Source organism: Paenibacillus sp. J31R34 (assembly GCF_059383715.1).
This window is the reverse complement of sequence record NZ_JBXENU010000001.1, coordinates 1,095,757-1,326,442: the sequence shown is the minus strand read 5'-3', so window position 1 is coordinate 1,326,442 and position 230,686 is coordinate 1,095,757. Positions and strand designations below refer to the sequence as shown.

Genomic DNA, 230,686 nt, shown 5'->3' with positions numbered 1-230,686 from the left:
GGCGAGCAGGGAGCCAGCTATACGGAAATCGGACTGCTTTTTGCAGTTGCTGCGGTGCTGCTGGCGCTGTTCTTCTATATTGAGAAGCGTGTGCAGGAGCCGCTGATTCCGCTCGTTTTGTTCAAAAATCGCACCATCAGCATGGTGAATTTGCTCAGCTTTTTGCTATGCGTCGTCAACGTCGTTATTATTTTTTATTTGCCACTCTGGCTGCAGGGCGTTTATGGAAAAAGCGCCACCTATTCCGGTTTGGCGATGATTCCGCTTTCGGTTAGCTGGCCGCTCGGCTCGATTTTGGCAGGCACGTGGATTTCGCGAATTGGGCTTAGAAATATAACGTTACTCAGTGCGCTTTCCCTCGTATTAGGAAGCTTGGGCTTCATGTTCCTGAATGCCACGACGCCGATTGCCTTGTTTATGCTCTATATGTTTTTAACGGGCTTAAGCTTTGGGCTTGCGCTAACCAGCTGTACCGTATCCGTGTCATCCGCTGTCGAACGGCAAATGCGCGGTGCCTCGGTTGCCACGAATAACTTTATACGGACGCTCGGCCAGACGATCGGAATTGCTTTATTCGGCCTTCTGCTGCACACTGGCAGCACGAATATCATCGACCCGCTATTGCTGGAGGAAAGCTTGCACCGGATCTTTACGATAGTGGTCGTATTGTCGCTCGTTGTCGGGGTAGTATCGCTAGCTTTACCACGTATATCCTCGGCAGAGCGGCAGGAAACGAAGCACGCTTCTTAAAATATTTGTCATAAATAATTGGTAGAGTGCAACTTTTCAGATTATATTGCGTCCAAACTTTTGGCGGATATGTAGAGAAATCGCAATTTTATTTTGGAAAAGGAGATTCACATGCTTAAAAAAGTCAGCTTATTTGCACTCGTATTCCTTTTTGTCTTTACTTTGGCTGTGCCGATTCAGGCGGAAGCAGCGCAAAATGTCCTAGGTCAAGAGCAGCTCGTTCTGCTTCAAAAGTCGAATAAAATGTACCATAATGGCACGCTGTATACAGCTACACAGCCTGTAACTGAACTGAAAGGCACGACCTACGTTTCGGGGCGCTCAATCGCAGAGCGGCTCGGCGGCAAAATCGTATTTGACAAGGTAGCTAAGGAGTATGTGCTGACGACGGAAAAAAACGTACTTCGTTATGCCATTGGCAGCTCCACCTACAATGTGAACGGAACGGTCCAAAAGTTTACTGGAGCACCTTACAACTTGAAGGGTACGCTGATGATTCCGCTTCGTACGCTGCTGCAGCCGCAGGGCATCACGATGAAAGTGAACAAGGCGGAGAAAAAAATTACGCTGACGTGGACAGTAAAGATCGCGCCGGTCGCAACTTTTACAGTAAGCCCTAAAGTCATTTATGCGAATGAAACACAGGTGACTTATACGAACCAGACGACCAGCAGCACCCCTATTGTGGACGAGCGCTGGGAAGGCAATTTGCCAATGTTTGACCAGCCAGGCACGTATACGGTAACCCATTGGGTTCAGGATTCGGATGGCGTCTGGAGCGAACCCTATACGGTGACGCTTGAAGTGCTTCAACCGAATTTACCGCCAGTAGCGAAGTTTGTTACCAACAAAACGAGCTACATGATGGGCGAGCCGATTGAATATACTGACCTTAGCAGCGATGAAGAAAACGCGATTACGAGCACGAGCTGGACGAATAAACAGCTAGGCTTTTTCGAGCCAGGTCCACAGACGATTTCCTTGAAGGTAACGGACAAGCATGGAGCAAGCAATGAATATTCGCTTTCGATTATGATTGAAGATCAAGAGCTTTACTCCAAGCAGGACTTTGGCATGTTGTTCACGCCTCCGGGTGAGCGCTTCTCGATTAATGGAGCTTCGGTTCTGAATTATGATGTGATTCCTTATTCATTGACAGAGTATGGACAGCAGACACTGCTTCGCAGCAACAGTCCAGAGCGAATTGTAAATGAAGGCGTGTATTATACAGACTCGGCATCGGGCAACGTTCGCTTGATGTCGCATAACGTAAACAACCGCTTGAACAATGTGCGGATGTACATCGTCGCTACGAACGAGACTAATCAGGAAGCGACGGTTCAGACACAGCGTGTCGGTATTGGCGGTCCTGCGCTGTACGTTTCGGCAACGGGCAAATCTTCTATTAGCAAATATTTGACCTCGCGCATGAATCCGGTCATGAATGATATTACAACGATTCCAGCGGGCGAGAGCCGTCTTATTTTGAAGCAGCTCAGCGATTTGAAAATTTCGCCGGACCGCGTATTGACAATGATGGCGGATGTTTCGACTTCCGGTCCAATTAAATTCAGCTACGTCATTATTGATGACGGCAAGGATGTTCTATCCGAATTGCCGCTGCTGCCGTATCTGGAGCCGGATGGCATTCACATTCGCGGTACCTTCGAGAAGGCAGATCGTACGATCAACCTTACCCAGCCAGTAGGCTCAGAGCCAGGCCGTATGATATTTGGCGATAAAGTAGTCGATACACGCCTTACAACGATCGACAAGCTTACTGGTGCAACGATTTACAATGAAGGAAACTATGGCGTTGTCTACGTCGTGAAGCTGTTCAATGTTCAGCCTAATACGCTTATTGCCTTGAACCCGCGTGGCGGACATTATGGCGGCGCCTTCCTCGTCAACAACAATGTGGTCCTGACGACGAATAACTCCTTCCTAGCGAACAATGGTGAAGCGGGTGTTCTGTACCGGACGGGAAGCTCATCAGAAGCGGTAACGATTGTATTCTCGCCGGCATCCGGCAGCAACTTGCCAATCAATTTGCTGTTTATGCCAATGCCAGAGAAGAAAAGCTAGCGAATACAGCAAGCAAATTCAAGCAAAAGCATCATTATGTTCACAAATGTGAACACAATGATGCTTTTTTTATTGCGATAGGGAATTTCCGAACATTAGGCAGTGAGCCATCAGAGGATAAAAAGTTTTTGTTATGGAATGTGAATTATTTATGATAGCTCGTCATACTGCTTAAATCGGGAGAAACGACAAGGCTCTAGTTCGCATCTTGATTCTCGATTGATTATTTCAGTTGCAGCTAGACGCGCAATTAGCGGAGCCAGAGTAATGGCAGAATGCATCACCGTCACATAAAGTCCCTTCATCTGATTATGAAAGCCTACAATTGGATAGCCGTCCTCTGGCATTGGTCTCAACCCAACTTTGATGCTTTCCAGCTCCAATTGCTCCCCACCCTTCAGGCTGCGACGCAGCGTCTCAAAGGCACGTTTGCCCACGGCCTCTGGTCCATTTTCCTCCGAATCATCGATATAATCTTCCGCAGCTAGTAATGAATGATCGGTTAGCTGACGCGCTTCAAACTGCGCATTCGAGATTAATGTGTGTATTAGTCTACTCGAGGTCTTCATTTGAATCAGAATGGAAGGTGACGGCGTTACTGGTACAGGGCAGCCTAATGAATTGCAAAGTTCGGATACGCCTGTACCCGCGGCTAATACCACAACATCCGACTCCAAAAATCCGTTTGAGGTATGTACGCCTATTAAGCGTGAATTTTCTTGCTGCAGTTGTGTAACGTTGGTATCAAACTGTACCTTTGCTCCGTATTCCTGTGCTTTTCTTAACAATAGTTCCGTTAATTCGATCGGATCTACTGCTCCTTCTTCATTGGCAAACATCGCATCGTTCGGATACTCCTTCAGATTCGGTTCCAATGCCTCAATCTGCTCTCGGTTTAAATTTTGTAGGTAGATTTGTTCATTTAGGTTCGAATCGCCCCACGTTAATGCTCCGTGCCATTGAATTTGTAATTCGGGTAGCTCTTGCTGCAGTGCAAGGTATTCTTCTGAAGCACTGTCATACAAATGTCTGTACTGGGGAGCCACCCTATGTGTTGTATGTATCCAGGCAAATGATTTTTCTGTAACTTCACGGGCTGCGGTAGGGTGTCGTTCAATAATGGTTACATCCTGATTTCGTTTTGCTAGATGATAGGCCATACAGGCTCCGACAATTCCTGCTCCTATAATGACTACTTTTTGTTTTTCCAGCAGTGACGCCCCCTTTTTCATCCTATTTTAACATATGCATGTTATCTCAGTTAATAGAGTAGATATAAAAGAAAAAGCGAACGATAGTGAGTGTTTTTCGATAGATTGTAAGGAGAAAATCAAACGAGCGAGTCCAGTTCATGTCATCTTTTTCTTTGAAAGCGGTATATTTATTGTGTTTTAGGCATTTACCCACGACAACATGTTAAGTTTAATTACATATACTATTGATAAATCGGGTTCAGTGCTTTATTATGTTATAAAACATAACGCAAACTTGAAAGAGGGCAATTCTATGACGACTATACTTATTCGCAACGCAACGATAATGACGATGAATGAACGTGGCGATATTTTAACGGGAGATTTGCTCATTCGCGGCAAGCGTATTGCTCAAATTGGCGGTGAGATATCGGCTGATGGGGTGGATCGAATCATTGAGGCTGATGGCAAAGTTATACTTCCCGGCTTCGTACAGACACATATACATCTATGCCAGACGTTATTTCGCGGTCGGGCAGATGATCTGGCTTTAATCGAATGGCTGCGCGAGCGGATTTGGCCGCTAGAGGCAGCTCACAGCCCAGATTCGGTTTATTATTCCGCTATGCTGGGCATCGGCGAGCTGATCCGCAGCGGGACAACAACGATTTTGGATATGGAGACGGTGCATCATACCGAGTCGGCATTCCAGGCGATATTAGAGAGCGGCATTCGCGCCATTTCCGGCAAGGTGATGATGGACCATGGCACGGAAGTGCCGCTGGCGCTTCAGGAAAATACGCAGCAATCGTTGCAGCAAAGCGTGGATTTGCTCGAAAAATGGAATGGCGCTGGCGAAGGCCGGATCCAATATGCTTTTTGTCCAAGGTTCGTTGTGTCTTGTACAGAGGAATTGCTCATTGGAGTACGCGATTTATCCGAGCAATATAAGGTTAAGGTGCATACCCATGCTTCCGAAAATACCGGAGAAATCGCAATTGTGGAAGCGGAACGCGGCAAGCGCAACGTCGTTTATTTGGATCATATCGGGCTGGCAAAGCCGAATTTGATTTTGGCCCACAGCATTTGGCTCGATGAGGAAGAGAAGCGGATTATTAAGGAAAGAGGCGTGAAGGTCACCCATTGCCCCGGCTCTAATATGAAGCTGGCATCCGGCATTGCGGAAATTCCCGAACTGCTGCGCGAAGGCATCGATATTGGTATTGGAGCGGATGGCGCGGCATGCAACAACAATTTGGATATGTATCAGGAAATGCGGCTGACCGCCTTTATCCAGAAGGTGAAGCATGGCCCCACGGTCATGGATGCGCGCACCGTGCTGCGGATGGCGACGATGGGCGGCGCGAAGGTGCTCGGCATGGAAGACGACATTGGCAGCTTAGAGGAAGGCAAGCTAGCGGATTTGCAAATGCTTGATTTGGAGGATTTTCATGTGTATCCGTCCTATGATGCAGATTGGTTCTCGCGGGTGGTCTATGCGGCAACCCGTGGCGACGTGGATACCGTAATTATTGACGGACAAATCGTCATGGAGAAACGCATTATGAAGACGATTGACAAGCCGCTTGTGCTGCGGGAATCTGATCGTTCCCTTCGCGGACTGCTGGCAAGGCTGTAGCATATAGGCTGCAGGCCAGAAATTCATTTCATTAATAACCTCATATATAAAAGGCGGTGGCTGCTTGTGGATATGCACGAAGTACTGGATTCAATTGCGACACTTGAACAGCCGACCGCGCTCGCAACGATTATACGGGTAGAGGGCCATGCTTACCGCAAGGAAGGGGCAGCGATGCTGCTAAGGCTGGATGGAACGAGGACGGGAAGTATTAGTTCCGGCTGTCTGGAGGCTGATTTGCAGGAGCGGGTTAGCCGCGTGTGCTCTGCCGAAGCTTTTGAAATTATTATCTATAATATGCAGCCGGAAGAGGACATAATGTGGGGCGATACCATCGGCTGTGGCGGCATTATCCATGTGCTGCTGGAGCCTGTAACGACGGTACTCAGAGAACAGCTGCTGACGGCAAAAAATAGGCTGCGGGCGGGAGCGACGATTTTTTTGAATAGAAGCTGGTCGAGCGTAGGGGGTAGCATCTGCTATAAATTAGAGCCAGCAGCAGTGGTCAGTCTTTCTCGAAATAGATGGAAAGCTAGTGCTGATGAGCACGGAGAGGCTGGGACATTTTCGGTGAAGCTGGAGCCGCGTTCACGAGCCATTGTATTTGGCGCTGGACCTGATGCAGAGGCACTTTGCACGATGCTTCCAGGCTGCGGATTTGATGTTGTTGTGGCGGATTGGCATACACAAATTAGCTCTGAAAATCAGGTTAACCCCTGTGGTAGCGTGGTGAGGGTTACTGGTAAGCCTGATGAGCTTGCCTCGAAGCTGCAATTTAATAGAACGGACTATTTCGTCGTATGCAGCCATCAGTTCCACTATGATCATCAACTGATTCAGCTGGCACTGGCAGCACAATCTATTTATATCGGCGTCATGGGCTCTCGTAAACGAATGCAGCAATTATTTGGTGAAGGAAAGCTTCCTGAAAATGTTTATGCTCCGATTGGACTTTCGATAGATGCAGAGGGACCATACGAAATTGCGTTAAGCATCGCTTCCGAGCTAGTGCAAGTAAGGGCTGCGAATCGTACGAAAGATAAGGAGGCGACTGGCGATGCAGGTGTCAGGCATTTACTTGGCGGCGGGCCTCAGCAGCAGGATGAAGCAGCCGAAGCTGCGGCTTCCTTTATCGCCGGAAGCTATGCTTGGCAGTCAGGCGCTTCATGCTCTATTAAATAGTGTCATCAAAAGCTGGATTGTCGTTCATCGCACCAACGATGAACTGGAGTGGCTGGACACTCCTGAACTGGAGCGGGCTTGCACCGCAGCGCAACTGCACAAGCGAGAAAGCCCTCTGGCGGCGCGTGGAATGTCCTACTCGCTGCACAGCGGGTTTGAGGCACTGCTTGCTCTACATCCACATACGGATGCCGTCCTTATCGCGTTAGCTGACCAGCCTTTTGTGACGGCAAGGATGGCAGAGCGTTTGATTGAGGCACTGGAGCAGGATTCTACGCTTGATTACGCGGCCTTCAGCGACGGAGCGGCGACGATGCCTCCGGCGCTGCTGCGAACAACGATGTTTTCCGCTTTGGAGGAGCTGGAGGGTGATCAAGGAGCAAGACGGCTCTTTGCTACAGGCAAGTATAAAGGGAAAATACTGGATTTAAACGGTGAGCCTGACTTTGCGCTTCATGATATTGACGACGAGGAGAGTCTGCTGGCTGCTATTGATTTTTGGAACAGGAGGGAGAGCGATGGCCATAAATAAACAAACGAAGCCGGAGTCTCCCGTCGTATGGCAGGCAAGTGATGCTGCGGAAGCTTGCACGCTCAAGCAGCAGCTTGGCGAGGATGGCGTTTTTGTTGCAGGCGGGACGCTGCTTCGTACGTGGTGGGAAGCGGGAACTGCCCGTATGCCTGGCCATTTAATCGATATAAGCGGAATGGCCAACATGCAGAAGCCGATTGTGCTTGTTTCAAGCAGCCATGATCGGCAAATTTGTCAGATCGGAGCGGCGGCGCTGCTGTCAGAGGTCAGAAATGATTCATTTATAAGGACTCATTATTCGCTGCTCATAACCGCGATGAAAAATATCGCTGCCCCATCAATACGGAACCTGGCTACGCTAGGGGGCAATGTTCTGTCCCGGGTGGGCGACGCACTTCCAGCGCTGCTTGTATATGAGGCGGTGCTCCTCTGGCATGATGGGCAAGGAGAATTTCAGCAGTCGCTTGCAGAATGGTTATTGGAAGCCCAGGTAAGTGCCGCATGGAAAAATCGTCTGCTGCTCGCCATTATATTGCCGCCAGTTGAACTACCAGAACAGGAGGGGGATAGAAGGTTGGACGTCTATCACAAGGTTGGCCGCCGCGAAGTGTTCACTCCGTCGATTGCGACTGTCGCTATAAGCGCCATTGTAAGCTCCGAGCAGCATATCGTGGATGTACGCCTTGCAGCTGGCGGCGGGCAGACGGCGCCAAAGCGGCTTGAGCATACAGAACTGCTGCTTAAGGACGGCAAGCTTGACCGTTCGCTGCTCCATTCTTGTTATACGTCGGTCATGGAGCATTTTCATCCGGTAGGCGATGTGTTCGCTTCGGAAAGCTATCGTAAGAAGACAGCTGCCAATCTAATTGTGTCGGAGCTGTGGAAAGCGATGCAGCCCAAAGCATAATATGCTAGCTAGCTTAGCGTTCATAGAGGAGAGGTGATAGCGATGCTGTTGAACCGTGAATCAAGTGGCAAACGGTGGCGAATCAGGCCGGATGGGCTGGGGAAGGTAACAGGCAGCCTTGCTTATTTGACAGATATGTCGGCAGCAGGCATGCTCTATGGCCGGGTTCTGCGCAGTCCGCATCCTCATGCTCTTATTCTCAGCATTTGTACCGAGAAGGCGCAGCAGCTTGAAGGTGTTCATGCCGTGCTGACCCATCTCGATGTACCCGGATTGAACCGCTATGGCATTGCCCATCAAGATCAGCCTGTTTTTTGTGAAAATAAAGTTCGGTATGTCGGCGATGCAGTGGCAGCTGTAGCCGCAGAGACGGCTGAGCTAGCCGAATATGCTCTTACTCTCATTGATGTCGATTATGAGCTGCTGCCGATCGTTGACGATGCCGAGCTGGCGCTTTTGCAGGATGCGCCGTTGCTTCATCCGCAGGGCAATGTGCTGCATCGCAGCCAGTTTAATAGAGGGCAGCCAGACAGAGGGTTCGCTGCCTGTGCCCATATTGTAGAGGATACTTATTTTACGCCGAGGCAGATGCACACCTATATGGAAACCGAAGGCGGCTTGTTTGTGCCCGAGGAGGATGGGCGGTTGACGGTATATTCGCCTACTCAGCATGGGTTTATGGATCGTCTGCAATTGTCGCGGATTACCGCGATGAAGCAGGAGCGAATCCGCATCGTCTCAAGCCCCATTGGCGGCTCCTTCGGCGGCAAGGATGAATTGAATGTGCAGCCTTATGGCGCGCTGCTGGCGCTAAAAACAAACCTCCCCGTCAAGCTTCATCATTCCAGATGGGAATCGGTACGCGCCGGGCTGAAGCGACATCCGATGAAAATTTCGATGAAAACCGGTACAGATGCGAGCGGCCGCCTGCTTGCGCATCAAGTGCGGATTATCGCCGACACTGGCGCGTATGCGACGCTGGGAGCAGAGGTACTTAACTTTGCCGTTGAGCATGTACTTGGACCATACCGCTACGAGCATGTGGAGGTAGACGGTTATTCCGTCTATACGAACAACGGAATGTCCGGCGAGTTTCGCGGCTTTGGCGGAAACCAAGCGATTTTTGCATTGGAAGGGCAGCTTGACCGGCTTGCAGAGAAGCTTGGCATGGACCCTTGGGAGCTGCGGCGGATGAATATGCGTATGCCGGATGATCCGGGCCCGTTCGGCCAGCCGATCGTCGTAACCGAAGGTGCCATGCAGGTGTGGAATGCAGCTGAAGCGAGCGGCTTGTGGCAGGAAAGAGGGATGCCGAATCGAGAAGAGGAGCGCGAGCCGTGGATTAAGGTGGGTATTGGCTCAGCCTTCACCATGCACGGCGGCGGGCTGGGTGTAGGCATTCCCGATCCGGCAGGCGGCAGGCTCTTGTTGGCAGCCGATGGCCGTATTGAAGCGATATTCGGCTACGAGGAATTTGGGCAAGGCTTGCTTGCTACGCTTGCGCTGATGCTGATCGAGCAATTCGGTTTGGCTGAATCCGATATACGGATGATTATCGGGGATACCGATCTAGTGCCCGACAGCGGCTCTACAACAGCTTCTAGAGCGACCAGCATGATGTGGAAGACGCTGCAAAATCTGAAAGCGCCGTTTACCTCGCAAATGCTGGAACGGGCGGCGGAGCTGCTGGGGAAATCAGCTGATAAGCTCGCAATGGGAGCAGGAGGCATTTATGAGACGGCAGGCGGTTCCTTGCTGCTGACATATAAGGAGCTGGCTGAGGCAGAAGGAAAGCGGATAAGCTGCTCGACCGCCTTTCAGTTCCCGACATCAGATACCCCACGAACAGGAGCCCATTTTTTATATACGTATGCGGCAGTTGTTGTGAAGGTAGAGATTAATCAGCTGACGGGAAGAGTGAGGGTGCTTGACCAATACCATGCGGTAGCGGCAGGGCCTGTGATGAACCCGCAAGGCTTTCTTGGGCAAATTGAAGGCGGCAGCAGCATGGCGCTTGGATTTGCGATTACGGAAGATGCGGTTATGCAGCAGGGACAATATATGACGAAAAATTTGGATACGTATTTAGTTCCGACGATTGTGGAGCATCGCGGTACGGTCAGTGTTGAGCCGATTGAGCATTTGCCGCAAGGAGATACCTACGGTCCGCGCGGCATTGGTGAAGTAGGCTCGGTTACGCTTGCTCCGGCCATCGCCGCTGCTATTCATCAGGCGGTGGGCATTCGCGTGACGAAGCTGCCGATAGAGCCGGAGCTGCTGCAAAATGATTGTGCTTTTGCTTTTGCTGAAGAGGCGGTGAGCAAGCGATGAGCAAGCATGAAATGCTGGGAACGCCGCGAGGCGCAGAGCAGTCGGAGCTGGCCTGCACCATCAATGGCGAGGAAATGAAGCTGGAAGTGGCGGGAGCAAGACGGCTGCTATCCGTACTGCGAGACGATTTAGCGCTCACGGGAACGAAGCGTTCCTGTGAAATTGGGCGCTGCGGCGCCTGTATGGTACTAGTAGATGGCAAGCCGATTAATGCTTGCTTAACGATGGCCTACCAATGCGCGGGCAAGCAAATTACGACAATTGAAGGCATCGGTGCGGCTGATGGAGGCATGGACCCCGTACAGCGCGCTTTTCTCGAAGAGGGAGGCTTTCAATGCGGCTACTGCACGCCTGGCATGATTATTTCGGTTAAGGCGCTGCTGGATCGAAGCCCTGACCCAAGTGAAGAAGAAGTGGAAGAAGCACTATCAGGCAATATTTGCCGTTGCACCGGCTACGGAGGCATTAAACGGGCCGCCCAGCGGGCGATAGAGTGGAGGAGGGAAGCGCCATGAAATTGGACTTGTTAAATACGATGAGCCGTGAGGCATTTACGGAAGCGCTTGGCGCAATTTTTGAACATTCGCCTTGGGTGGCGGAACTGGCATGGGAGAATAAACCGTTCAGCTCGGTTGAACAGCTGCATGAGAGCATGGTAAATGCGGCATATACGGCGGGAGAGGAGCGGGTGCTTGTGCTTATTCGCGAGCATCCCGATCTGGCAACTCGAATCAGCATTGGCGAATATTCCACAAAAGAGCAGCAAGGGGCGGGACTTAGCCAGTTGACGCCTGAGGAATACGGGCAGTTTGCAGCGATGAACCGCCAGTATACGGAGAAGTTTGGCTTTCCATTTATTTTGGCGGTTCGTGGCAAAAGCAAAGCAGACATCCAGGAAGCGATGGCAGCGCGCATCGACAACAGCCTTCAGGAGGAACTAGAGGAGGCGAAATGGCAAATCGCCCGCATCACCTCCTTACGCCTCAACGATTTAATTGAGCAGTAGCACGTACAAGTTTATACCAAAATGGACATAGAGCAAAGGGAGAGGGTATACATGTTGAAACTTCACAGCGGACGTACACTTTATTATGGCAAAGGGGATGTACTGACTTACCGCACCTATGCTGCTCCACTGGTGGTGAAGTCCATTCCAGAATCGGCTTTTACTGGCGATACGAACGTGATTTTTGCCCATAATATTACATTTGCAGTAAGTGGCGAGACGCTGCTGACCTCTTTCTCCAAAGGCGACAATACGCAGGTCGTAGCGACGGATTCGATGAAAAATTTTATTTTGCGGCAAACGGCCGACTTTGAGGGGAGCACGACAGAAGGGCTGCTTGCGTTTATCAGCAAGCAATTTCTTAGCCGCTATCCGCATATTGACGCCATTGAGCTGAGTGCAGACCGCATTCCATTCCATACGCTTGAAGTGGCAGATGGCAGTGACGGACTGGTGGATAGCTCGCTTGTTTACCGCCGTTCCCATAATGATCATGCGAGCGCTTCGATGAAGCTCGTCCGTGACGGCGAAGAGGGAGCGGCCGTTATAGTGGAGCATGAGTGCGCCATTACTGATTTGCAGCTTATTAAAGTTAGCGGCAGCTCTTTCTTTGGATTTGTCCGCGACGAATATACGACACTTCCGGAAAGCTACGATCGGCCATTATTTATCTTTCTAAATATATATTGGACCTATGGAGATGTTGAACATGCCGTAGAAGCGGGCTCAAGGCAATACGTAGCAGCCGAGCATATCCGCGATATTACCCATAATGTGTTTCATGAATATAAAACGCCATCGATTCAATATTTAATTTATCAAGTCGGCTTGCGTATTTTGACCCGTTTCCCGCAATTGGCGGAGGTGCGGTTTGAATCGAACAACCGGACATGGGAAACGGTGGTTGACCATACGGAGGAGGATGCAGCCGCTGTCTACACCGAGCCGCGCCCGCCATTTGGCTTCCAAGGCTTTACGCTTACCCGCGAGGATTTGGCTCATGAGGAAGCTTCCTCATGAGCGGCAAAATAACGACGCATGTGCTTGACATTTCCACGGGAAAGGCTGCGGCAGGGATGGAGCTGGAGCTGTGGCAGTTGAGTGAGGAAACGGGGGAACGGCTGCTGCTTCAATCGGCTGTGACCAATGGGGATGGACGGCTGGAGGCTCCGCTGCTTGCTGGCGAGGATATGAAGCCGGGTGTCTATGAGCTTGTGTTTGAGGCTGGAAGCTTTTTGTCACGCGATAGTGGCACGGCGCAGGCATCGTCGATTGAATTTATTTTTCAGCAAATACCGATTCGTTTTCGCGTTAACGATGCGCAGGCGCATTATCATATTCCGCTGCTTGTTGCGCCGGGCGGCTACAGCACTTATCGCGGTACTTAGGAGCTGCGAGGAAATTAGCGTCACTTTATTTCGTCGCAATCTCTTTGAATAGTTTGGTAGACAGATAGGCTTGGCTTATGGTTGAAAAGGGGTGGATAGGCATGGCTTCCTACTATGATTGCATCGTTATGAATGGTTTTGTTGTTTTGACTGGTGATGTGAAAAAGCTGGATATAGGCATTCGCGATGGCCGCATTGCTGCCTTGGAGCAGTCACTCGCAGGTGCCGAGGCCGGCTCCCGAATTGATGCGGAGGGACAGTATGTGCTGCCGGGCATGGTCGATATTCACGTGCATTTCAATGAACCGAATTTGGGGCATTGGGAAGGGTTTGCGAGTGGGTCAGCAGCGCTAGCTGCCGGCGGAGCTACATGCTATGCGGATATGCCGCTCAATGGCAATCCTCCGACTGTAACGACCGAGGCGCTTGCGCTGAAAGCAGGCCAGGCAGAGGGCAGCTCGGCTGTTGATTATACGTTCTGGGGCGGACTCGTCCCAGGAAAGCTGGAGGAGCTTGCTCCTATGTTCGAAGCGGGCATCGTCGGCTTTAAAGCGTTTATGTCCAATCCTGGCGGCGAAGGAGAAGGACGTTTTCGCGAGGTGGATGACTGGACCCTGTATGAGGGGATGAAAAAAATCGCCGAGCTTGGCGGCTTTGTCGCCCTGCATGCCGAGAGCGACGCCATGACGTCCCAGCTCGCTGATGCCGCCCTTGCAGCCGGGCGCTTTGATGCTGAGGCATTCGCAGCCTCGCGGCCGATTATTGCCGAGCTGGAGGCGGTAAATAAGGCGCTGCTGTTCGCGGAGCAGACGGGCTGCCAAGTGCATTTTGTTCATATAAGCAGCTATGACGCGGTGGAGCTGATTGATCGCGCGAAGCAGCGCGGCTTGCCGGTAACGGTGGAAACCTGCCCGCATTATTTGCTGCTGACGCAGAAGGACATGACGGCGCTTGGAGCGGTTGCCAAATGCGCGCCTCCATTGCGCGGCGAGGAGCAGCGCGAGGGATTGTGGCGAATGATTGGCGAAGGCAAGCTGGATGTTATCGCTTCAGACCATTCGCCATGTCCGACTTCGATGAAGGTGGATGCTGCTAAAACGTTTTTCGAGGCATGGGGAGGCATATCCGGCGCACAAAGCAGCATGGAGCTGGTGCTTGGTGAAGGGTGGATCAAGCGTGGGCTGCCGCTGCCATTGCTAGCCTCGCTGCTGTCGGGAGGACCTGCGCAGCGCTTCGGGCTTTATCCGCGAAAGGGAGCTATTGCAGTCGGCTCGGATGCCGACCTGGCTATTGTTGACCCTAATGCGGCTTATGAGCTGCTGGAGGAAAATTTATTATATCGGCACAAGCATAGCCCTTATGTGGGAAAAGAGATGGCCTGCCGAGTCGTGGCAACACTCGTTCGAGGAACCGTTGTCTATTCGGTCGACGGCGGTTTGGCAAGGACTGCATCGGGTAAATCGCTGCTCCCGCTTGAGGTCGGGCCGGAAAAGGGCATGATGAAGGGGAGCGTTTGAGATGACAATGACTAGCAAACTGCAGCTCGCCTCCTTTGTCCCTAAGCTGCTGGAGGAATTGTCCCAGTTCGGCGCTGATCCGCGTGGTGGTGTGACAAGGCTGCTTTATACGGATGAATGGCTGGAGGCGCAGCAATATTTAGCCCAGCAAATGAGAGAATGGGGCATGGACGTTTATTTTGACCGGGTAGGCAATTTGTTTGGCCGGCTGCAAGGCAGTTCAGGAGAAGGACCCGTTGTTATGACGGGCTCCCACATCGATACGGTGCAATCAGGAGGATACTATGATGGGGCTTATGGTGTCGCTGCTGGGATTGCCGCTTTGGCGCATTTGAAGGAAGCTTATGGGCAGCCTGTAAAGACGCTTGAGGTAGTCTCGCTCTGCGAAGAGGAAGGCAGCCGTTTTCCGCTTACGTATTGGGGATCGGGCAATATGACCGGGCTGTATGATACAGAGCAGGACGCGGAGCGCTATGATGCTGCAGGAATTAGCCTGCAAGCGGCGATGCTCGCCTGCGGCTTCGGCAAACCGGAGCAGTGTGACCCCCGCAGATCGGATATTGCAGCGTTTGTAGAACTGCATATTGAGCAAGGACCTGTTTTGGAACAGCGGCAGCTCAGTGTTGGCATTGTTGAGGCCATCGTTGGGCAGCATCGTTATACGGTAACGGTGGGAGGAACAGCCAATCATGCCGGGACGACGCCAATGCCGCTGCGCCGCGATGCACTGGCTGGAGCAGCTGCGATGATCGTGCAGCTGGAGACGGAAGCGATTTTAACCGGATCTCCGCTCGTTGCTACGGTTGGGAAGCTGACGACAACGCCAAATACGCCGAATGTCATTCCCGGCTCCGTAAGCTTTACTGTCGATGTTCGCCATATTGATAAGACAGCCATTCGACAATTTTGCCAAACCGTTTTTAAACAGTTTGAAGAAATTGCTGGCGAACGGGAGCTTTATGTGACGATTGAACAATGGATGGAGGCAGCACCTGCTCCAATGGATCGGCAATTGCGTGAGCGGCTGTCACGAATTGCTGAGCAAATGTCTCTGCCTTATACGGTTATGCCGAGCGGAGCGGGGCATGACGCCCAGCTGCTGTCAGGCGTGTGTCCTACAGCGATGTTATTCGTTCCCAGCCGCGGCGGCATCAGCCATTCGCCAGATGAATATACATCGCCGGAGCAACTGGTAGATGGGACGGCGATACTGTCAGCATTGTTGTATGAGCTTGCTTACGAGGAGAAATGATGATGAAGAGCTACCGAGAACTGTCGCCTTCCCCCCGCACGATTATGACGCCCGGCCCTGTTGAGGTTGACCCGCGTGTGCTTCGTGCGTTATCTTATCCTATACTGGGTCAATTTGACCCCGAGTTTACGGCGCTTATGAATGATACGATGGAAATGCTGCGCAGCTTGTTCCAAACGGACAATCGCTGGGCTTATCCGATAGATGGAACGTCGCGTTCAGGCATTGAAGCGGTACTTAACAGCTTGATTGAGCCGGGAGACAAAGTGCTGGTTCCGATTTATGGCCGTTTCGGCAATTTGCTTTATGAAATTGCCGAACGGTGCGGCGCAGAGGTTGTGGCGCTGGATAAGGAATGGGGCGAAGTTTTTGAGCCGGATGAAGTCATCGCCGCAATGAAGCATGAACGTCCGGCGCTTGTGCTCATGGTTCACGGGGAAACGTCCACAGGCCGGATGCAGCCTTTGGAGGCGATTGGCAAAGCATGCAGGGAGCAAGACATTCTGTTTGTCGTTGATGCCGTTGCGACCATCGGCGGCGTTCCCGTTGAGACGGACGCCTGGTGTATAGATGCAGTCATTGGCGGCACGCAAAAATGCTTGTCCGTACCATCGGGCATGGCCCCGATCACTTATAACGACAGGGCGGAGCGGAAAATTGCTGCCCGCAAAAAGGTCGAGCGAGGCCTGCTCGACCCTGGTGATGCTGTCAGCGGCAATCGCCGTCCGGCTATTCAGAGCAACTATCTGGATTTGAGCCAGCTTCAGGATTATTGGGGGCCAGCAAGACTCAATCATCATACGGAGATGACCTCGATGCTGTATGGCTTGCGCGAAGGGCTGCGAATTTTGCTCGCTGAAGGGCTTGAGGAGCGATTCGCTAGACATCGCAGGCATGAAGCTGCGCTATTGTCAGGGCTTGCAGCAATGGGATTAACCTTGTATGGAAATCCAGCCTGCAAGCTTCCGGTTGTTACTTGCGTGATGATTCCAGAGGGCATTGACGGAGAAGCGGTTCGCAGCATGCTGCTAAGCAGCTTTGGCATCGAAATCGCCAGCTCGTTCGGAGTGTTAAAAGGGAAAATCTGGCGCATTGGCACGATGGGCTACAGCTGCAGCCAGAAAAATGTGCTGCATTTGCTCGGTGCACTTGAAGCGGTGCTGATTCGGCATGGCGCAGTTGTGCCAGCTGGAGAGGGCTTGCAGGCGGCACTAGCTGTGTATGATTCGGACGATCGTTAAACTTATGCTATTTTATACCGCCGCCCGGGTTTTTCCTGGAAATATAAGAAAGTATACGATTTCGCCATACTTTCTCTCTATTTCTCGGACTGAAACGCGCCAAGCCGCTAGAAGACGGCTTTCAGCCGTTTAACCTGGTTCGGCGGTTTGCTATAGCTTTGGCTAGCATTTTAAATTTAAAGGAGTGCTTACGATGAAAGATGTAGTGGTACGGGAGCAATTGAAAAAACTGCCCAAAATCGATTTGCACTTGCATTTAGATGGCAGCGTTTTGCCCAATACGCTGCGCGAGCTGGCAAAGGAGCAAGGCAAGGAGCTGCCCGTTGAGGCAGGCAGCGACCTTACTCCATGGATGCTTGCAGATGAGAGCTGCAATAGCTTAAAAGAATATTTGAGCAAATTTGCTTTTGTCGAGCCCTATTTGCAAACGCCAGCGGCGCTGGAGCGCGTAGCTTATGAAGTGGTTGAGCAATCGGCGAAACAAGGCTGCCGTTATATCGAGGTGCGATTTGCACCGCTGCTGCATATTAAAGGAGGTTTGTCTCTGGAGGAGGCTATGCGCCACACCATTCATGGCTTGCGGCGTGGAGAACGGGATTTCAGCGTAAAAGCGCGGGGTATCGCCATCTGCCTGCGCCATGACGCTTATGAGCGCAATGAACAGGTCATACTGGCCGCCGCCAAGCTGCATGGCGATGGAATCGCAGCGGTAGATTTGGCTGGTGATGAAGCATCCTTCCCGCCAGAGCTGCATCGTTCCTTATTTAATCTCGCAGCGAGCAAGGGGCTGCCGATTACAATTCACGCCGGGGAAGCGGGCGGCGCGCAAAATGTGCAGGAAGCGATTGAGAGCCTTGGAGCCACCCGTATCGGCCATGGCGTGCGCATTACGGAAAATCCTGCTATTATGGAAATGGTACGCCGTACAGGCACGCCGCTGGAGCTATGCCCGCTAAGCAACATACAGACAAAGGCGGTTAGCGGCTGGGATGCTTATCCGATTAAAGCTTTTCTGGCAGCAGGCATTCGGGCGACCATTAATACGGATAATCTGACGGTTTCGGGTACGACGATTGGTTTGGAATATGAGCTGTTGATGCAAAAATGCGGCGTGACGCTGGAGGAAATCGGCAGGCTGATTTTGAACAGCGCCCATGCGGCCTTTTTGGAGCAGGCTGAAAAACGGCAGCTGATTGCCGACATAGAACAGGGGCTTGCAGCTGCGGGAGTGAAGCCTGCCGTATAAGGAGAGTCCCTGATTCGGAAACAATGGAGGAAATGACGTATGCGAACCATTTTAGCCGTAATTGGGGATTATTATCATCCTGCGGAGGCCATTGCCGAGGGCTTGCAGCAAAGCTTAGCGCCATTAATGGCGTCGGGGGACATCGAGCTCAGCTATACAACGGTCAAATATTTGGCGGAGGAGCTGGCAGCAAAGCCAGATGCGGTCATTTTGTACAAAGATAATAATATTAACCCCGCTGATGAACAGGTACAGCAATGGCTCGGCGAGGAGACAGAGCAGGCGATATTGCGGTATGTCAGGGCTGGTGGAGGCTGGTTCGCTTGGCATTCAGGGCTTGCATCGTATCCGGCAGATGGTGGCTACGTGCAGATGACGCGGGGTTATTTTCAGCATCATCCCGAGCAGAAGCTTGTGCGTTCTTTAACGGTTGAGCCTGCTTGGCGTCCCGGCGAGGAGCAAGTGAATATAGCGGCAGATCTGGCGTTTGAAACAGTCGATGAGCATTATTTTGTCCATTGTGATGAAGCAGCAACAACGGTATTTATGCGTACGTATTCCGAGGATGGGCAGTCGATTGGCGGCTGGTCCCATGCCTACGGAGAAGGCCGCGTATGTTGCTTGACGCCCGCGCATAATCGCGAAAGCCTGCTGCATCCGGTGCTGGGCGAGCTGGTGAATGCCTGTGTGCAGTGGTGCGCGCGGATGGCGTAGCTTTGCCGCTAAAGGACAGCGACAGCCGTTTCACCTTGAAATATAGGAAAGGACATGATGTTTCCATCCTTTCTCTATATTTCTCGGACTGAAACGCGCTGCGCCGCCAAAGGACAGCGACAGCCGTTTCACCTTGCAAGATCATTTTGGCTTTATATATGCTTGAAAAGCGCGGTTCCTGCAAATGATAGAGGAACTGCGCTTTTGTCTGCTATAATAAGATCATAAGCATTACGATTAGAGGGTGGTGGGTTCGAATGGACAAAGTGATAGAAGAGCAATGTGACGACACCTGTATAGGGACGAAGCAGGAGGGTGCAGATCTGCTTACCGCAAAGGTTGAGGAGCAGACGGCCATTGATTTGGCTGAAATGTTCAAGGCGCTAGGCGACCCGACGCGGGTTAAAATGATTTATGCGCTGCTTTCGCAAGAGCTGTGCGTGCATGATTTATGCGTCGTGTTGGATATGGCACAGTCGGCAATTTCACATCAATTGCGTTATTTGCGCAATGTGCGCATCGTAAAGCGCCGCAAAGTCGGGAAAACCGTCTATTATTCGCTTGACGATGATCATGTAAAGGAAATTTTCATCCAGACACTGCAGCATTTGCATCACAGCTAAGTGCTGCGTCCAGATAAGGAGAGGATCTAGACGTGACAGAAATGCCGCCAATTATTATACAGGCTAGCGAGGAACATATTGCGGACGCTGTCGCTTTTGCAGCGCTAGTCCGTGTTGAGGTCATGCCAATGTTTGCGGCAAATGGTTTGTCGCCCGATCTCGTGAATTTCTCGGAGCATTATTTGCATCAAGCGGGAGCTGGTTTTTTTCTGGCCCTTTCAGAGCAAGGGGAAATACAGGGGTGCATCGGTGTGCAGCCCTATGATAACCGAATTGAAACGGCTATGTATGAAGCGGACCGCCCGGCCGCCGAAATTGTAAAATGCTACGTAGCGGCAAGCAGCCGCAGAAGCGGCCTAGGCTCGCTGCTTACAGCAGAGGCCAAACGTTTTATCGCACAGCAGGGCTATAGCGTAGCGTATTTGCATACACATCGTTTTCTAAAGGGGGCAGTCGATTTTTGGCAGCGTCAGGGCTTTGCCATAACGGCTGAAGATCAGGATGAATGGCAGACGGTACATATGGATGCGAGCGTTACATAAACGTACTTATAACCAGATCGATTCAGGCGCGTAGCGCTTGGGTCGTTTTTTTTGACATAGATTGGGTCAACCCTTGACATACCCCCATGGGGTATTATATGATAAACGCAACAACAGATACCCCCACAGGGTATAAAAAGGTGGCAATCAGGATGGAAAACAGGCAAACAACGCTGGAAATTTCGGGTATGACATGTGCGGCATGCGCGAATCGCATAGAGAAAGGCTTAAATAAGCTGGATGGCGTATCGCAAGCGACAGTCAATTTTACAATGGAGACGAGCCATGTCGAATATCGTGCAGATACGATTGATTTGGCTGCGGTCATTAAGCGGATCGAGCAGCTTGGATTTACAGCTGAGGAGAAGGTAGAGCAGAAGCAAGGAACGGACCGCCGGCGTGACGAGATCCGCAAGCAGCAGCTGAAGTTCATCCTATCGGCGATACTGTCGCTGCCGCTTTTGTGGGCGATGGCCGCGCATTTTTCATTTACGTCGTTTATATGGGTGCCAGATTTATTGCTCAATCCGTGGTTTCAACTGGCGCTGGCGACCCCTGTACAATTTATAATCGGCTGGCCCTTCTATAAGGGGGCATTTAATGCGCTGCGCAGTGGGGGCGCGAATATGGATGTCTTGGTAGCACTTGGAACTTCGGCAGCCTATTTTTACAGCTTGTATTTGACATTGAAGCCTGAAGAGCATGTTGGAATGGCTAATATGCCCGTTATGCAGGAGCTGTATTATGAGACAAGCGCCTTGCTCATTACGTTGATTTTACTTGGAAAATGGTTCGAAGCGCTCGCTAAAGGCCGCTCATCGGAAGCGATTCGCTCGCTCATGGGTCTGCAGGCGAAAACTGCACTCGTGGTGCGCGACGGCTCTGAAATGAGCATCCCGGTCGAGCAGGTAATCATTGGCGATCAGCTTATTGTGAAGCCGGGTGGCAAAATTCCGGTCGATGGCGTAGTGCTGGACGGTAGCTCGGCGATAGACGAATCGATGCTGACTGGAGAAAGTCTCCCTGTTGACAAGCAGTCAGGTGATCAGGTATTTGGGGCGACTATTAATAAAAATGGCGTCTTGCGTATTCAGGCTACGAAGGTTGGCAAAAATACGACGCTGGCGCAAATTATTCATATTGTCGAGCAGGCACAGGGCTCGAAAGCACCGATTCAGCGAATAGCTGACCGTATTTCCGGCATCTTCGTTCCGATCGTTGTCGGTATCGCCGTTGTTACTTTCGCCTTGTGGTTTTTATGGATCGAGCCCGGTTTATTCGCCGAAGCACTAGAGAAAGCCATTGCGGTGCTCGTTATAGCATGTCCTTGCGCGCTCGGACTTGCTACTCCAACTTCTATAATGGCTGGATCTGGCCGTGCAGCAGAAGTAGGCGTCTTGTTCAAGGGCGGTGAGCATCTAGAATCAACGCATCATATTACAGCGGTGCTGCTAGATAAAACGGGCACGGTGACGGAAGGCAAGCCTTCGCTGACCGATGTTATCGTGGGAGCTAATGTATCAGAGCAGGAGCTGCTTGCCCTCGTTGGCGGAGCCGAGAAAAGCTCGGAGCATCCGCTGGCCGAGGCCATTGTAGACGCAATTGAAGCGCGGAACATTGCACTTGCCGAAGCGACTGAATTTACAGCAATTCCGGGCTTTGGCATTCGGGCAACTGTGGCGGGCCGCGATGTAGTTGTCGGAACGCGTGCTTTAATGGAGCGTTACGCTGTTGAGCACAACGGTGAAGCGTCAATGGCCGAGCTGGAGAAAGCCGGAAAAACAGTCATGCTGACAGCTGTTGATGGCCAATATACCGGTATGATTGCGGTTGCGGATACGATTAAACCTTCATCCAGGCAAGCGATTGATCGTCTCAAGCTGCTTGGCATTCAGGTCATGATGATTACAGGAGATAATCCACGGACTGCGGCGGCTATTGCGAGCGAAGCGGGAATTGAGCATGTTATTGCTGGCGTATTGCCGGAAGGCAAAGCGGATGAGGTCAAAAAGCTTCAGGAGGCAGGGATGAAAGTAGCGATGGTCGGGGACGGCATTAATGATGCCCCGGCATTGGCAGCAGCGGACATTGGCATGGCGATGGGTACAGGAACGGATGTCGCGATGGAGACGGCAGATGTTACGCTTATGCGCGGCGATTTAAACAGCATTGTCGACGCCATAACGATGAGCAAAAAGACGATGAGCAACATTAAACAAAACCTGTTCTGGGCGCTGGCCTACAATGTCATCGGTATTCCTATAGCGGCAGCGGGCCTGCTCGCTCCTTGGCTGGCAGGGGCGGCGATGGCGCTGAGCTCCGTATCGGTTGTACTCAATGCCCTGCGCTTGCAGCGGATGAAAATCAAAGCGTGACTTTTATTTCTATTAGATCGTTTTTCGAAAACAAGCTCCCGATTGTTGGCAGCTTGTTTTCACTCCATTGTTAACCGTCAATTAAATAAATGAATATATTGATGCCTATTTTTTGCTTTTTAATTTGATACCAAGATTATTTGTATTTTTTTTCAACTTGTTCCTTTAGTTTGTTAAAATGGTCAACATTACTTCCCATATATTCGCTCTGAATTCTCTCGGCACTGGATAGATCGGTAACATTTTCAACAACTTTTTCACTAATACTTAAGTCGAATTTACCTTGATACATACCAATAATTGAATAAGCAGTTTCGTTATCAAGCTTTTTCAAGAATAAAATATAATTGCCTTTTTGATTCATCAAATTGTACCCTTCAACAGTACTTATTGTACTATTTTCAATGAAGGCTGGTTGGTACACACCAATTACTGACTTTTCTTGCACATCACCTTTATATGTTTTTTTCACTTCAACTGTAGAAAGTGTATTGGAATAAGCAATTTCCCCACTTTCTCCTAGATAATTATGGGTCTTAGAATCCCCAGTATAATTTACATTGACAATAAGATCTGCACGATCTTCAATTTCACTAAGATCATTATAGATTTTATGATTGGCTTCTCCAACAGCGATTTTTGTGATTTTAACTTCAGGATTTTTGACTTCTGTATTAAGTTGAACTTCTCCAACTTCCCTATTTTTAACTGAATTAGAATTATTGTACGAGGAATTTCCAATTTGAGATCCACAGCCCATTAATATTACACTTATTGCAGTGATTAGACTGCATGTTACAAGAACTTGTTTTTTCATTTTTCCCACTACCTCTCAATTAATATTTCCAAGCAATATTCGATTTATCAACGGATGTTGGGTCGGTATAGCTATGCTGTCCTTGTTTCATGACCGTATCTTCACCTGCAGGTTGATGAGCCAACGATAAAGCGTGACCCAATTCATGAAGCATATTATAGTGGCGCTCAGAATTTGAAAAATTATCTAAATCCAATGTCCGATCATTCATTCTAACGTGTGCACTTACAAAATTTTCGTCAATGTCTGCTATTGTTCCGTCAGCTTTATAAGTTTGGCAATAACCATACCAATCATCAGCGTATCTTCCAGCAAAGAACCGCATGTCTGCTCCAGGTGATGTGGATTGTTTATAAAAAGATATAGTAGCATTTGATATTCCCGCATAATCTGCTCTAGAATTAGCTGCAAAATAATCATATCCTAGTGATGCTACCCCAGGATCCTCCCAATAATCAATGTGAGAATATACAGTAGATGCATATCCCCCCGGCCAGAAAGCATCAGCATTTGTTAATGGTGCAGCACTTGCTGTAAAAGGTAACACTACGCACGATGAGATAATAGTTATCCCCAAAACAATATTTTTAACTTTTTTAACCATAAATGACATCTCCTCATATTGAATATTCGAACCGCAGTTCCTGATTAAAGGATTTAATAAATTGATCTCTAAAAAATCTTCCTTTCTATGTTTTTATACTTTTCATATTAATGTATATATCATGAAATTAATATAATTTTCTTTCTTATTTTCTGAAATGAGTAAAAATTAGTTATTTAGTACTATATTTACGCATTCTAGGAAATGGGACTATTCTACTTTAGAAACGAAGTTGGTATACTTAATGTTGCGTTTACGGCAAGTAAATAAGACATTAGTTTTGTGGACCTCTGTATTCCACAGGAGCAGCAAAACACTGCATTTTTCACTTGCAAAATGATTAAATTGCAGAGCAACGAATTATTGGATATGAATTTGTATCCAAAGAGGCGGGATTGTTTGGGTTCAAGATTATATTTATGTGCCGGTTACTCGCCCCTTTCATCGCTACATGTCTGAAGATTTCGATGATCACATTATCGGCCTGTCGATCGCTTCCACAGAATTAGTAGTTAGCCTTGAACGGCCAAATCATTTCGCTGATGCTAATGGCAGGGTTGCCCGTCCACCTATGAATCGGGTATTCTAAAAGGGTACTTCATTTCGTTACTGGGAGAGGACAGCATCCAATGAATAAAAATGCAAAAATTGGCGGCGGCGGCCTTCATCACATCGCGCTGCGCGCATTTGACTTTGAAGCAACCGTAAAGTTTTATACAGAAGGACTCGGCTTTACGCCAAGACATAGCTGGGGTGAAGGGGATGGCCGCGTTATTATGCTCGATAGCGGCGATGGCAACTACCTTGAAGTATTCGCTGGCGGCAAGGCGCCGGTGGCGGACGAAGGCTCCTATTTCCATTTAGCTTACCGCTCCGAAAATATAGAGCTTGCCGTTCAGTCAGCAGTAGCTGCTGGCGCGGTAGTAACGGTGGAAACAAAGGATGCTGTGCTTGGCGACAATCCGCCAACCCCAGTGAAAATCGCCTTCGTAAAAGGCCCCAACGGAGAGATTATTGAATTTTTCCAAAGCACAGGTGACAATCAGCTGTAAGCAATCGGCAGGCTATAAGCAAGAAACATTCATGTCAAAAATGCTGCAACAGCCGAAGGCGATGCCTTCGGCTGTTCCGGCTTATGGCCTCCCATTATGAAGGCGGGCCGCTATTTTTAAAATATAGGAAAGGATATGATGTCCCCATCCTTTCTCTACATTTCTCGGACTGAAACGCGCTGCGCCGCCCAAGGACGGAGCCAGACGTTTCACCTTGTTAGCGGTTTTAGTAGTAAGGAGGGCTTGCATGGTCGTTGTTATGATAGTTGCGGCGCTTGCGCTGCTATTTTATTTGTTTTTCATATTGCCGACGCAGTGGTTTAAGGTGGAGCGTTACCACTATCCGGCGGGGTTAGGGCTCAAGGTGCTGCAAATTAGCGATCTGCATGTTGAAAATATTCGTATCAGTCCAAGGCGAATCCAGAAGCTGATTGCCAAAGAGCAGCCGGCATACATATTTCTTACCGGAGACTTTACCCAGAGGCTGAGTTATTTACCGAAGGTTAGGCAGTATGTGAAAGTGATTTGCGCAGCCGGCATTCCGGTTTATGCGGTATATGGCAATCACGACCACCGGATAAAGCCTTCCGGAGTGCGCGAACTGAAGAAGCTTCTGGAACGGGAAGGCGTTATCGTTCTGACTAACGAGAGCATCGATTTAGGTGCATTTCAGCTGGTTGGAATTGATGATTGGAGCAGCCAAAAAAGCAAGCCGGGAAAAGCTTTTCTCCACGTTGATTCTTCAAAGCCCATTATCGTGCTCGCACATGATCCCAATACGGTGCTTCATATTAAGCATTCCTATGATTATCTCATGTCGGGTCATTTTCATGGCATGCAGTTTAATGTTCCATTTTTGTTCCGGTTTATTAACAAGGGGAAGCTCGCTGCTTCTGGCTTTTATAAAGGCCAGCATAAATGGAGCAACGGCACCTTCTATATTTCCAAAGGCATTAGCCAGACTGAGCCCAACGCCAGATTCCTTATTCGCAGTGAAGTAACGGTGCATCAATTGTAGAACGGCTATAGCAAAGGGGGAACGTACCAATGATTTATGTAGTTAGACATGGGCAAACCGATTATAACAAGGAACAAAGAATGCAAGGAAGATCGGGACTGCCATTAAATGTGCAGGGGATAAAACAAGCGGAGCAGCTAAGAGAGAGACTGCGGGACGTCACTTTTAATTTTGTATTTTCCTCGCCGCAAGAAAGAGCTGTGCAAACAGCTGAAATAGCAACCGGCGCAACTGCCATAATAGATGCAAGGCTCGATGCTTTCGATTTAGGGGAAGCGGATAAATTAAAAGCGAGCGAAGTGAAAATGAAAGGTTTTACTCCTGATTCAAAAGTCTATAAAGGAGTAGAAGAAACCGATCATTTTGCTGAACGAATTTTTGGTTTTATGAGTGAGCTTGAGGCGAAGAATGAAGGCAAAGAGGTTAATATTTTAATATCCGGACATGCTTGCACAACGGGCTGTATTGGTGCTTACTTCAATGGCATACCGGATGATGGAAATATTACGAGGTACTCATCAGCTAATGGGGACTACAAGACATATGAGTTCAAATCAGTGATGGCCGATTAGCAAAATAAAAGATGTCGTAAGCAGCTTATCCTTATGAGGAAAACGAGCTGCTTTTTTCTATTGCAAAAAACGCATCGTACACTCGCTATAAGAAGCAGAGTATACGATGCGTTTCGCTTAGCAGAGGAATGTTTCTCCTATATTTCAGGACTCACATTCCTCTGCAGTCAAGGCGAAGAGAAGGTGATCCTCCCAAACCCCATTAATTTTTAAATAGCGAAGGGCAAGGCCTTCTTGGCGAAAGCCTGCACGCTCCAGAACACGAATGGAAGGCGTGTTTCGCGGCATTACCCCAGCTTGCAAGCGGTGCAGACCGAGCTGCCCGAAAGCATAAGCGGTGACCAAGCGAACGGCCTCCGATACATAACCGTTGCCTTGATGTGCCCGATCGAGAAAATAACCGACATTGGCATTTTGCAAGGGTCCTCGTATCACATTAGACAACTCAATTCGGCCAATTAACTGCTGCCCCAGCATAATGCCGAATGGAAAAGAAGCAGCTTCAGCCAGCTTCTGTATGCCAAGACTAATATGCTCCTGCTGGCCTTCCAAGGTCAGGAAGTTATCGGGGCGAACGGGATCTATAGGCTGGAGAAAGGCTTGGTTGCTTAATCTAAGCACAAGCATGGCCTCGGCATCAGCAAGCTCAAGGGGCTTTAAATAAATGCTCTGCTTTATTGTCATCTATCGGTTCTCCTTTCTAAATAGCCGCACCTGAAATCGAAGGTGCGGCCAACGGGGATAGAAGCGGGCGTTTAAAAAATGCTAAGCTTAAACGGCTTCTTGTATAGCGGATAAAGCCATTTGACCCCACTCGGCGTCAACGTATCTGCGAATAAATGGGATAAGTATCCGATAATGGCCACTCGCATAATGCCTTCAAGATGAAGCTGCTGCTCCAGTCCCCATGCGATTGCGCCCCATGCCGCTGTAGCCCATACCGTATGGGTCATGCCGCGATGCTTAAGCCAAGGCGCCACGGCCACGAATGCACCCAGGCCGATAAGCCAGTTCATGCCGAACCAGAAGCCGCCATACACAAAGGCTCCGCCGATAGCGCTGACAAGTGCATTGCGGATGACACCGCGTTTCGCAACGAGTCCAAGCAGCACGACGCCAACGGAAGCAACAAGCAGCTTCCAGCCAACGGTATGATTGACCACATACAAGTAGCTGACAATCGCAATCATAATAACGCCGCCCCAAATGAGCAAATCATGAATGAGCTTGGACACTTTGCCGAGCTTGCTGCTCAAAATACTGGGGCCATCCAGATCCGCGCTTAAGGCGGAGATTGCGGCAACGGCTACATAAGCAGCCGCATTCGCAGGGGTGAAGGAATAATAAGCTGCCGCACCGGCTCCAATAGCCATGCCAATCGTAAGATGTGTCGTGCCTTTCATTGTTCCTCCTAATGCCTGGCTATTATCCAGCTGTGTATTCAAACGTATGTTCGCTATGTTATTATACTAGAAACAGCCGAAGGGAACAAGAGTACGCATCATTTCTTTCGTATATTACAAGTGGGGAGGTATAAGGATGGAAGAAACCATTATATTTTTTGAATCGCCTGCCGAATGGCGCAGCTGGCTGGAGCATAATCATGAACAGGAGGCGATGCTTTGGGTCGGTTTTCGTAAAAAAAGCAGCAGGAAGCCATCCATTAGCTGGCCTGAGTCAGTAGATGAAGCGCTGTGCTTTGGCTGGATTGATGGCATTCGCAAAAGCATAGATAAAGAGAATTACAAAATACGCTTTACGGCGCGGAAAAAAGGCAGTATCTGGAGCTCTGTTAATATACAGCGTGTTACGGAGCTAAGTGAAAGCGGACTAATGCAATCAGCAGGGCTTGCTGCTTATGAACGGCGCAAGGAAGCGAAATCTTCCGTGTATGCTTATGAGCAGAAGCCGGAGCACATTGTACTGGCGCCAGAGGAGGAAGTGGCTTTCAGGGAGCAGGCAGCGGCATGGAGCTATTTTCAGGAGCAGCGTGCAACTTATCAGAAAACGGCCCTGTGGTGGGTGATTAGTGCCAAGAAGGAGGAGACGCGCAGCAAGCGGCTTCGCACCTTGATTGAAGACTCCGCCAGCGGATGAACCCTACAGCAATTTACGCCAATCGTCAAAAAGTGACAAGCGTAAACGGCCGAAAGCCGTCCTTTGGCGGCAAAGCTACCGTTTCGCGTTGAAATATAAGCCGATTATAAGGGAGGAACTTATAAATGCTTATATTTAAAGAAAATTTTTTTTGTTTCTTTTTTGCAACACTTTTCGCCGTATCTGCGTTGTATAGTTATTAGCATAGAAACGAGTAAGGGAGCGGTACAAAATGAAAAAAGCAATTCTCAGCGCAGCACTCGCCATCGCTTGTTTATTAACACTAGGTTTAGCCGTAGATAATGGAAAAGGTAATGCATCCAGCAGTCCGATTAATCAAACGACCGTTTACATGGATCATATAATGAAACAAAATAACGCCTTCGTCGTTACATATGATGAAATTCAGTGGTACGAAGGAGAGGCGGCGAACGTTCAGTTCCGCCAGCATGAGCAAGATGCTGAAATGACGGATGCACCAGATGGCTACTACATTGTCAATGACGATCCTCAGCTTCACGACCTGCCGATTGCAGCAGATGCTGAAGTATTCATGCAAATTTACAATCGTACGGGCAACGCTGCAGAAGCAGATATTCAATGGAATGAGCCGATCACCGTTGACAAATTCGTCTCGATTATGAATTCCGATGATCCATTTCATCTGAAAAATTTCCCTTATCACGTTACGATTAAAGACGGGGAAATTGTGAAAATTGTTCAGCAATATATCCCGTAAGCCAGAGTGTGAATCCGGGGCATTCGAGCCAAGGAACACATAACCCTAACTCTGGACTTGATGAATAGCTGCAAGCGAAGCTGTTATGCGATTATGCATAGCAGCTTTTTATTTTGCATTAAAAAAAGTTGATGACAATCGATTGACACAGGAAAGAAGGCCATGGTATCATTCCTGATAGTAAATATTACGAATAGATAACGAGCTAAAGCGCTCGTTTTTTATTTGAATACTAATCGTAATGATTACATATATTTAGCGCGAAAGATATGCCCGAAAGGGAGAGGGAGCTTGGTTATGCTGTTATTGAAGGGGAATAAAACGAATAAACGATTATTTTTCACCATCCTGCTGCTCGTTCTGTCTATGGTCATTGCAGGCTGCGGAAAAGCTGGAAATCCATCATCGGAGACCGGAAATGCTGGTCAAAGCACTGCTGCTGCGGAAAATAAAGCGGGAAAAAAGCTGACGCTGCTCTACCATTTTAAGAGTGGAAGTTTGGATCCGCATAATGATTATATTGTTTTGAAAGCGGGCGTAGTTGAAACGCTTGTACGTATGGATGACAAACTGGAGCTTCAGCCGTGGCTAGCGTCCGAATGGGAGTCGGTAGATGCCTCCACGTGGCGTTTTATAATTCGCGAAGGCGTTACCTTTCATAATGGTGCTAAGCTTGATGCGGCTGCTGTTAAAGCTTCGCTTGAACGCGGCATAGGCGTGAACAAGGCGCTGGACATGACACTTAAGATCGCTTCTATGAAGGCGGAAGGCCAGGAGCTTACCATTACGACAACGGAGCCACTGCCAGCTTTTCCATCTGAGCTTGTAAATCCATATAGCGGCATTATCGATGTGGCGGCTGAGCAAGCAGTGGGTACCGAAGCGTTTAATAAGGCGCCAATCGGTACGGGACCCTTTCAAGTAAAAGGCTTCACGCCGAATATGGAAATAAATCTGGCCCGTTATGACAGCTATTGGGATGGTGCCGCACAGCTTGAAGAAATTACGTTCAAATTTAATGAGGACGGCAATGTTCGGGCACTGGCGCTTCAGGCGAAGGAGGCCGATCTAGCATTTCAGCTTCCAGCCGAAATGGTCGATGTCATTAAACAGGATCAAGACTTGAAAATAGAGTCGCTTGCTGGCTTGCGTGCGCATTTCCTGCTTTACAATCAGCAGCAGCCCGCTTTAAAAGACGTATTGGTCAGACAGGCGTTGGACTTGCTCATTGACCGTGAAAGCATGGCGAAGGACGTCATGCTGGGCAATGCTTCTCCTGCCAATGGTCCATTTAACGCGAATTTGCCTTTCGGCAGCAAGGAAGCGGTCCAACCGCTCGATACGGACAAGGCGAAGCAACTGCTCGAACAAGCCGGCTATGCACAAGGCAGCAGCGGCAAGCTGGAGAAGGATGGAAAGCCGCTGACCCTTGAGCTCGTTACTTATAAAGGCCGGCCAGAGCTTCCGCTCATTGCCCAGCTCCTGCAATCCGATGCCGCTAAAATTGGCATAACGTTAACGATAAAGAACGTTGAAAATGTAGATACGTATTTGCGGGATAATAGCGATTGGGATTTGGCCACTTACAGCAATTTGACAGCTCCGCGCGGGGATGGAGGCTTTTTCCTGAATTCGGCGTTTACAGTTGGAGGTTCGCTTAATCCGGCTAATATTAGCAGTGACGAACTGAGCGCAATCCTTGCACAGCTGAATGCTACGGGTGACGCAGCGCAGCGCGTAAAGCTTACCCAAGCTGCCGCTGCGGTAATTAAAGCGCAGGCTCTGCATTCCTATGCGGTCTATCCAAACATAATTGTAGGCATGAATAAGAAGGTGACTGGTTGGACACCAGGACCTGAAGAATATTACTTAGTTACAAACAAGATGGATGTGTCTTAACGTGCTGCAGCTCATAAAAAAACGTTTGATTCAACTCATATTTGTACTCTTTATTTTATCCTTAGTTATTTTTATTCTGATGAAGCTCGCTCCTGGCGACCCTGTGCTTACCTTGCTGCATGCTGATGAAATGTCGATTACACAGGCCGATGAAGCTGCACTTCGGGAGGAGCTTGGCTTCGATCAGCCCGTGCTTGTGCAATACGGAAAATGGATGCTCGGGCTAATCCAGCTTGATCTGGGCACTTCGTATTTAAAAGGCCGTCCGGTGCTGGATGAGCTGCTGGATAAGCTGCCGGCGACGATTCAGCTGACAGCTAGCGGCCTTGCAGTCATGGTAGCCATTGCACTCCCGCTCGGCCTAATCGCTTCGCGCTATCCAAACCGCTGGCCGGATCATGTGTCCCGCATACTCGCACTTGTTGGCGCGTCGATTCCGAGCTTTTGGATGGGGCTGCTGCTCATCTACTTATTTTCATTAAAGCTAGGGTGGCTGCCGACAAGCGGCAAGGGCAGCTTCGCACATATGATTTTGCCATCCATTACGCTCGGTTTTGCAATGGCTGCTGTCTATGCAAGGCTGCTGCGCTCCGGGCTGCTGGACAGTCTATCCCAGGATTATATTAAAGCAGCAAGGGCACGTCGGCTAGCTGAACGCCGCATATTAATGGGACATGCGCTGCGTGCCGCGCTGCTTCCGGTTATTACAGTGTTCGGCGTCAGCTTCGGCAATTTGCTCGCAGGTTCTGTCGTCATTGAAACACTGTTTGCTTGGCCGGGCCTTGGCAGCCTGGCGCTTGAGGCGATTTTTGAACGGGATTATCCGATTATTCAAGGGTATGTGCTGGCGACGGGACTATTCGTTGTTGTCGTCAATCTGCTAGTAGATCTCAGCTACAGCTTGCTTGATCCGCGAATTCGCTTAGGGAAAGGAGCCGCCTCATGAATGGGAAAATAACAGCGGAGCTTTCATTGCCGCTCAGACGGAGCCAGACGGGCCGGCAAATGCTGCATAACCGTACGATGATGCTGGGCATGGGCTTGCTTGGAATCATCGTGCTGCTTGCGCTGTTTGGGCCTATTATTGTACCTAATGATCCTTTAACTGTGCAAATGGGAGAACGGCTGCTTTCCCCAAGCTGGCAATACCCGCTCGGAACGGATCATCTCGGAAGATGCATTTTCACAAGGCTTGTTATAGGTGCGCAGCTTACGCTAGGCATCTCAGCCATTGTCATTGTTACGGTAATCGTGCTTGGCGTTCCATTGGGGCTTATTTCGGGCTATATCGGCGGACGCCTCGATTCGATTATTATGCGGCTTGTAGATGGCATGGGGGCGCTGCCGGAATTTATTTTTGCTATCGCATTTGCTGGTTTTCTTGGACCCAGCCTGCCTAATTTGATTTTTGCCATTGTGCTGGTGAAATGGATTGGCTACGCCCGGGTTGTGCGCAGCGTTGCCTTATCTGAGCGCGAGAAGGAATATGTGCTGGCGGCAAAGGTTGCGGGCTGCAGCACTTGGACGATTTTGCGCCGCCACTTGCTGCCTCAAATAATCTCTCCTGTCATCGTACTGGCAGCACTAGATATTGGGAAAATCATTATGATCATCTCGATGCTCTCCTATCTGGGACTTGGCGCACAGCCGCCAACGCCGGAATGGGGCGCCATGCTCAATGATGGCCGACCTTATTTTCAATCTGCGCCGCAGCTCATGATTTATCCGGGACTTGCCATTATGGCGATCGTCATTGCCTGCAATCTGCTCGGTGAAGGGCTGCGCGAAGCGCTGGATGTCCGCAGTCGCTAGTATCGATTCGAGGTTAGCAAGGGAAAGGAGGCGTATGACCTAATGCTGCAAATAATGGATAAGGAAATGCCAGTGCTGGAGGTTTCACAGCTGCAAATTTTCACGCGCCAGGGGAAGCAGCTGCGCCCGCTCGTTCATGGCGTTAGCTTCGTCATCCCTAGAGGCGAGACACTTGCACTTGTAGGGGAAAGCGGCAGCGGAAAAAGTGTAACCGCAAGTGCTGTGCTTGGCTTGATGTCCAGCTCACTTGGCATAGGCAGCGGGGAAATTCGCTTTCGCGGGGAAAATGTTCTAGCGTGGGCGGATAAGAAGCGGCGAGGTTTGCGTGGACGCGAAATCGGATTTATTTTTCAAAATTATCAGGAGAGCTTTACACCATTTATTACGGTTGGCAAGCAGATGAATGAAACGCTGCGTTCTCATGAGAAGCTGACAAGGCGGCAGGCAAAGGTGCATGCGTTGGAATGGCTGGAGCAGGTAGGGCTGCCTGCGGAGCGTGTCTATAGCAGCTATCCCTTCCAGCTAAGCGGCGGGCAGCTTCAACGGGCTGCCATTGCTGCGGCGATGATGCTTCAGCCTTCGCTGCTTATAGCAGATGAGCCGACGACGGCGCTGGATGCGCTTTCGGGCGAAAAGGTGCTGGATGTGCTTTCCAGCCTTCAGAAGCGAACGGGCTGCGCAGTACTGCTCATTTCACATGATCTGCGGCATGTGGTGAAACGAGCTTCGACGATAGCCGTCATGAAGGACGGGCATATTGTTGAGCTGGATACAGCAGAGCACATTTTGTATCACTGCCATCATGAGTATACGCAGCAGCTATTGAATGCAAGGCCATATATATCATAAATGACTTAACGTACGGGAATTTAGGAGGTGAACAGCAGGTGCATCCTTTGTTGCGTGTAGAGCGTTTAAGTAAAACCTTCATGAAATCGAAGGAGCAGGTTTATGCGCTGAAAGAAATTTCGCTGCAAATTGCGAGGGGTGAATGTCTTGGCGTTGTTGGCGAAAGCGGCAGTGGAAAAAGCACATTAGGCAAAGTGATTTTGGCGCTGGAGCGACCGGATAGCGGTGAAGTATGGCTGGATGATGTTCCACTGCTACAGCTAAAGGGGGTGGCACTTAGAGAGCAGCGGCAGCATGTGCAGGTCGTATTTCAGGACCCGAACGCCGCGCTTAACAGCAAAATGCCCATTTGGCGTTCGATCATGGAGCCGCTTGATAATTTCCCTAAGGTAATGCCGCCTTTTCTGACGGGCGATCGCTCAGATAGGCTCGGTATGGCGGCGCAGCTGTTAGAGCTTGTCGGCCTGCCTATGGATCATTTGGCCCGTTATCCGCATGAGCTCAGCGGCGGGCAGCGGCAGCGGGTCGCTATCGCTCGGGGGATCAGCTTGAACCCGAAGCTGCTCGTCTGTGACGAGCCAACCTCAAGCCTCGACGTATCCGTTCAGGCCCAAATTTTGCAGCTCCTCAAAAGCTTGAAGCAAACACTGGGCATGTCCTATTTGTTTATTTCCCATGACATAGCCTCCGTCCAATATATGAGCGATAGAATGATTGTTATGAAGGATGGAGAAATGATTGACGAGTTTGCAAGCTCCGAGTTGACACATGAGGATCGGCATCTCTACACCAAGCTGCTGGTGGAGGCGGCGAGCTAGCCGTCTTGTCTGAAACAACATATAAAATTATAATTTGAAACATTTTAGAAACTGTGCTATTATCAGAACCATCTTAAAAAGCGAGGAAGAGAAAACATACGAAGGCGATTATGTTCAGAGAGCAGGGGGAGTGCTGAGACCTTTGCCATAATCCTTGTATGCCGTCATCTCGGAGCTTTTGATGGAAAGCGGAGCCTGTGTGCGCTGGGCACCCGTAAGTAGACTCAAACGGAATGGCACACGTTATCGTGCGGCAGGTAGGGCATGGCCCTATCTCATGAGGCTGAAATCGCAAGATTCCAGTGAATCAGGGTGGTACCACGAAATTTTTCCCCTTTCGTCCCTTAAGCATGGCAGAAGTTTGCTATCGCTTGCGGATGAGAGGGGTTTTTCTATTTTCAAAAATAGGAAAAGCGAGGAAGAGAAAACATACATTAGCGATTATGCTCAGAGAGCAGGGGGAGTGCTGAGACCTTTGCCATAATCCTTGTATGCCGTCATCTCGGAGCTTTTGATGGAAAGCGGAGCCTGTGTGCGCTGGGCACCCGTAAGTAGACTCAAACGGAATGGCACACGTTATCGTGCGGCAGGTAGGGCATAGCCCTATCTCATGAGGCTGAAATCGCAAGATTCCAGTGAATCAGGGTGGTACCACGAAATGATTGCCCCTTTCGTCCCTTAAGCATGGCAGAAGTTTGCCGTCGCTTGCGGATGAGAGGGGCTATTTATATTTCAAGGAGGCAGTCACATGGATAAATCAACTATACTTACGAGCGAATTACAGCAGCAGGATCAGAAATGGGTAACCGGATCGGAGCTGCTATTAAGCGGCTTGCTGACGGAAGGGGTAGATTGTGTATTTGGCTACCCGGGGGGAAATGTCCTGTATATTTATGATGCGATGGTTCATAATCGGGATTTCAAGCATATTTTGACCCGGCATGAGCAAGGGGCTATTCATGCGGCTGACGGCTATGCCAGGTCAACTGGGAAAGTGGGCGTTTGCATTGCTACTTCCGGTCCAGGGGCGACGAATCTAGTGACCGGCATTGCGACTGCTTATTATGATTCTGTGCCATTAGTTATTATTACGGGTAATGTCTCAACAGCGGTAATGGGTACGGACGCCTTTCAGGAAGCCGATATCGTTAGCATGACGATGTCAATAACGAAGCATAGTTATCTGGTACGTGACGCTCAGGAGCTTCCGCGAATTATCCATGAAGCGTTTCATATCGCAAGCACGGGGAGGAAAGGTCCGGTTTTAATTGACATTCCAAAAGACGTTTCAAATCAGAAAATGCTGGCGCAGCCAACTAGCCCAATTCATATACGCGGTTATCACGGCAATCCGATTCCGAATCATGCGGAAATAGATCGATTAATCAAGGCGATTGCCCAAGCTCAAAAACCCGTTATTATAGCGGGTGGTGGCGTCGTTTATTCAAATGCCTCCGATGAGCTTATCGAATTTGCGAACAAAACCAATATGCCAGTTGTGACGACCCTGCTTGGTTTGGGCGGTTTCCCAAGTGCACATGATTTATGGCTCGGTATGCCAGGCCATCATGGTGCGTATGCGGCGAATATGGCTATCCAAAACGCTGACCTCATCCTTTCAATAGGTTCACGATTTGACGACCGGGTGACGATGAAGCTCGATGGCTTTGCTCCGCAAGCAAAATGGATTGCCCATATCGATATCGATCCAGCTGAAATTGGAAAAAATATTAAAACGGACATAGCATGCATCGGAGATATAAAGGTTGTGCTGCAATATGCCAATACGCTCGCGGTAAGCTCACAATCGAGCAGCTGGATTGCTGAAGTGCAGCAAAATAAAAGGCTGTATCCCTTGAGATACAAGGATTCCGATACGGAGCTTAAACCGCAATTTGTTATTGAAATGATTCATGAAACGACGCAAGGAAATGCAATTATTTCGACGGACGTGGGGCAGCATCAAATGTGGTCCGCTCAATTTTACAAATTCAAGCATCCCCGTTCGCTCATTACCTCCGGGGGCCTAGGTACAATGGGCTTTGGCTTCCCCGCTGCTATCGGTGCTCAAATCGGAAACCCAGACCGACTAGTTGTCTCCATAAACGGTGACGGGGGCATGCAGATGTGTGCGCAAGAGATGGCGATTTGTGCGATCAACCAGATTCCCGTTAAAATCGTTGTTATTAACAATCAAGTGCTTGGCATGGTTAAGCAGCAGCAGGAGCTTATGTACGAAAGGCGCTATAGCCAGATCGATCTTGCCGGCAGCCCAGATTTCGTTAAGCTTGCAGAAGCGTATGGCATTAAAGGGCTAAGAGCAAGCAATAAAGAAGAGGCTATTCGCGTCTGGGAGGAGGCATTGCACACACCGGGGCCTGTACTTGTTGAGTTTGTCGTGCCAACAGATGAGAATGTATATCCGATGGTTTTAGCCGGAACGACCTTGGATCAGATGATTATGGGAGATTTTGAATAATAAAGCGGCTGAGCGGCGATTTGTTTTATGTGATTAAATAAATGCTGTTGTTTTGTGCAGATAGGCTTTGTCAGTGTCAGCTTTCATCGTTTACAATGAGGAGGAAAGAAGCGGGTGCCGAGCCTGAGCATGGCTGCTTCGACACAATGGGTAAGGGGAGACTTGCGATGAGCGACAGAAAACGAATTATACTCGATGTAGACACTGGGGTCGATGATGCCATCGCGATTTTATACGCGCTGCTTTCTCCTGAAATTAAGGTGGAGGGCATTACGACAGGTTACGGAAATACGACGGTGGAGCAAGCTACAGATAATACGCTAAGAGTAGTACAGCTTGCCAATTGCGGCTACGAGGTGCCAGTTGCAGCAGGGGCGGTAGCGCCTACCGTAAGGCCTTCGCGTGGAACGGATGCGCATATTCATGGGCATAATGGTATTGGAGATGCGCATCTTCCACCTTCCTCTCAACAGCCGCTGAAGGAAAATGCGGTTGATTTCATTATTCGCAAGGCTGCGGAAAATCCAGGAGAGCTCACTCTGGTGACGACGGGAAGAATGACGAATTTGGCGCTTGCGCTGGAAAAAGCGCCTGAGCTTGCAGGGCAGCTGAAGCAGGTGGTGACGATGGGCGGCACGCTGTTTGCACCCGGCAATGTCACGCCAGTTGCAGAAGCTAATATCTATGCCGACCCTGAAGCGGCGGCTGCGGTTTTTGCATCGAATGTGCCACTCACGATTGTCGGGCTTGATGTGACTGTGCCTACAAGGCTTACCGGGGCTGATTTGGAGAAGCTTGCGCGCTACGCGCCAGAAAATAAGCAAGCAATCATCCGCTTTTTGAATGAATCGCTTGGCGTTTATTTTGAATTTTACCGCAAGGTGAACTATTTTATTGAGGAATGTCCGATGCATGATGCGCTTGCCGTTCTTGTAGCGCTTAATCCGTCGCTCGTTACGACACAAAAATTTAACGCCGTCGTCGATTGCAGCAGCGGGCTGACAGCGGGTATGATTGTAACAGACAGAAGACCACGTCCATCTGTGGGCAGAAGTGTGGAGTTTTGCGTTGAGGTGGATTCGGCCAGAGCGATTCGCCAAATGATGTCGGTATTCTGGAGCGAATAAAGCTAGATCATGAAAGATAAGTTACGTGTATGTAATTAAGGGAGGATTTTGGCAGATGGAGCAGCGTTTTTCGCGGGAATCTAGATGTTATAAAACAGCAAGGGTGTTTCCAACAGATGTGAATAATCATAATACGCTGTTTGGCGGGAAACTGATGGCCTATATCGATGATATTGCCTCCATTGCGGCGACGAAGCATTGCCGCCGATCCGTTGTTACCGCTTCGACGGATTCGGTCGATTTTCTTTATCCCATCCGCCCAACGGATTCCGTATGTCTTGAAGCGTTCGTTACTTGGACGGGCCGTTCCTCCATTGAAGTGTTCGTTAAAGTGGTGAAAGAGGATTTGCTGCGTGGAGAACGGGAAGTGGCGGCGACGTCCTTTCTGACATTCGTTGCACTTGATTCGGACAAGCGTCCGGTTGTGGTGCCAGCGGTCGTTCCCGAAACGGAAGAGGAGCTTAAGCTATTTGAAACAGCAGAGCAGCGGGCAGAAATGCGCCGTACCCGCCGCGAGCAGAGTAAACGCTTTGCTGAATTTTTGACGGTAAAGCATCCTTGGGACTGAGTGTAAATGATAGCTGCCAGAATGTATAGATTGTGCTTGCGGTTGTATCGCTGCTGCGATTAAGGCCGCAAGGACAGCACGTACTGAATGCATGTGTATACAAACAAGGCGAGGCCTGTACATATGCCTAGAACGATATAAACTGCTTTTTTGCCGCTCACATGGACACCAACTTTCATCAATTCTTACTTTATTATAAAGCAGATGAGAGCGAAAGTCATGGCGACGCAGTGGCAGCGCGGTTAAATAGAATCGGAATAGCAGCAGCGCCCCTTCTAGCCGATAAGCCGGAAGGGGCGTTGCTGTCCTTGTATTATAAGGTAGTAATGACGCGATCCACTATGCCGTATTGTACGGCTTCCTCTGCGGAGAGGAAATAATCGCGGTCCATGTCCAGCTGGATTTTCTCCAGCGGCTGGCCGGTTCGCGCGGAGGCTATCTGGTTGAGATGCTCTCTAATACGAATAATCCGATTGGCAGAAATCGCAATATCGCTTGCTTGGCCCTGAACGCCGCCATGCGGCTGGTGGATCATTACCTCGCTGTTGGGCAGGGCAAAGCGCTTGCCTTCAGCACCTGCAAGCAGTAGAATAGCGGCGAAGGATGCTGCAAGCCCCACACATATCGTACTGACATCCGGCTTAATATATTGGATCGTGTCATAGATGGCAAAGCCTGCTGAAGTAGAGCCGCCCGGACTATTAATATAGATACTGATGTCTTTCGTTGGATCCTCCTCCGCGAGAAACAGCAGCTGGGCAACGATACTGTTCGCGAGCTGGTCGTCAATCGCTGAGCCAAGAAAGATGATGCGATCCTTCAGCAGCCGTGAATAAATATCATAGGATCTTTCGCCGCGCGCGCTTTGCTCCACTACGTAAGGCACATAATTGGTCATAGGTTATACCTCCATTTATTCCGTTGGATATTTGCTTTCACTTAGTAAACGATTATCGGGGGCGAAAAGGATATGCAGCACTGCAAGCTTTTTTTTGCTCATCCGCGTATCTTAATAGAGACTTCATTCGTTTACAAGGTGAAACGGCTGTCTCCGTCCTTTGGCGGCGCGGCGCGTTTCAGTCCGAGAAATATAGAGAAAGGATGAGAAAATCATATCCTTTCCTATATTTTAAAATAAACGGTTCTGCTGCGTCTTCGCCCGGAATCTGGTTAAGAGGAGCGTGTCCCATGCGTTTGAAAAACAAAACCGCCTTACCGAACGAATATAACGTGCAGCAGCTTGCAGGCTTGCGCAAGTACAGCATCTCGCTGACAGGCTCAAGCTGGGATGCCGAAGATTTGGCGCAGGAATCGTGGCTGAAGGCGAGCCTCGCTGCGGATGCCGCCAGCCATCAGAATCCCGAGGCGCTGCTGCGGCGCATTGCCAAAAATAGCTGGATCGACCAAACCCGCAGAAAAGCAGTCTGGCAAAAAATAAGCGGAGAACTGCTGCATTTGCATCAGCAGGAAATCGCAATAAATAATCAAGAAGCTAGCGAGCTTGAAATTGTTTTTCATGTGCTGGTGAAGCATATGACAACGGCTCAAAGGGCTGTTTTTATGCTGCGGGACGTATACGGTTGCTCCAGCATCGAAGCTGCGGAAATATTGGGGATGACGGATGGGGCTGTTAAAGCGGCGCTGCACCGTGCCAGGCAAGCGCTTATAGCTGTGCGCCAGCAGCTGCTTCAGGATGGGCTGCCCCAGCCGCAGGAGGAGCAAATGAAAACCTATGTACGGGCGCTGGCCTCTGCCTATTTGTCAGGCAATATGAAGGCAGTTGCCGCTTTAATGCAGCTTAGCGAAAATGATCCAGAGCTGGCCATCCACATGGCCCAGCATGAGCTGGGGCGCCTTGCGTCACGGCGCCAGACGGTTCCAGCAGAAGCGCGGAATATGGCGCTGGAATATGCTTTTTTACACCATGCAGCCTAATCGCTAAATTACGGGCTATCGGTTTGTGAAAAAGCTAACTGTGCATGAGTAGCTGATTAATTTCTAATCATTAGCGAGTGCAGTCCAGTGTCTAACAAACGATCCAAGTCATGCCGCTTTCATTGACAGTAATAGTTGCCTGAATTATAATTGCCTAAGTCAACTATGTGAGTTATGCATCAATGAGGGGGAACGGCATGCTATCTCAGGAACAACGCCCGCGCTTATGGACTACTGCATTTATTACGCTAACCGTCTGCTCTTTTCTAGTTTTCTTTAATTTGCAGCTTTTGCTTTCTCCGCTTACGGCTTATACGAAAAGCACTTTTATGGCGAGTGACGTATCGGTCAGCCTCGTGACGAGCGTGTTTGCTGTTTCTGCGATTTTAACACGTTTTATGACGGCGTTTGTGATGAAAAGAATGCCTCGATTGGCCATTTTGTACTTCGGCATTGTGCTTGCTGCCCTTTTTACCGCTATGTATATCACGGCTGAATCCTTAGGCTCCTTGCTCATCATGCGTGTATTTTATGGCATTGGCTTTGGCATAGCCAGTACGATTATTCCCACACTCGTATCGCAAATTATTCCCGCTGGGCGTATTGGGGAAGGGATTGGCTATTTTGGCTTGTCCACCAGCATTGCGATGTCCATTGGCCCCATGATCGGGCTGAATATTTGGAAGCAATTCGGTTTTGAGGCGTTAAGCATAACGGGAACGGCAGCTATTTTGCTCGTTATCCCGATTATGATATGGTTTCGTCCATTTCCGCCAGAGCCTCCGCGCCAGAGCCAGGAGGAGCGGAAACGGGCTGCCGCAAGCAAGCCGCCCTTTAATTTCCAGCTTGTGCTTCCCGCGCTATTAAATGTGCTGCTGTCGATAACATACAGCGGGATATTAAGCTTTATCGCCTTGTATGGTGAAAAGCTTGCGATCAACCAGATCGGCTTGTTTTTCTTATTTAATGCGGTGACGATTATCATCGTTCGCCCGATTTCCGGCAAATTGTTTGACAGCAAAGGCCATGCCGCAGTGCTTATTCCTGGTGCGTTATGTGTCATTGCAAGCTTGACGGTTCTGTCGTTTACGACTTCCATTTCGCTGCTGATCATATCGGCGCTGCTGTATGGTCTAGGATTCGGCGCTGTCCAGCCAACGATCCAAGCTTGGATGCTGCGCAGCTCAAGTCCGGAGCAGCATGGAGCTGTGAATAGCATGTTCTATAACGCAACGGATCTTGGTGTTGCGACAGGGGCTATTTTATTAGGTGCCATTGCCTCAGCAACGAGCTATGAAATGATGTATCGCTGCGCTGCTGGCGTCATGATTATCTTTTTACTCGTATATTTGATCATTAGCATGACGACGGCTGCAAAACATAAAAAGCGGGGCTGGAGCAGGTCAGAAGCGGTTTCCCATAATATTTCAATGAAAAACAATTGACACCACCTTACTTGTCATGTAAGATGTAGAATGAATTACGATCTAACATCAGATGACAGCAAGGCATCAAACCATATATTTCTTTTCGTATAACCTCGTAAGCCGTATTCAGCTGCAGCTGGATATAAGAACAGGTCGGGGGTATCTACAGGAAGCCTTTACTTCCTAACTACGATAACAAGGATCAAGCTGTATTGATCGTTGCTATGTGGTTAGGATTTTTGTGTTGTCTGGGAAAGTTTAGAGAGACAATCAAGGAGGTTTAAGGACACAAATGAAGTATTTATTATCGGTTTTATTCGGTGCGATTAGTTACGGTGTGTTATCAACAATCGTGGTACTTGCCTATGGTCAAGGCTACCAATTAGGTGAAGTGGTTGGTGCGCAGCTGCTGACGGGATTTATTTTGGCCTGGATGCTGGCTTTTTATACGAAACAGCGGGAGCAGCGCAAAGCCCGTACGGTTTCAAACGCAGTTTCTCCTGTTACTCAAGCGGCCGAGGCTGCCAAAGCGCTTGCCGCTAAGCTGACGTGGAAAAGCAGAGTGTTGCTAATGCTTGCGGGTATGCCGACAGCTATAACAGGCTTGTTGTATTATCATTCGCTTCGTTATATTCCAGCTTCGCTGGCGATTATTTTATTGTTTCAATTTACATGGATCAGCGTATTGATTCAAGCATTCAGCAAGCGTCAACGTCCTAAAGGCGTTATGATGCTAGCATTGATTGTTTTGTTCGGAGGCACGCTGCTTGCTGCCGGCATTATGGAGGACGGCGCTGCCCAGTTCAACTGGATCGGCATCATTTTCGGCTTATTGTCCGCCGTGAGCTATTCCATGTTTATTTTGTTCAGCGGCAAAGCGGTGCCAGCTGTACACCCGGCTTACCGCAGTGCTTGGATGATTACTGGCGGTTTGCTGCTTGTGTTTATTTTATTCCCGCCAATGTTTCTGTTTAATGGTTTGATTTGGGGTCAACTGCTCGTGTTCGGTTTCCTGCTAGGGCTGTTCGGTGCGTTTATCCCGCCTGTTCTGTTCGCAATCGGAGTGCCGCATATTGGTGAAGGCATGGCTGGCGTATTAGGCGCAGCCGAGCTTCCTGTAGCTGTCACGATGTCGGCCCTTATATTGAATGAGCATGTAAGCATGCTGCAATGGGTGGGCGTCGTTGTCGTGCTGATGGGCATTTTGCTGCCAGAGCTGAAACGCTTTAAAGGGCGTTCACAGCGTACAATGGCTGCTTAACTAGCGTTTGCTTTTTTGTTAAAAAGGGGCAGATTTTCAAAAGGCATAACTTCTTTTTTATCAACCTTTGAAACATTTAGCTGAATTTTCCGTCTGTAGCAAAAAGGCGGTGTAAGCATTGAAAAAATGGCTGATTTTGTCGCTCCTGCTATTGTGGCTGCTCCCATCACAGGTGTCTGCGTTATCTTGCGCACAGATGAGAACACCAGCTGAGGCTTTTGATTGGTATGACGGTATCGTTATTGCTAAAGTAAATGAACGATACAAAACGATCTTTGCCAGTGACAATAAGCTTGTACTGACCGTGAGCACTAGCTATAAGGGAATTGAAGCACGCACACTGTCCGTATCAGAAGATCCGAGCTGGGGAGCTTTAAATGGGCCGAGCGAAGAGGGCGTGGAGTATCTCTTTTTTCTGAAAGAGAAGGACGGGAAATGGGAGCATCCGCTATGCGCGCCTTCCATGACAACGCCAGTCAGCAAGGAAATGGCGGCTTTTTTGAAGGACAAGGAATTGGATCTGAAAGCACAAGAATCGGTAGCTAAGTTGCAAACGACGCCCATATCCGAGAGTACTGCAGAGAGTAGTCAGAACCTAGAAAGCAGCTTATCAAGCAGGATTGTGATGGGTATCGTATTATTGGTGCTGGTTATTGCAGTAGGAGTGATCGTGTATCGTCGCTACGGCAGGCGGAACAAGTAATTGCTCACGATGCGATACTGCCATAATGAAGGAGGGAGCCTGAGCAATCAGGCTTTTTCTGTTTTTTAGAATTTTCTACTTTTGAATTGTGGTGAAATTTTGGCTAGTAAGTACAGTCGACACTTGCTAGCCAAAACGCTGCATTTTTCACTTGCGAAAATCATGCGACTGCGCTCCTGCAGACCAAGGAGAAACGCTATTAAGTCCCTTTACTTGACTAGGAATCCTGATAAATCAGTATTTATCTATAAATGAATACCTTTACTTTAGTTGAAAAATAAGGAACAGAAAGCCGGGAATGAAAATTTCCGGCTTTTTCGTTGTAGCCTGTGGGATTCCTTTCTGGAATCGGAGAACAGGCATTTTATAAAGATTATCAAAATAACCCTTATTTACTTTTTATATTCATTTAAATAAATTTTTACATTTTGATAAAGAGGAGTTTAGCTTCGGTTGTAGAAAAGGTAATATAATCCAACGATTCGAGCTTCTTCTCCCCTAATGTGCATTTTTTGTCGGGTACCTTTGTAGAGTCCGCCACAATTATGTCTGAAACCATGCAGCAAATTTTACACAAGCAAATAGAGATTTAATAAATATGTTAAAGGAAAGAAGGGTCATTCCATGTCAATGAGTGAAACCAAGCTGCAACTTCAAGAACATGAAGGCGCTGTTTACGTGCTTACAGAAGCACAACGAAGAATATGGTACATGGAGCTGCTGAATCCCCATACCACGGTAGCCACACTTAACAGCTTACTTACCATCAAGGGGACGATACAAGAGGAATTGATTCTGGAAGTGCTGCAAAATCTTGCTCTTCGTCATGAAGCTTTGCGCATGCAATTGCTGTATAGGGAGGGGGAGGAGCCTCTCAGCTATGTTGTGCTTTATGAACCATTTGACATTCATGTTGTGGATTTAAGAGAAAGTGAAGCTGAAGCATGGCGGGTAAACGTCGATTTTCTGTCGCGTCAGCCATTCTCTCTTTTTGATTCCCCTTTATTTAAGTTCACATTGCTTCGGACTGGAGAGCAGGAAGCCAGATTGTTTTTGAGCATTCATCATATTATTGCTGACGGCTATTCGCTCAATTTGATAGGGAATGAAATCATTAGCGGCTATAGGGCCTTGCTTTGTCATGAGGAGCTTCCTAAGGAACCGTCGCCTGCTTGTACGGGGCTGCTGCAAAGTGAGGAACAATATTTGCAATCTTCCCGCTTTCTAAAAGATAAGGCCTTCTGGGACGAAGAGTTCAGCACGCTTCCCCCAATTACACGGATTGACTCCTCCCAAAGCGCGAGGCAGCTAGCGAGCAGTTCGGCAAGCTGTGTATATTATGAAATAGCTGCATCCGAAGCCAACGTTATCCATGCTTTCTGTGAGGGACAGCAAGTTTCCCCATTTAACTTGTTCGTGGCTGCTCTTTGTCTGTATTTGTCGCGAATTTGCGGCGATGAGGAGATCGTGCTCGGAACGATGTATGCCAATCGGACATCGCGGGAACAGAAAGCGATGGTGGCGATGCTGGTCAGCACGACACCTTTCCGTATGCGGCTGGATACTTCATGGTCGTTCGCAGATTTCCTGAAACAGGTGAAAAGCAAGCAAAGCGAGCTGATTCGGCATCAGAAATACCCGTTTAACCGGATTGTACCTGAGCTTCGCAACCAATTTGGTTTTACTGATGCGCTGCTACCTGTATTTTTCAATTACCATCCGATGGAGTGGGATGCGCTGCCCGCTGACGCACCTTTCCAATATGAGACGAAGCCGCTCGGAAATGATCATCAAGATAACGAATTGACGGTGCACATTCGCGAACATGTAAAAACAGGCGAGATGGCTATTCAAATCGATTATTTAACAGACCTGTTTGCACGCGAAGACATTGACCTTTTGATTCAACGCTTGCTGCATGTGATTAGAGAAGCCATAACAGATCCTTTGCAAGCGATAGGACGTTTTAACATTCTGCCTTCTTGGGAGCTGCAGGACGTACTGAGCTCGTACAGCTTTGGACGGCGGATGAAGCACCAACAAGAGCTTTTATTGCACGAAATGTTCGAGGCGCATGCTGCAAACACACCAGATCGTACCGCTGTTGCGGGATCTGACGGCTCGTCGCTGACCTATCGTCAATTGAATGAGCGAGCTAACAAGTTGGCGAGAACACTGGGTCAACAAGGCATACGCCAAGGGGAGCCTGTGGCCATTTTGGGAACACGATCTCCGCTCATCGTGACCGCTGTTCTTGCTGTATTAAAAGCAGGCGGGGCTTTCATTCCGCTGGATAATTCGCTGCCTGCTGAACGGCTGGCCTATATGGTGTCGGATAGCGAAGCACGTATCCTGCTTACGGCAGATGATGTCATTATGGCTATTCCTGACGACTGCCAAGTCATTGATTTGAGACAAGAGGCAAGCTATGGCGAGGATGGGGCCAATTTGCTACATCATTGTTCTGCTGAACAGCTTGCGTATGTCATCTACACGTCTGGAACTACAGGCAGACCGAAGGGGGTTATGGTCGATCAATTCAGTTGGGCTGAAACAGCGAGGTCTTGGGGCCATGAATATAAGCTGGAATTTATGGAGGTAAGGCTCCTGCAATTGGCGAGCTTTTCTTTTGACGTATTTGCTGGCGATTTGGCCAGAGCATGGCTCAGTGGAGGGCTGCTTGTCTTATGTTCGGACGAGGCTCGTCTCAGCTTGCCTCGTCTCCATGCCACTATCGTCGAATACGGCATTACGCTGCTGGAGTCGACGCCAGCATTGCTTGTACCGCTGATGGATTATATATATGAAAATGATTTAAGTACGGGGCAACTGCGGTTGTTAATTATGGGCTCTGACCGCTTTCCTGCGAAAGACTTTCAGAGGGTGCACGAGCGTTTTGGCTCTGCCATGCGCATTCTCAACAGTTATGGGGTAACGGAAGCATGTATTGATGCGTCCTATTATGAAATGGGGATGGAGGGCATCCTGCCTCAGGAAGGAAGCATACCGATTGGTCGGCCGCTTCCTCATGTCAATCTTTACGTGCTAGGTCAGGGTGGAACCTTACAGCCCGTTGGCGTGCACGGGGAGCTGTGCATTGGCGGAGCCAGTGTAGCTCGGGGCTACCTGAACAGACCGGAACTGACGGCCGAGCGATTCGCTCCAGATCCATTCGTTGAAGATGGGCGCATGTATCGCACAGGGGACCAGGCTTGCTGGCTGCCGGACGGAAATTTGCAGTTTCTCGGGCGCTTGGACGACCAGCTCAGTATTCGGGGCTATAGGGTCGAACCGGGCGAGATTGAAGCGCGTCTGCTAGAAATTGAATCCATCCGCGAGGCGGTTGTTGCTGTCATGCCAGATCGCCAGAGAGAGCTGGTGCTTTGCGCATATTACACAGCAGAAGCAGTGCTGGAAACGGCCGAACTGCGAGCATTTTTGTCTTCGATGCTGCCAGACTATATGGTGCCTGCTGCCTTTAAGAAACTGGAGAAACTGCCTTTAACAACAAACGGCAAAGTGGATCGCAGAGCTTTGCCTGCACTGGATGAAATAGTTTCCTCCAAATTATACATACGTCCAGTTACAGATGCGCAGCAGCGGATGGCTGCGTTATGGCAGGAGGTGCTGGGTCAAGAGCGGATCGGGCTGGAAGACAATTTCTTTGATCTTGGAGGCCAATCGCTGAAAGCCATAACGCTGCTGACGCGCATCCATCAGGAATTTCAGATAGAGCTCGGCTTGCGGGACATTTTTCAGGCTGTAACGCTCAAAGATTTAACCGAGGCGGTCAGCTCAGCCACCGAATATATTTACGAGTCGCTTATGCCTGCGCCACATCAGCCGTATTACCCGCTGTCATCTGCGCAGAAACGGCTATTTATGCTGCAGCAATTGGATGCTTCGGGTCTTAGCTACAATATGCCAGCTGTCTTGCATTTGGAAGGCCCGCTGGATAAGCAGCAGATGGAGGCAACATTGGGCGTCCTTATCGCTCGGCACGACGCTTTACGCACTTCATTTACAGTTGTTGATGGAGAGCCTGTTCAGCATGTGCATCAGCAGGTTGTCTTCTCCCTTCTTTATGAGGAAGCAGAGGAAAAAGAGGCATACGAGCAAATTTCGACTTTCATCCAACCGTTTGACCTTGGCATGGCTCCGCTGCTGCGGGCAAAGATTGTACGTATTGGGGAGCAACGGCATCTGCTCTTGTTTGACATGCATCATATTATCTCGGATGGTATTTCTGTGCAAATTTTGACCGGGGAGCTAGCTGCAGCTTATGCCGGAGAAACGCTGGAGCCGTTACAGCTGCAATATAAAGACTACGCTGTATGGCAGCAAGCCTACAAGTACACACAAGATTACGCCAAGCAGGAAGCCTATTGGCTGGATCAGTTTGCCGGAGACGTGCCTGTGCTTCAGCTGCCGACCGACGATCCTCGCCCGTCTGTACGCAGTTTTAAAGGAAACCGAGTAGACGCCGAGCTTCGGGGCGAGCTTGCAGCAGCGGTCCGGGAGCTGGCTCGCAAGAGCGGTTCCACCGTATATATGGTGCTGCTAGCAGCATACAGCGCGCTGTTGTCGCGAATCAGCGGGCAAGAGGAGATTGTTGTCGGAACGCCTGTTGCAGGGCGTCAGCACGCGGATCTGTCAGGCATGTTAGGTATGTTTGTCAATACCTTGGCGCTTCGCATGCACCCGGAAGGCGACAAAACGTTTGCCGCCTATCTGCGCGAAGTGAAGCAGACGGCATTGTCTGCTTTTGAGCATGGGAATTACCCATTTGAGGAATTAGCCCAGCGCATTGTTCAGCAGCGTGATCTAAGTCGCAATCCGCTCTTTGACGCGATGCTCGTTGTGGAGCATGCGGATCACGAGGAGTTTAAGCTTGCCAATGTCCATGTTACTCCGCACGCATTGGATTATACGGCAGCTAAGTTTGACTTGACACTCACCGTGACGGAGCGGGAGGAATGCTTCTCATTGAGATGGGAGTATGACTCCGCTTTGTTTGGACATCGTACGATAACACGCTGGAGCGATTGCTTCCATGAGCTGCTGGTTCAGGCTGCTCGCTCCCAGGATGCGAAGCTAGGGACATACGATATAGTAACGGGTCAGGAAAGAGAGCAATTGTTAGGCCGGTTTGCCGGGACTAAGAAAAACTATGGCCCAGCAACCTCGGTGCTAACGTTATTTGAGCAGCAAGCTATGCAAACTCCAGACCAACCGGCTGTCATTTGGGAAAAGGATGAGCTGAGCTACCGGCAGCTCAATGAGTGGGCAGAGCAGCTCGGCGCTGAGCTGCGGGGGCAGGGAGTGGGAGCGGACACGATTGTCGCTGTTATGACTCATCGTTCGTTAGAAATGGCGGTAGGCATACTGGCGGTCTTGAAAGCAGAGGGAGCCTACCTTCCGATCGATCCTGAATTTCCGATCGATCGCATCCGGTATATGCTAGGGGACAGCCGCCCTCAAGTGCTGCTTACGTTCAGAACGTATGAGCCGCTTGTTGCGGAACTCCAACAGGACATTTCTGTTTTGTATTTTGAGGACCACCCGCTACGGCAGATCCCAGTGAAGGCAGTGAAACGCTCGTTCGCTCCAGAACACTTGGCCTATGTCATCTACACATCGGGTACTACAGGGAAGTCTAAGGGCGTTATGATTGAACACGGCAGCTTGGCGAACACGATACAGTGGAAAAAACGCCACTATTCGTTTGGCCCGCAAGATAGAGCGTTGATGTTGAATCCTTTTATTTTTGATTCGTTTGTGACTCACTTTTTTGGGCCTATCGTCTCAGGGGCAGCCGTTGTTATTTTGAGTGATCAAGGCAGTAAAGATGCTTCAGCCATTCGCGAAGCGATCGTGAGCCATCAAATTACCCATTTGCAAAGCCCTCCGAGCTTCTACTCTGCCATGCTGGAAAGTATGATGCATATGGATTGGCGCTCGGTGCGAAGTGCGGTAGTAGCCGGCGAGGCGGTTGGCCTGCCTTTAATTCGTCGACTGAAGGCTATGAATCCCGATATGCAGCTGATGAATGAATACGGTCCAACCGAAAATACCGTCGTGACGACAGCAGTGGAACTAACGGAAGAGACGGCTGTAACCATTGGGCGCCCCATACCGAATGCGCGGGTTTATATTTTAAATGCACAAGGCATGCTGAATCCGCTCGGTGTACCGGGTGAGCTTTGCATTGCTGGGGCCGGCTTGGCCCGAGGGTATATGAATCAACAGGAATTGACGGCATCCAAGTTTACGGCTGATCCTTTCGTACAGGGCGAACGTATGTACCGAACAGGCGATTGGGGCAGGTGGCTGCCGGATGGCACGTTGGAGTATTTGGGAAGAATCGATCATCAAGTGAAAATTCGGGGGAACCGGATTGAACTCGGCGACATTGAGGCGCATCTATTAACGCTTCCAGAAATGAATGAGGTAACCGTCACTGTGATCGAGGAATCAGAGGGCAACGCCAGTTTATGCGCTTATTTTGTAGCGGAGCGGGAATACGCAGTGAAGGAATTAAGACAGCTGCTTGGCTTGGCATTGCCGTCTTATATGATGCCGTCTTATTTTGTTCAAATACCGCAAATGCCGCTGACTGCCAATGGCAAATTGGACCGCCGAGCGCTTCCGCTTCCTGACAGCAGCAATCTGACCAAAGATGGCAGCTACTTGGCTCCGAGATCAGAGGCAGAACGAAGGATGATCGAAGTGTGGCAGGAAGTGCTGGGCGTACGTCCGATCGGGGTTCGGGATGATTTCTTTGAACGAGGCGGGCATTCGTTAAAGGCCACGTTTGTTGTAGCTCGCATGCAAAAAGAGCTTCAGGCCGACGTTACACTGCGGGATCTGTTCCAATACCCGACCGTTGAGGCGATGACAGAAGTGATCGCAACCAGGTCGATGAAAATATTCGATGCTCTAGAGCTAGCGACGCAGATGGACTATTATCCACTTACGAGCGTGCAAAAAAGGCTATACGTGCTTCAACAAATGGAAGGAGCAGAAGTCAGCTACAACATGCCCGCCGTTCTGCGGATGGAAGGCATGCTGGACCCATTACGCTTTGAGTCCTCTTTGCAGCAGCTCATTTTGCGTCATGACGCGTTGCGAACATCCTTTGCATTCATCGACAACGAGCCCGTACAGCAAGTGCATGAGCATGTGCAGATAGCCGCAGCCTACCGGGAGGCGGAGCAGCAGCAGCTTGATGCCGTAATCGCGGAGTTTGTACGTCCATTCGATCTTGGACAGGCTCCTTTGCTGCGCGTGGAGGTTGTACGCGTGGAAGCACAGCTGCACTATGTGCTGCTCGACATGAACCATATGATCTCGGACGGCGTGTCAATGAGCATTTTTGTAGAAGAATTTACGAAGCTGTATGCTGGAGAAAAATTGGAACCGCTGCGGCTGCAGTACAAAGATTATGCCGTATGGCAGCAGAAATACGCCCAAAGTGCCGTGTATCTGGAGCAGGAGGGCTACTGGCTCCAGCATTTGGGCGGAAAACTGCCTGTGCTGCATCTTCCTGCCGATTACACACGTCCGGTTTTGCGCAGTTTTGCAGGGGGCCGAGTCGATTTCAAGCTAGGCAATAAGTTGTCGGAGGCGGTACAAAAGCTCGCGTTGGATAAAGGGGCCACCGTATACATGGTGCTGCTGGCGGCGTACAGTACGTTCCTGTCGCGGCTGTCCAACCAGGATGAGATCATCATTGGTTCCCCTGTTGCTGGACGTCCGCATGCAGATTTGTCATCCATGATGGGGATGTTTGTTAATATGCTGCCTTTGCGTACATTCCCTTCAGGACCAAAGGGTTTTGCTCAATTTTTAGAGGAAATCAAACAAACGACACTGGATGCTTTAGTGCATGCGGATTATCCTTTGGAGGATTTTGTGAATCAGGTTGTCAGAGAGCGGGATATGAGCCGCAATCCGTTGTTCGATGCCGTATTTGTGCTGCAAAATACCGATTTGTTGCCCATTGCGCTACCTGACTTGAGCGTAGAATCGTATCCGTTTGCCGAAACATCGGCGAAGTTTGACCTCACGCTTCAGGTTAACGAGCATCCGGACGGCTACTACTGCTCCCTGGAGTTTTCCACGGCATTGTTTGCTCGTGAAACGATAGAGCGCTGGTGCCGCTATTTTACGGACATGCTGCATCATGTAGTTGCTGAGCCGGATACGCGGCTTGCCGAAGCGAGGTTGCTTCGTGAGCAAGAGCAACATGAACAGCTTATGGCCTACAGCGGGCTACCTGTGTCGCCTGTGATACAAGTGTCTATTACAGAGCGTTTTCAAGAAATCGTCCATCATCATCCTGAACGGCTGGCCGTTGTATGCAGCGAGCGGCAGCTTACGTACGGGGCATTGCAGTGCCAGTCCTTAGCTGTAGCCGGGAACCTTATTAGAAAAGGGCTGCTGCCTCAAGCGGCTGTTGGTATTTTGGCCGAGCGCTCCATCGAGTTTGTTGTTGCAGTCATGGGCATTTTGCAGGCGGGCGGCGCTTACGTTCCTATGGATCCGGAGGCTCCGGATGACCGCCACATGTATATATTGAACGATTGTGGCGCGGAATGCTTGATCGTTGTTGGCGATTTGCGCGTGCCGGAACGGTATGAGGGATCGGTAATCAGGCTCGATGCTGATATGCTTCTGGAGGAAGGTCTGGAGGACAACGGGGAATCGCGCACGATCCGTAAAATTCGCAGCGATGATCCTGCCTATATAATGTACACCTCTGGCACAACAGGCAGTCCAAAAGGCGTGCTGGTCACACACGGCAATGTCGTCAACCTGGTGACAGGAGGCGGGTATGTGCCGTTTCATAGCGATCATCGTTATGCGCAGACCGGCTCGGTCAGCTTTGATGCGGCAACATTTGAAATTTTTGGTGCGCTGCTTCATGGCGGAGCGCTGTACCCGGTAGAAAAAGACGTACTGCTGAGCGCGAGACGATTAGGACATTTTATTGCAGCAAACCGCATTACGGTCATGTTTTTGACAACATCGCTATTTCACCACTTGGCCAATGAGGAAGCGGGAATGTTTGATGGGCTTCAGCATTTGATCATGGGTGGAGAAATATTGCTGCCGAAGCCTGTTCACGCTGTTCAGAAGGCTAGCCCGTCCATCACGTTATGGAACGGATACGGGCCGACGGAGAACACTACGTTTTCGACTGCCTTCCCTCTCAGTGAGACGTTCGGGATGACGAGCATTCCGATTGGACGGTCGATTGGCGGAACGACAGCCTACGTGCTGGGCGCTGGCGGTCAGATGCTTCCCGTTGGCGTACCGGGAGAGCTGCACCTCGGAGGTGCCGGTGTAGCCAAAGGCTACTGGAACCAGCCTGAGCTTACGAAGGAAAAATTCAAGCCTGATCCGTTTATTGAAGGTAAAACCATGTATGCAACAGGGGATTTGGCTCGCTGGCTGCCTGATGGCAATCTCGAATATATGGGACGAATCGATCAGCAGGTCAAAATTCGGGGATACCGGATTGAACTGGGCGAAATTGAAGCGCGTCTGCTGGTGCACGCCGATATTCGTCAAGCGTCAGTCGTCATTCGGAAAGATACACCTGGAAACGAAATGCTTTGCGCTTATTATGTTAGCGACGGTGTGATAGATCCTTCAAAATTGAGATATCAGCTGAGCACAGCTCTGCCTTTGTATATGGTTCCTGAGTATTACATCCGCCTTACGGAACTGCCGCTTACGAGAAATGGGAAGCTGGATCGATCGGCATTGCCTGCGCCTGCATACGATACAGCGGCAACTGCGCCATATGTTGCCCCTCGTACAACGACGGAAGCTCAACTAGCAGCAATTTGGGAGGACGTATTGCAGACGTCGCAAGTGGGAGCACGAGATAACTTTTTTGCACGGGGAGGGCACTCGCTAAACGCGATGACGCTGGCATCGCACATCCATCAAGTAATGAATGTGCGAGTGGAGATTCGTGATATCTTCCGTTTTTCGACTCTTGAAGCGCTGGCGCTCAGTATAGAGGAGCGAGGGAAAGACCTATTTGAGGGTCTGCGGCCTTCCGCTCCGCGTGACTACTATCCGCTGTCTTCCGCGCAAAAGCGGATGTACGTGCTGCACCAGCTTGAAGGTGCGGAAATGAGCTATAACATGCCTGCGGCTCTGCTATTCATTGGCCGAGTGGAGTTTGCCCGACTGGAACGCGCTTTTAAGGAGCTTATCGCCCGCCACGAAGTGCTGCGGACCAGCTTTGATATGCTTGATGGCGAGCCCGTTCAAAAAATTACCGCAGAGGTTGATTTCAATTTGGCTTACGGGGAAGCCGGAGACAGACCAATAGAAGAAATGATTCGGGCGTTCATGCGTCCTTTCGATTTGGGCCTGGCTCCGCTGCTGCGCATTCAGTTGACGAAGCTGACCGATACGCAGCATCTGCTGCTGTTTGATATGCATCACATCATCTCTGACGGGACTTCAATAAGTCTTTTCATCGAGGAGATGACAAGGCTGTACGCTGGCAAACGTTTAGAGCCACTATCCCTTCATTACAAGGATTACGCGGTATGGCATGCATTTAACAAACACTCGGAAACGTATGTCAAGCAAAAAGAATTTTGGGTACAGCAGCTTGGCGGTGAGGTCCCGATTCTTCATTTGCCGTCGGATTTCCCTCGTCCAGCTATAAAAAGCTTTGCGGGAAGTCGGCTGGATTTTGTCATAGATGCAAAATTGAGCACCCATGTAAAACAACTGGCGCAAGACACAGGGACTACTTTATTTATGGTATTGCTTGCTGCTTACAACGTGTTCCTAGCGAAAATTTCAGGTCAAGATGACATTATTGTGGGCACGCCGATTGCTGGTCGTCCTCATGTCGACCTGTCCGATATGATGGGGATGTTCGTGAACACGTTAGCCATTAGATCAATGCCGTCTGTAAACAAAACATTCAGGGACTACTTGGAGGAAATCAAGCAAGTTTCTTTGGCAGCGTTTGAACATGCGGACTACCCGTTTGAGGAAATTGTCGATCAAGTCGTTCAACACCGGGATGTGAGCCGGAATCCGGTATTTGATGCGATGTTCGCTTTGCAAAATATGAAACGATCTGTTCTGCATATGTCAGATGTCGAGATCATTCCTGTCCCGATGGAAAACCCGACGGCAAAATTCGATTTGTCTTTGTTTGTCAACGAGTCCGCAGATGAGCTGCATGGCAGCTTGGAGTATGCGACATCGCTGTTTGAGGCGGGTACCATTGAACGTTTTAAAGATCATTTTATCGCACTGCTTCGGCATACCGTGGCTGAGCCAGACGTCATGCTCGGCAAGGCGAATTTGCTTAATGAACAAGATTTGATGACTCTGCATCAGTGGATGGACGGGCCTGTGAAGAAGCTCGAAGACACAAATGTGCATCAGTTATTTCATAAACAGGCGGAGAAAACACCGGAAGCGGCTGCGCTCGTATTTGGCGATACCATGCTTACTTACGGGGAACTTGACCGTTTATCGGATCAAATGGCTGCTGCTCTACGACAAGAGCAGATCGGCGGCGGAAGCATTGTAGGGCTAATGGCTATACGTTCTCCCAAAATGATTATCGGTTTGCTTGGCATTTTGAAAACGGGAGCGGCCTTCCTTCCGATTGATCCTTCCTACCCTGAGGAACGAATTTCGTTCATGCTGGAAGATTCTAAAGTCTCTTGCCTGCTGGTGGATTCGGATTCCGCCAAAACGCATGATAACCTTGTCCATCGCAGCAAAACGAGAATCATCGAACAGCTTCTTGCGACAATTAGCTCCAGCGATACAAGTGAGGTCTCACGTGAGCAGCAACAGAGTCTGGCAGCGAACGAAAGCGGCCGACTGCTCTACGTCATCTATACGTCGGGTACGACAGGCAATCCTAAAGGCGTCATGCTTGAACACGGCAACCTCATCAACTTGATTATGCATCAATATGAGCATACTTCCATTCCGTTTGACAAGGATGTGTTGCAGTATGCTTCGTATAGCTTTGATGTGAGCTATCAGGAAATTTTCTCCACCTTGCTTGCCGGAGGAACGCTGCACTTGATCGAGGAGGAGATGCGCCAAAATGCAACTGCGCTTTTCCGTTATGTGGAGGATCGAGGCATTCAGACCTTGCTTCTGCCTTCGTCGTTTGTCAAATTCGTCTGGAACGATCCGACTTATGAATCGGTATGGCCGAAGTGCGTGAAGCATTTGATTACAGCGGGAGAGGCGCTAATTGTTGGTCATACACTACAGCAATTTTTGCGGGAGCAGGGCGTAACGCTGCACAATCATTACGGTCCTTCCGAGACGCATGTGGCTACGACGTATACGATAATGCCGAAAGAGCCGGTGGCTACGCTGCCTCCGATTGGTAAACCGATTAGCAATTCGTCTGTTTATATTGTCGATTCTTTGGGGCAACTGCAACCGATCAACGTAGCCGGCGAGCTGTATATTGGGGGCGCTTGTGTCGGCAGAGGTTACCTGCATCAGCCTGATTTGACAAGTGAGAAATTCCTTTCTAATCCATGGTCACCCGGAACCCGGATGTACCGAACGGGGGATAAGGCCCGCTGGTTGGCCGATGGAAACATTGAGTACTTAGGCCGTATCGATCATCAGGTTAAAATTAGAGGATACCGAATCGAACCGGGTGAGATCGAAACCAAGCTGCTAGAGTTGGACGGGATTCGCGAGGCTGCTGTAATTGCGCTGCAAGATGAACGCGGCAGCAATGAGCTGTGCGCTTATGTGGCAGGTGAGCGTGAATATACATTTGCCGAGCTGCGTGCAGCGCTTAGAACGATCTTGCCGGAATATATGATACCGGCCTATTTCGTGCAGCTTGCAGAGCTGCCGGTTACGCGTAACGGCAAAATTGACCGTAGGGCGCTGCCGAAGCCGACGGAAAGCTTGGCGGAAGGCGATTACGTCTCGCCACGGACGCAAGTAGAAACAAAGCTGGCTCTGCTGTGGCAGGAGGTGCTAGGGCTTGAGCGCGTCGGCATTCGCGACAACTTTTTCGAGCTTGGCGGCCATTCGCTCCGTGCGATGACGCTCGTATCGCGTATTCATCAGGTATTGGAGACCGAGGTGCCCCTGCGGCAGTTATTCCTTTCGCCTACGGTCGAAGGCCTGGCGGCCGTACTAGAAACAGCCGACGAGCGCGAATTTGAAGCGCTGGTGCCTGTGAAGGCTCAGGAGGCGTATCCGCTGTCCTCAGCGCAAAAGCGCCTGTACATTTTACAGCAGCTAGAGGGAGCGGAGCTTAGTTACAACATGCCAGTCGCTCTGCGTCTGTCGGGACCGCTGGATCGTCAGCGGCTGGAAAGGGTGCTGCAAGCGCTGGTGGCCCGCCACGAATCGCTGCGGACAGGGTTCGCAGTAGTGGACGGGGAGCCGATGCAGCGTATTATGGCGACTCCCGTGTTCTCGGTGACTTACGAGGAGGCGGCAGAGGAGGAAGCGCAGGAGCGCGTTCGTACCTTCCTTCGTCCATTTGACCTCAGCGAAGCGCCGCTGCTGCGGACGACAGTGGTGCGTATGGGCGAAGCGAGTCATTTGCTATTGTTCGACATGCATCATATTATTTCCGACGGCACGTCGATGAGTATATTTGTCCAGGAGTTTACGAAGCTGTACGGAGGAGAAGAACTGGAGCCGCTGCGTTTGCAGTATAAAGATTATGCGGTTTGGCAGCAAAGCTACCGGGAAAGCGCGTCTTATCGGGAGATGGAGCGCTACTGGCTGAAGCAGTTCGCCGGGGAGCTGCCGGTGCTGAGCCTGCCGCTTGATTATCCGCTTCCGGCGGTGCGCAGCTTCGAGGGAGCGTACGTAGAATTCGAGCTGGACAGCGAGCTGTCAGCAGCGCTGCGGGAGCTGGCCCGGGCGAATGGAGCGACGTTGTATATGGTGCTTCTGGCGGCGTACAGCGCGTTGCTGGGTCGGTTAAGCGGTCAGGAGGAGCTGATCGTGGGCACGCCGATTGCGGGCCGTTCGCATGCTGACTTGCAGGGCATGCTGGGGATGTTCGTGAACACGCTGGCGCTGCGACTAAGCCCGTTGGGGGAAAAATCGTTCTCCGCCTACTTGCAGGAAGTGAAGCAGACGGCGCTAAGCGCCTTCGAACACGGGGACTACCCGTTCGAGGAATTGGTGGAGCAGGTGGTCAGGCAGCGAGATTTGAGTCGGAATCCGCTTTTTGATGCGATGCTGGTGTTGCAAAACACGGAGCAGTCGGAGCTGGAGCTGGCGGATCTGCAATGGACGCCGTACCCATTAGAAAGCGGAGCGGCGAAATTCGATCTGACGCTGTCGGTGAGTGAAGAGGAGCAGGGCATGCGCTGCACGTTTGAATATGCGGTGAAGCTGTTTGAGCAGGGCACGATAGAGCGCTGGGTGGTTCATTTTACGGAGCTGCTGCGTCAAGTGACCCGCGATTCGCATACAACGCTGGGAAGCATGGACTTGCTGACGGCAGGTCAGCGGGAGCAGTTGCTGGTGCAATTCAACGCTACGGAGCTGGAGCTCCCTGAGAACGCGACGGTGCACGGGCTATTCGAGCAGCAGGCTGCACGAACGCCGGGTCATCCGGCGCTGGTGAGCGGACTGTCCGTGTGGACGTACGACGAGCTGAACGGACAAGCCAACCGCATCGCGGGCTGGCTGCGCGCGCATGGCGTGAGCAGCGAAGACCGTGTCGGTGTGCTGCTGTCCCGTTCGCCTTGGCTGATCGCCGCTCTGCTGGGGATTATGAAAGCTGGTGCGGCCTATGTGCCACTGGATCCAGCGCTGCCAGCCGGCCGCATCGAAGGGATGGTTCGAGATGCTGGAATCGGCATTCTCTTAAGCGAAGAAGCCCAGCGGGAAACGGTGGCGGGCTGGGTAGAAACCCCGCTGCGTCAGGTGCTGTGTCTGGAGGAGCAGGGCTCTGACGGACAGCAGAAGGCTTCAGATGGACAGCAGGAGGAGCATGCCTCAGATAGACAGGAGAAGGAGCAGGCTTCGCAGGTGAGGTTCGCCTCTGTGGAGGAGCTGAAAGCTTATTCTACGGCATCAACGGAGGTGGAGACCTGCGCTGAAGGCAGCGCGTATGTCATCTACACCTCGGGGACGACCGGCACGCCGAAAGGTGTGGTGGTGGAGCATCGGAACGTGGTCAACTTTATGACGGGGATGGTGGAAGCCCTGCCCTTTGCACCATCTGCAACCATGCTCAGTGTGACGACGGTGTCCTTCGACATCTTCGTGACGGAGAGCTGGGTACCGCTGAGCTGCGGCATGCAGGTGCTGCTGGCGAGCGAAGCGGAGCAGCAGGACCCCGCGCAGCTGGCTGCGCTGCTCACGAAGCATCCGGCCCAGATGATGCAGACGACACCTTCCCGGCTGGTGATGCTGCTGGAGGATGCGCGCAGTGCAGCAGCGCTGCGTCCGATGCAGGCGCTGCTGATTGGTGGGGAGCCCTTCCCTGCTACGCTGGAAAGACAATTGCGGGGTCAAACGGAGGCGGAGCTGTACAATATGTACGGGCCGACGGAAACGACGGTTTGGTCGACGTTTGAACACCTGAGAGAAGTGGGCGAAGGCGGAAAAATGAGCATCGGCCGTCCGCTGGGGAATACGCAGGTGTATGTGCTGAACGAGGCGCTGCAGGTGCAGCCGATCGGAGCGGTGGGAGAGCTGTGCATTGGAGGAGCAGGCGTAGCCCGAGGCTACTGGGCCCGCGAGGAACTGACGAAGGAGCGGTTTGTCGCGCATCCGTTTGTGCCCGGGGAGCGAATGTACCGGACCGGCGATTTAGCCAGGTGGCTGCCGGATGGTCGGCTGGAGCATATGGGCCGGATGGACCATCAGGTGAAGATACGGGGTTACCGGATCGAGCTGGGTGAGGTGGAAGCGCATCTGCTGCAAATCGAAGGGGTAAAAGAAGCGGTAGTGACGGTGATCACTGGAGAAAGGGAGACGGACGCAGCGGAATTGTGCGCGTATGTGACGGGCAGCAGCGAGCTGGGAGCGAAGGAGCTGCGAAGCCAGCTGGCCGAGGGACTTCCCTCGTATATGCTCCCGTCGTACTTCCTATTCCTGCAGGAGATGCCGTTAACGCCTAACGGGAAGCTGGATCGCAAGGCGCTGCCGAAGCCGGAAGTCGGGGGGCAGAGCGAAGCGGCGTATGTCGCGCCACGGACACCAGTCGAAGCGGAAGTTGCGCGGCTGTGGGAGGAAGTACTGGGACTTGAACGCGTCGGCATTCGCGACAACTTCTTTGCGCTTGGCGGCCATTCGCTCCGGGCGATGACGCTGGTATCGCGTATGCATCAGGCATTGGAGACGGAGGTGCCGTTAAGAGAGGTGTTTCTTTATCCGACCGTTGAAGAGCTGGCAGCGGTGATTAGCGTACGGGAACAGAAGGCATATGCGGCCATTCCACGAGTGGAAGCCAGAGACTACTATCCGCTGTCCTCGGCGCAAAAACGGATGTACCTTTTACAGCAGCTAGAAGAAGCGGGGAAAAGCTACAATATGCCGGGGATGCTGCTGCTGGAAGGACCGCTAAACCGAGCGCGTTTTGAAGCAGCGTTCGGGCTCCTGATTGCCCGTCACGAAACACTGCGTACCGAATTTGAGCTGGTGCAGGGCGAACCGATGCAGCGGGTAAAGGAAGCGGTTGACTTTGAGGTTGCCTATGTAGAGGCAAGCAAGGAGGAGGTCGAAGCCCGTGTGCGCGATTTCGTGCAGCCGTTTGACCTCAGCGAGGCGCCGCTGCTGCGGGTCGAATTAATCGAATGGGCGGAAGAGCGCTATGTGCTGCTGCTGGATATGCATCACATCATTTCTGATGGCGCGTCGATGGATATTTTGGTGGAGGAATTCGCCCGTCTCTATCGGGAGGAGAAGCTGCCTGAGCTGCGGATTCAGTACAAGGATTATGCAGTTTGGCAGCAGTCTGAGGCCAATAAAGAACAAATGAAGGAGCATGAAGCCTACTGGCTGAAAGCCTTGACTGGAGAATTGCCCGTGCTGGAGCTGCCGACGGACGCCGCACGTCCAGCGGTGAGACAGTCCGATGGAGCTGCGTTTGACTTTGAGCTCGATTCGCATCAGAGGGATGCGTTACATGAGCTTGCTGCTCAGCATGGATCGACCTTGTATATGGTGCTGCTCGCGGCGTATACGATTTTGCTGCATAAATACTCCGGGCAAGAAGACATTATTGTCGGTACGCCGATTGCAAGCAGAATGCATCCGGACATAGAGCCGCTCATTGGAATGTTCGTCAATACCCTTGCGATCCGCACATATCCGCACGGCAGCATGCCGTTTTTGAGCTATTTGCAGGAAATGAAGGAAACGGCGCTCGGAGCGTATGAGCATCAGGACTACTTGTTTGAACAATTGGTAGAAAACGTGCAGGTTAATCGTGATTTAAGCCGCAATCCAGTGTTTGACGCCATGTTTGTCCTTCAAAATACAGAAAACACAGGCATTCGTATGGAAGGGCTTGAACTAAAGCCATATCAGAGCGAATACGCGATAGCTAAATTCGACCTTGTTCTGGATGTTCGGGAAGAAAGCGACGGACTATCATGCAGCCTACAGTACGCAACAGCTTTGTTCAATAGGGAAACGGCACAGCGGATGGCGAAGCATTTTGCTCATTTGGTAGACAGCATTATTGAAGCACCTGAAGTAGAAATTGCCGATCTGAGCATGCTGAGCAGTAAGGAGCTGGCACAGATTTTGCACGGTTTCAACGATACATCAGCGGAGTATCAGCGGGAGAAGACGATTCAGCAGCTGTTTGAGGAGCAGGCGCAGCGAAATCCGAATGCTGTAGCCGTTCGGTTTGAGCAGGGGCAGTTGACGTATCGGGCGTTGAACGAACGAGCAAATCGCTTGGCCCGAACACTGAGAGCTGCGGGTGTGAAGCCTGATCAATTGGTGGGCATTATGGCCGAGCGCTCGCTGGAAATGGTCGTTGGCTTGATGGCGATTTTAAAAGCAGGGGGCGCATATGTGCCGATTGATCCGGACTATCCGCAGGAGCGAATCAGCTACATGCTGGAAGACTCCGGGACGCAGGTGCTGTTGGTTCAGGAGCATCGGCAGCAGCAAGCTGTGTTTGAAGGCACGGTCATTTTGCTTGATCATGAGCAGTCTTATCATGAAGATGGGGCCAATCTGGAATCCGTCAATGTGCCGAGCAATGCGGCCTACGTCATCTACACATCGGGGACGACAGGCAAGCCGAAAGGAACCTTGATCGAGCATAAAAATGTTGTGCGGCTGCTGTTCAACAGCAAAAACCTGTTTGATTTCGGCCCGTCGGATACGTGGACGCTGTTCCACTCGTTCTGCTTTGACTTCTCGGTATGGGAGATGTACGGGGCTTTGCTGTACGGCGGGAAATTGGTCATCGTGCCGTCGCTTGCGGCAAAAAATCCGGCGCAGTTTCTGCAATTGCTTGCTGAGCAGCAAGTGACGATTTTGAACCAGACACCAACCTATTTCTACCAATTGCTGCGTGAAGCGCTGGCAGAGGAAGCGCCGATGCTTAGCGTGCGCAAGGTCATTTTTGGTGGTGAGGCATTAAGCCCGCAACTGTTAAAAAACTGGAGAGCGAAATATCCGGCGACGCAGCTGATCAATATGTACGGCATTACGGAAACGACGGTACATGTCACGTACAAAGAGATTACCGAGGTAGAGATTGAGCAGGCGAAAAGCAATATCGGCCGTCCGATTCCTACGCTAAAAGTATACGTGCTGGATGCAAAGCGCAATTGCGTGCCTGTCGGTGTAACTGGGGAAATGTATGTAGCTGGCGAAGGGCTGGCGCGTCTGTATTTGAACCGTCCTGATTTGACAAATGAGAAGTTTGTTGACAATCCTTTTGATGCTGGCGCAAAAATGTACCGTTCCGGGGATTTGGCAAGATGGCTGCTAGATGGCAGCATCGAGTATTTGGGCCGAATCGACCATCAAGTGAAAATTCGCGGGTACCGTATTGAGCTTGGCGAAATCGAAACGCAGCTGACCAAGGTGGAAGCGGTGCAGGAGGCAATCGTTCTCGCTTGCGAGGATGGAGGCGGAGAGAAGCTTCTTTGCGCGTATTTTGTAGCAGATCAGCCGTTTGCGGTAAACGAGATAAGAAGCCTGCTATCGCAAGAGCTGCCGGGGTACATGATTCCGTCGTACTTTGTGCAGATGGATCGGATGCCGCTGACATCGAACGGAAAAATCGACCGCAAAGCGCTGCCAGCGCCTGAAGGCAGATTGCAAACAGGAGAGGAGCTTGTTGCGCCGCGCACGTCGCAGGAAGCGGAGCTTGCGGAAATTTGGCGGGAAGTGCTCAAGCTGGAACGGGTTGGTATAAAGGACAATTTCTTTGAGCTTGGCGGCCACTCTTTAAGGGCAGCAACGCTGGTAAGCATGGTACGTAAAGTGATGAATGTGGACCTCCCGCTGCGAGAGGTATTCCAATACGCTACCATTGAGCAGATGGCGTATGCGATTGGTAAGCTGGAACAAGCTTCTTACAGCTTCATTCCTTCCATTATTGAAGAAAACGAATTTTATCCACTGTCCTCAGCGCAAAAGCGTCTGTACGTGCTACAGCACCTAGAGGGAGCGGAGCTTAGTTACAACATGCCAGTCGCTCTGCGTCTGGTGGGAGCGTTGGATCGTCAGCGGCTGGAAAGGGCACTGCAAGCGCTGGTGGCCCGCCACGAATCGCTGCGGACAGGGTTCGCAGTAGTGGACGGGGAGCCGATGCAGCGTATTATGGCGACTCCCGTGTTCTCGGTGACTTACGAGGAGGCGGCAGAGGAGGAAGCACAGGAGCGCGTTCGTACCTTCCTTCGTCCATTTGACCTCAGCGAAGCGCCGCTGCTGCGGACGACGGTGGTACGTGTGGACGAAGCGAATCATTTGCTGCTGTTCGATATGCATCATATTATTTCCGACGGCACGTCGATGAGCATATTTGTCCAGGAGTTTACGAAGCTGTACGGAGGAGAAGAACTGAAGCCGCTGCGTTTGCAGTATAAAGATTATGCGGTTTGGCAGCAAAGCTACCGGGAAAGCGCGTCTTATCGGGAGATGGAGCGCTACTGGCTGAAGCAGTTCGCCGGGGAGCTGCCGGTGCTGAGCCTGCCGCTTGATTATCCGCTTCCGGCGGTGCGCAGCTTCGAGGGAGCGCACGTAGAATTCGAGCTGGACAGCGAGCTGTCAGCAGCGCTGCGGGAGCTGGCCCGTTCGAGCGGGGCGACGTTGTATATGGTGCTGCTGGCGGCGTACAGCGCGTTGCTGGGCCGGTTAAGCGGTCAGGAAGAGCTGATCGTGGGCACGCCGATTGCGGGACGTTCGCATGCTGACTTGCAGGGCATGCTGGGGATGTTCGTGAACACACTGGCGCTGCGACTAAGCCCGTCGGGGGGGAAATCGTTCTCCGCCTACTTACAGGAAGTGAAGCAGACGGCGCTAGGCGCCTTCGAACACGGGGACTATCCGTTCGAGGAGCTGGTGGAGCAGGTCGTCAGGCAGCGGGATTTGAGCCGCAATCCGCTTTTTGATGCGATGCTGGTGTTGCAAAACACGGAGCAATCGGAGCTGGAGTTGGCGGATCTGCAATGGACGCCGTACCCATTAGAAAGCGGAGCGGCGAAATTCGATTTGACGCTGTCGGTAAGTGAAGAGGAGCAGGGCATGCGCTGCACGTTTGAATATGCGGTGAAGCTGTTTGAGCAGGGCACGATAGAGCGCTGGGTGGTTCATTTTACGGAGCTGCTGCGTCAAGTGACCCGCGATTCGCATACAACGCTGGGAAGCATGGACTTGCTGACGGCAGGTCAGCGGGAGCAGTTGCTGGTGGATTTTAACGATACAGGAGCAGAAGCGCTGCTTGAGCAGCCATCGACGCTGCATGCGCTGTTTGAGGAGCAAGCGGCGAAGACGCCGGAACGTGTCGCCGTCGTTTGCGGGGATGAGGCCTTGACCTACCAAGAGCTGAACGAACGCAGCAGCAGAATGGCGCATCATTTGCTTAAGCGCGGCGTAGCGCCAGCAGATGTCGTTGCCATCATGCCTGAGCGTTCCGTGGAACTGATCATTGGCATCCTTGGCATTTTGAAAACGGGCGCTGCTTATGTGCCGATTGATCCCGATTATCCGGCAGAACGGATTCATTTTATGCTGGAGGACAGCAGAGCTCGTTTTTGCCTGACGAATCAAGCACATCTTCATCAAGTTAAACAATCAGCAGTGGAGGTTCTTCTACTAGACGGGTTAGAAAAACTAGAGGAGCATTCCGACCAGCCGTTACCTGAAATTCTTCCGACAGATGCAGCTTACATCATTTATACGTCCGGTTCGACCGGGAGGCCGAAAGGCGTTATGATCGAACACCGCTCTGTCGTTCATTTGTGCAGATGGCATCAGGCCTATTTTGATATGAGTGCAACAGATCGGACAACCCAATATGCAGGTATTGGTTTTGATGCAGTGGTGTGGGAAATATTCCCTTCCCTTACGATAGGAGCCGCCGTGCATATAGTACCGGAAGATTTGCGTCTGGACCCTGCCGCCTTAAATGCCTATTTCGAGGAAAAAAGCATAACGGTCAGCTTCTTGCCGACACAGGTGTGCGAACAATTTATAATGCTGGAAAATCGTTCTCTGCGCGTTTTGCTGACGGGCGGGGATCGTTTGAAGAAAATCAGTCATACTCGATATGCTTTATACAACAACTATGGACCTACAGAAGGTACAGTGCTTGCTACAACGGCCCGAGTGGATGTATCCCTTCCTGTCATACCGATCGGGAAGCCCATTTCTAACACCAGAGTGTATGTACTTACCCAGGAGAACGGCTTGCAGCCTGTTGGTGCTGTTGGTGAACTGTGCATAAGCGGAGTCGGTCTAGCCCGAGGATACTGGGATAGAGCGGATCTGACTGCGGAAAAATTTGTGTCGAATCCGTATGAGCCAGGGGAGCGAATGTACCGTACGGGAGACTTGGTTCGCTGGCAGACGGATGGTTCCTTGGCGTATGTGGGACGCAGGGATGAACAGGTGAAAATTCGCGGTTACCGCATCGAACTCAGCGAGATTGAGGCGGTGCTGCTGCGGGGGACAGGGGTTCGCGAGGTCATCGTGCAGGCGCTGCCGGATGCGGGTGGCAGCCTTCAGCTGTGCGCCTACGTCGTAGGCAGCGAGCTGGAGATTGCGGGGCTGCGCAGCTTGCTGTCGGCTTCCTTGCCCGCCTATATGGTGCCAGCCTCCTTCGTGCAGATGGAGAGCCTGCCGCTCACGGCCAACGGCAAAGTGGACCGTCAGGCGCTGCCGATGCCAGAGGCTCAGGCCTCGCACCTTCCGTATGCTCCGCCTCGCACGGCGATGGAGCACGCGCTGGTGACGGTGTGGCAGCAAGTGCTCGGCGTGCCCGAGGTGAGCATCCATGACCATTTCTTTGATCTGGGCGGCGACTCGATCAAAGCGATTCAAGTCGCTTCCCGGCTGCTGCAAGCCGGGTACAAGATGGAAATGAAGACGTTATTCCGCTATCCGGTGGTGGCGCAGCTAAGCACCCATCTGACGGCGATTACCCGCACGGCGGAACAAGGAGAGGTACACGGAGCGGTGCCGCTGACGCCCATTCAGCGCTGGCTGGTGGAACGTGATTCCGTCGACCTGCACCATTTCAACCAGGCGGTCATGTTGTATCGGGAAGAGCGGTTTGACCGCATGGCGCTGAGCGTGGCGCTGCAGTACCTCGCCACCCATCATGACGCGCTGCGGATGACGCTGACGCAGGCCGAGGACGGCAGCTATGTCGCTTGGAACCGGAAGGTGGCAGACGGTGAGCTATACAGGTTGGACGTTTTCGATTTCCGGGGTGAGCCCGGATGGAGCGAAAAGGTCGAAGCCGCTGCCGCTGAGCTGCAAGGCAGCATTTCGCTGGCGAGCGGCCCGCTCATGAGGCTGGGCTTGTTCCAATGCGGCGATGGGGATCATTTGCTCCTCGTCATTCATCACTGGGTCGTGGACGGGGTATCTTGGCGAATTCTGTTTGAAGATTTTTCCACTGCTTACGAGCAAGCGGTACAAGGGGAAGACATCCGGCTGCCGCAGAAAACGGACGCATTCCAGACATGGGCGCAGCAATGGAGCGCTTATGCAGGAAGTCCGGCAATGGAGGCGCAGCGTGCGTACTGGAAACGGATCGTAGAGCTGGCGGTTCCGCCGCTGCCTAAGGATTACGACGCAGGAGCTTTAGGAGCTTCAGAAGCTTTAGGAGCCACCACGCTAGCAGCTAGCCAAACGCTGGCTGTGGAGTGGTCGCAAATCCAGACGCAGCAACTGTTGAAAGAAGCGCACCGCGCCTACGGAACGGAGATTAATGACTTGCTGTTAACGGCCCTGGCGAAGGCGGTTCAGGCGTGGAGCGGTATGGCGCGTGTGGGGATCATGCTGGAAGGACATGGCAGGGAAACGATCCTCCCGGATGTGGATGTCAGCCGGACGGTCGGCTGGTTCACGAGCGCGTATCCGGTGGTGCTGGAGATGAAGCCAGCGATGAGCTTGTCGCAGCAGATCAAGCGAGTGAAGGAAACGCTGCGAGCGATCCCGGATAAAGGGGTCGGCTACGGGCTCCTGCGTTATGTGTCCGAACAGGTGGAAGGAGAGGACTGGTCGTGTGACCCCGACATATCCTTCAATTACTTGGGGCAGTTTGATCAGGATTTGGAGCGCAGCACGCTTCAGCTGTCCCCGCTGTCCTCGGGAGAGGCGATCAGTAGTAGAAGACAACGAGCTGCGGTGCTGGAATGCAACGGGATGATCGCGGGGGGAACGCTGCGCCTGACCATGAGCTACAGCGCGGCGCAGTACCGCCCAGCGACGATGGAGCAGTTCGCGGAGCGGTTGAAGCAGAGCTTGGAGGCGGTGATTGCGCATTGTGTGGCTCAGGAGCGGACGGAACTGACGCCAAGCGATGTGCGGCTGCCGGACATGACACAGGAAGAGCTGGATGCGTTGGTGCAGCGAAGCGCAGTCATCGGGGAGCTGGAGGAGGTGTACGCGCTGACGCCGATGCAGCAGGGCATGTTGTTCCACAGCCGTCTAGAGCCGCAAGTGGGAGCCTATGTGAACCAGATGCAGCTGACGCTGCAAGGGGAATTGGATGTGGCAGCGTTTGAACGAAGCTGGCAAACGATCGTTCAGCGGCATGCGGTGCTGCGGACGAGCATCGACAGCGGGTGGAGAAAAGAGCCGCTGCAAGTCGTGTACCGCGACCGGCTGCTTCAGCTTGCGTATGCCGATCTGTCGCTGAAACCCGCCACGGAGCAGGAAGCTGGCGTGGCGCAGTGGCGGACGGCGGACCGGCGGCAGGGCTTTGATGTGGAAGCGGAGAGCCTGATGCGGGTGGCGTTGTTCCGCACAGGGGAGCATACGCACGAATTGGTTTGGAGCTTCCATCATATTGTGATGGACGGCTGGTGCTTGCCGCTGGTGATGGAGGAAGTGCTGCGCACCTACAGCGCCTACATCTCGGGTAGCGCAGAGGAGCAACAGAAGCAGGAGCAGGAGCAGTCAAAAGGTCCGGCGTACAGCGCCTATATTCGCTGGCTGTCGGAGCAGGATGAGGCGTCGGCGCGGCACTACTGGAAGGAACGACTGGCGGGCTGCGAAGCACAGGCGGCGTTCCCGAAACGCCAGCGCCAGACATCAGGCTATGAAGCGAGGCGTGTGAGCGGAGTCGTGCCACGGGAGCAAAGCGAGCGAATCGCGGCGGCGGCCAAAGCGCATGGCGTAACGATGAACACACTGCTGCAAACGGCATGGGGATTGTTACTGCACCGCTACAGCGGCAGCCGGGATGTGGTGTTTGGCGGGGTGGTGTCGGGCCGACCTGCCGACCTTCCGGGCGTGGAAAGCATGATTGGACTGTTCATCAACACGCTGCCCGTTCGGGTCGCGTGCGAGGGTCAGGATACGGCGGCAGATGTGCTGCGCCGGATGCAGGCGGACGCACTGGCTGCGCAAGCCTACGGCTACTATCCGCTGCATGAGATCCAGGCGCATGGCACCGGAACGAGAGAGCTGTTTGACCATATTTTAGTGTTCGAGAATTATCCGATGCCGACAAGCTCGGAAGCCTCCCTGGATGCGAGCGGACTGGTGATTACTGGCGTGCAGGCGGACGAACAAACGAATTATGACCTGAATGTGATGATTCAGCCAGGAGAAGAGCTAGTCGTACATTTCGACTATAACGGACAGGTGTACGAACAAGGGGCTATGGAGCGGGTGCAAGGTCACTGGCTGCAACTGGTGGAACAGATCGTGAGCCAGCCGAACGTGCCGGTCACGCAGTTGGAGCTGCTGACGGCAGGTCAGCGGGAGCAGCTGCTGGTGCACTTTAACGCTACGGAGATGGAGCTTCCTGAGAACGCGACGGTGCATGGGCTATTCGAGCAGCAGGCTGCGCGAACGCCGGGTCATCCGGCGCTGGTGAGTGGACTGGCCGTGTGGACATACGGCGAGCTGGACGGACAAGCCAACCGCATAGCGGGCTGGCTGCGCGCGCAGGGCGTGAGGAGTGAAGACCGCGTCGGTGTGCTGCTGTCCCGTACGCCTTGGCTGATCGCGGGTCTGCTGGGGATTATGAAAGCTGGTGCGGCCTATGTGCCACTGGATCCGGCGCTGCCAGCCGGACGCATCGAAGGGATGGTTCGAGATGCTGGAATCGGCATTCTCTTAAGTGAAGAAGCCCAACGAGAAACGGTGGCGGGCTGGCTAGAAACCCCGCTGCGTCAGGTGCTGTGTCTGGAGGAGCAGGGCTCTGACGGACAGCAGAATGCCTCAAATGGACAGCAGAAGGAGCAGGCTTCGCAGGTGAGGTTCGCCTCCGTGGAGGAGCTGAAAGCTTATTCCACGGCATCAACGAAGGTGGAGACCCGCGCTGAGGGCAGCGCGTATGTGATCTACACCTCCGGGACGACTGGCACGCCGAAAGGTGTGGTGGTGGAGCATCGGAACGTGGTCAACTTTATGACAGGGATGGTGGAAGCTCTGCCCTTTGCGCCATCTGCAACCATGCTCAGCGTGACGACGGTGTCCTTCGACATCTTCGTGACCGAGAGCTGGGTACCGCTGAGCTGCGGCATGCAGGTTCTGCTGGCGAGCGAGGCGGAGCAGCAGGACCCTGCCCAGCTGGCTGCGCTGCTCTCGAAGCATCCGGCCCAGATGATGCAGACGACGCCTTCCCGGCTGGTGATACTGCTGGAGGATGCGCGCAGTGCAGCTGCGCTGCGTCCGATGCAAGCGCTGCTGATTGGCGGGGAGCCCTTCCCTGCCACGCTGGAAAAACAATTGCGCAGTCAAACGGAGGCGGAGCTGTACAATATGTACGGGCCGACGGAAACGACGGTCTGGTCGACGTTTGAACACCTGAGAGAAGTGGGCGAAGGCGGAAAAATGAGCATCGGCCGTCCGCTGGGGAATACGCAGGTGTATGTGCTGAACGAGGCGCTGCAGGTGCAGCCGATCGGAGCAGTGGGAGAATTGTACATCGGAGGAGCCGGGGTAGCCCGAGGCTACTGGGCACGCGAGGCACTAACGAATGAACGGTTTGTCGCGCATCCGTTTGTGCCCGGGGAGCGGATGTACCGAACCGGCGATTTAGCCAGGTGGCTGCCGGATGGTCGATTGGAGCATATGGGCCGGATGGACCATCAGGTGAAGATACGGGGTTACCGGATCGAGCTGGGCGAGGTGGAAGCGCATCTGCTGCAAATCGAAGGGGTAAAAGAAGCGGTGGTGACAGTGATCGCTGGCGAAAGGGAGACGGACACAGCGGAATTGTGTGCGTATGTGACCGGCAGCAGTGAGCTGGGAGCGAAGGAGATGCGAAGCAAGCTGGCAGAGGGACTTCCCTCGTATATGATTCCTTCCTATTTCATATCCCTGACCGAGATGCCGCTAACACCTAACGGGAAGCTGGATCGGAAGGCGCTGCCGAAGCCGGAAGTCGAGGCGCAGAGCGAAGCGGCGTATGTCGCGCCACGGACACCAGTCGAAGCGGAAGTCGCGCGGCTGTGGGAAGAGGTGCTGGGACTTGAGCGTGTCGGCATTCGCGACAACTTCTTTGCGCTTGGCGGCCATTCCCTCCGGGCGATGACGCTGGTATCGCGTCTGCATCAGGCATTGGAGACGGAGGTGCCGTTACGAGAGGTGTTTCTTTATCCGACCGTTGAAGAGCTGGCAGCAACTTTGGATGTAGCCGACGAGCGCGAATTTGAAGCGCTGGTGCCCGTGAAGGCTCAGGAGGCGTATCCGCTGTCCTCAGCGCAAAAGCGCCTGTACATTTTACAGCAGCTAGAGGGAGCGGAGCTTAGTTACAACATGCCAGTCGCTCTGCGTCTGTCGGGACCGCTGGATCGTCAGCGGCTGGAAAGGGCACTGCAAGCGCTGGTGGCCCGCCACGAATCGCTGCGGACAAGGTTCGCAGTAGTGGACGGGGAGCCGATGCAGCGTATTATGGCGACTCCCGTGTTCTCGGTGACTTACGAGGAGGCGGCAGAGGAGGAAGCACAGGAGCGCGTTCGTACCTTCCTTCGTCCATTTGACCTCAGCGAAGCGCCGCTGCTGCGGACGACAGTGGTGCGTATGGGCGAAGCGAGTCATTTGCTATTGTTCGACATGCATCATATTATTTCCGACGGCACGTCGATGAGTATATTTGTCCAGGAGTTTACGAAGCTGTACGGAGGAGAAGAACTGGAGCCGCTGCGTTTGCAGTATAAAGATTATGCGGTTTGGCAGCAAAGCTACCGGGAAAGCGCGTCTTATCGGGAGATGGAGCGCTACTGGCTGAAGCAGTTCGCCGGGGAGCTGCCGGTGCTGAGCCTGCCGCTTGATTATCCGCTTCCGGCGGTGCGCAGCTTCGAGGGAGCGTACGTAGAATTCGAGCTGGACAGCGAGCTGTCAGCAGCGCTGCGGGAGCTAGCCCGGGCGAATGGGGCGACGGTGTATATGGTGCTGATGGCGGCGTACAGCGCGTTGCTGGCTCGGTTAAGCGGTCAGGAGGAACTGATCGTGGGCACGCCGATCGCGGGACGTTCGCATGCTGACTTGCAGGGCATGCTGGGGATGTTCGTGAACACGCTGGCGCTGCGACTGAACCCGTCGGGTGAAAAACCGTTCTCCGCCTACTTGCAGGAAGTGAAGCAGACGGCGCTAAGCGCCTTCGAACACGGGGACTATCCGTTCGAGGAGCTGGTGGAGCAGGTGGTCAGGCAGCGGGATTTGAGCCGGAATCCGCTTTTTGATGCGATGCTGGTGTTGCAAAACACGGAGCAATCGGAGCTGGAGCTGGCGGATCTGCAATGTACGCCGTACCCATTAGAAAGCGGAGCGGCGAAATTCGATTTGACGCTGTCGGTAAGTGAAGAGGAGCAGGGCATGCGTTGCACGATGGAATACGCGGTGAAGCTGTTTGAGCAGGGCACGATAGAGCGCTGGGTGGGTCATTTTACAGAGCTGCTGCGTCAAGTGACCCGCGATTCGCAAACAACGCTGGGAAGCATGGACTTGCTGACGGCAGGTCAGCGGGAGCAGTTGCTGGTGCATTTTAACGATACAGGAGCAGAAGCGTTGCTTGAGCAGCCATCGACGCTGCATGCGCTGTTTGAGGAGCAAGCGGCGAAGACGCCGGAACGTGTCGCCGTCGTTTGCGGGGATGAGGCCTTGACCTACCAAGAGCTGAACGAACGGGCAAATCGAATTGCCAGAATGTTACAGGGCTACGGTGCAGGACCAGAACGTATTGTTGCGGTTCATTGCAGGCGTTCCGTAGAGATGGCCGTCGCCTTGCTCGGGGTGCTTAAGGCAGGCTCAGTTTATCTGCCACTTTCTTTGGAAGATCCTGTGGAACGTAAGCAGTTCCTCCTGAAGAACAGCGGTGCATTGCTATTGCTGTCTGATTCTGTGCAGGAAGCGTCGTGCCCCGTATTGCTATTGGATGATGCCCGCATCGATGCCGAGATGTCTGGAAATCTCTTAAACACTGCAAAGCCCGAAAATTTAGCGTATGTCATTTATACATCCGGCACAACAGGCCAACCTAAAGGTGTTATGGTGGAACATCGCAGCATCGTTCATACGCTTCAATGGAAAGCTGCAACCTACCATTTTGATCAGGGTAAAGTACTTCATGCAAGTCCGTATGTGTTTGATGCTTTCATCTCGCACTTCTTCGCACCTCTTATAACAGGAGCAACCGTCGTATTGATTCGAGATGAAGAACTGAACGATCCGGGAGCCATTGCGAAGGCGCTAGTGGAGCACTCGATTACGCACGCTCAATTTACGACAGGGATGTTTGCAGTTCTGCTGGATATGTTGAAGCCAGCCGAACTAGCAACTGTGCGCAGTGTGGTGATTGGTGGTGAGAAGCTCAGCGGGGCGCTCATTGGAAAAATACTGAATTATCCCCAAATTGAGTTTGTTAGCGAGTACGGACCGACGGAAAACAGCGTTGTAACAACCGCTTTGCCTATCACTGGTGTCTGGCAGGAACATGGAATTGGCAAAGCGATTGGCAGAACGAAGGTTTATGTACTCGCAGCGGACGGGCAAATCCAGCCGATTGGCGTGCCAGGTGAACTGTGCATAAGCGGAGTCGGTCTAGCCCGAGGATATTGGGATAGAGCGGATCTGACTTTGGAAAAATTTGTGTCGAACCCGTTTGAGCCAGGGGAGCGAATGTACCGTACGGGGGACTTGGTTCGCTGGCAGGCGGATGGTTCCTTGGCGTATGTGGGACGTAGGGATGAACAGGTGAAAATTCGCGGTTACCGCATCGAACTCAGCGAGATTGAGGCGGTGCTGCTGCGGGGGACAGGGGTTCGCGAGGTCATCGTGCAGGCGCTGCCGGATGCGGGTGGCAGCCTTCAGCTGTGCGCCTACGTCGTAGGCAGCGAGCTGGAGATCCCGGGGCTGCGCAGCTTGCTGTCGGCTTCCTTGCCCGCCTATATGGTGCCGGCTTCCTTCGTGCAGATGGAGAGCCTGCCGCTCACGGCCAACGGCAAAGTGGACCGTCAGGCGCTGCCGATGCCAGAGGCTCAGGCCTCGCACCTTCCGTATGCTTCGCCTCGCACGGCGATGGAGCACGCGCTGGTGACGGTGTGGCAGCAAGTGCTCGGCGTGCCCGAGGTGAGCATCCATGACCATTTCTTTGATCTGGGCGGCGACTCGATCAAAGCGATTCAAGTCGCTTCCCGGCTGCTGCAAGCCGGGTACAAGATGGAAATGAAGATGTTATTCCGCTATCCGGTGGTGGCGCAGCTAAGCACCCATCTGACGGCGGTTACCCGCACGGCGGAACAAGGAGAGGTACACGGAGCGGTGCCGCTGACGCCCATTCAGCGCTGGCTGGTGGAACGTGATTCCGTCGACCTGCACCATTTCAACCAGGCGGTCATGCTGTATCGGGAAGAGCGGTTTGACCGCGTGGCGCTGAGCGTGGCGATGCAGCAGCTTGCGACCCATCATGACGCGCTGCGGATGACGCTGACGCAGGCCGAGGACGGCAGCTATGTCGCTTGGAACCGGAAGGTGGGAGACGGTGAGCTTTACAGGTTGGACGTTTTCGATTTCCGGGGTGAGCCCGGATGGAGCGAAAAGGTCGAAGCCGCTGCTGCGGAGCTGCAAGGCAGCATTTCGCTAGCGAGCGGCCCGCTCATGCGGCTGGGCTTGTTCCAATGCGGCGATGGGGATCATTTGCTCCTCGTCATTCATCACTGGGTCGTGGACGGGGTATCTTGGCGAATTCTGTTTGAAGATTTTTCCACTGCTTACGAGCAAGCGGTACAAGGGGAAGACATCCGGCTGCCGCAGAAAACGGACGCATTCCAGACGTGGGCGCAGCAATGGAGCGCTTATGCAGGAAGTCCGGCGATGGAGGCGCAGCGTGCGTACTGGAAACGGCTCGTAGAGCTGGCGGTTCCGCCGCTGCCTAAGGATTACGACTCAGGAGCTTCAGAAGCCACCACGCTAGCAGCTAGCCAAACGCTGGCTGTGGAGTGGTCGCAAATCCAGACGCAGCAACTGTTGAAAGAAGCGCACCGCGCCTACGGAACGGAGATTAATGACTTGCTGCTGACCGCGCTGGCGCTGGCGGTTCAGGCGTGGAGCGGTATGGCGCGTGTGGGAATCATGCTGGAAGGACATGGCAGGGAAACGATCCTCCCGGATGTGGATGTCAGCCGGACGGTCGGCTGGTTCACGAGCGCGTACCCGGTGGTGCTGGAGATGAAGCCAGAGATGAGCTTGTCGCAGCAGATCAAGCGAGTGAAGGAAACGCTGCGAGCGATCCCGGACAAAGGGGTCGGCTACGGGCTCCTGCGTTATGTGTCCGAACAGGTGGAAGGAGAGGACTGGTCGTGTGACCCTGACATTTCCTTCAATTACTTGGGCCAGTTTGATCAGGATTTGGAGCGCAGTACGCTTCAGCTGTCCCCGCTGTCCTCGGGAGAGGCGATCAGTAGTAGAAGACAACGAGCTGCGGTGCTGGAATGCAACGGGATGATCGCGGGGGGAACGCTGCGCCTGACCATGAGCTACAGCGCGGCGCAGTACCGTCCAGCGACGATGGAGCAGTTCGTAGAGCGGTTGAAGCAGAGCTTGGAGGCGGTGATTGCGCATTGTGTGGCTCAGGAGCGGACGGAACTGACGCCAAGCGATGTGGGGCTGCCGGACATGACGCAGGAAGAGCTGGATGCGTTGGTGCAGCGAAGCGCAGTCATCGGGGAGCTGGAGGAGGTGTACGCGCTGACGCCGATGCAGCAGGGCATGTTGTTCCACAGCCGTCTAGAGCCGCAAGCGGGAGCTTATGTGAACCAGATGCAGCTGACGCTGCAAGGGGAGTTGGATGTGGCAGCGTTTGAACGAAGCTGGCAAACGATCGTTCAGCGACATGCGGTGCTGCGGACGAGCATCGACAGCGGGTGGAGAAAAGAGCCGCTGCAAGTCGTGTACCGCGACCGGCCGCTTCAGCTTGCGTATGCCGATCTGTCGCTGAAACCCGCCACGGAGCAGGAAGCTGGCGTGGCGCAGTGGCGGACGGCGGACCGGCGGCAGGGCTTTGATGTGGAAGCGGAGAGCCTGATGCGGGTGGCGTTGTTCCGCACAGGAAAGCATACGCACGAGCTGGTTTGGAGCTTCCATCATATTGTGATGGACGGCTGGTGCCTGCCGCTGGTGATGGAGGAAGTGCTGCGCACCTACAGCGCCTACAGTATGTCGGGTAGCGAAGAGGCGGAGCAGGAGCAGCCAAAAGGGCAGGCGTACAGCGACTATATCCGCTGGCTGTCGAAACAGGACGAGACGTCGGCGCGGCGCTACTGGAAGGAACAACTGGCGGGCTGCGAAGCACAGGCGGTGTTCCCGAAACGCCAGCGTCAGACGTCAGGCTATGAAGCGAGGCGTGTGAGCGGAGTCGTGCCACGGGAGCAAAGCGAGCGAATCGCGGCGGCGGCCAAAGCACATGGCGTAACGATGAACACACTGCTGCAAACGGCATGGGGATTGTTGCTGCACCGCTACAGCGGCAGCCGGGATGTGGTGTTTGGCGGGGTGGTATCGGGTCGACCTGCCGACCTTCCGGGCGTGGAAAGCATGATCGGACTGTTCATCAATACGCTGCCCGTCCGGGTCGCGTGCGAGGGTCAGGATACGGCTGCTGATGTGCTGCGGCGGATGCAGGCGGACGCACTGGCTGCGCAAGCCTATGGCTACTATCCGCTGCATGAGATCCAGGCGCATGGCACCGGAACGAGAGAGCTGTTTGACCATATTCTAGTGTTCGAGAATTATCCGATGCCGACGAGCTCGGAAGCCTCTTTGGATGCGAGCGGACTGGTGATTACTGGCGTGCAGGCGGACGAACAAACGAATTATGACCTGAATGTGATGATTCAGCCAGGAGAAGAGCTAGTCGTACATTTCGACTATAACGGACAGGTGTACGAACAAGGGGCTATGGAGCGGGTGCAAGGTCACTGGCTGCAACTGGTGGAACAGATCGTGAGCCAGCCGAACGTGCCGGTCACGCAGTTGGAGCTGCTGACGGCAGGTCAGCGGGAGCAACTGCTGGTGCACTTTAACGCTACGGAGATGGAGCTTCCTGAGAACGCGACGGTGCATGGGCTATTCGAGCAGCAGGCTGCGCGAACGCCGGGTCATCCGGCGCTGGTGAGTGGACTGGCCGTGTGGACATACGGCGAGCTGGACGGACAAGCCAACCGCATAGCGGGCTGGCTGCGCGCGCAGGGCGTGAGGAGTGAAGACCGCGTCGGTGTGCTGCTGTCCCGTACGCCTTGGCTGATCGCGGGTCTGCTGGGGATTATGAAAGCTGGTGCGGCCTATGTGCCACTGGATCCGGCGCTGCCAGCCGGACGCATCGAAGGGATGGTTCGAGATGCTGGAATCGGCATTCTCTTAAGTGAAGAAGCCCAACGAGAAACGGTGGCGGGCTGGCTAGAAACCCCGCTGCGTCAGGTGCTGTGTCTGGAGGAGCAGGGCTCTGACGGACAGGCCTCAGATAGACAGCAGGAGGAGCAAGCTTCGCAGGTGAGGTTCGCCTCTGTGGAGGAACTGAAAGCTTATTCCACGGCATCAACAGAGGTGGAGACCCGCGCTGAAGGCAGCGCGTATGTCATCTACACCTCGGGGACGACCGGCACGCCGAAAGGCGTGGTGGTGGAGCATCGAAACGTGGTCAACTTTATGACGGGGATGGTAGAAGCCCTGCCCTTTGGACCATCTGCAACCATGCTCAGTGTGACGACGGTGTCCTTCGACATCTTCGTGACGGAGAGCTGGGTACCGCTGAGCTGCGGCATGCAGGTGCTGCTGGCGAGCGAAGCGGAGCAGCAGGACCCCGCGCAGCTGGCTGCGCTGCTCACGAAGCATCCGGCCCAGATGATGCAGACGACGCCTTCCCGTCTGGTGATGCTGCTGGAGGATGCGCGCAGTGCAGCTGCGCTGCGTCCGATGCAGGCGCTTCTAATTGGCGGGGAGCCCTTCCCTGCCACGCTGGAAAGCCAATTGCGCAGTCAAACGGAGGCGGAGCTGTACAATATGTACGGCCCGACGGAAACGACGGTCTGGTCGACGTTTGAACACCTGAGAGAAGTGGGCGAAGGCGGAAAAATGAGCATCGGCCGTCCGCTGGGCAATACGCAGGTGTATGTGCTGAACGAGGCGCTGCAGGTGCAGCCGATCGGAGCAGTGGGAGAACTGTGCATCGGAGGAGCGGGCGTAGCCCGAGGCTACTGGGCCCGCGAGGAACTGACGAAGGAGCGGTTTGTCGGGCATCCGTTTGCCCCAGGTGAGCGGATGTACCGAACCGGTGATTTAGCCAGGTGGCTGCCGGATGGTCGATTGGAGCATATGGGCCGGATGGACCATCAGGTGAAGATACGGGGTTACCGGATCGAGCTGGGTGAGGTGGAAGCGCATCTGCTGCAAATCGAAGGGGTAAAAGAAGCGGTGGTGACGGTGATCGCTGGAGAAAGGGAGACGGACGCAGCGGAGTTATGCGCGTATGTGACGGGCAGCAACGAGCTGGGAACGAAGGAGATGCGAAGCAAGCTGGCAGAGGGACTTCCCTCGTATATGCTCCCAACGCACATCATATCCCTGCCCGAGATGCCGCTAACACCTAACGGGAAGCTGGATCGCAAGGCGCTACCGAAGCCGGAAGTCGGGGGGCAGAGCGAAGCGGCGTATGTCGCGCCACGGACACCAGTCGAAGCGGAAGTTGCGCGGCTGTGGGAGGAAGTGCTGGGGCTTGAGCGCGTCGGCATTCGCGACAACTTCTTTGCGCTTGGCGGCCATTCGCTCCGGGCGATGACGCTGGTATCGCGTATGCATCAGGCATTGGAGACGGAGGTGCCGTTACGAGAGGTGTTTCTCTATCCGACCGTTGAAGAGCTGGCAGCGGTGATTAGCGTACGGGAACAGAAGGCATATGCGGCCATTCCACGAGTGGAAGCCAGAGACTACTATCCGCTGTCCTCGGCGCAAAAACGGATGTACCTTTTACAGCAGCTAGAAGAAGCGGGGAAAAGCTACAATATGCCGGGGATGCTGCTGCTGGAAGGCGAGCTAAACCGAGCACGTTTTGAAGCAGCGTTCGGGCTCCTGATTGCCCGTCACGAAACGCTGCGAACCGAATTTGAGCTGGTGCAGGGCGAACCGATGCAGCGGGTAAAGGAAGCGGTTGACTTTGAGGTTGCCTATGTAGAGGCAAGCAAGGAGGAGGTCGAAGCCCGTGTGCGCGATTTCGTGCAGCCGTTTGACCTCAGCGAGGCGCCGCTGCTGCGGGTCGAATTAATCGAATGGGCGGAAGAGCGCTATGTGCTGCTGCTAGATATGCATCACATCATTTCCGATGGTGCGTCGATGGATATTTTGGTGGAGGAATTCGCCCGTTTATATCGGGAGGAGAAGCTGCCTGAGCTGCGGATTCAGTACAAGGATTATGCAGTTTGGCAGCAGTCTGAGGCCAATAAAGAACAAATGAAGGAGCATGAAGCTTACTGGCTGAAAGCCTTGGCTGGAGAATTGCCCGTGCTGGAGCTACCGACGGACGCCGCACGTCCTGCGGTGAGACAGTCCGATGGAGCCGTGTTTGACTTTGAGCTCGATTCGCATCAGAGGGATGCGGTACATGAGCTTGCTGCTCAGCATGGATCGACCTTGTATATGGTGCTGCTCGCGGCGTATACGATTTTGCTGCATAAATACTCCGGGCAAGAAGACATTATCGTCGGTACGCCTGTTGCGGGCAGAACGCATAGCGACTTGCAAGAGCAGATTGGTATGTTCGTTGGCACGTTGGCCATCCGTAGCTATCCAGCGGGTGAGAAGGCGTTATCGGCCTACTTAAATGAGGTCAAGGAAACGATGCTTAACGCCTATGAGCACCAGCAATATCCGTTTGAAGAACTGCTTGAGAATGTGCAAGTTAATCGTGATTTAAGCCGTAATGCAGTGTTTGACACGATGTTTGTCCTGCAAAATACGGAAAGCAGGCAGTTTGAACTGGATGGGCTCCAAATGAAGCCGTATGCCAGCGCACAAAGGACAGCGAAATTTGACTTGACCTTGCAGGCAGTAGAGGGTGAGGATGGGGTCGCTTTCAGCTTGGAGTACGCAACTTCATTGTATAAGCCGGAAACTATACAGCGGATTGCGGGGCACTTTGTCCGGTTGATTGATGAGATGATCGCCCGCCCTCAGGCAAGCCTTGCGATGCTGCAAATGGTGACGGATGAGGAACGAACGCGGCTGATAGAGGTGTTCAATGATACAAAGGCAGCGTATCCGCGAGAGCTGGCCATTCATCAGCTGTTTGAGGACCAAGCGGAACGAAGGCCGAATGCAACAGCCATTTTATTTGGAGATTCGCAATGGTCTTACGGCGAGCTAAACGATAAGGCCAATCGGTTGGCACGGACGCTGCAGAAGGCGGGACTTGAAGCGGAACAACTGGTAGCCATTGTGGCAGAGCGTTCTTTTGAGATGATTGTCGGCATATTGGCAATTCTTAAAGCTGGAGGGGCCTACGTGCCGATTGATCCGGAGTATCCGGAGGAGCGCATTCGCTACATGATGCAGGTTGCAAATGTGCGAACCGTATTGATCCAGAGCCATTTACAAAGACCTGTGTATACTGATGCGATGGTTGTGCTGCTTGATGCTGAGCAGGCTTATGACAAGGATGGTTCAAATCTGGCATCGGCCACAGAATCAACTCAGATGGCGTACGTCAACTATACTTCCGGCTCGACAGGGACTCCAAAAGGAGTGTGCGTCACGCATCGCGGGGTTGTTCGACTTGTGACACATGCGAGTTATGTGGATATTTGCGAAAATGACGTTTTCTTGCAGGGATCAACTATTTCATTCGATGCCGCGACGTTTGAGATTTGGGGCAGCTTGCTGAATGGAGCGGTATTGGCGCTTCTACCTCCTGTCACTTTGTCGCTTGAAGATTGGACGCAAGCGATCCGCAAGCATCAGGTTACGATTGCCTGGTTCACGTCAGGATGGTTCACGGTTATGGTAGAACACAAGCTTGAAGGATTGGCAGGAATCAGACAATTGCTCGTCGGAGGCGATGTGGTATCCAGAGCGCATGTGAAGAAAGCAATGGAACGTTTTCCGCACTTGCGTTTGATTAATGGGTACGGTCCGACGGAAAACACGACATTTACAAGTTGCCATACAATCCGTTTGGAAGATATGGATCGTGCCTTGATTCCAATTGGCCGTCCTATCGGAAATACGCAAGTATATGTGCTCGATCCATTAGGCATGCTGCTGCCGCTGGGCGCAATTGGAGAGTTGTATGCGGCTGGAGACGGTGTGGCACGCGGTTATTTGAATCAACCGGAATTGACGGCGGAAAGATTTGTTGATAATCCTTTTGTACCAGGGCAAAAAATGTATCGGACTGGTGATCTTGCACGTTGGTTGCCAGACGGTACGCTCGAATACGTAGGGCGTATGGACAGTCAGGTGAAAATTCGCGGGTACCGGATCGAGCTTGGGGAGATAGAAGCACAGCTTGGCCGAATGGCTTCGGTGCGCGAAGCTGTTGTGGTCGCAAAGGCCGATAGCAGCGCAGTACAGCAGCTTTGTGCGTATGTTGTAGCCAATCGGGAGCTGGCTGCTGGAGAACTAAGAAGGCACTTAGCCGATCAATTGCCGGGGTACATGATTCCAACGTACTTTGTGCAACTCGAACGCATGCCGCTGACGCCAAACGGCAAAATCGACCGCAAGGCGCTGCCAGCGCCAGAAGGAATCATTTCTGCTGCGGTCGAATATGCAGCGCCGCGCACGCACATCGAAGCGCATCTTGCCCGTATTTGGCAAGATGTTCTCGGTCTTGAACGGGTAGGTGTGCACGACAACTTCTTTGAGATTGGCGGTCACTCATTGCGGGCAACGGCAATGGTGAGCCGTCTGCATAAAGAAATGCAAATTAACGTGCCGCTGAGACATATTTTCAGGTTCCCGACCATCGAGCTGCTTGCTCAAGCAATTGCAGACATGGAACAGCAGACGTTCCAGACTATCCAACCGATCGAAGAAAAAGAGTATTATGCCGTCTCCTCAGCTCAGAAGAGGCTGTATATATTGCATCAGCTTGAAGGGACGGGGCTGAGCTACAATTTGCCGAGAGCCATGCTGCTGGAAGGAACGCTGGACCGAAAGCTGTTCGAGGCCGCACTGCACAAGCTAATTGCAAGGCACGAGACGCTGCGAACGAGCTTCCATATGGAGGAAGGTGAATCGGTGCAGCGCGTGCACAATGAAGTGCGCTTTGCTGTGGAATATATCCAGGCAAGTGAAGAGGAAACAGCAGAAGTCATGCGGCGATTCGTTCGCACCTTTGATCTGGAGCAGCCGCCGCTCTTGCGCGCCGGACTCATCGAGCTTGCATCTGATCGCCATCTGTTCGTACTCGATATGCACCATATTATCTCCGATGGTATTTCGATGGGCATTTTGGTAGAAGAGTTTGCACGCATGTATGCCGGGGAAGAACTGCCCCCATTACGCAATCAATATAAGGACTATGCGGCATGGGAGCAGTCTCAGGAGCAGAAGAAGCGTCAGCTTCAGGAGGAAGGGTACTGGCTGGATGTGTTTAGCGGGGATATACCGGTTCTGGAAATGCCAACGGATTATGTGCGGCCTGCGGTGCAGAGCTTCCAGGGTGAAGAGTTGTCATTTATGCTTGGCGCTGAGCAGAGTGAAAGTTTGCGGCGCATAGCGGCCGAAAGCGGATCTACGCTGTATATGATATTGCTGGCGATATACAAAACCTTACTGCATAAATATTCGGGGCAGGAAGATATTGTAGTCGGTACGCCAATTGCGGGCAGAACACATGGCGACTTCCAATCGCTGGTGGGCATGTTTGTAGGCACATTGGCGATCCGCAGCTATCCGGCGCGCGAGAAAACATTTATATCGTACCTGGAAGAAATCAAGGAAGCGATGCTAGGCGCTTACGAGCATCAAGGCTACCCATTTGAGGAACTGGTGGAGAAGGTGCAGGTCAGCAGGGATATGAGCCGCAACCCGATTTTTGATACGATGTTTGTTTTGCAAAATATGGAACAAAGAGATTTGCAAATGCAGGGCTTGCAGATTCAGCCATATGCAAATGAACAAACTGCGGCGAAGTTTGATTTAACCTTCCAGTTAGAGGAAATGGAAAATGGTATCTCGTGCAGCATCGAATATGCTTCTGGTTTATTCATGCGAGAGACGGTGCTCCGGATGGCGAAGCAATTCGAGAAGCTAGTTGAATCTGTTACGGCTAATCCGTATGCAAGGCTAGCGTCGTTAGAGATCCTAACAGCGGAGGAGCACACACAGCTTGCAGCATTCAATGCGACAGCATCGGAATACCCAAGCGAAAAAACGGTCTACCATTTGTTTGAGCAGCAGGCGGAAAAAACACCAGAAGCGGTAGCCGTCGTTCATGATGAAGAGCAAGTGACGTATGGCGAGCTAAACGCCCGTTCCAATCGCTTGGCAAGGACGCTGCGAGCATCCGGCGTGCGACCGGATCATTTGATTGGCATACTGGCTGATCGATCCGTCGAAATGATTATAGGCATACTGGCCGTGCTAAAAGCTGGTGGGGCTTACGTGCCAATAGATCCGGAGTATCCTGAAGAGCGCATCCGTTACATGCTGGAGGACGCTGGCTCGGAGGTGCTGCTAGTGCAGCAGCATTTGCTGAATCGCGTACATTTTGAAGGAAAGCTTATCAATCTGAATGATCCGGAGGTCTTTAGCGAAGAAGAGTCGAATATAGAGCCGATATCTGGCGCGCACGATCTTGCTTATGTGATCTATACGTCGGGAACGACGGGAAATCCGAAGGGCGCCATGATTACCCACCAAGGCCTGACGAATTACTTGTGGTGGGCACAAGAGGTATATGTCGCTGGGGAAAAGCTTGATTTTCCGCTGTACTCATCCATTTCCTTCGACCTGACGGTAACATCCATATTCACACCGCTACTTACTGGCAATCTTATTCGCATCTACAGTGGAGAAGACAAAGCGCTAATAATCGAGCGGATCGTAACAGATAACCAAGTTAACATTATCAAGCTGACACCGGCCCATTTAAGTATAATCAAAGAAATAAATATAAGGGCCGGCTCAAACATCCGTAAGCTAATTGTCGGAGGTGACAATCTTGGCGCGGATATAGCGAGAAGCATCCATGACAAGTTTGGCGGAAATATCACGATATTCAATGAATATGGACCAACAGAAACCGTTGTCGGCTGCATGATTTATCGTTACGATCCGAAAACGGATACGAGCGGTTCCGTTCCCATTGGGGTACCGGCTGCGAATGTCAGCATTTATTTGCTTGATGCTGAGCGTAAGCAAGTGCCGATTGGAGTACCGGGAGAAATATACATCGTTGGAGATGGAGTCGCGCGAGGGTACTTCCGTCGTCCTGACTTGACCGCAGCAAAGTTCGTTGACCATCCATTCGTTCCTGGGAAGCGGATGTACCGTACAGGGGACTTGGCCAAAATGCTGTCAAACGGAAACTTGGAATATTTAGGCCGCGCAGATGACCAAGTAAAAATACGCGGCTTCCGTATTGAGCTCGGCGAAGTAGAGGCGCAACTTATGAAAGTAGAGGCGGTGAAGGAAGCCGCGGCCATCGCTCGCGAAAACGACGCGAAAGAGAAGCAGCTATATGCCTATTACGTAGCGGATAGCGAGCTTACGGCCGGGGAATTGCGGAGAGCATTATTGCAGAGGCTCCCAGCCTATATGATTCCAAACCGCTTCGTGCAACTGGATAAATTGCCGCTTACAGCTAATGGAAAAGTCGATCGCAGACGTTTATCTCTTTTGCAGCAAAATGAGCCGCTTCAAGCCAATTACACTGCGCCAAGGAATCCGCTGGAACAAGCGCTTGCTGACATCTGGCAGGAGGTTCTGGGCATAGAACGGGTTGGCATTCACGATAATTTCTTCGATGCAGGCGGACATTCTTTGAAGCTGATTCATATGATCGGAGAAGCTCGCAGCAGGTTGGATGTGGAAATATCGTTTAGTACCGCCTTCACTTACCCGACGGTCATGGAGCTTGCCGAGCAGTTGGAAAGTCGAAACCACTTTGATGATTCTACAGAGCAGCAAGGTACAGGGGTATCTGTATGGAACAGCAGCAAAGGAAAAGGTTTAACTTTGCATTGCTTCCCGCCAATCGTAGGCTATGGGCAAGTATTCACGATGATGGCACAATCGTTGCAGGATACGGCAACTATATATGCCTATGATTTCATCGTTTGCGACGATACAACGGAATACTTTGCACAACAAGTTCAAAAATTGCAGCCTCAGGGTCCCATTTATTTGCTGGGCTACTCTGCTGGAGGCAACCTTGCATTTGAAGTAGCCAAGCGACTGGAGGAACAGGGTCGTAAAGTAGCGGATATCCTTATGTTTGACGCCTATCCGAGAGAAGCATCTTCATCTAATATGCAGCAAGAAGCGTATCTTGAGACGCTAAAAGAAGAGATTTCGATGTTCATTCGCCATGTTCCCGGGGAGACGGCAGAAAAAGTTAAACAAAACATCCTAGCTTACACAGCATGGATTGATGGGATGCAAACAAATGGAGAAGTTCAGGCTGAAATTCATCTAATCCAATCAGCAGATCCCATAGGAGAAGAGGAATGGAGAAGGAAATCCTGGAGCGCTTTAACAACGGGGCAACTGCACATTTATTTAGGAAATGGCAAACATGAGCAGATGCTAGAAAGAGATTATGCTTCAACCAACGCCTTACTTATAAAAACGATACTTGAAAATTTCACTGTTTAAAGGTGACCCGTAAAAAAGGTCAACCCTATTCATGAAATGCTCCTTGTTAAGCAGTCGGTTTATTCATTAAACCTGTCTGCTTAACAGGAAGTTTTCTTTTTACCAAAAGAAACAGGAAGCCTGAGTAATCAGGCTTTCAGATTGACGGGAAACCCTATGTCTTGTCTCAAGACGATCGGGTTTCTCTTTGTTTTGGGGATCAGCCCCCGCAACCGTTAAAAGCGAAACCCATGTAGCTGTTTAGCATCCGCGAAGCTTCGCTCAATCACCCAGAAAGATCATTTTGAAAAGAACAAGTGGATCAATGGCTGGACGGCCATTATCTTGTGAATACGCGCAAAAGTTGTCAAAGCAACTACAGTTGCTTTATCATAAAAAAGACATCTTCAACAGACCTATAACATGCCAAGGACATACGAAAGGAGCCGAATGATGGCTGTTCAAATCGGACTTACAGGCTGGGGCGACCATGATTCGCTGTATATTCCCGGTACAAAGGCGAAGGACAGGCTGGGCCAATATGCAAAATATTTTCCCGTCGTCGAAGTAGACAGCTCCTTCTATGCGATTCAATCCCGGGAAAGGTTCGCCAAATGGGTGGCGGAAACGCCGAGCTCGCTCCATTTTATGATAAAAGCCTATCAAGGCATGACAGGGCATCAGCGCGGTGAAGCGGCAGCTGCCGCGGCATTAAATGACACGGGGCAAATGTTCGCTGCTTTCCGCGAATCTATTGAACCGGTTATGGAGGCTGGGCGGCTGACCGCCGTACTGTTCCAGTATCCGCCATGGTTTGATTGCACGCAGGATAATGTCCGGCTGCTTCGCGAAACGAAGCTCAGAATGGGCAGCATTCGCTGTGCGCTGGAGTTCCGCCATCAGAGCTGGTTTATGCCGGAGTTTCGTGCGAGGACGCTGGCGTTCATGGAGCGCGAGGGCTGGATACACAGCGTATGTGATGAGCCGCAGGCAGGCATTGGCTCGGTGCCGACTGTGCTGCATGCGACCGATCAGGAGCTGACGCTCGTTAGGCTGCATGGTCGAAATGTATCGGGCTGGAACCAGAGCGGAGCGCCGAATTGGCGCGAGGTTCGCTATTTATACCGCTACAACAGTACTGAGCTGCGAGAATGGGCAGACCATATTAAGGAGCTGCAGCAGCAGAGCAAGCATATATGCATTATTTTTAACAATAACTCCGGCGGGGACGCGGCTGATAATGCCAAAGAACTGATGGACCTGCTTGGACTGAACTGTCCGGATGGGGAAGGGCCTTATTTTGTTCGCAATGAGCCAGAGCCGCCAGCGGTGGAGCAGTTGGAGTTATTTTAGAGTGGGGGACAGGTTTATGCCTTATCAGGGACTTGAGCAGTCGATTGGCTTTACAATGGGAATGACGTATCGCAAGCTTACTAATTTTTTTCAGCAACGTTTGAGAGAATATGCGATTACGCCAGAGCAGTGGTCGGTACTGCTTCAAATCAGCAAGTCGGATGGCTTGATCCAGAAGGAAATTGCTTTGCGGACGAGTAAGGAAAATCCCACCGTTACCCGTATCATCGACCATTTGGAGAAGGAGCAGCTGATTCACAAGCGGCCTGGCGTTCAGGATCGACGCAGCTTTGTTGTTTATATTACGGACAAAGGCCAGCAGCTTATTAATGAAACCATCGCCATAAATGAGTCGGTAAACGATGAAGTCAAGAAGGTCATTTCCGCAGAGGAATATGAGCTTATGATTTCGCTGATGCTGCGAATTAATAATCATATGCAGGCATCAATCGAGAAAAATTAACCGTTTCGGCAGCTGCTAGATTTTTTCGGCACACAAGGTTTCTTGGAATCTGTTCAAATATCCTCTTAACAATCCAACATTTCCCACCGATATAATTAAAAGATTAATAGAAAGATAAACTAGGGCGCGTGGGAAAATGGTTGGAGGAGGGAATGCTTTGGGCGGTACAGGCCACAGCAGCAAAGATGCCGAGGAGGCAGCTTTCCAATGGATCAGGCTGACAGGATTTGGACGGGAAGAGTCGTGCAGGCGGCGAGAGCGGAAGGATATCCGAAAAGTACGGGCGCTTAGGCACTTCTATAAAAATTGTTTTATACCTGCTCTTGAACAAACGGTATTTCAGGAAAATCGTTATTACCACATTCATCAAGAACAGCTGATCGAGCTGTTTTTATCTTCTTTTCGCCAGCTGTGCAATCGGCTGTATGCCGGGCAGCAGGAGGGACGGATCGGAGCCATTAGCATCATTGAATATAGCTTGCAGGCATCCCCCAGTACGGTAGAATTATTTGGCTATCGGGTAGAGGCCTATGGCGAGCAGGGTTATGAAGATGCGGAGCCTTATTCGGAAAATTATAATACCGCCTGGCTGTATCAGTTCGTACCAGAGCTGATGACGAATTTAAATGAGCAGCGCAAAGCATATGGGGGAAAAATATTGGGCGGCGATATTGAGAACATGATGCGGGGCGAGCTGGTTTTGTTCCACCAGTTTGCGGCCCAACTTATCCGCAGCGCTATTCCAAGGGCCATCAGCGAGCCGCCATATGCGGCGCTGGCCAAAACAGATTCGTTCAACATTCGGCTGGGCCGAGAAGGAAAACAACGCAAGACGATATATATAAAGCATGACGCTTTTGATTTTGATGGACAAGGATAAGCGGAAGATAGAGCAAGAGGGAGGAGCTTGAGATGAACCGAGAACAGTTGATAGCCATATTTACGAAGGAGCAGCGAATCGATATAGCGTTTCCGGGATATCGTCGGGAGACGGACGGCAGTATTATTCGGCAAATCGCGCTCGAAAATGACGGCGAAGGCGGCTTCGTTCTTTATACGGATTTGAACGAGGACAACGTGGATGAAGCCATTGAGGCGCAGCTCGCCTATTTCCGCGAGCTTGGGCAATCGTTTGAGTGGAAGGTGTACAGCGATGACAAGCCTCGCAATCTCAAAGAGCGCTTGCTGGCACATGGCTTCGACATCGGCGAAGAAGAAGCGATGATGGTTATTCAGCTTGCGGAAGGGCATGAGCTGCTCCAGTGTGAAATTTCACCAGCCATTCGCCCTGTGACGGATGCGGCAGGCATTGATGCATTAGTAGCGCTGGAAGAAGCAGTATGGGGTGTTTCCCATATCGAGCATGGGGAGCGATTGAAGCAGGATTTGCAGGATGAGCAAATTGGGCTGCGCATCTATGCCGCTTATGAGGGAGACAAAATGGTCAGTGCCGCCTGGATGTATTTACACGAGGGAGCGTCGTTTGCAAGCATTTGGGGAGGATCTACGCTTGCGGAATACCGCGGCAAAGGGTTTTATACAGCGCTGCTGGCTGTACGTGCGCAGGCTGCCTGGCAGGCAGGCTTTCGTTTGATGACGGTGGATGCGAGTCCAATGAGTCGTCCGATTTTGGCAAAAAGAGGCTTTGAGCTGCTTGCCTATACATGGCCTTGCATGTCTCCAGCGGATAATATTTGATCTAGGTTGTTACTTGTAATAATGATACAATGGACAAAGCTATAGCGAATAATGGGAAGATGCAGGTGGACGAAATGACGACTTTATTGCTGCTCGGCAGCATCAATATGTTTTTAGCGGTTATGCTTGGCGCTTTTGGCGCGCATGCATTGAAGAAGAAGCTTTCCGCCGACATGCTGGCTATTTATCAGACTGGGGTGCAATACCAGATTGCCCATGCGCTGGGCTTGCTGCTTGCCGGTGTGTTAGCAGGCGGCATACTTACGAGCGGGCTCGTCGTAACCGCAGGCTGGTTTTTATTTGCTGGCATTATTTTGTTCAGCGGCAGCCTTTATGCTCTTAGCCTCAGCGGTGTGAAGAAGCTGGGCGCGATTACTCCGCTGGGCGGACTGTGTTTTTTGATCGGTTGGGTCATTCTGGCCGTTGCGATTGTTCAAGGCTAGCTGCATAGCCGTAGAAAACGAGAGAGCTTGCCGCAGGCAGGCTCTTTGGTCATTTTGCGAAAAGGATTGGGAGGAAGCTGGTTTATGTTTACGGGATGGCGCCTTTCGGTGCTGGGACTAGTTGTTGTGGGGACGACAGCGGTTGTCGCTCCTCTGTTCAAACTAATGGATTTCGGAAAAACGATTCCATTGTTTATTTTATTTGCATTGTTTATCGGCTGTATGGAGCTGATGGAATGGATCAAACGGCGTAATCGAAGACGCTAATCCTTGCAAGGATTAGCAAAGCCTGATAAATGACAAACTATTGCTAATTAAGAGAAAGGGGATTTTAGCAAATGCCGCAAATCGACACGCCGTCTGTCCTGCTGCTTTTTTTCGCGCTGCTGGGCATATTGAGCAAAAATAACTCCATCACCATCGCTGCCGTATTTCTGCTGCTTCTCCGGGTAACGAATGTGCATCAGGCTTTCCCGTGGATCGAGAAACACGGCCTCACTTTGGGCATCATCATATTGACAATTGGCATTCTCGCGCCGCTGGCGAGCGGAACGATCAGTATGAAATCCGTCTATGAATCCTTTCTCCATTGGAAATCGATAGCGGCCATCGTCGTCGGCGTGATGGTTGCTTATTTGGGCGGGCGCGGCTTTCATCTCATGTCCAGCCAGCCGACTATTGTGACCGGGCTGATTATCGGGACGATCATTGGCGTTGCTTTTTTTAAAGGTGTTCCGGTCGGCCCGCTTATTGCGGCAGGACTGCTGTCGCTGCTGATTAGCAAGTGAGGGTGAGCCATTCTTCTTGCAAAATGGCGTAGTAATATTCATCCCACCATTCATGGGTGCCATTAGGAATGCATTTTTTGAAAAAGCCTTCCCTGCGCATGCCGATTTTCTCCATTACGCGATAGGAGGGAATGTTCTCGGGCTGGCAGGTAGCAATAATTCGGTGGAGCCGCAGCTCCTCGAACCCATATTTCAGCATGGAGCATGCAGCTTCCGAGGCATAGCCATGATTGCGATAATGAGGGCTGAATACCCAGCCGATCTCATAGGTGTGCTCGCCAAAATACTTATGAAACACAAGATGTCCAATAAACTGATTGCTATCTTTCAAGAGTACAGCGTAATGCTGCGCTTGATTGCCGAGATTATTATTGATAAACTGCTGCGCATCATCTTCACTATGTACGCCGCCGGGTATGTAAGTCATAACAGCAGGATCGGATGTGTATGCCAACACAGCCTTCCAATCCTCTGGTTCAAATGGACGAATCCATAAACGCTCAGTTGCAATTAACATGTAAAGAGCTCCATTTCACAATAAATAGTTTCAAGCGTAAACGGCCGAAAGCCGTCCTCTGGCGGCAAAGCTACCGTTTCGCGTAGAAATATAGAGAAAGGATGGGAAAATCATATCCATTCCTATATTTTGAAAAATGACTCCATACAGGGTCAGCTTATTCCCCTAATAATACAAAAATCCTCCATAATTACAAGGTTTTATTGCTGTGGAGCTTTGTGACAAGACGAAAGGCACGCCAGCTTGCACCTCTTCAGGTGGAGCTGGCGTGCCTTTTGCATGTGCCGCTAGGTGAGCAGAGGATAGGAAGCTGTCTTTATCTTTGCCAGTCCTGCTGCTCTTGCTCCTCATCCAAAGCCTGTGGCGGCGGGTTGCCAATTCGCCATTGTACGCCTTGCGCCGTTCCGTGGCCGTAGCCTCCATATCCGCTTGCGCCAGCTTGGGCATTAACGCACGCCGGTCCGATAATGGTCGTATTTTGAATCGGCGACAGCACATGGGCCAGTTGACCGGCATTGACGCAATAGGCGAGCTGGAACACTTCCTTCGGCGTAATGCGCAGTACGTCAGAGCCGAATACCGTTTGTGGACAGCGGTCATCAAAAATCGTAATAAAATGCGTATGCTCGCTGCACGCAATAATCCAGTGCCACCAGCCCATTGGAATGTATACGGCTTGATGGTCGCATAACCGGTAAGTAAGCAGCTGCTTCGTAAAAGGATTTAAAATCGAAACGACAATTTCACCATGTGTGACGAATACAAGCTCCGTCGTATTGGGATGCCAATGCGGCTCAACAATATGATTTTTGGTCATATGCGCATCGAAAAACGACGTGCTTTTTAGCACAGGCAATTGTTGTGCCGTTAATTGGTTTAAGTAGTTGCAGGAGTCCTTATGGAACAAGGGGGCGCAATTAACATCGTAAAACAAATTTAATGCGGGTGAAGCGAGGTCTACATATTCTGTACTCATGATCGGCCTGCCTTTCTGAAATCGCAGTTTTTCCAGCAGTGTATGCAGCTGCCTAGACGGAGGTGAAGAGCTGGCGCGGAAGTCGGTTCAATTGATGCCTCGTGAAATCAGAATATAGTCCATTAGAACAAGTGTATCGTGAATTGGCTCTCTCGCTCCCAGGCGCTAAAGTTAAAGCATCAAAGCTAGGGAGGAATCACGTTGGAGCAGCAGGTGAAGATTTGGGAAGAGACGGTTTCCATACCGACCTACGGCATAGGCAAACCAGAGCGAAATCCGATGTTTTTAGAAAAAAGAGTGTATCAAGGCAGCTCGGGCCGGGTTTATCCGCATCCCGTTATTGATAAAATCGAAAATGAAAAGCAGCCTCAGCCATACAAGCTCGTCATTCTCGAAAATGAATATGTGCGTATCGAAATGATGCCAGAGCTGGGCGGACGCATTTATCGGGCGCTGGATAAAACGAATGACTACGATTTCGTTTATTACAACAAGGTCATTAAGCCTGCGCTCGTGGGGCTCGCGGGGCCGTGGATTTCCGGTGGCATTGAATTCAACTGGCCGCAGCATCATCGTCCAAACACCTACGGGCCAGTAGAATATCGTCTAGCTGAAAATAAAGACGGCAGCGCTACGGTATGGGTCAGCGAAATTGACCGCATGTATGGCACGAAGGTAACGTCTGGCTTTACGCTGCACTCCGGCAAGGCTTATTTGGAAATTTCCGCCCAGCTTTACAACCGGACGTCGCAGCCGCAAACTTTTTTATGGTGGGCGAATCCGGCGGTTGCGGTTAATGAGCATACGCAGTCGGTATTTCCCCCTGATGTAACAGCGGTGTTCGACCACGGCAAGCGGGACGTAAGCCGCTTTCCAATTGCCACCGGCACCTATTATAAAATGGATTATTCCGCTGGCGTCGATATTTCCCGTTACCGCAACATTCCCGTGCCAACCTCTTATATGGCTTACAAATCCGATTATAATTTTGTAGGTGGGTATGACCATGGGGTGCAGGCAGGGCTGCTGCATGTAGCGAACCATCATATTTCCCCCGGCAAAAAGCAGTGGACCTGGGGGAACGGCGAATTTGGCATCGCTTGGGATCGCAATCTGACCGATGAGGACGGTCCTTATATTGAGCTGATGACGGGCGTCTATACGGACAATCAGCCGGATTTCACCTGGCTTCAGCCATATGAGGAGAAGTCGTTCAAGCAATATTTTATGCCCTACAAAAAGATAGGAGTCGTCAAAAATGCGTCTATCGATGCCGCTGTTAATTTGGAGGTCGACGAGCAGACGCGGGAGGCTACCCTTTACGTTTATGCGACAGCTGTGTTCGAGGCTGCACAGATCGAGCTTCGCGGACGGGGGCGCAGCTATATTAAAGAGAAGGTGAAGCTGTCGCCGACCGACATCTTCAAGTCGGTCGTCCCATTGGATGATGCAGACCAGGCTTTTGATTTGCTGCTGTCGGTCCGTGATTCGGCAGGGAAGCTATTGATTTCTTACCAGCCTGCCAAGCCCTCGCTTGAGCAAATACCTGACGCGGCGAAGCCGCTTGAAGCGCCAGCTGCGCTCAAGACGAATGAACAGCTGTATTTGGCGGGGCTCCATTTGGAGCAATATCGCCATGCGACCTTTGAGCCGGAGGCTTATTATTTGGAAGGACTGAAGCGCGACGCTAGCGACAGCCGCATAAATGTCGCCTATGGCACGCTGCTGCTGCGGCAGGGGAAATTTCAACAGGCGGAAGGCTATTTCCGCACCGCCATTAAGTCGCTGACATGGCGCAACCCGAATCCATATGACAGCGAGGCGCTTTACCAGCTTGGCGTTGCCTTGAAGCATCTTGGGAAGCACGAAGAAGCGTTCGCTGCTTTCTACAAGGCAACGTGGTCAGCGGCTTGGCAGGATGCCAGCTACTTCTCGCTGGCACAGATTGCTTGCGCGGAAGGCGCGCTTGCGGATGCGCTGGAGCTGGTGGAGCGTTCCATCGTGCGGAACGCCCGCAATTATAAAGCGCGCCATTTGAAGGCGGCGCTGCTGCGCAAGCTGGGACGCAGCGAGGAGGCGATAGCCTTCGCGGCGGAGACGCTCGGGCTCGATGTGGCCGATTTCGGATCGGCCAACGAGCGCTGCTTGGCGCTAGCTGCTGGAGGGCAGCAGCAGCTGGCGGATCAGGCGCGTGCCGAGCTGCTGCGGCTTATGCGCGGCGATGCGCACAATTATTTGAACTTGGCTGCCGACTACATTGGCAGCGGGCTTCATGAGGAAGCGATTTCGGTGCTGGCGTGCATCGTGACTTCACTAGAAAACCAAGCGGCAGCGATCTATCCGATGCTGCATTATACGCTTGCTTATGCCTATGAGCAGTCAGGCCATATGGAAGCCGCTGCTGCTTCGCGGCAAGCTGCGGAATCGGCTGCTCCTCATTATTGCTTCCCGAACAGCTTGTTTGAGCTGCTCGTTCTGGAGCATGCAATTGCGGCCAATCCGCATGATGCGAAGGCGCATTATTATTTGGGCAATTTACTGTATGACAAAAAAAGGCATAGTGATGCGATTGCCCATTGGGAGGCGTCACGTGCAGCAGAGCCGAATTTTGCCACAGTACATCGCAACTTAGCGCTTGCCTACTTCAATAAACGCGGGGACGAGGCAGCTGCGCTTGAAGCGCTGGAGCAGGCTTTCGCACTTGATCAGGCCGACGCCCGCGTCTTCTATGAGCTGGATCAGCTGTATAAAAAGCTAGGGTATCCCGCCGAGCAGCGGCTCGCCAAGCTGGAACAGCAGCGAACGCTTGTCGAGCTTCGCGACGATCTGTACATCGAATATGTCACGCTGCTGAATGCGATTGGGCAGCATGCTCAAGCAGTAGTTGCACTCGCTTCCCGCCAGTTCCACCCTTGGGAGGGCGGAGAAGGCAAGGTGACGGGGCAGCATGTGTTCACGCATGTGGAGCTCGCCAAACTGGCGCTCCAGCAAGGGTATGCTCCCCATGCGATTCAATTGCTGAACATGGCGCTCATCTTTCCGGAGCATTATGGAGAAGGGAAGCTGCATGGCGCGCAGGAAAACAATATTTATTATTACTTAGGCTGTGCGTATGAAGCGCTGAATGATTCGCATAGAGCGGAAGAGTGCTTTAAGCAGGCTTCCCAAGGGCTGGAGGAGCCTGCAAGCGCGCTGTATTACAATGACCAGCCGCCGGATATGATTTTTTATCAAGGGTTGTCGTGGTTGAAGCTGGGCAATGAGCAGGAGGCGAAGCGCCGCTTCCATAAGCTGCTCGATTATGCGGAAAAGCATATTTTCGACCGGGTCGAATTTGATTATTTTGCTGTATCGCTGCCGGATTTCCTCGTGTTTGAGGATGACTTAAGCAAACGCAACGAAATTCATTGCCGTTATATGATGGGGCTTGGCCTTCTGGGACTTGGCGAGCGTGGACAGGCAGCGGAGCAGTTTGGCGCTGCCCTGCAATTGGATAGCAATCACAGCGGAGCGCGCATTCATAAACGGCTGCTAGTTTAAATGCAATGAAATAAGCAATTATTTGGAATCTGCTGGCTCTTAGCTCCCATTTGTCATACAATTGTTTCTGGCAATCTTATTTTCCAAAAGGAGTATATGATGAAACGATTGATTTGGCTAGGCTGTTTGTCTTACTTCATTATCGGGCTTGCCCATGTTGTGCTGGGCTCTGTATTGCCCGTTGTGCTTGAGCATTATGGCAAAGCTTACAGCGAGGGCGGCACGCTCATTTTCACTCAGTTCGGCGGATTTCTAGTCGGAGTTCTGCTCTCGCCGTGGCTGAACCGTCATTTGGGCAAAAGAGGCGGACTGCTCCTTGCTTTCGCTATGCTGTTTAGCGCTGAGCTTGCCTTCATGCTGCTGCCGCCTTGGAGCTGGCTGTATGCGATTGCCATTGTAGCTGGTTTTGGCTTTGGCATGATTGAAGCGGTAATCGGAACCATTATTATCGCAGCAATCAAAAATCAAACGGCCGTCGCAATGAGCCGTCTTGAGGTTTTCTTCGGTGTTGGCGCTATGGTGATGCCGCTAATTGCAAGTGGCCTGATCTGGGCCAATTATTGGCAGCTGTCATTTGTGTTCGTTTCACTTTTTGCCATTTTGTCTTTGATTTTGTGGGCAAAAGGCTCCTTTGGCGAGCTTGATGCGGTGCTGCGAAAGTCAGTCACAGCGGCAGCAGAGGAACGGCAGCAGGCGAAACGGGCAGGCAAGCCGCTTTATCAGGGCAAGCAGTGGATTATTTTTTCCTTATTCCTTGTGTTTTTCTTTCTCTATGTGGGGACGGAGATGAGCCTTGCAAACTTTATGCCAGCCATTCTTATTGAGAAGCTGGGCATGAAGGAGGCAGGAGCAACGCTGAGTGTAACCTGCTTCTGGGTTGCAATGGCATTCGGTCGATTGTTCGCTGGCGTCATTGCCGAGAAAATCAAATACCGGGTGTACATTATGGCAAGCTGTGGTGCGACGGTGCTGCTGTTCATCTTGTTTCCATTCATGAACCAGGTATGGTCCGCCTTCGCGATCATTTTGCTGCTGGGACTTGCCATGTCTGGCGTGTTTTCTATTGCGCTTGTCTTTTCGAGCAAGCTGCTGCCAGGCGCTGAGGAATCTACCCCAAGCTTTATGATTGCAGCGGGCGGCGTCGGTGGTGCTGTGCTTCCGCTTACGATGGGCTGGGGGTTGGATCATTTGCAGGTGAACCAGTCGGTATGGCTGCTGGCGGCTTTTTCCGCCGGGTTGATTGTTTTAAGTGTCGTAGCCTTTCAGCTGGACCGCAGGCAATTGAGCATGCGAGCTGGGGGAGGCTCTATAGGACGGCCTAAGCACGAAACATAAAAGGCTGACAAAACTGTAAATTGCCAAACGGCGGTTTACAGTTTTTTATTGCCTTCGTATGCTTTAGGCCTGATTTTTGGCTGAGGGTGAAGGAAGGAGGAGCGTTATATTTTGCCGAATGTTATAGCAGGAGCTCATGCCAGATATTGGCGTGCGGGGGAAGGGAGCAGCAAAGCAAATATCTATAGGCTGGGATGTGATTATGCCGACTAGTGACCGATATAAGAAGTAAGGGTTAAATTTTATTTTTGAAAAAAAGAGGTGAGGGCGTGTCTATTGCTCCTGTCAATTCAGTCTTTGAAGTAAAGCTGTCGCCTCTTGGAGATACGGCGATTATTGTAGAGCTCGGCAGCGCGATTGACCGTAAGACGCATGAGCGCGTGCAAGCACTCAGCACTTATTTGCAGCGCGAGCCATTTCCTGGCTTCATTGAGCTTGTTCCGGCTTATGTAACGCTGACGATTTTTTATGATCCAATGAAGCTGCTGGCTCCGCTAACCGAAAACAACTGGAATTCGCAAGCTGAAGCGGCTGCTTCTCCTTATGAATGGGTGTGCCAGCTGCTCACGGTCATGGTCAGCAAGCTGGAAGGCGAGCAGGCTGCTGCTCCGCGAATCGTAACCCTGCCCGTCTGCTATGGCGGAGAGCTAGGGCCGGATCTTGCAGCGGTTGCGGAACATAGCGGACTGTCGGAAAAAGAGGTCATCGCCTTGCATGCGGCGCAGCCTTATCTCGTACATATGGTTGGCTTTGCACCCGGTTTTCCTTATTTGGGTGGCTTGCCTGGGCGAATCGCGACACCTCGGCGGAGCATGCCCCGCTTGCGTATTGAGCCAGGCAGCGTAGGTATCGGCGGCAATCAGACGGGTGTCTATCCTATCGTCTCCCCTGGCGGATGGCAAATTATCGGGCGTACGCCGCTCGCGCTGTTCCGTCCGTCACATGAGCAGCCGAGCTTATTGCAGGCGGGAGATCAGGTTTATTTTGAGCCAATTAGCTATGAGGCGTTTATGGCATGGGAGGAGCAGGCATAATGGGCATTCGAATCAAACATGCAGGCCTCCTCACGACCGTGCAGGATCGGGGACGTCCAGGATATAGGCAGCAGGGCATTATTGCAGGCGGGGCGATGGATGATTTTGCGCTTCGCGCCGCTAATTTGCTCGTTGGAAATGAGGCGGGAGCAGCGGTGCTGGAAGCTACGCTCATCGGCCCGAAGCTGATTTTTGAGCAGGATGCATTAATCGCTATATGCGGGGGCAATCTGTCGCCTACCATGCAAGGAACAGCCGTACCGCTGTGGCGGCCGGTGTACATAAAAGCAGGGAATGAGCTGTCGTTCGGAGCTTGCCAGGCGGGCGCCCGCGCTTATATAGCAGCGGCTGGAGGCATTGATGTCCCGCTAGTTATGGGGAGCAGGAGCACGTACACGCGTGCGGCGATAGGCGGCTTTGCAGGTCGTGCGTTGAAAGCGGGCGATGTGCTGGCGATTGGAGAAGGAGCGTCGGAAACGCTGTTTTATTGGGAGCAGGAAGCTGAAGACAGGCAGGACGCCGCGCCTTTTTTTGCAACCAGCTGGTCGATTGGCTCAGAGGGGCGCCCCTTTTATCGGAAAAATCCGGTCATTCGCTTCGTGCCGGGACGGCATTTTGATGCGTTTACCGAAGGGAGCAGGAAGCATTTTTTGCATAGCGATTTTCGAATTTCGACGCAATCGGATCGGATGGGCTATCGGCTGGAAGGGCCGCGTCTTGGAACAGCAGCAGCGCTGGAGCCTATTTCTGAGGCGGTATCCATGGGTACCATTCAGGTTCCTGCTGGCGGCAGCCCGATTATTTTGATGGCGGACCACCAGACGATTGGCGGCTATCCGAAAATCGCCCAAGTGGCGACGGTAGATTTGCCGCTGCTTGCGCAAGCAAAACCGGGTGAGACGATTAGATTCCAGCAAATTACACGGCAAAAATCGGAAGAGCTTTACATCAAGCACGAGCTTCAAATGCAGCGTCTCTCCATGTTTATTGAAATACGCTATAGAGAGGAGAGGTAGACGAATGACGCTGACCATCGATCTGAATTGTGATTTGGGCGAGCATTATGGCGTCTATGAGCTGGGGCAGGACGCTGATTTGCTGCCGCTCCTTACATCGGCCAACATTGCTTGCGGCTTTCATGCCGGCGATCCGGGGACGATGAGGCGAACGGTGAAGCTGGCGCTGGAAAATGGCGTTGCCATCGGCGCCCATCCTGGACTGCCGGACTTAATCGGCTTCGGACGGCGTGAGATGGCGATTTCGCCAGAGGAAGCCTATGATCTGACTGTATATCAAATCAGCGCGCTGAATGGTTTTGTGAAGTCGGAGGGCGGCGTGATGCAGCATGTGAAGCCTCATGGCGCCCTATATAACATGGCGGCGAAACGCGCTGAACTGGCTGAAGCGATTGCTGATGCGGTGTATAAGGTGAATCCGGAGCTTATTTTATATGGCTTGTCGGGAAGCGAATTGATTCATGCGGGAAAAAAGCGAGGGCTGCGCACGGCGAGCGAGGTGTTTGCAGATCGTACCTACCAGAAAGACGGCTCACTGACACCGCGCAATCAAGCAGGCGCCCTAATAGAGGAGCCGAAGGAAGCGCTGAAGCAGCTCCTTCAAATGCTGACAGAAGGAGCTGTATGGTCGGCGCAGGGTGTGAAGATTCCGCTTGCTGCGGAAACGATATGTGTACACGGTGATGGCGAAAAGGCTCTCTTGTTCGTCAAGCAGATTCGCAAGCTGCTGGAGTCGGAAGGAATTATCCTTTGTGCGCCGGGCTCCAATCCATTTAATCCATCCACATAGTGAGCTTCTCTATTTAGTTTCGTTTCTTTAAATTTTCCGTAATTTTGCGGCCTGTCGGCGTTTGGGCGAGACCACCCTGCGCCGTTTCCCTATGCTTACAGAAAGAAAATAAAGCTGCAGATGAGGAAAATGCTGCGAGGATTTTTGTTGTAAACGCAACAAAAATGGTGTACTATTTTTTTACCTCATTTGAAAAAATGAATATAACCAAAAAATAAAAAAACTATTTCCTACGCAAAAGGAAGTAAAGGAGGCAAAAAAATGACTATAAATATAAAGAAGTGCACATTTGAAGATGTAAGATTACTTCATGAAGTTAGTGTTGAAACATTTAATGAGACATTTAACCATCAAAATTCGCCTGAAAATATGAAAGCTTACTTGGAAAAAGCATTTAACTTCAAGCAATTAGAAAAAGAATTATCTAATAGCTGTTCGCAATTCTATTTTATTTATTCTAATGAGGAGCTTGCCGGCTATTTAAAGCTAAACACCGACGGTGCTCAAACTGAAAAAATGGGCAACGATTCGCTTGAAATCGAGAGGATTTATATAAGGAAAAGATTTCATAAGCAGGGGCTTGGTAAGCATCTAATAAATAAAGCTATGCATTTAGCGTTAGAACGTAGCAAAGAGAAGATATGGCTAGGGGTTTGGGAAAAAAATGAGAGTGCAATTGCCTTCTATAAAAAAATCGGCTTTGTGCAAACAGGAGCCCACTCATTCTATATGGGTGATGAAGAACAAATAGATTTTATAATGACCAAATCGCTCGTATAACATTTTCTGAAAGGATGTTCAACAGATGGAAAAGTTCTTTCCAAACAAGTGGAAATGCTATTATAATTGCAATAAGAAATAGGAAGATGTCATCATTATGCTTGCAGGGGGCTGGAAAATGGATGATTTGCGCTTTCCCATCGGTTTGTTTGAGCATGAGGGTGATATTTCGCAGCAGCAGCTGGATCGCTGGTTTGCCGACATTGAATCGACCCCGGCACGGCTTCGAGCAGCTGTAATCGACTTAAGCGATGAACAGCTGGATACGCCATATCGCCCGGATGGCTGGACGGTAAGACAGGTTGTGCATCATATGGCGGACAGCCACATGAACGCCTATACACGATATAAGCTGGCGCTAACAGAAGAAACGCCAACAATACGTCCTTATTATGAGGAAAGATGGGCCGAACTAAGTGACGGGCGTACAGGCCCTATTGAGTTGTCCTTAGCGCTTCTCGATGCGCTGCACAGCAGGTGGCTGCTGCTGCTTCGCTCGTTAAGCCGTGAGCAGCTAGAGCATGCTTTTATTCATCCCGAATCTGGAAATACGATTCAGCTGGATTGGAATGCAGGCAATTATGCTTGGCATGGCAATCATCATATCGCCCATATTACCCGGCTGCGTGAGCGCATGGGCTGGAGCATGGAGTAGCATACAATAGCTGGAAAGACTATTTTTCACTCGAAAAAGGGGGCGTTGGAATGGATTTACAACGTGTTTATTTGGATAGCATCCAATCACAGTTCCACTACTACAAAAAACTTGCTGAGAAAGCGATGAATCAGGTTGAGCCGGAGCAGCTATTTGTGCAGCCTAAAGAGGATGTGAACAGCATTGGCACGATCGTCAAGCATATGTGCGGCAACATTTTGTCCAGATGGACAGACTTCCTGACAGCAGACGGTGAAAAGGATTGGCGGGATCGCGATGCCGAGTTTGAAAACGACTGGGCGAATAAGGAAGAGCTGCTCGCGAGCTGGGACGAAGCATGGGCTTGTTTTTTTCAGGCGATAGATTCGCTCCAGCCGGAGCAGCTTGGTCAAGTTATTTATATTCGCAACGAAGGGCATACCGTTCTAGAAGCAATCAACCGTCAGTTGGCGCATTATCCCTATCACATTGGACAAATCGTTTATGCGGCAAAAGGGTTAAAGGAAAATGAATGGAACAGTCTGTCGGTGCCAAGAAACGGCTCGAAGCAATACAATGCCGGGAAATTTGCCAAAGAGAAAGCGATTAAGCATTTTACCGATGATGAGCTAAAGCGGTTGGATGGTGATGGACCTAGAGAAGGGGAAAATATTTGAGCATTTGTTACACGCTAGTTATCATCTGCTTGCTGCTCACAAGCGCATGCAGATCAGGGCGACAACGGGTTCTTATTTTACGGGCAATGAGCTCATGGATGATGCCGATGAAGACGATTATAATTTGCTGACAGGCGATTTCGTGAAAAAAACATGGGATGCAGAAGCCGGCAAACAGGTGATCGAGTGCGGCAATCGCGGCCAGAAGGAACTTGTGAAAATACAGAATTTTGATGTGCGGGCCACAGAGCCGCAATATTAGAATGAGACGTTAACGAAACCGTCAAAGCACCCTTTGACGGTTTTTTTGCGTTCAAGTGAGGGGGAAAGTTTCGAAAAGGGGTTACATATGCCTATACCGCATAGTGATTTACTGCATAGGCTGTTATCATCACTAAGAAACGAAGGAGCTTAATCCGGATGTCAAAAACCACTACAAAACCGGAATCGAATGAGCCTTCAGCCGATGATCTCGCCTTATGGTCTGCAGTTATATTAGTGGTTGGCGATCTTTTTGGGCTATTTGCTGTTTTAAAAGCCAGAGCGGAGAAAGAGGATTCCTCCTGACGAGGGCGTTGGCAACTTCGTTTTTAAGTATAGGGCCGAGGAATAAGATCACCTAGCGAGGAGGAGCAAAGCTTGTCTGATGAACAAAAAATAACCTCTAACGATCTGTTTAAAATTTCTGCTTCATTGTCATTGTTCGGTTATGGTCTGGCGTTAGTTGCATTGGAGAAAGCAGATGCGGACGGCGATAACGAGAAAGCAATGACCACAGCAATAAATCGCTTGATTCGTAAACGTCCCTGAGAACTTATAGGGAAAGGGAGCACAGCAGGCAACGCAAACAGGATGAAAGCCTGTTCACACAGGCTTTTTGGTCGTTATACAACCATGTAACTGCTTCGGCAATATATAGTGGATGAGCTGGGTTTTCATTAATAAAGGATATCATAGTATAATGTTATCTTACTTAAGATTTTGGTAAAGCCTCAAAGCAAAATAATTGAAGATTTCAACAATTCAAGACAGTCAGGAAGTGGTTGTTTTCTCTTTTTCAAAGTTGAATGTGCTGGCGATCGTGAGCTTTGTTCTATTTGTTTTAATCGGGTTATCAGTTCAAACCGAACTGGTGAGGATGCTGGATCAAGGGGTAATCCATGACATTCAAATGCTCCATGCACCGATCTGGACTAGCATCATGAAGTTTCTTTCGTTCATTGGGTCTGTATACATAGTGTCTCTGTTAGCGGTTCCCTTTACGCTAGTTTTGCTGTTTGTTTGGAAAAGCCGCAGGGAGACGCTCATTTTTTTAATAGCTGTATTTGGCTCCGCGCTGCTTAATGTTGGGCTAAAGCTAATGTTTCAACGTGCAAGGCCGAGTTTGAATGCGATTATTACGGAAGTAGGGTACAGCTTTCCGAGCGGGCATTCGATGAATGCTTTCACCTTTTATGGAATCATTACATACTTATGCTGGCGTCATATTCCATTGGAGCAGGCGAGGAAATGGCTGCTTGCCTTCAGCTCGATTATGATTGTCGGCATTGGGATCAGCCGCATTTATTTAGGCGTGCATTATCCGAGCGATGTTGTAGGGGCGTATTTGATTAGCTTGGTTTGGCTAATTGTAATCATTCAGTGTGCTCGGTACTTTACTCGCGTAAAAGCTGCTTAAAACTGTCTACACAGCTCCAAAATCAACATGAAATAGCAGGGCAGACCGCCGTAGGGTTTGGATTATACGTCCAAACTCTACGGCGGTTTTTTTGAAATATAAGAAATGATAAGGTTCAGCGTTATAAGAAAATTCAAATACCAAGTTGACAGATAGGGATTGATATGGTAGTTTTGGTCTAAGGTTTGAACCTTAATGTTTTTCTGTTGATTTGGAGGGGTCAAATGCAGTTCGAACAAGTATCCGCTAAAAAAGTTAGCGATTTTATTTTGGAGCAGCTAGAGGAAGCGATTATCCTGAAAGATTTTCTAGCGGAGGAGCAGCTGCCAACGGAACGGGAGCTTGCAGCGGTGTTCAAGGCTAGCAGGCTTGCGGTTAGGGAGGCGTTATCCGAGCTTGAGGGCAAGGGGCTAATTGAGAAACGAATTGGAGCCAAGGGCGGCACATTCGTTCTTCCTTTAACGATAAACTCGCATCAGAGAACGCGGGAGGAAGTGCGCGGCGGCTGGGACGATATGCTGAAAGTATTCGAATATCGCTCCATTATCGAGCCAGAAGCGGCCTACCTTGCTGCAAAGCGGATAAGCACGGCAGAGCTCGAACAGCTGCGAGGTTTTATTGAAACGAGCATGGAAGAGGATTGCACGCGTGAAATGTTCCGTTCTCTGGACGTCAAATTTCACTTGTCGATTGCGAAAGCTTCCGGAAACGATTATTTCGAGAAGGCAGTCAGGAAAATTCGCACCAAAATTAATCCTGCACTGGATTTGATGCCCTATAACGAGAACGTCAGGCGGACAAGTTATGACAAGCATATGCTGCTGCTTGATGCGCTTCATGCCGGTGATGGAAACGGCGCGAAAGAAGCGATGAAGCAGCACATCGACGAAACCGTACATGCGATTTATGCGCGTGTCGTTGTCGAAGGAGACAGTTAACTGGTCAACCGGCACTGTAGGAGGGTGAAGATTTTGAAATTAAATGAGCTTCTTGCTCTTGCAAATCAGCAGAAGGAACAACTAGTAGCATGGCGCAGAGACCTCCATCAATACCCTGAAACTGGATTTGAGGAAGTAAGAACTTCGGGAATCGTCGCTGAGCATTTGCGGCAGCTAGGCTTGGAGGTTCAGACGAATATTGGGAAAACAGGCGTTGTCGCACTGCTTCGCGGTGAAAAGCCCGGTCCCACCATTGCACTTCGGGCGGATATGGATGCCTTGCCGATTGAGGATCTGAAATCCGTTTCTTACAAATCGAAAATACCCGGCAAAGCTCATTTATGCGGCCATGATGCTCATACGAGCATGCTTATGGGTGCGGCTCAGCTGCTTGTGGGTCTAGGCAAGCCAGCCAGCGGAAATATCAAATTTGTGTTTCAGCCCGCCGAGGAAGGGCTAGCTGGCGCGAAAGCGATGATGGACGACGGTGTGCTGCAAAACCCCGCTGTGGACGTAATGGCCGGGCTGCATGTTTTCCCTTCGCTGCCGACAGGATCCATTTCCGTAACGAAGGGAGACGCCTTCGCTTCAGCGGACAGCATCACGATTAAGATCATCGGCAAAGGCGGCCACGCCGCCCGTCCTCATGAAGGGGTAGATGCGATTACGGTAGCGGCACAGGTGATATCAGCCTTGCAGCATGTGGCGAGTCGGCTAGTTGATCCGCTTGAGCCGGTTGTCGTGACGATTGGCAAAATCAACGGAGGCTACATGGGGGCGGCGATTGCTCCTGAAGTGGAGATGGTCGGCACAGTCAGGACACTGACGCCGGCAGTCCGCGAGCGGATGCCGCAGCTGCTTGAAGACATCATTCGCGGCGTGACCTCATCCTTTGGGGCAGACTACGAATTGAACTACAAGATGGGCTATCCAGTTGTGCAAAACGATGAAGCGATGGTTGATTTTCTTACCTCGACAAGCGAACAGCTATTTAACGGAAAAAAATGGATTTATGTAAAGCCGTCGATGGGCGGAGAGGACTTTGCCTTTTATTCCGAGGCAGTGCCAAGCGTGTTTTTCCGTTTAGGCGTTGGAAGCGGCGAGGAGTATACCTCCTACCCGCTGCATCACCCCCAGTTTGATTTGGATGAAGCTGCTCTTCCTTACGGAGCTGCCATGCTGTCAGCTCTTGCACTTAACTATTTGGCTGATCCACGGGAATAAACAAACTAAAACGAATTTCAGGAGGCTGTGCGATTTGAAACGATGGTATGTACAGGGCTTTGCAGCAATAATAGCGGTTATGCTGGTTGTTACAGGTTGCGGCAACGCCGCAGAGACGAAGAATGAGACGCAAACGAATGGCGGGACGGCTAGCGCTCCAGCGGGCGGGGACAAAACGACTTTAACGATCGCTAACGCGACGGATATTGAAAGCTTTGATACCCATAACAACAACAATACGATGAGCGAAGCGGTACTCGTCAATGTGTTTGATTATTTGCTGAAAAATGATGCGGAGCAAAACAAGGTGCCCGTGCTTGCCACTTCGTGGGAGCAGGTCAATGATACGACATGGAGATTGAAGCTGCGTGACGACGTCAAGTTCCACAATGGCGACCCATTCACAGCCGCGGATGTAAAGTTCTCGCTTGAGCGTGTCGCAAAGGACACTACTTTGAAGCAAAATACGTATTACAAGCATATTAAAGAAGTTAATATTATTGATGATTATACGGTTGACATTGTTACGGAAACGCCAGACCCGATTATGCTTAATCGTTTGTCCCGGATGGGAGCTGGCATTTTGCCTTCCAAATATATTGAGGAAAACGGTATTGAAGCTTTCTTGAAAGCTCCGGTAGGCACAGGCCCTTATAAATTCTCCAAATGGACGAAGGATGACCGCATTGAGCTGGTGAAAAATGCCGATTATTTCGGTGGAACGCCGAAATGGGAAAATGTTGTTTTCCGCTCCATTCCTGAAGCGTCGACTCGGGTTTCCGAGCTGCTGACAGGCGGAGTTGATATTGCTGCTGGTGTTCCATCAACGGACATTGCGCGTATTGAAGGTGTCGATGGCCTAAGTGTTGAGCAAGCGAAAATTCAGCGTGTGCTTCATATCATTATGCGCATGACCGAAGGTTCAATTACCGCTGATCCAAAGGTTCGCGAGGCGATTGATCTTGCGATCGACAATCAGGTTATTATTGACAGCATTGCCGGCGGGGCAGGCATTCCAACGAGAACTTCGGTTACACCTGGAAACTTCGGTTCAGATCCGAGCCTGTATGAAACGTTTGAGTATGATCAGGAGCGCGCGAGAGCACTGTTGAAGGAAGCTGGTTATGAAAATGGCGCGAAAGTGTCGTTCTCATCCTCCGTTCAATATAAAGAAGTGGCTGAGGTAGTAGCTGCTATGCTTACGGATGTAGGCTTTGAAGTCAATTTGGAAATTTTGGAGGCAAGCAGCTTCAGCGAGAAGCTGAACTCGAAGAAATTCAACGAGCTGTTCCTGCTTGGCGTAGGAAATTCCTTATTTGATGCCTCGAACAATTACAATCGCTTCAAGAAAGAAAATGCGGCTGGCGAGACAGATTATAACAATCCAGAAGTAGAGGAGCTGCTGCAATCGGCGCTGCAAAACATGGATTTAGCTGATCGCGAGAAGCAATACCAGAAGGTTCAGCAGCAATTTACAGTTGACCGTCCGACGATTTACCTGTACCAGATGAAGGGCATTTACGGCATCGGAGCAGGCATCGGCTACACGCCAAGGCTTGATGAGATGTATTACGCGGAAGATATTACGCTGAAATAATAGTAGCCATAAAGGAGGGGATAGCACTTTATTCCCTTCCTTTTGCTTTAATCCATTACTTAGGAGAGGGGCCGTTCAGTGGGCAAATACATTCTTAGATCTTTGCTGCAAATGGTGCCGGTTCTATTTCTCATTTCCGCCATCGTTTTTGTGCTTGTACATGTGACGGGTGACCCGGTCAATCTGATGCTGCCTGAAACGGCGACAGAGGAGGATCGGGCCGTTCTGTCGAAGGCGCTTGGGCTGGACCGGCCGTTATATGTTCAATTCGGCCTATTTCTCTATAATGCTGTCCAGGGAGATTTCGGACATTCCTTCCATTACGGACAATCAGCTTTGCCGCTTGTGCTGGAAAGGCTGCCTGCCAGTTTCCAGCTTGCTGGAGCGGGAATGCTGATTGCAACGCTGCTTGCCATTCCGCTGGGCATCATTTCGGCGCTGAAGCGCAACACTTATTTGGATCTATTTATTTCAGGTTTGTCTGCGCTGGGCAAAGGAATGCCGAATTTTTGGACGGGCATTATGCTGATTTTATTATTTTCGGTTATATTGGGCATTTTCCCCGTTTCCGGAAAGGGCGGACCGGAGCATCTCGTCCTGCCTGCTATAACGCTAGGAGCTGGCATTGCGGCGCAAATGACGAGGCTCATTCGGGCAAGCATGCTGGAGATTTTGAATCAGGAATATATCCGTACGGCCAGAAGCAAGGGGCTGCTGGAAACCGTCGTTATTTTCAAGCACGCGCTGCGCAATGGACTGATTCCCGTCGTTACGATCATGGGCCTGCAATTTACAAGCCTGATTGGCGGGACGCTCGTAACCGAGACTGTGTTCTCATGGCCAGGACTTGGGCAACTGCTAGTGTCGGCCGTCAATACGCATGATATGTCGATTGTACAGGCAGCGGTATTCGTCATTGCCATCATCGTATTGGTTATGAATTTATTAACGGATATTGTATACCGGTATCTGGACCCACGCATTAAATACAGTTAAAGCCAGAGGTGAGGCAGATGTCGTTATTATCCAAATCGCAAGCGGATGGCTTGCCGGGCAAGCGGCCTGAGGAGTCGGAAAGCAGATGGCGGCAGGGAATCAAGTCGCTATTAAAAAGCAAGACCGGTACGCTCGGTATTCTGATCGTACTCGCCGTATGCATCATTGCCATTGGCGCGCCGTTGTTTGCCACCCATGAGCCAGCGAAAATCAGCCCGGCGCAGAGGCTGCTTCCGCCGATGTGGCTGGAGGGCGGCATGCATGAGCATTTTCTGGGGACGGACAATTTGGGTAGAGACATTTGGAGCCGCATTGTTTACGGCTCGCAAGTATCCTTAATCGTCGGAATTGGAGCCGTTATGCTGTCGGGCGCAATCGGAGCCCTTCTGGGCTTGCTGGCAGGCTTTTATGGAAAATGGGTAAATGCCATTATTATGAGGGTTGCCGATGCTTTTATCGCGATTCCAGCTATTTTGTTCATGCTTGTTGTACTCGCCGTACTTGGACCAGGACTTGGAACGCTAATCTTCGTAATTGGCGTCACCAACTGGGTTTCTTATGCACGAGTTGTCCGCGGGGAAGTGCTCAGCGTGAAGGAACGGGATTTTGTAAAAGCTGCGAGAGCATTAGGTGCACGTAATGGACGGATTATTTTCACCCATATTTTGCCGAATGTATTGTCGTCGTTCATTATTATTTCCACGATGAGCGTGGCAACGACGATTATTATGGAAGCGTCACTCAGCTTTCTCGGACTTGGCATTAAGCCGCCTGCGGTTTCCTGGGGCGGGATGCTGAGCGATGGACGCCAATATTTGGCTACAAGCTGGTGGGTTGCTACTTTTCCGGGACTTGCCATTACGATTACGGTTCTAGGCGTTATCTTTTTCGGAGATTGGCTTCGCGATATGCTGGACCCTCGCATGAAATCGAAGGAATAAGAAGGGAAATGAGGGAGCAATATGCCGACACCTTTGCTGGAAGTTAAAAATTTGCATACGAGCTTTAAAACAGATAAAGGCGTGATTCCTTCCGTAAACGGTGTAAGCTTCTCCGTCGAAGAGGGGGAAACGCTTGCGATTGTAGGGGAATCTGGCTGCGGAAAAAGCGTCACTTCGCTGTCCATAATGGGACTCATCGCTTCTCCCGGTTCTATAACGGGTGGGGAAATTGCATTACAGGGTCGCGATTTGGTGAAGCTCTCTCGCAAGGAGCTGCGGAAGCTGCGCGGCAACGAAATGTCGATGATTTTTCAAGAACCGATGACATCGCTCAATCCTGTGTTTACGATCGGCAATCAGCTGTCGGAAGTATTTCGGGTTCATCAAGGCGCAAGCAAAGCGGAAGCCAGGCAGAAAAGTGTGGACATGCTGGAGCGCGTAGGCATAGCCAATGCTTCCAAGCTGGTTCGCCAATTTCCTCATCAGCTGTCTGGAGGAATGCGGCAGCGGGTTATGATTGCGATGGCGCTCGCCTGTGAGCCGAAGCTGCTTATTGCCGATGAACCAACAACGGCGCTCGATGTGACGATTCAGGCGCAAATTTTAGATTTGATTTCAACGCTCAGCAAGAAGCAGCAGACGGGCGTTATTCTAATTACGCATGATTTAGGCATTGTTGCGGAAATGGCGGATCGGGTTGTCGTTATGTATGCAGGGGAAGTCGTCGAAGAAGCATCGGTCATCGATCTGTTTGCAACACCGAAGCATCCCTATACAGTCGGTCTGCTCGGTTCTTTGCCAAGAATGGATGAGCACAGGGAGCAGCTCGCATCGATACCCGGCATGGTGCCTAATTTGCTGGACATGCCAAGCGGTTGTCCTTTTCACCCTCGCTGTTCCTATGCAGGCAGCGAATGCACCGTTATTAAACCGGAGCTTGAGCGAGTTGGCAATGGTCACTATGCGAGATGCCTGAAAAGCGAGGAGGTGTCATGATGAGCCAGAGCGACTTTAATGCTGCGCCCCTTCTGGAAGTGAAGGATTTACGAAAGTATTATCCCTTGAAACGGGGCTGGTTTGCGAGGGGGAATGAGTATGTCCGCGCAGTAGATGGCCTCGATTTCACGATTAATCAAGGGGAAACGCTAGGCATCGTAGGCGAGTCTGGCTGCGGCAAATCAACAACGGGCGAGATGGTAGCGCAGCTGCTTGAGCCATCGTCTGGCGAGATATGGTTTGAAGGCAGGCGTCTTACGGGAATGAATGAGCAGGACATCCGGCATGTAAGACGGGAGCTGCAAATTATTTTTCAAGATCCCTATGCCTCGCTGAATCCGAGAATGACGATTAAGGATATTGTCGGCGAGCCGCTCAAAATTCATGGCCTAGCGAAGGGGCGAGAGCTACATAGCGAGGTAGTGGAGCTGCTGGAGACGGTAGGACTTGGTGCGCATCAGCTGGACCGCTATCCTCATGAGTTCAGCGGCGGACAAAGGCAGCGAATCGGTATCGCTAGGGCACTGGCGCTTAAGCCAAAGCTAATTGTTTGTGATGAGCCGGTATCGGCACTGGACGTATCCATTCAAGCACAAATTTTAAATTTGCTGAAATCGCTGCAGCAGAAATTATCGCTCACCTATATTTTTATCGCCCACGGCTTGCCTTCGGTCAAGCATGTTAGCGACCGCATTGCGGTCATGTATTTGGGGCGGATTGTCGAGCTTGCGGGTCGTGATGACTTGTTTGCGCGGCCGAAGCATCCGTACACGCAGGCATTGCTGTCAGCCGTTCCTGTGCCTGATCCGACGATCCGCAAGGAGCGCATTGTGCTGTCCGGTGAGTTGCCGAGTGCTGTTAATCCGCCGGCTGGCTGTGCCTTTCATCCCCGCTGCCCTTACGTACAGCCTATATGCAAAATAGAAGCACCTGCCTTAAAGCCTTCCGGCTCCCGGCACATGGCGGCCTGTCATTTTCCGCTGAACTAGACAAAAGCTAAGATCAAGAGGAGGCGCTTATATGCCAGAGCCTAAACGCTTAATCGAGCCAGAAGATTTATATAGGTACAGCTGGGTCAGCGATCCGGCGATTCATCCGGTTACATCTTCAGTAGCTTATGTGTACAAAGAAATCGATCAGGATACAAATGATTATAAGACGCATATCCGCGTCGTAACTATAGATGGCGAAGAGGATGCTTCATTAACGGATGGTCCAAAGGATTTTGCCCCGAGCTGGTCGCCAGACGGGCTGAAGCTCGGATTTTTGCGGGTGAACGAAAATGGCAAGCAGGTGTGGCTGGTAGATGTGAGTAACGAAACAGCTGTCCAGCTTACTTCGGCAAAGCAAGGGGTTGCCGCTTTCGTCTGGTCGCCGGATGGGAACACAATCGCCTATACGAGCCGAATCAGCGAGGAAGAAGCGCAGGAAAAACTCACGCAGGACGAAATTCGCAAGCTGGAAGGCCGCCGTGGCCGAAGCTATGAGCGGACGATTCCGAAAGCTGAAGGATCGGGCTGGTGGGACGGCAGATACAGCCAGCTTTTTCGGGTTGAGGTTGCAAGCGGAGCAGTGACGCAGCTTACGGCAGGTGCATTCAATGTGTCACAGCCTATGTGGACGGGAGATGGGAGCAAGCTTGCTTTTCTAAGCAAAAAACTCGATGATCCTAAGCTCGATGCCGATTTAATCTCTTATCAGGATTTGTTTACGGTCAGCGCGGCTGGCGGGGAGCTTTGCCGGATTACGAATTGTTCACTGAGCATCAGCGAGTTCAGCTTTTCGCCGGATGGCAGCACGATTGCTTTAATCGCCGAAGATCGCAAGTACGGCAGCGGAACACAAAGCAGCATCTACACAGTGCCGAATACCGGGGGAACTCCTGTTGCATGGCAGGGGACGGATATTCAGGTAGGAAATTATATTTTGAACGACATGCGTACGGCTGCTGTTAGGCCTGGTCCGTCTTTTGCTGCTGATGGAACGGGTGTGTTTGCCATAGGTACTTATCATGGACAAGCCCAGCTTTACCGGTTCAGTGCTGGAGAAGAGCCAGCGGCGGTCTCGCTAGGAGAACGCGACATTTACCAGTTCGCCGAAACGGCAGACGCGCGCTATTTCATTGTGTTATCTATGGATGCACATGGATCGGGCGAGCTTTACCGCCTGGATCGGCTTAGCGGGGAAGAACTGCGGTTGACGTCTTGGAATAAGGCGGCAATGGAGGAGCTGGACATCAGCTTTCCTGAGACATTCTGGTTCGATTCCACGGATGGCGACCGCATCCAAGGGTGGATGCTGCGCCCGCCAGCGCTCCCTCAGGGTGGAAAGGCACCGCTGGTGCTTGTCATTCACGGCGGCCCGCATGCGATGTACGCGCCAACCTACAGCCATGAGCTGCAAACACTTGCTTCCGCAGGATATGCTGTTCTCTATGTAAATCCGCGCGGCAGCTTCGGTTACGGACAGAGCTTTGCGCAGAGCTGCCGAGGTGATTTCGGGGGCGGCGACTACCGTAATTTAATGGACGCCGTTGACGTGGCGATCGAACGATTTGATTTTGTCGATGCTACGCGCTTGGGGGTTATGGGAGGAAGCTATGGCGGGTTAATGACCAACTGGATCATTTCCCAAAATAACCGTTTCCAAGCAGCCGTGTCACAGCGCTGTATTTCGAATTGGCTTTCCTTCTACGGGACGAGCGATATCGGCATTTCCTACACAGAAGGCATTGTGGGAGGGAACCCTTGGGAGCAGCAGGCATTGCTGCTGGGCAAATCCCCACTTACCTATGTGAGCAGCGTGAAGGCTCCGGTGCTCATTATGCACGGGGAACAGGATTTTCGCTGCCCGGTCGGGCAATCGGACGAGTGGTACACCGCTCTAAAGCGGCTAGGCAAGCAAACGAAGCTCATTCGCTATCCCGGCTCCAATCATGCATTCCTCAAAAGCGGCAAACCCTCTTATCGCGTGGAGGCGCTCCGTGAAGTGAATGCTTGGCTGAATAAGCATCTTGCCGCTGCTGGAGGAACAGGAGGAGAGCCCGATGAAGCATAAAATGCAGCTGCCGCTGCCGTTAGCTTTGCTAGTTGAGAACTGCCGAAGCAGCGGTGAATCGGATGCGCATATTATATCTTGCATTCGAAGCAAGGAGTTCTCATCCATTATGAATAGGACGGCTGAGCCTTCAATGGCATTCGTAGAACGGGTTCAGCTTGCTGAGGAGCTGCATATTGATTTGGAGGAAGCTTTCCGCAGCGGCTATGAATTTGGTTTTTTGCATTTGAATGGTTTGAAGAAGCTGCTTCGGTTCCGCTTCAGCCTTCAAGCGGAGCGGGATTATAGCAGCGTGGATGATGGAGTGCGAGGCTTTGAGCTGGATGAGCACGCAGCAAAGGAGCTGCAAGCGCTTATTCATCGGCAGTGGCAGGTCGTTCAAGACAGGGAAGCAGATGAAAGTGGGAGAAGCTTGTTTTCCATTCATTTAAAGCAGGAATAGTAGTGATTGGGGTATGGAGGGAAGGGCAGCTGATTAGCTGCCTTTTTCTACGGAATGCGTTAGTCCCGTCCCGCTTCATATAGCTTCTGCGCAAGCATGTGCGGCTCGGTTTTTGCGGTTGACAGATGGTCGCCATGCCCATATATAAGCCGGAATAAGCCTAGTCTGCTGGACATATGGGGATGCCAGCCATACATTTGATTATATTGAGGCATAACGTTATCTACTGTGAAGTACAGATAGCTTCTGGGAGTAGTCAGGCTGTAAAATTTTTTGAGATCCAGTTTTTCATAGGATGGGCCGGCGGGCTCTGGAGAAATTTGGCTGTACATATGTTTGGCCAGTCCTAGGCTTGCAAGATTGACAAAGGTTTCCCGGAAAAAAGGAAAAGGCAGCATAATCGTATCATCCTTGGAGCTTTCTCGCAGTTGTTGAAACAGGGCCTGGGCGGCGGGCGGGAACTCGTTCGCGACCATTTCTCCGTCATTGAGCACGAAGGCGTTGAAAAATACGAGACGTTTCAGGCGGTCCGGAACAAGCTCTGCCACTTTTTGAACTAATGAACCGCCAAAGCTATGGCCCACTAGGATAATTTGCCGCAAGTGATGGGCAATAATGTAATCTGCAATGGAGCGCGATAGCATCGCGTGGGTCACCGCTTTATTCGGGTCCTTGCCATGCCCAGGATACTCTGGCGTATATACCGTATGGCCCATTTTGCGCAATTCGGCGGCTGTTTCGTCCCAAAAGCTGGCATCCGCCCAAGCGCCGTGAATGAGCACAAAGGTAAGCGGCTGCGTAGGCTCTCCCGGCTGTGCTTTCACGTGCATCGAGGCATGATGAGGCTGGGCTTGCCAGCCATTCATCGGATACGTGCGATAGTGATGGTGATTATGGCTTGCAAAAGTAGCATGCATCTTCATATTCCTCTCAAACTAAGATGCTCCACTATATGCCCAGACTTGTAAATAGGTCAATGAACAGCAGGATGAGCTACCTGTAGTAGCTCTGCTAGCCAGCTTCTCACTTGGCCAGGGCTGCAAGATGAGTATGAATATCTGCGATCATTCGTTTATATTCCTCACTAGCGGCTAGAGAGGCTACATAACGCTCCCATTCCTCAATCGTTGCAGCGCCCATAATGACTTTGATTTTAAATTGCGCCAGCTCATTGTTTAGATCGGCATATTTGCCTTGATTCCAAAAGCTGTTAAGCTGCGGCAAAGTCGTGTCAGCATAAGAGATTTTGCTCCATTCGGAAGCTGCTGCTTCGTAAGCGATCTGTACGCTGGCAGGCAATGCTGCTACACTTTGGTTGCCTTTAAGCATATCTTTTTGCCCAAACAAATGATTGATGGCGGAATAATCAGCGGCACCAAGCTCGGCGATTGTACCCCATTCGTTTTTCTCCGTCATTTCATAGCCGCGATTCAGCCAGTTCAGCAGCAGCTCAGGGTCGGTTCTCGACATGGTGCTAATGATGTACATCCCATTACCCTCCAGCTTCCAAGGGGCAATCCTTGGGCTTGCTGAAGTAGCCTGGATGCCTGAGAGCGGCACCCACACCTCTTGCCCGGTTGAAAGCTGAGCTGCCTCAGTGACGCTCATGGCAGCAAGTCCTGTGATATTTTCGCTCAGGCGGACTTTCGTCTGTTCGCCGCTTCTAGCGGCAAATTCTTTGTCTAAAAGACCATCGCGATAAGCGCGGGCGAGCCATTTCAGCGCCAATGCTTGCTGCGGCTGGACGGCATGATCAATTAGCTGGCCATCTTCCATGGAGAAGCGGTCCGGGCTGCCTGTAAAAGCGTGCTCCACCCAAGATAATGTTCCGAGTCCGGCGTCATACGAATAGCCCGCTAATCCGATTGTGTCGTGTTTGCCATTGCCATCCGGATCGCTAAACGTAAATTGCTTTAATACCTCATATAGTTCATCCAACGTTTTGGGCTGCGCCAGATTCAGCTTATCCAGCCAATCCTGCCTAATGGCTGGGAAGGGGGCGTCATGATGATCACCAGGGCGGGCAATGCCATAAAGCTTGCCATCAATGACTCGCCTTCCTCCGGCATTATTGCCAGCCAGCGCCTTTAAACGTGGAAAAGCTTCCAACTGTCTCGTCAAATCAATTGCCAGACTCTCCAGCAGCTCATCATTGTATTGGTAAGGATCTTCCAGCAGCATAATGGAAGCGGGCTGGCCTGCGGCGAACATAACGGCCGTTTTTTGCTTATACAATTCAGGATCAGCCAATTGCAGGCGTACATCGACGTTCATATGCTCCTGCATATATTTGAGCAGCGGCATAGGTGGAGTTACCGTACCGTCATTTGGTCTTGTCATTACGCTAAACTGGGGGAGAGCTTGCGGATCGCTCACAAATGCAGTTCGGTTGAAGGCGTCCCAGGTGACGCTCAGACCGGCTGCTTCCGCAACGGTCCTCAGCGGCAGCCAGATCATTTTTCGCTCCAGATAAGGTACGGATTTCAAAGGGCTAAGCGGTTTTCCACCCAGCTCAGCCTCCTTGCGATTCCCCCAAAATACGAGCTTAGGCTTGCGTGGGTGTTCAGCGATTAGCTGTTTTTCAGCTGCGTGCCAGGTTATATGGTAACCGAGCCCCTCCAGAAGCGCTTTTCCGGGAATCATGATCGTTCCTTCTATCATTTGCGGAGGCAGGGGAAGGCTGACAGTCGTATTTTGAAAAGAGACGGAAACACGCGATTGCGCCGAATTATTTTCAGAAGCGGTATCGTCCGTCCATGGGCTGGACATGCTGGCAGAAACATCGGACACAGCGGTGAATGCGGTTACAGTGGCGACTAGCGTCAGGCCAGCGAGCTTTGTTGCGTGCAAGAAACGTCGTTTCATTAGTCATCCTCACTTTCGGTATAAATAATGGCAATAATTACTAGACGTAATTTAGGCCAAAAGGTTACCGCTATATTCGAAAGCTTGGTCATTAAAGCGGATTAATGTGAATGAATTCCGATTAAATCGGATTAATTCGGATTAGTCGGTTGGAATCATGCCGAATAAATTTTATAATGGGAAGGGACAAGGCAAGTGCCTTTAAATATGTAGGAGGAAATGAATGATGGAAAGAGCGAAGGAGCTGTTCCTTCAGCATTTCGGCAGCTTTATGAGCATGCGCCGGGAAGGCGTGTATGAAGCGTACAAGCAGTTCGAGATTGATAGGGAAGTAGAAAATGAATGGATTAACGAATGTATAGACAGCTGCACCAAGCAATTATCGATTCGAGATTGGGAGGCGGCGTCCTCGCTGCTGGCCATTGTAAAGGTGCACAGTGATGAGCGAGTCCTACAAAATGTGGTTGCCTTTGTTATGAAGCAGCTAATGAGTGCGGACAGCATCGTCAAGCTAATGTATGCGGAGCATTTGATTGAAATGGTTAAGGCGATTCGTCCAACGATTTCCGATGCCATTCGATTTGAGTCATATGAAGCAGCGCTATATTTGCTGGAGGATATTATTAAAAAGCCGCTGGTCATTGATCCAGGACATGAGCTGTCGCTTTTTAAGCTGAGAGACAAGAGATCGCTCAACAATCGCGCGAAAATCAGCATAGACACTATTAAAAATGACGGCTACTGGAAGGAATAACCACTTTAGAATATGTGTGGATAAAAAAATACGAATGCATAATTCGACTCAACGATGGAGGAATCACATTGAAATTCAGACCTTGTATAGATATGCATGATGGGAAAGTGAAGCAAATCGTTGGAGAGACGCTCAGTACGGACAAGCAGGCGGTCGTGGAAAATTTCGTTTCCAGCCATCACTCCGTTTATTATGCCGAGATGTTCAAGAAGGACGAGCTCGTTGGCGGACATGTCATTATGCTGGGCGGCGGCAACGAAGAGGAAGCGGTTCGCGCGCTTCAGGCGTATCCGGGCGGCTTGCAAATTGGCGGGGGCATAAATGCAGGCAATGCGCAGCACTACCTTGCGCAAGGCGCTTCGCATGTTATTGTAACCTCGTACATTTTCAGCAATGGACAGCTCAACCGAGAAAACCTAGAAAGAATCGTCGCTGAGGTTGGCAAAGACAGATTAGTAATCGATTTGAGCTGCAAAGAGCGTGATGGCAAGTGGCATGTGGTGACGAACCAATGGACGCAGTTCAGTGATTTTGAAGTGAATGAGGCGAACATTCGAATGCTTGAGCAATTTTGTGATGAGTTTCTCATACATGCCGTTGATGTTGAAGGCAAGCAGAGCGGCATCCAGCAAAGCTTAGTGAAAGCTCTGGCAGAATGGGTTACAATTCCTTGTACTTATGCGGGCGGCGCTCGTTCGCTGGCTGACTTAGAGCTGTTCAAGAGCCTCTCTGGCGGGAAGCTGGATATTACGATCGGCAGCGCATTGGATATTTACGGAGGCGCATTGCCTTACGAGCAGGTTGTTGCTTACTGCCAGAGCGATATAGGTTGAACGAAAGAAAGCAATGGGGCAGTGATGACCATCACCCTCATGCTAATCAATCGTCCAACTTATATAGCAAGCGATCAACGACAAGGGGAGAATGAAAATGTGCCGAAATATTAAGCCTTTGTTTAACTTTGACCCTCCAGCAACGGAATACGAAATTATGGCGGCTTCGCTGCAATTTGTACGCAAAATATCCGGCTATAACGCACCATCGAAAGCAAATGAGGAAGCTTTTCGAATTGCTGTTGCAGAAGTCGCGGCAGCAGCGGGAAAGCTGATGGATTCGCTTGTGACGAATGCCGAGCCGCGCAATCGCGAAATTGAAATAGAGCGTGCCCGTGCCAAATCAACCAAACGTTTTGGCATAGGCAACGAATAGAAGCATATATCAGCAGGAGATGGGGGGAATTGTGATTGTGCCTCTATCTCCTTTTTTGAAATATAGGAGTGGATTCGCGTATGAAATGGAAGGTTGTCGCTGATGGGAACCGTTATTTAGTTTGCCGCAAAACATGGCACTCGCCCGTATGGATGGGAATTGTCAAAAAAGACATTCGCAGCCTCACGATTAATAATCGCTCCTTTTCTGTTGAGGTGTTTGCCGACTGTTCGACGTCTCAGCTTGCGGAAAAATTGCTAAAGCTTGTGGAACGGCGTTAGATTAGCCGCATTTGAGATCAGCTGTAAAGAGGATTATAATGAAAGTAAGTTCGCGATTGTTTTACAAATGTGCGGTACACATTATCCTGATGAAAAGGGGAATTTTACATATGAATCCAACACAGCAGCAATTAGAAAATTATGCGGCATTGGCCGTTAGAACAGGTGTCAATGTCCAAAAAGGGCAGACGGTCGTTCTCATGACTCCGATAGCAGCGGCACCGCTGGCACGTTTGATTGCCGCCAAGGCTTATGAAGCGGGAGCCAAGCATGTACAAGTGGAGTATAACGATGAGGAGCTTACTCGCATTAAGTACAAAATGGCGCCGGAAGAGGCTTTTGGCGAATATCCAATGTGGCGCGCTACGGCCTGGGAAGGGTATGTCGAGCAAGGAGCAGCGTTTATCACCATTTATTCGCCGAACCCAGAGCTTTTGAATGGTGTGGATTCCAACCGAGTTGCGACAGCAACGAAAGCCGCTTCGACTGCGCTCAGCGGTTATCGCGCTGCGCTGATGAATCATTCGAACGCATGGACGCTCATTTCTTACGCGACACCTGAGTGGGCAGCTAAGGTGTTTCCGGATGTATCGCCAGAGGAAGCGGTGCAGAAGCTTTGGGAGAGAATTATTGAGGCGACACGCATCGGTCTGGAAAACCCGATTCAAGCTTGGAGCGAGCATAACGCTAAGCTGCTGCAAGTGGTGGAGCTGCTTAATGGCAAGCGTTATCGTCAGCTTCGCTATCAGGCGCCGGGTACGGACTTAACGATAGATTTGCCAGAAGGCCACATCTGGCTGGGCGGAGCTAAGGCAAATGCCAAAGGCGTGCTGTTCAATCCGAATATGCCGACTGAGGAAGTATTTACGATGCCGCATAAGGATGGCGTAAATGGCACGGTTCGCAGTACTAAGCCGCTTAATTACAATGGTCAGGTTATCGACGGTTTTTCCTTAACGTTTAAGGCTGGAAAGGTGACGGAGTATTCGGCTGAACAGGGCTACGAAGCGTTATCGCATTTGGTGGGAACGGATGAAGGAGCAGCGAAGCTCGGCGAAGTTGCACTCGTTCCACACAACTCGCCGATTTCCAACTCGAACGTCATTTTCTTTAATACCCTCTATGATGAAAATGCTTCCTGCCATTTGGCGCTGGGGCAGGCTTATCCGGTCAATCTGGCCGGCGGTACGTCCATGTCGCCTGAGGAGCTGCTTGCACATGGGGCGAATCGAAGTCTTGTGCATGAGGATTTTATGATCGGATCGGCTGAGATGAACATTGACGGCATCACGCAGGACGGATCAGCGGAGCCTATTTTCCGTGATGGCAACTGGGCAATCTAATATTCAATATTCTAAAGCAAAAAGGAGCGGCCCCGATGCGGGTCGCTCCTTTTGTATTGAACGATAGACTATTTAGAATTTTATATAGTTGCCGACCACATATTATTATGATATATTTATGTGGTCGGCAACTATATAAAGTAAAGGGGCTTTAAAAATGACAAAGTTATGGAATACTATAAAAGTCGGTAACTTAAATTTGGAGCATCGCCTGGCCTTAGCTCCCATGACTAGATCCCGTGCACTTCATGACGGGACACCGGGAGAACTTAGTGCGGTATATTATGCGCAACGCGCTTCACTGGGCCTGCTCATCAGCGAAGGTACGCAGCCTTCAGAGGATGGCCAAGGTTATTTGTATACACCGGGTATCTATACCGCTGCACATATAGCAGGCTGGAAGAAGATAGCTGATGAAGTTCACCAAGCTGGCGGATATTTAGTCATTCAATTAATGCATGTGGGGCGCATGTCGCATTCGGAAAACACGCCACATCATCGCCAGCCGGTTGCACCGTCTGCCATTGCACCCAAGGCACAAATGTTTACTGCAACCGGAATGCAGGATATTCCCGTTCCGCGCGAGTTAAGCCTTGAAGATGTCAAGGCGACCGTTGAAGATTTCCGCAAGGCAGCCGCAGCCGCCATTCAGGCTGGAGCGGATGGTGTGGAGATTCATGGGGCAAACGGTTATTTGATTCATCAATTTATTTCAGAGAATGCAAATGTACGAACAGACCAGTATGGCGGATCGATTGAAAATCGCGCACGTTTTGCCATTGAAGTAGCAACAGCCGTAGCAGAAGAAATTGGAGCTGAGCGTACAGGCTTCCGTATCTCTCCTGGAGTTCCACTGGGAGACCTTGTTGAAGGCGATAAAGGGCCGGAAGTATACAAATACTTGATTTCAGAACTTGCCAAACTTAACCTGGCTTATCTTCATGTCTTGCATAGCGGCAATGAAGAGACGCTTCGTGAAATTCGTTCAGCTTGGCCGACTGTGCTTATGGTTAATCGTCCGAGCCGCCCTCTGGAGGAACTAGGCCGAGACGTTGATGCAGGCTTTGCAGATATCGTATCGGTAGGCACTTGGGCGCTTGCCAATCCTGACTTTGTGGAACGTTTGAAAGCAGGCGGTCCTATGAACGAAGCTGATCCGTCCACCTTTTATGGTGGTGACCAACGCGGCTACACGGATTACCCTGCAATGAATTGAATTCAGATCTAAATGGATGTGTATGGCTTACGCCATTTTATAAGTGACGGACTATGGTGTGGCTTGAACTTTTTAATTCGTCAAATAAAGCCAAAAACAGACCATGTTAAGCAACTGCATCTTTACAATCGAGGGGTTATCCACTACCCTTGAATAATCAGTAAAGCAACTGCAGGAGGTTAAGTTAAACATGGATGGGATTGAGAATGGTTTATCCGAAGGATTGCCCAAAGAAGAAATGCAAGCGATTCAACGGTTCCCAATAAATTTTGCTATCTTTTCCCTAGCCAGGTCCCATCGGGGTTTGGCTGCACACTTACTACGCGACATAGGCTTGTACGCTGGCCAGGAAATTATGCTCATGCAGTTAGGGGAGCAGGATGAGCAATCGCAACAAAGTCTGGGCTTCACCATGCGACTGGACCATTCGACAGTGGCCAAATCGGTTCGACGCCTGGAGGATGCGGGATTGGTCACTCGTTCACGCTCGCCAAAGGACGGGCGTGTTACGCTTGTAAAACTAACTGAAGTGGGCCGCGAGCTTGTAGCGAAGTCCACCGCCGTTTGGACAGAAATGGAAAGGATAACGTCGAAAGGGCTTTCGGAGCAAGAAAAAGAGCTGTTAATCTCTTTATCGCAAAAGATTTCAGCTAACATGGAAAGTAAAATATAATGCCGTCATGACGCAGGTCCGAAATTCCCTATCGTGCTGCATTTCTCGCAATGAAGTCAGCGATCGTGTACGGCAAATTTTAGCCAAGAAATAGAGATTTAGGAGATTGGCGCATTAAAAAGAGCATGCTAGTTACGGAGCATGCTTTTTTTTGTTGCTTAGTTACGTTCAATATGCTTGTAGATTGCTTCATCTTTTGACTTGACTTGACTTGTCTCTCCATATAGTTCGTTTAGATGCTCGATATGAGACAATCCCCATGCATTCATTGCCTGCAATTGCGAGGCGAGCATTTTTTTAGTGACGACCAGCCATGCTAAGACAGTTCTAGTATTTTCATGATAGATAACATAACAATAAATTCGTTATTGACAGTGAAAAAGGGTAGTGCTATTATAATTAAAACCTTTAATGTTAGATAAACTAACATTAAATCATAAAAGCATTACTCTTGTATAAGCCCATTAATAAGGAATGGGCGTTTCTACAGGCAACCGTGAATTGCCCCAGGCTACAAGAGACTGAAAGCGACTAAATTTTCCTGTTTAGCAATGCCCTAGGGCTGATTGTAGCAGGGAAATGAAGCTGAAGTCTCTTAAGTCTGGGGTTTTTAATTAGAGAAATTTAAGGGAGAGAAGCGCATGAGCCTTACAAACACCAGACTGTCCGATTCCATTGCTAATGCCAGAACGGTCAAAATTCAGAAAACGAAGGATACCTTTTATGACTTCAAACTTTATCCGTTCGGAGAGCGGGGAACGTATATTGCACCGGAGCTTATAAATGAAATTACCGATAATTTGGCGGAGAGCATTCAGGAGCATTTTCAGGATTACGATTATATCGTATCGCCAGAGCCCGGAGGTCACACATGGGGGATGCTTGCGGCATATAAGCTGCTGAAGCCGATTAACATTTTAAGGCTGAGCACAGATTTATATAAAGATATTCATTTGGAGGCTAAGCGCGAAACGGCGTACAACGAAAATCGCATTTGCTTTGACGGCTTTCAGGCAGGCGACCATGTTCTGCTCGTTGATGATGTAATCAGCTCCGGTGCAACGATTCGCTCGATTGCTGCCCAAATGGAAGCGATGGGCGTCAAGCTCGTCGGCGTGCATGCGATTATAGCCAAAGGTGAGCATTACCGCAAGCTGGAGGAAGACTTGAACGTTCCGGTATGCATTCTTAGCCAAGTTTAATTGTTACGCTGTATAAACAGGGAGCCCATACACGCTTTAGTCAAAGCGGTTAATTACGATAAAGAGGTGGACAATATGACAATTATGGAGCAAAACACGAAGTCGGCAGCTAAAAAAAGAGAAGAAAGCGATTTGCCGCGGAATTGTACCTTTTCCCCTGAGGATTGGCATGTATTGGCGCAATATTGGTATCCGATCGCGATTGCAAGCGAGATTGCAGATAAGCCGGTTGCGGTAACTCTGCTTGATATGAAGCTCGTCTGTTACCGCAGCAGCGACCGGGTTGTCGTCGCCCGTGACCTTTGCTTTCACCGCGGAGCCCCGCTAAGCAAGGGCTGGATTGAAAATGGCGAAATCGTGTGTCCGTACCATGGTTTCCGCTACAATTGCGAAGGCAAATGCACGGCGGTGCCCGCGCATCCCGATTCGCGTATCTCTCCTAAACTAAAGCTCATCACATATCCGGCCGTAGAGCGTTATGGTCTGATCTGGACGTCGTTGATGTCCTTGGAGGAAAATATTCCGGCATTCCCCCGCTGGGATGATCCCGATTACGTAAATATTTTGCCGCCGAGCTTTGATATTGCTGGTTCTGCTGGACGCCAAATGGAAGGTTTCCTGGATGTGTCGCATTTTGCTTATGTGCATACGGAAACGTTCGGCGACCGCAACAACACCGAGGTGCCGCAATATAAGGTAAAGCGGGAAGGGCAGGAGCTGCTTGCGGAATATTGGAGCACCGTCAGCAACTATGGCAAGGGACAGGATAATCCGGCACCTGATGACTTTATGTGGCTGCGTGAATTCCGTGTATTTCCGCCGTTCGCAGCATCGCTCACCGTATATTTTCCAGATGAGGGGAAATTAAATATTTTAAACTGCGCATCTCCGGTATCGGCCCGATATACAAGGCTTTTCTGCCCAATATCGCGTAATTTTGATAAAACTGCTCCGATTCAAGATACGATTGATTTTAACCTAAAGGTGTTCCAAGAGGATGCCGAAATGGTCGAAGCACAGACACCGGAGGATTTGCCGCTCAATCTTCAGGCAGAAGCGCATATTCCGGCAGACCGGACCTCGATTGCTTACCGCCAGCTGTTGACCGAGCTGGGTCTTGGCAAAAACTACACATCTTAATACCTTTATATAATAAGATTTGTTATCGAGTAGGAAACAAGAGCTGGCCTTGGGGGCTGGCTCTTTTCCTGTTTTGTGGCGAGTTCATTTGCGATTGTGCTTTTTTGAGCAAGAAAGCAGATTTTCCGCTGCTGCTAATGATAAAGTAATAGAGAATGAGATTTGATGCCGACTTTGGAGATGACAACTTGAGAAAATTGAGTCTTTATTATTTCTTTTATTATTTGGCTGCGTCATCCTTTGGTCCGTACATTAGCATTTATTTAAGCGAGAAGGGGATTAGCCTCATAAGCATTGGCTTGATTTTGTCGATGCTTTCGCTTACAGGCATCCTCGCTCAGCCGATTATGGGGATTTTAAATGATCGATTATCTGACCCCAGACGTATTGTGCTGCTATGCCTGCTGCTCATGCCTTTATTTGCTTTTGGCTATTATTATTTTGATACGGTCTTTGCGCTGTGCCTGGTGTCTTTCTTCTATGCCATGTTCCAATCGTCCTCTGCTCCTTTGAGCGATGTGCTGACGGTTGAAATCGCTAACAGCCAAGGCTTCTCCTTTGGCAGCATAAGACTATGGGGTGCGCTGAGCTTTGCGCTCGGCTCGTTCATTACCGGATTCGTGTATGGAAAAATCGGATATGGCGCCAGCTTTATTAGCTACGCTCTGTTGATGGTATTGGCGCTCGTTACGTTCTATACCGTCCCATATAAGGCTGTGATGAGAGCTAAAGTGTCCTTGAAGCAGCATGCTTCGCAAATCTTGAAGCACCAAAGCTTTTTGACTTTTGTGCTGTTCAGCTTTCTCATCGCTACGTCGATTGCGATTAATTTTAACTTCCTCCCGATTTACTTCAAGGAGGCAGGCTTTGATAAAGGCTGGATTGGGGCAGCCTACAGCATTGCCGCCATTATTGAGGTTCCAATGTTCTGGTTCGCGGTTAAGCTGCATAGGCGCTTTGGCTTAATTCCAATGATGATGCTGGCGGCTCTATGCTATAGCTTGAAATGCCTCGTTATGGCTTTCTCTACTCAGGTGGGGCTGGTGCTTGCCGTGCAGCTGTTTGATGGCATCGCCTTTGCGTTCATGGCAAGCGCTTCGGTTGAGGTGATTAACCGCTATGCGCCGAGCTATGCCAAAGCGACGTATCAGACCTTATTTGTGGCACTTACTTCCGGCATTGGAGGCATTATCGGCAGTGCCTTGGGCGGTGTGGTCATTGCGCATTGGGGCGTCAACCGGTTGTATTTGTTGATGTTCAGCTTGTGCTTTATTGCACTGGTCGGTTTTACGGCAAGGCGCAGGCAGCTTGAGCCCCGCTCTGACGGGCCGGTAAACCAAGAAGGAGAAATGATTCCTTCATAAAAAATAGAGCAGATGCCCGGAAGCCAATCGGGGCTTGCTACTTCGGGCTATTTCCGAAAGCATCCGCTCTCGCCATTAGGGCTAATTCTTTGGAGCCGAAATCATAGCTTTCAGGTTGTCTTCCTGGTACTTGTCCATACCAGAGAAAACGGCAGTATAATAAATATTGTCCTGCTTCCACAAGTAATAAGGCGTCGTAGGTGATACGTAGATTTGGTTCTTGTCTTCATAAGCCGAAATTGCGACGCCATTTATCTCCAGATTCCGAGTGAGCGTGAGCTTGGATGTGTCGAAAAGCGGCTCCTTGCTCTGATAAAGCGAGAAAGTATCCTCTATATTATAGATTGAAGAATCGTACGATGCGCGATAGGTTGTCCATAGAGCGTCGGTCGCTTGTCTGAACGCATACTCCGTATTCTGATCGCCGGCCCTAAGTAATATCGAACCGCTCAGCTTAAGCCCCGACAATTCCAAAGGGATTTTCACCGAAAAGTCGAGAATGTTTTCCGCCGCAAGCAAATCCTTTTCATCATAAAGAGGAAACGAGTTTCCAGCTCCATCGTAGCGGACATGCTTAGCTTCTTGCGGTATAACAAAGGATTTCACCATTTTTGTGAGCTCTTCTTGCGAAATATACTCGCTATAATAATCGATTGCGTACCATATATTGTCATCCTGCCAGTAGAAGCTTGTACCCGTTTCTGGCCTTTGCTTATCGCGTCTATTATCCGTGAATAAAGTGCCTTTGACATCGCCGATCGTCATCGTTTCCTGTCGGTACTGAGGAGTCTCGTTTGCACTTTGGGGATATTGAGCCGCCCCCCGTAATTGATTGTGCTCCAACAAATTGCCATTTCCCATAGAAGCTTTGACTTCTATAATTTGTTTGTTTTTTTTGCCAAAGTTAGATACAAAAGTAAAGGATGCTACATCAATAAGATCGTCATCGTTGGCGCTGGTGAAATTTTTAGAATATAATACATTCTCGAACTGATAACCTTCAGGAAGATAATCCGGTATTTTAAAGTTATATTTCGGAAAATCGAGTGCCCGGTCGAGACTATGAAACCATCTGAATGAATCGTTGTACATAGGATATAGATCCAAACTAGGGTTTGCTGCTTGAGTAACCATAGCGAGCTCGGCACCCTTCTCTGGATCCGATGCATTGGTAAGCAAGATGGCGCTCAAGACAATAACCGAGAGAATAGCAGCGGCGGAGAGCTTGTACGAACCTTTTTTAAAGTTGGCGATCATTATCATTCTCCGTTTTGCTTCATTTTTGTTGTCCCCAAAATACGATAGGTTGACCCGAGAAGAGGGGGAATGGGCAAATAAACGCGACAGCATGAGTAAGGTTCTGCCATAGGACAAAGCTTCATGCTCGCCCAGTGCTTCAAGAACACGCGCGTCGCAGGCCACCTCCTGATCGGCTTTCATCTTCCTTACGGAAAGCCACACCAAAGGGTTGTACCAATGCATTCCTACGGAAAGAGTCCACAGGGAGTTGAACCATAAGTCCTTACGTTTGTAGTGGATGAGTTCATGCATCAGGATATGCGTTAGCTGGTTTGAATCGGCGATCGTGCTAATATCCTCGGGCAAATAAATCCGCGGCTTCCATAAACCATAAAGACAAGGGCTACGAAGATGGCTTGTTTCATAGACGTATATTCTTTTTTTTATGTTCAGCTTCTGTTGGCACGTCTCAAGAGCCATGAGTACTTCAGCTTCCTCGATTTTCACTGAGTTTCCGACTATTTTCCTGAAAATCAGCACGCTAAACAGGTAATATCCACCCAAGCATAGAAGCCCTATAAGCCATACAAGCGAGCCTATCGATAGCCAAGTCATTCCATGCGTGCTTTCTGAAATATGGTCTTGAGAAGAACGTGTTGCGACTGAAGATTCTGTTTCGTCTGCTTGGTTCGTGTTGAACTTGGGAGGCTGTTTATTTATATCCATATCATTGGAATTAATTTCCGTGTCAGTGCCGATCTTAGTAAAGGGAGTGAGCTGCGTACTCTTCTGAACTGAATTCCATTCCAGCGGGAACGTTTGCGGCAGCACATTAAACAAGCTTAACTGACTCTGGGGAGCAATGGGAACCAGCAGCTTAATTAACACAATAAACCACAATATATGGATAACTCTAGGTTTAAGGTGCTTTTGGAACAGCTTCCTAATCAAGAGTAGTATGAATAGGATTATCGTCGATACCGCTGACGCAGTGAACAGAAGAGAAAAGACTGTTTCCAGATACTTCATAGCTTCTTCTTGTTCTCCAATATTTGTTGAAGCTCCTCAATATCTTTATCCGATAGTGTCTCTTCTTCGAGAAATTTCGCGCACATCATCCCTACTGCTCCCTTATAAACTCTATTCAGAAATGAACGATTCTCGGCTTTTAAGTATTCATCATGCGAAACCAGCGGATAGTAGAGGTAGTTCCGGCCGGACTTCTCGAATCGAATCGCTTTTTTCTTGTGAAGCCTATTCAGGAAGGTTTTAATCGTCTGGTCTGACCAATGCATTTGTTGGGTTAATTTGAAAATAATCTCACTGGCGGACAAAGGCTCCTTTTGCCAGAGGAGCTTCATCACTTCGCTTTCGGCCTCGGTAATGTGTGGGGACTCGTGCATCGTATTCACCCTTCTTTATTTTATTTGTTTACACCTGTAAACGATATTTAAAGTTTACAAGTGTAAACGAAACGTGTCAAGAATAAATCGTGATCTCCGAAGTAAGGCCTGTAAAGACAGAAAAATAAGGCAAATACGCTAGCGGAGCTTGCATTTAGCGCTTATTTGAAGGACAATGGCTTCATTGTTCTGGAAACGATTGCAGTAATGCAAGAGACTGAGCTCTGTACGGTTGACTGTTAAGGCGGGCGATAGCGGAGACGTGGCATAATGAGCCGGAATGGATGTCGCAGCTGCGCTGCAGATTAGAGCAGTCGCTTAAGGAAGCGGAAGCTTCCTTCGGAAAAGAAATTGATTAGAGGGAGCTGGTTTAGCATGAACATTTTAATTACAGGAGCAGGGCGAGGACTTGGCTATGAGCTGACGAGCGAGGCGCTGGAGCGCGGACATTCGGTTGTTGCGGGTGTTCGATCGCCAAATGAGCCTAATGAGAAGCTGTCGGCACTTGCGGAAAAATATGGTGAGCGGCTATCACTTGTGGAGCTGGATGTCACAAATGAGGAAGGCATTGCAACGCTTGCTTCACAATTGAAGGAGCAGAATGTGAGCCTTGGAGCGATCATCAATAATGCAGCGATTCTCAATTCTCGAAATACACACATCGAACAGTTGGATTTTAAGGAAGTGGCACTGACGATGGATATTAATGTATATGGGCCTATGCGTGTCGTGAAGCATTTGCTGCCTTTATTAACGGAGAAGGACGCTGCCATTTTTAATATTTCTTCTGAAGCGGGCAGCATTACGCATGCTTATCCAGGGGATTATCCGTATGCGATATCCAAAACAGCGCTCAATATGTTCACGCAGCAGCTTCATGTATATTTGCAGAAGCGGGGCATTCAGGTGCTCAGTATTCATCCCGGCTGGATGCGGACGGATATGGGCGGTGGAGAGGCACCGCTGGATGCGAGCCATAGCGCGCGCGGCATTATTGGGCTATTGGAGCAGCGCCGCACGCCGGACGGCCGCTTTATGTTCGTTGATCATGAAGGAAATTCAATGCCGATATAGAAAGTCGGAATTGGTTGTTGACAAATAACGGATATCAGCTATACTAGCATTAATTATTTGGTATGCGTAACTGGCGAAAACGTAGAGCACTACGGGGGAGCGCATATATCATAGCAGCCGTTCGCCTGGGCAAAGTATTTGGTCATCTGACCAAATACTTTTCTATTTTAAAATATAAGAATGTATAAGTTTCCCCCTTATACTCCGCTTATATTTCACCGCGAAACGTTAGCTTTACCACCAGAGGACGGCGACAGCCGTTTGCGCTTGAGGAGAGGGCAAAATGAAGCAGACGAGAAATGTAGCAGTGTTAGTTTATGAGAGAGTGGATACACTTGATTTTGCTGGTCCATTCGATATATTCGCCATCTCAAGTGGAAAGGACCGAGATTTTAACGTATACACGGTTGGCGAGACGAAGAAAGCTTTGCTTACGCTTAGCGGAATTGCGATCACACCGGCGCATAGCTTCGAGGATTGTCCTGTGCCTGATCTATTAATCGTTCCTGGTGGCATGGGCTCGCGTACGGAGATTCATAATGAGAAGCTTACGAGCTGGATTCGCCAAACGGCACAGCAAGCTGAGCTTATTTTATCTGTATGCACAGGAGCGCTGCTGCTGGCCAAAGCTAATTTGCTGGATGGACTGCGGATTACAACGAACCGCCGGGCGCTTGATCTGCTGCGTGAGCTTGCTCCTTCCAGTGTGACGATTGTTGAGAACGTGCGCTATGTGGATAACGGAAAAATCGTCATGTCCGCAGGAGTGACGGCTGGCATGGATGCTGCACTTTATGTTGTGGCAAGGCTGCATGGTCAGGGGCGGGCTGAGCAAACAGCAGCTATTATTGAATATGATTGGCATGAAGAGAAAGGGCAAAACTGCCTCCACTTGGCAGTGTCTGCCTCAAAAGCCGAGCTTGAAATGAAACAGGCTACATCTGATGATCTGGAAGCGATGCTTCGTTTATACAAGGAAGCAGCCCGCTGGATATATGAGGCGAAGGGCTTGCGCCAGTGGAGCGAGGATTCTTTTACAATGGCATATTTGGAGAGATTTATTAGGGAAAAAGAAGTATTCGTCGCTTACCTGCAGGGCGAGCTTGCGGGCTGTTTTTCGGTCGAATGGGATGACGAGCCGATTTGGGGAGAGCAATATCATACGGATGCCGGTTATGTGCATCGGCTGGCTGTAGCGCGCAGCATCAAGGGGCAAGGTATTGGCGGTCAACTGCTCGCTTGGTCGGAAGCCTATATTCGTGGGCGTGGAAAATCCTGGATGCGTCTCGATTGCATGGCAGCAAATCCGTCACTTAACGCCTTTTATGTCAGCCAAGGCTTGACTTTATGCGGCAGATACGATGCAGAGGGCTGGAGCGCAAATTTATATGAGAAAAAGCTGTAACCGTCTATGAAGGGGGAATGCTAGAGCGGCCTCCGGAGGGGGAACGGTTATGGGTACACAAAAAGGAAGCGCTCGACTTGCCTATGCAAGATGGGTTCAAGCGGCGCTTCCCCTTATTTTTATTCCCGGTGTATTTGAGCATGATTCTTTATGGAACGCAGTCAAAAAGCAGACAAATAATGAGCAATTAAGTTATTATCCACTATAAAGAGCTTCTTTATACCAAGCAGGAAGGCTTATGCATTCCCTGATGACTGCTTTGCCTCGGTTAAGTAATAGAGAAAGGCAACCACTGGCAGAGCGATACCGATCAGGGAAGCTAAAGCCCATCCGCCATAAGCATAGGCCCATCCTCCCAAAAAGGACCCCACGGCTCCGCCGATGAAGAAAATGGACATGAACAGACCATTAAGGCGTCCCCGCATCTCACTGCCTAGCGAATAGATAACGCGCTGGCCCAATACGAGATTTCCAGACACTCCCATATCCAAAACGATAGCGGCAACCAGCAGTAACGCCAGAGCGGCGAAAGAATCCCCGCGCACGAGATAGGCAGTTAAAAAGGAAAGGGCAGAAATCGCAATCGCGATGCCGCTCAGTAATTTAGTCAAGCCACGATCAGCTAGTCTGCCGGCAATAGGTGCTGCTATGGCTCCTGCTACACCAGCAAGAGCGAATAAAGCGATGCCTTGCTGGGTTAAATGAAAATATTCAGATAAACGCAGCGGAATGACGGTCCAAAACAAACTAAAGGAGCCAAATAAACAAGCTTGATAAAAGGCGCGGCGACGCAAAATAGGCGTTGCTTTCAACAGCGAGCCTAAAGAGCGAATCAATGCTCCATATTGGAGGGATGGTGCTGGTTTCCGCTGTGGAAGCGCACGGGATAGAACAATTGCGAGCATTGTAATCATGATAGCAGATAAAATAAAAACGGCTCTCCAGCCCAAGTATTCCGTCACGAGACTGGCTAAAGGACGAGCAAACATAATGCCTAGCAGCAGACCGCTCATCACATTGCCCACAACACGTCCGCGCTGCTCCTCCGCTGCCAGAAAAGTGGCATAGGGGACGAGAATTTGCGCAGCAACCGAGCCTATTCCTATAAATAAAGCAGAGGCTAGAAAGGTCGCTGTATGAGTGGCGAATATAGTTCCGATTAGCGCGATAATGACGACAACTAATGAGGTGATGACTAGGCGGCGATTTTCAATCAGATCACTGAGCGGGACGATAAATAGTAGACCGATAACATAACCGACTTGAGTTAGCGTTACAATTAACCCTGCTGCCCCTAGCGGTATTCCGATGGAGGCGCTAATCGGCCCGATTAACGTCTGGGCATAATAAAGATTTGCCACGATGAGGCCGCAAGCAGCGGCAAGAAGAAACATAAGCCAGTTCGGAATGGATTTGTCCTTGGACCGTAAGTTGTTCATAATAACCTGCCTTCTTTCCGTTCAAATGGAGGTGTCAATCCTTTTTTTCTTTATGGCTATATTATATACTATACGTACAGTATTTAAAATGTTTTTTTTCAACGTGCCCAAAATTTTATATAATGTAAAGAAAGTCCACAAAAGGAGCTATGACCATTGCATACAAAAAGAGGGAGACCTCGCAACATTGAAGCGGAGCGTGCTATTTTAACAGCCTCCTACAACCTGCTGCTTGAAATCGGATTTGGCGGCGTTACCGTTGAGAAAATTGCCGAGCAGGCACAGGTGAGCAAAGCTACGATTTATAAATGGTGGCCCAATAAAGGAGCCGTTGTAATGGCGGGTTTTATGTATGCCATATCGGCAAGGCTGCCGATACCGGATACGGGTACTGTATATGAAGATGTTTTGCTGCATGCGACTAATTTATCCCGATTTTTAACGAGTCGTGAAGGAGCGGTCATTACGGAAATTATCGGAGAGGGGCAATTTGATGCGAAGCTCGCAGTCGCGCTGCGGGAGGAATATGTCCGTCCGCGCCGCTCCGAAGCAAGGCAGCTGCTCATGCGAGGGGTAGAGCGCGGGGAACTAAAGCGGGAGCTGGATATCGAATTGGGTATTGATTTGCTTTATGGACCGATTTTTTATCGCTTGCTAGTTACAGGGGACGGGCTGGAGGACAGCATCATTAAATCCTTAATAACGGGCGCTTTCGAAGGAATCAAACAAGAGAGGGTGGAGTAGACTGCCAGCACAATGGGATGAAAAGCTTGCTGTAATCGCTCAGTCTCATCTAAATTGCTTGCGATATTGGCCCGGCGTCTGGCCGACTCTTTTCTTGAAAAGCGCATTAAACGAATCAATGTGGCTATAGCCGACCATTTCGGCAATCGTACTAATTTTAAGCTGTGTTAAGCGCAAATGCTCACAGCTTTTTTGTATGCGCAGTTGGTTCAAATAGTTTCCAAACGTTTGTCCGGTGTGCTGGAGAAACAGCCGCTGCAAATGCCGGACGCTCCAGCCGGACCTTGTGGCAAGCTTCGCGAGTGTCAATTCTTCATGCACATGCTGCTCCATAAATTGAACGAGCATGTTGAAGTGGGAGACATCCTTTATGATCAACGGGCGATCGTCGCTTCGCAGTCGGTGAAGGGTAATGATCAATTGCAGGAGAAGCGTGTTTAGATAAGTGCTCGCTCCCGCTGCCGAGAAGGAAAATTCCTGATGCATGGCAACGAGCAGTTTTTCAATTGAGCCATCGCGATCCTGAATCGAATGATAGGTGACTTGTTTATTTTGCAGCTCATCTAAATATTGCTCCAGCAGCGGATCGTTGAACAAGGTGGACAACGCAAGCAGCAGCTGCGGCGCAAATAAGCAATTATATACGATGAGCGGATGCTCGGATCGATCCGATGAAGAAGGCCTGAATACATGGGGAACGCCGATCGGTATGGTGAAAAATAGTCCTTTGCTCACGGCAACAATATCGTCTCCAATGTGATGAAAGCCTTTTCCTTCAGCAACAAAGCTGAATTCTATAAAATCATGGGCATGGAGGGGGACATTGAAATCCTCTGAGCAGCGATTAACAAAAATCAGAAGCTGATTGCCAAAAAAATGCTCGCCTTTAAACCACTGCACAGGTTTCTTCATGACATGCTCCCCTTTAATTGGATGGCTGAATGACCGGGATATTTTGGCCGTTTCACAAGGATTTTTTATAGAAATGGACGCTATAATTATACGATAACAGGGTAAGTGATGAACAGCAGCTTTTCCTGATTAGAGGAGGTCGCCTCATGGTCCAGATCGTAAAAGTCAGATGTGAATATTTGAAAAATCCGCTTGGTATAGATGTGCTGCATCCTAGAATTAGCTGGCAAATTCAAGCGGAGGAAAGAGGCATTCAGCAGCAGGCCTACCAGCTGCAAGTTTCATTGGAGCCAGAATTCGGGCAAGTTTTATGGGATTCTGGCCGGAACGCTTCCGGTCAATCCGTTCATGTCGTGCTGGATCAAATTGAGCTGCAAGCGCGCACGCGTTATTTTTACCGGGTAAAGGTGTGGGTCCACGAGCAGCATTTGGAAGGCAGTGATTGGTCGGAAACGGCGTATTTTGAAACCGGTCTCATGGACTACAGCCGGTGGACGGCGGAGTGGATTAGCGCACCATCCGTTTTGGCTGCGAGGGATGAGGATGCGGAGCGCTGTCCTCTGCTCAGAACCTTTGTCACCGTTGAAAAACCGGTCAAAAGCGCCCGAATTTACGCTACGGCGCTAGGCATGTATGAGCTGCAATGGAATGGCAATCGCATTGGCGACCACTATTTTACACCGGGGTGGACCAGCTACGGCAAACGGCTGCAATATCAGGTGTACGATGTAACGGATCAGTTGGGAGTTGGTACGCATGCAATTGGCGCGCTGCTCGGCAATGGCTGGTACAAAGGGGAGCTTGGATGGACGCAGGAAAAAGAAACCTATGGTTCGCGCGCGGCGCTGCTCTTCCAGCTTCATATCGGCTATGAGGACGGCACGGAGGACGTTGTCGTGTCAGGCAGCGATTGGCAAGCGGCGGGAAGCGCAATTCTGATGTCCGAAATGTATCATGGAGAGCGCTACGACGCCCGGCTGGAGTTGGAGTGGCATAGTGGGCAAGCGACCGATTCAGACGTCTGGCAATCAGTTGAAATCATTACACATTCTAAATCGATTATAACCCAGCAGGTAAATGAACCTGTTCGCCCGGCTGAAATACTTAAGCCGATTGCTGTGCTCCAAACGCCTGAGGGCGATACGGTGCTTGATTTTGGCCAAAACATGGTCGGATGGGTGAAATTCGAGGTCGAAGGCGCCGCCGGGCATGTGGTTGAATTGCAGCATGCCGAGGTGCTGGATCAGGCTGGAAATTTCTATATGGGCAATATTCGCAAGGCCGAGCAGCGCATCCAGTATACGTTGAAAGGGAACGGGAAGGAGACGTTTGAGCCGCATTTCACCTTTCAAGGCTTCCGTTATGTGTTGCTGACAGGGTTTAAAGCGCCAATCAAGCTTGAAGCTTTCAGTGGCATTGTGCTGCATTCGGATATGGAGCGTACAGGTTTTTTTGAATGCTCGGATGCCAAGGTGAACCAGCTGCATCATAATATCGTCTGGGGACAAAAAGGCAATTTTGTCGATGTGCCGACCGATTGCCCGCAGCGCGACGAGCGGCTTGGCTGGACGGGAGATGCACAGATGTTCATTCGAACAGCTTCGTATGTGATGAATGTTGCCCCATTTTTCACTAAATGGCTGCTAGATCTGAAAGCCGACCAGACGCCAGAAGGGGGCATTCCGTTCTACATCCCTAATCTGAAGCCTGAGTTTTCCGAAGGCTGGGGGGATACGAGCCATTCCTCTGCGGCCTGGGGTGATGCGGCGGTCATCTGTCCATGGACGCTGTATGAAGCGTATGGCGATACAAGGCTGCTGGAGGCCCAATATGACAGCATGAACCAATGGATTCAGTATATTTTTGAGCAGGGCAGCGATCCTTATTTGTGGAATACCGGTTTCCACTTTGGTGATTGGCTCGGGCTTGATTCCAAGGCGGACAGCTATGTCGGGGCAACGGATAGGGATTTTGTTGCAACGGCCTATTACGCATATTCGGTATCGCTCGTTGCCAAAGCGGCTAAAGCATTAGGGAAGGCAGCGGAGCTGGAACGCCTTGCGTCATGGCATGAGAAAATTATTGCCGCATTCCAGCATGAGTTTCTAACCCCGTCCGGGCGGTTGTCTGTTCCGACACAAACGGCGCAGGTTCTGGCGCTGCGCTTCGGCCTCGTGTCGGGGACGGCGAAAGAGAAGGCGGAGTATAAGCTTGCGGAGCTGTTAAAGGAACAAAATGACCATCTGACGACAGGCTTTGTAGGCACACCGTACTTAAATCCTGTGCTTAGCGAAGCTGGGCGCAATGATTTAGCTTATCGCTTGCTGCTGCAGGAGGATTATCCATCCTGGCTCTATCAAATTACGAAAGGCGCCACGACGATTTGGGAGCATTGGGATGGCATCAAGGAGGACGGCAGCTTCTGGAGCGCGGATATGAACTCCTTCAACCATTATGCCTATGGCGCAATCGGAGAATGGCTGTACAGCTACGTGGCTGGCATTCAGCCAGATGAGGAGCAGCCGGGATTCAAGCATGTGAAAATCAGCCCGCAGCCGGGTCCGGGTTTGACATGGGCCGAAGCGAGGCTTATGACGATGTACGGAATGGTTGTTTCCTCCTGGTGCCGCAATGAGGCAGGTCGAATGGAAATTCAGGTGACCGTGCCAGGCAATGCCCATGCAACGCTCAAGCTACCAGGAGTGCAAACGGCGGCCCATGTGCTTGAAAATGGAATTGCGCTTGCGCAAGCAGCGGGTATAACCGCGATTCATGAAGAAGCGGGTAGCGTCACGCTTGCGCTAGGCTCCGGACAATATCACTTCACTTACGACGGCCATTGATAGGTTGTTATAATGGCCGGCGAGTAGGTGTTGTTACAAAAATCCATGGAGAAACACTTTGATTATATTGATTTTCTCAGTTATAATTATGTATTGATTATACGATGAAAACTCATATTTTCAGCGTGAAGCACAGCGATGTTTATGCTGACAGCCTATAAATGGATAGGAGTGAACGCCCATATGAACGTCATGGCTCGATTGAAGGAAGAGACTGCTGTAAATCACAAGCAGATCGAAGACAACCGCTTTGCCAAAGCCATTATGAATCAAACTTTAAACGTAACGGACTACTCCCTTTACCTACAGAAGTTTTACGGTTTTATTAAGCCTGTTGAACGCCATATTGCTGCTCTATCAGAAGCGCAAAACGTACAGGAGCTTGGTGAATTTATTCAAAACCGCGCCAAATCCCCGCTGTTGGAACGCGATTTGCTTGTACTTGGTTTAAGTGAGGAGCAGGTGCAGCAGCTTCCAGAATGCGAGCAGCTTCCACAGCTTGCTACTGTCGCTGCCGTGCTAGGTTATATGTACGTCATTGAAGGTTCTACAATGGGCGGCCAAATTATTACGAAGCAGGTCCGCAAATTTTTGCCGCTTACAGAGGATGTAAGTGAGGGAACGGCCTATTTTAACGCCTATGGTTCTGAAACTCGGGCAAAATGGGCAGAGTTCAGCCAATTTGTCACGCAGTCTGTATTATCGGAAGAAGAAGCCAATCAAGTCGTTGAGTCAGCGAAGCAAACGTTTTTGACTCTGGAGGTTTGGTTTAATGCTTAACAGAAAGAGCGATTCACCTGCCTTGAACCGCACGTTATTGACAGGTGAGGACTTTATCACCCAAGAAGCGTTAGACTTGACGAATTGCGATAGAGAACCCATACATATTCCGGGTTACATTCAGCCGCATGGTGTACTGCTAGCAGCCATACTGGATGCAAACAACGAAATTGTACAATGCAGCCGGAACACGAACGATATGCTGGGCAGATCCCCAGAGGAATTGCTCGGAAGCTCCTTGTCAGCGCTAATTGGGCAATCCTGTGTCAGGGAGATTTTGGAACGAGAGCTGGTAGCCTCTAACACATCTGACTTGAATTATTTAAATGTAACGATTGAAGTCGGCGGGAAACCGTCCGACTTTTTCTGTATTGTGCATGAAAGTGAAGGGCTTGTCATCGTGGAATTGGAGCCTGTATCAGAAGATACGGCGCCGGAGCATGATGATTTTGGCTGGATTCGCCATTTTTTCGGAAAGCTTAAGCAGGCAGACAGCCGAGCAGCAGGAAGCCAGATCGCTGCTGAAGAAATTAGGAAAATATTAGATTATAACCGGGTTATGGTCTATGAATTTGATAAAGATTGGAATGGAAAGGTCATTGCCGAGTCCAAGGATAACGGATTGGAGTCGTTTTTAGGCCACCATTATCCCGCTTCGGATATTCCAAAGCAGGCGCGGGAGCTGTATTTAAGAAACTGGCTGCGGGTCATTGTAGATGTAGGCTATGCTCCCGTGGAAATTGTCCCCGCCACACAGCCGCTATCAGGCAAGCCGCTTAATCTGAGCTTGTCTGTTTTGCGGAGTGTATCGCCCTTGCATATTGAATATTTGCAGAATATGGGCGTGGGGGCCACGATGACCATATCGCTTATTCATAATAATCAGCTATGGGGATTAATGACTTGCCATCATTATTCGCGCAAATATATTTCTCATCGCGTCCGCAATTTGTGCAATTTTCTCGGCTCCTTTTTTTCCAGTGAATTGTTTCAGCGGCAGCAGCTTGATGAATACGAACGAGAGGCTAGGCTGCGGAAGTGGGCTTCTCAGCTGGCCAGCGTTTTTGTAGGAGATCATAATGCGGTACGCATTATTGATCAATTAAAGCAGGAGGAGTCTCTACTGCTGAATTTGATGAACGCTACAGGTGCAGCTGTCCGCTACCAGGATAAATGGCTTTTGCTTGGAGATACCCCCGAAGTGCCGCAGGTGAAGGTGCTTGCCGAATGGCTTGCTGAGCAATCGCAGGACCATGTGTATGAGACTTCCCGTCTGAGCACCGTATTTGACCCTGCCAAAAACTATAAGGATATCGCATCAGGTGCCCTTTATTTGGCGTTGTCTCCGGGGCACGAGAGCTTCATTATTTGGTTGAGACCGGAGCAGCTGCAAGTCGTTCATTGGGCCGGTGATCCGGCAAAAGCTGTCGTTCAGGATGAAGATGGCATTCGTTTGTCACCGCGAAAATCGTTTGAAAAATGGCGGCAGGTCGTTGAATCAACAGCGCTTTCCTGGTCTGAGCAAGAGCTGCGCATGCTTCCGGAGCTTAAGAGCATTGTCATGAGGCATACGGAGGAGGAGCTGCGTCAAACCCAATATTTAGCGATGCATAATTCCGCCATCGTTCGAAAAAACGAACAGCGCTACATCCAGCTTATGGAAGCCTCGCCAGTGCCATTTTTCACCTTGACCGATCAACAATTTGTATATGCGAACAGCCAGGCGGCGAGGTTGCTCGGGGAAGAAACGGCGAAATCGCTTATGGGGCGAGCATTTATGACTTTCGTTCATGAAAGCTCGCAGGCAGAGCTAGAAACGCAGCTTCAAAATTTGGAGCAGGACACGCTGAACGTAGCGACCATTCATAGTCGAATGAACAAAGCGGATGGACAGATCATTGGCCTGGAGCTTATGCTTGTATCCGTCGTATATGCGGGAGAGCATTCGATTATGGCAATTGCAAGAGAGCATGAGACGGATGCCAATTTGGAAAATGTATTTTCGGATATGAAATCGCAGTTGGAAACCCTCACGACCATCGATCCGTTAACCGAGCTGCCTAATCGGCAAGCCCTATATAAAGAGCTTGCTGCAGATGTGGGGCATGCGGTGGCAGAAAAACATGAAGTGGCGCTTCTAATGGTAGACATCGATGATCTCCGTATTTATAATGCGCTGCAGGGCTTTAGCGTTGGTGATTCTTGTCTGCAATATATTGCCGATTTGCTTTCCGTGATGGGCAAACAAGGAGAAGCAGTTGCGGGTAGACTGGACGGCGGCACGTTTTTGCTAAAGCTGGAAAATACGAATGCGGAGCGGGTCTTGGGCATTGCGGAGGAGATTCTTTCCGGTGTGAGGGCGATGCAGCTGCCGATTTCCAATGGCGATATGAATGGTTTTGTGACCGTCAGTATCGGAGCTGCCATTATGGCGCCATCAAAGTTGAATGACGATTTGCTGCTGGTGGCTAAAGCTGAATCGGCGCTTTACGAAGCAAAGAAAGCGGGAAAAAACCGGGTTGTGCTGGAGCGCTAATCTTTAACTGGGATGATGAATAAAAATTAGAATTTGATCCGAGTATCAAGTTCTTTTTTTATGCAGGTCTTTAAATAGAAAATATTGGATATTAAAGGAGAGTTAAAGTTGGAAAACGTTGGACAGCGGATTGGGGAAAGTTCACAGGTGCTGGAAGGAAAAGCGGTCATTTCCGCATTGGAGCAGTCTCTGGCTATGATTGAGTTTAATTTGCAAGGAGAGGTGTTATGGGCTAATGATCATTTTGCCCAAGCATTAGGTTATGAGGTCGAAGAATTGTCAGGGAAAAATCACCGGGCGTTTTGCAAGCCTGATTTTGCAAATAGCTATGCATATACGCAGTTCTGGAATAATTTGCGTAAGGGCATCGCTTTTCAGGAAAAAATTGTTCGCGTAGCGAAAAATGGCAGCAGCATCTTGCTTGAAGCGACGTATATGCCTGTGCGCAATGAAGAGGGCAAGGCAGTGGCTGTTCTTAAAGTAGCGACAGACATTTCGGCCCGTGAGCAAGCTGTCGCTCAAATTACGAACGAATTGCAGCTTATGGCAGCAGATTTGCTGGAACGGACTAGAATAGGCATTAATCGCAGCGAGCAAGTCGCTTCTGTAATCGAGCATGTTGTCAACGATAATGAGATCCAAATTGATTTTCTGCAAACACTGGAGCAGCAAACACAAGCTGTGCGGGGCATCGTTCAGACGATACGCGATTTTGCAGCACAGACTAATTTGCTCGCTTTAAACGCGGCGATTGAAGCGGCGCATGCTGGCGAGCATGGGCGCGGGTTTAATATTGTTGCGATGGAGGTCAAAAAGCTTGCCCAGCATGTGCAGGAGGCAGCGAGCGAAATTCAGCATTCACTGGAGGGCATTTCGCAGCAAGTAGGGAAGGTTAGTGGGAGCTCAAAGAGCTCCAGAGCAGCGATTGCCAGCAGCCAGCAGGAAATTAGAATGGCTGTAGGCGATTTTGCCGGAATTAGCGAAGCGGCAGGGCATTTAGATGAGCAGGCTAAAGTGTTAAATCAGATGCTGTAAGTCGTTAGTAAATGAATTTTTTAGTTCAAAAGCGAAAACACCCATGATGGATGTCATGAGTGTTTTTTGCATGGAACGAAGTGAGAGATTATTTAATATACACAAAGTCGGAATTATGCTACTCAAGTCGGAAGTTTAGCATTGTTTCCATAGGTTAGAGTAAGCTATAATCAAAAATTAAAATAAGCGCAAGGGGGCTAATTATGAGACCGTCTCATCGACAATGGCAGTTTTCCATCTATAAGCGGTTAATCATAGCCTTTATCGTGGCCACCATTCCGATTTATATTTTGGCAGGCATCTTGTACAGCTGGGCGACGGGCATGCTTAGACAGGATATCGTAAATTCGGCTGAAACGCAGTCTGAGAACTACATTAGGGAGTTAAATGGAACGTTTAAGCGCTTTAATTCCCTGCAATACGATATGATGAACGACATGTATTTGGTTCAGCTCGTTAATGCGTACGATATTTTAGAATCCTATCGAAAAATCGAGTTAATTAACTTTCTCCGCGCAAAGCTTGTTTCTATTCGGAACAGCAGCGACTTAATCTTTGACGTTCGGTTGTATTTATCATCGATTAATGTGGAAATATCCGCGGTTGACGGGTATGGTGAGCTAAAGAAAAACGCGGTTCCGACAGAAAAACTGCAAAATCCCTATAATGTAATCTCCTACAACAATAAGCTGCTTATCGTCGCTTTTCCGCTTGATAGCTCGCTTAGTGGGGCACCGAAGCTTGTCGTGGAAATCGAATTACGGGCTACCGAGCTGAAGCGGAGTCTAACGGCTGCAGTAGAACGCGACTTTACGGGGGCAATGGTGCTTAGCCTCAGCAGCAGCTCTGACAAGATCATATCTGTCAAGAAAACAGAGCTTTCTCCATTAATGGAACATAGCTATGCTTCGAACGTGGATGCGGAGAGACTGACGGAGGCTTCATTTGCCGACAAGGCTGAAGATTATATTTACGTGCGCTCCGTTGAACGCGAAAGCGGCATTTATTTGGATCATTTTCTGTACAAGCCAACCATGTTCCGTTCTGTCATTACGTATATTCAATGGTTTTGGTTGTTCTTTGCTGCCACCATTATTATGGTGGGGCTCTACCTCGTCTATATAAACCGGATCATAAACAAACCATTGGTTAAAATCGTGCGTGCGTTCAAACGAGTAGAGGAAGGAAATTTTGATCTTAATATTAGGCATCATAAGGATGATGAGTTTGGTTTTTTATATGAACGCTTTAATGAGATGCTGGTTAATCTCCAAATTTCAATCGATGAGGTGTACAACCAGCAAATCCATCGGCAGAATGCGGAGCTAAAGCAGCTGCAATCGCAAATCAATCCTCATTTTCTCTATAATTGCCTGTTCAGTATTATTCGGTTGATTAAGATGCAAAAAGAAGATGAGGCGGTGCAGTTTACGAATCAGCTCGCGAAATATTTTCAGTTTATTACACGCAATACAAGGGATACGGTCCCTTTAGAGAATGAAGCTGCGCATGCTCGAAACTATGTCATGTTACAGCTCACACGGTTCTCTGACCGGGTGACCATCGATTTTGGAGACATTCCGGAGAGAATGAAGCCAATATCCGTACCGCGCCTGATCATACAGCCGCTTGTCGAAAATGCATTTGTACACGGACTTGAAAATGTGACAGAGGGTGGTCTGCTGCGCGTTTCTTTTGTTGAGCAGGCAGGTAAAGCGATTATTGTGGTTGAAGACAACGGGGAAGCTAGCGAGGAAGGGCTGAAGAAGCTGCAGGAGCTGCTGTCAGAGGAGCAGGAGGCTGCAGAGGTTACCGCAACATTAAATGTGCATAGGAGACTGAGATACAGCTTTGGGCACGGAAGTGGTTTGCAGGTAGAAAGAAGCGAGCTTGGCGGCCTAAAGGTTAAAATGATCATTGAGTGGGACGGAGAGATGGCGTATGTACCGGATGCTGATCGTAGATGATGAAAAGCTGCTGCTCGATGGCTTGTATGAATTGTTTTTGGAGTCTGAAGGGCATCGGCTTGAGCTTTATAAGGCTTCTAGCGCAATAGAGGCATTGACCGTGATGTCGCAGAAAAGAATCGATATTTTAATGTCGGACATCAAAATGCCGAAAATGACCGGCTTGGAGCTGGGAGACAGAGTAAAGCAAAGCTGGCCGGAATGCAAGCTGATTTTCCTAACGGGCTTTGACGAATTTGACTATGTGCATCATGCCATAAACAATGGCGCCAAAAATTATATATTGAAATCGGAGGGAGACGAAGCGATCTTAGAGGCTGTTCGCCATACTGTGGCGGAGCTTGATGAGCAAATGGCTGTTGAATCCCTGCTCAAGCAGGCTCGGGAAGCGCAGCGACAGCAGGCCGTTCATCATCGGTCCTTGATGCTAGCTGATGTGCTTGATGGACTTCAGCCTTTAGAAGAGCTATCTGGGCCAACGATTGAGCTGTTCGGAATCAGGCTAATGGCGAATAAGCCGCTCATTATGGTGGCTGCGCGGCTGGATCTGGAGTCAAGTGCCTTGCGATTTTCTGAGAAAGAGCTGATGTTGACCGCACTTCATTCGGTCTGTGTCCGGTATTTATCGGGCTACGTAAATATGATGGATGTCGTTTATAATCGGGAATATTATGTACTGTTCCTGCAACCGCAAGAAAATACGCTCCCTCATCCCGAGGGAGTGAGAACATTTTTGCAAGGCTCGCTTGAGACCATTCAAAAAACAGTGGAAAAATCAACCGGTCGCACCTTTTCTTTTGCGTACACAGATAACGCAGTCGATTGGGAAGGAGTGCCGAGGAAATTCACCACTTTGAAAGCATTGCTTTCCCAATATTACGCGGAGAAGCAGATTATCGTTACGGACAAAAATCTGCCGTTTGAGGCTCAGTCGAATGATGAGGAAGTACGCGGCTTCATCGACGTTTTTCACAAAAAAGCAAATGCGCTTGACCTCTATTTAGAAACAGGAAAGCGAGAGGAAGTACAGGCAATCGTTGCTGAGCTGAGTACGTATTCAAACTCGCCTGCCATCAATGAAATCAGATATATGGAGCTGTATTATGCAGTCGCGCTGCGTTTTTTGTCGGCTGCTAACAAATACGGCCTGGATCGCGACCCGCTAGCGGGGCCGCATGTCGCCAAGCTGCTTCATTCCGCAGCACTTCCTGAGCGAAGAGACGGCATTTTTTTGCTTGAGCATATGATTAATGTTTTTGAGAGCTATCATAATGCGCAATCCTCCCGCTTGCGCGGGGATGTGCTTGGAGTAGTTCATACGTATATTGAAATGCATTTGGATGGCGATTTGTCCATGACGCATTTAGCAGAGCTGGTTTATTTGAATCCCGATTATTTATCTCGTTTATTTAAGCAAGCCAAAGGCATAACGATTAGTGAGTACATTGCCGTTCTGAAAATTCAAAGAGCCAAAGAGCTGCTTTCTGAACCGCAACTGCTTATACAGGACATAGCCAAGTCGCTAGGCTTTACGTCAGCCGGCTATTTCAGCCGTTTCTTCAAGAAGGAAACAGGACAAACGCCGCAGGAGTTTCGGACAAGCGGGTAAAACGGACATCAAACTGCGCACACGGAAGGTGAAGGGATTTGTTATTTTTGAATAAAATATTAGCCCACGCGGTTCTCGTTCTACTCATCATGTTGATTGGTTTATCAGCATGTAGCGGAAACAAAGCAATCATGGACAATAGTGAGAGCCCACGCGAGAATGGTCATGAGGCTGCTTCGCTCATAACTTTGACGACTGGCGTCGGAATAAGCGATGTGATTGCGACGGATTTTTCAGAAGAGAAGTGGGAGAACAGTGTTTGGTTGCAAGCGTACCGACAGGAACTGGGAATTGATGTCAAAGCGGCATGGTATACCAAAGGTGTGGAAGCCGCCAGACAAAAAGTCAGCGTTGCGATAGCTTCGGGTAAAATCCCTGATGTGATCGCCGTTAATCAAGAACAGCTGTCTGCCTTATCCAAAACAAGCTTATATACAGATTTATCGGATATATTCAAGCAATACGCGACGCCACTAACGAAATCGATTATAAGCGCAGATGATCTACGGGGCTTGGAATCAGCAACCTTTGATGGAAAGCTTGTTGCGATTCCCGGGCTAAACTCAGCCATTGACGGTGCATCTTTCCTGTGGATTCGCAAGGATTGGCTGGATCGCCTCGGCTTGCAGGTGCCTAGCACGTCAGAGGAGCTATATGATGTGATTCGTGATTTTACACTGCGTGACCCGGATGGCAATGGCAAGCAGGACACGGTGGGCCTTGCGCTCAGCAACTCTTTTTTAAATACGGGTTTGGCCGAGGCCATTGGCCTATTTAATGCGTTTGATGCTTATCCTAAAATATGGGTTAAAGGGGAGGAGGGGAAACTTGTTTATGGGAGTGTACAGCCGGAAGTGAAGCCTGCGCTTGCATATCTCAACAAGCTATTCGAGGAAGGACTCATAGAGACGGATTTTGCCGCAAAGGATTCCGGCAGAGCAGGCGAGCTTGTGGCCAGCGGGAAAGTTGGCGTTATGTTTGGCTCCATGTGGAACGGGATGTATCCGATGCAGTTGACCAAAGACAATGATGCGGACTCCGACTGGCGGGCCTATCCGATCGTTTCAATGGATGAGCAGCCTGCCCATCCGCAGGTCAAGCTCAATGTAGAGAACTATTATGTCGTTCGCAGCGGCTATGCCCATCCGGAAGCGCTGTTGAAATTGATCAATTTCTGGACGGAGCTTAATTACGGCAATACAACCCAAGAAAGATTTGACCATTTCCTTGGTCCTTCACCTGCTCCTGGGCATCATTATGCGGTGGCAAAGGTATGGAAAGTAGAGAAAAACCTCCAAGCCCATTTGAAAATTATGCAGGCATTGAAGACAGGAAATCGTTCCATTTTGAACGCTGAAGAAAAAGGTTATTACGATAATATTCTAAAGTACCAGGCAGGAGATCATTCAAATGCCCAATATGAGAAGGTATTTGGCAGCACAGGCTCCTACTCGGTCATGAATGAATACAAGCAGCGAAATCTATTTAAGGTAGATGAATTTTATGGAGCTTCAACAGATGCCATGAATACACGCCTTCTAACGGTGGATCAGTTGGTTGAAGAATATTACACAAAGGTAATCATGGGAATAGAGTCCCTCGATGGTTTCCAAGCCTTCATCGCCAAGCTGAACAAAATTGGGTTGGATGATGCAACAAGAGAAGTGAATGAGTGGAAATCTGGCAAGTCATAACGATGTCGGTAAGGCTGAATCTGGAAGCGTCCTCGATATAAGAGGCTCAGCTTCTTTTTTTTGCGCTCACAGTGATCAGGAAGTCGGAAGAGTGCAAGAAATCTCGGATATTTGAAATCGTTTTCTTTTTGTGCGGAGTGTAAGATGAATTTGTAAGCATTTCGCGATAAACAGAGGGGGAGCAAGCAGGATGAAGAAAAAAAGGAATGTGTATTCTACAGCAGCAGCCGTACTTTTAAGCGTATCTCTTCTAGCAGGTTGTAGCACGGCGGGTAACGGTAGTAATACCGCTAATAACGGGCAAGCAGCAAACGGGGGCAGTAATGGAGCGAAAGTAGATAATGCTCCGATAGATCCGACAGCAAAGTTCGATCCTCCTGTTGAGCTTACGGTTGGCGTGATGATTGCTGATCCAATTGCCGACGGTTTTACAGAGGAAAAATGGGAAAACAGCGAATGGATCAAAGCTTACCAAGATGAGCTTGGCATCAAGATCAAGCCGCTTTGGTATACCAAAGGTGCTGACGCTGGTAAACAGAAAATAAGCGTAGCAATTGCTTCTGGTGAAATTCCGGATTTGCTTGCCGTAAGCCAAGAGCAGCTGGCAACGCTTTCCAAGACCGATATGTATGAGGATTTAACGAGCATCTATGATCAATATGCTACACCGCTTACTAAAGAGATTATTACGGAGGAAGGCAATTCCGCATTGGAATCCGCAACCTTCGGCGGCAAGCTAATTGCTATTCCGGGAACAAACTCGGCCATCGACGGCGCAGCCTTTTTATGGGCTCGTCAAGACTGGTTGGATAAGCTGGGCTTGCAGGTTCCGAAAACGACAGATGAGCTCTATAACGTAATGAAAGCGTTTGTTGAGCAGGACCCGGATGGCAACGGCAAGAAGGATACGGTAGGCCTGATGCTGAACAGAGATTTCTTAATGCCAGGCGTCGCTGAAGCAGTTGGTATCTTCAACGCATTTGATGCTTATCCGAAAGCTTGGGTTCGTGGGGCGGATGGCAAGCTTGTATACGGAAGCGCACAGCCGGAAGTGAAGGACGCGCTTGTCTACTTGAACAAGCTGTATAAGGAAGGATTGATTGAAAAGGATTTTGGAGCTAAGGATTCAAGTAAAGCTGCTGAACTTGCCGCTTCTGGCCGTGTTGGCATTAATATAGGGGCGATGTGGAATGGGATGTTCCCGCTGCAGCAAACGATCGATAATTTTCCGGATGCCAACTGGCTTGCACATCCGATTGTTTCCAAGGATGACCAGCCTGCTAATCCGCAAATTAAGCTAAACGTGGAAAATTATTTTGTTGTACGCAAAGGGTATGAGCATCCGGAAGCCATTATGAAGCTGCTGAATTTCTGGACGAACTTGAATTACGGCGATACGACACAAGCGGAGTTCGATAAATTTATGGGACCTGAGCCAGCTCCCGGCCACCACTATGCGGTTGCAAAAGCATGGAAAGCGCAAAAGAACTTACAGGCGCATCTTAAAATCGTTGAAGCATTCAAAACAGGTGACGCCTCCAAGCTGAATGCAGAGGAAAAAGGCTACTATGATAACATCGAGAAGTTTAAAGCGGGTGACAATGCGAATGCTCAATTTGAAAAGGTGTTTGGCGAGACAGGCTCCTTCAAATCGATGAATGAGTATGTAGAAAACAACTTGTTTAAAATGGATGAGTTTTACGGCGCTTCTACAGATGCGATGAAAAACCGATTGAAAACCATTGAGCAAGCAGTAGTCGAGTATTATACGAAAACGATTATGGGCTCGGATTCGGTAGACAATTTCGACAAATTTGTTGAGCAGCTAAATAAGCTGGGGTTGGAAGATGTGACGAAGGAAGTTAACGAGTGGGACGCAGCCAAGAAGTAAATGAAGGCGGAGGGACAACTCTAGTCCCTCCTTATTTTTATTCAGATGGATGGAGTGTATGTAATTATGGAAATGAAAGGAATCCGCAAACGCCGGTTTTCCACTGGTGCTTATCATATGATGCTTTTGCCAGCGGTCATTCTCGTGCTTATTTACAGCTATGGACCAATCATGGGCATTGCCATCGCGTTTCAGGATTTTGTTCCTTCTCGCGGCTGGTTTGGTTCAGAGTGGATCGGACTCGAAAATTTTAAATATGTGTTTGGGATGCCTGACACGATGAAGGTGATCGGTAATACTTTACTGATTTCGTTTATGAAAATTATCGTCGGCATTATATTTCCGCTCACGCTTGCCATCTTGTTAAATGAAGTGAAAAATGTCTTATTCAAAAGATCGGTTCAAACGATTGTCTATATGCCTTATTTTTTATCCTGGATTATTTTATCAGGCATTCTCATCGATATTTTGTCGCCGTCAGGTGGGATTGTAAACAATTTCCTTCAATTTCTCGGGATGGAGCCCATCTATTTTCTCGGTGACGGGGGCTGGTTCCGTTTCATTATCGTAGCTTCTCACATATGGAAAGAACTAGGATTTGATACCATTGTTTATCTTGCCGCTATATTGAGCATCGACAAGTCGTTATATGAAGCAGCAGCGCTTGATGGGGCAGGTCACATGAAGCAAGCGTGGCACATTACACTGCCTGGTATGAGGCCTATAATCGTGCTGCTAAGCGTGCTTAGTCTCGGAAATGTTTTGAATGCCGGCTTCGATCAGGTATTTAATTTATATAGTCCGCAGGTGTATTCCAGCGGGGACATTCTGGATACTTACGTGTTTCGGATTGGGATGGAGCAAATGCAATATGGCGTAGCGACCGCAGTTGGATTATTTAAATCGGTCGTGTCACTCATCTTTATATGTGTTTCTTATTTGCTGGCCTACAGAATTGCCAATTATCGCATCTTTTAATGAAAGAGAGGTATACTCACGATGATCGAACGGCGCACACCTTCTAGAGTTCTATTTTTGTACGCAAATTATATTTTTTTGACGCTATTTTCATTAACTTGCCTCTTCCCTATCCTTCATATGGCGGCGATGTCGCTGAGCAGCAACTCAGCGGTTACGGCTGGTTGGGTGACGATTTGGCCGGTGGGCTTCAATCTGGATTCGTACAAATATATATTCAGTAATCATATTTTTCTGCAGACGGTGGTTGTCTCCTTCGAGCGTTTGTTCCTAGGCGTATCGATCAGTCTCATTCTCACTGTGCTGGCTGCTTATCCATTGTCAAAGTCGAACTTGAAATTCCGTTCGAGAACGATTTATTCTTGGTATTTTGTTATTACCATGATCTTCAATGGTGGATTAATCCCAACCTTTATGGTTGTCAAACAGACGGGTCTTATGGATTCTATTTGGGCGCTTGTTATTCCTTCTGCTGTAAATGTATTCAACATCGTGCTTATGCTCAATTTCTTCCGTACACAGCCGATTGAACTGGAGGAATCTGCTCAAATGGATGGAGCTGGCGTGTGGCGGACGTTATGGAGCATCTATTTGCCGATCTCGAAGCCTTCCTTGGCTACAATCGCGTTGTTTACCATTATTTTTCATTGGAATTCTTGGTTTGATGGCATGATTTATATGAATTCGCCTTCTAATTACCCGTTGCAAACGTATTTAAGAACGGTCATTGTCGCTAGAGATTTAACGAATATGAATGCGAGCGATCTCTCGTTAATTGCGAATATTTCCAATCGGACCGTGCTTGCGGCTCAGCTGTTTGTTTCTATGCTGCCGGTCCTTTGTATTTATCCTTTCCTGCAAAAATATTTTGTTAAAGGTCTTGTTCTGGGAAGCGTGAAAGGCTAGCCAATTTTGTAACGATAGAGGTGCAGGATGAAACGTGATGAATTAAAGAAAGTATTTCAAAATCCGGGTATTGAATACCGTTCGGTACCTTTCTGGGCTTGGAACGATGAGCTGAAGCAGGAGGAATTGGACCGTCAGATTGAGGGGTTTCAGGCGCAGGGGATGGGCGGATTTATGATGCATGTTCGCGAGGGACTCGAGACACCTTATCTCAGTGAAACGTTTATGGATCGTGTTAAAGAGAGTGTCGCCAAAGCGAAGAAAATCGGTCTTAAGGCATGGCTGTATGATGAGGACCGATATTCCTCTGGTATGGGAGGAGGGATGGTTCCACGGCTTGGCGGTGACGCAGTGCGGGCCAAGGCGCTGACGCTTCGTATTTGCCAGGATTATCATCTAAGCTCTAACCTCCGTTTTGTATATCGGGCCGTTGTTAAGGGAAATCATCTTCACTCGTTGATACAGCTATCCATCGATGAGCCAAGCGAGTCTCTTGACGGTGCCAATGAGGTTTATCTTGTATTCGAACAGCGGATTGCTGCCAAAAATGACTGGTGCCATGGCGATACGTATACAGATTTGATGAATCCTGAAACGACCCGATTGTTTATTGAGGTCAATTATGAGCCCTATCGTCAAGCTGTGGGAGAAGAGTTCGGCAAGACGGTTCCTGGCATTTTTACGGATGAGCCTACGGTAAAAGGGTTTTCAGAACGCTTGAATGACCCGGAGCTTACTTGGATGACCTGGAGTGAAGTGATGGAGCAATCCTTTGAGCAGCGAAGGGGATATCCAATCGGGCAGCTGCTGCCTTATCTTTTTTTTCAAGGTGAGGGCTCCGCGCAGATCAGGCATGATTACTGGCTTACGATAACGGAAACGTTCAGCGAATCGTATACGAAGAAAATTAGCGATTGGTGCACAGAGCATGGCATCCAGTTTACGGGGCATTTCCATTCGGAGGCCAGTCTAATCGGTTCTACCTTAAATAGTGGTGCGGTAATGCCGCATTACAGATATCTGGACATTCCTTGTGTCGACACTTTAGGTGAGCAAACGGATGAGCATCTTACGATGAAGCAGGCATCCAGCGTTGCAAATCAGCTAGGAAAAAAGAGAGTCATTACGGAAACGTATGGCGTAACTGGCTGGGATCTCACCTTCGAGACCCGCAGATGGATTGGCGATTGGCAATTTGCGCTAGGTGTCAATGTATTGACACATCATCTTTCCTGGTATTCGCTGCGCGGCTGTCGGAAGCGCGATTACCCACCATCTTTTAATTATCATACGAACTGGTGGGAGCATAACCGCGGCATGGAGGATTATTATGCCAGATTAAGTGCTGTGCTGTGTGAAGGCCAGCTTACTCGCGACCTATTAGTTATTCATCCCTCCACATCGGTGTGGACGAGGCTTGGGTATGACGTAAAGATGGCAGACTGGAAAAATAGTGCTGGCAACGAGCAAGAGCTTCAAAATTATGATCGGGATTTCAATCAATTTGTGAACCGGCTCGTGGAGCTTCATCATGATTATGATCTAGGCGATGAACTAATCATGAAGGAATTTGGCAAGGTGGAGGGCGACAAATTCATTGTGGGAGAAGCCAAGTACAGCTATGTCGTGCTGCCTTCGCTAACGAATTTATTATCTTCTACCTTGGAATTGCTGCTTGAGTTTATGAATAATGGTGGCAAAGTAGCTTCCTATGGTGAGCAGCCTTCGCTAATTGATGGCAAGACATCAGACAAGCTGGCTGCGATGCTGCTGCACGAAAGCTTTACGCAGGCAGCCGATTTGAAAGAACTGGAGAGGCTGCTCGATAAGGAGACAAAGCGTTCCCTGCGCATTCAGGAGCATCCTGGATCGGAAGCCCCAGCCTTTATTCATATGCACCGTTCACTTGAGGGGAAATCGATTGCGTTCATCGTTAATAACGACCGTGAAAGAGGCTCTGAGGTTCAAATTGAACTAGTAGGCGGCAGCTACTTGCAGGAGTGGGATGCTTGGACAGGCGAGATTACAACAATAGAAACCGAAGCGACAGAGCAAGGAGTCAGCTTTCGTGCTTCATTTGGTCCTGCGGACTCGAAGCTGTTTGTTTTATTTTCGCATAAGCCGGAAAATGAAGCTGAGAAGATAAAGGTATATCCAGCAGAAAAGACAGAACTTCATTTGGAGCCTATAGGCTTTGAGCGCACAGCACCTAATGCTTTGATATTGGATCAATGCCAGTATCGTTTTGGAGAAGAGGAATGGTCAGAGACGATGGAGGTTTGGAAGGCTCAGCGCCTGATGCGGGAACGACTGGGGATGCGGCAGGTGTTTCATTCCGGTAATTTGCAGCGCTATTTCTGGATTCATGAGCCGCATTCGGGGAATGGAACTCCTATCTCCTTACGGTTTACCTTTATCGTAAACGATTTGCCGAGCGGCGATGTGTTTTTTGTGTTTGAGGATGCGGAGCGCTTCAGCTTTACTCTTAACGGCAAGGAAGTGCCGGCAGAAGCCGAGGGTTATTATTTGGACGTCAGCATGAAGAAGCTTAAGCTGCCTGTACTGACTGTAGGCGTTAACACAATAGACATTCAAATTTCGTACCAGAATGATATGGAGCTTGAAAACGGGTATCTTATCGGCGACTTTGCGGTTAATGCGCATCGTGAGCTTATAAAGGAACCAGCGAATCTAGCGTATGGAGATTGGCGGAGCCAAGGTTATCCTTATTATTGCGGAAGCATGAAATACCTCTTCGAGATTGAACGGCAGCAGGAACATAGGACAGGATGCAAGCTGGAGCTTGGTCAGTACCAGGCTGTTCTGCTTGAAGTGAAGGTGAATGAATCCACAGGCAAAACGGTTCCTTGGCGAAGCGAAGCGTTCATAGAGCTAGGTACCATACTGAAGCCAGGCTTGAATGCTATAGCCATCGAAGTCGTGGGAAGTCCTCGCAATCTGTTTGGGCCGCTCCATCAGGCTGATCCTCGCCCTAGCTGGATGGATTGGTGGTCATTTCATCCGGAGGAGGGCGACTATACGCCCGAATACCAGGGCAAGCCCTATGGACTGATGGAACCGCCAAAATTAAAATAGGGTGTAAAGTAATTATCAGGAGAGTGAACATCATTCGGCCTATTCATTTGCAAATTAAAAACTATGACTCCCCTCTCGCGATCGATACGGATTGTCCGATCTTTGCTTGGCAGTTGGAAAGCAAAGATCACGGAGAACAGCAAGCATACTATCGTATAGTGGTTGCTGAATCGGAGGAGGCCTTGTTAGAGGAAACAGAATTATGCTGGGATAGCGGCAAAGTGAGCTCCAACGAGCAGTTGAATATACATTACGCGGGGCAGCCGCTCCAGAGTCTAACTGTTTATTATTGGAAAGTAGCCGTTTGGAATCAGGGGGGCAAGCAGGCATGGAGCGAGCAGCAGCTGCTGTTGACAGGCTATTTGCATGAAACGCAATGGAAGGCAAAGTGGATCGGCAGCGGAAGAATACAGCCTTTCTATGTCCGTCATGAATTTCAAATATTAAATAAAGTAAAACGGGCTTATGCTGTCGTTTCAGGGTTGGGTCATTTTAAGCTGTTTATGAATGGCAGCAAAGTAGGCAACCATGAAATGGACCCTGGCTGGACGAATTATCACAAGTCCGTGCAATATGTGTGCTTTGATGTAACAGATCACATCTGCCCGGGAACTAATGTCATTGGTTTATCGGTCGGCAATGGTTTTTATGCGGGAGACGCGGGCGGCAGGCATTTCTATACGATAGGGAAAGGTTATGAAGCATTCGGAGATAACCTGCTTGCCATTGGCGAATGGCATATTGAATATGAGGATGGCTCCAAAGCGCTTATCCTTACGGATGCAGAGAGCTGGAAGGTTAGAGATAGCGCTACTACGCTTGCGAATGTATACGGATCTGAAAATTTTGATGCAAGACGTTACCCAGTTGGCTGGTATGACGCTCCGTTTGATGCTGCAAAATGGGAACAGGCAGTGGTGTTAGAACCACCATCAGGCTCGCTGGTACGCCAAAATCAGCCTCCGATAACCGTGCAAAAAATATATGATGCCATTGGAATCGAGGAGCCGTTTGATCAGGTTTACGTCTACGATCTTGGACAAAACATGTCCGGTATGTTTGAGATCCATGTGAGTGGGCCGGCCGGCAGCAAAGTGACAATCAAGCCAGGCGAGCTGCGAAATAGGGATAATACGGTTGCGACGCCATGGGATATTGTTACTTATTCCGAATACACTCTTGCTGGTACAGGTAAGGTCGAGGTATGGAAGCCCGATTTTTCCTGCTACGGAGCCAGATGGGTGCAAATCGAAGGTTGCACGCGTGATGGCGTAGATCCTGCCAAGCCTATTATACATGATGTCAAAGGCTACTTTGTTACTTCGGCCGCAAAAAATGTGGGCGAGTTGGAGGTAGAAGACCCTCGGATCACACAGCTTGCCAAAATTATCATTAAAGCAATTGAGAGTAATTTGCAGAGCGTACATTCGGACTGTCCGACAATTGAGAAGTTGGGCTGGGTAGAGACGGCCAGTCTGATGGGACCCTCCATTATGTATGTAAAGCAGGTGGAAGAGCTGTGGCTGAAAATAACGCGCGACATGATGGAGGCTCAGACAGAGGAAGGGCTCATTCCAGATATCGCTCCTGAGTATTCGAGGTTTGAGGAAGGATTCCGTGATTCCATCGCATGGGGAAGCGCGGTCATCTTCGTGCCGGAACTGCTGCTCGAGACGTACGGGAACAAGACCGCTATAGAAGAGGCGTATCCGGCTATGAAAGCTTATATGGCTTACTTGCATACGAAAGAGATTCATGGCGGATTCATTGGACATGGGTTAGGCGATTGGGGCATCGCACCGCAGACGGGCGGTGATTATGTTGAAAACGTGGAAACCGCCTTCTATTTCGAAGCCTTCCGTTTGATGGCAAAGTATGCATTAATGCTGGGATATAACGAGGAACATACTTATTATGCTGCAAAGGCGGAGCGAACTAAACAGCTTTATAATGATCGTCTGCTTAGACCAGTTCCAGGACAAAACCGCTACGCCTATTGTAAGCTGAACGGTGATTATGACCCGGAGAACCAGATCATGCAGGCGCTACCGCTTTATTTTGGCTTGGTTCCGGTCGAGAAGCTCAATGATATTGAAGCCGCTTTGCTTCAGGCAACAGCCAGCCATCAGCTTCGCTCGGGAGAGATTGGGCTTCGTTATTTATTCGGCGCATTAGCCAAAATAAATCGAAACGATATCGTATTCGATATGATGATGCAGCCGGAGCATCCGAGCTATATCCGGTTTGTGGAGCAGGGCGAGACGTCGTTACCGGAATTTTGGACAGATGATTCCAGATCGCGAAATCACGATATGATGGGCCACATCTTAGAGTGGCTATATAAGTATATGCTGGGTATTTCATCGTTAAAAGACGCTTACAAAGAAATTGGAATTGCCCCAATGTATTTAGACAAGGTGCGCTTTGTGCGAGGAAGCTATCAATCTGTAAGAGGCCTCATCCAAGTGGAATTCTCGCATGGGAATGCTGGCGTGAGATTGCAGGTAAGCCTGCCTCCTAACACTTCAGGTCAAGTTAAGATTCCGCTTGCTTTCGAAGATGCTCAGGTATTCGAGGGGGGAAAGGAAATCGAGTTCGAAATGGTATGGGAGAATGGCCAGTCTTATGGGGTCATTCATATCAGCTCAGGCAGCTATCATTTCTATTCTCCAAAAGAGTAAGTATAAGGAGGACTGCACTCTATTGATAGATGTACAAAAGACGACCAGCAAATACGTGGTCGTCTTTACCAGTATATAGGAGCTTAATTTGGCTCGCCCTTGCGAGCCAGGCGTTCATAAGCGAATTCCATCGGTCCTGACTCCGCCATCGCTTCCGCGCAAGTGTCGCCTTTCATGTTCAGTTCGTACTACGATCTAAGTCAATGAGTTTATGTCATGTTAAACGACATGAAAATGTTTTTGTTTTGTTTTTGCCATTGCAATTGAATGAACACTGGTAATGGGATAGACTGAAAAAAGGAGTTATCGGAAATTCATGCGGAGGAGCTTAAGAGGGCGGGATTGCTTGAAATACATAGTAGCGATAGATGATAGAAAGAAACTTTTGTGCTGGGGACATTGAAATATGAATAACAAAGTATTATTTGGGGTGTTAGGATTTATTTTGGTATTGCTCGTTGTGGCGAATGTAGCTTCGCAATTAAAGGGGGAACATCAACCCGAAGCTGAAAACGGCGTTCTTGATTTAAGTGCATGGGACGGCGTCGGCCAAGAGATCATAAAGCTGAAGGGGGAGTGGGATTTTTATCCGGGGCAGCTATGGCGTGAAACAGCAGAAGCGAACAAGGAATCCTTGCCCTCGCTAGCCCAGATTCCTGGCAACTGGAGTAGCAGGCTCTCGGATATGTACAAGGGTCAAGCCTTTGGCTATGGCACCTATCATCTCCGCATTCAATTTGGCGAGCAGCAGCCGGGTCTTCAAGCTTTTCAGGTTCCGCTCATTCGCAGTGCCCATCGATTGTTTGTCGATGGTGAAGAGATTGGAGCAAGCGGTGTTCCAGATAAGGATTTAGCCCATTATATTGGGAAAATCAAGCCTTATATTGCCTATGAGCAAATCGGATCAGATTGGATAGATATTTTTGTTCAGGTTGCAAATTTCGACCACGCAACAAGCGGAGGAATCATTCAAGCGATTCAAATGGGACCACCGAATTTAATCGTTCAGGAGCAGCAGAAAATTGCCGCATTCGAATTTGGAACCATTGCTTTTTTTGTCGCCTTTGGCCTATATTTCGGTTTTTTGCATCTACAGGATCGAGGCAGCGGCTGGATTTATTTATCCTTTTTTTTCTTTAACACAGCGCTATTGAATGCCGTTCAAGGGACGAGATGGCTGCTCACGATCTGGCCGGATATGTCTTACCGAATGTCGGTCAGTATATACTGGTTATGCTCAATCGCTATATTGGTAGGGATGTTCATGTTCATTGCTGTACGGCATAAGCAGCGCATCAGCCCCTTGTTCAAAAGAGGCTTGTTCGTTATGTCCTTCGCAATGGCCGCCTGTATACTCGTTTTACCAGCAGCTATTTTTACGCGCTTGCTTTCCATATGGCTGGCGATCTCTATTATTGTACATATTTACGTCCTTGTTGTGCTTCTACGGAGCTTGCGCAACGGGGATGAACAAAACCGCTATGAGTTTTGGTCCTTTTGCCTGTTTTCGGCACAGGCCTTGCTCAATACGCTGTTGCTGTTTGGCTTTGGCGAGCTAACGATTTGGTATTTTATTCAAATGCTTGGGTTCAGCATTGCCATCTCGTATTTGTTTTTACTCCAGTTTTTTCGGGCTTATCGGAAAAGTGAGGCGCTAACCGTGGAGCTTCAGCGGGTGAATCGGTTTAAATCCGAGTTTATGAAGGGTATTTCCGAGCAAATGATAACTCCTTTAAACGCTATGATCGGCGTTGCCGATGCAAGGCTGTCTGCGGATGAGAGCTTGTCCTCGGAGCAAATTCATGATTTACGGCTGCTTACCTCCGTAGGCTGGACGATGAGAAGATTGGTAGACGATATGATGGACTTTGCCCGCTTACGAGAAGGGGGAATTGCGCTTACGGTTCGGCCGCTTCATTTGCCATCCGTTGTAGGTGAAGTTATCGAACGCATCCGTTATTTGATTTTTAGCGATTCTATTCTATTAAATGATGCGATTCCACCGAACTTGCCGCCGATTATGGCGGATGAACAGCGCCTGCAGCAAATATTAACCGGACTGATACAGGCTGCATTGAAGATGACCGTTGAAGGTGCAATTACAACGAAGGCAAATGTGCGTCAAAATCGAATGGAGCTAGAAATCATTATGCAGGGAGCAGAGATAACAGCTGATACGGCCGTGACTCTCGTACAAATGCTGCATCTGGAGGATGAAGCGAATAAACCGCTGCCCTACGATGAGCATCTGGGTTTGTTCCTTGTTCATGCACTGATTAAGCTCCATCAAGGGGAAATCAGCGTTGCCGAAAGCTCACCTCATGAGGTTGCCATCCGCGTGCTGCTTCCGCTTGCTATAGAGATGCCGGCAGTAGAGAGTATCCAGAGCTTTACGGATAGCTTTAAGAATCTCAGCGCTAGCAGTACTGACTCTGCCGTTCTGTCCCTGCAAGCCAAAGGGCTGGAAAAGCAGCGATACAGAAGTAATAAGTTGTATAGGAATCAGGATACAGAAATAGCGGAAATTTTGGTTATAAGCGATGATCCCATGAACATCAATGTTCTGGTCAAACTGCTTGCCATGGATCGCTATCAGGCAACCGTTATCAAAAAAGGGAGTGAAGCGCTTGAGCGGCTTCACCGTATGAGGAATGCGGAACTCGTCATTGTAGAGCGTACTCTGCAGGATATGTCTGGTCTTGACGTTTGCCGGAATATCCGGGAGCATTTTACCAGCTTTGAGCTTCCGATTCTCCTCATGACGCCCGCTGGCTACTCCGATTATGCGATCGCAGCCAGCCAGGCGGGAGCAAATGATTTTCTTGTGAAGCCTGTCGAGTGGTCAGAGCTTCGGGTACGGATTTTAACGCTGGTTCAATTGAAGCGTTCGGTCGGAGCACGTATACAGATGGAGCTGGCCTTTTTACAGGCGCAAATCAAGCCTCATTTTTTATTTAATACGTTAAATTCGATTGCTGCTTTAAGTAAAAAACAGCCGGAGAAGATGACGGATTTATTGACGGAATTCGGGCATTATTTGCGGGAAAGCTTTCGGTTCGATAATTCAGAGCCGCTGGTTCCGTTCGAGCGGGAGCTGAAGCTGGTGAAATCATATCTGCACATTGAGAAGGTCCGTTTCGCCGACTGGCTGACGTATGATATTCAAGTGAGGACAGAAATGTCTTTCCGGATTCCCCCCTTGACGATTCAACCATTGGTTGAAAATGCAGTGCGGCATGGCATTATGCGCAGAGCGGATGGTGGGCATATTGACATTCATGTCTGGCAGGAGGAGGGGGATATCCACATTATCGTCAGGGACAATGGCGTCGGCATGTCTGCGTCTTTGCCGGCTCATGCTGAGGGAGAACATGCCGCTGGAGGTATTGGCCTTGCCAATATAGATCGCAGAATGAGACAATTATTTGGTCACGGATTAACGATTTCCAGCCACCTTGCACAAGGAACGGAAATTGTTGTCCGATTGCCGATTGAGAAGGTAGGTATACATGAAAGTCATATTGGTTGATGATGAGCCGCTCGCATTGAGCCATTTGGCCGAGGAGCTTGCATGCTTCACGGGGCTTGAAATTGTCGGCTCCTATCGCAATCCGAAGCTCGCGCTGGATCATATAGCTAAGCTTGCGCCGGATGCTGCGTTTCTGGACATTGAAATGCCGGAGATGAGCGGCATCGCGCTGGCAGAGAGGATATTGCAGCAGCGCCCTCATACGCAAATTGTATTTGTAACGGTATATGATGAGTATGCAGTCAAGGCATTTGAGCTTAACGCTGTGGACTATCTATTGAAGCCCATTCAGCTAAAGCGCCTGGCCCAGACAACGGAACGTTTGCTGCAAAGCGTCAGCAATCAGCCTCAGCCGATTCCACGTCAGGACTGGACCCGGGTTCAATGCTTCCGGTCTCTGCAGTTTGAAAGGGCAAACCGAAGCTCAGTAACGCTGCGGTGGAAGACGTTAAAAGCACAGGAGCTGTTCAGCCTGCTTCTGCATTTGCGCGGAAAGCCTATCCGCAAACAGACGCTGGTCGATCAGCTATGGTCAGATATCGATTGGAAAAAAGGAATCACGCAATTATATACGGCGATCTATCAAATTCGCAAATTGCTTCAGGATGAACGGTTGAACATTCGCATTGAAAACGTCGATGAAGGCTATAGACTGGATTTGAACGGCATTCCGCTAGATATTGAAGAATGGGAATGTCAAATGGATACGGCTCCGCCCTTGACCAGTGAATCGCTGGAGCAGCATAAGCTGCTGTCCGCTCAGTACAGAGGGGACTATCTCGCGGAATATGCTTATTTATGGGCAGAGACCGAGAAGCAGCGGCTCCGGATGAAGTGGCTGTCCCATGCCAAGCAAATTGCGGCTTATCTTATTGATAACCATAATCTCTCGGCGGCCGCTGCCCATTATCTGGAAATGCAAAGTGTGCTGCCAACGGAGGAAAGTCTTTATTTTGAGCTGATGCGCATTTATGATGGCTTGGAGGATCGGCGTTCAGTCGAAGCCCAGTATGAGCTATTGCGAAATATGCTGCTTCAGGAGCTGGATATGGAGCCTCACGTCTCCATTCGGTTGTGGTTTGAGCAATGGAGAGGCGTATAAACGGATTCTAATTGAATCATATCATTGCTAACCCCCCCTTTTTTTACAAAGTGGGGGTTTTCTTTTCCCATCTTTCAAAAATGTTTCAACCTATTGTCGTATAGTTAAGGTATAGACTTAATACCTTTGGTGCGGGATGGGAGAAACAGATGTTGAGAGAACTGAGAGACATTAAAGATATTAATTACGCATTATCTGCGTTAGAACAATCCTCAATCGTTTCGATAACGGACGTACAAGGAATCATTCATTATGCCAACGACTATTTCTGCACGATTTCACAATATACGAAAGATGAAATAATGGGCTCTACCCATCAGCTTTTGAATGCCGGCTTTCATTCGCAGACGTTTTTCAAAGAACTGTGGGAGACAGTCAGCAGCGGGCAGGTATGGAAAGGCGAAATGAAAAACCGTGCCAAGGATGGCAGCGAATATTGGGTCAATCTGACCATTCTGCCGTTCACTGATAATGAAGGCAATGTTTATAAATATATGGCAATTGGCAGCGACATCACGACACGCAAGCATAATGAACTGAAATTAATGCAAAACATGGAAAGCCTGCGAGATATCGAAAATGCGCTGGACGAATCCTCAATTGTTGCTATAACGGACAATAAGGGAGTCATTACGTATGTAAACGAGAAGTTTTGTGTCATTTCCAAGTATGATCGGGAGGAATTAATCGGAAAAACGCATCGGGTCATTAATTCAGGCTATCATCCGAAAGCTTTTTTCAAGGTGATGTGGGAGACGATTAAACAAGGCCATGTATGGAAAGGCGAGGTCAAAAACCGTGCCAAGGATGGCAGCGAATATTGGATGAATACGACGATTGTGCCTTTTCTCGGTGAAGACGGCTCTCCTCATCAGTTCATTTCCATTCGTACCGATATAACGGATCGGGTAAAGGCAGAAACCGCACTTGCTGAGCGCACCGAGCAGCTTGCCAAAGCCCATGACGAAGCCATTGAAGCAAGCTTGATTAAAAGCCAGTTTTTGGCCAATATGAGCCATGAGCTTCGTACGCCGCTGAACGCCATCATAGGCTATAGCGAGATGCTTCAGGAGGAAGCGGAGGAGCTTGGCGAGTCTGTATTCGTCGACGATCTGGCCAAAATCAGCAAGGCCGGCAACCATCTGCTCGCGCTGATTAACGATATTTTGGATATTTCGAAAATCGAAGCCGGTAAAATGGATTTATATCCGGAGACATGCAGTCTGCCGAGCTTGATGCAGGATGTTATAACGACGATACGCCCACTTGCTATCGGAAAGGGCAATAAGCTGCAAACGATTTGTGAGGAAAGTGGCGACATTACCGCTGACATTACGAAGCTGCGGCAAATTCTCTTTAATTTGCTCAGCAATGCCAATAAGTTTACGGAAGCAGGGTCTATTACCTTTGAGGTTCGCAGCGAAATGCGTAATCGCCGCCAAGGCTACAGCTTCCGTGTTCAGGATACGGGAATTGGCATGACTCCGGATCAACTTGATATGCTGTTTCAGCCCTTCACTCAAGCAGATGCCTCTACAACTCGCAAATATGGGGGCACGGGGCTGGGACTGGCGATCAGCCAGCGCTTTAGTCAAATTATGGGCGGAGATATCCAGGTGGAGAGCAGCTTCGGAGTAGGGACGACATTTACTTGCTGGCTGCCAAGTACGACAGAGGATGTCCTAGTCCATACACCTCAGCCTATAGCTGATTTGCCTCAGCAGCCGCTAGATGGAAATGGACAAACAAGCATTTTGCTTATTGATGATGAAGTGTTTAATCGGGAGCTGATGGAGCGTTATCTTGCCAAAACAGGGTGGGCGCTGGCATTCGCAGATAATGGTGCAGAGGGACTGAGGCTGGCCAAAAAATTGCGGCCAAAAGTCATATGCCTGGATATCCTCATGCCGAATATGGATGGGTGGAGCGTGCTAACCGCACTAAAAAATGATGCCGAACTGGCCGATATACCAGTGGTAATCTGGTCGATGACGAGCGATAGGCAGCAGGGCTATACGCTCGGCGTATCCGAGTATTTAACCAAGCCGGTGGAACGGGAACGGATGATCCGGGTAATGGACAAATATATAAAGCAAAGCGCCGAGCATCAAATTCTCGTCATAGAAGACGATGCAACGACAAGCGAGCTGATGACTAAGCTTTTAGAGCGAGAAGGCTATGTCGTTACGCAAGCCCGCAACGGAAGGCTCGCGCTGGAGCATATGGCGAAGGAAATGCCGTCGCTTATTTTACTCGATCTCATGATGCCGGAAATGGATGGCTTTCAGTTTATTTCTGAGCTGCGCAAGCATGAGGAGTACGGCGAGATTCCAGTTGTCGTAGTGACAGCTAAAATCATCACGCAGGAAGAACGGCAGAAGTTAAACGGTTATGCCAAAAATATTGTTCAAAAAGAAACGCTCGAATACCATACGCTGCTTGCGGAAATTCGCCGGTTGATGGCTGTTGCCAAAGAAAGCAAAACGGAGCCGACGCTGCAAGCAACGAAGGGGTCAATCTGAAAAATGATTTTTTTAGGAGGAATAGCAATTGAATGAGGTTGTACCATTCGTTTCCCGAAGCACGCAGGTGCTGGAGGGAAACGCAGTATTATCTGCATTGGAAAAATCACTGGCGATGATCGAATTTAATATGCAAGGTGAGGTGCTGTGGGCAAATGATCAGTTTGCCCAAGCGATGGGTTATGCGGCCCATGAATTGCCAGGGAAAAATCACCGGCAGTTTTGTAAACCGGATTTTGTGAATAGTGCCGACTACAAGCGGTTCTGGGACAATTTGCGCCAAGGGACAGCCTTTCAAGAAAAAATTGTTCGGGTAGCAAAGGATGGCTCAAGCATTTGGCTTGAAGCGACTTATATGCCAGTTTGCAATGAAAATGGCGAATCAGTAGCCGTTGTAAAGGTAGCGACGGATATATCAGCGCGTGAGAAGGCCGTGTTTAAAATAACCGACGAATTGCGGCAGATGGCAGCAGATTTGCTGGAACGAACGGAGCAAGGCATAAATCGCAGTGAGCAAGTGGCTTCCGTTATCGAGCAAGTCGTAAGTGATAATGCCACTCAAATCGACTTTCTGCAAGCGCTTGAGCAGCAAACGCAAGCTGTAAGGGGAATTGTCCAGACAATTCGGGATTTTGCCTCGCAGACGAATTTGCTTGCCTTGAATGCAGCCATTGAAGCAGCGCATGCTGGGGAGCATGGCCGCGGGTTTAATATTGTGGCGATGGAAGTCAAAAAGCTCGCCCAGCATGTTCAAGCGGCTACCAGCGAAATTCAAGGTTCGCTTGAGGGCATTTCCAAGCAGGTGGATAGGGTTAGCGATAGCTCAAAAAGCTCCAGAGAAGCAATTATAAGCAGCAAGCATGAAATTATTCAGGCTGTGGGTGATTTTGCAGGGATAAGTGAAGCAGCAGGAAAGCTGGATGAACAGGCTAAAGTATTGAATCAGATGGTGTAGTGGGGAGGTCATTATACAATGAACACCGTTCTTCTAATTGAAGATAATGAGATGAATCGCGATATGCTTTCCCGGCGTCTGGAGCGTAAAGGCTACCTGATCATTACTGCTGAAAACGGCAGACAAGGGGTGGAGCTCGCTCAAGAAAGGCTTCCAGATTTAATATTGATGGATTTGAGCTTGCCTGTGCTGGATGGTTGGGAGGCAACCCGTCTGCTCAAAAGCTCCTCGCTGACAAAGCATATTCCGGTTATCGCTTTAACTGCCCATGCGATGACGAATGATGAAGAAAAGGCCTATCAGGCGGGATGCGACGATTTTGATACGAAACCGATTGTATTGGTGCGGTTGCTTGACAAAATGAGGGCAGCTTTGCAGAAATAGGAAATAAAGAGCGTAAGTTTGTTTTTTTGCGCATAAAGAACGGAGAATAACGATGGAGGATATTTCACTCGCCAAAATATTGATCGTTGACGACCAGGAGCTCAACATTACGCTTTTAGAACGGATTCTGGTTCGCTCAGGGTTTACCCAAATATACAGCATTATGGACCCTCTCCAGGTTCAGCATAAGCTGCTGGAATTTGATCCGGACATCGTTCTGCTGGACATGCATATGCCGGGTATGGATGGGCTGCAGGTATTAACGCTTATACGTGAGCAGCTTTCGCCGGACTGCTACCTACCTGTTCTTATGCTTACAGCAGATGTTACTCATGAGGTCAAGAGGCGGTGCTTGGAAGCCGGGGTAAATGATTTTTTGACAAAGCCGTATGACCGGACGGAGGTCATTCTGCGCATTAATAATCTGCTCAAAACCCGCCAGCTTCATAATCAAATTCAGCAGCATAAAAACACGCTGGAAATGAGAGTGCTGGAGCGGACCGAGGAGCTGCAAAAGGCCAAGCTGGAAATTTTGCTGCTGCTTGGGCGCGCGGCGGAATATCGGGATGATATGACGGGAAGGCATACGCTGCGGGTCGGCAGACTGGCCGAGCTTATTGCCGGGCGATTGGGACTTTCGGAAGAGGACGCTGATCGCATCCGCAAAGCGGCGCCCCTGCATGATATCGGAAAAATCGGCATTCCTGATGAGATTTTGCTGAAGCCTGGGCGCTTTGAGCCCCATGAATTTGAGCAGATGAAGACACATACGATTATTGGCGCCAGCATTTTGGAGGGAAGCACGTTTTCCCTATTGAAGCTGGCGGGCATTATAGCGAAAGCACATCACGAAAAATGGGATGGTACCGGCTATCCGCTTGGGCTGAGCGGGGAAGCCATACCGCTGGAGGCGCGAATTGTTGCGCTTGCTGATTTTTATGATGCGCTCACGCATGAACGTCCCTACAAGAGAGCATGGACCTCTGAGGAGACGATAGAAGAGGTGGAAAAGCAAAGCGGAAAGCATTTTGACCCGCAAATTGCTGCTGTTTTGCTTCAATTATTCCATGAAGGCGCCTTGTCAACACTGGAAGAAGAGGTTTATTTATAGATTGGCCGCAAATAGAGGAGAGCGTGGGTTCATGGGGCTTTTTAGAAAGCCTTAATGAACAAGCTCAATAAATCGGCTAGCTGTGCTCGACAGCGGAAGATTCCTCATTGTCATAATGCCCACATGGGATGGTGGCAGCTGCACGTCTAATTGGATTTCAAAGAGTGAGCCATCCTCCAGCTCCTTCGATACAAATTCCCTCGTTACATAAGAAATACCTAGTCCTCTGCGGGCAAATTCAATCAGCAGATCGACGCTTCCGACCTCAATTTCAGGCTTCAGCATATAACCGTAGCTTTGAAAAAGCTCCGTAATGGCCATTCGTACCCGGCTATTGCGGGAAAACAGAATGACGGGATGCTGGAGCAGCTGATCCAGCGTCAAAATTTTATTTTTCAGCTCCGCATAACGCTCGCCTGCAACAAAACAATCCTTCAATTGAATGCTTTCACGCACCTCAAGCTGGGAATCGACAATCGGCATGCGAACGACACCGAGGTCAATTTTGCCTTCCTTCAGGAAAGAAATAACCTCCGGCGTCGTGCCATGATTGAGATGCAATCTGATTTCGGGATACATATAATGAAAGTTTTCCAAATACGGCAGCAAATAATGCTTGAACAGCGAATCGCTGCCGCCAATCCGCAGTTCTCCGCTCTCTAAATTTTTCAGCGCAGCCATTTTCTCCTCCGCCAGTGTGATCAATATTTGCGACTGCTCGATGTAGGAATACAAAATCGTACCTTCCTGCGTCAGCGCAACCCCTTTGGAATTTCGATAAAACAAAGTGATGCCGAAGCTGTTCTCCAGCTGCTTAATGGCGTGGCTGACGCTCGGTTGAGTGAGGTACAGAGCATTAGCAGCTTTGGTCAAGCTTCCCGTTTTAGCGGCCCAATAAAAGACCTTGTACAATTCGTAATTATTGATCATAGATGTGGTCTATACCTCCTCTTAAATATATTAATTACTTGTATGGCTATTAAACGTATTATAGTGTAACTAAGAAAAAGAAACCATAGCTAACGAATTGGAAGGAGAACGGAAGATGGAGCCAACCACTTTTGTGTTGTTTGGAGCGACAGGGGATTTAGCAAAAAGAAAAATCTACCCCGCTTTGTATAATTTGTTCATCGAGCAGAAACTGCCGCAAGCATTCTCCTTGATTGGCCTTGGACGAAGAGAGCTGACGCATGAAACCTTTCAGGCGAATGTCGAGCAATCTCTCCGTGATTTTTCCAGACGGGAAATAAAGGACGAGGCGAGCGTGAAAGCTTTTTTACAAGCGTTCCGCTACCAAGTTCTAAACATAGACCATAAGGAAGATTACCAGCAGCTGCTTCAAATGATTGAACAGCGGGAACAAGCTTTACAGCTTGCCCCGAATCGCTTGTTTTATTTATCGGTTGGGCCGGAGTTTTTCGAAACGATTGCTTCGAACATTCAGGCAAGCGGGCTTGGCTCGGCGCAGGGCTGGAAGCGCCTCGTTATTGAGAAGCCTTTCGGCCATGATTTGCAATCTGCACGCGATCTGAATGAAAGCCTAAGCCGGTCTTTCGAGGAAAAAGAAGTTTTCCGGATCGATCATTATCTCGGCAAGCCGATGGTGCAGCGTCTTGAGGCTTTGCAGCAGACGAATCCGGTTATTCAGGCGCTGTGGAATAATCATTATATTGCCAACGTGCAAATTACAGCGAATGAAACGGTCGGCGTAGAGGAAAGAGCTGGTTATTATGATCATGTCGGCGCACTTAGAGACATGTTCCAAAACCATTTGCTGCAATTGCTTATGATGACAGCTATCCAGCTGCCGCAGAAGAGCGATGCTGAAAAGGTTCGATTCAAGAAGAAACAGGTGATGGAAGCTCTTGAGCCGCTGCAAAAGCAAGACGTTGGCCTGAGCATCATTCGCGGACAATACAGCGCTGGCAGCATTCAAGGCAAGCCGGTTGTCGGCTATAAGTCGGAGCCGGGAATTGCTGAAACGTCGATGAACGACACATTTATTGCAGCTAAATTGCAAATTGACGATTACTTTTGGCGGGGCGTTCCTTTCTATATTCGTACCGGCAAAAGAATGAAAGAAAAATCGACGCGAATCGTCATTGAATTTAAAGAGCCGCTCAAACAAGCGCCTTCCGAAAACGAAGAGGGTGTGGCGCCTAATCTGCTCGTCATTGAAATGAGCCCTAATGAAAGCATTACGCTTCAGCTCAATTCAAAGGATTCGCAGCAAAATGGCGAGTTCAAGCCGATTCAAATCGATTTTCACCCGAACCAGGAGGAGCTTCCTGAAGCTTATGAAAATTTGATTCACGACGCGTTGAACGGCAATCCTACGTTTTTTGCGCATTGGGATGAAGTTGAAATGTCATGGGCCTGGGTTCAGCCGATTTTGGAAGCATTTGAAGAAAATCAGGTTCCGCTTCATTATTATGCTGCTGGCACATACGGGCCTGCGGAATCCGATGCCTTGCTAGCACAGGACGGCTACCACTGGTGGTTCGATTCCAAGCTGGAACAACAAACTAAAGCACAGAAGGGACAACAATATGCCTATCACACAAACCATTGATCAGTTAGCGATTGACACGATTCGTACTTTATCCATTGATGCAATTAACAGCGCCAATTCCGGTCATCCGGGTCTTCCTATGGGGGCAGCTCCAATGGCGTACACGTTATGGTCCAAATTTTTGAGCCACAATCCCGGTCATGCCAAATGGTTTAACCGCGATCGTTTCGTGCTTTCGGCGGGTCACGGCTCGGCGCTGCTTTACAGCCTGCTGCACTTATCCGGTTATGAAGTGTCGCTTGAAGATTTGAAGCAATTCCGCAAGCTGAACAGCAAGACGCCAGGCCATCCTGAGTTTGGACATACGGATGGTGTAGATGCGACTACTGGCCCTCTAGGCCAAGGGATTGCGATGGCAGTCGGAATGGCGATGGCGGAAGCACATCTAGCTGCGAAATTCAATCAAGACGGTTTCCCAATCATTGACCATTATACGTATTCGCTTGTGGGCGACGGCTGCTTGATGGAAGGGATTTCCTACGAGGCGATGTCCATGGCTGGCCATATGAAGCTGGACAAATTGATCGTATTGTATGATTCGAACGATATTTCCCTCGACGGAGAATTAAATCTTTCTTTTGGGGAGAATATTCAAAAAAGAGCGGAATCTGCGAATTGGCAATATCTCCGCGTAGAAGACGGCAATGACATTTCTACCATTGCTGAGGCGATTGCGGCTGCCAAGAACAACGATTCGCAGCCAACACTTATTGAAATCCGGACGATTATCGGTTACGGAAGCAAAGTAGCGGGCACGAATAAAGCGCATGGCAATCCGCTTGGCAAAGAAGAAGCCGTTGCAACGAAAGCCGCTTATGGCTGGCAGTATGAGGAAGAGTTCACTGTTCCGGCTGAAGTCAAAGCTCATTACGAGCAGCTGAAGCTTGAGGGTGCGGCTAAAGAAGCGGAATGGAATAAGCAGCTTGCTTCCTACACAGCGCAATATCCGGCACAGGGCAAGGAGCTGGCTCAAGTCATCGAAGGAACGGTCACGATTGATGCGGCTGACATTTTAACCTTTGATACCTCCAAAACGATTTCAACTCGCGTAGCGAGCGGTGAAGCGATCAATCATTATGTGCAGACCGTTCCTTCGATCTTCGGAGGCAGTGCAGATCTATCGCATTCCACGATGACGGACATTAAAGGCGAAGAGACATTCGCGGTTAAATCGTATGCAGGACGCAATATTTATTTCGGCGTTCGCGAGCATGCTATGGGCGCGGCAGGCAATGGCATGGCGCTGCATGGCGGCGTAAAACCATTCGTCAGCACCTTCTTCGTATTCAGCGATTATTTGCGCCCGTCGATTCGACTAGCTGCTTTGCAGAAGCTGCCAGTTACGTATGTATTCACGCATGATTCCATTGCTGTCGGAGAAGATGGTCCTACGCATGAGCCGGTGGAGCATTTGGCGGCGCTTCGCACGATTCCAGGGCTTACGGTCATTCGCCCAACGGATGCCAATGAAACAGCAAGTGCATGGGCCTATGCTTTGCAGCAAAATGACGGTCCGGTTGCCCTCGTGCTGAGCAGACAAAATCTGCCGATCTATGAAGCAACGAAAGCGAACGTTGCAGAGGTAGCTAAAGGCGCTTATGTCCTGACAGAAACAAGCGAGAAGCCAGACGTTATTTTGATCGCTACAGGTTCAGAGGTATCGCTTGCCGTTAGTGCTAAAACCGAGCTGGAGAAGGATAACCTATCCGTTCGCGTCGTGGCTATGCCGAGCAGAGAACTGTTTGAGCGCCAGCCAGCAGCTTACAAGCAAAGCGTTCTCCCTGATTCCGTGTCGAATCGCATCGCCATTGAAGCGGGCATTTCGCTTGGCTGGGAGCGTTATGCTGGACCAAGCGGCAAAGTGTTGTCCATTGATACGTTTGGGGCATCAGGCCCTGGCAACCAGGTAATGGATTACTTTGGCTTCTCAACTGAGAATGTTGTGAGTCTGGCAAAAGAATTAGTGAAATAATTGAAATGCTTGGCAATCGAATTTAAAATGAAAGTGCAAATCAAAATGAACCCAAAAAACGGAGGTAATTGACTATGAAATTTTTTATCGATACGGCTAATGTGGAAGATATCAAGAAAGCTTACAAAATCGGCGTATTATCCGGTGTTACTACTAACCCATCTTTGGTTGCTAAAGAAGGCGTGAAATTTGAAGATCGTATTGCTGAGATTTTGCAAATCGTGCCTGAGGTTGAATCCGTTTCTGCGGAAGTAACGCCTAATGCCATTACAGCTGAAGAAATGATCGCTGAAGCGGACGAGCTGATCAAAATCAACAACAACGATAAAAATATTACAATCAAGCTTCCGATGAACCTTGCTGGACTGGAAACTTGTCGTTACCTGACGAAAAAAGGCGTGAAAACGAACGTAACGCTTATTTTCACAGTCAACCAAGCGCTTCTAGCTGCTCGTGCTGGCGCAACTTATGTTTCTCCGTTCCTCGGCCGTCTGGACGATATTTCGGAGGATGGCGTTCTGCTAGTGTCGAAAATTGCTGAATTGTTCCGCACACACCAACTGGATGCGCAAATTATTGCGGCTTCGGTTCGTCACCCGGATCACGTTACTCGCGTGGCGATGGCTGGCGCGCATATTGCAACTGTACCATTCGCGGTTATCGAGCAAATCTCGAAGCATCCGCTTACTGATCAAGGTATGGAGAAATTTGCTGCTGATTGGAAAAAAACTTCCCTGTAAGAAGGGGCTTATAATTTAACCCTCGAATGGCAGCTTTGCTGCCAGAGGATGGCGACAGCCGTTTACGCTTATATAAAAAGAGTTTGAATAGGACTGGGAGGCAGAAAACCGTGAGTAAACAGCAAATTGGTGTCGTGGGTCTTGCCGTTATGGGCAAAAACCTTGCTTTAAATATTGAAAGCAGAGGGTTCTCGGTTGCGCTATTCAACCGTTCCCCAGAAAAAACAAATGAGCTTCTGGAAGAAGCCAAAGGTAAAAATTTTGTAGGTGCATACAGCGTCGAAGAGTTTGTAAACTCGCTTGAAACACCGCGCAGAATTTTAATTATGGTCAAAGCAGGCGCGCCAACAGATGATACGATTAATCAGCTTGTGCCGTTTCTAGACCAAGGCGACATATTGATTGATGGCGGCAACGCTTATTTCCCTGATACGCAAAGAAGAAATGAAGAGCTTTCGGCTAAAGGCTTCCGCTTTATCGGTGCGGGCGTTTCCGGCGGCGAAGAGGGCGCACTTAAAGGTCCAGCGATTATGCCAGGCGGTCAAAAAGACGCTTATGAGCTCGTTGAGCCAATCCTGACAGCTATTTCTGCGAAAGTGAATGGCGATGCTTGCTCCACTTATATTGGTGAAGGCGGCGCTGGACACTATGTGAAAATGGTGCACAACGGCATCGAGTATGGCGATATGCAGCTGATTGGCGAGGCGTATCATTTGCTGAAAGATGTGCTTGGTGTAAGCACAACTGAGCTGCATAACATTTTCACCGAATGGAATAATGGCGAGCTGGACAGCTATTTGATCGAAATTACAGCTGACATTTTCTCGAAAACAGACCCAGCTACAGGCAAGCCGATGGTCGATGTAATTCTCGATTCCGCAGGCCAAAAGGGAACGGGTAAATGGACGAGCCAAAGCGCTCTAGATCTCGGCGTTCCATTGTCAATCATTACCGAATCCGTATTCTCGCGCTTCATCTCTGCGATGAAAGAGGAGCGCGTAGCGGCAAGCAAGAAGCTGAATGGCCCTGCGGTATCGAGCTATGACGGCGATGCGCAAGAGTTTATTGAAGCGGTCCGCAAAGCGCTATTCGCGAGCAAAATCGCTTCGTACGCCCAAGGCTTCGCGCAAATGCGCGCTGCTTCCGACCAGTACAACTGGAACCTGAACTATGGCAGCATCGCGATGATTTTCCGCGGCGGCTGCATTATCCGTGCAGGCTTCCTGCAAAACATTAAAGATGCCTATGACCGTGATCCGGAACTGAAAAACTTGTTCCTCGATGATTATTTCGGCGGAATCGTAGATAACTACCAAGAAGCTTGGAGAAAAGTGATTGCGATTGCCGTAACAAGAGGGATTCCGGTTCCTGCTTTCGCATCGGCACTGGCTTACTATGATAGCTATCGTACAGAAAGACTTCCAGCTAACCTGCTGCAAGCACAGCGTGATTATTTTGGAGCGCATACGTTTGAGCGTCTGGATCAACAAGGCAGCTTCCATTTTCAATGGATGGAAAATAACGAATAGGAAATACTTAGTTACAAATAAGTAAATAATTGGAAAATTAACAAAAAGGTTGGCCTCGCATTGTGAGGTCAGCTTTTTGTTGAATTTTGTAGGAATAACGGTGAGTCGCTAATCTGGCGATGCTGAGATGCTGACGATTCAAGAGTGTAGGCGCAGCAACACATGCGATGGCTGTTAAGATCGCTGTTGCGGAGACTGAGCAGCCTGGAGCAGCCTCCTCTTTTTTTGCAGACAGAGATTCCGCTATTTTGGATTTTGATGCGTTTTACGAGTTATTGAATAGATGATGGACTTTTTTCGAAAAACCAGTTGCTGAAAATGTTCAGCAGCTGGTTTTTCGTGTTTGAATTGTCTAATTTTTAGGTGGTTTTATGACGCATTTTTATGGTATTATGTGGGTGGTATTTGTGGTATATTGGGAATAGTTCCGTTTTTTCCACCTAAGGGGAGATACCCCTAGACCATTTCCGACCCCACTAAAGCGTTTCATTGCCTTCACGCAGCCAGGTACATCAATCCAAATACCCGCCAATATCTGTTTAATATTGAGAGGGGTTTCATCATTTATACGCCCTTTATAAGTGTCTAACAAGCAGAGTCGTCATTTCTTGTACAATTCCAATAAAAAACTGCGGTTATTCGCCAAAATCAGAAAGCGCCGACACCAGCAGCGATGCATAAAAGTTACATGATTTGTAACTTAAATATAAATATAGACATAAAAATAAATATTGTAAAAAAACATAGAATTATGGTATAACTTTATTAACGGCGTTATTGGTTGCATCGACGGCCGCATCTTTGTTAAGCAACATTCCTCAAGAGATATAGTCGTCTACTCCTTTAGCGACACATTCAACTATGAATGAACTTCTCTCAACCCACCCACAACTTTTGTTTTCCTTTCTGACGCACTTTCATCCAGATGAGTTTGTACAATTGAAGACTGCTGTTTTAAGCTGCACTGCCTATGTTATTCCATTTAAGGAGTGAGTGCCGAGCGATGTCTATCCCAAGACAATGAAAGCGCTCTCTAACTTGACGGCTATTTATGCTGCCTCAGGAATGACATGCAATCTTTTATCCAATAAAGGAGCTGAAACAATGGAAAACGTACAGCTATCGATCGAAAATCAAATTAAAAACATGATTGTTACTAAGTTTGGACTGGACATCTCGCCAGAGGATATCAACGATGATGATCCGCTATTTGATGTGAATGAACAGGGTGAAGGGCTCGACCTGGATTCTGTTGACGCTTTGGAGCTGGCGGTTGGACTGAAGGAGCTTTTTGGCGTTAAGCCGCAAAGCAGTGATATGTCTGTTTTCAAGAGCGTTGGCTCGATTGCAAACATCATCCGCAGCACGATCGGGGATTAATCAATGAGCAGACCGCAAGCCGTAGTAACCGGAATTGGAATCATCGCGCCAGGCGGCTCAAACAGAGAAGCTTTCTTCCAGTCAATTGTGAATGGCGCCAGCGGGCTTCGGGCTCACGAGAAGCTGAAAAAGCTTGGCGTAAGCGGCGAGGTAGCTGGCAGCGTTGACAAGCTGTATCGAGAAATGGAAGAGGATGAACGGGCCGTTCAAATGACTTATGCCGCACTTGATGAAGCTTTGGCGGACAGCGGACTGACGAAAGAGGATATTGGCAAGCTGGAAGCAAGAGCGGGCTTGTCCCTTTCAGAATCTGTCCCAGGCCATATTAAAACGATGAGATATATTCAAAATAATCGGGAGCAGAAGTGGAATGACCCCGATGGGCTTATCGAAATTCCATCTATGCTTTCAAATATTGTTTCGTATGTAGACATAAGGGGCCAAGCCTACACAACCATGTCGGCCTGTGCCGCTGGAACTGCGGGAGCAGGAATCGCTCTAGACGCTATTAGGGGCGGAATGGCTGATTTAATGGTCGTTGTTGGAGCAGAGCCCTTATCGGATAACTACATTGCCGGGTTTCACAGCCTTCAGTCCATGAGTCTGGGTGGCTGTGTGCCGTTTGATAAGGACAGGGACGGCATGTCGCTTGGCGAAGGAGCCGCCGTTTTTATCGTGGAGACGCTGAATAGAGCGAAGGCAAGAGGAGCCCACATCTACGGCGAGCTGCTGGGATACGGCTTAAGCAATGATGCCTATCATATTACAAGTCCCGATCCTGAAGGAGAAGGGGCTGTACGGACGATGCGGATGGCTTTGGAGGATGCGGGCTTGCAGCCGGGAGACATTGATTATGTCAATGCCCATGGAACAGCAACCGAGCTGAATGACCTAATGGAAATGAGAGCGTTGTCCAAGGTTTTTGGAACCGAGGAGAAGCCGTCCCAGGTTATGATTTCTTCAACGAAGGCGGTTACCGGCCACTGCTTGGGAGCTGCGGGAAGCGTGGAGCTGGCGGCAACCTTGCTTGCCATAGATCGCGGCATTGTGCCTCCAACTGCATTTCTGAAGAAGCAGCCTGAACCTTTTCAGCACCTTCAGATTGTTAAAGGGAACTATAAGGAACGGTCAATCAAATACGCGATGTCCAACTCATACGCCTTCTTCGGCCATTCTGCAAGTATAGTTGTCGGAAAGGTCTAAGCATCATACACCATATGCTGGGAGCTGTCAGGGATGGAAACCATTGATATTGCAAAAGGCCTGCCTCATCGCTACCCGTTTGTCATGGTAGACCGAATTACTGAGGCCCTTTACATGAAGCGTTCCAAAGGCTACAAAAATATAAGCTTTAATGAGCAGTGGGCAGTTGGACATTTCCCCGATGAACCTATTTATCCAGGCGTTCTCATGATTGAGACGATGGCGCAGGTCGGCGGATTTATTTTTTACAACGAGGAGAGCCCTGCGGCCCACAAATTTTATTTAAGCGCGGTTAACCAGATCAAGTTCATGCATCCGGTTGTGCCGGGGGATACATTTGCGGTAGAAGCAGAATTAGTTGAGTCCTTCCACATCTTTCACCAGATTAAATGTACGGCTGCAGTCGGCGATAAAATAGTCGCTTCTGGACTGCTGACCTTAAGCTATTCCAATTAAATAAAAGTGGTATTTAATTCCGAAGTGCATAATTCATAAATTTGGGAGAATCCATATGCATAAAATATTTGTTACGGCTGTTGGAGCGATAAGCTGTGCAGGGTCCGGTGCAGATGAATTTTGGGAAGGCATAAACGCACAGGCGGCAGTGAGGCCAGATGAGCTTAAGCTGCCGGTGGATATTCCGCAAAATATTGAAAATCGGGTTGCCAGACGGATGGATCGGTTTTCACGGTTGACCATGAGCGCCTCGAAACAAGTGCTTGATGAAGAGTTGATCGTGCAGGAGCAATTGGATCATAACCGGATTGGCACTGTTTTTACGACAGGATATGGTCCATTGGTATCTAACCTTGCCCTCAGCAATCAAATTGTCTCAGGTGGCGTTGATATGGTGAGTCCCACCGTATTCGCAAGTACGGTATACAACTCGGGAATCGGCCATGTTTGCTTGAGTTTAAAGCTGAAGGGTGCGAGCACTATACTAACGGGCAGCAATGCGGTTGCCTATGCATCTGATCTGCTCAAAAGCGGTAAGGCAGATGCGATATTATGCGGCGGGGTAGAGGAATATTGCCAAGAGCTGCTCGAATCCTTTCAGCAGCAGGCCTACGTCACAAAGGATGACAACTATTTGTGCAGACCTCTAGACCGTAATAGAAGCGGAACGAGAATGACCGAGGGCGCCGCTGCATTGCTGCTTGAAACAGAGAGCGTGTTAGTCTGCAGTCCGGAACGTATCGTCTGCGAGGTTCTCGGGTATGCAAGTTTAATAGGGAAAGGCTACCTGGGCAAAGACCGTGCCGATGCGGATTCAAAGCTATTCGCTCGTGTGATGGATATGGCGCTCAAGCATGCCTCCCTTTCTCCTAGCGTGATTGATGGCATTTTGATGGCTGCTGGAGGCGGACGTTATACCGATAAGGCGGAAGCCCAAGCTATTCATGAAGTTTTTGGCCAGCGTGCCGCTTCCATACCGGTTTCTTCGATTAAGGGAGCAACGGGCGAAACGCTTGGCGCTTCGTTTATGTTGAATGTCGCAGCGGGGGCCCTTGCCATTGCCAAAGGGAGCATGCCTCTAACTGCAGGCTGCACCGAGCCGGATACTGCTTTAGAGCTGGATATCGTCCATCATGAGCCGCGTTTAGGCGATTACGAATATATATTAGTGAATGGATATGATGTCAACGGATGCTTGCACAGCGTTATCCTTGGAACGGTCCGGAGGTGAACCTTTGAAATTTGCCGATAAAGTCGTCTTTATTACCGGAGGAGCAAAAGGAATCGGCTACGCCATCGTACAGGCTTTTGCTAGTGAAGGGGCTACCGTTCTCTTTACCTATAAAAGCAGTGAGGACGAAGCTGAGAAGCTGGAAGCTTCCCTGCAGGAAAATGGGGGCAAGGCGAAAGCGTTCGCGCTGGACGTATCCGATCATATGAATACGCTTGCTGTAATCGAGGAAGCTGTTCAGGAGTTCGGAAAGATTGATGTGCTAGTCAACAATGCGGGCGTAACGGAAGATGGTTTTCTGATGCTGATGGAGGAATCCTCCTGGGATAAGGTCATCAATACAAATTTGAAAGGCGCCTACAATTGCTGCAAAGCGGTGCTGCCTTCGATGATTAGCAAGAGGTACGGAGTAATCGTGAATATTTCCTCCGTTTCCGCCTTAGCGGGTGCCTCAAGTCAGGCGAATTATAGTGCGTCCAAAGCTGGCCTCATTGGCTTGACTCGATCGCTATCAAGAGAAGTATCTGGAAAAAACATCCGTGTGAATGCCATTGCACCAGGTTATATCGTTACGGATATGCTCGGGAAAGTTCCCGATCGCGTGCGCCGTCATTTTGTTGATAAAATTGCCTGCGGCCGGTTAGGCGAGGCTGATGAAATTGCAAAGGTAGCCCTATTCCTAGCTTCTGACGATGCAAGCTACATATATGGACAGACGATTATTGTCGATGGAGGAATGATTTAAGGCAGCCTTGAAAGTGAAAACGAACGATTTTAGGGAGGTTAAATGATGAGTGGGGAAGTAAAAGTAGCGGATTTTAATGCGAGGTTTAATGAAATTTTGCAAAAAAATATTGAGCTGTTGACGATTGATGAGAGTGTATTGCAATCGGATTTAGAAACGGTAGGCCTTAACTCGATTTCCTTTGTTAAATTAATCGTAGCCTTGGAAAATGAATTTGATGTCGAGTTTGAAAATGAAATTTTAATTATCGACCATTTTGCTACCTTGGGGCAGTTTAAGGAAAGCGTACAAAAGCTAGTAGAAGGGCAAGATCATTAATTTTCTCCGCTCGCGGGGCTCAGTGCAGCAATCTTACCCTATAGTGGAGGGCGCTTATGCAAATAGCAAGCCGTAACTCTGCATTCTTTTCGATGCGCCGGTTGTTTGTCTTCCTTAAGCCCTATCGGTTTTGGATAGCGCTCAAGCTGATAAGCACGATCATTATAGCGGCAAATGATATTTTGCTCATCTATATTATTAATCTTTTATTTTCGTCCACCCAGACTGGTGATATGGATGGCGTGATGCAGGCTGTAAAATTAATCCTCCTTTTTATAGTGACAGGCATCATTGTGAATTTCTTCAGCGTTTATTCTTCGGGACGCTATAGTGCCTTTGTAACCCGAGATTTGAAAAATAAAGTGAGCGAGCATATTAATAAACTGCCTATTTCGTATATGGAAGCTCGCCACTCCGGCGACTTTAGCTCCAGAATGACGAACAGTATCAATCAAATTGAAGGGTTTATTTACAATGATTTTGCCGCTCTTATTTTTCATATTGTCCGGGTTGTTGCCTGTATTGCGGTTATGTTTTATATGAATTGGCAGCTTACGCTGTTTTGCTTCGGCATGCTGCTGTTTATGACCTTTTTGAGTGAAAAAATCAGCCGCCCGTTAAATCAATATGCGGCAGATGTACAGCAAAGCATGGCTCAAATGAGCACGGTTGTTCAAGATACAATAGGTGGCATCTATATGATCAAGTCTTACAATCTGGTACAGGTTGTGTATCAAAAGTGCCAGCTGCTGCTTGACAAGCTGCTTGAACATTTTCTGAGAATCGAGAAACGCGTTGCTGCTATTGGGGCACTCAGTGTATTTGTCCGAACGGCTCCGCTGGTTGTGTTCTTTCTGTTCGGCGGATATTTGGTTAGCGAAGGACAGCTTTTAATAGGCGCTTTAATCGCGTTTGTGCAGTTCATTAATTATCTCGTGTCCGGGATGGGAGAAATTCCAAATCAGATTAGCCGATTCAAAATAACAGCTGGCGTTGTCGATCATCTTTTTGAATTGCTGGATGCTGAAACAGAACGGATGGATGGCAAACAGCCGGAAAACCTTTCGGTATCAGCTCCTGCACTTGAATTTAAACAGGTTACTTTTTCCTATGACGATCATTCGAAGGTGCTTGACGAGGTCAGCTTTACATTGCCGCAAGGTAAAACGGTCGCCTTGGTTGGGCCAAGCGGTTCAGGCAAATCGACCATCTTTAAACTTATAACCGGTTTTTATGATTATAAGGATGGGCAAATCAAGCTGTACAACGAGCCGCTCACCGATTGGAAGCTATCATCTGCAAGGGCGCTCATTTCACATGTTTCGCAGGATACATTCCTTTTTCCGGGCTCCATCGCCGAAAATATTGCGTGCACGGATGACGGCTACCGCATAGAAGACGTAGAAACCGCAGCTAAGCTTGCCAATATCCATGAATTTATCCGGGTACTTCCACAAGGATACGATACGCTTGTCGGTGAACGGGGAGTAAAGCTATCCGGCGGACAAAAGCAGCGGATAGCGATTGCCAGGGCCATATTAAAGGATGCTCCCATTTTGCTGCTGGATGAGGCGACTTCGGCGCTTGATTCCGAATCCGAACAGCTTGTTCAACAATCCATTAACCGGATTATGCGAAACAAAACGGTTTTGGTAGTCGCACATCGCCTTTCTACGGTCATGAATGCAGACCACATTTTGGTGCTGAACGAGGGGCGTATTGAAGAAAGCGGCACACATGAAGAGCTGCTTGCAAAAAACGGCACTTATCATCGTCTTTACAACAATCAGGCAAGCAATCGTGGAGACCAGCCGTACGGGCTTGGTCAAGAGGGGGCATAGTTGCTTGAAAAAAAGCAATAAACAACAAATTGCGAGACTTGCCCAATTGCTTGGTCGGCGCAAACTATCTTTTATTCTCAGTTTTCTGGGCTTTGGTCTCATGAGCTCAAGCGTATCGATTATTACAGCCATGCTGGTCTCTACTTTTCTCGATGCGATAACCGAGAAAAATATGGCTGCCGTTATGACGCTCAGCATCCAGTTCATGCTCATCGTCATTGCTATGTGCATACTAACGCCCCTTTTCCAATATTGGTACGGTAAAACGGTCAAGACGATCATGAACAGCATGCGGCTTCGCGTTTTTCATCATATGGAGAAGCTTCCGGTTACTTATTACGAGAACAGCCATAGTGGTGACAGCCTGTCCAGAATTACAAATGATCTGCAGACGATGGAAAATGCCTTCTCTGGAGAAGCGCTTACGCTTCTTTCCTTAATGGCTACCGGGACAATATCAGCCGTTATTATGTTTTATCTGGACTGGAGATTTGCCGTTGCCATGATTTTTTTAGGATTGCTGTCTACGTATGTGAACTCAAGATACGCAAAGCCGTTTAGAACGATTGGCACCGAAATTCAGGAGCAGTCCGGCGTTCAGCTCGAGCGGTTAACGAATCTCGTTGCTGGCACGCAGGTGAGCAGAACGTTTCAGATGGTCGATGGGATGAACCGCAAGTACAAGGAGACGACGACTCGGCTTGCAAACTTGTTTTTACTGCGAGCGAAAAAAAGCGCCTATTTAACAAGCACCAATTATTTTCTGCTGTGGATCAATAATGGCGGTGCTTTTATTATTGGAGCTTTTATGCTGATTAACGGCCAGCTGACAATCGGCAGCTTGCTGGGGGTTATTTTACTGCTGGAGAACGTAACGAATCTCTTCCGCAATTTAGGCGTTTTCTGGGCCAACTTGCAATCCTCGCTGGCGGGGGCTGACCGGGTGTTTGATCTGCTGGATGTAGCAGAAGAACCTGAACGATATGCAGTTGTCTCGAAGGAGGCTGCGGTCGCAAGCTCAAACGAAGATGAAATGCTCGATTTCAAAAACGTATCGTTTGCCTACCACAAAGACGAGAATGTGCTAAACCGCTTGAATCTTCAGGTGGACAAAGGACAGCATGTCGCGCTTGTAGGGCCCAGCGGGGGCGGCAAAAGCACGATAATGAAGCTGCTGCTTGGTTTTTATCCATTTTCCGATGGCGATATTCGAATTGCGGGCAAAAGCTTTGGGGAATATTCACTTGAGGAGCTTAGGGATAGGATGGCCTACGTTTCTCAGGACCCGTATCTGTTCGAAGGAACGATCGAGCAAAATATCCGCTACGGAAAAATGGACGCGACGGCTGAAGAGGTGGTAGAGGCAGCGCGTGCAGCGTTTGCCCATGATTTTATTACGGAGCAGACCGACGGCTACAACACCGCGGTTGGCGAAAGAGGTGTGAGGCTGTCCGGTGGTCAAAAGCAGCGAATAGCCATTGCCCGAGCCATATTGAAAAATGCGCCTATTTTGCTGCTCGACGAGGCAACCTCAGCACTTGACAGCGATTCAGAGCTGGCGGTCCAGCAAGGAATCGAGCGGCTGATGGAAGGGAAAACGACGATTGCCATCGCCCACCGGCTATCCACCATTGAGCAAGCGGACACGATTGTAGTCGTTGACCACGGGAGGATTATGGAGCAGGGCAAGCATGACGAGCTTCTGGCAGCTGGTGGCGCATACAGCCGCCTCCATCATACACAGAAGCGAACGCAAGAGTGGCTTCCACAAGCGATGCAGCAGGAAGCTTAAGTATTATAGGCTGGCGGCAACGCTGCCGCTCGATAGATTTTAAAGAAATAAGGAAGGGTGAAATGATGAGGATACTTGGCATTAGCGGCGGAATCGATTTCCCTCATGAGGATGGATATGTAACAACGATATTGAATTCAGAGGTTCATGATGCTTCAGCTGTATTAATTGAGAATGGGCAAGTGGTTGCCGCCTATGAGGAAGAACGTCTCAATCGGATTAAGCACTCAGGAAAGCTGCCGATTTTATCGATTCGCCGTTGTCTGGAGCTGGGTGGAATACGTTTGGACGATGTGGATAAAATCGTCTTTTACTGCGAGGAAACCCAGTTTAAATATGAAACGACTACTCACCGGCATCAGTATCGACAATTTCCGTACAGCGATCCAAAGGCGTGGGTGGTCGAACGACTAAAGCAATTTTTTGATACGGATTTTAATAAAGAGAATGTAGTGTTTGAGAACCACCACTATTGTCATGCGGCGAGCGCCTATTATATGTCCGGCTTTGATGAAGCGCTTGTCGTTACAATAGATGGCGCTTCCTTGGAAGGGAAAGCTGGAATTGTGCTTGATGCTGAAGGGACTTCGCTCAAGGCGCTCAGCCATATTTCCAACGATGACAGCTTAGGGGCCTTTTACACGCAAATTATCGAATTTCTCGGCTATACCACTCATGATGAATATAAAGTAATGGGGCTCGCTCCATATGGAGATCCTGCTAAATTCAGAAGGCTGTTCAAGAAAGCGTTCACCTTGCTGCCAGAAGGGAAATTCCGGCTTAATAGAAGCTTCTATTATGTGCTGATGGATTCAATGCCGAACCCGCGGTTGAAAGGTGAACTGTTTACCCAGGAGCATAAGGACATCGCGGCTGCGCTTCAGGAAGCGCTCGAAAATGTTGTCATGCATATGCTCGCCCATTTTCAGCAGGCTACTGGGCGAAAAAAGCTGTGCATGGCTGGTGGCGTAGCGCACAACTGTACGCTAAACGGAAAAATTTTGTATTCCGGCTTATTCGACGAGGTGTTCGTGCAGCCTGCGGCACATGATGCGGGCAATGCGCTTGGAGGAGCACTGCTGCAGTCCCGCAAGCTGGCTCCAAGCTTGCAGACTGAAACGCTGCGGCATCTTTACTGGGGGAGCGATATTCAGAACAATGATCGCATACTGGAAATTTTGAAGCAATGGGATCGGTTCGTTACCTACCGCAAAGCAGATCATGTTGTCGAAGTTGCGGCTAAGCTAATTGCGGAGGGAGCAGTTATCGGTTGGGTGCAGGGACGCTCGGAGTTTGGCCCCCGGGCGCTTGGCAACCGCAGCATATTGGCTGATCCGCGTCCAGTGGAAAACAAAAGCATTATTAATGCCATGGTGAAAAAACGGGAGGGCTACCGGCCGTTTGCCCCTTCCATATTGGAAGCATATGCAGACGATTATTATGTGCTGCCGCAGACAAAAGCCCCTTACTCCTACATGAATTTCGTGCTGAAGACAAGGGAGGACAAGCAGGAGCTGCTCGGCGCGGTCACTCACGTTGACGGCACGGCGCGCATCCAAACGGTATCTCGTGAAACGAATGGGAGGTACTGGCACTTAATTGATGCATTCCGCAAGCTGACGGGTGTGCCGGTGCTGCTGAATACATCGTTTAACAACAATGCGGAGCCGATTGTAGATTCAGAAGAGGACGCCATTGTCAGCTTCCTGACCACCAATATTAACACCTTGATTATCGGAGACTACGTCATCGATAAAAAAACGGTCGGCAAGGAAGAATTTATGAAGTTTGTGCCGAAACGGCCGCTTAGCTCGGAGCTGAAGAAGTCGGTCGGCTATACAGCTGAAGGAAGCAAGAAAACCAGTTACGGAATACGCCTCCACTTTGGAGATAAATATAAGACTGCGTTATCGGAAGAGATGTACCGGCTGCTAGAGCTATCCGACGGGGATAAGACGCTGGCAGAGCTGGTTGAGCTTGCAGACTGCGGAAATAAGACCGAAGAGGATATCGTAGATGAATTGATAGACTTATGGTCTTTGCGGCTGATTCATTTGCGTCCATTTGAAACCATTGCTTTAGCTACCGTTTGAAGGATGCAGTAAAAGGCGGAGCAGGAAAATCTAGTAAAGAGAATAGATAGGAGGATGATCATGCTAGTATTAGGTCTTAATGGCGGCATAGAATTGCCGCATGAGGATTTGAAGGTGTTTGGCTACGGCGGAATTGCGCACGACTCTGCTGCTGTTCTTATTAAAGACGGGGTGGTAATTGCCGCCTCAGAGGAAGAAAGGCTGAACCGGGTGAAGCATACCGGCAAGGCTCCGCTGCAAACGATCCATTTATGCTTGAAGCGGCTCGGCATTACGTTCGCAGATATTGATAAGGTTGTTATAACGACAAGAGAGCAGGAGACCAACCTGCTTGTGCGGGATGAGTTTTTCTATCGCGACTCCTTGCATAAAAATACGAGAGAGCTGCTGGTAGATTTCTTTTACCAGATTGACGGCACGAAATACGACCCGAATAATATCGTTTTTGTCGACCACCACATTTGCCATGCAGCCAGCGCGCATTTCATGTCCGGCTTTGATCGCAGCTTGACGGTTACGATTGATGGGGAATCGCAGGAGGGGTACGCCGGCTATATTATTAGTGCCGAAGGAACGAGCTTCAAAATCCTTGACCGCATCTCGAATGAAAACAGCTTGGGCTCCTTCTATATTTCGGTTATCCGCATGCTGGGCTATCACCAGCACGATGAATACAAGGTAATGGGACTCGCGCCGTATGGCGATCCAAGCAAATTCAGACGGATGCTAAGAAAAGCATATGTCCTGCTTCCCGAAGGCAAGTTCAAAATTAATTTGGCCTGGTCAACTGCACTTTTCGATTTTATGACGCCAAGAAAGAAGGGCGGTCCTATTACTCAGGAGCATATGGATTTGGCCGCTTCCCTGCAGGAGGCGCTGGAAACGATTGTCATGCATATGCTAACGCATTATCAGCAGGCAACCGGACATACGAAGCTTGCCATGGCAGGCGGTGTAGCGCATAACTGCTCCATGAATGGAAAAGTACTTTATGCGGGGCTTTTCGATGAGGTTTTCGTACAGCCGGCTGCACATGATGCAGGCAATGCGCTGGGCGGTGCCTTGTTCGTATCCAATAAATTTGCGCCTGACAAGTCGCTGGAGAAGCTGCAGCATCTGTATTGGGGAAGCGAAATTCAAGGCAATGAGGGCTTGGAGCAAATTTTAAAACGGTGGGAACGTTTCGTCAGCTTCCGCAAGGTGGACAATATCGCCGAGGAGACAGCCAAGCGAATTGCGGATGGGGCCGTCTTTGGTTGGGTTCAGGGGCGCTCCGAATTTGGTCCGCGCGCGCTAGGCAACCGCAGCATTCTTGCTGATCCAAGGCCAGCGGAGAACAAGAGCATTATTAACGAGATGGTGAAGAAACGGGAGGGCTACCGGCCGTTTGCGCCATCGATTTTAGAAGAGCATGTGGGCGACTACTATGAGATGCCGCGTACGAAAGCGCCTTACTCGTATATGAATTTTGTACTCATGACAAAAGAGGATAAGCAGCCGCTGCTTGGAGCCGTTACACATGTCGATGGCACCGCTCGCATTCAGACGGTATCAAAAGAAACGAATGAACGGTATTGGGAGCTAATTAATGAATTCCGGAAATTGACCGGGGTGCCGATTTTGCTGAACACGTCGTTCAACAACAATGTTGAGCCAATCGTAGATTCGGAGGAGGATGCGATCGCAAGCTTCCTGACGACGAATATCCACTACTTGGCTATCGGCGATTATATGGTAGACAAAAAGGAAGTAGACAAGGCTGATTATTTGCATATGGTGCCGACGAGGCTGGTCAATTCAGAATTAAAAAAATCGATTGGCTATTCCGCTGAGGGCACGAAACGCACACTCCATGAAGTAAGGCTTCATTTTGGAGATAAATACAAAAAAGCGATACCGGAGGAAGTGTTCCTCATGCTGGAGCTTTCAGACGGCCAAAAATCGCTGGACGAGCTTGCCGATGAACTCGGCGGCACTGCACTGACAAAACCGGAAATAGCAGAGCATTTTATCGAGCTTTGGTCGCTTCGGCTCGTTCATCTCAGACCATCCGAGCGCGTGGCAGCCCTATCGGCTAAGCATTAAGGAGCCGGGATGAAGAAGCTGAAGCTGCTTGCCTTTCCTTTTGCCGGTGCCTCGTCCATGTACTACTACAAGTGGAAAAAACATATGCCCGACCATATCGACTTTGTGCCTGTGAAGCTTGCAGGCAGAGGTGCCCGGCCAAGAGATCCTTTGTACAACACCTTTGATGAGGCGATTGAGGACGTGTATGAGCAAATCGACAAGATTATTGACGATGGCCCTTATGCTTTTTTTGGCCACAGCATGGGTAGTATGCTTGCTTTTGAATTGTCGCATAAGCTGAGGGAACAAAAACGTCATGACCCTACGATGATATTCGTGTCTGGCAGATGGGCTCCCCATATTACAAGACCGGATTTAGTGAATCCAAGTACGCCAGACGAGCAGCTTAAAGAGCGGCTGCTGGAGCTTGGAGGAACATCTCCGGAGCTGTTTGAAAACCCGCTGCTTGCGGATGCATTTCTTCCAATATTGCGGGCCGATTTTTATGCGATGGAATCCTATGTCTATGACGGCAGCAGAGAGCCATTGTCAACAGCCATTAATGCGATGACAGGCGTGAAAGACTGGGATGTCAATAAGCGGGATTTTGCCGAATGGGGCAAGCACACGACTGGCGAATTTTCAGTCCATAAATTTATGGGCGGACATTTTTATATTAACGACAGCTTTGACACGGTCATTCAGCATATCAATCGCACCTTGCTTAGCAGCGTACGCTAAGCGAGCGAATTGACCTTTGCGCTGAACCTATAAAACGAATGGGGGTGAGCCAGCGGTTATGGACAAGCAGCAGCTCATGCATCATATTTTCGCAGCAAACCGTGAAATAGTTGATCGGGGAATCACATTTATCAACGAGGCAGACGAGGAAGAGTTTGTCTCCTACCGCCAGCTTTACGAGCGTTCGCTATGTCTGCTCCAGGATTTGCGTCATCACGGGGTGCAGGCGGGCCACGAGCTGTTGTTGCAAATACAGGATAACCGGTTGTTTCTTGAAGTTTTCTGGGCTTGCATACTGGGGCGGATCATCGCCGTCCCAGTAACCGTGGCAACCAATGATGAAACGAAGCTGAAGGTGAATAAGGTGTGGGGCAAACTAAGCACCCCGCATATTATTGGCAGCGAAGCAACGATGAACGGTTTGGCTTCATTTGCAGAGGAGTACCCGGAATGTGGTTCAAGTGTGGACGTCATGAAAGCCCAATTCATAAACACGGCGTCCTTAAAAGGGGAGAGCAGTGCGGATCTTGTGAAGGCTGAACCAGAGGATATTGCATTTATTCAGTTCTCTTCTGGATCGACGGGCGACCCGAAAGGTGTGGTGCTAACCCATAGCAACGTTATGGCGAACGTCGCAGCCATGCAGAAAGTATGGAATTTAGATGCAGGTGGGCGGGTATTAAGCTGGATGCCGCTCACGCATGACATGGGTTTAATTGCGATGCATCTTCTGCATGCCTATACACAATCCTCGCAGTTTATTATGCGGACGAAGCTGTTTATTCTTAACCCGCTTCTGTGGATAGAGAAGGCCAATAGGCATCGCATTAATATGCTGTACAGTCCCAATTTCGGCTATAAATATTTTTTGGCCTTTTACGATCAAGAGCATGACTACGGCTGGGATTTATCCGGCCTTTCCTGCCTTTGCAACGGGGCAGAGCCCATATCAACGGAAATTAGCGAGCGTTTTATGGAGCAGCTGGCAAAGTATAATCTCCCGCAGACGGCCATGAGACCGGCATACGGGCTTGCAGAGGGAACGGTTGGCGTTTGCTTCACCCCTCAACATGAGCCGTTCAAGTCTGTGGCTGTGGACCGGAGATTTCTCCAAGTAGGAGAGACCGTGCGTTTGCTCCAGCGAGGGGAGCCAAACAGTCTGCTTTATGTAGATGTAGGTGGTTCCATTGAAAGCTGCGAAGTTATGATTGCGGATGAACAGGGCAGTCCGCTTCCTATGTCTACGGTCGGTTACATTTTAATTAAAGGGCCGAGTGTCACCCGAGGCTACTATAACGAACCAGAAGCAGCTGAAAGGCTGGCAGATGGCTGGCTGAATACAGCGGATATCGGATTTTTGCTTCATGGGCGGCTAGTCGTTGTTGGAAGGGCAAAGGACATATTGTTCGTCAACGGGCAAAATGTTTTCTCCCATGACATTGAAAGAGTGGCGGAGGAAGTAGACGGGGTCGAGCTATGGAATGTCGCAGCCTGCGGAACGAAAGGGAAGCTCGCGGATACGGAGGAAGCATGCCTGTTCCTGTTGTACAGAGGTAAAAATCTGGAGGCGTTCTGCGAGCTTGCCAGCCGGGTCAAGCAGCATATTCACCGGAAGATGGGCATCTTTGTCGACCATGTTATCCCTGTCAAATCCATACCCAAAACAACGAGCGGAAAAATACAGCGCTATAAGCTGGGGGAGCAATACACGAGCGGGCAGTTTGACTCGCTCATTCGTGACATGGAGAGCATCAAAAGCAAGCAGGCTGCCTCCGAAAATACAGAGCAGCTGCTGCTCAGGCTCTGCCAAGACTTGCTGGGGAGGGAGCTTGGTATCCACGACCATTTTAATGAAAGCGGAGGCAACTCGCTGATTCTCACCCAGCTCTCCGATGAACTGGAAAAATGGCATGGCTGCAGCGTATCCGTTCCTGATCTGTACAAATATCCGACGATTCCTAAGCTGACTGCGTTTATCGACCGCGGCGGGAGTCTAAGCCTGCCATCCGTCAGCATGGATGAAGCCTACTTTAACAAGGAGGGCAGTCAGGGCGTTTCAGCCTTTGAGGCTGAGCTGGATACCGTAACATGCAGCGTGCTTCAAGCTATGGCTGATGAGGCGAAGACGGACCTTAAGCATGTCCTGTTGTCCGGTTTTCTTTATTTGCTGAAGCTGGCATCCGGTGAGGATACGATTCATGTTCAAGTGGCGGCTGATGAAAATCAATTCCGCTCGCTGACCATCGATTTTGCAGAGGTAGATTCCTTGGAGACACTGATTGAGCTCGCTGGAACGAAGCTGGAAGCCCCTAGTGGCAATGAGGATGGAGATGAATCTGTCTATACGGCCAAGGATCTGGATCGCATCCAGCAAAGTGAAGAGCTTCGGATTTTGCCGCTCTTCGTTATTCAGGCAGATGCCGCATCCACGCAAGGTCAATGGCTTGAAGTGTTTGATCTTGTGGTCGAGCTCGCAGAATACGATGAGCAAGTCGAGGTGCTGTGCGGCTTTAACTCCCGAAAACTGAAGGAGCACAAAATAAAGGAGCTTTTTACCCAATACATGCTGTTGCTCGCTGATATCGTGGAGAATAGCGATAAGGTTTCGGTCTAGCGAACCGCTGAAGAACAGGGGGATGAAGTTGAAGACGAAATCGCCGGATTTGACGCAATTGCGTCTAAGAAGCCAGGACGAACTGCCAACGGCAGCCATAAAGGAAGCCAATCACCACGATATTGCCATCATCGGCATTTATACGCGTTTTCCAAATGCCCGCAACACAGAGGCGTTCTGGCAAAATATTAAAAATGGGGTAAGCTGCGTCACGAAATTTCCGGAAAAGCGCCGGGAGGATGCTGATCGGTATGTCAAATATTCGGGACAAGCGGAACTTCCCTACTCCAACGGCGCTTATCTCGAGGATATTGACGCATTTGACTATTCTTTCTTCAACATTCCGCCGAAGGAAGCGCTGCTGATGAATCCTCGTCAGCGTGTATTTCTAGAGGCAGCATGGAATGTGTTTGAAGATGCAGGTTACGGGCCGCAGCAGCTTTCTGGCAGCAACATCGGGGTTTATGCCGGCCATATCGGAGACGTTGAAAGCTATGTATACCGGGAGATGATTGAAGCCGTTGATCCCACCTTGGTATCGGCAGCGATGCCGGGAAATTTATCTTCTATTATTCCAAGTCGGATTTCCTATTTGCTTAACTTTAAGGGGCCAAGCATGACCGTGGACACCGCATGCTCTTCCTCGCTGATAGCTGTCGATCTGGCCTGCCAGGCGCTTCGCCGGGGAGACTGTGAAATGGCTCTGGCTGGCGCTGTCCGCATTAACCTGCTTCCGCAAAACAAAAATCACGCGAAGCTGGGCATCGAGTCTACGGACGATGAGACCCGTGCTTTTGACGATGAAGCCGACGGATCGGGAATGGGGGAAGGCGCAGCGATTGTTCTGCTCAAGCCCCTCAGCAAAGCTAAGCGGGATGGCGATTCGATCTATTGCGTCATCAAGGGCAGCGCGGTGAATCAGGATGGCGCTTCCATGGGGATTACGGCTCCGAATCCTTCCGCCCAAACGGCTGTTCTAAGTAAGGCTTGGAAGGAGGCGGGCATTGACCCAGCAACGCTTGCCTATATCGAAACACATGGCACGGGGACTAAGCTTGGCGACCCGATTGAAATTGAAGGAATCAGCAAGGCGTTCGAAAAATATACGGACAAGAAGCAGTTTTGTGCCATCGGATCAGTGAAGACGAATATTGGCCATCTCTATGATTGTGCAGGAATAGCCGGGCTCATTAAAGCGGCACTGGCGCTCAAGCATCAGCTGCTTCCGCCAAGCATTCACTTCAAGACGCCGAATAAACAAATTCCGTTTATCGATTCGCCGGTATACATAAACACGTCCCAGAAGCCATGGGCGCAAGGAGAGGCTCCAAGGCGCTGCGGTGTCAGCTCATTTGGCTTGTCGGGTACCAACTGTCATATGGTGCTGGAGGAATATACCGCTCAGGCCGCGACCACCGAACTAGCGGCAGCCGCCCCGGAGCAATCGTATATGATTCCGCTATCGGCAAAAAGCGAGGAAGCGCTGCATACGCTGCTTCTCCATATGGGCGAATATTTTGAAGGGGAACAACGGGCCAGCCTTAAGGATATTAGCTATACACTGGCGGCAGGGCGCGATCATCATCCGCTTCGTCTCGCTTTTATTGCCGCAGATATCGCCGATCTTAAGCAGAAGCTGCATCAGTTAATCGCATGTCGGCAGCATTTAACGAGCTTGGATGTTCCCTGGCTTTCTTATGGTACATCGAAACCGGCAGGCGATCATGCTCATTTCGCACAGCTAGCCGAGCAGCTTGTCAAACAGTTGAAAACCGCTGCCGCACTTGAGCGCCCAGAACTGCTCCAGCAAATCGCAGAGCTGTATACAGCTGGAGCGGCCATTGGATGGTCCGCTATGTACAGAGGAAGCAGAGCCAAAAGGGCGCATATCCCCGTGTATCCGTTTGAGCGGAAGCGCAGCTGGCTGCAAATTCCAGAGTCTGCACCTGCTGAGCGTGCAAACGCACTCTTTTACACGATGAAGTGGATGGAGGAGGCGGCAGATCATCGCACCCGCACCATGCGGGGGGAAACGGTCCTTATTATGGGCGAATGGCATCAGCTCTCGCAGCAGCTAGAGGAGGAAGGCGTTCATTGCATACAGGTTAAGCGGGGGACACACTACCAGGTGCTTAGCCCGGAGTCCTACATCATCAGCGAGAAAGAGGAAGATTACGACAAACTGACGGAAGCCATTAAACATGTGAAGTTCACAAAAATACTGCATTTGCTTTGCTACAACGGACCGAATGAGATGATGTCGGTGGAGCAGCTAAGTGAAAGACAAAGCTTAGGCGTATACAGCTTGTTCCATTTGACTAAAGCGCTCCTGAGAGCAGGCGTTGGGCATAAGCATGAAATCATTATCGCAGCCGACTATGTGAACCGGATTACCGGAGAGGAAGCGTGCCTGAAGCCAGAAAACTCGCCATTGTTCGGCTTAGGTAAAGTCATTGGCATTGAATACCCGCATATTACTTGCAGAGCGATAGATGTAGATGCTTCGACTGCTGCACGCGATGTCATTTCGGAGATGGGTCTTAACAAAACGACCTATCAAATCGCCTATCGGAACGGCAAGCGTTTTGCAGAAATAATGGAAGAGACGGATGTTGAGCAAATGCAAGGCAAGCCCGTTTCCATGAAAGAGGAAGGCGTGTATGTCATCACAGGCGGCGCTGGAAACCTCGGGCTGCTTACGGCGAAACATTTGGCGTCCAAAGGAAAAATAAATCTGGCGCTGTTAAACCGTACCCCGCTGCCAAAGCAGGAGGACTGGCCCTCGTATTTGGAGCAGGATGGCGAATCACGGCTGCATGACACCATTAAGAAGCTGCAAGAAATTGCTGCTACTGGAGCACAGGTAGAGTGCATCCCGCTTAACGTCACCTCCTTGGATGAAATGAGCGTCACAATGGAGAGGCTGCGGAAAAAGTATGGAAAAATAAATGGCGTCATCCATGCGGCTGGCGTAGCGGGCAGAGGTTTTCTCATTCGCAAGGACACCGCCGTATTCGAAGAGGTGCTAAATCCGAAGGTTATGGGTACCTGGATTTTAGATAAAGTCACCGAGCAGGATGAGCTCGACTTCTTCGTTTTATTTTCGTCAGGCGTTGCCCTTGTTGGCGAGATGGGGCAAGGCGATTATACAGCTGCCAACTGCTATCTGGATGCTTTTGCTGATTATCGGCGGAAGCTCGGCAAGCCGGCCCTTTCCATCAACTGGGTCGTATGGGATGGGGCGCGAATGGGAGAAGGAACGAGCGAAACGATCGACAGCATTTTCAAAACGCTGCCCCGAGCATTAGCGCTCCATGGATTCGATCAAGCCGTCAGCAAGAATCTGGCCCGTGTATTAATCGGTGAAGTGAATACGTCTAATCCGAGCGGCTTGGAGCTGTTCAGCAAAGATGTATTCCACTTACCGGAAAAGCTGCGAGCTATCATGTTTAGTGACAGCAGCAGGGAGCAGGCAGTTCTAGGCAAGGCGCTGCCGATGCAGGAAGCGAAGGTGAAGCTTCTAGGCAGCAAGAACGGCTCTTACTCCGAAGTGGAGCAGACGCTTGCGGGTCTGTACCGCGAGGTGCTCGGTTACGAGGAGCTGAGCATCCACGATACTTTCTTCGAGCTAGGCGGAGATTCGGTGCAGCTGCATCGCCTGCATAAGCTGGTAGATCAGCGGTACACGGGACAAACCTCAATAGCCGATTTGTTCGCTTACGCTTCAATAGCCAAGCTGGCGTCATTTTTGACTAAGGAAGACAGCAAAGCGATCAAGCAAAATACCGCTGCGAGGCATGTTCCTGCCTCGCATGATGATGACATAGCAATTATCGGAATGTCTGCGCTGTTTCCAGGAGCAGATTCCGTTGACCAATACTGGACTAACATCAGCAATGCCGTAGATTGCACGGGACCTATCCCACAAGAGCGGCGCATTTACGCAGAGGACTATCTGGCAGCTACAGGAAAGTCTCCTGACGAACATCCCGGCTATATGGACTGCGCTTTTGTGGAAGGTATTGACGAGTTTGATTACCGGTTTTTCCGAATATCGCCGAAGGAAGCTAATTTGACCGACCCATGCCAGAGGGTGTTTATGCAGAAGGCGTGGCATGCCATTGAGGATGCGGGGTATGGCGGTGATAAGCTGCGAGGCAGCCGAACAGGCATTTATGTCGGGTTTGCCAACATTATTCGCGATTCGTATCAGAAGATGCTGACCGATGTAGATCCTGTCATGATGTCGGAAGCGATTGTCGGCAACGTATCAGCGATGCTTCCAAGCCGCATTTCCCATTTGCTCGATTTGAAGGGGCCGACTATGGTCGTGGATACTGCCTGCTCCTCCTCATTAGTTGCTGTACATTTGGCGAGCAATGCGATCAGGGGCGGCGACTGCGACATGGCGATTGTCGGCGGCGTAAAGCTGTTTCTCATTCCGCTTGACCATGAGCACAACAAAATCGGCATTGAATCCACGGATGGGAAAACGCGCACATTCGACGCCTATGCGGATGGTTCAGGCAGCGGGGAAGGAACAGCGGCCATCATACTCAAGCCGCTTAGCAAAGCCAAGGCGGATGGCGACCATATCCATGCCGTTATTAAAGGGAGCGCCATCAATCAGGATGGCGCATCAATGGGCATTACCGCGCCAAATCCGGCCGCACAGACTGACGTTATAACGCGGGCGTGGGAGAAGGCGGGCATTCATCCGGAGTCGATCGCCTTTTTTGAAGCACATGGCACAGGTACTGCACTTGGCGATCCGATTGAAATCAGCGGCTTGAAGCAGGCAATCGAGTCTTATACGGACAAGAAGCAGTTTTGTGCAATCGGTTCGGTCAAGTCGAACATCGGCCATTTAAACGAAGGGGCCGGAATGGCCTCCATTATTAAATCGGTAATGGCGCTCAAGCATCGGGTAATACCGCCGACGCTCTACTTCCAAACGCCAAATCCAAAAATCGACCTGCATGATTCTCCGCTGTTCATCAACGCCCAGTCAAGAAAATGGGAAAATGAAGAGCAGCCCATGAGATGCGCGGTCAGCTCTTTTGGCCTAAGCGGCACGAACTGTCACATGATTATTGAGGAGTACACACCGGAGGTTGCTGAATCTGAAGAGGAAGAGGAGCGGCAATCACCGCCTCAAATATTGACTTTATCAGCGGCCAGCAGAGGATCGCTTAGAAGGCTGACCCGACATTATGCCGACCGCTTTGTGGATGGCGCTGCCGGGACACTTGCTGACATATGTTATACGGCGAATACAGGGAGAGGACATTACTCTCACCGCCTTGCCCTTATTGTCTCTGATGGGGCTGACCTGACCGGCAAGCTGAAGCATTTGGCCGAGCAGGAGACATTCAGCCCGCTTTCAGCGGAAGGTGTTTATTACGGCGAATACCGGGCGGTAAGCGATGAGCGCAGTATTCGCAGCCCAGGCGACATTACAGAGGCGAGAAAAAGCGAGCTCGGGCGAGAAGGCGAGCAAGCCGTCTTGGCGTTGGAAAATGCACCGGTGGTATCTCGTACCGAAGCGCTGGAGCAGCTTTGCCAGCTTTATGTGCAGGGTGCAGATATCCCGTGGGAGCAGCTCTATGCTGAACAGCCGCACGCCAAAGTTCAACTGCCGGTCTATCCGTTCGAGCGGACGAAATGCTGGGCGGACTTCCCTAAATATGTGAAGCATGCTTTGCCCCATGCTGCTTCTGCTGACACTGCTGTCGTAACGGATAAGCTGCCATCTGCCTTTACGATGAGCTGGAAGCAGCAGGAACGATTAGTAGTTTCAGCGGCCAAGCCCGCTGGTGGTGTCACAGTCATCGTCAAGGACAGCGAAGGCTTTGCTGACCGTTTGGCAAGCGCATTAAGAAATCAGGGCAGGCAGGTACTTATAGCGCAGACTCCTGATTGGTCCATTACCGAGGAGATGACTGCGGTAGAAGGGAGAATGCTAGATTGCTATAGCCAGCTTTTGCAGGAGGCAGCGGAGCAAGGAATTGCTCAAATCATCCATTGCGGCAGCCTGACGAGAAGCAGTATATCCAGCATAGAAGAGCTGAGAGCAAGCCAGCATAGAGGCGCAATGAGCTTGTTCCTGATAATGAAGGCATGGGCAGCATGCGGTTTTGAGCAAGCTGCGGAAATGATCGTGCTGACTGAAAATGCCTGCCGCATTACAGGGGCAGAACGGCAGCTTCGGCCCGAAAATGCTCCACTGCTTGGGCTAGCCAAAGCACTCTCCAAAGAGCATTCGAATATAAGCTGCCGCAGCATCGACATGGACGAAGAGCTGAAGCTGGAGGATGTTTTATCAGAATTATCGATAAATTCAGACACCAGACTCGTTGCTTTTCGAAACGGTACTCGTTATGTCGAGATATTTGAACCATGCAGCAGTCTAAATACGCCTAGCGGCGAGGAACTGACTGTTCAAGCAGGAGGCGTCTATCTCATAACGGGCGGCACGGGCGGAATAGGACTTGAGACGGCAAAATGGCTAAGCATCAAAGGCCGCATAAAGCTGGTCCTAGTCAATCGTTCCGAACTGCCTGATCGGCGGACGTGGGATAACATTTTGCTGCAAAACGAGGATCACATGCTGTGCGAGAAAATAGCAGGCATTCGGGAGATCGAAGCTAGTGGCTCAGAAGTGATTTTATATCGCTCTGATATATCCCGTTACGATGAAACCGCAGCGATGCTGGAAGATATCCGGCTAACGCACGGGGAAATCAAAGGAATCGTACATGGCGCAGGTATAGCACGTACCGAGTCCATAATGGAGAAGAGCTTGGATACGTTTGAGCAAGTCATCAGTGCCAAAATCTACGGCACATGGCTGCTGGATCAGCTAACTCAGCAGGATCATCTTGATTTCTTCATTATGTATTCTTCTATTGCGACGATGTTCGAGACGGGCTATCAAAGCGACTATCTGGCGGCAAACGCCTATCTTGATGCCTATAGTACAGTGCCATCCAGCGATGGAAGACGAAGGTTGACGATTAATTGGACGACATGGCAAGGCAAGGGCATGGCTTCTGATCAAAATTTTCAGGCGGATACGATTTTTAAAACGATACAGTCTGCCCGTGCGATGGAGCTGCTGGACCTTGTTTGGTGCACGCCGCAAAGCAGAGTGCTGATCGGGGAACTGAATTTGGAGAGCAGAATGGCGTTGTGGCTGCATAACTATGCGATTCAATTGTCAGATGACATTACGACAAGCCTTGAGGCGTTGAACGAACGTCTTGCGCAAGCGCCGGAAAGATCATCTAAGTCTGCCGGATATGCAGCTGTTACGCTGATCGGAAGCGAGCATGATGCGTTCAGCGATACCGAGCGGCAGGTTGCTCAAGCTTGCAAAGGCGTGCTCGGATTTACCGAAATTGACATCCATGAAAGCTTTTTCGAAATGGGTGCTGACTCGCTAATGATTCGGCAGATTTATCAGAAGCTTTCGCAGCTGTACACCGAAGAAGTTGTCATTACCGATATGTTCGAGTACCCGACGGTTCATAAGCTGGCTAAGCATATCGAACGTCGGCAAGCAGGGATGGATACGGCAGCTGCCCCGATAAACAATCGGACGGTACTGCAGGATGACGAATTAAACCGGATGTTTGACGAGCTTGATAATGGGGCGCTCGATCTTGAACAGGTGCTCTCCAAGCTTGGCTCCAAAGAGAGGTGAGAATATGGACAAGGCGTACAAATATTTGGTGCAGGGTGTTCAGGACAAAAAGATCGACAGGCAGGTAGCCATTGACTTGATTAAGCTGCTCGAAACAGAAGCAGTAACGGATGCCGGCGATATTGCGATTATCGGCATGGCTGCCAAACTCCCGTCTGCGAGCACGATAGAGGAATTTTGGGAAGTTGTCGAAAGCGGCGTTGATTGCATTACCGGCTTTCCAGACACGCGCAGCAGCGATATTAGCCGCTACCTTCGATTCAAGGGGGTGCCCGAGGAGGAAATCCGTTATAACAAAAGCGCTTATTTGCCGGAAATCGATAAATTTGATTATAAGTTTTTTAAGTTGTCCCCTCGTGAAGCAAGCTTGATGGACCCGTGCCAGAGAATGTTTCTGGAGACAAGCTGGCAGGCCGTTGAGGATGCGGGCTACGGAGGAAGCAGGCTGGAGGGCTCAAAGACAGGCGTGTTCGTCGGCTATGCCAGCAATTATAGGGACATGTACGCCAAGATGATTGAGGACATTGATCCCACTGCGCTTTCGATTGGTTTGGTCGGAAACTTGAACGCGGTCATCTCCGGCAGAATTTCTTATTTGCTCGATTTGAAGGGGACAAGCATGGTCATTGATACGGCTTGCTCCTCCTCGCTTGTTGCGATAGATTCGGCCTGCCAGGCGCTGCGCAGCCGTACTTGCGAAATGGCAATTGCTGGCGGCATCAACATTAATACGGTGCCGCTCAGCAAGGACTATATGCAGACCGGCATAGAATCGACCGACGGGGTGTCGCGGACGTTCGATAACCATTCGAACGGTTCTGGGGTAGGGGAAGGCATTGGCGCAATCGTTCTGAAGCCGCTAAAGGACGCCTTGAGAGATAAGGATGTCATCTATGCGGTCATTAAAGGGAGCGCCACCAATCAGGACGGAAGGTCCGCAGGACTGACCGCGCCAAACCCGCAAGCACAGACAGATGTTATTTTGCAGGCGTGGGAAAACGCCGGCATCGACCCGGAAACGATTGCTTATATTGAGACTCACGGCACCGGCACCAATTTGGGTGATCCGATTGAAATTCAAGGTATTCATTCGGCTTTCCGCAGGCATACGAGCAAAAAACAATTTTGCGCGGTCAGCTCCGTGAAAACGAATATTGGACATTTAAGCGAGGCTGCTGGCATCGTAAGCGTCATAAAAGCCGTGATGGCTTTGCGGACAAAGCAGCTGCCGCCTTCGATCCATTTTAACCATCCGAATCGGTCGATTCCGTTTGAAGACTCGCCGGTGTACGTAAGCGCAAAGCTGCGTGCTTGGGAAACGGATGGAGGACCGCGAAGATGCGGGGTAAGCGCCTTCGGCATCAGTGGAACGAACTGCCACGTTGTACTGGAGGAGGCTCCTGCACAAGCAGTCTCGGAGCAAAAGTCTGTGGCACCACGTTTGTTCACATTATCTGCCAAGTCGGAACAAGTACTGCTTGAATTAATTAGCCTCTATTCGGACTATTTGGCGCATAACGACCAGCTGAATTTAGATGAGGTTTGCTATACCGCAAATTCTGGCAGAGGCCATTACTCGCATCGGTTAGCGCTGCTTCCGTCAAGCATAGCGGATTTGCGGGACAAGCTCTTCAGTGCTCGTCTTGATGAAAGCGAAGGAACGATATATTACGGGGCTCACCGGCTCATTGATTCCTCTAAGGAGGCGCTTGAAGCAAACGACTTGAAGGTAAAGGAGCAGGAACGGCTAAGCGCAGAGGCGGCGGCTATAATAGCTGCTTACTGGGCTGAGCCGGATGCGCCGAGCAGCCTAATCGAGCAAGTAGCAGGGCTGTATGTCAAAGGCGCCGATGTGGATTGGGATTTGCTGGCTGGAGAAGTGAAGCCCTCAAAGGCAACGCTTCCTGCGTACCCTTTCGAGCGGAGCAGATGCTGGATCGATGCCCCGCTGCAGCAGCAAGTACAGTCCCTAGCAGAAGAAGAAGAGCGTGGTCTATTTTACGGGTTTAACTGGAGAGCCGAGCAGCTGTCAGAGGATGCGGAGCGCGCACAAATGGCCGATGTGCTCATTATCGAGGACGAATTCCGCCCACCGTTTGTGCAGGCGACGATCGACAAGCTGCGGGAGCAAGGGCGAAATGTCATCGTAGCTTCCCTTGGGAGTAGCTTTGAGAGGATGGAGGCTAACCACTATACGCTTACGAGCAGTGAAAGCGATTACGACAAGCTGATGGCTGACTTGCTGGGGCGTCCCGTTACCCATATTTTGCATATGTGCGGACTATCCGAGAGGCTTGCTGCCGAAACGCTGGAGCAACTGGAGCAAAGCCAGCAGTACGGGATATACAGCCTGCTCTATTTAACAAGATCGCTCATGAGGCACGACCCAAGGTCAAAACGGCAAATGCTGTTGTTTACGAAGCTGTTGCATGCGGCAACGGGGCAGGAAGCTGAATTAAGTCCTGAATGGGCAACGCTCGTTGGCTTAGGGAAGGTTATTCCACAGGAATTTGCGCAAATCGCATGCAAAGCGGTTGATATTGACGACTTCACGCAAGTGGAGGCCATCTGGCCGGAATTGGAGCATTTTACGAAGCAATATCACGTGTCTTACCGCGAAGGCTGTCGGTATACGGAGGAGTACGGCCCGATAGATCCGCTCAAGCTGGAGGAAGTTAGGACGGAAATTCGCGATACCGGGGTTTACCTCATAACGGGCGGTACCGGAGGCATTGGGCTTGAAAACGCCAAGTATTTGGCCTCCAAGACAAATGTGAATGTTGCCCTTGTGAACCGTTCCAAGCTTCCTCCGAAGGAGGAGTGGGAAGCCGTTATTGCAGGCGGCGAGGACGAGGATGCGATTCGTAAAATACAGAAGCTCCAGGAAATTGAAGCGCTGGGCGGCCGTATTACGCTCCATAGCGTAGATATAGCGGACTATGCAGCGATGGCGGCTCTCATCGACGGGCTAAGGGAAGAGTTTGGACGAATTAACGGCATTATTCACGGTGCTGGTATAGCTGGTGCGGGCTATTTGTTTAAGAAGGATTTGAACATCTTCAAAAACGTGCTGCAGCCGAAAGTGGCGGGAACCTGGATATTGGATAGGCTTACCCGGCAAGATCAGCTCGACTTCTTCATTATGCACTCATCGGGCGTTTCGATGCTTGGAGAAGCTGGGCAGGGGGACTACGTTTCAGGAAACGCATATTTGGATGCTTTTGCTGCCTACAGGAGAAAAGAGGAGCGCCATGCGCTGGCGTTAAACTGGGTTTCCTGGAAGGAGGCGGGCATGTCCGTCCGCTTTGGCATTAACGTCGATTCCTTCTATAAGGCGCTACCTACCGTGCAAGCCATTGAAAGCATGGATACGGCGCTGCAGCGGAATATGACGAGGGTGCTCATCGGAGAAATGAACGAAAGTCCAGAATATTTGTCCTTGCTGATGGCATTTCCATTTGATTTAACCGTAGAGCTGAATGATCGGGTCAGCCGCTTGTTAAACGGAAATTTCGAACAGGAAGGGCATAAGATCATCTCCAATGGAAATTATGATGCCGCTATGCTCGACCAAGGCAGGCTGATTATTTTACCGAAAGGCAACAGCCCCGTGAGCAACAGCTCCAAGCCTTCGAAAGCCGCGCTTCGGGGCAAGCAGGGAGACGGCTATAATGCGGTCGAGCAGGAGGTAGCCAATATTTTCAGCACCATTCTTGGCTATCCGGAAATCGACATCCATGATACTTTGTTCGAGCTCGGGGGGGACTCGCTGCTGCTGATGAGAATCCATAAATTGATTGAGACGGAGTATCCGGGCAAGGTGACGATCACCGACATGTTCGAATTCCCTTCCGTTCAGCGGCTGGCGCAGCATATTAACAAAGAAGAGCAAGAGCAGCCAGTGGCTGCAGCAGCCAGTGACGTTCGTCAGGAAGCAAGAGACATATTCGAGAAGCTTGCGGAAGGCAATATGAGTCTGGAAGAAGCCATTCACGTTATTGAAGATCTGTAGGAAAAGAGGAGAATCGTGCAGAACAATATTTTTACATTTATCGTGAATCAGACGACAAGCGGCAACATCGACAAGGAAACGGCTGTTGAGATGATTGCCATGCTGAAGCAGGGCGGAGCAAAGGTGCAGGATGACATCGCCATAATCGGGATGTCTGCCAGGCTGCCGGGAGCCCAGGATATCCATGAATACTGGAACAATATTGAAAATGGAATAGATACGGTCAAGCAAATTCCGCAAAACCGTAAAAATGACACCGACGACTATATCAAGTTCAAGCAGCTTGATCAGGATAAAATCATTTATCCAGAATATGGATATTTAGAGGATATTGACGGCTTTGACTATGAGTTTTTCCGCATGTCGCCAAGGGAAGCAAGCTTAACTGATCCGCATCAGCGTATTTTTCTGGAGCAGGCGTGGAAGGCAATTGAGGATGCCGGCTACGGTGGCGATAGACTGACAGGCAGTAAAACTGGCGTTTATCTCGGCTATACGCAAAGCCCGAAGGATCTGTATTGCAAAATGATTATGGATATTGATCCGACCTTGATACCGATTGCAACGGTGGGCAATATGCAGGCGATGGCGGCGACCCGCATCTCCTATTTGTTAAATTTGAAAGGGCCTGCACTTGTGGTAGATACGGCTTGCTCGTCGGCATTAGTAGCCATTGAGCTTGCCTGCCAAGCCATCAAGACAGGGCAATGCGATCAAGCTATCGCCGGCGGGATTAAGCTGAATATTATTCCAGTCGATGATGAAAACATTCGCATCGGCATTGAGTCGGGCGATTGGAGAACCCGGGCGTTTGACGATACGGCCGACGGCTCGGGCGTTGGCGAAGGTGCAGGCGCATTGCTGCTTAAGCCTCTCAAGAAGGCGCTTAAGGACGGAGATCATATTTATGCCGTCATTAAAGGCAACGCTGCCAATCATGACGGCCAGACAGCGGGAATAACCGTGCCGAATCCGGCATCACAAACCTCGGTCATCCAGCAGGCGTGGGAAGAATCGGGCATCGACCCGGAGACGCTTGATTATATTGAAACACACGGAACAGGTACGATTCTTGGTGATCCGATTGAAATTAGAGGCATTGAAGGCGCCTTTAAAAAATATACGAATAAAAAGCAGTTTTGCGCAATCAGCTCCGTCAAGACGAATATCGGACATTTAAGCGAGGCTGCAGGCATCGCGAGTATTGTCAAAATGGCGTTGTCGCTGAAATATAAGAAGCTGCCGCCAACGATCTATTTTCAAAAGCCGCATTCCTCTATCGCCTTCACGGATTCGCCTTTGTATGTCAATACGAAGCTTCGTGATTGGGAAACGGACGGGCATCCAAGACGAGGCGGAGTTAGCGGATTTGGCATGAGCGGCACGAACTGCCATCTTGTGCTGGAGGAAGCGCCAGAGCAAGCGAATGCAGAACCTTCGTCTGCGGGGCCAGAGGTATTTACGCTCTCGGCGAGAAGCAGCAAAGCGCTGCGGGAACTGCTGCAGCTGTACGATGAATATTTGCAGCAAAGCGGCGGTAATTTAGCGCTCTCTAATATATGCTTCACGGCCAATACTGGTCGCAGTACCTACGCATACCGCCTTGCGCTAATGGCTGCTGATTTGGACGATTTGCATGTGAAAATCCGTGCTTGCTTGGAAGCTGATCTGGAGTCTTTTACGGCCCCATGGGCCTTCTATGGATTCCACCGTGTAGCCCGTGCCAACGCAGCGCCGAAACCAGGTGAAATCGATGAACAGGAGAAGCGCCATCTTGGCGGTGAGGCAGCGCAGCATTTAGAGAGCTGGATTGCATCTGGAAAATTGGATGAGCAGTCGCTTCACTCGCTTTGCTCCACTTATGCAAGCGGCGGCGATGTCAACTGGACCGAGCTTTATGAGGGAGAACGGAGACTGCGCGTCAGCCTGCCGACCTATGCGCTGCAAAATGCGCGCTGCTGGCTGGAGTTTCCCGAGCTGGAAGCGTCAGAGGAAACGAAGGAGGATGGTCTTTACTTCGCGCCTGTATGGACGGAAGAGGAGCGTTCTGCCAAATCCGGAGAAGCTTTGACTGGGGCTGTCCTACTCATTGGTGGAACAGGCGACAGCAAGCAAATGGCTGAAGCCCTAGAGGCAGCGTATGCAGGGGATCAGAGGGATACGATTAAGGTTTCGCTAGGCGAGGAATACATCCAGCATCATTCTGGCGCTTATACCATCCGCAACACGCAAGGCGATTATATTAGGCTTTTCGAAGACATTGGAGCGGGGTCACTTCAGCAAATTGTCCATATGCTCAATTTGGATAGCAGCGGGCCAATCGACAGCGTAGAGCAGTTGGATGAGAGTCAAAAACGAGGACTATACAGCCTCTTCTATCTGTATAAGGCTTGGCTGCATACAAACGGAAAGCAGCAGCTTGACGTTGTTCTCCTAACAGATAGTGCCCAAGAAGTGAGCGGTGTGGAGACGCTCATTCGTCCGGAACACGCGACCGCTATTGGCTTCGGCAAGGTTGTGAGCAAGGAGCATCCGCAGTTCAACGTTCGAAGCATTGATAAGGATCAGGAAACAGATGCGGGGCAGCTGAAGGAAGAGATTATGCATGGCGCAGGTTCGTCGCCTTATGCTGTCGCTTTCCGCGCGGGCGGCCGTTACATCGAGCAATTTGCTCAAATGGAGCTTGATCGCATGAATGATGAGCCTGTAGCGATTAAGGAGCAGGGCGTTTATCTCATTACGGGGGGAACGGGAGGAATCGGCCTTGAGGTTGCCAAGTCGCTAGCCGCACGTGCAGCTTCTGTCAATCTGGTCCTCGTAAACCGGTCGGCGATGCCTGATCGGAAGCAATGGGATGCGATTGCACAGATAGGAACGGATCTGCCATCGATTCACAAGATTAACGCCATTCGCGAGTTGGAAGCAGCTGGAGCACAGATTAAGCTGTGTCAGGCAAACATTTCCGATGAGTCGGAGCTTAGAGCGATGCTTTCGGAAGTTCGCAGCGAGTATGGAAAAATTGACGGTATCGTTCACGGCGCGGGCGTCGCCATCGACCAGCTGCTGAAGGACAAGCAGGAAAACGTCATACGCGAGGTGCTCCTGTCTAAAGTGAATGGAACGTGGCTGCTTAATAAATGTACGGAGGAGGATCAACTTGATTTCTTCGTCATGTTCTCATCCGTGGCCACCATTTATTACGGTTCGACCCAAAGCGATTATGTAGCGGCTAATGCTTATATGGATTCATTTACTCATTATCGAAGCAGGCAGGGCAAGAAGTCGCTGACGATTAACTGGACAACCTGGAAGGAAACCGGAATGGCGAAAAATAGCGGCGTTGCGGTAAGTACCATATTCCAAACGTTGCCAACATCGAGCGGTATTGAAGGGTTTACTGCCTTGCTGAACAAGCAAAGCCGCAGAGCGCTAATCGGCAGCTTCAACTACGACCGGCTGGGCATTATATTGCTTGAGAAAGCGACGGTTAGACTGTCAGAGCCGCTGCAGAGCAGACTGGATTATTATAAGCAGCAGCTTGCCAGCTCCGGCTCCAGCGTGAATAAGACTGCGAAGCCGAAGGCGGCAGCAAAGAACGGCGAGGTGCAGCTGACCGGCCGTGATGGAGCAGCCTATAACGAAACCGAGAAGACGATTGCCGCGGTTTGCCAAAATGCGCTCGGTTATGCCGAAATCGACATTAACGACAACTTTTTCGAGCTTGGTGCCGACTCGATATTGCTGATGCGTATCCACGCTGAACTGGATAAGCGCTATACAGGCTTATTAACGGTTGCGGATATGTTTGAGCATACGACGATTTCCAAGCTGGCGGAATATATCGTAGAACAGGATGCTGAGAGCAGCATGCCTCAGCAGACGATCGCTGCGCGTGAAGCCTTGTCAACGGATAGCGATATTGCCGTAATCGGCATGTCTTTCCAGTTCCCTAAGGCGAGCACGAACGAGGAATTCTGGGGAGCGCTGCAAGCTGGCGTCGATAACGGCAGCGGCTATCCAGATGTACGAAGAAAGGATATGGAAAAATACGTTGCCTTCAAGGGCTGGCCGCTCAATGCGGTCGACTACGAGCAGGGCAGTTATTTGGACGAAATAGACAAGTTCGACTATCGCTTTTTCCGAATGTCACCGAAGGAAGCGAGCACGACTGACCCGAACCATCGTCTGTTTTTGCAGACGGCATGGCATGCCATTGAAGATGCGGGCTACGGAGGCAAAAAGATCTACGGCACGAAAACAGGGGTTTACCTAGGCTTTGCTTCCAATATGGTCTATTTCCATCGCTTCATTAGCGAGGTTGAGCCGCAGTCGGAAGGTGCTTCGCTAGTCGGCAATACCGCTTCGGTAGCAACAGGCCGGGTATCCTATCTGTTTGATTTAAAGGGCCCGAGCGTCGTTATCGATACAGCCTGTTCTTCCTCCTTGACCTCCGTGCATTTGGCCTGCAAATCGATACGCATGGGCGACTGTGAAATGGCGATTGCCGGCGGGGTACGGCTGAATATGATGCCTATATTCCGCAAAGGCTCGCCAAGAGGCATCGGCATGGAGTCGGGTGACGGCAAAACAAGGGCGTTTGATGAGCTCTCCGAAGGCACGGGAACAGGCGAAGGGGTAGGAGCGATTCTGCTCAAGCCGCTTCAGAAGGCGATCGAGGATCGGGACAATATTTATGCTGTCATCAAGGGAAGCGCATCGAATCAAGATGGAAGCTCCGCTGGCTTGACCGCACCAAACCCAGCTGCTCAAGAGGAAGTCATTATTCAGGCATGGGAAGATGCCGCTATTGATCCTGAGACAGTTACGTACATTGAAACGCATGGGACGGGCACCCAACTAGGAGATCCGATTGAAATTCAGGGTATTGGGCGCGCATTTAAACGCTATACCCAGAAGAAACAATTTTGCGCGGTCGGATCATCAAAAACGAATTTGACGCATTTATCGGAGGCTGCGGGCATCGCGGGCGTCATTAAAGCGGTTTTGACGCTCAAAAACAAGGAGCTACCGCCAAACCTTTATTTTAACCGCCCAAACCGAAAAATCGACTTTATGAACTCACCAGTATACGTCAATGCAACCCGTAAATTATGGGAGACGGAAGGCCATCCGCGCAGATGCGGTGTGAGCGGCTTCGGCATGAGCGGAACGAACTGCCATGTCGTTATGGAAGAGTATTTGGGAGCTGAAACCCTACTTCTGCATGGCGAGGAGAGGCTTAGCCTCCGTCCGCAGCTGTTTACACTCTCCGCACTGACGGAAACTGCGCTTCGACGCCTAGTCAGCCAATATAAATCGCAGCGTTTTGGCGACGGTTCAGCTGCTGCCTTCCGCAATGCTTGTTATACTGCCAACACTGGGCGTGGCCACTACGCGCACAGGCTGATTCTTATCGTTAACGATGTGGAGGATTTCAACCGGAAGCTTAGTGAGGTGGACGAATACGGGTTCGACAACCTAAAACAGCCTTGGTTGTACTATGGCTACCACAAAATCGTATCGGAAACGAAAGCGAAAAAATCCGAGGGCGAAATTTCGGAAAGCCAGCGGATAAGCATGACGAAGCAGTTCGGACAATTAGTCGACGATTATGTAGATGGGGAACGCTCTGATGCTAGCAGCCTGTCGCAAATTTGTGAGCTTTATGTACAAGGTGTAGAAACCGATTGGGAACCATTCTACTTCGGTGAAGAGCTGCACCGGATCAGCCTCCCGACCTATCCGTTCGAACGTGAACGCTGCTGGGTTGAGATTCCCGAATACGAGCAAGCTGTGACAGAAGTAACGGCTGGCGGCTTGTATTACGGGGGACAGTGGGTAAGGCAGGAGCAGCTAATGGCCGAGCAGACTACACAGGCTGGACCTGTTCTCATCTTTATGGACGAGAAGGGCTTAGGACAATCTCTCGCTGATGAGTGGAACCGAAGAGGAACCGAGACCGTTCAAGTTTATTTGCGAAAGCAGTATGCCAAGCTGGATGATGGCAGCTATCACGTAAGTGGTACGGTGGAAGATTATGTGTTGCTGCTGAGGGATAATAAGGGCAGAACCTGGAGCAAAATGATCCACCTGTTCAGCATCGTGCCGGAAGGCATGGCGGTAGACTGGAACGGCTTTAATGAGACGCAGTATAGAGGCGTCTACAGCCTGTTTTACTTATCCAAAGCGGTAGCCCAGGTGGGGTTAAGCGCTGTAACCGATACGGTTATTATATCGGATCATGTAGATGTTGTAAGCGGCCGCGAATCCCGTGTCAATCCATGGAATGCACCGCTCCTGGCACTTGGAAAATCCGCAAGGCAAGAGCTGCCGAGCATGCTGTGCCGTGCTATTGATATTGATGAAGCGACGAGTTTGGAGACGGTCATGCGCGAAATATTGGCAGCACCGTCGTATTATATGGTCGCTTTCCGCGACAATGAGCGGTATGCCGAAATTTTCAAAGAATACCGCGTACAAGAAGCAAACGAGCAGCCGATCGAAGTTAGGGAAGAAGGGATATATCTCATTACGGGCGGCACAGGCGGCATGGGAATCGAGACGGCCAGATATTTGGCAGCGAGAAAGCAAGTCAATATTGCGCTCATTAACCGTACGCCTTTGCCAGACAAAGGGACATGGGATGATATTATCGACCGCAACAGCAGAACCGACCGGAAGGCTATTCAGAGAATGAAAGCCGTTCGCGAGATTGAAGCAATGGGTGCTCATGTCGAATGCTACAGTCTCGATATCGCCAATTTACAACAAATGGAAGAGTTGGTTGGCGGGCTGCGAGAACGTTTTGGACGCATTAACGGTATCGTCCATGGCGCCGGTGTAGGCGGCGATGGCTTCCTTTATTTGAAGGAAGAGCACGTGTTCAACGAGGTTGTTCATCCGAAGGTGTTTGGAACATGGATTCTCGACAAGCTGACCGAGCAGGATCGACCAGATTTCTTCCTGATGTTCTCCTCCATGAGCTCGCGTTTTGCAGTGCCAGGGCAGGGAGATTACTGCGCAGCTAATACGTTTTTGGATGCATTTGCCAAACACAAAACGTTGAATCAGCAAAAAGCGCTGTCCATCAACTGGGTCGCCTGGAAGGAAACCGGCATGGCCGTAGAGTTTGGCGTCAATGCAGACGGAGCCTTCAAGGCGCTGCCTACAGCAGTGGCCATGCGCGGTCTGGACGAAGCTTTGAACCGGAGCGTATCGAACGTTCTTATCGGGGAGCTCAACTACGGCTCGGATCTGCTGTGGGAGCTTGGTCTCGTTCCGCAGCTGCTGGATGCGCCGATAGACGCTGCTATAACGGGGTCCCAGAAGCGCTGGGAGGCAAGGCAGCTGGCTTCGCAAAGACGTTTCGAAGGAGAAATCAAGCTTACGGGAAAAGACGGGGAATACACCGATCTGGAAACGAAGCTGGCGGAAATCTACTGCGAGGTACTTGGCTTTAATGAAATCGATATGGACGATAATTTCTTCGAGCTTGGCGGCGACTCGATTTTACTTGGCAGAGTTCATGCTTCTTTGGAAAAGCATTATCCGGGCAAGATTAGATTGCTGGATTTGTTCGAATACACCTCCGTCAGCAAGCTGCAGCAGTACATGCGGGAGGATGAAGAGGAGCAGGATGCAGCAGGCACAGAAGCTCTGGAACATCTTGCGTATGACCGCGAAGTGTCGCAAGTATTGCAGCAGGTAAGTGCTGGCGCCAGCTTGGAGGAGGATACGAAGCGGTTAATGGAGGAACTGGACAAGGGTACGCTCTCCATTGAACAGGCGATTGACCAGTTGACGAAGACCGGACAAGACAGCAGCGAAGCAAGGAAAAAGTAATTGGCGCAGCAACTTTGGACGCCCGGAGGGTAAAAGGCTATGGATAAGCTGTACCACTATATTCTCAAGAGAGCTACCGAAGGAAAAATCGAAAAAGAAGATGCGATTCGCATGGTCACACTGCTTAGGCAGGCACAGGCAGAGCAAGAGGATAACCGCAAGGAGGACATCGCCATTATCGGGATGGCCTCCCATATAGCGGGAACCGACTCCTCAGAGGAGTTCTGGCGGCAAATCGCCTCCGGCGTTGATTTAATAGGCGCCTTTCCGCAAGAGAGAAGCGCAGACATTGACGGCTATCTGACCAACATGCTGGATGAAATGGGCTGGGAATTAAAATATTCCCCTGGTGCTTATATGCACGATATCGCTTCCTTCGATTATGGCTTTTTCCGCATAACGCCGAATGAGGCTGCACTGATGGATCCGTCCCAGCGTATATTTTTGCAAACGGCCTGGGAAGCCATTGAGGATGCGGGTTATGGCGGGAATAAGCTTGTAGGAAGTCATACCGGCGTATACGTGGGCTACTCCAGCAGCTCAAGCTATCATTCCATGATACTGGAAACCGAGCCAGAATCAGCGGCAACCGCATTGACAGGCAACATTGCCGCCATGCTTCCGACGAGAATTTCCTACATGCTTGATTTGAAGGGGCCGACGCTTATTTTGGATACGGCCTGCTCCTCCTCATCGGTTGCCATTCATCTAGCCAGCAAGGCCATTCATAATGGCGACTGCAAAATGGCGATTGCGGGCGGTATCAGGCTCAATCTTCTGCCTATCGACAACTCCGGCCTGAAGCTGGGTGTTGAGGCGGTGGATGGACGGACGCGGACGTTTGACGCAGAAGCCGAGGGCGCTGGCTGGGGAGAAGGCAGTGCTGCTGTTTTGCTAAAGCCGCTAAGCCAGGCTGTAAAGGATGGGGACCGAATTTACGCAGTTATTAAGGGCAGCGCCATTAATCAGGATGGCACTTCAATCGGCATAACCGCTCCCAATTCGGCTGCCCAAGCCGAGGTTCTGCTTAAAGCGTGGAAGGACGCTGGCATTGATCCCGAGACGCTTTCCTACATTGAAGTGCATGGCACAGCCACGAGGCTTGGCGATCCGCTCGAAATTGAAGGGCTGTATAGGGCCTTCAAAAAGCATACGAACCGGAAGCAGTTTTGCGCAGTCAGCACGGTTAAGACAAACGTAGGCCACTTGTACGAATGCGCCGGCATTGCCGGCGTTATCAAGGGCGCTTTGTCGTTAAAGCATCGCAAAATACCGGCTACAGCCCATTTCAACCGTCCGAATGGGGCGATTAGCTTTAGTGATTCACCGGTCTACGTCAACACCCAATTGCGGGAGTGGGAAGCTGCCGAGCATCCGCGCAGATGCGGCATCAGCGCCTTTGGCCTGAGCGGAACCAATTGCCATATCGTTCTGGAGGAGTATGTTCCACCGCAGCAGCCGGAGCAGGCCGAGGATGTCTACGCTGGGATGCCCCATATCCTTGCGATATCGGCCAAAAGCATGGCGCCGCTGCTTGGAATTGTAGCTCGCTACGAGCAGTTCTTAAACCGGGAGGCACAAATCCCGCTTCGGGATTTATGCTATACGGCTAGCACCGGCAGAGGCCATTATGCGCACCGCATTGCCATCATTTTCGAGAATGCCGCTGACTTAAGGCGCAAAATTGCTCTTATGGCGAGCAATGCCCTTGAAGAAAGCATTCACAATGATATGCACTACGGCAGACACAAGGTCGTCTCGGGAAATAAGCAGGTATTGGCTGAAAATGAAATTAAGAAACCGCAGCATGCGGAACTGACACGCACCGCCTCCGAGAAGGTTCGGCAGTTCATCGGCACTGGCAAAACGGATACGCAGCTGCTTCAAGATATTGGCAGCCTGTATGTCCGCGGTGCGGATGTCAATTGGGAGGAGCTGTATCAGGGCGAAGCCCATCGCAAAACGTATGCGCCAACCTACGCCTTTGAGAAACAGCGGTGCTGGCTAGAGCTTAATATGCCGCAGCGGAGCGGCAAAGACGGGACTGAAGATACGCTGCTCTACGCCATGCAGTGGCGCAAGTGCAGCAGAATCCCCGTGCCTTCCGTCATTGAAGGAGCAGCCGTCATATTTATGGATCAGGCGGGAGTCGGACAGTCAGTAGCAGCATCTTTGCGGGAAAGCGGCAGGGTGGTTATCGAGGTGGAGCTTGCGGAGGACGATGTGCCCTTTGGCTGCACGGCCAGCTCAAGCGCCGAAGGCTACCGAATTGACGGAACAAAGGCAAGCTATGTCCAGCTTATGCAGGCATTGAAGGATGAGCCGTTTGGCCAAATCATTCACCTGTTAGCGCTGAACACACAGGACGTCAGCGATACGCTGGAGATGCTGAAGCGGCGGCAGACAAGCGGTGCCTATAGCCTGTTTTATTTAACAAAAGCGCTGGCACAGGCGGAAATCCAGCAGCCAATTGCGCTGCATATCCTCACTAGTAATGCTGTAGAGGCTACAGGTGCTGAGAAGCTGCTTATACCCGATCATGCTCCTATATACGGCATGGGCAAGGTTATCGCCAAGGAGCTGCCCGATGTTGCCTGCAAATTTATCGATATAGAGGAATCTGCGGTGCACGAACAGCTTATGGGGGAGCTTCAGGCAATTGATGTGTATGGAGTTGCGCTTCGAAATGGCGACAGATACACCGAAATATTTGCCGAGCTGCCGAGCGAGCAGTCGGAAACTAGCCAAGGCTTGAACTTGCAGGAGCAAGGAGTATACCTGATTACCGGTGGACTAGGCGGCATTGGGCTGGAAATGGCGAAATGGTTTGCAGCTCAGAGCAAGGTCAATTTAGCTTTAATTAGCCGAACTCCGCTGCCGCCGCGCGCGGAATGGCAGGCTGTTCTTGAGGGCAGCAGCGCTTCGGACAAGCTGAGAAAGCGGCTTCTTACGGTGAAGGAGCTGGAGCTGCTGGGAGCGACGGTAGAATGCATCGGTGCCGATGCAGCCGATTATGGAGCTATGGAGCAGGTTATCGCTGATTTGAAAAGCAAATATGGGCAAATACGGGGTATTGTGCACGGTGCAGGCGTCTCAAATGACGGGCCGCTTGCTGACAGAGGCGATGATATGTTCGAGGCCATCTATGCACCGAAGGTGTACGGTACTTGGGTGCTCGATAAGCTTACGCAAGATCAGCAGTTAGATTTTTTCATTATGTTCTCGTCGGTCGCGACCATATTCAGCGCCTTTGGGCAAGGGGATTATGCGGCGGCTAACGCCTATTTGGATGCTTATGCGCCTTATCGTCAAAGAAGAGGCGGACGTACGATTACGGTAAACTGGACGACGTGGAAGGAAACCGGAATGGCCTTTGACGGCGGACACGTATTCGATACGATTTTCAAGACGCTGTCGACCGAGAAAGGGCTTGAAGGATTTGCAAAACTGCTCAAGAGCGGTGTGAGCAGAGCGTTAGTTGGGCAAATCCACTATGACGGGGCAGGAGCGATGCTGCTTGAGCGCTCCGGTGTAGCTTGCTCCGATTCGATTCGGAAGCGGATTGCGGCGAAGAAAGACAGCAAACGCAAGCCAAGCGGCCACAGTGGACAAAAAAAGGAACGCAGTGCGGACGGTGTCGTCCTGCTTGGCCGGGAGGCTGGCAGCTACTCGGAGCTCGAGCAGAAGCTTGCCTTATGCTGCAAGCTTGTCCTCGGCTATGAGGAGATTGACATCTATGACAACTTCTTTGAAATGGGCGCGGATTCACTCGTATTAATGAAGCTCCAAGGCGAGATCGAGACGCACACGTTCGAATCGGTGTCCATCAGCGATTTATTCGAACATACGACCATCGTTCAACTGGCGGAGCACTTGCAAAAGCAAACCGCCAGCCTTGGACCTGTCCGCTCCGGCCAGTATCCTCCTATGCAGAAGGCGGGTGCAAAGCCGTATTATCCAGCTTCCCACGCCCAGAAGCGCATGTTCCTTGGCTTTAAACGGGAACCGCAGCTGACAAGCGCCAATCAGTTTAGAGTTTCAGTGCTGAACATCCGGGTGGAGCCTGAGCGGATGGAGCTGGCTGTACGCCGCATGATTGACAGGCATGAGGTGCTGCGAACAGCCGTTACGAGCATGGAAGGGGAAATTGTCCAAGTGATCAGCGGACAAGTCCCATTTGAGATGGGTTATTGGGAAGCAGGAGAGGCCGAGGCTAAAGACATTATTAATCGGTTTAAGCAGCCGTTTAATTTGAATGAACCGCCGTTTTTCCGGCTGGGCCTTGTGAAGGTAGAGGAGGCAAAATATTACCTGCTGTACGATGCCCACCACATTATTACGGATGGCGTATCGATGGAAATATTCATGAGGGAGCTTGTGCAGCTGTACAAGGGCGAAACGCCGCCTGCCCTGCCTTATCAATACAAGGACTATGTGGAGTGGCAGCTCGCGTTCGCGCAGACGGAGCAAATGAAGCGCCAGCAGCATTACTGGGAAGAGACGTTTGCGGGCGAAATCCCCGTGCTGCGCCTGCCGACAGATCAGCCAAGACCCGAGCATTTTGTTTTTGAAGGCGGTTTAGTGATGAGCTTGGCTGACCGCGAACTGACGGAGAAGCTGAAACAGCTGGCAAGCTTATCAGGAACGACGATGTATATGCTGCTGCTCGCCGCTTATGCCGTGCTGCTGTCCAAATATTCTGCGCAAGACGACCTTGTCATCGGATCACCGGTTACAGGACGGCCAAAGCGGGAAATGGACAAAATTCTCGGCATGTTTATCAATATGATGGCGATGCGGGTTAATCCCCGCAAGGAGCTGACTTTCTTAAGCTGCCTGGAGCATATTAAAGCAAGCGCTATACAGGCTTTCGACAATCAGGATTACCCGCTGGACGAGCTGATTCAGCAGTTGAACGTGAAGAGAAGCGCGAACCGCCACCCGCTGTTCGATACGGTATTTATTTATCAAAATGTGGCTGTTGATGAAAGAGCGATTGGCCATTCTATCGATGAGATTTACAATCTGACCGATTATGAACTGACGCTGGAGGCGATGGAGCAGGGCGGAATGCTTCGACTTCGGCTGGAGTACAATTCGCGGCTTTATTATATGCAAACAGCGGAGCGGATGTTGGAGGATTACATGAGCATTCTTGATGCGATCGCTAAGAAGCCCGATATCCTTTTGCAAAATATTGAATTGTCCAGCAGCAAAACCGATGTGCCGTTATATGAGGATGATGAGGAAATCTCCTTTAATTTATAGGCGCCTGTGCCATCAAGCATGTAGAAAAGAAGGGAGGGAATGAATATGGATTCCTATTCGGAAAATATGCTGCTCTCGAGTGGCAAGTGGCAGGAGGAACGGGAGTATTGGCTCAGCAAGCTCGATCCTTCAGCTGAGCCGACTGCCTTTGAGGGCGATCTGAAAGATGCTGGCTTGCGTCAGGGAGCGGTCGATTTAATTAAGGGCCCGATTCCGCCTGCTTTGACTGAAAGGCTGCTGTCCGTTTGCAGGAACTCCCAGCAAGGCCTGTATGCATTTTTGCTGTCAGGTGCGCTCTATATGCTTCATCGATATTCAGGTGAGCAGATCGTGACTGCCGGAATGCCATCCGGACAACAAACGGCAGAAAGCACGGCTCCCAACCGGTTGATCGCCCTGCAGGTTCCTATTGATGAAGCGTTGTCTTTCAAGGAATATTTACAGCGCGTTGGCCAAACGGTGCAGGAGGCGAGGAAGTACAGGCACATTCCTTTTCCAGCTATCATCAGGCTGCTTAAGCAGGACCCTGAAGCCGTTGTCCATGCTTTTAAAACAGTCGTTGCGCTGAATACGCTGCATGCACCCATATACATGCAGGACTCGAAAGCATCGGTTACCTTTTATTTCATAAATGAAGGCAATCGCCTTCATTTGGAGCTGCTTTATGAACGTTCCATGTATTCGCAGCGATACATGGAACGGCTTTTCAACCACTTTGTGAGCTTTCTCGGCGAGGTGCTTCACAGTACCGATAGGCTGCTGAACCAGATAAGCATGCTTACACAGGAGGAAATGGACGCGCTTGATCGGTTTAATCTGGCGCCTGTACCTTATCCAAAGGATAAAACGGTGCATGAGCTCTTTGACAGTCAGGCCCTCCATACGGCAGATTGGACCGCCTTGCGTTTTGACGGGAATGAGCTTTCTTACGGGGAGCTTAAAGATCGCTCGGACCGGCTAGCTTGCCTGCTTCGCAGCAAGGGGATTGGCAGGCAGCGGGTTGCCGCTGTCATGACGAATCGCTCTTTGGAAATGATGGTTGCTATTTTGGCGGTGCTCAAGGCTGGGGGTGCCTATCTGCCCATTGACCCAACTTATCCGCCGGACCGGATCAAGCATATGCTGGCCGACAGCGGTGCGGGCGTACTGCTTACACAGGATGGACTAATCAGCCATGTTGATTTTCAAGGGGAAACCGTAAATCTCGACGACAGACGGATATATGGACAATTCGATCCTCTGCTGTCTAATGTGAACGACCCGGAGGATGCTGCTTACTTAATTTATACATCGGGCTCTACTGGCCTGCCGAAAGGTGTGCTGGTTCCGCACAAGGCAGTCGTTAATTTTATTACGGGCATTACAACCCGAATTCCTGCCTTCACCGGAGGAAAAACAATTGCTGCCGTTACAACGCTTTGCTTCGATATATTCGTGCTGGAGACGCTCCTGCCGCTGACACAAGGTCTGGTTGTCGTCATTGCGGGCGAAGAGGAGCAGCAAAATCCAGCCTTACTCCAGCGGTGGCTGACGCATAATCGGATCGAGCTGCTGCAGGCGACGCCTTCCCGGATTCAACTGCTGCTGAATGATAACGGGGCGGAAGCAGGCATGGATCAAATAACGACGCTTATGGTAGGCGGGGAAGCTTTCCCGGATGAGCTGCTTCACCAGCTTCGAGAAAGGTGCAGAGGGACAAGTATTTACAATATGTATGGTCCAACAGAGACGACGGTGTGGTCCTCTGTCAAGGATGTGACGAGTGCGAGCAGCATTACGCTGGGGGCACCCATCGCCAATACGCAAATGTATATTGTTGATTCGCTTCTGCGCTTGCTGCCGGAAGGCGTGGCTGGGGAGCTGTGCATCGCCGGAGATGGCGTAGCTATCGGCTACTGGAACCGGGAGGAGCTGACTGCCGATAGATTCGTTCCGTGCCCTTATGGAAACGGAAGCGGCGGGAAAATGTACCGGACAGGCGATCTGGCAAGGCGGCTGCCTGGCGGGGACATCGAATTTCTGGGGCGTATCGATCATCAGGTCAAAATCAGGGGCTTTAGAGTTGAGCTGGGCGAGATAGAGTCTGCACTTTTGAGCATGGAGCAGATTAAAGCCGCCGTTTGCATGGCGCAGGTGGACAGCGTGGGGAGCCCCATTCTTTGCGCCTACTACGTATCCTCGGCCGTTCTGCTCGCGGATGTCATAAGAAGCGCAATAGCTTCCCGGCTTCCCGATTATATGCTGCCTTCGTTCTATATTCCGCTGAGTGAGCTTCCGTATACGCCAAACGGAAAAATAGACCGAAAGCAGCTGCCCAGTCCTTATGAAGCGGTCAGTGGATTATTCATCGGCGAGCCGCCGGCAGATGAACAGGAGGAGAAGCTGCTGCTCATTTGGAAGGCTGTGCTGGAGCTAGAGACGATTGGCGTAACCGACGATTTCTTTAATGTCGGCGGACATTCGCTCAAAGCATTGAAGCTGGAGGTCGAACTGGAGAAAGCGGGATTCTCCTTTGAAAGCGAGGATATTTACCGTTACCCGACAATTAGGGGTTTTCTGAGGAGGATGAACGGTGAAGCAGCAGCGCCTTTTGCTCAAAGGAGCCAAACGGCAGCTGGATCTGATACATTCGCTAGTGCAGCAATGATGACGCTGAGGCATGATGAGCGTATCAAACCGTTTAACGATTTATTTTACAAGGAATGTTTCTATCATTCGCTGTTTCCGATTCTATCCTACTACCAGCAAAGTCTGCTGCCTATTCTAGCAAATGATACGGTCATCTATCGCTATGACGAGGACACGGTCCACTTTCAGGTAGATTATGCAGCGGCAAAGCCATTAGAGCAGCTTTTGCTTGGAATGGGCATAGGGATGGAAACGAGAGAGGTCGGCCATTCCGTAATCGAGGAACTCAAACGAGCGGTTCTCAGCCATAAGCCGGTCATTGTGCGAATTGACTGCTATTACGCCTCAGACCGGACGGAAACGTACCAGAAGAGGCATTGGCCGCATTCATGGCTCGTATTCGGCTTTGATGACAGCACGCAGAGGTTCGGCGTTATTGAGCATGACCATATCGAAAGGCTGACCTATGAGAAGAGATGGGTGAGCTACGAGGATACGCTGCAGGGGCATCTTGGTTTTATGGACCATTTTGGCAGCGAAACACCTGTTTATTATGAATTTTCAGCTGTCACTTCTGATGGTGTAGGGTCTGCACCTGATAGCTTGCTAGAAACGACTGCTTCCGCCGCTGCACATAGGCAGCAGCTTCTGGATGGAAGCCTGCATGCGCTGTGCAGATTTCTGGAAAAGGTTAAACATGCTTTGCAGGCTGGGCAGCTGATTAAAGATTATGGCGAAAGCTTGCTTGATACGCTTAATCAAATGGTAAATGCCAAGCTCGTGGACCAATATCGTTATGAGCAATTAGCCGGTGGGTATTTGGAGCTTCAGAGCGCGGTTGTGAATAGCCTGGAGGCTTGGAAGCAAATCCGGTCCCTAGTGGCCAAAGCGGTTTTTTCCACCAAATTAAGCGCACAGGCTGCGATTGAACTGAACGTGCAGCTCGACGCGGCACTTGCTCTGGAGCGGGAATACGCGGCAAAGCTCGTAGTCATGCATCCCCAGACCCTTGAGCTGGAAGGCAGCCAATCGACTTACTAGGCAGCATTTTGCTAGCAAGCGGACTGGGGGCGGGAGCTGGCCTATCAAAATCCAATGAAGAAAGAAGTGGAGATCGCTGTGAAAATCGGGGTAATCGGAGCAGGTGTAATGGGAAGAGGGGTTGCCCAAGCACTTGCCCAATCAGGCTTAGCGGTTGTATTGGTCGATATTGAGCATGCGAAGCTTGAACAAGCTAGGGAGGAAATTGCAACTCAGCTGCGATTTCGCGGGCTGTTCGGCTCCTCAGGGAACTTGGAGGCAACGGATTCAATTATGGACCGCATCGCATTTACGACGGAGCATCATAGCCTCAGTGACGTCAGCTTTGTCATCGAGAACGCTACGGAAAATTGGGACGTCAAGAGCGGCATTTATGAGCTTATTGATGGCATCTGCCAGCCAGAATGCATTTTTATGATTAATACGTCCTGTATTTCCATTACAAAGCTGGCGGCTGTTACGAAGCGCGCACCGCAAGTGATCGGCACTCATTTCATGAATCCGGTGCCCACCAAAAAAACGGTCGAGGTCATTCGCGGCTATCATACCTCTGAGGAATGTATCCGTGCGGTTGACGGGCTTATGGGCGCCATGGGCAAGGAAATGATCGTCGTTAACGACTATCCGGGCTTTGTATCCAATCGGATTTCCCATTTGTTTATGAATGAAGCTGCTTATGTCGTGCAGGATCAGGTGGCTTCAGCGGAGGAAGTCGATGAAATTTTCAAAAAATGTTACGGACATGCGATGGGTCCGCTCGAAACGGCTGACTTGATCGGCCTGGACACGGTCGTGCATTCCTTGAATGTGCTTTATGAAAGCTATCAGGACTCGAAGTTCCGCTGCTGTCCGCTGCTTAGGAAAATGGTCGACGCGGGGCTGCATGGCCGCAAAAGCGGTCAAGGATTTTATACGTATTAATGCTTAGTCATGAATGGATTTAATAATAGATTCACCCAAATCGGGATGAGGAGAGTGTCAATAATGGAAGAAAAGAAAGTGAAAATTAAAAAGTTTTTATCGCGGTTTTTTCGCAAGCATGAGCTTGGTGACGATGAGGATATTTTCGCCCTAGGATTTGTAAATTCACTGTTCGCGATGCAGCTGGTTATGTTTCTGGAGAAGGAGTTTGCGCTTACTATTGATAGCCGTGACATGGATTTGGACAACTTCCGCACTATTAATCGGATGGTCAGTCTGATTCAAGAGAAAGCAGCAGTCGATCAGCAGTCTTCACAAGTTTCGGGAGGTTAAGGATGAAAATTGAACTGACTGAGGTACAGGAAAATTGGCAAAATGAGTTCAGTGCATTTGTTGATAACGAAATGGTGCCGCTAGCTGATCTAAATGACCGCGAGGAGCGTATCCATCCGGATATGCTCCGGAAAATGGCAGAAGCCGGCTATCTGGGATCTATGCTGCCTAAAAAATACGGCGGTATGGAGCTGGACAACGTGACCCTAGGCATTCTCAACGAAGAGGCAGGGCGCGGCTGCTCCTCAGCAAGAAGCTTGTTGACCGTTCACGGAATGGTATCCCTTGCGATTTTACGCTGGGGAACGGAGCAGCAGAAGAGCGAGTGGCTTCCCAAGCTGGCGACGGGCAGCGCTTTGGCAGCATTTGGCCTAACGGAGCCGAACGCTGGCAGCGATGCCAAGAGCATCGCAACAACGGCAGAGTTAGACGGGAATGAATACGTATTAAATGGCCGCAAAAAATGGATTACGATCGCACAAATTGCTGACTTGTTTCTCATCTTTGCCAAATGCGAGGGCCAGCCAGCGGCATTTCTCGTAGAGCGGGAGCGACTCGGGGTAACGGTACTACCCATGTCCGGCCTGCTTGGTGCAAGAGGCTCTATGATCGCCGAAGTTGTGCTTTCCGACTGCCGAATTCCGCAAGAAAATTTGCTGGGCAAGCTCGGCATGGGACTGACGCATATTGCGCTGCCCTGTCTCGATTACGGCAGATATACAATAGCCTGCGGCTGCGTTGGTTTGGCGCAGGCCTGCTTGGAGGCTTCGTTAGAATACGGCAGCACAAGAGTCCAATTTGGACGGCCACTCCAGGATAATCAACTGATTCAGAAGATGATTGCTGAAATGGCCGTACAGGTGAAGGCGGCTAGAATGCTTTGCTATAAAGTTGGATATTTACGGGATAGCGGCGATCCCGACAGCATTATGGAAACGTGGACGGCTAAATATTTTGCTTCGACTATGCTGACCAAAATTACTAACGATGCGGTGCAAATACATGGAGCTAACGGCTGCCATAACGGGTACCCGGTGGAACGCTATTTCCGAGATGCCAAAATTAATGAAATCATCGAGGGAACGTCGCAGATGCATGAAATGCTAATTGCTGAGCAGCAGTTCGTGACAAGCCGCCGAGCAGGGCGGACCATGGCTCAAACAGCCAATTCATAAGGAGATGAATGCCTGTGGCGTACAATGTTGAGGAGAAGAAGGATACCGCAAAGCGTAAAATTAAATGCGTCGTGTGGGATTTGGACCATACGATTTGGAACGGTATTTTAATGGAAGATACGACTGTTGAGCTGCGAAGCGATATTGTGAACGTCATTAAAACGCTGGATGAGCGGGGCATCCTGCAGTCGATTGCCAGCCGCAATGAGCATGATGTGGCGATGGAGAAAATGAGAGAGCTCGGGATTGAGCAATATTTCATCTATCCGCAAATCAGCTGGAACCGCAAATCAGCTGCGATCAAGACGATTGTCGAATCGATTAATATCGGGATGGACACGATTGCTTTTATCGACGATCAGCCGTTTGAGCGGGAAGAGGTCAGCTTCAACCATCCTGACGTCCTGTGCATAGATGCTGCCGAGACAGAAGGGCTGCTCGAGAGGCCGGAATTTAATCCAACCTTTATTACGGAGGACTCCCGGAACCGCAGAAGCCTCTATATGAGCGATATCGTACGCAATGAAGTTGAATCCAGCTTCGATGGCTCGCAGGAGGAGTTTCTCGCCTCACTGGGTATGGTGTTTACGGTTTCTTCGGTTGAGGGAGACGATTTGAAGCGGGCGGAGGAGCTGACGGTAAGAACTCATCAGCTGAATGCAACCGGCTACACCTACTCCTATGAGGAATTGGATGAATTTCGTCATTCACCGAACCACAAGCTGCTTATATCCGAATTGGAGGATAAATACGGCACGTACGGCAAAATCGGTTTAACGCTGCTTGAATGCAAGGACAACATTTGGACGCTGAAGCTGTTGTTAATGTCATGCCGTGTTATGTCTAGAGGAGTAGGCAGTATCATGCTGCAATACGTCGCCAAGATGGCGCATGATGCGGGAGCGGTACTACGCGCCGAGTTCGTGCCTACAGACCGTAATCGCATGATGCTGCTTACGTATAAATTTGCCGGCTTCAAGGAAGTGGAGGAGCAGGATGGACTGCTCATCTTCGAGCATGATGCCGCTCATTTGCAAAGTGCTCCAGACTATCTCACCTTAATCAGCCGTGTTTAATGAATTAATAAATAAATAAATAAATAAGACAGCTTCACGATGAACATCGGCTAGAGCGTTTAGCTGAAGCAGGATAGCAGGTTGAATTGTCGTGGATGCCTGTTTGTTGGAAAAAATACGGCTAATATGATATTGGAGGAAGTAATAATGGAAAAAATGGCGTTTCTGTTCCCAGGTCAAGGCTCTCACTTTGTCGGCATGTCGAAAGGTCTTTATGATCAATATGCAATTGTGAAGCAAACGTTTGAGGAAGCAAACGATGTGCTTGGCTATGATTTGGCTAAGCTCTGTTTTGAAGGCTCGCTTGCCGAGCTGTCCAAAGCGAAAAATGCCCAGCCGGCCATTCTCGTATCAAGCGTAGCCAGCTTCCGCGTTTATATGCAGGAGATCGGTATTGTCCCGCAATTTCTTGCCGGGCACAGCCTTGGTGAATATGCCGCATTTACTTGCGCGGGAGCCATTCGTTTTGCCGATGCGGTGAAGCTGCTGCATGAACGGGGAAAACTGACCGACGAGGTTGCAGCAAGCGATGTTGGAGCGATGTCCATTATTGATGGTGTCGAGCGCAAGCTGGTTGTGGATGAATGCAAAGCGATGGAGCTGGAGGGCCGCCAGGTTTGGGTATCCTGCTATAATACGCCGAATCAAACCGCGATTTCCGGTGAAAGCGATGCGGTTATGGAGCTGGAGGACAGGCTCGCGAATCATGGCGGACTGGCAACGCCGCTGCTTGCCAGCGCTCCGTTCCACTGCAGCTTTATGCAGCCGATGGCCGACCAATTATTGGACAAATTGTCGGGGCTGGAATACGGTTTCTTCAAATATCCGGTCATTACGAACCGCAATGCCGAGCCGATGGCACATTCGGAGAAAGTGGCGCAAAATCTTGCGCAGCATATAACTAGCCCGGTACAATGGGAGCGTACGATGCAATATTTTAAACATAAAGGCGTTACGCTTACGGTCGAAATGGGACCTAAAAACGTATTGACCAATATGGTGAAGGCGAATGTGGATGGTATTGAAGCGCTCTGCTATGGCACGAAGGAGGATCGCAAAAAAATCGAGCAAATTTTAGCAGCTTATCCGGGCCTCAGAAAGCATATTCCAACTATTATTACGCGCAGCTTGGCGGTGGCAGTAGCTACCCTCAACCAAAACTGGGATAATGAGGAGTATCAGGAGAAGGTTGTGAAGTCGTATCGCAAAATTCAGGAGATTCAGGATCGTCTTGAGGAGACGGGTGAGAAGCCAACTTTGGAACAAATGAGAACAGCGCTCGATTTGCTGAAAATCATTTTGGATACGAAGAAGGTTTCGGTAGAAGAGCAGACTCGCTGGCTCCATCAAATTATTGACGAGACGGGTATGTATTATGAATTAAACGACTATCTTGCTCCTTCGCGTCTAGCAGAAAAAATTTCCAGATAGGAGTTTATCCATGATAGAGGTTTATATGCTGCGGCTGGACGAGAGGAAAGCTGCGGCGCTGCATGAAGTTATGTTGAATTACGTTTCACCAAGCAAGCGGGAAGCGGCCGGGCGATTCCGCCGGCCGATTGATGCCTATCGTTCGGTGACGGGTGAGATTTTGGCACGACTTGCTATTACCAAGCGATGGAAGCTATCAAATGCTGAGCTTACTTTTTACAAAAATGAGTTTGGCAAGCCGTTGCTAGATCATTCTTCCATCGACTTCCATTTTAATGTGTCACATTCCGGTGACTGGGTAGTCTGCGCCTTTGGCGACTGCCTGGTTGGAATTGACATTGAGCTCATGAAGCCACAGGACTTGTCCATTGCAGAGCGGTTCTTCGCTCCGGTTGAATATAATAGGCTGATGAGTCTGGCTGGCAGTCGTCAGCTCACGTATTTTTACCAGCTGTGGACGTTGAAAGAGAGCTATATCAAGGCAGTGGGCAAAGGAATGTCGATCCCGCTTGATTCATTCTCTTTCTTAATCAAGGAGGACGGTGAAGTGGAGGCAAGCCTTGAAAAAGGGGCTTCTGCTGCTTATTTTATGCAAACCTTTGCAGATGAAGAGCATGCGATGGCACTGTGTACCTACCAGGAGACGGTGCCCATTTTTAAGCAGTTGGATTACGAGGAGTTGGAAAGCATGCTTTCTACGCTTCAGTAACAGCTAGCTGCTGAGAGAAATTTTAACCTTGTTCGGAGGAGATAATTCCGATGCTGATGAAAGATCATGTCATAGTCGTATCAGGCGTAGCCAATGAGAAGAGTTTAGCGTGGGGAGTTGCCAAAGCGCTTCATCGGGAAGGGGCTAGGCTTGTTTTCACCTATCGAAAGGATAAGTCCTTGCGCAAAATGACAAAGCTGCTTCAGGAGTATGGCATTGAAGCGGCAGCTGTTGTCCCGTGCGATATATTGGAAGATGCGAGCATTGCCGAAGCATTCAACGTCATTGCGAAGCAGGTTGGAACGATTCATGGACTCGTACATTCCATTGCCTATGCGGATCAGCTTCAAGGAGAGTATATAGATACGACGAGAGAAGGCTACCTGCTGGCGCAAAACGCCAGCAGCTTTTCATTAGTGGCTATGGCTAAGCAGGCGCGCGGTTTAATGAAAGAGGGTGGCGCGATTGTGACGCAAACCTACATAGGATCTGGTCGTGTCGTGAAAAATTATAATGTCATGGGTGTGGCGAAGGCTGCGCTCGAAGCGAGCGTGCGCTACTTGGCTGAAGATCTAGGCAAGCATGGCATTCGTGTAAATGCAGTGTCAGCAGGCCCCGTACTCACATCGGCCGCTTCAGCGATTGCTGATTTTCAAGATAAGCTGATAGCCATGGAGCAGCAGGCGCCGCTGCGGCGCAATGTTGATCAGGATGAGATAGGTGATGCGACAATATTTTTGCTAAGTCGTCTTTCGCGAGGCATTACTGGTGAAGTTCTCCATGTCGATGCAGGCTGTCATATTTTTTAGGCTGGCAGCCTGAAAGGGTCATTACACAGTGGAAGGAGGCAGGTCATGTCAAGAAAAGCGCTTTACCTTCAGGAACCGGAAGTTAGCACGTACACCCCATACGGAATCTTGTTTTCCATCATAAGCGAACCGTTATGGCGATGGGTATTCAATAATTTTATTCAAATCAGATATGCTTATTTATGGGAAATGTTCGCTTTTGACAACCACCATATTCTGCTCAAAGTCTGTCCCGGCATATCCTATAATCAGCTTCCTCAGGACATAGTCATTGCCAAATGGGGAAAATCATTAAAGGATGTCATTATCGAGTCGATAGATCGTGGCTATTATGTACATATTTTCGTAGACCGGTATTATATATCCTTGACGGATTCGTATAAAAATGGTCATCATATGCATGAGCTATTAATTTACGGATATGATTTGGACAAGGATATGGCGCTTGTCGCAGACAACTTTGTGGAGCAGTTTGTAAAGGCGGAATGCCCCTTTTCGGAGCTGGAGGAGGGTTATTGGTGTGTGTCCGATGAATTCGATTTCTATACAGAAATTCGCTTTTTGAAGCGCAACACAGACTTTGAATGCGATATTAATATGGAACAAATTGCTGCCGGCATGCAAAATTATTTATACTCCAAACCTACGTTTGATTTGGTGGTGGAGCAGCAGTTCGAATTCGGATTTCAAGCGCTGCAGCGGCTTCTTACAGATCCACAGAATATGGATACCTCATCATCTGAATATAGAAAATTTGACCTGCGTGCGTATCACCTGCTGTATGAGCACAAACTTTTAATGGAAAAGCGTATTGCCTATTTGATGGATCATGGGTACATGCTATACGACCAGCGACTGCTAGACACTAGCGTGGATATGAAGCATCGCTACTTGTCCTTGCGAAATTTAGTGATTAAATACAGATTTAAAGAGGACGAGAAGCTGTCTTGCAGCATCTATGCCAAGCTGCAGGACAATCTGGAGCGGGAGCAAGCCTTTATTTTAAGCTGCTTGGAGAAGATGAAGGCTTAGGCTGTCCCCCTATCAAAAACGCCCAAGGCATCGACCTTGGCGTTTTTTTGCAGTACTTGCAAAGGCAGCGGGCTGTCATGTAATTGGAGTTTGTCATTCCCGGAATACAGAGCTCGCATTACAGCTTGGCTGTAATACCATCATTGCTTATGACAAGCAGGATTATCGCAAAGTAGAGCAGCGCTATGACTTGATTTTTGACGCAGCAGCAAAGTTCGGCTATTGGTCAAATCGACGTGTTCTGAAGCCTAAGGGAATCTACGTTTCCACTGTCCCTTCAATCGCAACGCTGATCTCTATGTTCACAACCGGAATGTCAACAGGCCGCAAAGGTAGAATCGTTATGGCGAAGTCAAGACCTGATGACCTTGAGATGCTTGGCAAGCTATGCGAGCAGGGGCGGGTCATTCCTGTCATTGAGCATAGTTTTCCCCTTGCTCAAATAGTCGATGCTCATATACTGATCGAAGCTCATAACGTACGAGGGAAAATTGTGATTAATACTGGAGACTAGCAAAGCACGTCGATTCAGGCCATACTGTCGTTGTGGAGCATAGTCTCAAATCTACTTTAATGAATAAGGAGACCTATACAGTGAAGTATGAACTACATAAAGCATTTTGGCTTAATGAACCCAAGAAGTATGCCGTGGAACAAAATAAGGTTGCGATTACCACGGAGCCGGGAACCGATTTTTGGCAGCGCACCTATTACGGTTTTCAAAATGATTCTGCCCCCGCTTTATTGCTGAAAACAGCCGAGCCTTACTTCTCATTTGTTGTGAAAACGGAGTTTAACAGTAAACATCGTTATGACCAGTGCGGGGTTATCCTATATCAGAATAGTGAAAACTGGTTCAAAGCCTCTATCGAATTTGAAAATGATGCATATCAACGGTTAGGGAGTGTTGTCACCAACCATGGGTTTTCGGATTGGGCAACGACGGATATTCCGGCAAATGTAAAGACGATGTACTATCGATTAAGCCGTCGTGAAAGTGATTATTGCATTGAAAGTTCATATGACGGAATCAGTTATAAACAAATGCGAATATTCCATTTGTTCGAAGGTGGAGACGAAATACAATTTGGCGTCTACGCCTGCAGCCCAGAACAATCTTCTTTTAAGGCTGTTTTTAGTGAGTTTGAAATGACAGAATGCAAGTGGAAGATGCATCAATAAAAGGAATAAGGCTGCCGAACTTACTTGGAAAACACCCTGAAATCCATAAGGATTCCGGGGTGTTTTTTTATGACTCGGTCGAGCTTATTAGGCAGCCAAAGCTCTATTTCCTTTGCCCATAGGGTGATACAATCACTTTATACATTTCAAAGCGAAAGAACCCAGGGGGAGCTTATGAATAAACGCAAACAACTACTGCTTGATACAGCACTTGTGCTATTTGAGGAATATGGTATAACAAATACGTCTATTCAAATGATTTTGGAGCGATCAGGCGTATCCAAAGGCACATTTTACAAATTTTTCGGTTCCAAGGATGATTGTATTCTGGCGATTTTGGAACAATGTACGCACGAGGACATGATCATTCGAAAAGATTTGGAAACTCGCAACTACACCTCGGATTTCGACCTGCTCGTGGATCAACTTGTCATTCCAATAACGATTCCGGAAAAGCAGCTTGTATTGGAATTATTTTGGACAGGCTTATATTCAGGGGAAATCGATTTGCAAAATCTGACCCGAATTCAGTTGGATTGGCTATCGGGACGACTGACCCAATTATATGGTGAAGAATTACAAGACTATACCTATGAAGGAGCTATATTTTGTTTGGGCATGATCCATCAAATTTCCAATACATGGCGGAATTTTCGCCTCGAACAGCCGGATTGGAAAAGTCTCGTGCCCAAGGTGTTGAATTATGTCGAAATTTTGTTGAAAGCCATGCAAGAGAGGCATGAACATATGATTGATCCTGACAGCCTTGCGTTGATCAACCCATTATCTAAATCGACCGTGCTTGATAAAAGCAGCTTAGTGGCTGAACTTCAAACGTTCAACCGTTCCATAAATCAATCGCAAGCAACCATCAAAGCCAAAGAACTTACAGAAGGGCTTCTATCATTGATTATGGATGCTGAGCTCAATAAAACAATGGTGGAAGTGGTATTAGCGGCCTTTCAAATCGAATTTGAATCCAGCTCCTATCAGAATGAAGCAAGAAAAATAGCCAAAGAATGCTGGTGCTATATGGAGCAAAGCAGGCCACATCCGAGATAAGCTAAACGGACGAGCGAAAAATGAACGAATCGTATAATCAAACCCTTTTAAATAGCCAAATTCCAAATAGTTCTTACGAATTATTCCAATTAAATGGACGAATGGTATAATTATTATGCTAGAGCTAATCCGGAAGGTGGCATCTTTATGTATAAAGAAGTGATTGCGGTTCATGAAATTTCGCGGTTTCAGTCTAGATCGGAAGAGTTTTTTCCGCTCGAATGGTATCGGAAAATGCTGTCCGAACATCCTGTATATTATCATGAAGGTACCGACACCTGGAATGTCTTCAGGTATGATGATGTCAAGCAGGTGCTGAGCAAGCATGAATATTTTTCGAGCGAAGGGTCCAGAACAACCATTTTAGTTGGGGCAAAAAACCGGGAGGGAACCCCTCCGGATAAGCTGAATATTACAGACGTAGACCCTCCACGCCATCTAAAAAGCCGTTCCTTGCTATCTGCTGCTTTTACACCCCGCAGCTTAAAAAACTGGGAGCCTCGAATCAACGACATTGCGAACCGGCTTGTGGAGGACATAAAACCAAACACGACGATTGATCTCGTTCAGGCACTGGCAACTCCGCTGCCCGCTATGGTAATGGCTGATTTGCTTGGAATCCCGCTTACGGACAGCGGCCTCTTTAAAAGTTGGGTAGACATTTTGTTCCAGCCAGCGAGCGAGGAGAACGCGCATGAGATTGAACTGAAAAAGCAGGCAGCTGCCCAGGAATATTACCAATTTTTATACCCTATGGTCGTCGATAAACGGACAAATCCTGGCGATGATATCATTACGGATCTATTGAAGGTGGAGGTAGATGGCGAAAAGTTTACCGAAGACGAAGTGGTCCGGACATCGATGCTTTTGTTAGGAGCAGGAATAGAAACAACGAGCCATACGATTTCTAGTATGTTTTATTCCTTTTTGAATGAAGGCAAACCGTTGTACGATCAATTAAGGAAAGACCCAAGTCTAGTTCCTCTAGCTGTTGAAGAAATGCTTCGCTTCCGGTTCCACTGCTCCAAACGACATCGTACGGTTAAGCAGGATAACAATCTGTTAGGCGTCGATTTGAAAAAAGGTGACGTTGTCATCGCGTGGATGAGCGCGGCGAATATGGACGAGCGTATGTTTGAAAATCCGTTTGAGCTCAATATTCATCGTGCCAATAACAAAAAGCACTTAACCTTTGGCAATGGCCCTCACTTTTGTCTAGGTGCCCCATTGGCGAGGATGGAGCTGAGCATTGCCCTAAGGGCATTTGTGGAGAAGGTTTCGGGCATTGAAGCGGTTGAAGCCTTTGACCTGGAGCGTCATCTTACAACTTCCGCCGTAGGGCAGTCGTTAACTCATTTGCCGATGAAGATCCTTTAGAGACAAAAGGCTGTTAAATGGTTTTTGATTTACACATTAGGCTCCCGTTCTGCAAACTCTTGTAACATCCCTTTTATTTGTGCTACCAATACAGCGGGCGCTTTCTTTGGTGAACCTGTGTCAAATGGAGGTTGAGGATCGTATTCTAAGATCAACTGTACGGCTTTGCCTGTATCCTCTCCCAATTCCCATGCTATTAATTGGAGCGCCATATCGATACCAGAGGAAACACCAGCTGCAGTAACCAGATTACCCTGACGAACGACTCTCTCATCTGTAGGTATGGCTCCAAGGGATTGGAGCAGATCGAAGGAGTCCCAATGACTTGTGGCAACGATTCCATTTAGCAAGCCTGCTGCACTCAATATCAATGAGCCGTTGCAAACCGACGTAGTCCATTTCGTAGTTTCATGTATTTGGCGAATCCAATTTAACGTTTCTTCATCATTCATTGGCGTTTTATAATTTGGCGGACTACAGCCTGGAACAACAAAAATATCAGCTGACGTAACTTCAGAAAAGCTGTAATCGGCATGTAAATATCCCATATTTGAGTCCAGTTTAATTAAACCTTTTATCTTAGCGACAAACTTTACTTCACATTTCAGTGTAGCGGCGAACACATCGTAAGGACCAATTGCATCTAATGCTCTGATCCCATCAAAAAGCATAATTGCGATTTTCATGATGATCTCTCCTTTATTCTGGGAGTTTATGTTTCAAAAAATGATTTTAACATACCTATACGGGGTATAAGTATATGGAAGTATGTATATTGTGAGAACCTTTCTAAGGATGTCATCGAATTGAAGGCAGCCATCCCCTAAGGAACGGCTGCCTTTTCCAAGCTTATGGGAAGAAAGCGCGAAGTTCTCAAGCCATCAAGCTGCTTTAAACGGCCCCACTTGCGGTATCTGCAAGAGCAGAAAACAAATATTCTTTGCTTTCACCCGCGATTTTACGCACATGGTTTAAATCCACGTGAAGCAGCTGTCCGTGGCGTTTTACTGGACGTCCGGACACAAATACGGAATCAACGTTTGAGGGATTAGCAAATTGTACGACAGCTCCAACGGGATCGGAAGAGGGAAACATATTTAAATCTGTCATGCGAACCATAATGAGATCGGCTTCTTTTCCAGGCGTTAAGCTGCCGATTTTATGGTCTAATTTCAAAGCTTTAGCTCCAGCAATCGTTGCAAAATTTAATACTTGCTGTGCCTTTAAACTCAACTCGCCCGGCATGTTTTTGGATGCTAAAATGTTCTGATTGGTTCTTGCCCGCTCTGCCTGCAGCATAAATTTCATTTGCGCAAACATGTCCCCGCTGGTTGAAGTCACGACATCTACACCGAGGGTAGGTGTTCCGCCCTTCTCCATAAACACCCCAGTGGCTGGATACCCATGCCCCATCATCATTTCCACCTCAGGCGTAATCGATATCGATGCTCCTGAATCTGCAAGCATTTTGTACTCGTCATAACCCATTGTATTGGCATGCACCATATTCAAATCGGGACCAAGCAGGCCAGCCTTATATAGCTTTTCAATGGAGCGGTCATCGCGACCCCAACTGCCAAAACCGACATGCATGGAACAGATAGCATCGAGTTCTCTTGCAAGCCTTATTTCCTGAACCGTTGCGTCCCAATGGCTGAATTCTGGGCCTCTAATAGCTAACCCCATCGTTAATAATTGGTCGTCGGAAGAAAAATGCTGCTTTTTGATTC

At 49.9% G+C, this 230,686-nt stretch carries 147 protein-coding genes and 3 riboswitches (2 of these 150 running past the window's edge); of the genes, 130 read left to right on the top strand and 17 right to left on the bottom strand.

Features of this window, described 5'->3' with window-relative positions:
• Positions 1 to 750: the 3' portion of an MDR family MFS transporter gene (locus tag AC50YG_RS05360; protein WP_494825199.1), read on the top strand. It extends 660 nt beyond the left edge of the window; 750 of the gene's 1,410 nt are visible here — the last part of the coding sequence; its start codon lies beyond the left edge, outside the window; it ends in the stop codon at positions 748 to 750.
• Positions 751 to 861: 111 nt separating this feature from the next.
• Positions 862 to 2,835, top strand: coding sequence for a copper amine oxidase N-terminal domain-containing protein (locus AC50YG_RS05355; RefSeq protein ID WP_494825198.1), 1,974 nt, complete (start codon positions 862 to 864; stop codon positions 2,833 to 2,835).
• Positions 2,836 to 2,984: 149 nt separating this feature from the next.
• Here AC50YG_RS05355 and AC50YG_RS05350 read toward each other — a convergent pair whose 3' ends face one another.
• Entirely contained in the window at positions 2,985 to 4,067 is a 1,083-nt protein-coding gene (locus AC50YG_RS05350; RefSeq protein WP_494825197.1) for an NAD(P)/FAD-dependent oxidoreductase, read from the bottom strand.
• A 274-nt stretch (positions 4,068 to 4,341) separates the two neighbouring features.
• Here AC50YG_RS05350 and AC50YG_RS05345 point away from each other — a divergent pair, with 274 nt between their 5' ends.
• The 17 genes from AC50YG_RS05345 to AC50YG_RS05265 all read left to right on the top strand — a co-directional run bounded on the left by AC50YG_RS05345 (position 4,342) and on the right by AC50YG_RS05265 (position 22,523).
• Positions 4,342 to 5,667: a 5'-deoxyadenosine deaminase gene (locus tag AC50YG_RS05345; RefSeq protein ID WP_494825195.1), complete on the top strand. Its 1,326-nt coding sequence runs from the start codon at positions 4,342 to 4,344 to the stop codon at positions 5,665 to 5,667.
• A gap of 72 nt (positions 5,668 to 5,739) precedes the next feature.
• A complete protein-coding gene (locus AC50YG_RS05340) occupies positions 5,740 to 6,849 on the top strand; it encodes an XdhC family protein (RefSeq protein WP_494825325.1) in 1,110 nt (369 codons plus the stop codon).
• On the top strand, positions 6,770 to 7,381 hold the full coding sequence (locus AC50YG_RS05335) for a nucleotidyltransferase family protein (RefSeq protein WP_494825193.1): 612 nt from the start codon (positions 6,770 to 6,772) through the stop codon (positions 7,379 to 7,381). The genes AC50YG_RS05340 and AC50YG_RS05335 overlap by 80 nt, the downstream gene beginning before the upstream one ends.
• Complete coding sequence (locus AC50YG_RS05330) at positions 7,368 to 8,288, top strand: FAD binding domain-containing protein (RefSeq protein ID WP_494825192.1); 921 nt, start codon at positions 7,368 to 7,370, stop codon at positions 8,286 to 8,288. The genes AC50YG_RS05335 and AC50YG_RS05330 overlap by 14 nt, the downstream gene beginning before the upstream one ends.
• A gap of 42 nt (positions 8,289 to 8,330) precedes the next feature.
• Positions 8,331 to 10,619, top strand: coding sequence for a xanthine dehydrogenase subunit D (gene pucD, locus AC50YG_RS05325; RefSeq protein ID WP_494825190.1), 2,289 nt, complete (start codon positions 8,331 to 8,333; stop codon positions 10,617 to 10,619).
• The gene (locus AC50YG_RS05320; protein ID WP_494825189.1) at positions 10,616 to 11,134 is read left to right on the top strand and encodes a (2Fe-2S)-binding protein; all 519 of its coding nucleotides are present in this window, start codon (positions 10,616 to 10,618) and stop codon (positions 11,132 to 11,134) included. The genes pucD and AC50YG_RS05320 overlap by 4 nt, the downstream gene beginning before the upstream one ends.
• Entirely contained in the window at positions 11,131 to 11,625 is a 495-nt protein-coding gene (gene uraD / locus AC50YG_RS05315; RefSeq protein WP_473759227.1) for a 2-oxo-4-hydroxy-4-carboxy-5-ureidoimidazoline decarboxylase, read from the top strand. The genes AC50YG_RS05320 and uraD overlap by 4 nt, the downstream gene beginning before the upstream one ends.
• A gap of 51 nt (positions 11,626 to 11,676) precedes the next feature.
• Positions 11,677 to 12,645 (top strand): factor-independent urate hydroxylase, encoded by a 969-nt coding sequence (pucL, locus tag AC50YG_RS05310; RefSeq protein ID WP_494825188.1) that lies wholly within the window; start codon positions 11,677 to 11,679, stop codon positions 12,643 to 12,645.
• On the top strand, positions 12,642 to 13,013 hold the full coding sequence (uraH, locus tag AC50YG_RS05305; protein WP_494825187.1) for a hydroxyisourate hydrolase: 372 nt from the start codon (positions 12,642 to 12,644) through the stop codon (positions 13,011 to 13,013). Before pucL ends, uraH begins: the two co-directional genes overlap by 4 nt.
• Positions 13,014 to 13,114: 101 nt before the next feature.
• The gene (locus AC50YG_RS05300) at positions 13,115 to 14,530 is read left to right on the top strand and encodes an allantoinase (RefSeq protein ID WP_494825186.1); all 1,416 of its coding nucleotides are present in this window, start codon (positions 13,115 to 13,117) and stop codon (positions 14,528 to 14,530) included.
• A gap of 1 nt (position 14,531) precedes the next feature.
• Positions 14,532 to 15,782 carry an allantoate deiminase gene (gene allC / locus AC50YG_RS05295; protein ID WP_494825185.1) on the top strand — a complete coding sequence of 417 codons (1,251 nt, stop codon included), beginning with the start codon at positions 14,532 to 14,534 and terminating at the stop codon, positions 15,780 to 15,782.
• Positions 15,783 to 15,784: 2 nt separating this feature from the next.
• Positions 15,785 to 17,023 carry a pyridoxal-phosphate-dependent aminotransferase family protein gene (locus AC50YG_RS05290; RefSeq protein ID WP_494825183.1) on the top strand — a complete coding sequence of 413 codons (1,239 nt, stop codon included), beginning with the start codon at positions 15,785 to 15,787 and terminating at the stop codon, positions 17,021 to 17,023.
• Between the two features lie 193 nt (positions 17,024 to 17,216).
• Positions 17,217 to 18,269, top strand: coding sequence for an adenosine deaminase (add, locus tag AC50YG_RS05285; protein ID WP_494825182.1), 1,053 nt, complete (start codon positions 17,217 to 17,219; stop codon positions 18,267 to 18,269).
• 39 nt (positions 18,270 to 18,308) lie between these two features.
• A complete protein-coding gene (locus AC50YG_RS05280) occupies positions 18,309 to 18,983 on the top strand; it encodes a ThuA domain-containing protein (protein ID WP_494825180.1) in 675 nt (224 codons plus the stop codon).
• Positions 18,984 to 19,240: 257 nt separating this feature from the next.
• A complete protein-coding gene (locus AC50YG_RS05275) occupies positions 19,241 to 19,606 on the top strand; it encodes an ArsR/SmtB family transcription factor (protein WP_494825178.1) in 366 nt (121 codons plus the stop codon).
• A 41-nt stretch (positions 19,607 to 19,647) separates the two neighbouring features.
• On the top strand, positions 19,648 to 20,148 hold the full coding sequence (locus tag AC50YG_RS05270; RefSeq protein WP_494825324.1) for a GNAT family N-acetyltransferase: 501 nt from the start codon (positions 19,648 to 19,650) through the stop codon (positions 20,146 to 20,148).
• 152 nt (positions 20,149 to 20,300) lie between these two features.
• On the top strand, positions 20,301 to 22,523 hold the full coding sequence (locus AC50YG_RS05265) for a heavy metal translocating P-type ATPase (protein ID WP_494825177.1): 2,223 nt from the start codon (positions 20,301 to 20,303) through the stop codon (positions 22,521 to 22,523).
• Positions 22,524 to 22,659: 136 nt separating this feature from the next.
• On the opposite strand, the gene AC50YG_RS05260 is transcribed toward AC50YG_RS05265, so the two are convergent.
• Together AC50YG_RS05260 and AC50YG_RS05255 are read right to left on the bottom strand one after the other, a co-directional pair.
• Positions 22,660 to 23,340: a hypothetical protein gene (locus tag AC50YG_RS05260; RefSeq protein WP_494825176.1), complete on the bottom strand. Its 681-nt coding sequence runs from the start codon at positions 23,338 to 23,340 to the stop codon at positions 22,660 to 22,662.
• A gap of 19 nt (positions 23,341 to 23,359) precedes the next feature.
• On the bottom strand, positions 23,360 to 23,944 hold the full coding sequence (locus tag AC50YG_RS05255) for a zinc metalloprotease (RefSeq protein WP_494825175.1): 585 nt from the start codon (positions 23,942 to 23,944) through the stop codon (positions 23,360 to 23,362).
• 629 nt (positions 23,945 to 24,573) lie between these two features.
• Here AC50YG_RS05255 and AC50YG_RS05250 point away from each other — a divergent pair.
• The 3 genes from AC50YG_RS05250 to AC50YG_RS05240 all read left to right on the top strand — a co-directional run bounded on the left by AC50YG_RS05250 (position 24,574) and on the right by AC50YG_RS05240 (position 26,586).
• Complete coding sequence (locus AC50YG_RS05250) at positions 24,574 to 24,996, top strand: VOC family protein (protein WP_473759219.1); 423 nt, start codon at positions 24,574 to 24,576, stop codon at positions 24,994 to 24,996.
• Between the two features lie 247 nt (positions 24,997 to 25,243).
• A complete protein-coding gene (locus tag AC50YG_RS05245; RefSeq protein WP_494825173.1) occupies positions 25,244 to 26,014 on the top strand; it encodes a metallophosphoesterase in 771 nt (256 codons plus the stop codon).
• Positions 26,015 to 26,043: 29 nt separating this feature from the next.
• Positions 26,044 to 26,586 carry a histidine phosphatase family protein gene (locus tag AC50YG_RS05240; RefSeq protein WP_494825171.1) on the top strand — a complete coding sequence of 181 codons (543 nt, stop codon included), beginning with the start codon at positions 26,044 to 26,046 and terminating at the stop codon, positions 26,584 to 26,586.
• Between the two features lie 144 nt (positions 26,587 to 26,730).
• Here AC50YG_RS05240 and AC50YG_RS05235 read toward each other — a convergent pair whose 3' ends face one another.
• Positions 26,731 to 27,270 carry a GNAT family N-acetyltransferase gene (locus AC50YG_RS05235; RefSeq protein ID WP_494825170.1) on the bottom strand — a complete coding sequence of 180 codons (540 nt, stop codon included), beginning with the start codon at positions 27,268 to 27,270 and terminating at the stop codon, positions 26,731 to 26,733.
• A gap of 71 nt (positions 27,271 to 27,341) precedes the next feature.
• A complete protein-coding gene (locus AC50YG_RS05230; protein ID WP_056037893.1) occupies positions 27,342 to 27,989 on the bottom strand; it encodes a metal-dependent hydrolase in 648 nt (215 codons plus the stop codon).
• A 136-nt stretch (positions 27,990 to 28,125) separates the two neighbouring features.
• On the opposite strand from AC50YG_RS05230, the gene AC50YG_RS05225 reads away from it, so the two are divergent.
• From AC50YG_RS05225 to AC50YG_RS05180, 10 genes are all read left to right on the top strand, one after another.
• Positions 28,126 to 28,683: a YdeI/OmpD-associated family protein gene (locus AC50YG_RS05225; protein ID WP_494825167.1), complete on the top strand. Its 558-nt coding sequence runs from the start codon at positions 28,126 to 28,128 to the stop codon at positions 28,681 to 28,683.
• Between the two features lie 232 nt (positions 28,684 to 28,915).
• Positions 28,916 to 29,422: a hypothetical protein gene (locus AC50YG_RS05220; protein ID WP_473759209.1), complete on the top strand. Its 507-nt coding sequence runs from the start codon at positions 28,916 to 28,918 to the stop codon at positions 29,420 to 29,422.
• 297 nt (positions 29,423 to 29,719) lie between these two features.
• A complete protein-coding gene (gene nikA / locus AC50YG_RS05215) occupies positions 29,720 to 31,321 on the top strand; it encodes a nickel ABC transporter substrate-binding protein (RefSeq protein WP_494825166.1) in 1,602 nt (533 codons plus the stop codon).
• Positions 31,322 to 31,325: 4 nt separating this feature from the next.
• Positions 31,326 to 32,267 carry a nickel ABC transporter permease gene (gene nikB, locus AC50YG_RS05210; protein WP_494825323.1) on the top strand — a complete coding sequence of 314 codons (942 nt, stop codon included), beginning with the start codon at positions 31,326 to 31,328 and terminating at the stop codon, positions 32,265 to 32,267.
• A complete protein-coding gene (gene nikC / locus AC50YG_RS05205) occupies positions 32,264 to 33,133 on the top strand; it encodes a nickel transporter permease (protein ID WP_494825165.1) in 870 nt (289 codons plus the stop codon). Before nikB ends, nikC begins: the two co-directional genes overlap by 4 nt.
• Before the next feature lie 42 nt (positions 33,134 to 33,175).
• Positions 33,176 to 33,982 carry an ATP-binding cassette domain-containing protein gene (locus AC50YG_RS05200; RefSeq protein ID WP_494825164.1) on the top strand — a complete coding sequence of 269 codons (807 nt, stop codon included), beginning with the start codon at positions 33,176 to 33,178 and terminating at the stop codon, positions 33,980 to 33,982.
• A gap of 38 nt (positions 33,983 to 34,020) precedes the next feature.
• Positions 34,021 to 34,800 carry an ABC transporter ATP-binding protein gene (locus tag AC50YG_RS05195; RefSeq protein WP_494825162.1) on the top strand — a complete coding sequence of 260 codons (780 nt, stop codon included), beginning with the start codon at positions 34,021 to 34,023 and terminating at the stop codon, positions 34,798 to 34,800.
• Between the two features lie 748 nt (positions 34,801 to 35,548).
• A complete protein-coding gene (gene ilvB / locus AC50YG_RS05190) occupies positions 35,549 to 37,279 on the top strand; it encodes a biosynthetic-type acetolactate synthase large subunit (RefSeq protein ID WP_494825160.1) in 1,731 nt (576 codons plus the stop codon).
• 167 nt (positions 37,280 to 37,446) lie between these two features.
• Complete coding sequence (locus AC50YG_RS05185) at positions 37,447 to 38,406, top strand: nucleoside hydrolase (RefSeq protein ID WP_341282622.1); 960 nt, start codon at positions 37,447 to 37,449, stop codon at positions 38,404 to 38,406.
• 55 nt (positions 38,407 to 38,461) lie between these two features.
• Entirely contained in the window at positions 38,462 to 38,974 is a 513-nt protein-coding gene (locus AC50YG_RS05180; RefSeq protein ID WP_341282623.1) for an acyl-CoA thioesterase, read from the top strand.
• A 313-nt stretch (positions 38,975 to 39,287) separates the two neighbouring features.
• Here the strand turns inward: AC50YG_RS05180 and clpP are convergent, their stop codons facing one another.
• The gene (gene clpP / locus AC50YG_RS05175; RefSeq protein WP_341282624.1) at positions 39,288 to 39,872 is read right to left on the bottom strand and encodes an ATP-dependent Clp endopeptidase proteolytic subunit ClpP; all 585 of its coding nucleotides are present in this window, start codon (positions 39,870 to 39,872) and stop codon (positions 39,288 to 39,290) included.
• Between the two features lie 290 nt (positions 39,873 to 40,162).
• On the opposite strand from clpP, the gene AC50YG_RS05170 reads away from it, so the two are divergent.
• The 12 genes from AC50YG_RS05170 to AC50YG_RS05115 all read left to right on the top strand — a co-directional run bounded on the left by AC50YG_RS05170 (position 40,163) and on the right by AC50YG_RS05115 (position 91,009).
• Positions 40,163 to 40,909: an RNA polymerase sigma factor gene (locus AC50YG_RS05170; RefSeq protein ID WP_494825159.1), complete on the top strand. Its 747-nt coding sequence runs from the start codon at positions 40,163 to 40,165 to the stop codon at positions 40,907 to 40,909.
• 197 nt (positions 40,910 to 41,106) lie between these two features.
• On the top strand, positions 41,107 to 42,354 hold the full coding sequence (locus tag AC50YG_RS05165; RefSeq protein ID WP_494825158.1) for an MFS transporter: 1,248 nt from the start codon (positions 41,107 to 41,109) through the stop codon (positions 42,352 to 42,354).
• Between the two features lie 65 nt (positions 42,355 to 42,419).
• A riboswitch (purine riboswitch) is annotated at positions 42,420 to 42,546 on the top strand.
• A gap of 82 nt (positions 42,547 to 42,628) precedes the next feature.
• Positions 42,629 to 43,597: an EamA family transporter gene (locus tag AC50YG_RS05160; RefSeq protein WP_494825156.1), complete on the top strand. Its 969-nt coding sequence runs from the start codon at positions 42,629 to 42,631 to the stop codon at positions 43,595 to 43,597.
• Between the two features lie 118 nt (positions 43,598 to 43,715).
• A complete protein-coding gene (locus tag AC50YG_RS05155; RefSeq protein ID WP_494825155.1) occupies positions 43,716 to 44,300 on the top strand; it encodes a hypothetical protein in 585 nt (194 codons plus the stop codon).
• A 624-nt stretch (positions 44,301 to 44,924) separates the two neighbouring features.
• Entirely contained in the window at positions 44,925 to 86,285 is a 41,361-nt protein-coding gene (locus tag AC50YG_RS05150; RefSeq protein ID WP_494825154.1) for a non-ribosomal peptide synthase/polyketide synthase, read from the top strand.
• Positions 86,286 to 86,714: 429 nt separating this feature from the next.
• Positions 86,715 to 87,617: a DUF72 domain-containing protein gene (locus AC50YG_RS05145; protein ID WP_494825152.1), complete on the top strand. Its 903-nt coding sequence runs from the start codon at positions 86,715 to 86,717 to the stop codon at positions 87,615 to 87,617.
• Between the two features lie 16 nt (positions 87,618 to 87,633).
• Entirely contained in the window at positions 87,634 to 88,080 is a 447-nt protein-coding gene (locus AC50YG_RS05140; RefSeq protein WP_494825150.1) for a MarR family winged helix-turn-helix transcriptional regulator, read from the top strand.
• A gap of 157 nt (positions 88,081 to 88,237) precedes the next feature.
• Positions 88,238 to 88,960 (top strand): hypothetical protein, encoded by a 723-nt coding sequence (locus AC50YG_RS05135; RefSeq protein ID WP_494825148.1) that lies wholly within the window; start codon positions 88,238 to 88,240, stop codon positions 88,958 to 88,960.
• 32 nt (positions 88,961 to 88,992) lie between these two features.
• Positions 88,993 to 89,778 carry a GNAT family N-acetyltransferase gene (locus AC50YG_RS05130; RefSeq protein WP_494825146.1) on the top strand — a complete coding sequence of 262 codons (786 nt, stop codon included), beginning with the start codon at positions 88,993 to 88,995 and terminating at the stop codon, positions 89,776 to 89,778.
• A gap of 74 nt (positions 89,779 to 89,852) precedes the next feature.
• Positions 89,853 to 90,221 (top strand): DUF423 domain-containing protein, encoded by a 369-nt coding sequence (locus AC50YG_RS05125; protein WP_494825144.1) that lies wholly within the window; start codon positions 89,853 to 89,855, stop codon positions 90,219 to 90,221.
• A gap of 84 nt (positions 90,222 to 90,305) precedes the next feature.
• On the top strand, positions 90,306 to 90,488 hold the full coding sequence (locus AC50YG_RS05120) for a hypothetical protein (protein ID WP_341282635.1): 183 nt from the start codon (positions 90,306 to 90,308) through the stop codon (positions 90,486 to 90,488).
• Positions 90,489 to 90,559: 71 nt separating this feature from the next.
• On the top strand, positions 90,560 to 91,009 hold the full coding sequence (locus tag AC50YG_RS05115) for a DUF441 domain-containing protein (RefSeq protein WP_341282636.1): 450 nt from the start codon (positions 90,560 to 90,562) through the stop codon (positions 91,007 to 91,009).
• On the opposite strand, the gene AC50YG_RS05110 is transcribed toward AC50YG_RS05115, so the two are convergent.
• The gene (locus AC50YG_RS05110; protein ID WP_494825142.1) at positions 90,999 to 91,526 is read right to left on the bottom strand and encodes a GNAT family N-acetyltransferase; all 528 of its coding nucleotides are present in this window, start codon (positions 91,524 to 91,526) and stop codon (positions 90,999 to 91,001) included. The two genes, AC50YG_RS05115 and AC50YG_RS05110, sit on opposite strands and share 11 nt — an antisense overlap.
• A 316-nt stretch (positions 91,527 to 91,842) precedes the next feature.
• Entirely contained in the window at positions 91,843 to 92,502 is a 660-nt protein-coding gene (locus AC50YG_RS05105) for a cupin domain-containing protein (RefSeq protein ID WP_494825140.1), read from the bottom strand.
• Between the two features lie 201 nt (positions 92,503 to 92,703).
• Here AC50YG_RS05105 and AC50YG_RS05100 point away from each other — a divergent pair, with 201 nt between their 5' ends.
• The 21 genes from AC50YG_RS05100 (at position 92,704) to AC50YG_RS05000 (ending at position 114,177) form a co-directional block, all read left to right on the top strand.
• Positions 92,704 to 96,042 (top strand): DUF5107 domain-containing protein, encoded by a 3,339-nt coding sequence (locus AC50YG_RS05100; protein ID WP_494825138.1) that lies wholly within the window; start codon positions 92,704 to 92,706, stop codon positions 96,040 to 96,042.
• Between the two features lie 99 nt (positions 96,043 to 96,141).
• Positions 96,142 to 97,377 carry an MFS transporter gene (locus AC50YG_RS05095; protein WP_494825136.1) on the top strand — a complete coding sequence of 412 codons (1,236 nt, stop codon included), beginning with the start codon at positions 96,142 to 96,144 and terminating at the stop codon, positions 97,375 to 97,377.
• Between the two features lie 269 nt (positions 97,378 to 97,646).
• The gene (pxpB, locus tag AC50YG_RS05090; protein ID WP_494825134.1) at positions 97,647 to 98,411 is read left to right on the top strand and encodes a 5-oxoprolinase subunit PxpB; all 765 of its coding nucleotides are present in this window, start codon (positions 97,647 to 97,649) and stop codon (positions 98,409 to 98,411) included.
• Positions 98,411 to 99,427: a 5-oxoprolinase subunit C family protein gene (locus AC50YG_RS05085; RefSeq protein WP_494825132.1), complete on the top strand. Its 1,017-nt coding sequence runs from the start codon at positions 98,411 to 98,413 to the stop codon at positions 99,425 to 99,427. The genes pxpB and AC50YG_RS05085 overlap by 1 nt, the downstream gene beginning before the upstream one ends.
• 4 nt (positions 99,428 to 99,431) lie before the next feature.
• Positions 99,432 to 100,217 carry a LamB/YcsF family protein gene (locus AC50YG_RS05080; protein WP_494825130.1) on the top strand — a complete coding sequence of 262 codons (786 nt, stop codon included), beginning with the start codon at positions 99,432 to 99,434 and terminating at the stop codon, positions 100,215 to 100,217.
• Between the two features lie 261 nt (positions 100,218 to 100,478).
• Positions 100,479 to 100,997: a spermidine/spermine N(1)-acetyltransferase gene (gene paiA / locus AC50YG_RS05075; protein WP_494825128.1), complete on the top strand. Its 519-nt coding sequence runs from the start codon at positions 100,479 to 100,481 to the stop codon at positions 100,995 to 100,997.
• 118 nt (positions 100,998 to 101,115) lie between these two features.
• On the top strand, positions 101,116 to 101,652 hold the full coding sequence (locus AC50YG_RS05070) for a YfiT family bacillithiol transferase (RefSeq protein ID WP_494825126.1): 537 nt from the start codon (positions 101,116 to 101,118) through the stop codon (positions 101,650 to 101,652).
• 50 nt (positions 101,653 to 101,702) lie between these two features.
• Positions 101,703 to 102,308, top strand: a complete 606-nt coding sequence (locus tag AC50YG_RS05065) for a DUF1572 family protein (protein WP_494825124.1) — start codon at positions 101,703 to 101,705, stop codon at positions 102,306 to 102,308.
• A 4-nt stretch (positions 102,309 to 102,312) separates the two neighbouring features.
• Entirely contained in the window at positions 102,313 to 102,570 is a 258-nt protein-coding gene (locus AC50YG_RS05060) for a hypothetical protein (RefSeq protein WP_494825122.1), read from the top strand.
• Positions 102,571 to 102,728: 158 nt separating this feature from the next.
• Positions 102,729 to 102,875 carry a hypothetical protein gene (locus AC50YG_RS05055; RefSeq protein ID WP_341282649.1) on the top strand — a complete coding sequence of 49 codons (147 nt, stop codon included), beginning with the start codon at positions 102,729 to 102,731 and terminating at the stop codon, positions 102,873 to 102,875.
• A 72-nt stretch (positions 102,876 to 102,947) separates the two neighbouring features.
• Complete coding sequence (locus AC50YG_RS05050) at positions 102,948 to 103,118, top strand: hypothetical protein (RefSeq protein WP_494825120.1); 171 nt, start codon at positions 102,948 to 102,950, stop codon at positions 103,116 to 103,118.
• A 196-nt stretch (positions 103,119 to 103,314) separates the two neighbouring features.
• Positions 103,315 to 103,986 carry a phosphatase PAP2 family protein gene (locus tag AC50YG_RS05045; RefSeq protein WP_494825119.1) on the top strand — a complete coding sequence of 224 codons (672 nt, stop codon included), beginning with the start codon at positions 103,315 to 103,317 and terminating at the stop codon, positions 103,984 to 103,986.
• A gap of 224 nt (positions 103,987 to 104,210) precedes the next feature.
• A complete protein-coding gene (locus AC50YG_RS05040; protein WP_341282652.1) occupies positions 104,211 to 104,924 on the top strand; it encodes a FadR/GntR family transcriptional regulator in 714 nt (237 codons plus the stop codon).
• 33 nt (positions 104,925 to 104,957) lie between these two features.
• Positions 104,958 to 106,148: a M20 metallopeptidase family protein gene (locus AC50YG_RS05035; RefSeq protein WP_494825117.1), complete on the top strand. Its 1,191-nt coding sequence runs from the start codon at positions 104,958 to 104,960 to the stop codon at positions 106,146 to 106,148.
• Between the two features lie 79 nt (positions 106,149 to 106,227).
• Positions 106,228 to 107,745: an ABC transporter substrate-binding protein gene (locus AC50YG_RS05030; protein ID WP_494825322.1), complete on the top strand. Its 1,518-nt coding sequence runs from the start codon at positions 106,228 to 106,230 to the stop codon at positions 107,743 to 107,745.
• 78 nt (positions 107,746 to 107,823) lie between these two features.
• Positions 107,824 to 108,741 (top strand): ABC transporter permease, encoded by a 918-nt coding sequence (locus tag AC50YG_RS05025; RefSeq protein WP_494825115.1) that lies wholly within the window; start codon positions 107,824 to 107,826, stop codon positions 108,739 to 108,741.
• A gap of 17 nt (positions 108,742 to 108,758) precedes the next feature.
• Entirely contained in the window at positions 108,759 to 109,682 is a 924-nt protein-coding gene (locus tag AC50YG_RS05020) for an ABC transporter permease (RefSeq protein ID WP_341282655.1), read from the top strand.
• Positions 109,683 to 109,703: 21 nt separating this feature from the next.
• Positions 109,704 to 110,678: an ABC transporter ATP-binding protein gene (locus AC50YG_RS05015; RefSeq protein WP_494825114.1), complete on the top strand. Its 975-nt coding sequence runs from the start codon at positions 109,704 to 109,706 to the stop codon at positions 110,676 to 110,678.
• Positions 110,678 to 111,667 (top strand): ABC transporter ATP-binding protein, encoded by a 990-nt coding sequence (locus tag AC50YG_RS05010; protein ID WP_494825112.1) that lies wholly within the window; start codon positions 110,678 to 110,680, stop codon positions 111,665 to 111,667. Before AC50YG_RS05015 ends, AC50YG_RS05010 begins: the two co-directional genes overlap by 1 nt.
• Before the next feature lie 31 nt (positions 111,668 to 111,698).
• A complete protein-coding gene (locus AC50YG_RS05005; protein WP_494825111.1) occupies positions 111,699 to 113,735 on the top strand; it encodes an alpha/beta fold hydrolase in 2,037 nt (678 codons plus the stop codon).
• Positions 113,725 to 114,177, top strand: a complete 453-nt coding sequence (locus AC50YG_RS05000) for a hypothetical protein (RefSeq protein WP_494825110.1) — start codon at positions 113,725 to 113,727, stop codon at positions 114,175 to 114,177. The genes AC50YG_RS05005 and AC50YG_RS05000 overlap by 11 nt, the downstream gene beginning before the upstream one ends.
• Positions 114,178 to 114,236: 59 nt before the next feature.
• Here the strand turns inward: AC50YG_RS05000 and AC50YG_RS04995 are convergent, their stop codons facing one another.
• Both AC50YG_RS04995 and AC50YG_RS04990 read right to left on the bottom strand, forming a co-directional pair.
• A complete protein-coding gene (locus tag AC50YG_RS04995; RefSeq protein WP_494825108.1) occupies positions 114,237 to 115,094 on the bottom strand; it encodes an alpha/beta fold hydrolase in 858 nt (285 codons plus the stop codon).
• Positions 115,095 to 115,200: 106 nt separating this feature from the next.
• A complete protein-coding gene (locus AC50YG_RS04990; protein ID WP_494825106.1) occupies positions 115,201 to 117,042 on the bottom strand; it encodes an extracellular solute-binding protein in 1,842 nt (613 codons plus the stop codon).
• 223 nt (positions 117,043 to 117,265) lie between these two features.
• On the opposite strand from AC50YG_RS04990, the gene AC50YG_RS04985 reads away from it, so the two are divergent.
• The 10 genes from AC50YG_RS04985 to AC50YG_RS04940 all read left to right on the top strand — a co-directional run bounded on the left by AC50YG_RS04985 (position 117,266) and on the right by AC50YG_RS04940 (position 126,224).
• Complete coding sequence (locus tag AC50YG_RS04985) at positions 117,266 to 117,796, top strand: hypothetical protein (protein WP_494825105.1); 531 nt, start codon at positions 117,266 to 117,268, stop codon at positions 117,794 to 117,796.
• A 68-nt stretch (positions 117,797 to 117,864) separates the two neighbouring features.
• Positions 117,865 to 118,629 carry a phosphoribosylformimino-5-aminoimidazole carboxamide ribotide isomerase gene (hisA, locus tag AC50YG_RS04980; RefSeq protein WP_494825104.1) on the top strand — a complete coding sequence of 255 codons (765 nt, stop codon included), beginning with the start codon at positions 117,865 to 117,867 and terminating at the stop codon, positions 118,627 to 118,629.
• 97 nt (positions 118,630 to 118,726) lie between these two features.
• Positions 118,727 to 119,005 carry a DUF2277 domain-containing protein gene (locus tag AC50YG_RS04975; protein ID WP_494825102.1) on the top strand — a complete coding sequence of 93 codons (279 nt, stop codon included), beginning with the start codon at positions 118,727 to 118,729 and terminating at the stop codon, positions 119,003 to 119,005.
• Positions 119,006 to 119,085: 80 nt separating this feature from the next.
• Entirely contained in the window at positions 119,086 to 119,286 is a 201-nt protein-coding gene (locus AC50YG_RS04970; RefSeq protein WP_473755503.1) for a hypothetical protein, read from the top strand.
• Positions 119,287 to 119,396: 110 nt separating this feature from the next.
• On the top strand, positions 119,397 to 120,629 hold the full coding sequence (locus AC50YG_RS04965) for an aminopeptidase (protein ID WP_494825100.1): 1,233 nt from the start codon (positions 119,397 to 119,399) through the stop codon (positions 120,627 to 120,629).
• A 157-nt stretch (positions 120,630 to 120,786) separates the two neighbouring features.
• Positions 120,787 to 121,845 (top strand): alkene reductase, encoded by a 1,059-nt coding sequence (locus tag AC50YG_RS04960; protein WP_494825098.1) that lies wholly within the window; start codon positions 120,787 to 120,789, stop codon positions 121,843 to 121,845.
• 190 nt (positions 121,846 to 122,035) lie between these two features.
• On the top strand, positions 122,036 to 122,518 hold the full coding sequence (locus tag AC50YG_RS04955; RefSeq protein WP_341282667.1) for a MarR family winged helix-turn-helix transcriptional regulator: 483 nt from the start codon (positions 122,036 to 122,038) through the stop codon (positions 122,516 to 122,518).
• Positions 122,519 to 122,949: 431 nt separating this feature from the next.
• Positions 122,950 to 123,052: riboswitch (purine riboswitch) on the top strand.
• Between the two features lie 107 nt (positions 123,053 to 123,159).
• A complete protein-coding gene (locus AC50YG_RS04950) occupies positions 123,160 to 123,720 on the top strand; it encodes a phosphoribosyltransferase (protein ID WP_494825097.1) in 561 nt (186 codons plus the stop codon).
• Positions 123,721 to 123,804: 84 nt separating this feature from the next.
• Positions 123,805 to 124,860 (top strand): Rieske 2Fe-2S domain-containing protein, encoded by a 1,056-nt coding sequence (locus AC50YG_RS04945; RefSeq protein ID WP_494825321.1) that lies wholly within the window; start codon positions 123,805 to 123,807, stop codon positions 124,858 to 124,860.
• Between the two features lie 188 nt (positions 124,861 to 125,048).
• On the top strand, positions 125,049 to 126,224 hold the full coding sequence (locus tag AC50YG_RS04940) for an MFS transporter (RefSeq protein WP_494825096.1): 1,176 nt from the start codon (positions 125,049 to 125,051) through the stop codon (positions 126,222 to 126,224).
• An 81-nt stretch (positions 126,225 to 126,305) separates the two neighbouring features.
• On the opposite strand, the gene AC50YG_RS04935 is transcribed toward AC50YG_RS04940, so the two are convergent.
• Positions 126,306 to 128,492, bottom strand: a complete 2,187-nt coding sequence (locus AC50YG_RS04935) for a M56 family metallopeptidase (protein WP_494825094.1) — start codon at positions 128,490 to 128,492, stop codon at positions 126,306 to 126,308.
• A complete protein-coding gene (locus AC50YG_RS04930) occupies positions 128,489 to 128,866 on the bottom strand; it encodes a BlaI/MecI/CopY family transcriptional regulator (protein WP_341282671.1) in 378 nt (125 codons plus the stop codon). Before AC50YG_RS04930 ends, AC50YG_RS04935 begins: the two co-directional genes overlap by 4 nt.
• 375 nt (positions 128,867 to 129,241) lie before the next feature.
• Here AC50YG_RS04930 and AC50YG_RS04925 point away from each other — a divergent pair, with 375 nt between their 5' ends.
• The 3 genes from AC50YG_RS04925 (at position 129,242) to AC50YG_RS04915 (ending at position 131,553) form a co-directional block, all read left to right on the top strand.
• Positions 129,242 to 129,940: an SDR family oxidoreductase gene (locus AC50YG_RS04925; protein WP_494825092.1), complete on the top strand. Its 699-nt coding sequence runs from the start codon at positions 129,242 to 129,244 to the stop codon at positions 129,938 to 129,940.
• Positions 129,941 to 129,996: 56 nt separating this feature from the next.
• A riboswitch (ZMP/ZTP riboswitch) is annotated at positions 129,997 to 130,078 on the top strand.
• A 145-nt stretch (positions 130,079 to 130,223) separates the two neighbouring features.
• Positions 130,224 to 131,345 (top strand): GNAT family N-acetyltransferase, encoded by a 1,122-nt coding sequence (locus tag AC50YG_RS04920; RefSeq protein WP_494825090.1) that lies wholly within the window; start codon positions 130,224 to 130,226, stop codon positions 131,343 to 131,345.
• Positions 131,346 to 131,394: 49 nt separating this feature from the next.
• A complete protein-coding gene (locus AC50YG_RS04915; RefSeq protein WP_494825088.1) occupies positions 131,395 to 131,553 on the top strand; it encodes a hypothetical protein in 159 nt (52 codons plus the stop codon).
• Between the two features lie 28 nt (positions 131,554 to 131,581).
• On the opposite strand, the gene AC50YG_RS04910 is transcribed toward AC50YG_RS04915, so the two are convergent.
• Complete coding sequence (locus AC50YG_RS04910) at positions 131,582 to 132,784, bottom strand: MFS transporter (RefSeq protein WP_494825087.1); 1,203 nt, start codon at positions 132,782 to 132,784, stop codon at positions 131,582 to 131,584.
• Positions 132,785 to 132,940: 156 nt separating this feature from the next.
• Between AC50YG_RS04910 and AC50YG_RS04905 the strand changes: the two genes are divergently transcribed.
• On the top strand, positions 132,941 to 133,528 hold the full coding sequence (locus AC50YG_RS04905; RefSeq protein WP_494825085.1) for a TetR/AcrR family transcriptional regulator: 588 nt from the start codon (positions 132,941 to 132,943) through the stop codon (positions 133,526 to 133,528).
• 45 nt (positions 133,529 to 133,573) lie between these two features.
• Here the strand turns inward: AC50YG_RS04905 and AC50YG_RS04900 are convergent, their stop codons facing one another.
• Positions 133,574 to 134,440: a helix-turn-helix domain-containing protein gene (locus tag AC50YG_RS04900; protein ID WP_494825083.1), complete on the bottom strand. Its 867-nt coding sequence runs from the start codon at positions 134,438 to 134,440 to the stop codon at positions 133,574 to 133,576.
• Positions 134,441 to 134,586: 146 nt separating this feature from the next.
• On the opposite strand from AC50YG_RS04900, the gene AC50YG_RS04895 reads away from it, so the two are divergent.
• The 18 genes from AC50YG_RS04895 (at position 134,587) to AC50YG_RS04810 (ending at position 166,059) form a co-directional block, all read left to right on the top strand.
• On the top strand, positions 134,587 to 137,283 hold the full coding sequence (locus AC50YG_RS04895) for a family 78 glycoside hydrolase catalytic domain (RefSeq protein ID WP_494825081.1): 2,697 nt from the start codon (positions 134,587 to 134,589) through the stop codon (positions 137,281 to 137,283).
• 183 nt (positions 137,284 to 137,466) lie between these two features.
• Positions 137,467 to 138,063 (top strand): biliverdin-producing heme oxygenase, encoded by a 597-nt coding sequence (locus AC50YG_RS04890; RefSeq protein ID WP_494825079.1) that lies wholly within the window; start codon positions 137,467 to 137,469, stop codon positions 138,061 to 138,063.
• Entirely contained in the window at positions 138,056 to 140,599 is a 2,544-nt protein-coding gene (locus AC50YG_RS04885; protein ID WP_494825077.1) for a diguanylate cyclase domain-containing protein, read from the top strand. Before AC50YG_RS04890 ends, AC50YG_RS04885 begins: the two co-directional genes overlap by 8 nt.
• A gap of 108 nt (positions 140,600 to 140,707) precedes the next feature.
• Entirely contained in the window at positions 140,708 to 141,634 is a 927-nt protein-coding gene (locus tag AC50YG_RS04880; protein WP_494825075.1) for a methyl-accepting chemotaxis protein, read from the top strand.
• 203 nt (positions 141,635 to 141,837) lie between these two features.
• Complete coding sequence (locus tag AC50YG_RS04875) at positions 141,838 to 143,601, top strand: sensor histidine kinase (RefSeq protein ID WP_494825074.1); 1,764 nt, start codon at positions 141,838 to 141,840, stop codon at positions 143,599 to 143,601.
• Positions 143,576 to 145,210 carry a response regulator transcription factor gene (locus tag AC50YG_RS04870; RefSeq protein ID WP_494825072.1) on the top strand — a complete coding sequence of 545 codons (1,635 nt, stop codon included), beginning with the start codon at positions 143,576 to 143,578 and terminating at the stop codon, positions 145,208 to 145,210. The genes AC50YG_RS04875 and AC50YG_RS04870 overlap by 26 nt, the downstream gene beginning before the upstream one ends.
• A gap of 131 nt (positions 145,211 to 145,341) precedes the next feature.
• Positions 145,342 to 146,904 carry an extracellular solute-binding protein gene (locus tag AC50YG_RS04865; protein WP_494825070.1) on the top strand — a complete coding sequence of 521 codons (1,563 nt, stop codon included), beginning with the start codon at positions 145,342 to 145,344 and terminating at the stop codon, positions 146,902 to 146,904.
• Positions 146,905 to 147,094: 190 nt separating this feature from the next.
• On the top strand, positions 147,095 to 148,795 hold the full coding sequence (locus AC50YG_RS04860) for an extracellular solute-binding protein (protein ID WP_494825068.1): 1,701 nt from the start codon (positions 147,095 to 147,097) through the stop codon (positions 148,793 to 148,795).
• A 72-nt stretch (positions 148,796 to 148,867) separates the two neighbouring features.
• Positions 148,868 to 149,773, top strand: a complete 906-nt coding sequence (locus AC50YG_RS04855) for an ABC transporter permease (RefSeq protein ID WP_473755866.1) — start codon at positions 148,868 to 148,870, stop codon at positions 149,771 to 149,773.
• A 21-nt stretch (positions 149,774 to 149,794) separates the two neighbouring features.
• Positions 149,795 to 150,679, top strand: coding sequence for a carbohydrate ABC transporter permease (locus tag AC50YG_RS04850; RefSeq protein ID WP_473755526.1), 885 nt, complete (start codon positions 149,795 to 149,797; stop codon positions 150,677 to 150,679).
• Positions 150,680 to 150,706: 27 nt separating this feature from the next.
• Positions 150,707 to 153,775: a glycosyl hydrolase gene (locus AC50YG_RS04845; RefSeq protein WP_494825066.1), complete on the top strand. Its 3,069-nt coding sequence runs from the start codon at positions 150,707 to 150,709 to the stop codon at positions 153,773 to 153,775.
• Between the two features lie 23 nt (positions 153,776 to 153,798).
• Positions 153,799 to 156,456, top strand: a complete 2,658-nt coding sequence (locus AC50YG_RS04840; RefSeq protein WP_494825064.1) for a family 78 glycoside hydrolase catalytic domain — start codon at positions 153,799 to 153,801, stop codon at positions 156,454 to 156,456.
• Positions 156,457 to 156,862: 406 nt separating this feature from the next.
• Positions 156,863 to 159,985 (top strand): hybrid sensor histidine kinase/response regulator, encoded by a 3,123-nt coding sequence (locus tag AC50YG_RS04835; protein ID WP_494825063.1) that lies wholly within the window; start codon positions 156,863 to 156,865, stop codon positions 159,983 to 159,985.
• Complete coding sequence (locus tag AC50YG_RS04830) at positions 159,966 to 161,087, top strand: response regulator (protein ID WP_494825062.1); 1,122 nt, start codon at positions 159,966 to 159,968, stop codon at positions 161,085 to 161,087. The genes AC50YG_RS04835 and AC50YG_RS04830 overlap by 20 nt, the downstream gene beginning before the upstream one ends.
• A gap of 149 nt (positions 161,088 to 161,236) precedes the next feature.
• On the top strand, positions 161,237 to 163,609 hold the full coding sequence (locus AC50YG_RS04825) for a hybrid sensor histidine kinase/response regulator (protein WP_494825061.1): 2,373 nt from the start codon (positions 161,237 to 161,239) through the stop codon (positions 163,607 to 163,609).
• A gap of 28 nt (positions 163,610 to 163,637) precedes the next feature.
• The gene (locus AC50YG_RS04820) at positions 163,638 to 164,564 is read left to right on the top strand and encodes a methyl-accepting chemotaxis protein (RefSeq protein WP_494825060.1); all 927 of its coding nucleotides are present in this window, start codon (positions 163,638 to 163,640) and stop codon (positions 164,562 to 164,564) included.
• An 18-nt stretch (positions 164,565 to 164,582) separates the two neighbouring features.
• Positions 164,583 to 164,948 carry a response regulator gene (locus AC50YG_RS04815; RefSeq protein ID WP_473755535.1) on the top strand — a complete coding sequence of 122 codons (366 nt, stop codon included), beginning with the start codon at positions 164,583 to 164,585 and terminating at the stop codon, positions 164,946 to 164,948.
• Positions 164,949 to 165,000: 52 nt separating this feature from the next.
• Positions 165,001 to 166,059, top strand: coding sequence for an HD-GYP domain-containing protein (locus AC50YG_RS04810; protein ID WP_494825059.1), 1,059 nt, complete (start codon positions 165,001 to 165,003; stop codon positions 166,057 to 166,059).
• A 51-nt stretch (positions 166,060 to 166,110) separates the two neighbouring features.
• On the opposite strand, the gene AC50YG_RS04805 is transcribed toward AC50YG_RS04810, so the two are convergent.
• A complete protein-coding gene (locus AC50YG_RS04805; RefSeq protein WP_494825058.1) occupies positions 166,111 to 166,989 on the bottom strand; it encodes a LysR family transcriptional regulator in 879 nt (292 codons plus the stop codon).
• Positions 166,990 to 167,104: 115 nt separating this feature from the next.
• On the opposite strand from AC50YG_RS04805, the gene zwf reads away from it, so the two are divergent.
• The 33 genes from zwf (at position 167,105) to AC50YG_RS04640 (ending at position 228,956) form a co-directional block, all read left to right on the top strand.
• A complete protein-coding gene (gene zwf, locus AC50YG_RS04800; RefSeq protein ID WP_494825056.1) occupies positions 167,105 to 168,631 on the top strand; it encodes a glucose-6-phosphate dehydrogenase in 1,527 nt (508 codons plus the stop codon).
• Positions 168,615 to 170,603: a transketolase gene (tkt, locus tag AC50YG_RS04795; RefSeq protein WP_494825320.1), complete on the top strand. Its 1,989-nt coding sequence runs from the start codon at positions 168,615 to 168,617 to the stop codon at positions 170,601 to 170,603. Before zwf ends, tkt begins: the two co-directional genes overlap by 17 nt.
• A 74-nt stretch (positions 170,604 to 170,677) precedes the next feature.
• Positions 170,678 to 171,343: a fructose-6-phosphate aldolase gene (gene fsa, locus AC50YG_RS04790; RefSeq protein ID WP_046230868.1), complete on the top strand. Its 666-nt coding sequence runs from the start codon at positions 170,678 to 170,680 to the stop codon at positions 171,341 to 171,343.
• Positions 171,344 to 171,453: 110 nt separating this feature from the next.
• Positions 171,454 to 172,872, top strand: a complete 1,419-nt coding sequence (gene gnd, locus AC50YG_RS04785; RefSeq protein WP_430165836.1) for an NADP-dependent phosphogluconate dehydrogenase — start codon at positions 171,454 to 171,456, stop codon at positions 172,870 to 172,872.
• Between the two features lie 1,104 nt (positions 172,873 to 173,976).
• Complete coding sequence (locus AC50YG_RS04780; protein WP_341282687.1) at positions 173,977 to 174,252, top strand: acyl carrier protein; 276 nt, start codon at positions 173,977 to 173,979, stop codon at positions 174,250 to 174,252.
• Positions 174,253 to 174,255: 3 nt separating this feature from the next.
• Positions 174,256 to 175,455: a beta-ketoacyl-[acyl-carrier-protein] synthase family protein gene (locus AC50YG_RS04775; RefSeq protein ID WP_494825053.1), complete on the top strand. Its 1,200-nt coding sequence runs from the start codon at positions 174,256 to 174,258 to the stop codon at positions 175,453 to 175,455.
• A gap of 33 nt (positions 175,456 to 175,488) precedes the next feature.
• Positions 175,489 to 175,911, top strand: coding sequence for a 3-hydroxyacyl-ACP dehydratase FabZ (gene fabZ / locus AC50YG_RS04770; protein ID WP_473755541.1), 423 nt, complete (start codon positions 175,489 to 175,491; stop codon positions 175,909 to 175,911).
• A gap of 55 nt (positions 175,912 to 175,966) precedes the next feature.
• The gene (locus AC50YG_RS04765; RefSeq protein WP_494825051.1) at positions 175,967 to 177,142 is read left to right on the top strand and encodes a beta-ketoacyl-[acyl-carrier-protein] synthase family protein; all 1,176 of its coding nucleotides are present in this window, start codon (positions 175,967 to 175,969) and stop codon (positions 177,140 to 177,142) included.
• A gap of 4 nt (positions 177,143 to 177,146) precedes the next feature.
• Positions 177,147 to 177,887, top strand: a complete 741-nt coding sequence (gene fabG, locus AC50YG_RS04760; RefSeq protein ID WP_494825049.1) for a 3-oxoacyl-[acyl-carrier-protein] reductase — start codon at positions 177,147 to 177,149, stop codon at positions 177,885 to 177,887.
• A gap of 45 nt (positions 177,888 to 177,932) precedes the next feature.
• Positions 177,933 to 178,205 carry a phosphopantetheine-binding protein gene (locus AC50YG_RS04755; RefSeq protein ID WP_473755544.1) on the top strand — a complete coding sequence of 91 codons (273 nt, stop codon included), beginning with the start codon at positions 177,933 to 177,935 and terminating at the stop codon, positions 178,203 to 178,205.
• Between the two features lie 56 nt (positions 178,206 to 178,261).
• On the top strand, positions 178,262 to 180,046 hold the full coding sequence (locus AC50YG_RS04750; RefSeq protein WP_494825047.1) for an ABC transporter ATP-binding protein: 1,785 nt from the start codon (positions 178,262 to 178,264) through the stop codon (positions 180,044 to 180,046).
• Between the two features lie 4 nt (positions 180,047 to 180,050).
• Entirely contained in the window at positions 180,051 to 181,838 is a 1,788-nt protein-coding gene (locus tag AC50YG_RS04745) for an ABC transporter ATP-binding protein (protein WP_494825045.1), read from the top strand.
• A 62-nt stretch (positions 181,839 to 181,900) separates the two neighbouring features.
• Positions 181,901 to 183,931, top strand: a complete 2,031-nt coding sequence (locus tag AC50YG_RS04740; protein ID WP_494825043.1) for a carbamoyltransferase family protein — start codon at positions 181,901 to 181,903, stop codon at positions 183,929 to 183,931.
• A 60-nt stretch (positions 183,932 to 183,991) separates the two neighbouring features.
• Positions 183,992 to 186,016, top strand: coding sequence for a carbamoyltransferase family protein (locus AC50YG_RS04735; protein WP_494825042.1), 2,025 nt, complete (start codon positions 183,992 to 183,994; stop codon positions 186,014 to 186,016).
• Positions 186,017 to 186,025: 9 nt separating this feature from the next.
• On the top strand, positions 186,026 to 186,739 hold the full coding sequence (locus AC50YG_RS04730) for a thioesterase II family protein (RefSeq protein ID WP_341282697.1): 714 nt from the start codon (positions 186,026 to 186,028) through the stop codon (positions 186,737 to 186,739).
• Between the two features lie 58 nt (positions 186,740 to 186,797).
• On the top strand, positions 186,798 to 189,353 hold the full coding sequence (locus tag AC50YG_RS04725; protein WP_494825041.1) for a non-ribosomal peptide synthetase: 2,556 nt from the start codon (positions 186,798 to 186,800) through the stop codon (positions 189,351 to 189,353).
• Between the two features lie 28 nt (positions 189,354 to 189,381).
• Positions 189,382 to 197,058 (top strand): SDR family NAD(P)-dependent oxidoreductase, encoded by a 7,677-nt coding sequence (locus AC50YG_RS04720; RefSeq protein ID WP_494825040.1) that lies wholly within the window; start codon positions 189,382 to 189,384, stop codon positions 197,056 to 197,058.
• A 4-nt stretch (positions 197,059 to 197,062) separates the two neighbouring features.
• Positions 197,063 to 201,070, top strand: coding sequence for an SDR family NAD(P)-dependent oxidoreductase (locus AC50YG_RS04715; protein ID WP_494825039.1), 4,008 nt, complete (start codon positions 197,063 to 197,065; stop codon positions 201,068 to 201,070).
• Positions 201,071 to 201,085: 15 nt separating this feature from the next.
• Positions 201,086 to 208,912 (top strand): SDR family NAD(P)-dependent oxidoreductase, encoded by a 7,827-nt coding sequence (locus tag AC50YG_RS04710; protein WP_494825038.1) that lies wholly within the window; start codon positions 201,086 to 201,088, stop codon positions 208,910 to 208,912.
• A 39-nt stretch (positions 208,913 to 208,951) separates the two neighbouring features.
• Complete coding sequence (locus tag AC50YG_RS04705; RefSeq protein ID WP_494825036.1) at positions 208,952 to 214,180, top strand: SDR family NAD(P)-dependent oxidoreductase; 5,229 nt, start codon at positions 208,952 to 208,954, stop codon at positions 214,178 to 214,180.
• 45 nt (positions 214,181 to 214,225) lie between these two features.
• Positions 214,226 to 217,849, top strand: coding sequence for a non-ribosomal peptide synthetase (locus AC50YG_RS04700; RefSeq protein ID WP_494825034.1), 3,624 nt, complete (start codon positions 214,226 to 214,228; stop codon positions 217,847 to 217,849).
• Positions 217,850 to 217,903: 54 nt separating this feature from the next.
• Positions 217,904 to 218,770 (top strand): 3-hydroxyacyl-CoA dehydrogenase family protein, encoded by an 867-nt coding sequence (locus tag AC50YG_RS04695; RefSeq protein ID WP_494825033.1) that lies wholly within the window; start codon positions 217,904 to 217,906, stop codon positions 218,768 to 218,770.
• A 63-nt stretch (positions 218,771 to 218,833) separates the two neighbouring features.
• Positions 218,834 to 219,103: an acyl carrier protein gene (locus AC50YG_RS04690; protein ID WP_473755558.1), complete on the top strand. Its 270-nt coding sequence runs from the start codon at positions 218,834 to 218,836 to the stop codon at positions 219,101 to 219,103.
• Positions 219,104 to 219,105: 2 nt separating this feature from the next.
• Entirely contained in the window at positions 219,106 to 220,278 is a 1,173-nt protein-coding gene (locus AC50YG_RS04685) for an acyl-CoA dehydrogenase family protein (RefSeq protein WP_494825032.1), read from the top strand.
• A 14-nt stretch (positions 220,279 to 220,292) separates the two neighbouring features.
• Positions 220,293 to 221,354, top strand: coding sequence for an HAD-IIIC family phosphatase (locus tag AC50YG_RS04680; RefSeq protein WP_473755560.1), 1,062 nt, complete (start codon positions 220,293 to 220,295; stop codon positions 221,352 to 221,354).
• Between the two features lie 147 nt (positions 221,355 to 221,501).
• Entirely contained in the window at positions 221,502 to 222,785 is a 1,284-nt protein-coding gene (gene fabD / locus AC50YG_RS04675) for an ACP S-malonyltransferase (protein ID WP_494825030.1), read from the top strand.
• Between the two features lie 10 nt (positions 222,786 to 222,795).
• Complete coding sequence (locus AC50YG_RS04670; RefSeq protein WP_494825028.1) at positions 222,796 to 223,494, top strand: 4'-phosphopantetheinyl transferase family protein; 699 nt, start codon at positions 222,796 to 222,798, stop codon at positions 223,492 to 223,494.
• Between the two features lie 44 nt (positions 223,495 to 223,538).
• A complete protein-coding gene (locus AC50YG_RS04665; RefSeq protein ID WP_494825319.1) occupies positions 223,539 to 224,303 on the top strand; it encodes an enoyl-ACP reductase FabI in 765 nt (254 codons plus the stop codon).
• 45 nt (positions 224,304 to 224,348) lie between these two features.
• On the top strand, positions 224,349 to 225,335 hold the full coding sequence (locus AC50YG_RS04660) for a cysteine peptidase family C39 domain-containing protein (protein ID WP_494825027.1): 987 nt from the start codon (positions 224,349 to 224,351) through the stop codon (positions 225,333 to 225,335).
• Position 225,336: 1 nt separating this feature from the next.
• Positions 225,337 to 225,849: a zinc-binding dehydrogenase gene (locus AC50YG_RS04655; protein WP_494825317.1), complete on the top strand. Its 513-nt coding sequence runs from the start codon at positions 225,337 to 225,339 to the stop codon at positions 225,847 to 225,849.
• An 80-nt stretch (positions 225,850 to 225,929) separates the two neighbouring features.
• Positions 225,930 to 226,517 carry a DUF1349 domain-containing protein gene (locus AC50YG_RS04650; RefSeq protein WP_494825025.1) on the top strand — a complete coding sequence of 196 codons (588 nt, stop codon included), beginning with the start codon at positions 225,930 to 225,932 and terminating at the stop codon, positions 226,515 to 226,517.
• A gap of 174 nt (positions 226,518 to 226,691) precedes the next feature.
• Complete coding sequence (locus AC50YG_RS04645) at positions 226,692 to 227,579, top strand: TetR/AcrR family transcriptional regulator (protein ID WP_494825024.1); 888 nt, start codon at positions 226,692 to 226,694, stop codon at positions 227,577 to 227,579.
• A 147-nt stretch (positions 227,580 to 227,726) separates the two neighbouring features.
• Positions 227,727 to 228,956 (top strand): cytochrome P450, encoded by a 1,230-nt coding sequence (locus AC50YG_RS04640; RefSeq protein ID WP_494825023.1) that lies wholly within the window; start codon positions 227,727 to 227,729, stop codon positions 228,954 to 228,956.
• Between the two features lie 29 nt (positions 228,957 to 228,985).
• Here the strand turns inward: AC50YG_RS04640 and AC50YG_RS04635 are convergent, their stop codons facing one another.
• Together AC50YG_RS04635 and AC50YG_RS04630 are read right to left on the bottom strand one after the other, a co-directional pair.
• Positions 228,986 to 229,642 carry a DJ-1/PfpI family protein gene (locus tag AC50YG_RS04635; protein WP_494825022.1) on the bottom strand — a complete coding sequence of 219 codons (657 nt, stop codon included), beginning with the start codon at positions 229,640 to 229,642 and terminating at the stop codon, positions 228,986 to 228,988.
• 205 nt (positions 229,643 to 229,847) lie between these two features.
• On the bottom strand, positions 229,848 to 230,686 hold the 3' portion of the coding sequence (locus AC50YG_RS04630; RefSeq protein ID WP_494825315.1) for an amidohydrolase family protein. Its footprint extends 412 nt past the window's final position; only the last 839 of its 1,251 coding nucleotides appear in the window; its start codon lies beyond the right edge, outside the window; it ends in the stop codon at positions 229,848 to 229,850.

Excerpts from the sequence above, each read along its gene's own strand:
- AC50YG_RS04725 (WP_494825041.1), top strand. The coding sequence starts at position 186,798 with ATGGACAAGCAGCAGCTCATGCATCATATTTTCGCAGCAAACCGTGAA.
- AC50YG_RS05200 (WP_494825164.1), top strand. The coding sequence starts at position 33,176 with ATGCTGCAAATAATGGATAAGGAAATGCCAGTGCTGGAGGTTTCACAG.
- AC50YG_RS04780 (WP_341282687.1), top strand. The coding sequence starts at position 173,977 with ATGGAAAACGTACAGCTATCGATCGAAAATCAAATTAAAAACATGATT.
- AC50YG_RS04765 (WP_494825051.1), top strand. The coding sequence starts at position 175,967 with ATGCATAAAATATTTGTTACGGCTGTTGGAGCGATAAGCTGTGCAGGG.
- AC50YG_RS04995 (WP_494825108.1), bottom strand. The coding sequence starts at position 115,094 with ATGCATGCTACTTTTGCAAGCCATAATCACCATCACTATCGCACGTAT.
- AC50YG_RS04740 (WP_494825043.1), top strand. The coding sequence starts at position 181,901 with ATGATGAGGATACTTGGCATTAGCGGCGGAATCGATTTCCCTCATGAG.
- AC50YG_RS04985 (WP_494825105.1), top strand. The coding sequence starts at position 117,266 with ATGATGGAAAGAGCGAAGGAGCTGTTCCTTCAGCATTTCGGCAGCTTT.
- AC50YG_RS04860 (WP_494825068.1), top strand. The coding sequence starts at position 147,095 with ATGAAGAAAAAAAGGAATGTGTATTCTACAGCAGCAGCCGTACTTTTA.
- nikA (WP_494825166.1), top strand. The coding sequence starts at position 29,720 with ATGCTGTTATTGAAGGGGAATAAAACGAATAAACGATTATTTTTCACC.
- AC50YG_RS05125 (WP_494825144.1), top strand. The coding sequence starts at position 89,853 with ATGACGACTTTATTGCTGCTCGGCAGCATCAATATGTTTTTAGCGGTT.
- allC (WP_494825185.1), top strand. The coding sequence starts at position 14,532 with ATGACAATGACTAGCAAACTGCAGCTCGCCTCCTTTGTCCCTAAGCTG.
- AC50YG_RS05350 (WP_494825197.1), bottom strand. The coding sequence starts at position 4,067 with ATGAAAAAGGGGGCGTCACTGCTGGAAAAACAAAAAGTAGTCATTATA.
- AC50YG_RS04915 (WP_494825088.1), top strand. The coding sequence starts at position 131,395 with ATGGGTACACAAAAAGGAAGCGCTCGACTTGCCTATGCAAGATGGGTT.
- AC50YG_RS04775 (WP_494825053.1), top strand. The coding sequence starts at position 174,256 with ATGAGCAGACCGCAAGCCGTAGTAACCGGAATTGGAATCATCGCGCCA.
- AC50YG_RS04805 (WP_494825058.1), bottom strand. The coding sequence starts at position 166,989 with ATGATCAATAATTACGAATTGTACAAGGTCTTTTATTGGGCCGCTAAA.
- AC50YG_RS05055 (WP_341282649.1), top strand. The coding sequence starts at position 102,729 with ATGTCAAAAACCACTACAAAACCGGAATCGAATGAGCCTTCAGCCGAT.
- AC50YG_RS05180 (WP_341282623.1), top strand. The coding sequence starts at position 38,462 with ATGGAGCAGCGTTTTTCGCGGGAATCTAGATGTTATAAAACAGCAAGG.
- AC50YG_RS05120 (WP_341282635.1), top strand. The coding sequence starts at position 90,306 with ATGTTTACGGGATGGCGCCTTTCGGTGCTGGGACTAGTTGTTGTGGGG.
- AC50YG_RS05275 (WP_494825178.1), top strand. The coding sequence starts at position 19,241 with ATGGACAAAGTGATAGAAGAGCAATGTGACGACACCTGTATAGGGACG.
- AC50YG_RS05220 (WP_473759209.1), top strand. The coding sequence starts at position 28,916 with ATGAAAAAAGCAATTCTCAGCGCAGCACTCGCCATCGCTTGTTTATTA.
- ilvB (WP_494825160.1), top strand. The coding sequence starts at position 35,549 with ATGGATAAATCAACTATACTTACGAGCGAATTACAGCAGCAGGATCAG.
- AC50YG_RS05280 (WP_494825180.1), top strand. The coding sequence starts at position 18,309 with ATGCGAACCATTTTAGCCGTAATTGGGGATTATTATCATCCTGCGGAG.
- AC50YG_RS04865 (WP_494825070.1), top strand. The coding sequence starts at position 145,342 with ATGGACAATAGTGAGAGCCCACGCGAGAATGGTCATGAGGCTGCTTCG.
- AC50YG_RS04705 (WP_494825036.1), top strand. The coding sequence starts at position 208,952 with ATGGATAAGCTGTACCACTATATTCTCAAGAGAGCTACCGAAGGAAAA.
- AC50YG_RS04990 (WP_494825106.1), bottom strand. The coding sequence starts at position 117,042 with ATGAAACGACGTTTCTTGCACGCAACAAAGCTCGCTGGCCTGACGCTA.
- AC50YG_RS05320 (WP_494825189.1), top strand. The coding sequence starts at position 10,616 with ATGAGCAAGCATGAAATGCTGGGAACGCCGCGAGGCGCAGAGCAGTCG.
- AC50YG_RS05145 (WP_494825152.1), top strand. The coding sequence starts at position 86,715 with ATGATGGCTGTTCAAATCGGACTTACAGGCTGGGGCGACCATGATTCG.
- AC50YG_RS05260 (WP_494825176.1), bottom strand. The coding sequence starts at position 23,340 with ATGAAAAAACAAGTTCTTGTAACATGCAGTCTAATCACTGCAATAAGT.
- AC50YG_RS05095 (WP_494825136.1), top strand. The coding sequence starts at position 96,142 with ATGAAACGATTGATTTGGCTAGGCTGTTTGTCTTACTTCATTATCGGG.
- AC50YG_RS05070 (WP_494825126.1), top strand. The coding sequence starts at position 101,116 with ATGGATGATTTGCGCTTTCCCATCGGTTTGTTTGAGCATGAGGGTGAT.
- AC50YG_RS05165 (WP_494825158.1), top strand. The coding sequence starts at position 41,107 with ATGCTATCTCAGGAACAACGCCCGCGCTTATGGACTACTGCATTTATT.
- AC50YG_RS04810 (WP_494825059.1), top strand. The coding sequence starts at position 165,001 with ATGGAGGATATTTCACTCGCCAAAATATTGATCGTTGACGACCAGGAG.
- AC50YG_RS05065 (WP_494825124.1), top strand. The coding sequence starts at position 101,703 with ATGGATTTACAACGTGTTTATTTGGATAGCATCCAATCACAGTTCCAC.
- clpP (WP_341282624.1), bottom strand. The coding sequence starts at position 39,872 with ATGACCAATTATGTGCCTTACGTAGTGGAGCAAAGCGCGCGCGGCGAA.
- nikC (WP_494825165.1), top strand. The coding sequence starts at position 32,264 with ATGAATGGGAAAATAACAGCGGAGCTTTCATTGCCGCTCAGACGGAGC.
- uraH (WP_494825187.1), top strand. The coding sequence starts at position 12,642 with ATGAGCGGCAAAATAACGACGCATGTGCTTGACATTTCCACGGGAAAG.
- AC50YG_RS04670 (WP_494825028.1), top strand. The coding sequence starts at position 222,796 with ATGATAGAGGTTTATATGCTGCGGCTGGACGAGAGGAAAGCTGCGGCG.
- AC50YG_RS04715 (WP_494825039.1), top strand. The coding sequence starts at position 197,063 with ATGGACAAGGCGTACAAATATTTGGTGCAGGGTGTTCAGGACAAAAAG.
- AC50YG_RS04935 (WP_494825094.1), bottom strand. The coding sequence starts at position 128,492 with ATGAAGTATCTGGAAACAGTCTTTTCTCTTCTGTTCACTGCGTCAGCG.
- AC50YG_RS05335 (WP_494825193.1), top strand. The coding sequence starts at position 6,770 with ATGAAGCAGCCGAAGCTGCGGCTTCCTTTATCGCCGGAAGCTATGCTT.
- AC50YG_RS04955 (WP_341282667.1), top strand. The coding sequence starts at position 122,036 with ATGGATGGGATTGAGAATGGTTTATCCGAAGGATTGCCCAAAGAAGAA.
- AC50YG_RS05160 (WP_494825156.1), top strand. The coding sequence starts at position 42,629 with ATGAAGTATTTATTATCGGTTTTATTCGGTGCGATTAGTTACGGTGTG.
- paiA (WP_494825128.1), top strand. The coding sequence starts at position 100,479 with ATGACTATAAATATAAAGAAGTGCACATTTGAAGATGTAAGATTACTT.
- AC50YG_RS04635 (WP_494825022.1), bottom strand. The coding sequence starts at position 229,642 with ATGAAAATCGCAATTATGCTTTTTGATGGGATCAGAGCATTAGATGCA.
- add (WP_494825182.1), top strand. The coding sequence starts at position 17,217 with ATGAAAGATGTAGTGGTACGGGAGCAATTGAAAAAACTGCCCAAAATC.
- AC50YG_RS04965 (WP_494825100.1), top strand. The coding sequence starts at position 119,397 with ATGAATCCAACACAGCAGCAATTAGAAAATTATGCGGCATTGGCCGTT.
- AC50YG_RS04645 (WP_494825024.1), top strand. The coding sequence starts at position 226,692 with ATGAATAAACGCAAACAACTACTGCTTGATACAGCACTTGTGCTATTT.
- AC50YG_RS05130 (WP_494825146.1), top strand. The coding sequence starts at position 88,993 with ATGAACCGAGAACAGTTGATAGCCATATTTACGAAGGAGCAGCGAATC.
- AC50YG_RS04750 (WP_494825047.1), top strand. The coding sequence starts at position 178,262 with ATGCAAATAGCAAGCCGTAACTCTGCATTCTTTTCGATGCGCCGGTTG.
- AC50YG_RS05015 (WP_494825114.1), top strand. The coding sequence starts at position 109,704 with ATGCCGACACCTTTGCTGGAAGTTAAAAATTTGCATACGAGCTTTAAA.
- AC50YG_RS04735 (WP_494825042.1), top strand. The coding sequence starts at position 183,992 with ATGCTAGTATTAGGTCTTAATGGCGGCATAGAATTGCCGCATGAGGAT.
- AC50YG_RS05255 (WP_494825175.1), bottom strand. The coding sequence starts at position 23,944 with ATGGTTAAAAAAGTTAAAAATATTGTTTTGGGGATAACTATTATCTCA.
- AC50YG_RS04890 (WP_494825079.1), top strand. The coding sequence starts at position 137,467 with ATGAACGTCATGGCTCGATTGAAGGAAGAGACTGCTGTAAATCACAAG.
- AC50YG_RS05240 (WP_494825171.1), top strand. The coding sequence starts at position 26,044 with ATGATTTATGTAGTTAGACATGGGCAAACCGATTATAACAAGGAACAA.
- AC50YG_RS04870 (WP_494825072.1), top strand. The coding sequence starts at position 143,576 with ATGTACCGGATGCTGATCGTAGATGATGAAAAGCTGCTGCTCGATGGC.
- AC50YG_RS05270 (WP_494825324.1), top strand. The coding sequence starts at position 19,648 with ATGCCGCCAATTATTATACAGGCTAGCGAGGAACATATTGCGGACGCT.
- AC50YG_RS04815 (WP_473755535.1), top strand. The coding sequence starts at position 164,583 with ATGAACACCGTTCTTCTAATTGAAGATAATGAGATGAATCGCGATATG.
- AC50YG_RS04690 (WP_473755558.1), top strand. The coding sequence starts at position 218,834 with ATGGAAGAAAAGAAAGTGAAAATTAAAAAGTTTTTATCGCGGTTTTTT.
- AC50YG_RS04825 (WP_494825061.1), top strand. The coding sequence starts at position 161,237 with ATGTTGAGAGAACTGAGAGACATTAAAGATATTAATTACGCATTATCT.
- AC50YG_RS05140 (WP_494825150.1), top strand. The coding sequence starts at position 87,634 with ATGCCTTATCAGGGACTTGAGCAGTCGATTGGCTTTACAATGGGAATG.
- zwf (WP_494825056.1), top strand. The coding sequence starts at position 167,105 with ATGGAGCCAACCACTTTTGTGTTGTTTGGAGCGACAGGGGATTTAGCA.
- AC50YG_RS04730 (WP_341282697.1), top strand. The coding sequence starts at position 186,026 with ATGAAGAAGCTGAAGCTGCTTGCCTTTCCTTTTGCCGGTGCCTCGTCC.
- AC50YG_RS04945 (WP_494825321.1), top strand. The coding sequence starts at position 123,805 with ATGGAGCAAAACACGAAGTCGGCAGCTAAAAAAAGAGAAGAAAGCGAT.
- AC50YG_RS05110 (WP_494825142.1), bottom strand. The coding sequence starts at position 91,526 with ATGTTAATTGCAACTGAGCGTTTATGGATTCGTCCATTTGAACCAGAG.
- AC50YG_RS05040 (WP_341282652.1), top strand. The coding sequence starts at position 104,211 with ATGCAGTTCGAACAAGTATCCGCTAAAAAAGTTAGCGATTTTATTTTG.
- AC50YG_RS04640 (WP_494825023.1), top strand. The coding sequence starts at position 227,727 with ATGTATAAAGAAGTGATTGCGGTTCATGAAATTTCGCGGTTTCAGTCT.
- AC50YG_RS05080 (WP_494825130.1), top strand. The coding sequence starts at position 99,432 with ATGACGCTGACCATCGATCTGAATTGTGATTTGGGCGAGCATTATGGC.
- AC50YG_RS05230 (WP_056037893.1), bottom strand. The coding sequence starts at position 27,989 with ATGAAAGGCACGACACATCTTACGATTGGCATGGCTATTGGAGCCGGT.
- AC50YG_RS05185 (WP_341282622.1), top strand. The coding sequence starts at position 37,447 with ATGAGCGACAGAAAACGAATTATACTCGATGTAGACACTGGGGTCGAT.
- AC50YG_RS05000 (WP_494825110.1), top strand. The coding sequence starts at position 113,725 with ATGAAGCATAAAATGCAGCTGCCGCTGCCGTTAGCTTTGCTAGTTGAG.
- uraD (WP_473759227.1), top strand. The coding sequence starts at position 11,131 with ATGAAATTGGACTTGTTAAATACGATGAGCCGTGAGGCATTTACGGAA.
- AC50YG_RS05085 (WP_494825132.1), top strand. The coding sequence starts at position 98,411 with ATGGGCATTCGAATCAAACATGCAGGCCTCCTCACGACCGTGCAGGAT.
- AC50YG_RS04830 (WP_494825062.1), top strand. The coding sequence starts at position 159,966 with ATGAAAGTCATATTGGTTGATGATGAGCCGCTCGCATTGAGCCATTTG.
- AC50YG_RS04835 (WP_494825063.1), top strand. The coding sequence starts at position 156,863 with ATGAATAACAAAGTATTATTTGGGGTGTTAGGATTTATTTTGGTATTG.
- AC50YG_RS04895 (WP_494825081.1), top strand. The coding sequence starts at position 134,587 with ATGGTCCAGATCGTAAAAGTCAGATGTGAATATTTGAAAAATCCGCTT.
- AC50YG_RS04930 (WP_341282671.1), bottom strand. The coding sequence starts at position 128,866 with ATGCACGAGTCCCCACACATTACCGAGGCCGAAAGCGAAGTGATGAAG.
- pucD (WP_494825190.1), top strand. The coding sequence starts at position 8,331 with ATGCTGTTGAACCGTGAATCAAGTGGCAAACGGTGGCGAATCAGGCCG.
- AC50YG_RS04950 (WP_494825097.1), top strand. The coding sequence starts at position 123,160 with ATGAGCCTTACAAACACCAGACTGTCCGATTCCATTGCTAATGCCAGA.
- AC50YG_RS04910 (WP_494825087.1), bottom strand. The coding sequence starts at position 132,784 with ATGAACAACTTACGGTCCAAGGACAAATCCATTCCGAACTGGCTTATG.
- AC50YG_RS04855 (WP_473755866.1), top strand. The coding sequence starts at position 148,868 with ATGAAAGGAATCCGCAAACGCCGGTTTTCCACTGGTGCTTATCATATG.
- AC50YG_RS04755 (WP_473755544.1), top strand. The coding sequence starts at position 177,933 with ATGAGTGGGGAAGTAAAAGTAGCGGATTTTAATGCGAGGTTTAATGAA.
- AC50YG_RS04660 (WP_494825027.1), top strand. The coding sequence starts at position 224,349 with ATGTCAAGAAAAGCGCTTTACCTTCAGGAACCGGAAGTTAGCACGTAC.
- AC50YG_RS05300 (WP_494825186.1), top strand. The coding sequence starts at position 13,115 with ATGGCTTCCTACTATGATTGCATCGTTATGAATGGTTTTGTTGTTTTG.
- AC50YG_RS05235 (WP_494825170.1), bottom strand. The coding sequence starts at position 27,270 with ATGACAATAAAGCAGAGCATTTATTTAAAGCCCCTTGAGCTTGCTGAT.
- pucL (WP_494825188.1), top strand. The coding sequence starts at position 11,677 with ATGTTGAAACTTCACAGCGGACGTACACTTTATTATGGCAAAGGGGAT.
- AC50YG_RS04970 (WP_473755503.1), top strand. The coding sequence starts at position 119,086 with ATGAAATGGAAGGTTGTCGCTGATGGGAACCGTTATTTAGTTTGCCGC.
- AC50YG_RS05030 (WP_494825322.1), top strand. The coding sequence starts at position 106,228 with ATGCTGGTTGTTACAGGTTGCGGCAACGCCGCAGAGACGAAGAATGAG.
- AC50YG_RS04850 (WP_473755526.1), top strand. The coding sequence starts at position 149,795 with ATGATCGAACGGCGCACACCTTCTAGAGTTCTATTTTTGTACGCAAAT.
- AC50YG_RS05150 (WP_494825154.1), top strand. The coding sequence starts at position 44,925 with ATGTCAATGAGTGAAACCAAGCTGCAACTTCAAGAACATGAAGGCGCT.
- AC50YG_RS04960 (WP_494825098.1), top strand. The coding sequence starts at position 120,787 with ATGACAAAGTTATGGAATACTATAAAAGTCGGTAACTTAAATTTGGAG.
- AC50YG_RS05250 (WP_473759219.1), top strand. The coding sequence starts at position 24,574 with ATGAATAAAAATGCAAAAATTGGCGGCGGCGGCCTTCATCACATCGCG.
- AC50YG_RS05010 (WP_494825112.1), top strand. The coding sequence starts at position 110,678 with ATGAGCCAGAGCGACTTTAATGCTGCGCCCCTTCTGGAAGTGAAGGAT.
- AC50YG_RS05340 (WP_494825325.1), top strand. The coding sequence starts at position 5,740 with ATGCACGAAGTACTGGATTCAATTGCGACACTTGAACAGCCGACCGCG.
- AC50YG_RS05225 (WP_494825167.1), top strand. The coding sequence starts at position 28,126 with ATGGAAGAAACCATTATATTTTTTGAATCGCCTGCCGAATGGCGCAGC.
- fsa (WP_046230868.1), top strand. The coding sequence starts at position 170,678 with ATGAAATTTTTTATCGATACGGCTAATGTGGAAGATATCAAGAAAGCT.
- AC50YG_RS04845 (WP_494825066.1), top strand. The coding sequence starts at position 150,707 with ATGAAACGTGATGAATTAAAGAAAGTATTTCAAAATCCGGGTATTGAA.
- AC50YG_RS05005 (WP_494825111.1), top strand. The coding sequence starts at position 111,699 with ATGCCAGAGCCTAAACGCTTAATCGAGCCAGAAGATTTATATAGGTAC.
- AC50YG_RS05290 (WP_494825183.1), top strand. The coding sequence starts at position 15,785 with ATGAAGAGCTACCGAGAACTGTCGCCTTCCCCCCGCACGATTATGACG.
- AC50YG_RS05115 (WP_341282636.1), top strand. The coding sequence starts at position 90,560 with ATGCCGCAAATCGACACGCCGTCTGTCCTGCTGCTTTTTTTCGCGCTG.
- AC50YG_RS05105 (WP_494825140.1), bottom strand. The coding sequence starts at position 92,502 with ATGAGTACAGAATATGTAGACCTCGCTTCACCCGCATTAAATTTGTTT.
- AC50YG_RS05330 (WP_494825192.1), top strand. The coding sequence starts at position 7,368 with ATGGCCATAAATAAACAAACGAAGCCGGAGTCTCCCGTCGTATGGCAG.
- AC50YG_RS04700 (WP_494825034.1), top strand. The coding sequence starts at position 214,226 with ATGGATTCCTATTCGGAAAATATGCTGCTCTCGAGTGGCAAGTGGCAG.
- AC50YG_RS05170 (WP_494825159.1), top strand. The coding sequence starts at position 40,163 with ATGCGTTTGAAAAACAAAACCGCCTTACCGAACGAATATAACGTGCAG.
- AC50YG_RS05245 (WP_494825173.1), top strand. The coding sequence starts at position 25,244 with ATGGTCGTTGTTATGATAGTTGCGGCGCTTGCGCTGCTATTTTATTTG.
- AC50YG_RS04920 (WP_494825090.1), top strand. The coding sequence starts at position 130,224 with ATGAAGCAGACGAGAAATGTAGCAGTGTTAGTTTATGAGAGAGTGGAT.
- AC50YG_RS04925 (WP_494825092.1), top strand. The coding sequence starts at position 129,242 with ATGAACATTTTAATTACAGGAGCAGGGCGAGGACTTGGCTATGAGCTG.
- fabD (WP_494825030.1), top strand. The coding sequence starts at position 221,502 with ATGGAAAAAATGGCGTTTCTGTTCCCAGGTCAAGGCTCTCACTTTGTC.
- AC50YG_RS04885 (WP_494825077.1), top strand. The coding sequence starts at position 138,056 with ATGCTTAACAGAAAGAGCGATTCACCTGCCTTGAACCGCACGTTATTG.
- AC50YG_RS04900 (WP_494825083.1), bottom strand. The coding sequence starts at position 134,440 with ATGAAGAAACCTGTGCAGTGGTTTAAAGGCGAGCATTTTTTTGGCAAT.
- AC50YG_RS05265 (WP_494825177.1), top strand. The coding sequence starts at position 20,301 with ATGGAAAACAGGCAAACAACGCTGGAAATTTCGGGTATGACATGTGCG.
- fabZ (WP_473755541.1), top strand. The coding sequence starts at position 175,489 with ATGGAAACCATTGATATTGCAAAAGGCCTGCCTCATCGCTACCCGTTT.
- AC50YG_RS04875 (WP_494825074.1), top strand. The coding sequence starts at position 141,838 with ATGAGACCGTCTCATCGACAATGGCAGTTTTCCATCTATAAGCGGTTA.
- AC50YG_RS04975 (WP_494825102.1), top strand. The coding sequence starts at position 118,727 with ATGTGCCGAAATATTAAGCCTTTGTTTAACTTTGACCCTCCAGCAACG.
- AC50YG_RS04685 (WP_494825032.1), top strand. The coding sequence starts at position 219,106 with ATGAAAATTGAACTGACTGAGGTACAGGAAAATTGGCAAAATGAGTTC.
- AC50YG_RS05355 (WP_494825198.1), top strand. The coding sequence starts at position 862 with ATGCTTAAAAAAGTCAGCTTATTTGCACTCGTATTCCTTTTTGTCTTT.
- AC50YG_RS05345 (WP_494825195.1), top strand. The coding sequence starts at position 4,342 with ATGACGACTATACTTATTCGCAACGCAACGATAATGACGATGAATGAA.
- AC50YG_RS05020 (WP_341282655.1), top strand. The coding sequence starts at position 108,759 with ATGTCGTTATTATCCAAATCGCAAGCGGATGGCTTGCCGGGCAAGCGG.
- AC50YG_RS04695 (WP_494825033.1), top strand. The coding sequence starts at position 217,904 with ATGAAGAAAGAAGTGGAGATCGCTGTGAAAATCGGGGTAATCGGAGCA.